Origin of the sequence: Pedobacter panaciterrae, assembly GCF_013204795.1 — a bacterium.
Classification (GTDB): Bacteria; Bacteroidota; Bacteroidia; order Sphingobacteriales; family Sphingobacteriaceae; genus Pedobacter; species Pedobacter panaciterrae.
This window is the reverse complement of sequence record NZ_JABMKW010000008.1, coordinates 57672-288357: the sequence shown is the minus strand read 5'-3', so window position 1 is coordinate 288357 and position 230686 is coordinate 57672. Positions and strand designations below refer to the sequence as shown.

General features: G+C 38.3%; 166 protein-coding genes, 2 tRNA genes and 1 riboswitch (1 of these 169 running past the window's edge). Of the genes, 72 read left to right on the top strand and 96 right to left on the bottom strand.

The features are described 5' to 3' along the window. Positions 1-248: 248 nt before the first annotated feature. Both HQN86_RS03340 and HQN86_RS03335 read left to right on the top strand, forming a co-directional pair. On the top strand, positions 249-3059 hold the full coding sequence (locus tag HQN86_RS03340) for a TolB-like translocation protein (protein WP_172659612.1): 2811 nt from the start codon (positions 249-251) through the stop codon (positions 3057-3059). A gap of 3 nt (positions 3060-3062) precedes the next feature. Then, on the top strand, positions 3063-3341 hold the full coding sequence (locus HQN86_RS03335; RefSeq protein ID WP_048906914.1) for a LapA family protein: 279 nt from the start codon (positions 3063-3065) through the stop codon (positions 3339-3341). A 120-nt stretch (positions 3342-3461) separates the two neighbouring features. Here the strand turns inward: HQN86_RS03335 and HQN86_RS03330 are convergent, their stop codons facing one another. Both HQN86_RS03330 and ispE read right to left on the bottom strand, forming a co-directional pair. After that, positions 3462-3878 (bottom strand): OsmC family protein, encoded by a 417-nt coding sequence (locus tag HQN86_RS03330; protein WP_172659611.1) that lies wholly within the window; start codon positions 3876-3878, stop codon positions 3462-3464. A 38-nt stretch (positions 3879-3916) separates the two neighbouring features. Beyond that, a complete protein-coding gene (gene ispE / locus HQN86_RS03325; protein ID WP_172659610.1) occupies positions 3917-4720 on the bottom strand; it encodes a 4-(cytidine 5'-diphospho)-2-C-methyl-D-erythritol kinase in 804 nt (267 codons plus the stop codon). Positions 4721-4845: 125 nt separating this feature from the next. On the opposite strand from ispE, the gene HQN86_RS03320 reads away from it, so the two are divergent. From HQN86_RS03320 to HQN86_RS03300, 5 genes are all read left to right on the top strand, one after another. Beyond that, positions 4846-5640 (top strand): thymidylate synthase, encoded by a 795-nt coding sequence (locus HQN86_RS03320; protein ID WP_172659609.1) that lies wholly within the window; start codon positions 4846-4848, stop codon positions 5638-5640. Beyond that, entirely contained in the window at positions 5637-6122 is a 486-nt protein-coding gene (locus HQN86_RS03315) for a dihydrofolate reductase (protein ID WP_172659608.1), read from the top strand. Before HQN86_RS03320 ends, HQN86_RS03315 begins: the two co-directional genes overlap by 4 nt. Before the next feature lie 132 nt (positions 6123-6254). Continuing rightward, the gene (gene secDF / locus HQN86_RS03310) at positions 6255-9221 is read left to right on the top strand and encodes a protein translocase subunit SecDF (RefSeq protein ID WP_172659607.1); all 2967 of its coding nucleotides are present in this window, start codon (positions 6255-6257) and stop codon (positions 9219-9221) included. A gap of 83 nt (positions 9222-9304) precedes the next feature. Beyond that, positions 9305-10639, top strand: a complete 1335-nt coding sequence (locus HQN86_RS03305; RefSeq protein WP_172659606.1) for an NAD(P)/FAD-dependent oxidoreductase — start codon at positions 9305-9307, stop codon at positions 10637-10639. Continuing rightward, entirely contained in the window at positions 10617-11486 is an 870-nt protein-coding gene (locus HQN86_RS03300) for a hydroxymethylglutaryl-CoA lyase (protein WP_246269411.1), read from the top strand. Before HQN86_RS03305 ends, HQN86_RS03300 begins: the two co-directional genes overlap by 23 nt. Before the next feature lie 70 nt (positions 11487-11556). On the opposite strand, the gene HQN86_RS03295 is transcribed toward HQN86_RS03300, so the two are convergent. Together HQN86_RS03295 and fbaA are read right to left on the bottom strand one after the other, a co-directional pair. Continuing rightward, complete coding sequence (locus HQN86_RS03295) at positions 11557-11991, bottom strand: GNAT family N-acetyltransferase (protein WP_172659605.1); 435 nt, start codon at positions 11989-11991, stop codon at positions 11557-11559. 88 nt (positions 11992-12079) lie between these two features. Beyond that, positions 12080-13159, bottom strand: a complete 1080-nt coding sequence (fbaA, locus tag HQN86_RS03290) for a class II fructose-bisphosphate aldolase (RefSeq protein WP_048906924.1) — start codon at positions 13157-13159, stop codon at positions 12080-12082. A gap of 228 nt (positions 13160-13387) precedes the next feature. Here fbaA and accD point away from each other — a divergent pair, with 228 nt between their 5' ends. Then, entirely contained in the window at positions 13388-14233 is an 846-nt protein-coding gene (accD, locus tag HQN86_RS03285) for an acetyl-CoA carboxylase, carboxyltransferase subunit beta (RefSeq protein WP_172659604.1), read from the top strand. Between the two features lie 68 nt (positions 14234-14301). Here accD and HQN86_RS03280 read toward each other — a convergent pair whose 3' ends face one another. The 4 genes from HQN86_RS03280 to glmM all read right to left on the bottom strand — a co-directional run bounded on the left by HQN86_RS03280 (position 14302) and on the right by glmM (position 20001). Further along, positions 14302-16593, bottom strand: coding sequence for a GH92 family glycosyl hydrolase (locus HQN86_RS03280; RefSeq protein WP_172659603.1), 2292 nt, complete (start codon positions 16591-16593; stop codon positions 14302-14304). Positions 16594-16615: 22 nt separating this feature from the next. Beyond that, positions 16616-17293 (bottom strand): basic secretory protein-like protein, encoded by a 678-nt coding sequence (locus HQN86_RS03275; protein ID WP_172659602.1) that lies wholly within the window; start codon positions 17291-17293, stop codon positions 16616-16618. 162 nt (positions 17294-17455) lie between these two features. Continuing rightward, positions 17456-18604: a cysteine desulfurase family protein gene (locus tag HQN86_RS03270; protein ID WP_172659601.1), complete on the bottom strand. Its 1149-nt coding sequence runs from the start codon at positions 18602-18604 to the stop codon at positions 17456-17458. Between the two features lie 8 nt (positions 18605-18612). Further along, a complete protein-coding gene (gene glmM, locus HQN86_RS03265) occupies positions 18613-20001 on the bottom strand; it encodes a phosphoglucosamine mutase (RefSeq protein ID WP_172659600.1) in 1389 nt (462 codons plus the stop codon). Positions 20002-20201: 200 nt separating this feature from the next. On the opposite strand from glmM, the gene HQN86_RS03260 reads away from it, so the two are divergent. From HQN86_RS03260 to HQN86_RS03250, 3 genes are read left to right on the top strand one after another with little or no spacing between them, the layout of a single operon-like run. After that, entirely contained in the window at positions 20202-20933 is a 732-nt protein-coding gene (locus HQN86_RS03260; protein WP_048906943.1) for a class I SAM-dependent methyltransferase, read from the top strand. Further along, positions 20930-21493 (top strand): phosphatase PAP2 family protein, encoded by a 564-nt coding sequence (locus HQN86_RS03255; RefSeq protein WP_172659599.1) that lies wholly within the window; start codon positions 20930-20932, stop codon positions 21491-21493. Before HQN86_RS03260 ends, HQN86_RS03255 begins: the two co-directional genes overlap by 4 nt. Beyond that, positions 21493-22218: a ZIP family metal transporter gene (locus tag HQN86_RS03250; protein WP_172659598.1), complete on the top strand. Its 726-nt coding sequence runs from the start codon at positions 21493-21495 to the stop codon at positions 22216-22218. The genes HQN86_RS03255 and HQN86_RS03250 overlap by 1 nt, the downstream gene beginning before the upstream one ends. A gap of 7 nt (positions 22219-22225) precedes the next feature. Here the strand turns inward: HQN86_RS03250 and HQN86_RS03245 are convergent, their stop codons facing one another. From HQN86_RS03245 to HQN86_RS03205, 9 genes are all read right to left on the bottom strand, one after another. Continuing rightward, on the bottom strand, positions 22226-22675 hold the full coding sequence (locus HQN86_RS03245) for a MarR family winged helix-turn-helix transcriptional regulator (RefSeq protein WP_172659597.1): 450 nt from the start codon (positions 22673-22675) through the stop codon (positions 22226-22228). 11 nt (positions 22676-22686) lie between these two features. Then, complete coding sequence (locus HQN86_RS03240; RefSeq protein WP_172659596.1) at positions 22687-22845, bottom strand: DUF5522 domain-containing protein; 159 nt, start codon at positions 22843-22845, stop codon at positions 22687-22689. Beyond that, positions 22845-23786: an exonuclease gene (locus HQN86_RS03235; RefSeq protein WP_172659595.1), complete on the bottom strand. Its 942-nt coding sequence runs from the start codon at positions 23784-23786 to the stop codon at positions 22845-22847. The genes HQN86_RS03240 and HQN86_RS03235 overlap by 1 nt, the downstream gene beginning before the upstream one ends. Further along, entirely contained in the window at positions 23786-24382 is a 597-nt protein-coding gene (gene coaE / locus HQN86_RS03230; RefSeq protein WP_172659594.1) for a dephospho-CoA kinase, read from the bottom strand. Before coaE ends, HQN86_RS03235 begins: the two co-directional genes overlap by 1 nt. Further along, positions 24382-25329 carry a YbbR-like domain-containing protein gene (locus tag HQN86_RS03225; protein ID WP_172659593.1) on the bottom strand — a complete coding sequence of 316 codons (948 nt, stop codon included), beginning with the start codon at positions 25327-25329 and terminating at the stop codon, positions 24382-24384. Before HQN86_RS03225 ends, coaE begins: the two co-directional genes overlap by 1 nt. A gap of 182 nt (positions 25330-25511) precedes the next feature. After that, positions 25512-25844 (bottom strand): preprotein translocase subunit YajC, encoded by a 333-nt coding sequence (gene yajC / locus HQN86_RS03220; RefSeq protein ID WP_172659592.1) that lies wholly within the window; start codon positions 25842-25844, stop codon positions 25512-25514. A gap of 20 nt (positions 25845-25864) precedes the next feature. Then, complete coding sequence (locus HQN86_RS03215; protein WP_172659591.1) at positions 25865-26335, bottom strand: DUF1573 domain-containing protein; 471 nt, start codon at positions 26333-26335, stop codon at positions 25865-25867. A 6-nt stretch (positions 26336-26341) separates the two neighbouring features. Then, positions 26342-27235 (bottom strand): transcription antitermination factor NusB, encoded by an 894-nt coding sequence (nusB, locus tag HQN86_RS03210; protein ID WP_246269409.1) that lies wholly within the window; start codon positions 27233-27235, stop codon positions 26342-26344. A gap of 90 nt (positions 27236-27325) precedes the next feature. Beyond that, positions 27326-28414 carry a Glu/Leu/Phe/Val family dehydrogenase gene (locus HQN86_RS03205; protein ID WP_048906948.1) on the bottom strand — a complete coding sequence of 363 codons (1089 nt, stop codon included), beginning with the start codon at positions 28412-28414 and terminating at the stop codon, positions 27326-27328. A 111-nt stretch (positions 28415-28525) separates the two neighbouring features. Here HQN86_RS03205 and HQN86_RS03200 point away from each other — a divergent pair, with 111 nt between their 5' ends. Both HQN86_RS03200 and HQN86_RS03195 read left to right on the top strand, forming a co-directional pair. Further along, the gene (locus HQN86_RS03200; protein ID WP_172659589.1) at positions 28526-30316 is read left to right on the top strand and encodes an ABC transporter ATP-binding protein; all 1791 of its coding nucleotides are present in this window, start codon (positions 28526-28528) and stop codon (positions 30314-30316) included. Positions 30317-30385: 69 nt separating this feature from the next. Beyond that, on the top strand, positions 30386-30715 hold the full coding sequence (locus HQN86_RS03195) for a DUF3276 family protein (RefSeq protein ID WP_048906949.1): 330 nt from the start codon (positions 30386-30388) through the stop codon (positions 30713-30715). A gap of 79 nt (positions 30716-30794) precedes the next feature. Here HQN86_RS03195 and HQN86_RS03190 read toward each other — a convergent pair whose 3' ends face one another. The 18 genes from HQN86_RS03190 to HQN86_RS03105 form a co-directional block, all read right to left on the bottom strand. Next, the gene (locus tag HQN86_RS03190) at positions 30795-32213 is read right to left on the bottom strand and encodes a DUF1501 domain-containing protein (RefSeq protein WP_172659588.1); all 1419 of its coding nucleotides are present in this window, start codon (positions 32211-32213) and stop codon (positions 30795-30797) included. Between the two features lie 37 nt (positions 32214-32250). Then, complete coding sequence (locus HQN86_RS03185; protein WP_172659587.1) at positions 32251-34617, bottom strand: DUF1549 domain-containing protein; 2367 nt, start codon at positions 34615-34617, stop codon at positions 32251-32253. A 142-nt stretch (positions 34618-34759) separates the two neighbouring features. Continuing rightward, positions 34760-37285: a family 20 glycosylhydrolase gene (locus tag HQN86_RS03180; RefSeq protein WP_172659586.1), complete on the bottom strand. Its 2526-nt coding sequence runs from the start codon at positions 37283-37285 to the stop codon at positions 34760-34762. A gap of 12 nt (positions 37286-37297) precedes the next feature. Then, positions 37298-38419 (bottom strand): acyltransferase family protein, encoded by a 1122-nt coding sequence (locus tag HQN86_RS03175; RefSeq protein WP_172659585.1) that lies wholly within the window; start codon positions 38417-38419, stop codon positions 37298-37300. A gap of 20 nt (positions 38420-38439) precedes the next feature. Further along, entirely contained in the window at positions 38440-40230 is a 1791-nt protein-coding gene (locus HQN86_RS03170) for a RagB/SusD family nutrient uptake outer membrane protein (RefSeq protein ID WP_172659584.1), read from the bottom strand. A 20-nt stretch (positions 40231-40250) separates the two neighbouring features. After that, entirely contained in the window at positions 40251-43814 is a 3564-nt protein-coding gene (locus HQN86_RS03165; RefSeq protein ID WP_172659583.1) for a SusC/RagA family TonB-linked outer membrane protein, read from the bottom strand. Positions 43815-43979: 165 nt separating this feature from the next. Further along, positions 43980-45032 carry a FecR family protein gene (locus HQN86_RS03160; protein ID WP_172659582.1) on the bottom strand — a complete coding sequence of 351 codons (1053 nt, stop codon included), beginning with the start codon at positions 45030-45032 and terminating at the stop codon, positions 43980-43982. 72 nt (positions 45033-45104) lie between these two features. Then, on the bottom strand, positions 45105-45686 hold the full coding sequence (locus tag HQN86_RS03155; protein WP_172659581.1) for a sigma-70 family RNA polymerase sigma factor: 582 nt from the start codon (positions 45684-45686) through the stop codon (positions 45105-45107). 66 nt (positions 45687-45752) lie between these two features. Next, the gene (locus HQN86_RS03150) at positions 45753-46922 is read right to left on the bottom strand and encodes a multiheme c-type cytochrome (RefSeq protein WP_172659580.1); all 1170 of its coding nucleotides are present in this window, start codon (positions 46920-46922) and stop codon (positions 45753-45755) included. A 14-nt stretch (positions 46923-46936) separates the two neighbouring features. Continuing rightward, positions 46937-48706 (bottom strand): cellulase family glycosylhydrolase, encoded by a 1770-nt coding sequence (locus tag HQN86_RS03145; RefSeq protein ID WP_172659579.1) that lies wholly within the window; start codon positions 48704-48706, stop codon positions 46937-46939. A gap of 48 nt (positions 48707-48754) precedes the next feature. Continuing rightward, positions 48755-50158 (bottom strand): glycoside hydrolase family 30 protein, encoded by a 1404-nt coding sequence (locus HQN86_RS03140; RefSeq protein WP_172659578.1) that lies wholly within the window; start codon positions 50156-50158, stop codon positions 48755-48757. 67 nt (positions 50159-50225) lie between these two features. Then, a complete protein-coding gene (locus tag HQN86_RS03135) occupies positions 50226-51761 on the bottom strand; it encodes a RagB/SusD family nutrient uptake outer membrane protein (protein WP_172659577.1) in 1536 nt (511 codons plus the stop codon). A gap of 11 nt (positions 51762-51772) precedes the next feature. Continuing rightward, positions 51773-54904 (bottom strand): SusC/RagA family TonB-linked outer membrane protein, encoded by a 3132-nt coding sequence (locus HQN86_RS03130; protein ID WP_172659576.1) that lies wholly within the window; start codon positions 54902-54904, stop codon positions 51773-51775. Between the two features lie 219 nt (positions 54905-55123). Continuing rightward, the gene (locus tag HQN86_RS03125) at positions 55124-58039 is read right to left on the bottom strand and encodes a ligand-binding sensor domain-containing protein (protein ID WP_172659575.1); all 2916 of its coding nucleotides are present in this window, start codon (positions 58037-58039) and stop codon (positions 55124-55126) included. A gap of 92 nt (positions 58040-58131) precedes the next feature. Continuing rightward, a complete protein-coding gene (locus tag HQN86_RS03120) occupies positions 58132-60900 on the bottom strand; it encodes an outer membrane beta-barrel protein (protein ID WP_172659574.1) in 2769 nt (922 codons plus the stop codon). Between the two features lie 50 nt (positions 60901-60950). Continuing rightward, complete coding sequence (locus HQN86_RS03115) at positions 60951-61811, bottom strand: hypothetical protein (RefSeq protein ID WP_172659573.1); 861 nt, start codon at positions 61809-61811, stop codon at positions 60951-60953. 141 nt (positions 61812-61952) lie between these two features. Continuing rightward, positions 61953-62969 carry a cytochrome d ubiquinol oxidase subunit II gene (locus HQN86_RS03110; protein WP_172659572.1) on the bottom strand — a complete coding sequence of 339 codons (1017 nt, stop codon included), beginning with the start codon at positions 62967-62969 and terminating at the stop codon, positions 61953-61955. Between the two features lie 4 nt (positions 62970-62973). Next, on the bottom strand, positions 62974-64302 hold the full coding sequence (locus tag HQN86_RS03105) for a cytochrome ubiquinol oxidase subunit I (protein WP_172659571.1): 1329 nt from the start codon (positions 64300-64302) through the stop codon (positions 62974-62976). Positions 64303-64596: 294 nt separating this feature from the next. Here HQN86_RS03105 and HQN86_RS03100 point away from each other — a divergent pair, with 294 nt between their 5' ends. After that, positions 64597-65364 carry a hypothetical protein gene (locus HQN86_RS03100; protein WP_172659570.1) on the top strand — a complete coding sequence of 256 codons (768 nt, stop codon included), beginning with the start codon at positions 64597-64599 and terminating at the stop codon, positions 65362-65364. Positions 65365-65369: 5 nt separating this feature from the next. On the opposite strand, the gene HQN86_RS03095 is transcribed toward HQN86_RS03100, so the two are convergent. Further along, entirely contained in the window at positions 65370-67934 is a 2565-nt protein-coding gene (locus HQN86_RS03095; RefSeq protein WP_172659569.1) for a M1 family metallopeptidase, read from the bottom strand. A gap of 117 nt (positions 67935-68051) precedes the next feature. Here HQN86_RS03095 and HQN86_RS03090 point away from each other — a divergent pair, with 117 nt between their 5' ends. Next, positions 68052-68900: a DUF2911 domain-containing protein gene (locus HQN86_RS03090; protein ID WP_246269407.1), complete on the top strand. Its 849-nt coding sequence runs from the start codon at positions 68052-68054 to the stop codon at positions 68898-68900. A 67-nt stretch (positions 68901-68967) separates the two neighbouring features. Here the strand turns inward: HQN86_RS03090 and HQN86_RS03085 are convergent, their stop codons facing one another. The 9 genes from HQN86_RS03085 to HQN86_RS03045 all read right to left on the bottom strand — a co-directional run bounded on the left by HQN86_RS03085 (position 68968) and on the right by HQN86_RS03045 (position 77438). Continuing rightward, positions 68968-69996 (bottom strand): sialidase family protein, encoded by a 1029-nt coding sequence (locus HQN86_RS03085; RefSeq protein ID WP_172659568.1) that lies wholly within the window; start codon positions 69994-69996, stop codon positions 68968-68970. Position 69997: 1 nt separating this feature from the next. Then, positions 69998-71710, bottom strand: coding sequence for a sodium:solute symporter (locus tag HQN86_RS03080; RefSeq protein ID WP_172659567.1), 1713 nt, complete (start codon positions 71708-71710; stop codon positions 69998-70000). Further along, entirely contained in the window at positions 71707-71856 is a 150-nt protein-coding gene (locus HQN86_RS03075) for a hypothetical protein (RefSeq protein WP_172659566.1), read from the bottom strand. Before HQN86_RS03075 ends, HQN86_RS03080 begins: the two co-directional genes overlap by 4 nt. Before the next feature lie 12 nt (positions 71857-71868). Continuing rightward, entirely contained in the window at positions 71869-74307 is a 2439-nt protein-coding gene (locus HQN86_RS03070; protein WP_172659565.1) for a PIG-L family deacetylase, read from the bottom strand. A 122-nt stretch (positions 74308-74429) separates the two neighbouring features. Beyond that, positions 74430-75029 (bottom strand): LEA type 2 family protein, encoded by a 600-nt coding sequence (locus HQN86_RS03065; RefSeq protein WP_172659564.1) that lies wholly within the window; start codon positions 75027-75029, stop codon positions 74430-74432. A gap of 47 nt (positions 75030-75076) precedes the next feature. After that, positions 75077-75508, bottom strand: coding sequence for a DoxX family protein (locus HQN86_RS03060; RefSeq protein ID WP_172659563.1), 432 nt, complete (start codon positions 75506-75508; stop codon positions 75077-75079). 50 nt (positions 75509-75558) lie between these two features. Next, entirely contained in the window at positions 75559-76164 is a 606-nt protein-coding gene (locus HQN86_RS03055; protein ID WP_048906972.1) for a TetR/AcrR family transcriptional regulator, read from the bottom strand. Positions 76165-76296: 132 nt separating this feature from the next. Next, positions 76297-76899, bottom strand: a complete 603-nt coding sequence (locus HQN86_RS03050; protein ID WP_172659562.1) for an alpha-ketoglutarate-dependent dioxygenase AlkB family protein — start codon at positions 76897-76899, stop codon at positions 76297-76299. A 17-nt stretch (positions 76900-76916) separates the two neighbouring features. After that, positions 76917-77438 (bottom strand): DinB family protein, encoded by a 522-nt coding sequence (locus tag HQN86_RS03045; RefSeq protein WP_172659561.1) that lies wholly within the window; start codon positions 77436-77438, stop codon positions 76917-76919. A gap of 300 nt (positions 77439-77738) precedes the next feature. Here HQN86_RS03045 and HQN86_RS03040 point away from each other — a divergent pair, with 300 nt between their 5' ends. Beyond that, positions 77739-78260 carry a hypothetical protein gene (locus tag HQN86_RS03040; protein ID WP_048906975.1) on the top strand — a complete coding sequence of 174 codons (522 nt, stop codon included), beginning with the start codon at positions 77739-77741 and terminating at the stop codon, positions 78258-78260. Between the two features lie 45 nt (positions 78261-78305). Here HQN86_RS03040 and HQN86_RS03035 read toward each other — a convergent pair whose 3' ends face one another. Then, positions 78306-78887, bottom strand: coding sequence for a DUF1684 domain-containing protein (locus HQN86_RS03035; protein ID WP_246269405.1), 582 nt, complete (start codon positions 78885-78887; stop codon positions 78306-78308). A 138-nt stretch (positions 78888-79025) separates the two neighbouring features. Between HQN86_RS03035 and trxA the strand changes: the two genes are divergently transcribed. Further along, positions 79026-79322: a thioredoxin gene (trxA, locus tag HQN86_RS03030; protein ID WP_048906977.1), complete on the top strand. Its 297-nt coding sequence runs from the start codon at positions 79026-79028 to the stop codon at positions 79320-79322. A 14-nt stretch (positions 79323-79336) separates the two neighbouring features. Here the strand turns inward: trxA and HQN86_RS03025 are convergent, their stop codons facing one another. Further along, a complete protein-coding gene (locus HQN86_RS03025; RefSeq protein WP_172659559.1) occupies positions 79337-80419 on the bottom strand; it encodes a serine hydrolase domain-containing protein in 1083 nt (360 codons plus the stop codon). After that, positions 80420-80611 (bottom strand): hypothetical protein, encoded by a 192-nt coding sequence (locus tag HQN86_RS03020; RefSeq protein WP_048906978.1) that lies wholly within the window; start codon positions 80609-80611, stop codon positions 80420-80422. Between the two features lie 282 nt (positions 80612-80893). Here HQN86_RS03020 and HQN86_RS03015 point away from each other — a divergent pair, with 282 nt between their 5' ends. Next, positions 80894-82192 (top strand): MFS transporter, encoded by a 1299-nt coding sequence (locus HQN86_RS03015; RefSeq protein WP_172659558.1) that lies wholly within the window; start codon positions 80894-80896, stop codon positions 82190-82192. 316 nt (positions 82193-82508) lie between these two features. Here HQN86_RS03015 and dnaE read toward each other — a convergent pair whose 3' ends face one another. The 4 genes from dnaE to HQN86_RS02995 form a co-directional block, all read right to left on the bottom strand. Then, on the bottom strand, positions 82509-85460 hold the full coding sequence (gene dnaE, locus HQN86_RS03010; protein WP_172659557.1) for a DNA polymerase III subunit alpha: 2952 nt from the start codon (positions 85458-85460) through the stop codon (positions 82509-82511). A gap of 3 nt (positions 85461-85463) precedes the next feature. Next, on the bottom strand, positions 85464-86621 hold the full coding sequence (gene dinB / locus HQN86_RS03005) for a DNA polymerase IV (protein WP_172659556.1): 1158 nt from the start codon (positions 86619-86621) through the stop codon (positions 85464-85466). 99 nt (positions 86622-86720) lie between these two features. Continuing rightward, a complete protein-coding gene (locus HQN86_RS03000) occupies positions 86721-87203 on the bottom strand; it encodes a hypothetical protein (protein ID WP_172659555.1) in 483 nt (160 codons plus the stop codon). 53 nt (positions 87204-87256) lie between these two features. Continuing rightward, positions 87257-87943: an arylesterase gene (locus tag HQN86_RS02995; RefSeq protein WP_172659554.1), complete on the bottom strand. Its 687-nt coding sequence runs from the start codon at positions 87941-87943 to the stop codon at positions 87257-87259. Positions 87944-88026: 83 nt separating this feature from the next. Here HQN86_RS02995 and HQN86_RS02990 point away from each other — a divergent pair, with 83 nt between their 5' ends. From HQN86_RS02990 to HQN86_RS02980, 3 genes are all read left to right on the top strand, one after another. Then, on the top strand, positions 88027-88722 hold the full coding sequence (locus HQN86_RS02990) for an ABC transporter ATP-binding protein (protein WP_172659553.1): 696 nt from the start codon (positions 88027-88029) through the stop codon (positions 88720-88722). After that, positions 88709-91249: an ABC transporter permease gene (locus HQN86_RS02985; protein ID WP_216854311.1), complete on the top strand. Its 2541-nt coding sequence runs from the start codon at positions 88709-88711 to the stop codon at positions 91247-91249. The genes HQN86_RS02990 and HQN86_RS02985 overlap by 14 nt, the downstream gene beginning before the upstream one ends. Before the next feature lie 114 nt (positions 91250-91363). After that, the gene (locus tag HQN86_RS02980) at positions 91364-92251 is read left to right on the top strand and encodes a cation diffusion facilitator family transporter (RefSeq protein ID WP_172659552.1); all 888 of its coding nucleotides are present in this window, start codon (positions 91364-91366) and stop codon (positions 92249-92251) included. On the opposite strand, the gene rpiA is transcribed toward HQN86_RS02980, so the two are convergent. Beyond that, complete coding sequence (gene rpiA / locus HQN86_RS02975) at positions 92223-92924, bottom strand: ribose 5-phosphate isomerase A (protein ID WP_172659551.1); 702 nt, start codon at positions 92922-92924, stop codon at positions 92223-92225. The genes HQN86_RS02980 and rpiA overlap by 29 nt on opposite strands. 175 nt (positions 92925-93099) lie before the next feature. Between rpiA and HQN86_RS02970 the strand changes: the two genes are divergently transcribed. After that, positions 93100-94137, top strand: coding sequence for a serine hydrolase domain-containing protein (locus HQN86_RS02970; protein ID WP_246269403.1), 1038 nt, complete (start codon positions 93100-93102; stop codon positions 94135-94137). A 17-nt stretch (positions 94138-94154) separates the two neighbouring features. On the opposite strand, the gene HQN86_RS02965 is transcribed toward HQN86_RS02970, so the two are convergent. Next, complete coding sequence (locus HQN86_RS02965) at positions 94155-95066, bottom strand: hypothetical protein (protein ID WP_216854310.1); 912 nt, start codon at positions 95064-95066, stop codon at positions 94155-94157. A 171-nt stretch (positions 95067-95237) separates the two neighbouring features. Here HQN86_RS02965 and HQN86_RS02960 point away from each other — a divergent pair, with 171 nt between their 5' ends. Further along, on the top strand, positions 95238-95954 hold the full coding sequence (locus HQN86_RS02960; RefSeq protein ID WP_048906990.1) for a 3-keto-disaccharide hydrolase: 717 nt from the start codon (positions 95238-95240) through the stop codon (positions 95952-95954). A gap of 69 nt (positions 95955-96023) precedes the next feature. On the opposite strand, the gene HQN86_RS02955 is transcribed toward HQN86_RS02960, so the two are convergent. The 4 genes from HQN86_RS02955 to HQN86_RS02940 all read right to left on the bottom strand — a co-directional run bounded on the left by HQN86_RS02955 (position 96024) and on the right by HQN86_RS02940 (position 98161). Beyond that, entirely contained in the window at positions 96024-96506 is a 483-nt protein-coding gene (locus HQN86_RS02955) for a hypothetical protein (RefSeq protein WP_172659549.1), read from the bottom strand. 49 nt (positions 96507-96555) lie between these two features. Continuing rightward, a complete protein-coding gene (locus tag HQN86_RS02950; protein WP_172659548.1) occupies positions 96556-97143 on the bottom strand; it encodes a DUF3267 domain-containing protein in 588 nt (195 codons plus the stop codon). 32 nt (positions 97144-97175) lie between these two features. Then, the gene (locus HQN86_RS02945) at positions 97176-97601 is read right to left on the bottom strand and encodes a hypothetical protein (protein WP_172659547.1); all 426 of its coding nucleotides are present in this window, start codon (positions 97599-97601) and stop codon (positions 97176-97178) included. Positions 97602-97714: 113 nt separating this feature from the next. After that, entirely contained in the window at positions 97715-98161 is a 447-nt protein-coding gene (locus HQN86_RS02940; RefSeq protein WP_172659546.1) for a KTSC domain-containing protein, read from the bottom strand. Between the two features lie 369 nt (positions 98162-98530). Between HQN86_RS02940 and HQN86_RS02935 the strand changes: the two genes are divergently transcribed. The 5 genes from HQN86_RS02935 (at position 98531) to HQN86_RS02915 (ending at position 106190) form a co-directional block, all read left to right on the top strand. After that, entirely contained in the window at positions 98531-99211 is a 681-nt protein-coding gene (locus HQN86_RS02935) for a response regulator transcription factor (protein WP_172659545.1), read from the top strand. After that, entirely contained in the window at positions 99208-100569 is a 1362-nt protein-coding gene (locus HQN86_RS02930; protein ID WP_172659544.1) for a sensor histidine kinase, read from the top strand. Before HQN86_RS02935 ends, HQN86_RS02930 begins: the two co-directional genes overlap by 4 nt. A 74-nt stretch (positions 100570-100643) precedes the next feature. Beyond that, complete coding sequence (locus tag HQN86_RS02925; protein ID WP_246269401.1) at positions 100644-101927, top strand: TolC family protein; 1284 nt, start codon at positions 100644-100646, stop codon at positions 101925-101927. A 7-nt stretch (positions 101928-101934) separates the two neighbouring features. Beyond that, positions 101935-103035, top strand: coding sequence for an efflux RND transporter periplasmic adaptor subunit (locus tag HQN86_RS02920; RefSeq protein WP_172659542.1), 1101 nt, complete (start codon positions 101935-101937; stop codon positions 103033-103035). Positions 103036-103052: 17 nt separating this feature from the next. Beyond that, a complete protein-coding gene (locus HQN86_RS02915) occupies positions 103053-106190 on the top strand; it encodes an efflux RND transporter permease subunit (RefSeq protein WP_172659541.1) in 3138 nt (1045 codons plus the stop codon). Positions 106191-106193: 3 nt separating this feature from the next. On the opposite strand, the gene HQN86_RS02910 is transcribed toward HQN86_RS02915, so the two are convergent. Beyond that, positions 106194-107633: an alpha-L-fucosidase gene (locus HQN86_RS02910; protein WP_172659540.1), complete on the bottom strand. Its 1440-nt coding sequence runs from the start codon at positions 107631-107633 to the stop codon at positions 106194-106196. A 157-nt stretch (positions 107634-107790) separates the two neighbouring features. On the opposite strand from HQN86_RS02910, the gene HQN86_RS02905 reads away from it, so the two are divergent. Continuing rightward, positions 107791-108501: an SRPBCC family protein gene (locus HQN86_RS02905; RefSeq protein ID WP_172659539.1), complete on the top strand. Its 711-nt coding sequence runs from the start codon at positions 107791-107793 to the stop codon at positions 108499-108501. 15 nt (positions 108502-108516) lie between these two features. Here HQN86_RS02905 and HQN86_RS02900 read toward each other — a convergent pair whose 3' ends face one another. Beyond that, the gene (locus tag HQN86_RS02900; protein WP_172659538.1) at positions 108517-109029 is read right to left on the bottom strand and encodes a DUF5362 family protein; all 513 of its coding nucleotides are present in this window, start codon (positions 109027-109029) and stop codon (positions 108517-108519) included. Positions 109030-109130: 101 nt separating this feature from the next. Here HQN86_RS02900 and ychF point away from each other — a divergent pair, with 101 nt between their 5' ends. Continuing rightward, the gene (gene ychF, locus HQN86_RS02895) at positions 109131-110225 is read left to right on the top strand and encodes a redox-regulated ATPase YchF (protein WP_172659537.1); all 1095 of its coding nucleotides are present in this window, start codon (positions 109131-109133) and stop codon (positions 110223-110225) included. 182 nt (positions 110226-110407) lie between these two features. Here the strand turns inward: ychF and mgtE are convergent, their stop codons facing one another. Further along, on the bottom strand, positions 110408-111781 hold the full coding sequence (gene mgtE, locus HQN86_RS02890) for a magnesium transporter (protein WP_172659536.1): 1374 nt from the start codon (positions 111779-111781) through the stop codon (positions 110408-110410). A 566-nt stretch (positions 111782-112347) separates the two neighbouring features. On the opposite strand from mgtE, the gene HQN86_RS02885 reads away from it, so the two are divergent. From HQN86_RS02885 to HQN86_RS02865, 5 genes are all read left to right on the top strand, one after another. After that, positions 112348-115410 (top strand): SusC/RagA family TonB-linked outer membrane protein, encoded by a 3063-nt coding sequence (locus HQN86_RS02885; protein ID WP_246269399.1) that lies wholly within the window; start codon positions 112348-112350, stop codon positions 115408-115410. A 17-nt stretch (positions 115411-115427) separates the two neighbouring features. Beyond that, a complete protein-coding gene (locus tag HQN86_RS02880; RefSeq protein ID WP_172659535.1) occupies positions 115428-116936 on the top strand; it encodes a RagB/SusD family nutrient uptake outer membrane protein in 1509 nt (502 codons plus the stop codon). A gap of 149 nt (positions 116937-117085) precedes the next feature. Further along, complete coding sequence (locus tag HQN86_RS02875) at positions 117086-118345, top strand: hypothetical protein (protein WP_216854309.1); 1260 nt, start codon at positions 117086-117088, stop codon at positions 118343-118345. A 55-nt stretch (positions 118346-118400) separates the two neighbouring features. Further along, positions 118401-119195: an endonuclease/exonuclease/phosphatase family protein gene (locus tag HQN86_RS02870; protein ID WP_172659534.1), complete on the top strand. Its 795-nt coding sequence runs from the start codon at positions 118401-118403 to the stop codon at positions 119193-119195. Between the two features lie 101 nt (positions 119196-119296). After that, complete coding sequence (locus HQN86_RS02865; RefSeq protein WP_172659533.1) at positions 119297-120091, top strand: SDR family NAD(P)-dependent oxidoreductase; 795 nt, start codon at positions 119297-119299, stop codon at positions 120089-120091. Positions 120092-120109: 18 nt separating this feature from the next. Here HQN86_RS02865 and HQN86_RS02860 read toward each other — a convergent pair whose 3' ends face one another. Next, positions 120110-121516 carry a sialate O-acetylesterase gene (locus tag HQN86_RS02860; protein ID WP_172659532.1) on the bottom strand — a complete coding sequence of 469 codons (1407 nt, stop codon included), beginning with the start codon at positions 121514-121516 and terminating at the stop codon, positions 120110-120112. A gap of 627 nt (positions 121517-122143) precedes the next feature. Continuing rightward, positions 122144-122215, bottom strand: a tRNA-Arg gene (locus HQN86_RS02855). 212 nt (positions 122216-122427) lie between these two features. On the opposite strand from HQN86_RS02855, the gene HQN86_RS02850 reads away from it, so the two are divergent. Beyond that, a complete protein-coding gene (locus HQN86_RS02850) occupies positions 122428-123354 on the top strand; it encodes a hypothetical protein (RefSeq protein ID WP_172659531.1) in 927 nt (308 codons plus the stop codon). A 96-nt stretch (positions 123355-123450) separates the two neighbouring features. Next, positions 123451-124398 carry an EamA family transporter gene (locus HQN86_RS02845; protein WP_172659530.1) on the top strand — a complete coding sequence of 316 codons (948 nt, stop codon included), beginning with the start codon at positions 123451-123453 and terminating at the stop codon, positions 124396-124398. Positions 124399-124452: 54 nt separating this feature from the next. Here HQN86_RS02845 and HQN86_RS02840 read toward each other — a convergent pair whose 3' ends face one another. The 6 genes from HQN86_RS02840 to HQN86_RS02815 form a co-directional block, all read right to left on the bottom strand. Further along, complete coding sequence (locus HQN86_RS02840) at positions 124453-125811, bottom strand: FGGY-family carbohydrate kinase (RefSeq protein ID WP_172659529.1); 1359 nt, start codon at positions 125809-125811, stop codon at positions 124453-124455. Between the two features lie 15 nt (positions 125812-125826). Further along, positions 125827-127101 (bottom strand): TIM barrel protein, encoded by a 1275-nt coding sequence (locus tag HQN86_RS02835; RefSeq protein ID WP_172659528.1) that lies wholly within the window; start codon positions 127099-127101, stop codon positions 125827-125829. Positions 127102-127119: 18 nt separating this feature from the next. Continuing rightward, the gene (locus HQN86_RS02830) at positions 127120-129240 is read right to left on the bottom strand and encodes a bifunctional aldolase/short-chain dehydrogenase (RefSeq protein ID WP_172659527.1); all 2121 of its coding nucleotides are present in this window, start codon (positions 129238-129240) and stop codon (positions 127120-127122) included. 28 nt (positions 129241-129268) lie between these two features. After that, positions 129269-130348 carry an L-rhamnose/proton symporter RhaT gene (gene rhaT / locus HQN86_RS02825; RefSeq protein WP_172659526.1) on the bottom strand — a complete coding sequence of 360 codons (1080 nt, stop codon included), beginning with the start codon at positions 130346-130348 and terminating at the stop codon, positions 129269-129271. 118 nt (positions 130349-130466) lie between these two features. Then, positions 130467-131495, bottom strand: coding sequence for a GntR family transcriptional regulator (locus HQN86_RS02820; protein WP_048907015.1), 1029 nt, complete (start codon positions 131493-131495; stop codon positions 130467-130469). A gap of 53 nt (positions 131496-131548) precedes the next feature. Continuing rightward, complete coding sequence (locus tag HQN86_RS02815; RefSeq protein ID WP_172659525.1) at positions 131549-134215, bottom strand: alpha-L-rhamnosidase; 2667 nt, start codon at positions 134213-134215, stop codon at positions 131549-131551. 169 nt (positions 134216-134384) lie between these two features. Then, a riboswitch (SAM riboswitch) is annotated at positions 134385-134493 on the top strand. Between the two features lie 250 nt (positions 134494-134743). Between HQN86_RS02815 and HQN86_RS02810 the strand changes: the two genes are divergently transcribed. Further along, positions 134744-137872, top strand: a complete 3129-nt coding sequence (locus HQN86_RS02810) for a SusC/RagA family TonB-linked outer membrane protein (protein ID WP_172659524.1) — start codon at positions 134744-134746, stop codon at positions 137870-137872. Between the two features lie 5 nt (positions 137873-137877). After that, positions 137878-139314: a SusD/RagB family nutrient-binding outer membrane lipoprotein gene (locus HQN86_RS02805; RefSeq protein ID WP_172659523.1), complete on the top strand. Its 1437-nt coding sequence runs from the start codon at positions 137878-137880 to the stop codon at positions 139312-139314. A 77-nt stretch (positions 139315-139391) separates the two neighbouring features. On the opposite strand, the gene HQN86_RS02800 is transcribed toward HQN86_RS02805, so the two are convergent. The 9 genes from HQN86_RS02800 to HQN86_RS02760 all read right to left on the bottom strand — a co-directional run bounded on the left by HQN86_RS02800 (position 139392) and on the right by HQN86_RS02760 (position 154393). Then, positions 139392-142049 carry a glycoside hydrolase family 78 protein gene (locus HQN86_RS02800; RefSeq protein WP_172659522.1) on the bottom strand — a complete coding sequence of 886 codons (2658 nt, stop codon included), beginning with the start codon at positions 142047-142049 and terminating at the stop codon, positions 139392-139394. Positions 142050-142147: 98 nt separating this feature from the next. Next, positions 142148-144427: a glycoside hydrolase family 95 protein gene (locus HQN86_RS02795; RefSeq protein WP_172659521.1), complete on the bottom strand. Its 2280-nt coding sequence runs from the start codon at positions 144425-144427 to the stop codon at positions 142148-142150. 137 nt (positions 144428-144564) lie between these two features. Beyond that, a complete protein-coding gene (locus tag HQN86_RS02790; RefSeq protein ID WP_172659520.1) occupies positions 144565-145530 on the bottom strand; it encodes a carboxylesterase family protein in 966 nt (321 codons plus the stop codon). A gap of 67 nt (positions 145531-145597) precedes the next feature. Beyond that, entirely contained in the window at positions 145598-146050 is a 453-nt protein-coding gene (locus HQN86_RS02785) for a hypothetical protein (RefSeq protein ID WP_246269397.1), read from the bottom strand. Continuing rightward, on the bottom strand, positions 146047-146205 hold the full coding sequence (locus HQN86_RS02780) for a hypothetical protein (protein ID WP_246269395.1): 159 nt from the start codon (positions 146203-146205) through the stop codon (positions 146047-146049). Before HQN86_RS02780 ends, HQN86_RS02785 begins: the two co-directional genes overlap by 4 nt. Positions 146206-146353: 148 nt before the next feature. Further along, a complete protein-coding gene (locus tag HQN86_RS02775; protein WP_172659519.1) occupies positions 146354-146926 on the bottom strand; it encodes a 2'-5' RNA ligase family protein in 573 nt (190 codons plus the stop codon). Between the two features lie 21 nt (positions 146927-146947). Beyond that, positions 146948-150235 carry a cytochrome c biogenesis protein gene (gene ccsA, locus HQN86_RS02770; protein WP_246269393.1) on the bottom strand — a complete coding sequence of 1096 codons (3288 nt, stop codon included), beginning with the start codon at positions 150233-150235 and terminating at the stop codon, positions 146948-146950. Positions 150236-150389: 154 nt separating this feature from the next. Then, positions 150390-151871 carry a L,D-transpeptidase scaffold domain-containing protein gene (locus HQN86_RS02765; RefSeq protein WP_172659518.1) on the bottom strand — a complete coding sequence of 494 codons (1482 nt, stop codon included), beginning with the start codon at positions 151869-151871 and terminating at the stop codon, positions 150390-150392. A 347-nt stretch (positions 151872-152218) separates the two neighbouring features. Beyond that, entirely contained in the window at positions 152219-154393 is a 2175-nt protein-coding gene (locus HQN86_RS02760; protein ID WP_172659517.1) for a DUF5916 domain-containing protein, read from the bottom strand. 209 nt (positions 154394-154602) lie between these two features. Between HQN86_RS02760 and HQN86_RS02755 the strand changes: the two genes are divergently transcribed. Both HQN86_RS02755 and HQN86_RS02750 read left to right on the top strand, forming a co-directional pair. Continuing rightward, entirely contained in the window at positions 154603-155460 is an 858-nt protein-coding gene (locus HQN86_RS02755; RefSeq protein WP_172659516.1) for a 3-keto-disaccharide hydrolase, read from the top strand. A gap of 34 nt (positions 155461-155494) precedes the next feature. Continuing rightward, complete coding sequence (locus HQN86_RS02750) at positions 155495-158101, top strand: DUF7133 domain-containing protein (RefSeq protein WP_172659515.1); 2607 nt, start codon at positions 155495-155497, stop codon at positions 158099-158101. 134 nt (positions 158102-158235) lie between these two features. On the opposite strand, the gene HQN86_RS02745 is transcribed toward HQN86_RS02750, so the two are convergent. Continuing rightward, positions 158236-160590 (bottom strand): TonB-dependent receptor, encoded by a 2355-nt coding sequence (locus HQN86_RS02745; RefSeq protein ID WP_172659514.1) that lies wholly within the window; start codon positions 160588-160590, stop codon positions 158236-158238. A gap of 21 nt (positions 160591-160611) precedes the next feature. Then, positions 160612-161859, bottom strand: coding sequence for a cystathionine gamma-synthase family protein (locus HQN86_RS02740; protein WP_172659513.1), 1248 nt, complete (start codon positions 161857-161859; stop codon positions 160612-160614). 133 nt (positions 161860-161992) lie between these two features. Between HQN86_RS02740 and HQN86_RS02735 the strand changes: the two genes are divergently transcribed. The 4 genes from HQN86_RS02735 to HQN86_RS02720 are packed head-to-tail and all read left to right on the top strand — an operon-like array spanning position 161993 to position 168386. Then, entirely contained in the window at positions 161993-164977 is a 2985-nt protein-coding gene (locus HQN86_RS02735; protein ID WP_172659512.1) for a glycoside hydrolase domain-containing protein, read from the top strand. A gap of 31 nt (positions 164978-165008) precedes the next feature. Further along, positions 165009-165482: a TspO/MBR family protein gene (locus HQN86_RS02730; protein ID WP_172659511.1), complete on the top strand. Its 474-nt coding sequence runs from the start codon at positions 165009-165011 to the stop codon at positions 165480-165482. A gap of 46 nt (positions 165483-165528) precedes the next feature. Next, positions 165529-167859: a patatin-like phospholipase family protein gene (locus tag HQN86_RS02725; protein ID WP_172659510.1), complete on the top strand. Its 2331-nt coding sequence runs from the start codon at positions 165529-165531 to the stop codon at positions 167857-167859. Further along, positions 167856-168386, top strand: coding sequence for a hypothetical protein (locus HQN86_RS02720; RefSeq protein ID WP_172659509.1), 531 nt, complete (start codon positions 167856-167858; stop codon positions 168384-168386). The genes HQN86_RS02725 and HQN86_RS02720 overlap by 4 nt, the downstream gene beginning before the upstream one ends. A gap of 9 nt (positions 168387-168395) precedes the next feature. Here HQN86_RS02720 and tamL read toward each other — a convergent pair whose 3' ends face one another. Next, positions 168396-170789, bottom strand: a complete 2394-nt coding sequence (gene tamL, locus HQN86_RS02715; RefSeq protein WP_172659508.1) for a translocation and assembly module lipoprotein TamL — start codon at positions 170787-170789, stop codon at positions 168396-168398. Here tamL and HQN86_RS02710 point away from each other — a divergent pair. The 3 genes from HQN86_RS02710 (at position 170780) to HQN86_RS02700 (ending at position 171857) form a co-directional block, all read left to right on the top strand. Further along, on the top strand, positions 170780-171529 hold the full coding sequence (locus HQN86_RS02710; RefSeq protein ID WP_172659507.1) for a TrmH family RNA methyltransferase: 750 nt from the start codon (positions 170780-170782) through the stop codon (positions 171527-171529). The genes tamL and HQN86_RS02710 overlap by 10 nt on opposite strands. Before the next feature lie 49 nt (positions 171530-171578). Next, positions 171579-171649, top strand: a tRNA-Cys gene (locus HQN86_RS02705). Positions 171650-171680: 31 nt separating this feature from the next. After that, positions 171681-171857 carry a hypothetical protein gene (locus HQN86_RS02700; RefSeq protein ID WP_048907043.1) on the top strand — a complete coding sequence of 59 codons (177 nt, stop codon included), beginning with the start codon at positions 171681-171683 and terminating at the stop codon, positions 171855-171857. Positions 171858-172038: 181 nt separating this feature from the next. Here the strand turns inward: HQN86_RS02700 and HQN86_RS02695 are convergent, their stop codons facing one another. Continuing rightward, complete coding sequence (locus HQN86_RS02695; protein ID WP_172659506.1) at positions 172039-173070, bottom strand: quinone-dependent dihydroorotate dehydrogenase; 1032 nt, start codon at positions 173068-173070, stop codon at positions 172039-172041. Positions 173071-173109: 39 nt separating this feature from the next. Between HQN86_RS02695 and HQN86_RS02690 the strand changes: the two genes are divergently transcribed. Together HQN86_RS02690 and HQN86_RS02685 are read left to right on the top strand one after the other, a co-directional pair. Then, positions 173110-175038: an ABC-F family ATP-binding cassette domain-containing protein gene (locus tag HQN86_RS02690; RefSeq protein WP_172659505.1), complete on the top strand. Its 1929-nt coding sequence runs from the start codon at positions 173110-173112 to the stop codon at positions 175036-175038. Continuing rightward, positions 175035-176303, top strand: coding sequence for a type IX secretion system plug protein (locus HQN86_RS02685; RefSeq protein WP_172659504.1), 1269 nt, complete (start codon positions 175035-175037; stop codon positions 176301-176303). The genes HQN86_RS02690 and HQN86_RS02685 overlap by 4 nt, the downstream gene beginning before the upstream one ends. Here HQN86_RS02685 and HQN86_RS02680 read toward each other — a convergent pair. Then, entirely contained in the window at positions 176300-177790 is a 1491-nt protein-coding gene (locus HQN86_RS02680) for an alpha-amylase (protein WP_172659503.1), read from the bottom strand. The two genes, HQN86_RS02685 and HQN86_RS02680, sit on opposite strands and share 4 nt — an antisense overlap. A gap of 102 nt (positions 177791-177892) precedes the next feature. Here HQN86_RS02680 and HQN86_RS02675 point away from each other — a divergent pair, with 102 nt between their 5' ends. Next, positions 177893-178414, top strand: a complete 522-nt coding sequence (locus HQN86_RS02675; protein ID WP_172659502.1) for an acyl-CoA thioesterase — start codon at positions 177893-177895, stop codon at positions 178412-178414. A gap of 41 nt (positions 178415-178455) precedes the next feature. Further along, complete coding sequence (locus tag HQN86_RS02670; RefSeq protein WP_048907047.1) at positions 178456-179655, top strand: cation:proton antiporter; 1200 nt, start codon at positions 178456-178458, stop codon at positions 179653-179655. On the opposite strand, the gene HQN86_RS02665 is transcribed toward HQN86_RS02670, so the two are convergent. The 5 genes from HQN86_RS02665 to holA form a co-directional block, all read right to left on the bottom strand. Next, on the bottom strand, positions 179652-180065 hold the full coding sequence (locus HQN86_RS02665; RefSeq protein ID WP_172659501.1) for an EVE domain-containing protein: 414 nt from the start codon (positions 180063-180065) through the stop codon (positions 179652-179654). The two genes, HQN86_RS02670 and HQN86_RS02665, sit on opposite strands and share 4 nt — an antisense overlap. An 82-nt stretch (positions 180066-180147) precedes the next feature. Continuing rightward, on the bottom strand, positions 180148-181176 hold the full coding sequence (locus HQN86_RS02660; RefSeq protein ID WP_172659500.1) for a PorP/SprF family type IX secretion system membrane protein: 1029 nt from the start codon (positions 181174-181176) through the stop codon (positions 180148-180150). A 1-nt stretch (position 181177) separates the two neighbouring features. Next, a complete protein-coding gene (locus HQN86_RS02655) occupies positions 181178-186592 on the bottom strand; it encodes a PKD domain-containing protein (RefSeq protein WP_172659499.1) in 5415 nt (1804 codons plus the stop codon). Between the two features lie 272 nt (positions 186593-186864). After that, positions 186865-187905: an NAD(P)-dependent alcohol dehydrogenase gene (locus HQN86_RS02650; protein WP_172659498.1), complete on the bottom strand. Its 1041-nt coding sequence runs from the start codon at positions 187903-187905 to the stop codon at positions 186865-186867. Positions 187906-188032: 127 nt separating this feature from the next. Continuing rightward, on the bottom strand, positions 188033-189058 hold the full coding sequence (gene holA, locus HQN86_RS02645) for a DNA polymerase III subunit delta (RefSeq protein ID WP_172659497.1): 1026 nt from the start codon (positions 189056-189058) through the stop codon (positions 188033-188035). Positions 189059-189104: 46 nt separating this feature from the next. On the opposite strand from holA, the gene HQN86_RS02640 reads away from it, so the two are divergent. Continuing rightward, positions 189105-189566: a type I restriction enzyme HsdR N-terminal domain-containing protein gene (locus HQN86_RS02640; protein ID WP_048907053.1), complete on the top strand. Its 462-nt coding sequence runs from the start codon at positions 189105-189107 to the stop codon at positions 189564-189566. A gap of 24 nt (positions 189567-189590) precedes the next feature. On the opposite strand, the gene HQN86_RS02635 is transcribed toward HQN86_RS02640, so the two are convergent. Genes HQN86_RS02635 through HQN86_RS02625 form a run of 3 tightly spaced genes read right to left on the bottom strand, consistent with a single transcriptional unit; the run spans position 189591 to position 195243 of the window. After that, on the bottom strand, positions 189591-190970 hold the full coding sequence (locus tag HQN86_RS02635; protein WP_172659496.1) for an efflux transporter outer membrane subunit: 1380 nt from the start codon (positions 190968-190970) through the stop codon (positions 189591-189593). A 19-nt stretch (positions 190971-190989) separates the two neighbouring features. Continuing rightward, a complete protein-coding gene (locus HQN86_RS02630; protein WP_172659495.1) occupies positions 190990-194124 on the bottom strand; it encodes an efflux RND transporter permease subunit in 3135 nt (1044 codons plus the stop codon). 6 nt (positions 194125-194130) lie between these two features. Then, positions 194131-195243 (bottom strand): efflux RND transporter periplasmic adaptor subunit, encoded by a 1113-nt coding sequence (locus HQN86_RS02625; RefSeq protein WP_172659494.1) that lies wholly within the window; start codon positions 195241-195243, stop codon positions 194131-194133. Between the two features lie 246 nt (positions 195244-195489). On the opposite strand from HQN86_RS02625, the gene HQN86_RS02620 reads away from it, so the two are divergent. Then, the gene (locus HQN86_RS02620) at positions 195490-196092 is read left to right on the top strand and encodes a helix-turn-helix transcriptional regulator (RefSeq protein WP_246269391.1); all 603 of its coding nucleotides are present in this window, start codon (positions 195490-195492) and stop codon (positions 196090-196092) included. Between the two features lie 45 nt (positions 196093-196137). On the opposite strand, the gene HQN86_RS02615 is transcribed toward HQN86_RS02620, so the two are convergent. Both HQN86_RS02615 and HQN86_RS02610 read right to left on the bottom strand, forming a co-directional pair. Next, positions 196138-198804: a valine--tRNA ligase gene (locus tag HQN86_RS02615; protein WP_172659491.1), complete on the bottom strand. Its 2667-nt coding sequence runs from the start codon at positions 198802-198804 to the stop codon at positions 196138-196140. 187 nt (positions 198805-198991) lie between these two features. Then, entirely contained in the window at positions 198992-201145 is a 2154-nt protein-coding gene (locus HQN86_RS02610; RefSeq protein WP_172659490.1) for a S9 family peptidase, read from the bottom strand. Positions 201146-201308: 163 nt separating this feature from the next. Here HQN86_RS02610 and HQN86_RS27050 point away from each other — a divergent pair, with 163 nt between their 5' ends. Beyond that, positions 201309-202184, top strand: a complete 876-nt coding sequence (locus HQN86_RS27050) for a DMT family transporter (RefSeq protein WP_172659489.1) — start codon at positions 201309-201311, stop codon at positions 202182-202184. A gap of 319 nt (positions 202185-202503) precedes the next feature. After that, complete coding sequence (locus HQN86_RS02600; protein ID WP_172659488.1) at positions 202504-204540, top strand: M13 family metallopeptidase; 2037 nt, start codon at positions 202504-202506, stop codon at positions 204538-204540. Positions 204541-204578: 38 nt separating this feature from the next. Here the strand turns inward: HQN86_RS02600 and HQN86_RS02595 are convergent, their stop codons facing one another. After that, a complete protein-coding gene (locus tag HQN86_RS02595) occupies positions 204579-205229 on the bottom strand; it encodes a TetR/AcrR family transcriptional regulator (RefSeq protein WP_172659486.1) in 651 nt (216 codons plus the stop codon). A gap of 106 nt (positions 205230-205335) precedes the next feature. Between HQN86_RS02595 and HQN86_RS02590 the strand changes: the two genes are divergently transcribed. Next, positions 205336-205539 carry a hypothetical protein gene (locus HQN86_RS02590; protein WP_172659485.1) on the top strand — a complete coding sequence of 68 codons (204 nt, stop codon included), beginning with the start codon at positions 205336-205338 and terminating at the stop codon, positions 205537-205539. Positions 205540-205787: 248 nt separating this feature from the next. Continuing rightward, positions 205788-208247 (top strand): outer membrane beta-barrel family protein, encoded by a 2460-nt coding sequence (locus tag HQN86_RS02585; RefSeq protein ID WP_172659484.1) that lies wholly within the window; start codon positions 205788-205790, stop codon positions 208245-208247. Between the two features lie 3 nt (positions 208248-208250). On the opposite strand, the gene HQN86_RS02580 is transcribed toward HQN86_RS02585, so the two are convergent. After that, positions 208251-208586, bottom strand: a complete 336-nt coding sequence (locus HQN86_RS02580; RefSeq protein ID WP_172659482.1) for an MmcQ/YjbR family DNA-binding protein — start codon at positions 208584-208586, stop codon at positions 208251-208253. A gap of 49 nt (positions 208587-208635) precedes the next feature. Between HQN86_RS02580 and mnmD the strand changes: the two genes are divergently transcribed. The 8 genes from mnmD to HQN86_RS02540 all read left to right on the top strand — a co-directional run bounded on the left by mnmD (position 208636) and on the right by HQN86_RS02540 (position 219392). Further along, on the top strand, positions 208636-209319 hold the full coding sequence (gene mnmD / locus HQN86_RS02575) for a tRNA (5-methylaminomethyl-2-thiouridine)(34)-methyltransferase MnmD (RefSeq protein ID WP_317171636.1): 684 nt from the start codon (positions 208636-208638) through the stop codon (positions 209317-209319). Between the two features lie 110 nt (positions 209320-209429). Then, on the top strand, positions 209430-210383 hold the full coding sequence (locus HQN86_RS02570) for an aldo/keto reductase (protein ID WP_172659481.1): 954 nt from the start codon (positions 209430-209432) through the stop codon (positions 210381-210383). Positions 210384-210493: 110 nt separating this feature from the next. Beyond that, entirely contained in the window at positions 210494-211606 is a 1113-nt protein-coding gene (locus HQN86_RS02565; protein ID WP_172659479.1) for an AI-2E family transporter, read from the top strand. 24 nt (positions 211607-211630) lie between these two features. Further along, positions 211631-211927 (top strand): hypothetical protein, encoded by a 297-nt coding sequence (locus tag HQN86_RS02560; protein WP_048907066.1) that lies wholly within the window; start codon positions 211631-211633, stop codon positions 211925-211927. 7 nt (positions 211928-211934) lie between these two features. Beyond that, positions 211935-212744 (top strand): nucleoside triphosphate pyrophosphohydrolase, encoded by an 810-nt coding sequence (gene mazG, locus HQN86_RS02555; RefSeq protein ID WP_172659477.1) that lies wholly within the window; start codon positions 211935-211937, stop codon positions 212742-212744. Positions 212745-213319: 575 nt separating this feature from the next. Continuing rightward, entirely contained in the window at positions 213320-216346 is a 3027-nt protein-coding gene (locus HQN86_RS02550; RefSeq protein ID WP_172659476.1) for a SusC/RagA family TonB-linked outer membrane protein, read from the top strand. Between the two features lie 19 nt (positions 216347-216365). Continuing rightward, entirely contained in the window at positions 216366-217883 is a 1518-nt protein-coding gene (locus HQN86_RS02545; protein WP_172659475.1) for a RagB/SusD family nutrient uptake outer membrane protein, read from the top strand. Between the two features lie 108 nt (positions 217884-217991). Then, on the top strand, positions 217992-219392 hold the full coding sequence (locus HQN86_RS02540) for an aryl-sulfate sulfotransferase (protein ID WP_172659473.1): 1401 nt from the start codon (positions 217992-217994) through the stop codon (positions 219390-219392). A gap of 10 nt (positions 219393-219402) precedes the next feature. Here the strand turns inward: HQN86_RS02540 and HQN86_RS02535 are convergent, their stop codons facing one another. After that, positions 219403-220695: a DEAD/DEAH box helicase gene (locus tag HQN86_RS02535; RefSeq protein ID WP_172659472.1), complete on the bottom strand. Its 1293-nt coding sequence runs from the start codon at positions 220693-220695 to the stop codon at positions 219403-219405. Between the two features lie 227 nt (positions 220696-220922). On the opposite strand from HQN86_RS02535, the gene HQN86_RS02530 reads away from it, so the two are divergent. From HQN86_RS02530 to HQN86_RS02505, 6 genes are all read left to right on the top strand, one after another. Beyond that, positions 220923-224066, top strand: coding sequence for a SusC/RagA family TonB-linked outer membrane protein (locus HQN86_RS02530; protein ID WP_172659471.1), 3144 nt, complete (start codon positions 220923-220925; stop codon positions 224064-224066). 28 nt (positions 224067-224094) lie between these two features. After that, positions 224095-225585: a SusD/RagB family nutrient-binding outer membrane lipoprotein gene (locus HQN86_RS02525; RefSeq protein ID WP_172659470.1), complete on the top strand. Its 1491-nt coding sequence runs from the start codon at positions 224095-224097 to the stop codon at positions 225583-225585. Between the two features lie 75 nt (positions 225586-225660). Continuing rightward, a complete protein-coding gene (locus tag HQN86_RS02520; RefSeq protein WP_172659469.1) occupies positions 225661-228090 on the top strand; it encodes a phosphocholine-specific phospholipase C in 2430 nt (809 codons plus the stop codon). 484 nt (positions 228091-228574) lie between these two features. Continuing rightward, positions 228575-228940 (top strand): hypothetical protein, encoded by a 366-nt coding sequence (locus tag HQN86_RS02515; RefSeq protein WP_216854307.1) that lies wholly within the window; start codon positions 228575-228577, stop codon positions 228938-228940. A 3-nt stretch (positions 228941-228943) separates the two neighbouring features. Continuing rightward, the gene (locus HQN86_RS02510) at positions 228944-229495 is read left to right on the top strand and encodes an RNA polymerase sigma factor (protein ID WP_172659466.1); all 552 of its coding nucleotides are present in this window, start codon (positions 228944-228946) and stop codon (positions 229493-229495) included. Then, positions 229492-230686 carry the 5' portion of a hypothetical protein gene (locus tag HQN86_RS02505; protein ID WP_172659465.1) on the top strand. 35 nt of this gene lie beyond the right edge of the window, so the window shows 1195 of its 1230 coding nt (coding positions 1-1195); the start codon lies at positions 229492-229494; its stop codon lies beyond the right edge, outside the window. Before HQN86_RS02510 ends, HQN86_RS02505 begins: the two co-directional genes overlap by 4 nt.

Sequence of the window (230686 nt, the reverse complement as noted above, 5' to 3'; positions counted from 1 at the left end):
TTGGATTTTAAGCTTAATTAGTGTACCTTAACAGCAGATTCCGACAACCTGAAATTAATTAGCTCCAGAAACACCAAAACCTCCATTTCTACGCTAAAAATTCACAAAAATCAGAATTATCAGTTCTTTACTTTATTAGTATATTTATTTGAAAGTCAGAAAATTAAATACATATACATAAATTAAAAAATCATCAAAATTAACCAACAAAAATTTACAAATACTAATTATTTTAGTAAATCAGAAAAATGACATCAAATAAAGAGCTCAAACAACTGATAATCAAATTTATAATAACACTAACATTAAGTATAATTTCACATACTGCTTTTGCCCAGCTTTTTGGCGGAGAACAAAACCCACTTAGTGTAAAATGGCGACAAATAAATGCATCTGGCTTCAGGATCATATTTCCGGACGGGCTCGAAAAAGAAGCCCAAAGAATGGCCAATACCCTGGGCTATATTTACCCCCATGTAGGCGGTAGTCTTAGGAGGCAAAAAACCACCCTCCCACTAGTCCTTCAAAACCGTGGAGTGATCGCAAACGGCTTCGTTCAACTCGCTCCAAAAAAGTCGGAATTTTACACCACCCCTCCTCAGCAATTCGACAGTCAGGATTGGCTAAATAACCTTGCCGTTCATGAGCTCAGACACGTGGCTCAATACGACAAATTAACCGGCGGAAAAGCCTACCCTTTTCCCGAGTATGTTTACTTCGCCTGGTTCGGAGTTAGCATACCACTTTGGTTTTTTGAAGGCGATGCCGTAACCATCGAAACCGCTCTCACAAATGCCGGTCGCGGAAGACAGCCTTCGTGGATCATGCCTTACCGAACCAGCTTGCTCGAAGGCAAAAAATTCTCATACAGCAAAGTCAGCTTCGGATCTGAAAAAGACATCACCCCCGGCTACTACCAACTCGGCTACCTGATGGCATCGAACATTAGAAAAGAATTTGGAAAAAATATTTTCGACAGCCTGCTTACCGACATCCGCAAAAGACCAGTAAGACCGTACCCCTTTTCGAACAGCCTGAAAAAGTTCACCAAGAGCGGAACTAAAAAATGGTTTAACCAAACCACCGAAACTTTAAAAAAAGAATGGACCGCGCAATCTGAAAAAACCAAAACGGAAAACTACCCGATACTAAACCAGGATTCAAAATTTGCAACCAACTACTTCCTCCCTGTAAAAATTAAGGATGGCAGAATTCTGACCCTGAAACAAAGCAAGGCAGAGACAGCACATTTCACAATAATCGACAGCGCAAAAAAAGAAACAAAACTGCTAAGCATCGGCTACCAGGAGCAACCATGGTTTAGTTACGCGAACAACATTGTGGTTTGGGATGAGATCCGTTATGACCCAAGATATCGCCAGCGCAGCTACAGCGTAATTTGCAGCTACAACCTAAAGACAGGTCGGCAAAAAAAATTAACCACCAGAAGCCGCATCTTCTCGCCAACACTCTCTGCCGACGGAAAAAAAATAATCGCAGTAAAATTTGACCTGAGCAACAAATGCAACCTGGTAGAACTTGACGCAGAAACCGGTGCGATCCTAAACACTATTCCTAATCCCGAAAACCTGATACTGCAAACTCCGGCCTACAACGCCAGTGGAAACCTGATCACCTACATTAGCGTTAGCGAAAAAGGAAAAGCCTTGTGGGTAACAGACAAGGGAGAAAAAACAGAACAGTTGATAAAGGAAACGCAACAGCAGATAAGCAGACCGATATACATTAACCGAGGAATAGCTTTTAACGCGCATTACGATGGAATCGACAACATTTACAGCATAGATACCATTTCAAAAAAGATAAGCGCTCTGAGCGCCTCTAAATACGGCGCCTTTAATCCAACGCAAGCCGATAGCACTGCTTCCATTATTTTCAACAACTACACACTAAGCGGCTATGGAATTTCAGAAATGCCGCTACAACTAAAACAACCGGGCGATAACAATTTCGTTTATTTTGGCAGCGCCGTCCAAAAACAAGAGAACACAACGAATGTTTTCGACAATATCCCAGATAGCAGTTACTCCTCAAAACCATACCGTGCACTAACAAACCTGTTCAATGTACACAGCATAATTCCGGTTATCGAAAACGAGTACCGCGGCGGACTACAACTAAATTCCGACAACCTGCTTAACACTTTCGGTTTTTTTGCAAGAGTGGATTATTACCGTGACCTGAAAAAATTCGAGTACAATGCAGGCTTCACTTTAAAAAGTTTTTATCCGATCATAAGAGCCACCTACAGGAACCGGCCGCGAAGAACTTTCTATAACACAAAATCAGGCGTTCTGCAGGGCGATTGGAGAGAAAACAATATCCAACTTCAGGCATCCGTTCCAATAAGCTTAAACGCGCTAAATGAGACTTACAATTTCTCTTTTAATGCACTAACCAGTTACACCCAAAGATACCAGCCCGAAAACCTGCCCAAAAATTTCATCAGCAAATTAATTTTCCCGATGGAATACAACTTCACCTTTAACCATAGCACGGCACAGGCCGCAAGAGACATTGCACCAAAATGGGCACAGATATTAAGGATTTCTTACATGCACCAACCATTTGATGATAATCTTGCCGGCCGATTGTTCGCTGTTGAAGGATTCCTGTATTTCCCTGGTCTGCTAAAAAACCACTCTTTCCTGGCCAATTTCAATTATCAGAATACATCAGGCATAAGATTGTACGACCAGGAAATAAACACTGTTTATGGCTATAGTAACATCAGGGCAAAAAGCGTTCTCAGAAACACCCTGCTTTTCAATTACCGCTTCCCTATCGTTTTCCCCGATGCAGAAATCGGTCCGCTGGCCTATATCAGAAATCTGAGAGCAGGCATGTTCTGCCATTATGAAAACATCGGTACAGAAACAAATTTAGCAGAACCTAAAACTTTTGGTTTCGAATTACGTAGTAGTATGAACCTACTGCGTTATCAGCCGATTGTGGATGTGGGCGCCAGGTGTGTTTTTGTAAACAAAGTGTATAACCAAAATCCTATATTAGAATTAATTTTAAACTATAGCTTTTAAGTCATGAAGACCAAAACCATTTTCATCATCGCATTTACAGCAATCATTACTATTTTTTTAATGATAAATACAGACGCCGTAGAGTTTAACTTCATTTTTGTAAAGAAAGAAATTTCTAAACTGCTGGTAGTGGGTGTATGTACTTTTGTTGGATTTATACTGGGCTATTGGGCCGGCAGACCCAGAACTACTTTAAGCACCTATGACAGGGTTGATACGCCGATAAAACCCGAAGATCGTAAGAAAGCGTTGAGCGATGAGGATCGCGATTATATTAGCTAGGAGATATTGCCGTCATCTCGACTTTAGGAGAGATCTCTTGGTTATGCTTATTCAAGAGATCTCTCGTAAAGTCGAGATGACGGGGGTTATCGACATAACGGGGTTCAGATCAGAGTGACCTTACTGATGAATTTCGTATGTAAAATTCAGCGTAGCTGAACGCTCCAAAATATTAGATACTGAGCAATATTTTTCGAAAGTTAAAGCAAGTGCTCTTTCTACTTTTTGAACATTTAATGCGCCATAAAGATCGAAATGTATGTTTATCACATCAAATATTGGCGGCATCTCTTCATCCTTACGAGTGGCCTTAATATTGATTTTAACATCATTTAATGGCTCTTTTTGCTTGGTTAGCACATTCACCACATCAATTCCACTGCAACCTCCAAGGCCCACCAACAGCATTTCCATTGGTCTGAAACCTTTACCTTCTCCACCAATTTCAGGCTTAGCATCCAGTTCTACAGTTTGACCGCTTGGGTTCTGAGCTTCAAAATTAAATTTATTGTTTTTACGTATCAGGTTAATTTCCATTTGTAAATATCTTTATGCTTGTAATATGTTCTTTGGTACTAAATGTTATAAAACACTTTATTATCCTTTTCCAGTTCGGGTAATTTCACCTGGTCTTCAAATATTGCAAAAACTGATGAACCGCTCCCACTCATGGCTGCAAATATTGCTCCCTCATGATAAAGCGCTTGTTTTACCGTTGCTATTTCTGGATATTTCAAAAACACAGTGTCTTCAAAATAATTCTTCAGGTTCGATTTCCAATCTTTTAACGGCAATTGAATTAAGTCCTTTAGTGATTTGGAGGATCTATGAGGCACAATTCCACTATAAGCATCGGCAGTAGACACATGCACCGGGGGTTTAACCAATATAATCTTGTAGCCAGAAAGATCAACATCGACCTCGCTAAACTCATCGCCCTTTCCCTCTGCAAAAACTGGTCTATTGTTAATGAAAAATGCACAATCGGCACCCAACTGCCTTGCATAATCTTCCATCTGATGGGTATTTAAGCCCAATTGAAATTTATCGTTCAATAACTTGATCAGAAATGCAGCATCAGATGAGCCACCACCTAAACCAGCCCCAACAGGAATATTTTTAAGCAGCGTAATTTGTTGCGCTGGCAAATCGAAATCATTTTTAAGTAAATCAAATGCTTTTAGGCAGATGTTATCAGTAGTACTTCCGGGAATATCAATACCTTTTATCTGACAAGTTGTTTCTCCGGCATCTGTAATTTCTATAACATCATTTATTTTTACCGGATAAAATACAGTTTCAAGATTATGGTATCCATCAGGTCTTTTCTCAGTTACATACAGACCAAGGTTTATCTTGGCATTAGCAAATGCAAGCATCAATTTTTGCGTTTATTGTTAAGCCTGCAAACTTACAAAAATCAAAAACATAGTATAGAAGTATAGCTTTAAAGATTCCATATAATATGTACTTTTGTAATAAATAGCCTTTTTAAATTAATCAGATGAAACAGTATTTAGATTTGATGCAGCACGTGCTTGATCATGGCACACAAAAACATGACCGCACCGGAACCGGCACCATCAGTGTATTTGGATATCAGATGCGATTTAACTTGCAGGAAGGCTTCCCTATGGTTACCACAAAAAAACTGCATTTAAAATCAATCATCCATGAATTGATCTGGTTTTTAACCGGCGATACCAATATTAAGTATTTAAAAGATAATGGTGTAAGGATATGGGATGAATGGGCTGATGCCGACGGCAATTTGGGCCCTGTATACGGATCGCAATGGCGCTCGTGGCCTAAACCCGATGGCGGACATATCGATCAGATAGCGCAGATCATAAATACCATTAAAAACAACCCGGATTCCAGACGTATCATTGTATCGGCATGGAACGTTGCCGAGGTAGAACATATGGCGCTTCCTCCCTGCCATGCATTTTTTCAGTTCTATGTTGCAGATGGAAAATTAAGCTGCCAGCTGTATCAGCGCAGTGCCGATATATTTTTAGGAGTTCCTTTTAATATTGCTTCTTATGCCCTGCTAACCATGATGGTTGCCCAGGTATGCGGTTTGAAGTATGGCGACTTTATTCATACCCTTGGCGATGCTCATTTATACAACAATCATATTGAGCAGGCAAAATTGCAATTGAGCAGAGATCCTAAAAAACTGCCTGTAATGGAAATAAACCGTGACGTTAAAAACATCTTTGATTTTAAATTTGAAGACTTTACGTTGAAAGATTACGAAGCTCATCCGCATATTAAAGGAGTAGTTGCAGTATGATCGTATCAATTGTAGTAGCTATAGACCAAAATAATGCCATCGGTAAAAACAATCAGTTATTGTGGCATTTGCCAGCAGATCTAAAGCATTTTAAACAAATAACCAGCGGACATACCATTATTATGGGCCGAAAAACCTATGATTCTATTGGCAGACCACTACCCAACAGACGTAACATCGTGATTACAAGAAATACTGACCTGGCCATTGAAGGCGTTGAGGTTGTAACAACTCTTGATGATGCTTTAGCCCTTTGTACCAAGGACGAAGAAGTGTTTATTGTTGGCGGTGCGCAGATATATGAACATGCGCTTGGCAAAACGGATCGTATCTATCTTACCACCGTACACCAGACTTATGATGCCGATACCTTCTTTCCGAAAATCGATAAGCAGACCTGGAAAGTAATAAATTCTGAAGATCATGAGCCTGATGAAAAAAATGTGGTAGCTTACACATTTTCGACACTTGAGCGGTATTAAACAATCTTAAAAGCAAATAGTTGGAGGCCTATAATAAAAACTTTCATAACGTGGCCTATTAATTAAAAAAATAATTAGATTTGCCGACTTGTTAAAAAAATATATAGCATATAGACTAATAATTACAAACAAATGCAGGGTAAAGGTTTTATAAAATTTATGGCGATACTTTTAGGTATCGTCTGTGTGTATTCTCTCTCATTCAACTTTGTTACTTCTAAAGTTGAAAAAGACGCAAAAGCTTATGCTAAAGGAGACCTGGATAAGGAAAAAGCTTATTTAGATTCGATGGCAACAGTACCGGTATATCCTCTTTTTGGATTTAATTACCAGTTCTGTAAAGAAAAAGAAATCAACCTTGGTTTAGACTTAAAAGGTGGTATGAACGTAACGATGGAAATATCGTTATCAGAACTGGTTAAATCTTTAGCCGGAAATACTGATGATGCTAATTTCAACAAAGCGTTGGTTACTGCTCAAACTCAATTGAACGCTGGCGGAAAAGATTTCATTAACTTATTTGTTAACGAATTTGAAAAACTTTCTCCTAACGTAAAATTAGCTGACTTCTTTTCTAATCAAGACAACTCTAAACTTCTTAAACCTGATGCCAGCAATTCGGAAGTAAAAAACTTCTTATCTAAAGAAGCTACTAGTGCTATTGACCGTTCATTCGTGATCATCAGAAGTCGTATCGATGGTTTCGGAGTAGTAAGTCCAAACATGCAGAAACAAGAAGGTACTAACCGTATCCTAATTGAGATGCCAGGTGTTCAGGACAAAGAAAGGGTTCACAAATTATTACAAGGTTCTGCAGAATTACAATTCTGGCAAGTATATAACAACGAAGAGGTGTATCCGGTTATGGAGAACATCAACAAAACACTTGCATCGACTTTAAAAGTTGCAGATACAAGTGCTGCTGCAAAAACTTCAACAGATACTACTGCTGCTAAATCGGAAAGTAAATTAGCCGGCTTAGCAAAAAATAAAGACACTAAAGATTCGGCCGGAGTTAAAAACTCTGAACTGGCAAAATCTAATCCTTTGTTTTCTGTATTAAACGTACCTACTTACCAAGGTCAGAACGGACAGCCTTCATTACGTCCGGGACCAGTTGTTGGTTGGGTTGCTCAAAAAGATACTGCTAAAGTAAACGCTTACTTTAAAAGACCTGAAATTGCTTCTATCATTCCTCAGAGTTACAAATTCATGTGGAGTGTTAAACCGATGGACATTGCTCAATCTGGTGGTGCTAAGATTTTCGAATTGTACGCAATCAAATCTTTGTCTTCTGATGGCAAGCCTGATTTAGGTGGTGAAGCTATTAGTGATGCCCGTCATGACTACGATCAAAAAGGTCGTCCTGAAGTAACCATGTATATGACTGGTGAGGGTGCTGCAAAATGGAAAAAAATTACTGCTGAAGCTTCTGCTGATCCAAACAATAAAAAATCTATTGCTATCGTATTGGATAATACAGTTTACTCTGCTCCTACGGTACAAAATGAGATCCCTAACGGTATTTCTTCTATCACTGGTAGTTTCACTGTAAACGATACTCAGGATTTAGCAAACATCTTAAAAGCGGGTAAACTTCCTGCTCCTGCAAGAATTGTTGGTGAATTCGTTGTTGGTCCTTCACTTGGTGAGGTTGCCATCCACAATGGTTTATTGTCATTCGTACTTGCGTTTGTTGTAATCCTTGTGTTTATGGCTTTATATTACAATAAAGCCGGATGGGTTGCTAACCTTGCATTGGTGATCAACTTGTTCTTTATCATGGGTATTTTGGTATCACTAGGTGCGGTATTAACATTGCCTGGTATTGCAGGTATCGTGTTGGTAATCGGTCTATCGGTAGATGCGAACATCCTTATATTTGAGCGTGTAAGGGAAGAGCTTACTTTGGGCAAACCAACTCCGGTAGCTATCAAAGAAGGTTTCAAACACGCAATGTCATCTATCATTGACTCGAACGTTACTGTATTTGTATTAGGCGCTATCCTTTACATCTTTGGTAGTGGTCCGGTTCAAGGTTTTGCTACTACGTTATGTATCGGTATCTTATCATCACTATTCTGTGCAGTATTGATCTCACGTTTAGTTTTCGAATACCTTTTAGATAAAAAATCTAACATTACTTTTGGCAACAAACACACTATTCACGCATTTAAAAATATTGCTTTCAACTTTGTTGGCCATAGAAAACTTTACTATACTATTTCTTCGGCAATCATTGTTTTAGGTTTTATTTTCTACTTCAAAAATGGTGGTTTAAATCTGGGTATCGACTTTAAAGGTGGTAGAACTTATATCGTTCACTTCGATAAGGGAATGCAAACTGAAGATGTTAAAGCTAGTTTGAATGCATCTTTCCCTGAGTCAGAAACTATCGTTAAAACTGCAGGTGCTGATAATGAATTAAAAATTACAACTACTTACCACATTACTGATCAGGATCAGGGTGCTGATAAATTAGTTGAAAAAGCATTACACGAAGGTTTAGCAAAAACCGGTGTTAAATATACTATTGAAAGTAATGAAAAGGTAGGTCCTATTATTGCGAGCGATATTGTTTACGGAGCGTATGGAGCAATTCTATTCTCTTGTTTAGTGATGTTCTTCTATATCGTAGTAAGGTTTAAGAAACTAAACTATGGTTTAGGTGCTGTTATCGCATTGTTCCATGATGTGCTTCTTGTACTTTCGTTCTACACAATTTTAGATGGTGTATTACCATTCTCTCTAGAGATTGGTCAGGATTTCATTGCAGCGATCTTAACAGTAATGGGTTACACCATGACTGAGACAGTTGTTGTGTTTGACCGTATCCGTGAGAAGCTTGCAGAAAGCGGGAAAGAAGATCTTCATGGCGAGGAACGTAATAAATTAATCAACTTTGCATTGAACAGTACTTTGAGTCGTACTATTTTGACTTCACTAACTGTATTCTTCGTATTACTTGTAATCTTCATCTTTGGTGGAGCTAGTATCCGCGGATTTATCTTTGCCTTATTGATTGGTCGTATCATTGGTACATATTCATCATTATGTATCTCTACTCCTATCGTTATCGATCTTGGTAAAAACAAATAAGTAATTACTTACAAATGATAATTAAAGGCACCCTTTTTGGGTGCCTTTTTGTTTGTTATGTATATTTACCAAAATTGATTTTTATGGAACAACGTTTTCCTAAAGGCAACAAACCCAGAATTGTAATTGTAGGCGGTGGCTTTGGTGGCATTGAGCTGGCAAAGAAACTGCGAAATAAGGACATAGAAGTAATTATGCTCGACAAACATAATTACCATACATTTCAGCCGCTATTATATCAGGTTGCTACGGGAGGTTTAGAGGCCGACTCTATTGCTTTCCCACTAAGAAAAATCTTTAAAGGCCAAAAAAACCTAACCTTTAGGGTTACTGAAGTGAAAAAGGTTTTGCCTCTTGAAAATGCAATAGAAACTACCATCGGTATCTTTGAGTACGATCATCTTGTAATTGCTACAGGATCAACCAGTAACTTTTTTGGGCAAGATGAGATTGAGCACAATGCCATGCCCATGAAATCCATTCCAGAGGCATTAAACCTTAGGAGTTTATTACTTCAAAATCTGGAATCAGCACAAATCGCTACAGATAAGCTTACCGAAGCTGAATTGTTGAATTTTGTGGTTGTTGGCGGTGGCCCCACCGGTGTTGAAACCTCAGGTGCAATTGCAGAACTTAAAAAGCACGTTTTAAAAAATGACTATCCTGAATTAGACCTTAAAAAAGTAAATATATTTTTGATAGAAGGTTCTCCTGAATTATTAGGAGCAATGTCTGTTCAGGCACAAAAGAAATCTGAAGAATTTCTTAGCGAGCTTGGTGTAACGGTTATGACCAATTCACGTGTTCAATCTTACGACGGGAAGCAGCTAATTCTTGTTGATGGCAGGATTATTCCTACTTCAACTGTAATTTGGTCGGCCGGAGTAAAAGGAGTAGTAATTGACGGATTAAATCCGCAATGTGTAGTCAGGGGAAATCGAGTAAAAGTTAATGAAATCAGCAGAGTTGATGGTCATGATAATATTTATGCTATTGGAGATGTAGCCGCAATGATTACAGAAGAGTTCCCTAATGGCTATCCAGGTGTTGCACCGGCAGCGATACAACAGGGAAAGCAACTTGCCGAAAATCTGATCAATATTATTGGCAACAAACCCACAGAACCTTTTAAGTACTTCGACAAAGGGGCAATGGCAACGGTAGGCAGAAACAGAGCGGTTGTAGATATCCATAAGGTTAGGTTTCAGGGCATATTTGCCTGGTTTACCTGGATGTTTGTTCACTTAATGACACTTGTTGGCTTTAGGAATAAACTGGTGGTATTTGTGAACTGGGTATGGAGCTATTTTAGTTACGACCGCGGAACAAGGTTAATTATCCGTCCGTTTCTAAGAGGAAACCCGGAACCTGAAGTAGTAGAGCCCAAACCTGTTAATGATGAAGCAAAAGTCAATTAAGCTTATTGAGTGCCCACGTGATGCCATGCAGGGTATTCATGATTTTATAGATACTGACGTTAAAGCAGCATATATTAACCTGCTCTTACAAGTCGGGTTCGACACCATAGATTTCGGTAGTTTCGTATCTCCCAAAGCGATTCCTCAGTTGCGGGATACGCGTGAAGTTTTAGCTAAGCTGGATTTGAGCGCTACAAGTTCCAAACTCCTGGCTATTGTAGCTAATTTGCGTGGTGTTGAAGAAGCTGTTGTGCACAACGAGATAACCTATCTGGGCTTTCCATTTTCCATCTCAGAAACGTTTCAACAAAGAAATACCAATTCAAGTATCGCACAATCAATGGATACGGTAAAACAGATGCTTGAACTGTGCGATAAATACGGTAAAACAGCCGTTGTTTATTTATCTATGGGTTTTGGAAACCCATATGGGGATGAATGGAATGTAGAAATAGTTGAAAGGTGGGCAGATGAACTGATTGCCAATGGTGTGAAGATACTTTCATTGTCGGACACTACAGGTGTTTCTTCTCCTGAAAAAATCAGAGAGATCTTACCGTCTCTGGTGAAGAGATTTGAAAACACAGAGATCGGCTTGCATTTACACAGCACACCCGATACGCGCTTTGAGAAGATTGACGCTGCTTATGAAAGTGGTTGCCGCCGGTTTGATAGTGCGCTGAAAGGATTTGGAGGCTGCCCCATGGCTACGGACGACCTGACAGGTAATCTGGCCACAGAAGAACTCATTACCTACTTAGAAAGCAGGAATGAGGCCTTAAACCTGAATATGGACAAGTGGCAGGAAGCCGTTCTGTTTTCACAAAAGGTTTTCCCTTTGTATTAAATTTATTTTTGATTCCATCGTTATCCTGAATTTATTTCAGGATGACGATAGTGTTACCCAAGCAACCCCGCTAAGCGTGATGGTGCTTTTTAACCATTTTGTAATGCTGTATACCTGCTTCTTCAAATTGTTCACCCTCTGCTATAAAGCCAAATCTTGAATATAATCTCATTGCGTCCAGCTGCGCATTTAAATAAATGTAATCTGCATCAGAAGGCAAGTCAGACAAGGCTGCAGCTACCAGGGCCTGTCCTATTCTTTTTCCTCTGAACTTTTTTAGTACAGCAAATCGTTCTAATTTATATCCATTTTCTGTTTTGCGCCAACGACATGCGCCACAAGGTTCGTTGTTTAACAATGCCAGAAAATGTTTAGAAACATCTTCATTTTCCCATTCCAGCTCTGGAGGGCAGTTCTGCTCTTCAACAAAAACGGTTTTTCTAATTGCAAATACCTTATCCAAATCTTGCGGATTGTTTACCTTAATTACCTGAAGTGCGTCCATGATTTCTATTTATTTTTAGCTTTTAAATGCAACAAAAAAAGCGCCACAAGTATAATTCCTGTGGCGCTTCGTAACTTTTACCCAAGGATTATAATTTGTCGCTTGCGTCTTTACAATTTAAATCTTCAAATGCTTGTGTTAAACGTTTAACAAAGGCTTCTTCACCCTTACGTAACCAAACACGAGGATCGTAGTATTTTTTATTAGGTTTATCTTCGCCATCAGGATTTCCGATTTGAGCTTGAAGATAAGCTTCGTTTGCTTTATAGTAATCCAAAATACCTTCCCACATTGCCCATTGCATATCTGTATCGATATTCATTTTAATAGCTCCGTAAGAAATAGCTTCTCTGATCTCTTCCTGAGAAGAACCAGAACCACCGTGGAATACAAAGTTAATAGGTTTATCAGCAGAAATATTGAATTTTTCTTTGATGAAATCCTGAGAATTTTTAAGAATTACTGGTTGTAATTTAACGTTACCAGGTTTATAAACACCGTGAACGTTACCAAACGCAGCTGCAACAGTGAATTTATCACTTACTTTGCTTAATTCTTCGTAGGCATAAGCTACTTCAGAAGGCTGAGTATATAATTTAGAACTATCTACATCGCTGTTGTCAACGCCATCTTCTTCACCACCTGTAACACCAAGCTCGATTTCAATGGTCATGCCTAATTTAGCCATACGTGCTAAATATTTAGCAGAGATTTCCATATTCTCTTCGATAGACTCTTCAGATAAGTCAAGCATGTGTGAAGAAAACAATGGTTTTCCAGTTTCTGCAAAGAATTTTTCGCCATGATCTAACAATCCGTCGATCCATGGTAATAATTTTTTAGCAGCATGGTCAGTGTGTAATATTACAGCAACACCATAATGTTCAGCCAATAAATGAACGTGTTTAGCTGCAGATACTGCACCTAATACGCAAGCATTCAGATTATCATTATTTAATGTTTTACCTGCGTAGAATTGTGCTCCACCGTTAGAAAGTTGAATGATAACAGGTGAATTAACTGCTTTGGCAGTTTCCATTACTGCATTAATGGTATTTGTACCGGTAACATTTACTGCTGGCAAAGCAAATTGATGTTTTTTAGCCTGTTCAAACAATTCCTGAACGGCATCTCCGTAAATTACGCCCTTGTAGCCTTTTAAACTCATTTTTTATAATTTTATATCTGCCGAAGTTAGGAAAAATATCACTTTGGGCAAACCAATAAGGGGATTATTTTCAATTAAAACGTATTGTTTAGGCTTGGTAATGAACCGATCATGAATTATTTTATATTTTTTATATGATTTGGGCATTCATAATCGTTTAACTAAAGTATCCTTAAACTGTTCTAATTTTTTTTTGTTTCTTTGTAATCGCATTTTTCAAGAAATAACATGGCTTGGTTTAAAAGAGAGAAAAAAGGTATTAGTACGCTTACTGAAGAAAAAAAAGAAGCGCCAGACGGTTTATGGAACAAGTGTCCGAATTGTAAAAAAGCATTACATACTGCCGATCAAATAGAGAATAAATATGTTTGCCAATATTGTGACTATCATTTAAGAATAGGGTCTAAGGAATACTTTCAGGTATTATTTGACGATAATAAGTTCACCGAGCTTTTCTCAAATTTAACATCAGGAGATCCCTTGAATTTTACAGATAGCAAGCCCTACACTGAAAGGTTGGTAGAGAGCATGACTAAAACAGGCTTAAAAGACGCCATTAGAGCTGCTCACGGTAAAATAGAAGGTGAAGACATCATTATAGCTTGTATGGATTTCAGTTTTATTGGCGGATCTATGGGTTCGGTAGTAGGTGAAAAAATTGCCCGTTCTATTGATTATGCAATAAAACATAAAGTTCCATTTTTAATGATCTCCAAATCTGGAGGTGCCCGGATGATGGAAGCTGCATTCTCGTTAATGCAAATGGCCAAAACTTCGGCTAAACTTGCACTGTTAAGTCAGGCCAAAGTTCCTTATATATCTTTGCTTACAGACCCAACTACTGGTGGTGTAACTGCTTCTTATGCGATGCTTGGTGATATTAACATTGCTGAGCCTGGTGCTTTGATCGGTTTTGCCGGTCCAAGGGTTATTAAAGAAACAATAAAGAAAGATCTGCCTAAGGGTTTCCAAACCGCAGAATTCGTTTTGGAACATGGTTTCCTTGATTTCATTGTAGATCGCAGAATGATGAAAGCTAAGCTTGCTGCTTTCCTTAAAATGATGAAGAACTAAAAAAATATATTATAATTAAAAAAGCCCGGTAAAATATTTTACCGGGCTTTTTTTGTATTTAACAAGTACTATTTGCTAGTATCTGTTGAAAGCGAATAAGGGAAATCTGACTCATTAGCGCCTCTTTCTTTATTCGGTGTCTCAGACATATCAAAATCTAAAGTAGCACCTTGTAATAAAGTAGAGTGGCTTAACCAGTTTTTAGAATATGGTTTACCGTTATACTTTAAGGTCTGTACGTACTTGTTATCAGCACTGTTTTTTGGTGCATTGATGGTAATCGTTTTACCGTTCTCTAAATTAAGCGTAACCTTTTTAAACAAAGGAGCACCGATAACATACTGATCTACAGCCGGAGTTACAGGATAAAACCCAAGAGCAGAGAACACATACCAAGCAGATGTTTGTCCGTTATCCTCATCTCCGCAATATCCATCAGGTGTAGCTTTATACATTCTATCCATCGTTTCGCGTACCCAATATTGAGTTTTCCATGGCGCGCCTGCATAATTATATAAATAAATCATATGCTGGATTGGCTGATTACCATGAGCGTATTGGCCCATGTTTGCAATTTGCATTTCACGAATCTCGTGGATCACACCACCATAATAACTATCGTCAAACACTGGAGGAAGTGTAAATACGGAATCCAGTTTCTGAACAAATTTATCTTTACCGCCCATTAACTTAGATAATCCATCAATATCCTGGAATACCGACCATGAATAATGCCAGCTATTTCCTTCTGTAAATGCATCGCCCCATTTGAATGGATTAAAAGGAGATTGGAATTTACCATCCTGATTTTTACCACGCATTAAACCTGTTGATGGATCAAACAGATTTTTATAGTTCATACTGCGTTTTTTATAAATATCTATTTCAGACGCAGGTTTGCCTAATGCTTTACCTAGTTGATAGATCGCAAAATCATCATAAGAATACTCCAATGTTCTGGCCGCATTTTCATTGATTTTTACATCGTAAGGCACATAACCTAATTCATTGTAGTATTTAACGCCGCGACGACCTGTAGCTTCAGGGCCTTCATTATTAGCGCCATGTTTTACAGCATCCCATAATGTATTGATGTCGTAGCCACGCATACCTTTAATGTAGGCATCAGCAACAACAGAAGCAGAGTTATTTCCGATCATACAATCAGAATAGCTAGGGCTCGACCACTCAGGCAGCCAGCCACCCTCTTTATAATCGTTCACCAAACCTTCCTGCATTTCTTTATTAACAGATGGATAAACAAGGTTAAGGAATGGATATAATGCTCTGAATGTATCCCAGAAACCTGTACCAGCAAATCTGTAACCTGGCGCTGTTTTACCAGTGTAGGGGCTATAGTGTACTATCTTATTGCTCTTATCAACCTCATACATTTTGTGAGGGAAAAACAAAGTGCGGTATAAACTCGAGTAAAAAGTACGAACCTGATCTATAGTTCCGCCTTCAACAGAGATTTTGCTAAGTGTTTTGTTCCACACTGCTTTTCCTTTTTGTTTGGTTGTTTCAAAACTATCGTTTGATAATTCTCTTGTCAGATTGATATCTGCCTGCTCAAAGCTGATAAATGAAGAAGCAACTTTCATATTAACCTGCTCCCCTTTTTCGGTTTTAAACCCTATGATAGCACCTGAATGATCACTTTGCAACTCCAATGTATCTTTTGCAAGGTTTTTACCTCTCCATGCATTTGCAGATGTAAAAGGTTTATCAAAGTAAATAACAAAGTAGTTTTTAAAGTTTTCAAGCTTACCGCGGCTGTATCTGGTACTGTAACCAATTACTTTGCGTTCGCCAGGTATTATTTTGATGTATGACCCTTTATCAAAGGCGTCGATAACTACATAAGAATCATTTGTTTTTGGGAAGGTAAAACGGAACTGGGCAGCTCGTTCTGTAGGAGTGATTTCTGTTGTCACATCGGCATCAGCCAAATAAACGCTATAGTAATAAGGCTTAACGGTTTCAGATTTATGAGAATACCAGCTTGCTCTGTCATCCTGATTAAATCTCATTTTACCCGTTACAGGCATTACTGAGAACTGACCGTAATCATTCATCCATGGAGACGGCTGATGAGTTTGTTTAAATCCTCTTATTTTATCAGCGTCGTAGGTATAAGCCCATCCGTCGCCCATTTTACCAGTTTGTGGTGTCCAAAAGTTCATTCCCCATGGCAAAGCTATCGTTGGATAGGTATTTCCATTAGACAAATCTGGCTTACTTGCAGTACCCATTAGCGGATTAATCCATTCAACTGGATCCGTTACTTTGCCCACTGTCTGTGCAAACAGCGCAGAGGATGCCAGAACTAATGAGGCGGTTAAAAATTGTTTAATCATGGTTAAAAAATATCAAATGTGGTTATAATGCTGGTTTTTCTGAATATGCTTTCCACAGGTCATCTAAAGATTTACCTGTTTCTTTTTGCCATATTTCGTTTGTATAGGTATGATCGCGTAAGCTTGAATCTAGTTTTTTAACAATCCCTTTGTTGTCGTGATTTTCTAACCATGCCAGGAATCTTGCAGTAATTCTGTAACTGTTTTTATAACTGTGCGTGCTTCTAAGTTCAGGGAGTGTCCAACCTGCCCCAGGATTATCAACTCCAAACTTATAACGTACATAGTCGGCAATGCCCTCAGTCAGCCATCCCGGTCCGTTACTACGTCCGTAATTTTGAACGATATGCATTACCTCATGGGTTACCACATCTACATCTCCCGGGAATTTCTTGAAATAAACTGCGCTATAAGTTACTTTTCCTGCTCCGGTAGCCGCAACTCCATCGTAAGCCGTATCAATCACAAAATAGACTTCTTTATTAGTGTTTGGATTATACTCCTGACTAAGCAATGGATAAACTTTAAAGAAAGTTTCAATCATTCTCTTTTTTAGGGCGGGATCAAATGTTGGGTCCTGGCTGGTAAAATTAAGGGTAAGACCATCTTTTTTAATTGTTTCGGTCTCCTGGGCTTTTAGATGATGACTGAAGATCATCGTTAAAGCCATGGAAAGTAATACTGTTGTGGTTCGTTTCATATTAAATTCTAAAAAAATTAAACGATTTAGCACACAAATAAACATAATAAAATGAAGATTCCCTAGTTGATAATGGTAACAAAGTAATAATAAAAGATCAGAGTTACGAAAAAAAGCCATCTTTTGAAGATGGCTTTTAATAATTTATACTAAAAATGTTAACTATACGGCCACATTTTGACTCACAATCTGTTTCACTTTCTCAACTACAAAATCTAGTTCTTCCTTTGTATTGTATTTGCTAAACGAGAACCTTACCGATGGGCGGTTAGGATCAGCAGCTATACCGGTAAGCACGTGAGACCCGATATTGGACCCTGATGAACACGCACTTCCACCTGATGCAGAAATACCGTTAATATCAAGGTTAAACAAAAGCATATCAGCCATGTCCATTGCCGGGAAAGAAACATTTAAAACGGTATACAAGCTTTTTTCAGGTTCAGTCTCTCCGTTAAAAAAGAGATCAGGTACTTCATTACTTAACCTATCCTTCAAATATGTCTTCAATTCTTGTATATGCTGTTGATGTTCCGCCATTTCTCCATATGCTATTTGCAAGGCCTTTGCCAGGCCTACAATACCATAAACATTTTCTGTTCCACCACGCATATTGCGTTCCTGTGCACCTCCAAAAATCATCGGACTGATTTTTATAGAATGGTTAACGTATAGAAAGCCAACACCTTTTGGACCATGTAATTTATGGGCAGCACAAACAATAAAATGAGCTTTAAGCTTTCTTACATCGTGCACATAATGCCCCATGGTTTGTACTGTATCACAATGATAAATGGCATTATATTGTTCGCAGATATCACCTACCCTTTCCAGATCTGTTAAAGTTCCCAATTCATTATTTGCATGCATTAGGGATACAAAAGAACGCTCATTGTTTTTAAGCAGCTCTTCAAGATGGTCATAGTCGATATTGCCTTTTGCATCCACATTAACAAAACTCAGCTTATCAATTACACCTTGCTCTAAAAGCATATTAAGCGTGTGTTCTACTGCATGGTGCTCAATTTTAGAGGTAATGGCATGTTTTATATTAAAGGCAGCAATACCGCAACGAATGGCTGTATTATCAGCCTCTGTACCTCCTGATGTAAAGAAAATTTCTGCAGGTGTTGCATTTAAAAGTCCGGAAACAGTTTTTCTGGCCTTTTCAATTAATGTACGTACCTCACGTCCCTGGGCGTGTATGGATGATGGATTACCATAATAAGAATTCATCACCTTAACCATTTCCTCTATCACTACTGCATCCAGGGGTGTAGTTGCAGCATTATCTAAATAAATTCTTTCCATTTTTTTTACTAACTCAATTTTAATATTTCTTTGATGTCGGAGATTATTTTTGTAGCTAAACCTTCGGCTACAGTTTCAGATCCGGCTTCACTATAGATACGAATAATTGGTTCTGTGTTTGATCTGCGAAGGTGTACCCATTCCTTATCAAACTCAATTTTTAATCCGTCTATTGTACTGTTTGGCTGATTTTTATATTTCTCCTGAACCTTTACCAACAAGGCATCAATATCCATTTCAGGAGTTAATGTGATTTTATTTTTAGAGATGTAATACTCAGGGTAGCTTTTGCGTAAAAGAGAGATAGACTTACCAAATTTAGCCAGATGAGTTAAGAACAAAGCTATTCCAACTAAAGCATCGCGACCATAGTGAAGTTCAGGGTAGATAATTCCTCCGTTCCCTTCTCCGCCAATCACAGCATTTGTAGCTTTCATTTTGTTAACCACGTTAACTTCACCTACTGCCGATGCATTATATGTTCCGCCAGAATTTTCAGTTACATCTCTAAGCGCTCTTGTAGAAGATAAGTTAGATACTGAATTACCTGGTGTGTTTTTAAGGATGTAATCTGCTACAGCTACTAATGTGTATTCTTCGCCAAACATAGATCCATCTTCGCAAACAAAGCATAAACGATCTACGTCAGGGTCAACAACAATACCAAGATCAGCATTTTTGCTCTGTACAACTTTAGCAATCTCCGTTAAGTTTTCAGGAAGCGGTTCCGGATTATGGGGAAAATGGCCGTCAGGTTCACAATACAACTCATAAACAGTTTCAACTCCTAAAGCTTTTAGCAAAGCTGGTACAAATATACCTCCTGTTGAGTTAACACAATCAATTGCAATTTTAAAATTAGCAGCTTTTATTGCTTCAACATCCACTAATGGCAACGCAAGAATAACATCAATATGCTTTTGCAAATATGTATCATTACTTATCACTTTACCTAAATCATCAACATCAGCAAATGCAAACTCAGATTTCTCCGCAATTTCCAGAACATCCTTTCCATCTGCATCACTAATAAATTCACCTTTCTCGTTAAGGAGTTTCAATGCATTCCACTGTTTTGGATTATGGCTCGCTGTTAAAATTATACCACCACCGGCATTTTCCATCGGAACAGCAATTTCAACAGTTGGAGTGGTAGATAAACCAAGGTCGATTACTTCAATACCCAAACCTTGCAGGGTACCGATAACCAGGTTATTTACCATTTCGCCGGATATCCTGGCATCGCGGCCCAGAACAATTCTTTTGTTATTTGTTTTGCTGATTACCCATGAACCATAGGCTGCAGTGAATTTTACAATATCGATTGGGGTTAAACCATTACCGGCAATACCACCGATTGTCCCCCTTATTCCAGAAATAGATTTTATTAGTGTCAATTTGTTGATTATTTTTTTTCCAAAAATAACAAAAAATAGGCAAAGCAGGTTAACTCAGCACCATGCATTCGTAAAATTATGCTTTATTTCCTTTGCTGTCTATTTAAAATTTTTCGTAGAGGAGGTAGCGATAAAATTGTTTTATGATAACAATTTTATCTAAGTTTGTTTTTTTTCTAAAACATCAAAATACAGGCTCTATGCAGCGAAAATGGTTCCAATATTGGTTTAACTCTCCTTTCTATCACATACTATATAGTCAGCGTAATGATGCCGAAGCAGAGTTTTTAATTGATAACCTTTCTGCTTACCTGAAACCAGCCGCAAATTCCAGAATTTTAGACATCGCCTGCGGAAGAGGTCGACATTCAATTTACCTTAATAAAAAAGGTTATGATGTAACCGGAATTGACTTATCAGAGCAAAGTATTAAATATGCCCAGCAATTTGAACAAAAGAACCTTCATTTCTTTGTTCATGATATGCGCAAGCTTTCTTTTATCAACTATTTTGACATTGCAATGAACCTATTTACCAGTTTCGGTTATTTTGAAACGGAAAAGGAGCATGTGAATGCAATGAAGGCGTTCAGAAAAAGCTTAAAAGAAGACGGGACGTTGGTGATAGATTATTTTAACACGCAAAAGATCCTTAAAAATCTCACCCAGCAAGAGATAAAAACCGTAGAAGGTATTGAATTTCACCTGCATAAATTTGTAGCCGAGGGGAAAATTATTAAACATATAAATTTCGAGCATAGAGATAAACCTTATGCCTTCGAAGAACGTGTGCAGGCTTTTACTCTTCAAGATTTTGAACGTATGTTTGAGAAAAGCGGACTAAAGATAGCAGCTACTTTTGGAAGTTATGGATTAGATCCTTTTGATGAAAGCAAATCGGACAGATTGATACTAATTTGCAAAAAAGCATGATAGAAAGTTTACAACAATTTGATGTAGAACTTTTTCTTAAGATCCATAGAGGCCTTGCTAATCCATTTTTTGATTGGCTGCTCCCTTTAATGCGCAATCGTTATTTTTGGGCGCCATTATATTTGTTCATCATTATTTTCTCATTTATTGAGTACAAAAAGAAAGGCTGGTACATCATTGGGATGTTACTTGTTACATTTGCTATTGGTGATATGGTTGCATCAAGGCTTATTAAACCTGCAGTAGCAAGAATAAGACCTTGTAATGAAATAACACTGGCTAATGATATCATTCACCGTGTGCCTTGCGGAAGTGGCTATAGCTTCCCTTCTGCGCATGCTACAAATCATTTTGCAATAGCTGTATTTCTTATCTTTGTATTTTACGACAGATGGAAACCAGTGCTACCAATTGGACTTTTCTGGGCATTTATTATTTCGTTCTCTCAGATTTATGTAGGTGTTCACTACCCTATTGACACCATGGTGGGCGCAATACTTGGTACGCTTATAGGCTTATTGACATCGAAAATTTATAAAAAATTACAACCACAGTTATAATGGAAATCTGGAAGGTATTAATTCTATTTCTTAGTGCATTTTTGGGAGGTTCTGCTATTTTTTTAGTTAAAAGCGACAAGTCCCAGCTTTTAAAACTGATTCTCTCTTTTAGTGGTGCCTATTTATTTGCGATAACTGTTTTACATTTAATTCCAGATGCATACAGTGGTTCTGACCCGCAGGAAATTGGAATATTTATTCTTATAGGTTTCTTATTACAGATATTTTTAGAGCAATTTTCTGAAGGCGTAGAGCATGGTCACATCCACAAACACCATGAGACACAAGTATTTCCATACGGAATTATGATTAGTCTTTGTCTTCATGCTTTTCTTGAGGGAATGCCTTTGGCAAAAGATCAGCATAATGCTTTGATATTTGGAATTTCACTTCATCACATCCCAGCTGCCTTTGCATTAGCCAGTATTTTAATGCAAAATCAATTTAAAAAGAGTAACATACTCATTTACATTGGGATTTTTGCCATAATGGCCCCCTTTGGGTTTTACGTAAGCTATGGGCTTAGCAATGGAACTATTGGTGGTATTGAGAATTATTTCAACAGAATTATGGGAATTGTAATCGGTATATTCTTGCATATTTCTACTACCATATTATTCGAGTCGAGCGTAGATCACAAGGTATCAAAACGTAAAATGATTGCCGTACTGTGCGGCATAGCGATTGCACTAATTGGGTATTTCAGCTCTAGCCATTCGCATTAAGCATATATTAGCCTCTCATTTTATCAAGTAAATCATTTAGTGTAGTGGCTTCCTGTTCGGTTAAATTTGATGAGATCAGTACTGAAAGACTAACCTCCTGATCCATCAGTTCAAGCAATTCCAGGCCTTTGTCGCTTATTCTAATATCAACAGCTCGTTTATCTACAGCATTTGACTCTTTTATAACAAGTCCTTTTTGCACCAGTCTATCCACTATTCTTGAAGTATCACTCATTTTATCGAGCATTCTTGATTTCAGAAGATTTATGGTAGCCGGACTAGGATTTTGTCCGCGCAAAATTCTTAAAATATTAAATTGCTGAGTAGTAACCTCAAAAGGCAGGATCGTTTGCTTTAGTTTCTCGGTACACCAATTACTGGTATGCCACACATTTACAATGGCCTGGTGATGGATGCTCTCAAATTTTGTGGTAAGCGTTTCTTTCTGCAACTGCATCTTTTCGTTCTTTATTTGTTTGGTGGTGTAGCTTTTATTTTTTGCTTTCCAAATCCCCATGGACAATGTTTACACTTATTTTTACAGCAATAACCACGTTTTAAGTGATAAGCTTCTGTAAAAACCATAAAGCCATTTTCATTGAAGTAATAATCTACACCTTCTTTCATCAGTTAAGCAATTTCACTACCAAACTTTTTTCGTAATGTTTCTTTAAATGGTATCCATTACCATGATTAGTCCAAACTTGTTTAGGTTTTACCTTTTCTATCGTTAAAATTATATCATTCCAATCGGCATGATCTGATATGTACAATTGAATTTCATGGCTACTTTGAAGGTGTTTCCAGCCTGTTGCAAATATCCTGATCACATTAATTGCCTTAAAATAGCTCTTAAAAACCATTGGCGGAACCATATAAACCATGTTTGTATGATTGTTCTTCATTACTTTACGGTCATAGATCTCATACTTCCCTAAATTTACTCCCATTTGCTCATATATTTTCACAAAAGGTAACATACTATAGTGAACAAGTATCCTTTTTTCTGTACAGTAATCATTCATCAAGCTGATCAAACGCTGGCATTTACCTAAGGCATATGCACCAAGCATAATATTACTGGTAGTTGAGCTCAGCTTAATTATTTCTTCCTCGGCAATCGGGTGTTGTGTTTCCGGATCAGCAAATGTGGTTTCAGTTATCAAGACATCTGCTTCTACAAATTCTACCGGTTCGCAGGTTTTATCTGGTTGGAGCTTATAATCGCCAGTATAAAGATACTTTACTCCTTCATACTCCATTAGCACCATAGCAGAGCCTAAAATATGTCCTGCCGGAATAAAACTTACTTTAACCCCATTCACATCAAAAGTTTGATGATACTCCATGATGTAGAATTCTCCACCTGCAAATTTCTTGTATCTATGATGCATAAATAAAGAGGTTGCCATTGTACAGTACACATTGTGGTTACCTCCAACTGCATGATCGCCATGGGCATGCGAAATGACTGCATTTTTAACTGCTTCTTTTGGATCCAGATAAAAATTACCATACCTGCAAAACAGACCGGTCTTATCGATCTCTATAAAATCTTCTAATATCATTAAGGTTTGGTATTGAGAAACAGCTGATGGAGACCCATTACCTGATTAATAAGGGAATCTGTTTCGTTGTTGTTTATCAGGTAATCAGCCATCTGTATTTTCTTTTCGTCGGTAAACTGCTTGTCCATTCTGGCTTTTACCTGATCGGCAGTTACTCTATCGCGTTTCATTACGCGATCTAATTTGAGTTCCAATGGTGCAGTAACGAGAATGTTCTTATCACACATTCTGTAAGAACCACTTTCAAACAATAAAGCAGCTTCTTTAAGTATATAAGGAACCTTTTCGGGCAATTGATTAACCCAGTTATCGAATGCTCTAAAAACTGCAGGGTGAACTAATGCGTTTAACTTGGCCAGCTCCCCGGCGTCGTTAAATACGATACCAGCGATATGCTTATTATTTAATATATCTCCAGGCAGATAGCTTTCTTTGCCAAAGGTATCTTTAACACCCTGGATTAGAATGGCATCATTTACCATAATTTCTTTAGCTACGGTATCGGCATAGAATACGGAGACACCCAACGTTTCAAAAATTTTGCAAATAGTAGTCTTCCCGCTACCAATTCCTCCTGTAATCCCTACTTTTAACATTATTTCTCAATTATAAAATCAATCTTCTCGGGAACAATATTCACCAATTTACAATAATCCGGAAAGCGGGTTATTTTAACTCTTAGCTGATTGTGTTTTAAATCTCTCCATTCATCCAAATCTACAACAGCATCTATAAAGTTCTCATTGATCTGCTGGTATTTTGACAAAGCGACCAAAAAAGTGATTTTAACCTTCTTCGGGTATAGTTTAATGTTGTAATAATCTTTATTATTTATGATTCTCAGCGACAGATCAATTGTTTTTTCTGTGAACTCATCAATAGGTACCTTTACCTCTGCACTTGTGGGAAAAATACTTACATTCTTCATCTTATTCTGCGTCATAGCAATTCTTGAAACAGTTGTATTTTGAGCATCTGTAAACTTTAAAGAATCGGTTGGCCAATCTTTAATTTTTTTAAGCTCTTCTTCCGGTCCGGATAAGGTCACATATTTAGGGATGATCTCAATATCTTCTGAAATACCGTATTGCTTTGCAAAACTAAAATTAGACACCAATTTTACTGGCACTCTTTTAACGGTTCTTTCAGAAAAGTCAAAATAAAGTGTATCCGGTTTTACGGAAATTATCTTTTGCGAAGTTTCCAGCTGCCTGTTGACATTAAACAATTGCTCAGAAAAAAGAATGAAATTGCGATTATTTAATTTTTCCAGATTGATGGCTATTGACTGGGGTTTAACCCTTAAGCGTGCAAATAATAATTGCCAGCCTGTCCCCTCAACCTGCAAATCAACAGTATCTGACTGAAGTGCATGAAAGGCACGTTTTTGAGGGAAATTCTTATAAACCAATACGGTTTTAGCAGTATAAACGTACTTATTGTTTAACGCCATTAACAACCACGCTGCTACTGCAAGAAGCAAACAGGTGACTAAAACGAGGAATCGCTTCCGCTCTATTTTTGTGAGTTTTATAAAGGGCATCGCTGTAAAAATACGAATAATCTATTAGTAAGACCACATGCATAATAAAAGGTCTGCACCTTGTTGGTACAGACCTTTTATTTTATACTCCTCGTAACTCTGAATTTATTTCAGGACCACTCAAGAGTAAAGCCATTATACAGGTGCGAGATCCTGAATAAATCAGGATGATGACCATCAAATTATGCCTTTGGAGCTTCTGCAGCTTTAGGAGCCGCTGCTTTTGTTGCGTCTAAAGAGATTGCAGTTTTATCAAAACGGATTTTTGTACCACCTTCAACTTCGATAAGGAAGGTAGTATCGTTCATGTCTACAATTCTACCATGTATGCCAGCAGTAGTAACTATTTTATCTCCTTTTTTCAAATCTTCAACCAATTTTTTATGGTCTTTGGCTTTTTTAACTTGTGGTCTGATCATGAAAAAATAAAATACTACCATGATTAATACCATTGGTACTAAAGTACTTAACATGCTACTACCACCAGCTGCCTGCAATATTATTGTTGATATCATACTATTGTTATATAAATTAATTATTCTTTAATTTCTCCTGTTAAGTGTAGTTCAATTGCACTATTTAGTGCGTTAGATTTAACTGAAACTATTTTATCTTGTCTGCCTGTTTTACCTGCACTGTTAAATACAACGTTAAGCTCTCCGGCTTGTCCCGGTTTAATTGGCGCCTTTGGTATTTCAGGAACGGTACAGCCACAAGTTGCAATAGCATCTGTAATTATTAACGGCATTTTGCCCGTATTCCGGAATTTGAAACTATAAGAGACTTTTTCACCTTTCTCTATTTTACCGAAGTAATAATTATTAGTTTCAAAAGTTAATACTGGTCCGTCGGTATGACGGATTGCCTCCGCTTTAGCAGAGTCGGCGCTTGCTGTAATTGCAGCAGTGTCTGTAACAGTTGAAGCTGCATCAACATTTTTGTCAGTTTTTGATTGGCACGATGCTAACGTTAACGCAACTGCTGCCAGTAACAAAATTTTCTTCATAAATTTTTATTCTTCTATAAGTCCGCGACCAATTTTCTTAATACTGTTGGTTCTTTTAAGATCGCCCATAATTTTATCCAAGATACCGTTAATAAATGAATTACTTTTCGGTGTACTGTAATCTTTTGATAAATCCAGATATTCATTTATAGTTACCTTAACAGGTATTGAGGGGAAATTTAGCAGTTCACAAATTGCCATCTTCATCAATATTGTATCCATTAAGGCAATACGCTCAGACTCCCAGTTTTTTGTACGTTCTGCAATAAGCGCCTGATAATCTTTATCATTCCTGAGGGTATAGATAAATAAATCTTCAACAAATTTGCTATCCTCGTCCCAATCCTGACTGATCGGCGTAAGTTTGTTTGCAAATGCGTCTTCTGATGTAAAATTTTTGATGGTTTTAGCAACCATTCCCTGCATTACCTCTTTGTCAACAGACCAATTGATAAATTTATCTTCAAATGCCTGTATAATATTGTGGCTTTTAAGAATAATTTTTCTAAAAATGTATTTGATAATGGTTTTAGATTCTTCCAGATCATTTACTTCATCTGCTAAATAAGCAGTGTATTCCGGAGTAACTTTCAAAGAGTTAAAAATTGCTTTTACAAATTCAGGATCCGCCATCCAGTTGATTTTGTATTTATTTACAGCAGCAACGAAGTCCGGATTGTTCTTTAAAGTAACTGCAAATTTATTGTTTTGCAATTTTAAGTTCGGATTAAGATCTTCTGCAGTAGGCAGGTGCTTGTTAGCACGTTCTGTTGCATCAACACCGGTATATTCCGTAACCTCTACTAAAAGTGAAAGCATCCATATGTACATTTCATATACATTATCAATACTGTGCATAAGAGCCTTTTTTGCTGAAGCTAAATCTCTTTTGTCTGTCATGTGCCAAGCAAATATATTTTGCAAAGCTTTAATTCTTAAGTGCCTTCTGTTTAACATGAATGTAAGAACGAGTGGTAAATTACCTGTTTATTAAAATGATGATTTTATTTTCTTTATATCTATTATTCTTTGTTCTGCAATGCGGTTAGCTGCCCATATTGTTGGAATATTATCCTTTTTAGACATTTTAATTACATCGCGTGTAGCATTGTAAATGTTCTCTGTAAGCTGCATTGTACGTTTTTTACCATATCCTGTAAGCTCAGAGTAACAACTGATTAAACCACCGGCATTGATCAGATAATCAGGAGCAAATAAAATTCCTTTATCTAACAGAAGCTTACCATGCAATTGTTCATCAGCTAATTGGTTGTTAGCAGAACCCGCAATAATAGCAAACTTCATTTTTTCAATGGTTTTAGAATTTACCGTAGCCCCAAGCGCACATGGAGCATAAATATCGGCATTTAATCCAAAAATTTTATCTGCAGAAATTGGTTTGGCCTTATAGGTACGTGCTACATGTTGCAAACGATCTTCATTAATATCACTAATGTAAACCTCTACATTTTCTGCTCTTAGTAACTCAACCAAGTGCTCTCCAACGTTACCTATACCTTGTACCACAACTGAACGACCAGCAAGCATATCAGTACCAAAAACCTCTTTAACACAGGCTTTAATACCCAGGAAAACCCCTTTTGCTGTAGTTGGTGCCGGATTACCTGCTCCTCCTAATGACTCAGGAACTCCTGTAACATGTTTGGTTTCCATTTGGATATATTCCATATCTCTTGTATTGGTACCAACATCTTCAGCAGTAATAAATTCTCCGTTTAGATTTTTGATGAACCGGCCATAGCTGCGCATCATGGCTTCTGATTTTCCTTTATAAGAATCACCAATGATTACAGCATTACCGCCCCCTAAATTAAGGCCGGTGATAGCCGCTTTATATGTCATTGCCCTTGATAATCTGAGCACATCTTCAAGTGCTTCAGCTTCGGTAGCATAATTCCACATTCTTGTACCTCCTATTGCAGGGCCCAATGTAGTATCATGAATAGCAATAATCGCTTTTAAACCGGTATCGGGATCATTACAATAAACAACCTTTTTATGCCCAGAGGCACCAATTTGATCTAAAACTGAATTTACGATAGAACTATTACCAGACATATAATTTTGTTTATCAGATAAGCCGCAAAACTAGTCAAAAAAACATTATTTACATTGTTTTAACTAAAGTCTTTAAAAAATTTATCTTCATTTGGCTAACTTTACCTCCTCATGAAACACCTCCGGTTTTTAAACAAGTACTTTTATAAATATAAATGGTGGATTATTCCAGGAGTTTTCTTCGTGATTATATCAAATATTTTTGGTGTAATCCCGGCTCAGGTTATTGGCCATGCGTTCAATTTAATTACGGAGAACATCCAGATTTATGGTTTGTTTTACGGATTTGAGCGCCGAGAGGTTATTTACGATATTTTCTCTTATAGTTTGCTGTACTTTGGCGCACTTGTTTTGGTGCTTTACCTGCTAAGGGGACTGTTTCTATTTTTTATGCGCCAAACGATCATACTCATGTCCAGGCACATTGAATATGATATGAAAAACGAGATTTATGCACACTATCAGGAACTAAGTCTGGGTTTTTATCGCAGAAACAATACAGGCGACCTGATGAACCGGGCTACTGAAGATGTAAACAGAGTAAGGATGTATGTTGGGCCGGCAATTATGTACGCCATAAATACGGGTGTTCTCTTTTTGCTGGTCATTTATGCCATGTTCTCTGTTAACGCCACACTGGCTATCTTTTGTTTGTTGCCACTGCCGGCATTGGTTATCATAATTTATTTTGTGAATACAATGATCAATCGGAAAAGTGAACTCATTCAGGAGCAGCTTTCCAATCTATCTAGTTTTGTACAGGAAAGATTTTCGGGTATAAGGGTCATAAAATCATATGTTCGTGAAACACATACAAAAAAAGTGTTTGCGGCCGAAAGTGAAGGTTATAAGAACAGCGCGATGAGCCTTGTTAAAGTGCAGGCGCTATTTTATCCTACCATGCTTCTGCTTGTGGGTTTAAGTACTATCCTTACTATTTATGTTGGCGGAAAGCAAGTGATCAATGGTTCCATAACTGCAGGAAACATTGCAGAGTTTATTGTATATGTTAACCAGTTAACCTTCCCTGTTTCCATGCTTGGCTGGGTAACTACTCTTATCCAGAGGGCTTCCGCATCGCAAAAAAGAATTAATGAATTTTTACAGCTTAAGCCCGATATTAATTCTAATACGCAGGAAAAAAGAGTAATAAATGGAAATATCAGATTTGAGAATGTAAGTTTCACTTATCCAGATACCGGCATAGAAGCCTTAAAAAATGTAAGCTTTGAAATTGAACAAGGACAGTTCGTAGCAATTATTGGCCGAACAGGCTCTGGAAAATCAACGCTGGCTAATTTATTGATGCGGATGTATGATGTGGACGGCGGTAAGATAATAATTGACGACAAGGGCTTAAAAGACCTTAATTTGCAAGATTATCGCAACCAGATAGGTTTTGTACCTCAGGAAGTGTTTTTATTTTCTGATACAATTAAAAATAACATCGCTTTTGGTCTTGATACGGTTAATGACCAAGAAGTTGAAACAGCTGCAAAGAATGCTGCCGTTTATCACAACATTATCGATTTTGAGCTTAAATTTGAGACTATGCTTGGTGAAAGAGGAATCACCTTGTCTGGCGGACAGAAACAACGCGTTTCCATAGCCCGTGCACTGATCAAAGAACCGAAGATCCTCATATTTGACGACTGCCTTTCGGCTGTCGATACAAGAACCGAAGAAGAGATCCTGAATAATTTAGGTAGAATAATGAATGACAAGACAAGTATTCTTATTGCTCACCGGATTTCTACTATAAAAAATGCTGATAAAATTCTGGTTCTTGATGATGGTCAAATCATTGAGCAGGGTACTCATAACGAGTTATTGCAAAAAGGTGGCGCATATGCAGAAATGTATCAGAACCAATTACTTGAAGAAGAAAGTCAATCTGTGTAATTTCTATTTTGAACTTTAGTAATTATTCCTTTATATTTACCCGAACCAAAACCAAGAGCTATAGCAACCATGGGAGAATTTGACAACAAAGAGAGAGAAGAGGTTTTTTCAAAGAAAGTAAGAGCTGGTAAAAGAACTTATTTTTTCGACGTAAAAGCAACAAGATCAGGAGATTACTACTTAACCTTAACCGAAAGTAAAAAAAGACTGGAAGATGGTGTTTTTGTAAAACACAAAATCTTTTTATACAAAGAGGATTTCGAGAAATTTGCTGAAGGATTAAATGAAACTGTTGATTATATTAAAAGTCATCAGGAAGTGGTAGAAAAACGTTATGAATACTCTGAGAACCACGAAGGTGCAGGAACAAGGGTTCAAAACGACGACTTTTCATTTTAACAAAATAATAGAAAAACGCCCTGTTTGCAATAAACAAACAGGGCGTTTTTTATTCGGTTAACTTCTGAACCGATGAATTTCAGGAAAACAGATCCATTACGGGCTTACCTAACCCGTCGGGCGTAGTATAAAACGGCCTTTTTTCGACTAAATAATTAGTATCTGGAGCAATGCCAAGCGCATGATAAATGCTTTGATGGATTTGATCTATAACTATAGGATTTTCTATCGTTTTACATGGTCTTTCGTCTGCTGTTTTGCCATATACGCTTCCCTTTTTTATACCTCCACCAAACATTAGCATTGAACAGCCATCTGTAAAATGACGGTGCATACCGTAGTTTTTTATATCCTGTATAATATCAGGCTGCTCTACCTGCTCCTGTACTTTTGCATCAGGACGCCCTTCAACCATCATGTCTCTGCTAAATTCGCTTGCTAAAATAACCAGGGTTCTATCTAATCGTCCGCTCTTCTCTAAATCTTTAATTAACTGCGCTACGGGGCCGTCTATTTGCTTCTTCATATCTATCAGGCGAGTATAACCATTGTCGTGGGTATCCCAGCCTTTAAATGGCTCATATTCGGTAGTTACACTAATAAAACGGGCACCTTGCTCTGTAAGTCGACGAGCCATAAGGCAGCCTAGTCCAAACTTTCCTGTATTGTAGATATCATATATTTCTTTGGGCTCCTGGCTCAGGTCAAAAGCTTTGGCCTCGGGAGATTTTAAGAGGATATACGCTTGCTCCATGGATCTTTTTAAGGATTCCTTTTGATAATCACTGCCATATTCACCCATTGGACTTTTACTGATGAGATCATAATACAGTTTGTTTCGTTTTTCAAATCTGCTTGAGGACATGCCAACTGGTGGCTGCACACTTTCTAATCCGGCAGAAGGGTCGGGTATTAGAAACGGACCAAATTCATTACCTAAAAACCCCGCAGTATGAAAAGCTTTCAGTTCTTCTGCCTCACCAAGGGTAAACCGTTGTCCTATATCTATAAAAGCAGGAATTACCGGATTTAATGGGCCTAACTCTTTTGCGATCCAAGACCCAAGATGAGGGGCCGAAACGGATTGCGGGGGTTTATAGCAGGTATGCCAATGATATTGATGGCGCGAATGTAATATATGTCCCATATCTGCAGCTACATACGATCGGATCAATGTTCCTTTATCCATTACATTTCCGATAGATTGCAATCCTTCAGAAAAATTAATCCCATCTAAAATGGTAGGTACAGATTTAAAGGTGCTCAATACACTATTAGCCTGCATGCCTTTGGAAAAGGGCGTATATTTCTTTGGATCAAAAGTATCGGTGTGAGCCATCCCTCCTGCCATCCATAATAAAATAACAGTATCTGCAGTTGCATGGTTACTTTTTGAATTGCACGAGGACAGCAAATTGGTAAGAGGAATGCCAGCAGCCATAGCAGCTAAAGTTGCTGCGCTTGTATTCTTCAAAAAATCTCGTCTATTCCAATTCATCTTTTTAAGATTATAATTAATTTAAGCATAATTCGGGTTAATAGATTATTTGAAATTCGGGCAGCAGTACCATCGCCCAGAATAAATCCTGAATAGCATCAACACCAGGAGATTTGCCAAGAGCCTGTTTGGCTATTTTAATTTCCTTCTCAACCGGCTCCCTACCTAAAGTTTTTAAGTAAATATCTTTAATAAGCAAATCGGTATTTTTGTAATTTGCTTTCCAATGCTCGGCACCAATTTTAAGCACAGAATTAAACCTCCAGCCATTGGTAAGTTCAAGGGCTTGCAGCAAATTGGCTTGTGAATCTCGGCTGGTAGCTACTGTTTCTCTGTTTGGTCTGCCTAAGGCCGTAAGGAAACTATTGTTGGCCACCAAAGAAGCCCGAATAAAGGATGGCCTAATTTGAGGGTTATATTTGATGTTTGAATCAACAAAAACAGGAGTTATAACACTGCTTACAGCATCAGTAAACTGCTCGGCCGACATTCTTTTACGTACCATTCCTTTAAACTTATAATTCGGGTTACTAACCTGAGCTACCTCTTTAAAGCCTACTGACGGCAGTTGATAAGTATTGGATGTGGTAATCTGATAAATCAGCTCTTTTAAATCAGCCTTGCTGGCAACAAAATTAAATGCCATCCAATCTAGTAAATCCTGACTCCATGGCTCATTGTCCATAACATCAACTGGTTCAACCAAACCACGTCCCATAAGTTGCGACCAAATCCGGTTTACGATAGTACGATAAAGTCGTCCGTCTTCAGGTTTAATTAAATTTTCGGCTAGCTGTTTCCTTTTCTCCTTAACGGGGGCTTTGTTGTCTATAGTACCAAGTTCTTTCCAAAGCATCCTTGCATCTACATATTTTCCGGTTGGTTTATCACAACGATTAATTTCCAGCGTTGTATCTGCAAAAATATTTGCGAAAGCATAGGCATCATCCAGCTTTAAATCGCTGATAAAACTATTGTGACAAGAAGCGCATTTCAGATTAAGACCTAAAAATACCTGCGAAACATTTTGAGCCGCCTGCATTTCTGTTCTTTGACTGGCATTGACAACTCCACGCCATTTTATACCTTCTATAAACCCTTTTGACTCTTCGGAAGGGCTAATTAATTCTTTTACAAACTGATCATAAGGTTTATTCGTTTTTAATGATTTGAACAACCAATCAGTAATGTTGAAACGACCTCCTGTAATATATCCGGTTCCTGAATAATCGTTTCTTAAAGCATCATTCCAGAAACTTAGCCAATGCAAAGCATAATCGTTATCAAGACTCAGTAATTTTTTAACCCACAAGGCTCTTTTATCTGGTCTTGCATCTTTTGAAAATGATTCCAAATCGGCCGGGCCAGGTAATAGACCAATGATATCAAGATAAATCCTCCTTAAATAAGTACGGTCATCAACTAATGAGGGCCATTTAATCTTATTTTTAGCAAAATACTGGTTAGTCCATAAATCAACAGGATTAGATAAATTATTTGAGGGAGCAGGAAGAACAGGATTACGCGGTTCAAGTTTTGCTACTCTAAAAACGTTTTGCTTTGTGCCATCATCTGGCCATGGGGCTCCTTTTTCTATCCAAAAACGGACTATTTCAATATCCTTTTCAGCCAGCTTTTTCCCTTTAGAAGGCATTACATCTTTATGATCTGCAGGTAAAGAAATACGCTTAAATATTTCACTTTCCTGAGGATTACCAGGCACAATAACAGGCCCATTCTCGCCACCTTTAAAAGCTACGTGTTTCCCATCAAGCCTCAAATCTCCTTTTACTTTCTCTGAGCCATGGCACTTATAACAATTATGTGCAAGTATAGCTCTTACCTCAGTGTTTAATTCTACTTCCTGCTTTTTTGTAAGCTTAGCTGTATCACCCTTTAATGCAACAAGCCTAAAATTATCTGAGCCCTTTGTTTCATAATCCTTGCTCCATGGCAATGTGCTGGACAGGAAATCGCTTCCATGCGTTAAATTAGCTCCAAAGTGGCCGGCTACAGAAACACCAATTGCTGTCGAAAATAATAAACCCCGATAAACTTTAACTTGCTTAAACTTATCTTTTTTGCGGATTTGATAAAGAAAAAAAAGCGTTAAAACACCAAGCGCTGCAGTTGCAAATCCTATCCATTGGTGCAACGTTAAAACATCGCCGCTATAATCACCATCCTGATACAGTAACCACCCCAAAGCTGCAGATATTATAGCGCCAAGTGATCCTGCAATAAGGAGGGCATCAATACCTGAACGTAGTTTTGAATTAAAGTTTTTTAAAGTGAATAGCTCCAGTATAGCAGCAAATAAAAGCAGCGCCACAGGAAAATGGACTGCCAAAGGATGCAGATGGCCTAAAAAATCCCAAAGCCAGAATGCTATGTGCTGTAACATAATTAGATTTTATATTTGGTTTCAAAAAAATGAATTTTTCAAAAGGCAGAATAGTTATTCTGCCTTTTGAAAAATCTCATAACTTGAATAAATATCTAATTATAATCATTAACAAGCAACCTGTACTGTCTTGTCTTTCCTATTAATTTTGCACTTTAACCGAACGGCCAGATTTGCCTTCGCTATTAAACACTTTTAATTGTATTATTCCTTTTGTATCAATAGCTGATTTGTAGATAGTACTATTTATTGTTGGCTCTGTTCCATCTGTAGTATACCGAATTACAAACCCTGGCAATTGTAAATTTGCACTCACCCGCCCGCTTTCTATTGATACCCCAGGGGTTGGAATACGGTAATTATAACCACCTGAATAATGATTTAACCTTGGTATTTCTCTTTTGCCAATAATATTCACAAATTCAGACCAGTCCTTATTATACAATACTTTACTTTTTAAGGTATCTGTTTCAATTGCCCATTCGGGATTTTTTGCCCAAGCTCTTTCAGCTACACCAAATAACTTTGGCAAAAGCATATACTCAAATCTTTCAGGGGTTTTAATGATTTCACTCCACAAAGGCGATTGTATGCCCACAATGTTTGATTTTCCAAATTCAGTAAGCGTAGTTTTCCCCTCTAATTTCTTTTTATCAATAGGGTTACCACTTTCATCTTCCTTCAAATTTTTAAACAGTTCATAAGGAACAAAATAATAAGGTTTCTCTACATCAACATAACCACCCCAATACTGGCCGGTTTCGTTAAAACTTTTGTTGGTTGCCAGATCCAGATAAAGGTTTGTAACACACGTTAGTACAACTTTATATCCTGCATTGGCTAATTTATAGGCAAGATCCTCATTACCACTTAAGTTATTCCATACATCGGCGTGGAAATTCTCATTAGCAAAACGATCATCAAGCACCATCTTCTTTTCTCCATTTACCAGTGCTTTTCGTAGTCCTATTTCTTCCCAGCCCGACAAATACAACTGCTTTGCCTTAAGCATATTATTGACTTTGCTGAAATAGTAATGCCACATTTCATCTACCCCTTTAATTGAAGTATCGGTTTTTAACAAGTTTGCAACAGCAGGAGATTTTTCCCATACTCCAGCCGGGACTTCATCACCACCAAAATGTATTGTTGCCAGTGGAGCATTGGCTTCTGTGTACATAATGCGTATTTCATCGACCACTTTTTCAAGAAAGTTGTACGCTGATGGTAGCGCCACATTGATTACATTATCATTCCATCCCTGAACCGATTCATATATTGATTTATCATTCAAATCTCGCAACAGATACTGTCCGGCTTCTTCCTTTTTACCTGCTTTCATTAATCTTTCGTACCTGGCATCCATAGACTTAATGGCGGCTCTTGCATGGCCGGGGGTTTCAATCTCAGGTATCACGCGGATATGCCTTGCAGTAGCATATTTAAGGATTTCAATAAAATCGGAGCGTGTATAAAATCCGCTTCCGGAATTCACACCTATTTCAGATCCAGATCCGTACGATGGGAGAATATTCTTACTGTCATCAATCGTATGACCACGTTGCGAGCCAATTGTTGTAAGTTCAGGCAAGCCTTGAATCTCCAATCGCCATCCTTCATCATCATTTAAATGGAAGTGAAGCACGTTCATTTTATAAAGTGCCATCACGTCCAAAACTTTCAGCACCTCCTTTTTAGCTTGAAAATTTCGTCCTACGTCCATCATGAATCCCCTGAATCCAAACCGGGGAGCGTCCTCAATTTCGACTGCAGGTACTGCAATTTCCTTTTGGATAGCTCCCCAAGATGTGGAAGGGAATAAAGTCTTTAAAGATTGTATACCATAAAATGCGCCTGCCGGTTCGGCAGCTGTAACAACTATACTTTCTGGTGTAACGCTTAGTCTATAGGACTCATTACCGCTTATGTTTCCTTTTTTAATTACAATAATGTTTTTAACAGGCGACTGAACAAAAGAAGGTCTTTTACCGAGTATAGCCGATAATTCATCGGCAAATAGATTGGCCTCATTATCAAACTCAATTTCAGTTATTATCGAAACTTCTGGGGTCAATTTAAATGCCCCCTCTTGTTCTTTATAAGATACAGGAGTTGGAAAAACTTTGGGCAGTTTATCTAGAGGAATATCCTGTATAGATTTGTTCCGGCTAAATACTTGAGCCGCCACCTCAGCCTCTACTTTTTCAACCTGCTGAGTCGGATTTATATCTGTATGCTTGATATTATATCCTTTAGAAGGGGTTTTGTCCCACACCAGATAAAAACCTGATGAGAGGTCAGTAATATTTTTTACCTCCGTTGAAAGCACTTTGATCTTTTTTGATGCACCAGATTTTAAAGCCGCAAAACCTTTTAAGGGATACAAACGAAATAAGTCTCCATTTATATGTTTTATTCCGGCACTAAGACTGTCGATACCGGTAACTTGCATAGGTCTGGAGTTAAAATAAATGCTCCAGCCTCCGGCAGGAAATGTTTGTTTGCCATTATTAGTAATTGTTAGTACTGATAAGGTTTTATCATCAATATTGTTCAAGACCTCCCTTGTAATGTGGAGGTCACTAATCTTAAACGGCGATGCCGATTGTGCATAAGCATTTATTAAACCACTAAAAAGTAGTGCAATTAGAATACAGAATTTCTTCATTTTGTTTGATAACTAAACGCGTATGTATATTTTCCTTTTATCGAGTATATAGCCTACCAGCCAGCAGGTAAGCATAAAACAAATTGCAAAAAGCAATGAACCAACAGGACCAGGTGCGATAACCTGAAAAAACCTTGTGCTAACCCATCCCCTGAAATCTAAACCAGGAATGATCACCCCTATGATGGTTAACAACACCTCTGAAACTATGTAAATGAATAACGGGTTTTTCCCAAAAACCGTAAAGAAACCTGTCCATTTCGTATAGGATTTTACTTCTATAACATAAATCAGCGCGCCGATAATTACCAGATCCAAGCCACAGGTAACCAATACAAAAGAACTTGTCCATAGCTTTTTGTTTATAGGAAATACCGGATTCAGGCATATTGCTATTAATATCAACAGACCACCGGCAAGTAATAGTTTCGAAATTGTTTCAAATCCTTTTCCTTTTTCCTGTATGAATTTACCAGCAAAATATCCGATAATCACGTTCACACAGGAAGGTATGGTGCTCAATATCCCTTCAGGATCAAAAGCTATACCTTCGCCATGGTACATATGCTTATCTCCCAGCACATATAGATCAAGATATTGGCCAGCATTTCCCGTCATACTAAACGGATCCGCCGCATCGCCAAATAACAATAAGGCCACCCAATAGCCAATCAAAAACAATAAGCTGATAATGATTACGCTTCTGGTGCTCAGGTAATGGATTAGCAACGAGGCAATACCATAACAAAGCGCTATTCGCTGCAAAACACCTAAAATTCGCGTATTTGCTATGGGCGAGAAACTAATGCCTCCACCTTCGTTGTAACTAAAAAAAGGAAACCAATACATTAGATATCCTATAAGAAATATAAGCAGTGTACGCTTAAATATTTTTGCAAGCACTGCTGAGTTCTCCATCTGGGCAAATTTTTTCATAGAGAAACTCATGGCATTTCCTACAGCAAATAAGAACGATGGGAATACCAGATCGGTTGGTGTAAAACCGTGCCAAGCGGCGTGGTTCAGCATGGCAAAAGGTTCTGCTCCGCTACCGGGTGTGTTCACGATAATCATGAAACAGACTGTCATACCCCGAAATACATCGAGTGATAAAAAACGTTGTGGTTGGTTCATTGTTTTAGGTTATGTTCAGATTAATTATATCCTGGGTTCTGTTTTAAAACCGGCGCACCATTAGATTGGCTTAAGTCTATCTGGCGCTGTGGTATTGGGTAATAATCATTCTTGCCCTTAACAAACTTACCGTTCCTCACGTCAGACGTAATTTTTCCCTGATAGCTAAAATAGGCATTTAATTCCTGATCGGCTATACCCCATCGCACCAAATCAAAGAATCGGTGACCTTCCATTGCCAGCTCTATTTTCCTTTCATAATAGATCGCTCTTAAGGCATAGTCTTTACCTTGACTTGTGAAGTTTCCTGCCGGATATTCATTGATTTTGTAATTGGCTGCCGGTTCATCAGAGAATCCGGCAGAAGGGTCTTCATCATCTTTATATTTAAAAAGCCAGCTTTCATGATCCGCGGCTCTTGCCCTAACCCTGTTTACGTATTCCTGAGCTTTACCTAAACTTCCAATTTGTGCCTCACATTCGGCAGCCATTAAAAGTACATCCGCAAAACGGATAATTGAATAGTTAACAGCCGTTCCCGGTGCCCAGGTGCCCTGGTCTCCATCGCTATCTGCATTTTCACTCCAATAAACGTTCTTTTTTGGTCCATATGGACCGCCATAACTTTGATCTCTTGCCCATGGTTTACCAGGGTAAATTCCCCAGTCGTGATAAGGTATGCCGCGACGACCGGCAGTCCAATCCAAACGTGGATCAAGTGTTCCTTCATCTGGCGTGAAATTTTGGCCAGCCTCTACTCCCATATCTGTTTTTACAGGGAAACTATTAAAGTTTGTTAAATATGGTAATCCTGTAGCGGGGTTTGTTCTAAAATGGTTTACCAAATCTATTGAAGGCTGGAAAAATCCGCAGCAGCTAAAAGGGCTTCCATCCCCATAAGGGAAATTAAGCATGTCGCCATTGTTGGCATTTGAAGGTCCTGTTGGATCTGCGTTTGCAGCCATTTGGATCACAAAAACTGCTTCCGGATTATTTTCTCTGCTTGGCAACCAGTTGTCTTCAAAATTTTTATTCAGATCATATTTTAGGCCTGAGCTGGTTTGACCTTGTGTAATAACCGCATCAAATACTGGTTTGGCCAGGTCATATTTATGCTGGTACAAGTAAGCCTTGGCAAGATATGCACCCGCTGCCCATTTATTTGCCCTCCCTATTTCAGATTGAGCTGGAAGTAAATTTTCATAAGCATACTTCAGATCATCAGTAATTTGCGGCCATATATCCACATTGTTAGGTTGATTAAAGTTAGTTGTGGTTTCATCAATCCAGGGAACCATATTCCACATCTTTTTTAATTCGAAATAATAGTGACCACGTAAAAAACGTGCCTGGGCGCCAATACTTTTACGCTCTGCTTCGCTCAGATCTGTAGCTTTTGCCATCAGCTTTAAAACATTATTTGTACGTGTAACACCTTCATATAGTGCTTTCCATTTGCCATCATAAAAAGCATTGGTTGCTCCTGAGTAAAAATTGGCAATTGGATCAATAGCCGGCTGATCTGCACCGTCGCTTCCTTTAGAAGCGTCACCACCTACCACAGAGCCAAAAACCCAGTTCGTAGGAGAGGCTTGCCAGGCATCGCCCCCACCCAATGCAACATCGCCACCTTGCATACCATCTAAAGCGGCATAAGCGCCAATTAGCAGTCCATTTACACCATTTTTGTTAGCAACAAGCTCTTCTGATAATGAGCCAAGAGGTGGCTGTATTAAAGCCTTTTTACAAGAATAAAATAGTTGTCCTGTAAATAACAGCACAGCTAGTAATATATATGTTGATCTTTTCATTTCCTTAAACCGTTAGGTAATTAAAACTGTAAATTTAAACCCAGTAAAAAAGTCCGTTGACTTGGATAAGAACCGTCATCAACCCCGTAGGCTGTTTGCTGTCCTGTTTCACTTGAGGTTCCAACTTCCGGATCTACTCCTGAATATTTTGTTACTGTGAACAAATTGGCCGCAGAGATATAAACCCTTAGCCTGTTAACACCCAGCTTTTGAAGCTTATTTGCAGCGAGTGTATAACCAATTTGCACGTTTTTAAGTCTCAGGTAAGATCCTTTTTCTACGAAATAAGAATTAGGGACACTGTTTGTGCTAAAAGATTGGGTTGTTTCCTGTATTGGTGCCTTTGCATTCTGATGCGAGGGTGTCCATGAGTCATAAAGAGCTGTGTGGCTTTTTGCTCCGCCAAAAGAAGGCACAAAATCTGTCCACCATTTTACCTGATTCCAAATTGAATTGCCTTGAACACCATAAAAGAAAGCACTAAAGTCGAAGTTTTTAAAACTAGCACCCAGGTTAAGCCCGTAACTGAAATCCGGATTTGCATTACCTAAAAAGGTTCTGTCATCGGCCGTAATCATTCCGTCGCCATTTACATCTGCGTATTTAAACCTGCCGACTTTAACATCATCCTGATAAACAGTATTTGGATCACCGGTAACAGCTTGAGCTTTTGTATTTGCAGCTTCAATTTCATTGTCTGAATTCCAGAATCCGGCTATTTTATAACCAAAGAATTCACTAACCGAGTGTCCTACAGCATTACGAATAATACGACTACCATCAAATCTTCTTGAATCTACATCGTAATAATCTACATCTCCAGATACTTTTTTTATCTCGTTACGGTAGGTGGTAATTGTTGCAGTGGCATTAAGTTTAAGATCGCTTCCTACATCTTTATGTCCTGTTAACGAAATATCGAACCCATCATTTTTCATTTGAGCTATGTTAACAAATGGCACAGTAGCAGCACCAACAGTTCCAATCATTTCTGGATTGTACAAAAGATCACGAACATTTTTCTGGTAATAATCAGCAGAGATCTCTATACCGCCACCAAATAATGTTGCATCAAAACCAAAGTTTGAGTTTACATTTTTCTCCCATTTTGCATCCGGATTTCCGGTTTGATTTTGAAAGAATCCTGCAACTACAGCATTTCCGCCACCTATTGCATAATAAGACTGGCCAATTGAACTACCAAATGTTGTAAAGGAGTTGGCACCGGAAACATTTACCTGGTTACCCATAATACCCCAGCCACCTCTTATTTTTAGATCCGTAATCCATTTCACATCAGATAAAAAGCTTTCTTTTGAGATCCTCCAGGCACCACTTACTGCGGGAAAAACTCCATATGTGTTTTTCAGGAATTTAGATGAACCATCTCTACGGATAGTAGCTCCGATAAGATATTTGTCATTAAATGCATAATCAACACGCCCTATTAGTGAGAACAAAGCATCAGCAGTTCTTTCACTAACAGTTTCCATTGGGCCGCTACCATTCGAAAGGTTTGTATAATCGGGATCAAATGAGAAATAGCCTTTGTTACTTCCGCTCATGGTGCTATACCGGTTCTTGTTGTACTCAGTTCCTACCAATACCTTTAAACTATGCAGGTTAAAAGTTTTGTTAAATGATAAGGTATTTGTCCAGGTGTATTCTAATCCAGTATTTGAAGATTCGGCATAACTGTTACTAGTTGTATTCTCTGCATTTTCATATTGAGGAAAAACAAATGATCTGGATGCGCCTGAAAATGAATCGGCACCAAATGCAGTTCTAAGTGTTAAAAAAGGCAAAATATCTGCCTCTGCAAAGATATTTCCAAATAACCTGTTGTCTGTTGCCTTATTATCTTTAGTACGATACAGCATGGCTACCGGATTATAGGCATCGCCTAATTTCCCACCATAACCACCTGCGAAATTCCCCATAATATCATATACAGGGATAATAGGTTGCTCTCTAAAAGCATGCCCTATAGCATTGTCACCACTAAGCCCGTCTATTTTAGGATTATTTGTAATGGTATAAGCTAAGTTCTCTCCAACCCTGACATATTTTCCAATGTTATATTGAGTATTAGAACGCACTGTATATCTTTTTAGATAAGTTCTATCCAATGTTCCTTTCTGATTGAAATAATTTGCAGAGAAAAGATAACTCCCCTGATCTGAACCGCCACTTACAGAGATGTTCTGACTGGTTATTGGTGCCGGGTTAAATATTTCATCATACCAGTTCGTTCCTGCTTTGTTTGCTCTATTAATTCTGTAAAAGTTATTATACTCTTCATCAGAAGTAAATAACGGTTTTACATTATATAAGGATGGGTTTACAGATGGATCTCCCTCTTTAGCCCCTAGTGGATAGATATAATCGGGCAATACATAGGTTGGACCATTTCCATATAGTGGATCATCAAATTCAGTTTCTCCAGTATTTGCTTCAGCAAGTCTTTTCAGATTTGCCATCTCCTGTGGCGACAAAATATTCCAAACGTTTCCTGTTTTAGGTCGCTGTGTACCATAATAAGCATCATATTGTACCTTTACTTTATCCTTACCTTTTTTAGTACTGATTACAATAACTCCATTTGCCGCACGTGATCCGTAAATTGAAGCTGATCCTGCATCTTTTAACACCTGCATCGATTCTATATCATTCGGATTAATATCGGCTACATTGAGCGTTGGAACACCATCAACCACGTAAAGTGGGTTGTTATTGCCAAAAGTATTTACTCCCCTGATACGCACCTGAGGCTCTTCTCCAGGTTGTCCCGAACCCAAAATGGTAACCCCAGAGGCCTGTCCTTGCAACAGATTATTTATGGATGGGCTGGGTTGTTTAATCATGTCGGCAACATTCACCACAGAAACGGCCCCGGTAAGGTCCTTTTTCTTTTGTGTCGAGTATCCCAGAACAACAACTTCACCTAATGAAGTTTCTTCTTCGACAAGCTGAACATTTAAAGTGCTCTGGCCATTAACCGGAACTTCTTTTGACGTAAAACCGATATAAGAAAAAACCAAAACAGCATTAGCATCAGGCACACTAATGGCAAAATTTCCATTTATATCTGTAATAGTAGCTGTTGTAGTACCTTTTACTTTTACACTTACCCCGGGTAATGTTTCTCCTTTTGTTGAAGTTACCTTACCTTTGAGTGGAACAGGGGGCTTATTGGTATTTGGCTCATTAGTCTTCTTAGACATATCTTTTTCGTACAGAATAATTCTGTTATCAATTACCTTATAGAAGATACTTAGTGGATTTAATGTCTCGTCAAGGATGTCTCCAAGCCGTTTTTTGGTATAGTTTGCTGATGTTTTTCGCTCAGACTTAATTACCGATGGACTATAAATAAATTTAACTTTTGTTTGGTTTTGAATTTCATTTAATATCTCGGTTACCTTAGCATCATTAATGCTGATGGAAATTTCTTTATTCAATATTCCCTGAGCGCCAGCATTTTTTGCCGCTGCGCCACATGTGAATAGAACTACAAGAAATATTTGGGCTATAGATATCCTCATTGCTGTTTTTATTAAAGCAACAAATCGCTTTTTTTTCATAACTTTAGGAGTTTTGTTCGTTAATATGAAACTTTTCGTACAGAATTTTTAACTGGCAATGTCCCGCAACATTGTCAGTTTTTTTTTTATCATTTGGTTAGTAAAATTCTCTTTTCTTCATAAGCTGGTTTGGTTAGGTTTTTAGTTCTGGTTGATTTTTAGGTTTTAATTTTTTTCTTTGATAATTATTTTAGTCTCTTTTACCTGATAGGTTGCCTGAATTGATTCACATAGAAAATCTAACTGACTGTATAAATCTTGTTCAGAGAGGTCGCCCGTAAATGTATAGTTGTACAATTCTTTGTCTTCCACAACAAATTCAATCCCATATGATTTTTGAAGCTGATTTAGGACATCGGCAACACGGCTGTCATTGAAAGAATAGCTCTCTTTTATAGGTTGCTTATTATTTTTTGCTATCGGTAAAGGTTTATCAACAAGTGTGGTTGCAAATGTATTTTCGGAGGCACTATAAACAGTTTTCTGATTTGGGGTAAGTATCACCCCTTTGCCTGATTTTAAGAGGTCACCAATTTTAAAGGAAAGGGTCCCGGAGTTTGGAGAAACAATTACTTTTCCTGTTTTAACTGTTACTTCAGTTTCGCTTGCTGTACTATTTGTTTTTACGATAAAGCTGGTTCCTACAACTCTTGTAATTACATTGCTGTTGTATACAAGGAATGGTTTGGATGGGTTTTTACTGATCTCAAAAAAGCCTTCTCCCTCAAGTGTGACTTCACGAACAGTTTTGGAAAAATGTTTAGGGTACTTCAATAAAGATTTTGGTTGCAGGGTAACAGAACTTCCGTCTTCCAAATTTACTACCATGGGCATAGCAGTATTATTTGAAACAGAATTAATATTGTTTGCAATTGAGGCAACCATGAATTCAGGTTTTTTACTGTCAACTCTAAAGAATACATAGGCGGTAATAATTACAAAGCCTGCAATTACGGCAGCAACAGCAGTTATTAAAGTTCTGGATGTTTGGCGCTGAGGTTTAAGTTTACGAACAGGAGTTTCATCTTCTGTGATGGCACTTTCATGTATTCTGTCCCACAGTTTCTGCTCCAATGCATTTATTTGGGTTGGGGCAATATCTTCCATATCATGCTTATCAAGCATTCCATACCATTTTTCGATAATTTCCTTTTCTTCATCTGTACACCTGTTCTGCAGGTATCTTTCCAGTAATAGATGAAATGCTTCTCTGCTCATTTTTATAGCTTTTAAACTATATGTAAGCTAAGTAGCCCTTATCCCTAAAATAATTTTAAAAAAAAATGAAACTTATAGAAACATAATAAAAGCAACCAATAGAAACAGGTACTCTTTAAGGTAAAACCGAATTGATTTAAGCGATTGGGTAATGTGATATTCAACTGCTTTTTCGGATATATGAAGCTGCTCAGATATATCTTTAACCGAGCGGTGTTCAATTCGGCTCATTCTGAATACCTCGGCAGTTTTTTTGGGAAGCAGTGCAATCCCTCTGGCAAGTGCGTCAGAGAGTTCATTAAGCATCAATAGATAATCGGTATTGTTTACTACCCCATAATTCGCAGAAGCCTTTACATAATTGTGATAGTTTTCCTGAACCAATAATGATTTGTAATGATTGATGATACAATATTTTAAACTCCCGAAAAGATAAGCCCCTAATGAATTTATTGTTACTGTTTCTCTTCGTCTCCATAGTTCCACAAAGAGATTTTGGGTTAACTCTTCGGCAAGCTCTTTATGGTGTACTTTCTTATAAGCAACCTGATATACCTTTTGCCAGTACCGCAAATACATCTCCTTAAACGCATGCTGGCAACTTCCTTTGAAAAGAACAATTAATTCGTCATCAGATAAGAGCCTGTAATCCATGAATTTAATGTCTGCTTAAAACAAATTTAACAATATAATTCAAACAGTGACACAAAATTTTTACGCTTAATATATTGCTATACGGTGTGACCTGAGCATATACGGACTTACGTCTGACATGCCGGCCTGTTGAAAGCTAATTGCCTTGGAAGGTTTTAAAGGCATATGGCAATCAATACAATTGGTTTTTACCATAGCGTTTTCCAATGTTTTCTGTGTATGCTTTATGGTAGCATGACAACTTATACATTTTTTTGAATACAATGTTAAGCTTCCTTTGTTCTGATCATGCGGGCTATGGCACGTTGAACATTCGAGCGAATTACTTTTAGTAAAACATTTACTCGCCTCAAGCATCTGGTTTTGCTGGCCGTGAACATCGAGTTGGGATTCCTGAGCCGATGAAACATGCGCGTAATATTGTTTAATATCTTCTCCTGGCTTAAAAGAAAATGTAGATTTCAGTAACTCTGCATCATTACCGGAATGACAAATGCCACATGCATCAACTCTTTGTTTCCTTGTAAGTGTTTTATAAAGCACCATAAATTTAGCTTCCTTCTCATCAGGATTTTTTAAATGGAATTCAACATGTTTACCTGCTGGCCCATGGCAGCGCTCACAATCAATTCCATAAACAAGAGAAGATTTCAACATTTCGTGAGAAACAATTAAACTGCCATTATTTGCCTTGTTACTTTCTATAAAGGAGCTATGACATTCTAAGCATCGTGAGTCTATTATCCTTCCAAAATCCGGGCTGCTTGTTCGCAGACCCGGACTGTTAGCCCATCCATTTATTTGATTAAAAAAAGAGAGTGGAAGTTGTCTTAATATATTCCCTCTCCATGAGGCATAGGTATAAGCATTTTTACCTGCCCCAATAGCAATATCAAATCTTTTAGCCAGATCTTCTTTTCCATTAAAATAAACAACCTGATAGGTACCACTATCTCTTTTTTCTATGGCAACTTTTAAGTTTTTATCATACTCATAAACGTAATCAGTACCAAGTTTGATCTGATTATTATTCTCTACCGGGCTTGAAGCAGCATAATGAACATCATTTAAATAAGAATTGGAAATATCTTTATGACATTGGACACATGTTTTTGCACCTGCAATGGATGTTTCTGTTGCTTTCATATTTTTGGAGGTATCCATACATTGGGAGAATAGAATCACCAAAATAGCTATAGTACTGAACACAAGGAGTAAACGTCCTTTACGCTTCATAATTTAATTTGCAATTACATTTGTCTAATAAATTGAAGGTAATTAAAATTAAAATAACCTGTATCTGCCAAAACCTTTATACTTTGTTTCCCTGCTTTGAGTGGAATATTCTTTATTTCTATTGTTTTAAAAGTTGTTAATCCGCCTGTGTTGGATACCGTGATTTCTTTTGCGATTAAGGCTCCGTCAGAAGCTAAAGAAATCCTTCCCTTCGTATTATCTGAAGCAACATTTAATTTAATAGTATATATTCCTTTTTTTTCTACATCAACAGTATACTGAAGCCACTCTCCTGATTCAATATTATTAACGTAATAAGATTCATATTTGGTACTGTCTTTTGCAATATCCACCCCATCATTTCTATAAATTCTTCCTTTGTTTCCTGCAGTATATTTTCCGGTAGAGACGTGATAGTCTGCCGTGTCTTTATCAAAATAGGCAGCGCCGTTTCTGCCCAAATCGTAATCAACTCCATTCACAGTAGTAGTTTTTCCAATAATATGCTTTTTAAATGGCTTGGTTTCTGCAGAAAAAGGCTGACGGATCATTGCGTCAATTACATCATAATGGATAATTGTATTTTCAAGTCTTGCGTAAGTAGCAAGCTCCATTAAACCACTATAAACATTACTTTCTTTAGGTTTATTTCCATTTCCATTTATATAACTTACAACATCATTATAGTTCAGGTTAGATTTTATTTCCATTGGATTGTTGGCCCCAACTTTCTTTAGTGGCCACCATGCCCAACCAATATTATTAGTTTCAAATAAGCGAATGGCCTCGGTAAACCAAACATTTGAATTCTCTCCTGTCTCACCTAACCAAATAGGAATATTATACTGATCTCTTGTCTTGATCATATTTTCCGCCGATGCCTGATCATTATAGCTCCAGTATTTATGAAAGCTTAGAACCATATTATTGTCCCAAGGAGGAAGAATGCCATTATAATTATTTCCCCAGCCATTACCTTCAATTATAATAATGTGTTTTTTATCAACCTCTCTTATTGCTTTTGTGATATCAACCATTAATTTCTTTAATAGCTCATTCTTTTTTTCATTTATTCCATTCTTGTCTTTTGCAAGGTCCTCAAATCCCCAGTTAGGTTCGTTTATGATATCATATGCTCCAATCCAGGGTTCATTGACATATCGCTCTGCTAACTTCCTCCATAAAGCTATCGTTTTTTCCTGATTAGCAGGACTATCCCATAGTGACGGTTTTGAAGGGTCTCGATCTGAAATATTTAAATCATTTCCCTGTCCGCCAGGTGCTGCATGAAGATCCAAAATTAAATACATCTGATTTGCCTTGCACCATGAAAGTAAAGAGTCTGTCATCGCAAATCCCTTGTCTAGCCAGGTATTTTGTCCCTTCACAGATTCTTTTTCAATAGGTAATGTATAAAGGTTATAATGCATTGGTAACCTGATTGAGTTAAAGCCCCATGCTTTCATTGAATCTACATCAATCTTTCTGGTATGATTGGCAAGCCACAGATCATAAAATTCCTGGGTTTGTTTCGCCCCCATTAACTCTTCAATTCTTTCCCGAATACGATATTGCTGACCTTCTTTATTTATTTTTAACATGTAACCCTCCTGGAGCATCCATCCCCCAAGACCAACTCCTCTTAATAATACATTCTCGCCCTTTTCATTTACAATCTTCTTTCCATCTGCCCTTAAAAAGCCCTGTGCCAACCCAGACGTGGAATACAAAACAGATACCGCTATTATAAAAAATAGCCTGACTAATGTTAATTTTTGAAACATAAAAAGAGTATAAGTTAAATTGTGTGTTAAAGTTATTTTGAGGATATATTACCAGATATAGGTTGCAACATCACCATTGTCAATCGTATCGCTTAGTAATTTACCATTAAAGCTAATATTAAATGTTTGTGCATTCTTTCCACTATTGGCAACTATTAGTACTTTTTTTCCGTCAGGAGTTTTAAATGCAACATTAGAAAGCTCTTTGGGCTCGCTGGAAGCAATTCGCAGAGAACCAGGGCGAACAAATTTAGATGCATGCGCTATCGAATAATAGGCTAGGTTCCTTGTTACTTTATCTTCATCTATCGTAACTGCGCCTTGGCACATCGGGCATCCTCCTCTATCCGTAAAAGGTTTATTTTCAGGATCTGCTGCTAAATTCCATTCTAAAACATTTCTGCTCCAGTTTCTGGTAGCTCCTATAATGAGTCTTTTAATTGGTGATAAAATGTTGATCCTATTTTCGTTTGGATCTTCAATAACCATTTGTTCTGTAAAATAAATATTCTTGTCAGGATAGGCATTGTGCACATCTGTTAATGCCTCAATTTCTCCACCGTAAAGATGAAAAGCAGACCCATCAATATATTTCCTGGCATCAGGATCATTTAGAATCGTAATTGGATAATCAGGACGATCCGCATTATGGTCATATATAATAATCTTTGTCTTTAAACCGGCTTTCTGGAAAGCGGGTCCAAGGTTATTCTTAATAAAGATTGCCTGGTCAGGTGCCACCATCAGCAGGCTTGGGTTATTGCCAGGATGAAGTGGTTCATTTTGAATAGTAACAGCATCTATATGAATTCCTTCTTTGCCCATATCCTGAATATACCTGACAAAGTATTTTGCATAAGCTTCATAAAATTCAGGTTTTAACATCCCCCCTCTTGCATCATAAGATGTTTTCATCCATAGCGGTGGCGACCAGGGCGACCCCATTATTTTGATATTTGGATTGATAGAAAGTATTTCTTTCATTACGGGAATTACATCTATTCGATCGGGACCCAATTCAAATTTGGTTTGCTCCAAATCTGTTTCTCCCTCAGCTAAATCATTATATGAAAATACTTTCTCATTTAGATCTGAGGCACCGATGGTCAGTCGTATATAGCTAACCCCAATATTATTACCATCAGTAGCAAATAATTCCTTTAACAAAGCTGCCCTTGCTTTAGGGCTCATTTTAATGAGATGTTGGGCGCTTCCTCCAGTTAACGCATAGCCAAAACCATCAATTGATTGGAAAGGCTCTTTCTCATCAACTACAATGGTTGGATTGTTATTTTTTATGCCCGCAAATTTCAATATTCTTTTCTGTTTGGTAAATAGAACTGATTTATCTGCTTTTGTAAGCCATAGGCTCACATCATTTTGAGCATTTGCGACAAATGAAACAAATGTAATAACCAGCCCTAGAATTGAACTGAGCTTTTTTGATCTCATAATTATTAAGTGATGTATATTAGAAAACAGAAATAAGAGGTGGATGTCTTATCCACCTCTTAGCGCATTATTTAGTACCACCCCACTCTTTACTCTGAACTATCTTTGTATTATTTAGTTCACCATTTGGAATAGGTAATGTTTCATTTTTTCCGGCCACAAAACCTTTAAAGGCTAGTTTAGCAGGTGCAAGTCCCCAACGCACAAGATCAAACCAGCGCTGTCCTTCAGCTGCTAGTTCAATACGTCTTTCTTTTATTATATTATCCATGGTAACGTCCACTGGTTTCAATCCAACTCTGGCTCTTACTGCATTTAAAGCAGCATAAGCTCTGCTTCCTGCTCCAACAGCTCCTCCACTTTTCAATACAGCTTCAGCTTCCATTAAGTAAGTGTCGGCCAAACGTATTTCATAAAGATTATAAGGGAAGTTAAGTTCAAGCTGTCCGCTATTGGCTTTGGTGGATACTCTGCCAGCATACTTTTCAACAAAATAACCAGTATTATCGTTGGCGTGTTTATAAGTTACAATACCGGCCTTTTCAAGACTATCTAAATTTGCAACTGTTGGTTTATTACGAGGATCGAAGTGAATGAGTGCAAAGAACTCTTTAGTAAATGGCATAACACTCCATCCGGAAACATAATCCGGAGCTTTGTCAGGAATTAGAATATTGTAGTTCCGAGGGCCCGACATAATCCCAGCTACATTACCTTCGCCACTACCAACATTACCCCAGCCCATATTTGAAGTGCTGTTATAGGAAATCTCAAGAATGGATTCGGAATTGAATTTATTAGCGAGTTTATACAAGTCCTCAAACTTGCTCATTAGCACATAACCATATTTACTAGGCGTAGTACCGGGCGAAGGACCGTTTACATCTGCAAATTCAGTAGCGGCATCAGCAAATTTTTCCTGCCAAAGGTATACCTTACCGAGTACTGCATGAGCCGCTCCCTGGGTTAACCTTCCACCTTCAGTGTTTCTTGGAACCGTTAACGGAAGATTGGGGATAGCTTCTTTTAAATCCAATTCAATTTGTTTGTATACATCGGCAGGAGGAACCTGTAGGACATTATACCAATCACTCGTTTCAACGGGTTTTAAAATAAGGGGTATGTTCTTAAATATCCGAACCAGGTCGAAATAAAAGATAGCTCTTAAAGCTTTTGCTTCTGCAATATATCTGTTTTTGGTACTGGCATCCATTTGAATCTCCTCTACCTTTTGTAAAAATATATTGGCCCTATAAACCCCGGTAAAGCCTTTACCCCACAGATAACTTGGTGCTCCGGATAATGAACTTACTGTATAGTTATTCATTGCCTGCAGATCACCAAGATCAGATGGGGAATCACCTCCAGCGTAGTGATCATCAGACCCGGAAGAAAAAATATTTAGCTTGGTTAAATAGCCACCAGACTGGTTTCCAAATTGATCATACACCGAGATCAAACTACTAAAAGCCTGTTCAGGAGTTTTATAATAATTAGATTCAAGTATTCTTTCTCTGGGATTTACATCCAGATCCTTTTTACATGATCCCATGAATTGCGCTCCAATAAAAAGAGCAGCTATATATGTTAATTTATTTTTCATTTTGATGTTTATTAAAATCCAACATTTAATCCAACCATAAACGAACGTGCCTGCGGATAGATTCCTTTATCAACTCCAAATACAGTTCCTCCAATTTCAGGATCATACCCTGTGTACTTAGTTATGGTAAAAAGGTTTTCACTCATTACATAAACACGTACTTTTTGCGCACCAATTTTTTGAATTACATTTTTAGGAATGTTATATCCAAGCTGTAATGTTTTTAATCTGAAATAATCTCCTTTTTCAAGATATCTTCTTGTGAAATTAGTGTTGTTTTTGTTGTCGTCCTTTTCAACAACTCTTGGTATGGTAGTCGAAGGATTTGTAGGCGTCCAACGATTTAGGATGTCAGTTTGCCAGTTAGCAAATGTTACATCTAAACGACGTAAGCCTTGAAATATCATATTGCCACCTGCTCCACTTCCAAACACTACAAAATCAAAGTTCTTATAGGCCATATTTATTGTTAGGCCATAAGTATATTTTGGAATCGGGCTTCCCAGATATGTCCTATCTGCTGCCTCAATCTGATTATCGCCATTTAAATTCGCGAACTTAACATCTCCGGGTTTTGCATTAGGCTGCAGCTTAGTTCCCCCTGGTCCGACATAACTATCAATTTCCGCTTGATTTTGAAAAATGCCAAGTGTTTCGTAACCATAGAATTCATTGAAAGAGTGCCCTATTCCTGTTCGGGTAATATTGCCCATACCCTGAAAGCTTTGGGCTTCATCTTCAATAAATAATTTACCTGTGGCAAGTTTAGTTACTTTGTTTTTTAAGAAGGAAACATTTCCATTTACGCCAAGGTTAAATTCTCCGAATGTTTTACGATATCCAAGTTCAAGTTCCAAACCCTTATTTTCCATATCTCCAATGTTTTGGGCTGGGGCTCCAGCTACACCTAGATAGCTTGGGGGTGTTGGATACTGAAGTACTCCAACTGTTTTCTTTTTATAAACGTCAAAGGCCAAAGTAAAGTTGGTGAATATAGTGGCATCAAAACCTAATGTTGTCTGGCGGGTTTCTTCCCATTTCAAATCCGGATTAGAAGGGGCTGCCGGGCTCCATCCTATTGAGCTGACATCTGTAGTTCCAAAAGTATAGTTCCGTCCACTTGAAACCAGGGCATTGTAAGCAAAATTGGAAATTTGATCATTACCTGTTACACCGTAACCCCCACGGATTTTAAAGAAATTTATAACGTTATTTTCCTTCCAGAAATTCTCTTTGGTAGGCACCCATCCTAATGAAAATGAAGGGAAGTATCCGAACTTATTGTTATCACCAAAACGCGATGAACCATCTCTTCTGATAATACCGGTAAAGAGGTATTTTTCGTCATAATTATAAGATATACGAGAAAATAAAGAGTTAACTTTATGAACTGTCCCATCGTTTCCATCTGCAGTTCTGTCTGCACTAACTGGTTTATAATTTAAATTTGCTTCTTCAAAGTTATTTGCAATAATATTGTTGAATGTTACATTTAAAGTTTTGACATTTTCATCAAGATAAATTCCCTGACCAACTATAATATTCGCATTATGCTTTCCAAACGTTTTTGAATAACTCAACGTGTTTTCAAAATTGTAATTCAAAACATTGTTCCAATTACGTACAAATGAGTTTTTAGTTCTGATATTGGATGAGTTTAAATAGGCAACCGGATTAAATGCATCATCGCCATAAAATGCAATCTTGGTTCCTAACGTTGATCTAAAAACTAAATCTTTAATAGGCTGTAGTTCTGCAAACGCATTTCCAATTATGTTATGATCCCAGCCATAATTCCCAAGTTTTGTTTGAATATAAGCAAGGGGATTAATTAATTCCTGGCCAACCCAAGGTGATAATCCAAATGGGTTTCCACTTTTATCTCTTAAAACATTTGGTGTTGTATATGGTGGTTTTGAAATAAGATCCGGGTTGGTTTCAATCGCCGGAGTGGTTGGATCTAAACCAATAGCAGAACTCAAAGGCCCTCCAAATTCATTATTTGTATTACCTAAGCTGCTATTTACAGAATGGCTATATCCTAAATTCTCTCCAACAGTTAACCATTTTGCAAGCTTATGAGTAGAATTTAAACGAATATTCGCTCTGTTCCATTTTGAAATCGGACTTGCAACTATACCTTCCTGCTTTATGTATCCGAAAGATGAATAAAATGTAGATTTCTCTCCGCCGCCTGCGATACTAAATTCATGGGTTTGTCTCCTCGCATCATTGTTAAATATGATATCCTGCCAATCGGTTCCCTTGCCTAATGCTGCGGGATTCGCAAATGGTAAAGTTGCATTAGGGTCTGTATTTTTTGCCGCTTCATTTCTAAGTGTAGCATACTCCGATGCATTTAACAGATCCAAAGTTTTTGCAGCTGCAGAAGTACCGTAAAATCCATTATAGTTAATTTGAAGAAGTCCGGATTTACCTCGCTTAGTAGTTACTATGATAACACCATTTGCAGCACGGGCTCCATAAATAGCTTGCGATGCTGCATCTTTTAAAACTTCTATAGATTCAATATCAGATTGATTTAGGTATCCAATACCTCCATTATCTACAATCACTCCGTCAACCACCCATAGAGGATTGTTGTTACCATCTTTTGCAAAGGTAGTATACCCCCTAATCCTTACCGTGGCTGCACTTCCCGGTTGCCCGTTATTTGTTGCTATGGTTACTCCGGAAGTTCTGCCCTGTAAAGCCTGTTCGACCCTATTTATCGGCATGCTTTCCAGGTCCTTAGCTTTTACACTTGAAATTGACCCAGTAACGTTACTCTTTTTCTGAGTTCCATAACCTACTACTACTACCTCTCCCAATGCAGTAACGTCTGTCTCTAATGCAATGTTAACAGAGGAGCTATTAGTTACGGTTATTGTTTGTGAAACCATCCCCAATTGGCTGATGATTAGTTTTGACCCTGCAGAGGGAACCGCGATCCTAAAATTTCCGCTGGCGTCTGTGAGCGTTGCTTTTGTGGTGCCTTGTAATGTTATGGTAACTCCTGGCAATGGTTTTCCATCGCTCTTGTCTGTTACCTTACCCGTTGCTGTTACTTCCTGTGCCATTGAGGCAAATGGGGACATAAGAAGACAGCAAACGAAGAAAATAAGTGTAAGACTTCTTTTCATACAATAAGATTTAGTTTAGTTTATAATTGGTTAATTTGACTTCCACCTGGCGGTTTCAGCTAACTCAAATCTATACCTGGAAACGGTTTTTATAATATTTCCATACCACTACACTACCCCTACAAAAAGAAATTCAAAGGCATTATCGCCATACAAGCGCCACTACATCACCACTACAGCGAGCAACTAAACTCCTGATTTACAATACAGTTATTTTAATCAGGAGCCCTCAGCAGTTCTTGATATCTGGATAAGGAAATCATATAGATTAGTTTCAGGCTGAATATGTAGTTTCTTCCTTAACCGATACCTTCCTACCTCCACTGCTTTTATTGTAATGTTCATGAGCTGAGCAATTTCCTTGGTAGAAAGGTTCATTTTAAGATAAGCACATAATTTAAGCTCATTAGGTGTGAGCTCCGGAAACTGATCTTTTAGCTTATTAAAGAAATTAGTATTAACAGTATTAAAATGGATTGAGAAGTTTTCCCAGTCCTGATCACTCTTTTCAACATCTCTTATGAGTCGGATCAAGTGTCGGAAGCTGGGGGAACTGTCGTTGATATCGTGATTTTTAATTACAGCAGAAATCACCTCTTTTATTTTAGCCAGCACCTTGCCTCTCTGGACCAGATGCATAGTCATATTAGATAGCTCTCTATTTTTATAATTTACATCGGCTTCCAGTTTTTCGTATTCTAAACGGACGATTTCTTTTTCGCTACGATCCATTTCAAGCTGATGAAGATAGCTTAATCTGGTCTGGGCTTTGATATGTTTCTTCTTTTGCCACTTAAAGAACATATAGATAATTACGCCCAGGAGCAATACATAGAACATATACATCCATATCGTTTGATACCAGGCAGGCAAAATTTCAAAAGTATACCCCACAACTTCAGACTCGTTGCCAAAACTATTTCTGGCTCTAACATTAAATGTATACTTCCCGGCAGGGAGGTTAGTATAATCTTTTTCACTTTTTTGCGTCCAGGACGACCATTCTTTATCAAAGCCAACAAGTTGATAACCGAATTCAATATTTGCCTGATGCTCAAATAGTGTAGATGAATATTCAAAATGAAGAGAACTGTACACATTCGCAAGTTTTAAAACAGAGGATAAATCCTGAGTTTTTACCATTTTATCTTTATTCAGGAAATAACCACCAAAGATTGTACTATCCTTTTTACCAAAAAGCTTTACTGTACCTAGTAAAACATTTGGTTTTGGGATATTCTCCAAATACTTGGCATAATTTAAATGATAAGCACCCTTATTGGCACCTATAAAAACATTCTCATCATTCAGATAATAAATAGACTCAAATCCACCAACTATTTTACCATCTAGCTGAGGAAAATAATGTATTGTAAATGATTTTGTAGTTGTTGGATGTCCAAAATCTAATATTCCAACTTTTTTATCTGAGACAAACCATAAGTTTCCTTTAGAATCTTCTTTAAGATATTGGATTCGCATTCGCTTTAATGCTTCGCTAAGTAAGACAAAAGGCTTAAAATTATCTTTTGCCGCATCATATTCATATACACCATTTTTAGTTGCGACCACAACCCGATTCTTTATTTTAAAAATGTAATTATACAAATGTGAAGGCAGCCCTTGCTTATCTGTATAGATGGTATATTTTTTTATTCTTTTAAAATCTTCAGACAATTCAATTTTATATACCCCGTGATATGGATGCGATGCCCATAAATTATTGTTGACATCAAATGCGATAAACCTTAAGGATTCTGTACGCCCTTCAATTTTGCCCTGATTGGTAAAACTTCCATTTCTATAACTTATTTTCTGAAGACCCAGATAGGTGCCAGCTATAATATCCTGTGAAGGATAAACCTCTGAAGTTGGTTCAAACAACCATGTTCCCGGCCGATTATATATTTGATGGGCAACATCATTTTCAATTTCAAAAAAGCCATCCTCATGCCCCATTAAAAGTTTGTTGTTGATTTCGCTAAGATTCCAGACCTGCCCTTTAGAGTTTTTAACTTCCGTAAATGCTTTGGTCGACAAACTTAAATCAGCAATACCATCTTCAATTTCTGTTACATATAAGCCATTAGATGTTCCGATATATAATTTCCCATTGAAATTACGTATAGCATAGCTTGTTATCTGTTTATTCTTATCAGGAAATATGCTTTTTACTGCGCTGTTAATGGCAACATAATCAATCCCATCATTCAGTGCTAACCAAAGGTTTTTGCTCCTATCAGTAATAAAGCCTCTTACATTGTTATTCTGTAAACCATCCTTATAGGTATATTTTTGTAAAACCTTCCCCTGTTTGTTAATAATTAGAACCCCTGCAGAGGTAGTTCCAATTACGTACTTATTACTGTCTATCCTATCAGCACCATAAATCCTGTCGTTATAAAATATCTGATCCAGGGCTGTTGGTTTAGGTGTAAGTTTTCCGTTGTGCATTAAAAAAAGTCCATTTTTTAACGTGGCGACCAGCATGGTGTCTTTATTGTATTCTATTATGGAAGTCACCGCAGATTTTAGCAACACTGGATCTGAACAATATGGTTTCCAGATCTCACCGTCATAAATCATTAATCCATGCCCTTTAGAATGAGCAAAAAACTGATGATTACTCTTACCTGCAAATTGCCATTCTATATCTGGTTTATAGGTTTTTACAACCCCATCTTTATAATAAAGAATAACGCTGGTTGTTCTGAAAACTACTGCATCATCTATAATAGCAACATTCCATATATCGGCAAAACTTCGGTATTTTTCGGGGATGAGAGGGATAATTGAATGATATTTCAATATTCCATTTTTCTCTGGATAAAAATATCCGGCTTCATCCTGTCCCCCAATAAAGATCCTATCTTTCGAATCTATTTCAACAGATCTTACAGAAGTAAAATTTGGCAATTTAATAAGATTCCAGAACCTGCCATCAAACCTCAGTAAACCTTCATTATTGCCAAAATATAAAATACCGTTCTTGTCTTGAGCAATATCCCAATTCTGCATTCCGGCTTTATACTGGTCATTATTATAGTTAAGTATTTGAGGTGTGCCAATTTGGCCCAGACCTTCAAAATGGGTAAAACAATATAGAATTAGGATGATTAGTAGAGTTTTCCTCATAAATTACAACAGACAAAAAAATCCGTATTTGGTTAGCTACCCAAAATACGGATTTTTGATCAACATAGGTGTCTCACCTAAAAAATCAAGTCCTACATGAAGCTTCCGTCTCCGCGACGCATAATGCCTCTACCACCACGTCCTTGAGAACCAGACCATTTTTGCAGTCTCATACTCAGTTTAAGCATAAAGTATCTACTGATGGGATTTACTCTTGTATTTATATAACCGCCATCATCTGGTTGCTGTGTTCTTAGAAAATTATTCTGATTTAAAATGTCAAATGCCTGAAAAGTGATCTGGCCTCTCCGGTTAAACAGTTGACGTTCCAAACTCGCATTTATCACTAAAGGGCTATTATTTGTATTTCCGACTATACCATTTATGAACTGCTTACTGCCATTGTAACCCAACATCCATACATCCCATAAGTATACTCTTCCATCTAAATTAAGAGAAAGCGTGTTAATTTCATTATTACCGGAACGAAGCGTTGAATTAGATTTTTCATTTTTGTATCCGATGTTCGGATTGATTTCGAACCACTCCGTAGGATTAATTTTTGGGCCAAAGCGCTGATCGAAAGAAGTAATATCAGTAGTATTCAAGATACCGTCCCGCATACTCAGGCTATGATTATAACTCACCGTACCATTAAGTTGCAAATTATACTTTCTGTTGTTGAGTTGCTTACTGATGTTGTAATTACCGGTTAGTCTATACACTCCACTAACATTCAAAAAGCGTGTTTCATTAATTTTACTGCCAGGGAGGTTTGGATCTGGATTGTCAACAGTTGCCACATTTCTGATTACAGCGTTTTCCGTATATGCCCCATTTACGTTTAGTGAAAGATTGAGCTTGGAGTTTGCAATATAATTATTGTAATCACCTCTTAAAGTATGCACAAAAGTGGCTATCAGGTCTGGATTACCAATAACCGGATTATTTGGATTTGTAACATCCCTTACCGGTTGTATCTGATCAAATGTTGGTTCTACTGCATTCCCTGAATAGTTCAAGGATATTCTTTGCTGTCTGCTCCAACGATATTCAAATCTTGCAATAGGGATCAGGTTAAAACTGGTCCGGTTTGTTGTCGTACCCAGACTTACTTTAGTTCCGGATAATAAAGCTGGCACACCTGTTAAACCAACAGAAAAACGAACTTTGGAAGCATTAGTCATTCCATATCTAAAATTCAACGCCACCCGGCCCTGTGTAAAGGAATAATTATAAATGTTGCTTAATGAATCTATAATATCTGAAACGCCGCCATTTAAAATATCCCTTGTCGTCGCGGTATTGTCATAACCATTGTAATTTATCTGGGCATTCACCTCGAATTGAGTATTGACTCCAAGAGGCTCCACATAAGTCATACTCCCGCGATAATTATCACGTCGATTCTTACGTGCTATGATCTGATTAATTATAGAATCTTTCCCGTCTTGCGCCGCTTCAGTATAAAAAGTTGTGAAATTGTATCTTTCCTGCTCATTATCCTGATTATTTTTATTCAAATCTATCTGGGTTGAAAAATTCCTTCTGTATTTTTTAAACAGATGCTGATAAAAAGCGGAAATACCAAATTGAGGCGCTGTGCTGGAATTTGAATTTGTTATGCGGCGGTCCTGATCCAGCCCCATTGAAAGACTACTCCCTCTTTGGCTTAAGGTGGAGGAGCCATTATTATCGGTAGAATTAGACTGGAAAGTCGGGACAACTTTAAGGTAATTACTTGAGTCCAGGTTTACTTCAAATTCAAGCTTAAAATTATGATTATTTGATTTTTGCAAGCCTGTATTTGAACTGTTGGAGTGCAATTGCCCATTATTTAAAATACTTAGGGATTCGGTCTCATTCAAATTGTCTCCATTGGAATTTTGAAATTGATAGCCCAAATTATAGTCTATTTTTTTTCCGATTTTATCACGCAAACTAAATCTGGCATTTGCATTCTTTGTCGTGCCACTTAATGCATTAAGATTAATTGCATCTTTATAATTACCGTTTATACCAATCTGTTGATTTCCGTTAATCCGCGTAGCAAATAATCCGGCTTCCTTTCTTTCCTTACTGCCTCCAGCGGTGTTCAGATTCACCATATTTCCAACAGACTTATCTGTTCTTGTAGTAATATTCAGTATTTTTTCAGGATCACCATCCTTTACGCCTGTACGGGCCGCCTGATCACCATAGTCATCAACAATCTGAATTTTATCAACGATTTCAGCAGGAAGATTTTTAATTGCATTTGCGATGTCACCTCCAAGATATTCCTTTCCATTCAATTTGGCCTTAGTAACTGCTTCTCCCTGATGGACTAAACTTCCATCAGTACCTACCTCCATACCTTCCATCTTTTTGAGCAGTTCGTCTACAGTAGCATTCTTTCGGACAATGTAATCGCTGGCCTTGTATTCAACTGTATCTGTTTTATAGGTAATTGAAGGAGTTCCATTAATAACTACTTCATTCAAAGTATTATGCTCTTCCTTAAGAACTATTGGATCCATCACAATCCTTGGGCTTGTGTCGTTTTGTTTAAAACGCATTGCTGGGGTATTAACATACCCAATACTCTGAACTACAATAATGTAAGTTGCTGACTTTACATTTCTAAAAACAAATACACCATCATTATTAGTACTGGTTTTTAGGGTATCCTTGTCGGAAGTTAAACTAACAGTTGCGCCAATTACTCCGAGGTCTGTAGAATCCTTTACAATTCCACTTATCTCACGCGTAGGCAAGGGTGGAGGAGGGTTTTGTTGCCCCTGTGCATAAAGTACTACAGAACTGAATACCAGTAGAAATAATACAATAGCAGGTTTCAATGCATTATATAAATAATTCATTTTTTGTTTGTGTGGTTTATTTGTGTGTGAGTAGTATCTATGTATACAGCTTATTTAAGGATATATTTTCCCCAAAAATCTGTTGGGCTGGTTAATGCTTGAAAATCAATTCCAGAACGTCTAGGGCCGAAGTTACCACCGCCGCCTCTATTACCACCAAAACCGCCTCTTCCTCCTCCGTCGCCGTCACCGCCGCCGCCATCTGGTCTCTGAAATTGTAAACCATTCAATTTTATATTATATGCAAATTCCTTTGGTGCATCTTTCGAAATGCCCAACTCTTCAAATGGGATTGCCAATTCGTAGAAGAATGCTTTGTCATTCCCTATACTAGCAAATGCCTTTATACCTAAATCGTTATAAACGGAAATAAGGGTATCGGTTGTTTTTTTAAACCCGCTGATCTTAATTTCCTTGACCTGACTTAATTGCCTTTTTTGCATTACAGCCATCATAGAATCTCTTTGTTCAGGAGTTTGCGTTCCCCCAGCGCCTCCACCCATTATGGCACCCATTTGGCGCCGTCCGCCTCCCTGTCCACCACCTTGTGCGGGTCTGTTAATCAATGGATATGTAAGTGTAATGCTTTCCTTTTCTTTCTTTTTTCCTTCAGTATTTATAGCAAGCGTAATTCCACCGGCAAGAATCTTTGAATTATTTGCTATATCAGTTGATTTAATTACAAGGTATAAGTTCTTATCATCGTTACTTATTGTATATAAAATACTGGTCCGTTTATTTTCGGCCTGAAAAGTATCGTTCCATTCTGTATTTCTTCCATCAACTTTTATGTTAGTCGGAGCAGTTATACTGCCTTCCTGCACATCTTTAAGTTTTTGTGCTTGCGCTGTCATGCAAAAACCAGCGAGCAATAAAGTATTTACTGTGATTTTTAAGAATATTGATTTCATATTTGGTGAAAGTTTGTCATTAACTATAGCTTTGGAATTATGACTCACTAAACTCGCTTAGGTTTAATCCTAATGAGCAAGTTTAGCGGTTAATATTCTTGTTACAATCAATTTTACAATAGCATTCCACCTCAATACAAATTAATGGGCTTCCTGTACTTCCTTTTTTTGTTGAAATATGTAGATCAGATAACCCAGGGCGGGCAGAATAAATATACTGCCAATCAATAAGGCGTAGCCTAATGTATCTATCGCCTTTGCTTGTCCCTGATGGGTAAGTAACGATAAATTAGCCCCATTTTTAAGGAGTACGATGTCTGGAAAATGGCTGTATGTGGCAGCAAATAAGATCATAGCAACCTGAAATCCTGCAAGTAAACGAAGCAATATAGGCTTCTTCCGCTGAAGTAAGAAAAACATAATAATCAATGAAATACTTGCAGCAATAATGGCGGTCAAACCCAAAGTGTCTCCAAAAATCCAACTTGCTAATGGGATGTTTTCATGATAAGCAGCAACAAAAACTAGTGCTCCACAAAACATAACCGTATAGATTGTTCGCCTTGCTTTTCCGATAAAGAAGCTTCTGTCATCGTCAGCCGCCTGCCCTATGATAAAAATAGTGGCCAAAAAACCACATATACTAACTGTAAATACCCCAACCGAAACAGAGAACCAGTTTAGCCAGCTAAAAACATAGGCTGAAAGAAAATCTTGTGCCTGAACATCTATTTGACCTGATACGGAACTGGCAGCAATTATTCCAAGGAAAAATGGGGTGATTAAGCTTGAATAAATAAAAATTGGGGTATATACTTTTTGCATATCATCCTTAACGGCATCATAGTTTCTAAATACGAAGGCAGTTCCACGGGCAATAATGCCAAGTAACATACATACTAATGGAATATGCAGATAGATTGAAACTGTAGTATAAATTTTAGGGAACCCAACAAAAAGGATAACAATAGCAATAATTAACCACATATGATTTGCTTCCCATATAGGGCCAATAGCTTCATACATAGTTTTACGCGTTTTGGATCGATTACCTTTGGAGGTAAACAATTCTATAATTCCCGCTCCAAAATCTGCACCACCTAATAGGATATATAATAGAATTGATGTCCACAGGAAAACAATAACAACATAGATCATAATATTAATTTTTAGGTAGTTTGGAAGTAGAATCATATAATTTACCAACCATCGTAATCTGACGGTACAGCAATAAACTCACTATAATTGCCAACGAAATGTATACACCAGTAAAGAGATAGAAGGAATAAGCAATTCCAGGCATTGGCGTTGCAGCATCTACAGTCCGCATAACACCGTAGATAATCCAGGGTTGTCGTCCAACCTCTGTTACCGTCCACCCTGCCTCCAAAGCTATAAATCCCATAGGAGTTGCAATTATAAAAAGCTTTAATAGCCAGTTACTATTAAGCCATTGTCTCTTTTTCCAAAGGGCTATAAAGTACAATAAAGCAATGAACACCATTGCCATTCCAAGTCCAACCATAATCTGAAAGGCATAATGTGTTACCGCTACCGGAGGTTGGTCTTCTTTTGGGATCACGTCGAGACCTTTAACTTCCCCATTAAAGTTCCCTGTAGTCATAAAACTAAGCAGACCAGGAATTTTAATTGCGTAATCAACTCTTTTATTCGCTGTGTCTGGTATTCCTCCAATAATTAATGGCGCATTTCTTTCTGTATGAAAATGAGCCTCCATAGCTGCGAGTTTTGCCGGCTGGCGATGAGCAACATCCTTAGCAGAAATATCACCACTGATAGGTTGCAAGCAAGCTGCAACTGTTCCAAATACTGCTGCTATTTTAAAAGCTTTACTGTGAAAGAGCACATTTCTCCCTCTAAGAATCATCAGGGCGTGTACACCTGCTACGGCAAATCCGGTAGATACAAATGCAGCAACCGACATATGGAGCGCCTGAGAAAACCAGGCATCATTAAACATTGCCTTTATAGGATCTATGTCTAAATACTTACCATCCACAAAGTCAAAACCGGCGGGGCTGTTCATCCAGGCATTTGCAGCAACCACAAGAATTCCTGACAATAACCCACTTATTCCTACAACAACACCAGTCACCCAGTGAAACCACGGATTTAACTTGTCCCATCCATATAAATAAAACCCAAGGGCTATCGCTTCAATAAAAAATGCCGTCCCCTCTAAAGAAAACGGCATTCCAAATATAGGACCTGCGTGCTCCATAAATGTTGGCCACAGGAGTCCTAGTTCAAAAGATAATACCGTTCCCGAAACTGCTCCCGTTGCAAAAAATATTGCAACACCCTTGCTCCAGGCTTTTGTAACGTCCTTATAGACAACCTTTTTTGTTTTTAGCCAGTAAAAATGAGCTACTGACATAAAAAAGGGCATCACCATACCAATACATGCAAAAACAATGTGAAAGCCAAGAGAGAAGGCCATCTGGAGTCGGGCAGCTAAAAAATCGTCCATAGTTAGGGTTTAATAAACGTTAGTCGCTAAAAGAAATAGTCAAGCAAAAGTACGTGTTTTAAGCACAGGAACCCAATTTCAGACCGTATTTCAAGCAATACTTTTATCAATATTTCAATACGCTTACAATTCTTTAAAAGGAATTATATTTCTTTTAAAGAACTAAAAAACAAACTAAAAAGAAAATAAATTTTTTAAAAGAGATATTTATAAATATGTTTGATACCTGTTGATCGCTAACATTTCAAAAGATAATGATGAATACATTAAAGTTTAGATACGTCCTTACAATTGTTGGAATTATATTTAATTGCCTCTTGTAAAAAGGCTAAACCTAGAAAAGAAGAAAAACCTGTAGAAACAGATAAACCGATTATTACAGATCCTGTTAAAAAACAATTTATCCCCATAAAACTGGAATCGGAAAATCTGATTATTAACCTTAAATACGTCGAAAACTCAGCTCTTATTTCAGAAGTTAATAGTTCCGATGGCTACAGTGTTAAAATAACTTACCGAGATCAATTACCCTTTGAATGTCTTAAATACAAAAGCAAAATACCTTTTAAATCTATTTATTTTAGAAAAACAGCCAATACAGATTTAAAGGTTACATTTTTCGATATAGATGGTAAAGTAGATACACCTACCGGTTCCCTGATGTTGACGAGAAATACTAAAGAACAACTGATTTCTATTCAAGCATCAGGCGACGGCCCCTCTTATCCATATAAAGAAAGTACATGGTCATATAGCTCAGCTGGAAATGTATCAGGTATTATCGTAAAAGGTTCTCCTAATGATGCATCTCCCATTAAATATACCCATGACGAAAAAAATGGAATCTTCAAGAATGTACAGCATGCTCAATTGCTATTTCTGGAAATGGGCTACAGCTTTTTTTGTGCCGATACAAACAACAGGCTAAGCTATTCAAATACAGATAAACCGCTGGAAAATACCGATTTCAGTTATCAATACGATAGTGTTGATTACCCTAAACAGTTTACAATACTTCAAAGTAAGCAAACTTTTAAGATCACCTATACCGAACTTAAATAATGACCTTATTCTTTTAATAATTTTTGTGCTCTAAATAAATTATCAGAACACTGAAGAATTTTGGCCTTCAACTTTGGATTATAGCGGGGGTTCTTTTCCAAAAAGTCTTGAACAATTTTTAGGGCCTCCGCGCTCTGATAATACCCAAATGTAGATTGAAGCCAGTTTTGAGGAAAAAAGATATCTCCTGTTTTTTGTATTTCAGCCAACATATCCAGACTCTTCGCTAAATATTTAAACGAACTAGTTTGTCTTAGTGGGTGATGAAGATAATATAAGGCAGCCCCCACATTTGATTCCTTTTCTCTATTCGATTTTAGTTCAAGACTCTTAAAAAAGGCATCCCGTTTTGTTTCTGCAGAAGATACAGCTGGCATAATAAATTCAAATCTTTTTCGTCTGTCCCCATTACTTATTCGCTTAAGCTGCTTACCCAGAATCGAACTATCACCATCTCTCAATACAAGTGAAAAGGCCAATGAGGTATAATCATCTTCTGTCAGCTTTAATCCTGCAGGAATTTTCTGACTTTCCCAAATTCGGTGCAACTTTTCACCGGCGTTAGCCGATAGATATATGTCTTGGTAGGTTTTAAAAAGCACCTTCTTGTTATTAGGCAAACTTTGCTTCTGCATACTGTTCCACAAATTGCTCTCCAATGATGTGGATACGCCAGTACGTTCAGAGGCTGAAATGAGTCCCCAATAAATACTACTGATATAATTGGTCATCAGTTTCAGGTTTAGCTCTTCTTTTTCCTGATCCAGCCCTTTTACAAACAGATTTAACAGGTCCGATGGTTTAATATACCTCCCACTTAACATATTCTCATACAATGAAATATAGGCAGCAGCCCTGCTCAAAGGCTTATCAACCAAATATATCTCATTAAACATTTTTTTATCCAATGGCCAAAGACCATACCCCTGTCCTGATGAGTTAAACAGAACAAAAGATGGCACATCCATTCCTTCAGCAGCTTTTAATCTAACTTCTTTATTATTGAGGCTCACTGTTAATTCTTTACTATAACCAGGATAATAAAGAGTTACTTCTATTAATTGTGGCCAAATCCTATTTGCCCCATACTCTGGCTTCTGCTTAATTATGAACTTACTAATTTTATTACCTACAGCTTTAACCGTATAGTCAACCAAAGGTCTTCCCGCCTCATTTACCCAGACCTTATTCCATTTATTTAAATCATGCTCCGAATGTTTATCAAGGATTGTAATTAGCTCTGGCCAGGAAGCATTTTTATTCGCAAATTTCTTCAGGTATTCCTGCACACCTAATTGAAATTTCTCCTTTCCCATTAAACGCTCCAACTGTCTCATCATTATTGGAGCTTTATGGTAAATGATATTTCCATAAAGTGTTCCTGCATCTTTTAAATTATCTAAATCTTGTCTTATTGGATTTGAACCCGTAGTACGATCTACCCCATAAGCTGCAGGGAAATGATCTATCAAAAACTTAAGATCAAATGCTTCTTTCCCAGTAATATTTTCCGCACTCTTATCAGCCATAAAATTTGCAAAAACTTCTTTCATCCAAACATCTGTAAACCAGTTCATGGTAACCAAATCTCCGAACCACATATGAGCAGTTTCATGAGCAATTAAGTTATTGCGACCATTTAGTTGATCCTTAGTAGCACCTTCATCGAGAAATAAGGCCGACGACTTATACTGAATTGCACCTACATGTTCCATACCTCCAAACTGAAAATCCGGAATAGCCACAAAACCAAATTTTTGAAAAGGATAAGGAATTCCAGTCCACTGTTCCAGATAACTCAATGACTTCGAATGAATGTTAAACACTTCATTCAAGCTGTTTTTTATAATTAACGAGTCAGTTTCTCGGTATAGAAAATCGGTCAGCATGTTTCCGACTTTACCATTTGCAAGTGTAAACTTTCCTACCGCAAAAGCAAATAAATAAGTACTTAAGGTATCTGATGTATTAAATCGGTAGGTTTTACAGTCGTTTGTAACAACAGAATCTTTTAACCCAGCATTAGCCAAAGCATTCCAATCCGCCGGAATTTTTAAAGTGAGGTTATATGTTGCTTTTAAATCAGGCTGATCAAAGCAAGGAAAAACTGTCCGCGCTCTATCCGGAACAAACAAAGTATATAAATAATCACTGTTCCTGTTAAGTGCAGCCTCACCAGCCTCAAAACTCAAACCTATTATATTCTCTCCTTGCTTTAGGTATTTAGAATCTATAATCAAGTGTTCTTCCCTATGATCCACCGCTACAGAAACACCGTTTACTTCCAGACTTTTTATCTTTTTAGCATCCTCTCTAAAATCCAGCTGCAATGGATATTTAGTCAATCTAAGTTGAAATGCTATTTCTTCTGTAGCATTTATAATCTCACTCCTATTCTTAGGAATATCCAGTCCGATTTTGTAGTTGATATTACTTAAAGTCAATTTGCGATAAATAGCCAGCTTTTTGGAGACTCCCGTCTCCAATATTGGCTCTGAGAAATATTTCGCACCAGAACAAGAAATAAGAAAGAGCGCTAAAATTGCTATTGTATTACGCAAATTGACCATAGCAACGAATTTAAGATTTTGTTGAATTAAAGCATCAAATAAGTGGTAATTTAGCGTCAACAAAACTTAGATCAGCTCTGTTCAAACTGACTGATCACCTAAAACAAATTTATGATCATGAAAAAGACATTAACAACAGTACTGCTTATTGCGCTAACGGTATCATTACAATCTGAGCTTAAGGCACAAGGTGTAAAAATGCCTCAACCAAGCTCAGGGCAAACCATTTCTCAGGATTTTGGTCTGGGTAAAGTAACTATCAGTTATTCTCGTCCAAACACTAAGGGACGTAAAATCTTTGGCGGATTAGAACCATATGGTTCTGTATGGAGAACCGGTGCTAATTCTGCTACTACCATCGCTTTTACAGAGGCCGTTAAAATTGGAGGAAAAGATCTTGCTGCCGGAGAATATGAATTATTTACCATTCCAGGAGAGAGTGAATGGACCGTAATCATAAACAAAGGATCAAAACAATGGGGTGCCTATGAGTATAAAGAAAGTGATGATATATTGCGCATAAAGGTTAAGCCAACTAAACTTAAGGAGAAAGTAGAAACATTTACTATTCAATTTGCCGATGTTTATCCAAATACTGCCAAATTGCAGTTAATGTGGGAAAATACTGCTTTAACGGTTGATTTATCTACTGATTTTGACGCCAAAGTGATGGCAGGTATTGATGAGGCAATGAAAGGAGAGAAAAAACCTTACTTTCAGGCTGCATACTATTACCTTGAAACTGGAAAAGACTTAAGCAAAGCACTTGAATGGGCTACCGCTGCTGAAACTGCAGATCCTAAAGCGCCATGGGTTAAATTACTAAAAGGACGTGTTCAATTAAAATCAGGAGATAAGAAAGCTGCAGCAGCCACTGCAGAGGAAGGCATAAAATTAGCCACTGAGATTAAAAATCCTGAATATATTAGATTACATACTGGCTTATTAGCTGAGACTAAAAAATAATATTATCCAAAAACATAAATATAAGACAGGATACCATAAATCAGCATCCTGTCTTATATTTATCAAATTATTCAAGCACTATGTGCTTAATATTCCTTCTATCAAATGTATAGCTGATATGAACCTTGCCATCTTTAGTCTGAATTATTGACGGATAACTGAACTCCTTTTTAGTATCGCCATCTTCGAGCTTTAGAATATCATTCCATTTTTCCCCATCTTCCGACAAAGCGACGTTTAATTTATATCGCCCATTAAACCATTCCTTACCTGGAACAGTTGGATTATAAACAATCATATGCTTACCGTCTTTCAATGTTTGAGCATCAGTTCCTGAATTAGGATTCATCAAAGTGGTAGCGCTTAATTTACCCCATGTTTTCCCACTATCTTCCGACCACGATTCAACAACGACCCCCTGTTTACTTCGACATAATATCTGAAGTTTATTTCCCCCATGAATCAATATACTTGGCTGGATTACATCAAATCTACTATCTGCATCAACAGGTATAATCGCCCATGTTTTACCTCCATCTACAGACCGTTCTATATGCACACTCCACTTATCATCAGTTTCAGTACTTGATGGAGACAAAATTGTCCCGTCAGCTAACTCAATAGGTTTATTTTTTATTGGTCCCAACACCCCTTCCGGCAAACGGGTTTTAGCAGACCATGTTTTGCCATTATCATCAGAAGTTCGCACCATTCCCCACCATTCTCTTGGCGAGGGCCCTTCTTTATAGAACAAAAAAAGTTTTCCCTTCTTTGTTTTAAATAATACCGGATTCCATAAAGGAGAAGACCATTCACCATTCACTTTACCATCGGCAACGGCAACAGGGCTAGTCCATTTTCCCTGTTCATTTATAGATAGCCAGATCCTTACATCTTTACTTCCTTCATGACTACCACCAAACCATGCAGCCATTAATTTTCCTCCATCAATTTCAACCAATGTAGATGCATGGCATTGATCAAATGGGGGATTGTTAAATATCAGTTCATCAGTTACCTTTTTCCATGCATGCTGTCCAAATACCGTAACAGTAGAAACAGTTAAAACAAAAGCAGTTAAAAAACTTCGTATCATATTAAATATTATTTTTCTCCCCGGCAATTCCTGTTTTCTTCATCATACTCTGAATAATTACCGACAAAAGAACTACCAATAAACACCCAATCACATTTAGCCATAGGTAAGCAACAAGATCAAGTTTACCAATAATTATAATCACCAGTTCCGTTGCTAAAGCTGCAAAAAACACAGCCCTACCATTTACATGCCGTACATAAAAAGCAACTAGAAAAACACCAAGTATGGTACCATAAATATAAGAACCAAGTATGTTCACAGCCTCCAGCAAATTACCTATCTTACTTGCGTAAAGTGCCATAACAATGCAAATCACACCCCAAAATACTGTTGCAAGTCTGGAAGCCTGCAAGTATTCATGATCTGAAGCATCTTTCTTAATCAGACGCTTATAAATATCAATCACTGTTGTGGATGCCAATGAATTTAGGGCACTGGCAGTAGATCCCATTGAAGCGAGAAATATGATCGCAATCAATAATCCTATAAGTCCCTGTGGCAAATATTGAGTTACAAAACTTAGAAATATATAGTTATTATCTTTTGTATTTGCATGCTCATCATTCTTAACCATTAAGTCAGTAGCTTGTTTTCTTATCGACTTCTCCTTCTCGTCTGCCTGTTGCAATGCCTTTCTCTGCCGGTCAATCAACGATTTATCATCTTTGTCCAAAGCAACATTCATTTTATTAACCTCAACTTGCTTTTCTTTAAAAGCCACATCATAGTCGGCCTTTATTTTATTCAGTTCAGGATTATATTTACTATTCTCCAGCTTGTTCAGCTCAAAACTGTTAAAGAATATGGGTGGTTTATTATATTGATAAAAAGTAAAAACCAATACGCCTATCAGCAATATCAGGAACTGCATAGGTATTTTAACAAGGCCATTCATCAATAAGCCCAGTCTGCTCTGACTAACAGATGCGCCAGATAAATAACGGCCAACCTGACTCTGATCAGTTCCAAAATACGATAATTGTAGAAAGAAACCTCCCAGTAAACCTGTCCATACAGTGTATTGATTATTCGGATCAAAGGTGAAGTCTATCGCATTTGCCCTACCCATTTTACCAGCTATATTTATCGCTTTCACAAAGCCAATATCTGCAGGTAGTAAATGAACTACCATAATACCCGCAGCAAACAAACCACAAAATATAATGCTCATTTGAAGCATCTGCGTATAGGAAACTGCTTTTGTACCCCCATAAACAGTATAGAACACCACTAAGCTTCCAATAAACAAAGTAGTGTAAGTAGTATTGATATTTAAAATAGTAGAAAGGATAATTGAAGGGGCATAAATGGTAATACCAGTAGAAAGTCCTCTTTGCACAAGAAAAAGAAATGCGGTTAAAGCCCTTGTTTTAAGGTCGAACCGCTGTTCAAGATACTCGTAAGCGGTATATACCTTTAAACGATGAAAAATAGGCACAAACGTGATACACAAAACGATCATTGCCAATGGTACACCAAAATAAAACTGTACAAAGCTCATCCCCGAAGAATACGCCAAACCAGGTGCAGATAAAAAAGTAATTGCACTGGCTTGGGTAGCCATAACTGACAGACAAACATGGTACCAAGGCAAAGATTGGTTACCCAGTAAATAGCCCTGAATGTTTTGAGCCCCACGGCTTTTATAAATGCCGTAAACTACAATTACAACGAGTGTAAGAATTAATACTGCCCAATCTATAACACTCATTCGAAGTATTTTGTAAATGCGTAAAAAATCAGGATCAGAAATACAAGCCAGCCTATCAGTAACCGGTAAAACTGTTTCCAGGTTTTAACAAAAGGCGGCAACTCTTGCTCTGGTTTCTCTGGTACCGGGTTGTCATGTTCTGCCATGCTGTTATTATATTACTTCTTAACTGATATTAAATTCACAAAGAGTCTATAAGCACCCGGCACGCCTGCGGGCAGTTGTCTGAAAAATGATAAACCAGTATAAACAAATCTACCCTTGCCATAATCTGCAATAATTAAAGACCCTGTCTTCTCACCTTCACCATCATCATGCATGCTCAAAACGGTCCTGTACTTTTGATCAACATCGGTAACAAAATACAATCCTCGCTCCTGTACCCAGCCTTCAAAATCTTTATCTGTAATTTTATTCGGATAGTTCAAAGCAGGATCATCAGATTTTAGTATTGTAACTTTGGCATCTTCCTCTGTTACCCTATCTCGAGACAGGCCAAAAGGGTATGGACCTAAGTTATCTAGTCGCAAAGGGCCATTTACATTATACTGAATCAGTAAAGTCCCACCATCATTTACATACTTCATCAGTTTGGGCTGCATGCTTTTAATCTGTTCACTTACATTATATAACCTAACACCAGCAATTATTGCATCGAATCCTGAAAGATCTCCATTCACAACCTGTCCTGCGGTTAGGTTAATTACCTCGTAACCAATCTGTTTTAATGACTCCTGAACTAAATCTCCCGCTCCTGCAATATAACCTATGCGTTTTCCTGCCAACTTTAAGTCTACCTTATCCACCTTTGCCTCAGCAAATGGAAAAAGTGTTTGAGTAGGAATATGCTCATAGTCTATTACATGCAAAGCACGATTGTATGTTTTGCCATCAACAACAACATTTAAAACTAAATTACCGTTAATGGTACTCCCTGCTGGGGTAATTGTAAATTCAACGGTCTGTTCTTCACCTTTTTTAGCCAGGTTAAAGCTAATATTTTCAGGAGCAACCTTCCATCCCATTGGAATTGCGGGCTTCAATACTCCTACTGCATTATCCTTAAAACTTCTGAGCTGAATAGCTATTCTTTTAGGCTCATTATTAATAAAAACAAATGCCTTTTCACCCATAGTAGCAGTTACAGGGGGCGCAATTACTAAAGGTTTATAAATTTCACCACGTACCTGGTCCGTATATTTATAAACTACAGGTCGTTTCTTTTCAATCACCTGATCACCTATTTTGATCCGGAATAAACCGCTTAAGCCTATTGGATTTTCTGCAAGCCCAATCTTTGACAATGAATCAACTACATACGAACCTAAAGTATGTCTCTTTTCCAGCCAGTAAGGCTGAGTAATTTTTATACCTGAAGTTGATATAGTTTTATCCTGAGAAACAAATTGATTAGGCGGCAAATCAAAAGAAGCTTTGCTATTAATTTCCTCAATACTCATCTTTAAGGGGAAACCTTGTTTAGCCCTTGCAATAGCCTGTATTCTAACGTCAACAGGAGCATCTAAAGCATAAGATGAACTTACCGCAGCACTTTCAAACCAGATTCCCGCACAAGCCAGGATCAAGTCGTCCAGCAAATCTTGTTTAAAGGGCTTTCCTTTTACCAGTTGCTTAAGCTTTAAAAGTTTTATTACCGATTTAGATGGATCGGCAACATCGTATTCAGCATTAATTTCAGAAACAAGTTTTTGTATCTCTCCATTTCCAGGATTCCGATTAAGGGTAAAATCTACGCCCTCAAATATATCTTTAGACGCCTTCTCACCAGCTACATAACTAAAAAACTCTATAGCTGATCCACGTTGTCTGGAAGAACCAAAGCCCTGGCTTCTATGATTAGATCTACTTTCGGCAGCAATCTCTCCATAGCTTTTACCCAACAGAGCGTTATAACCGCCCACATCAATTTTCAGCTGATCATCTGAAGTGGTATTATTACCTCCAAAATTAAAGGTATTCCAAAGAATGCGTTTTGCCTGCCATGGCTTTACAAAAGCAAGCTGTTCAGGAAATTGCTTAGGATCAGCAGCCGCTACAAAAGCTTCATGAGCCAATATTGCAGAACCAGAATGGTGTCCGTGACCTGCGCGTGAATCTTCAGGAAAGCGGGTAATGATCACGTCAGGCTGAAACTTACGAATCACCCAAACTACATCGGCAAGTATTTTTGATTTATCCCAGATCTTAAAACTCTCATCAGAATTCTTCGAAAATCCGAAGTCGTTTGCTCTTGTAAAGAATTGTTCAGCACCATCTGTACGTCTGGCGGCCAGCAATTCCTGAGTACGGATCAACCCAAGTAATTCAGCCTGTTCATTACCTATAAGATTTTGTCCGCCGTCGCCCCTGGTTAATGATAAATAACCGGCTCTAACTTTTTTCTCTTTAGCCAGATAGCCTAGTAAGCGGGTATTTTCATCATCAGGATGTGCAGCAATATATAAAACACTGCCAACAACATTTAATCCTTCAAGGCCTTGTTTAATCTCAGCAGCATTAAGTTGCTGCATATTTTGGGCTTTAATTAACGAAGGAACCAGCGCAGTAAGCAGGAGTAAGCATAAACGTAACTTCATATACATATCTTAGATTACATTTTATGTAACCTCAAGATAGCCCGAAAATAATTAAAAAACATTAATCCGAAGTGTTATTAAAAACTAAACTCCGTAACAATCATGCAAAAATACTACGGTTCTTATAGGAGAATTTTGCTGCTTACTTCTTTATCAATAGTAATAAAGCCCGGATATTTCACTAATCCACCGGCAACTTTAATACTTGGTCTGATTTTAAGTGTAAGTATCCCTTTCTTTTCGGGTCCATTCTTTCCAGATTGAATAAACTCAGTGATTTCCCTCATTACCTTGCTATCGGAGATAAACGGATAGATATTTACTTCCATATCAACCGGGACTACCGTAGCCTGTCCCGCAGCAACATTTACTTCCTGATTTACAAAACCGGCAGCAAGTTCTTGTCTGTTAATCAATATTTTGTACTCAAACTGATTAATAGAAGCATCATCACCGGAAGGATTTTTTACTTCCAGGTTCAACCGAGCTCTTAATGGAACATCTTTTCTCAATAATCCCAGAGCAAGTCCCGGAAGGCTACCCAAATTAATATCCTGATTGCTGATCATCTTTTTCACATCAGCTCCTGCCAGAGTAATCTCATCAGCCGAAGTGATCCTATATTTACATCTTTCAAGTGCTTTTATTTGTCGTGCCTGTTTGTTTATACCACAACCAGCTACCCCTATCGCCATCAGGCAAACTAATAATATCTTTTTCATAACAGCTATAACGGATTATTCAGTAAAATTATACAAATCTTTTTTTACTACCGTCTGCGGCCATTCATATTGCGGCTTATTAAATGATCAATGCTATACTTACCTGAGCCAGCAACAAGTAAAAACAAGTAAGTAAGCAGGTAATGAAATGCAAGTTCTTTCTTCTCAAATGCATCTGGTGCATGAATAATAAGACTAGCCACAAGCATAAGTATAATCAGAGGTATTACTGCAAATCTGGTTCCCAGACCTAACAAAACTAAAACGGAACATACAACTTCAGCAAACACGGTTAATACCAGAGAAGCTGTTTGACCAAGACCTATAGGATCTGCAAACTGAATCTCACCTCCTGCCAAAAGCCATGGTAATTTTTGAAGACCATGCGTAAGCATAAATGCAGCAATAGCAATACGTGTAATAAGCAGCATAAAATGTACGCCCTCATTGTTGAAATTAGTGTTAAATAGTTTTCTCATGTTTAAACTTTCAGTTTTTCAGTTGATGCTAAATATATAAATTTTGGTGATTATTTAATTGTAAGTGATTTAATAAATCCCGAAATTGCATCCTGAAGGATTAATTTCTTCTCCGGATCGGGCTTTCCTACTTTCTGGATCATCTCTATTGAAACCAAACCATGCAGTATTGAGAGATAAGTATGGTACTTTAGAAAATAGTTGGTTTCGGTATTATTGCTCGAAGCAATTGCTTCCTGAATAGTTGTGATCATAATACCAGTCATGTATTTCATTTCGGCAATTTGATTTACCATTTCACATGCAGGTATCCCAAGGCCAAACATCAACTGATAGTATTCCTTGTGTTCAAAAGCAAAATCCCAGTAAGCATGAGCAATGGCCTCCAGTTGTTCTGATGGCTCAGTATATTTATTCTTTACTTCAAGCAGCGCATCTGCGAGTTTTTGAAATCCCTCTTTAGTAAATTCCAAAAGAATAGCCTCCTTATTCTCGAAATGATTGTAGATAACCGGAATACTGTATTCGATGGCGTCGGCAATTTTACGAATAGATAAAGATTGCCAGCCATCAGTTAGCACTTGTAGCCAGGCAGCTTCAAGTATGCTAGCCCTGAACTCTTCCTTTTGTCTGATCTTACGTTCTGCGATTCCCATACTAGTTTAATTTTAGTTAACAGTGTTAACAAAAGTAATGGGTTTAAGATACAATTAAAACTTGAAATGTTTTTCTGACTTAATTACAACAATATTTTTTTCCAATGCGTATAAAGCGAATAACTAAAGCCACTAAGTTTTAATCGTTCTAAAAGTCAAATTAATTCTAGGTTGGGTTTCAATTACCGTCTTCGGAAGCCTGTGCTCCCAATAATGCTGGGTCTCTCCTTTCATAATCAGCAAGCTGCCGTGGGTTAATTCAATAGAAACGATTGGCAGTTTATCTTTGTAATTTCTGAATTGAAAAATTCTTGATGCCCCAAAGCTAACAGAAGCAATCACAGGAAATTTACCCAGATTCCTTTCATTATCTCTATGCCAGCCCATATAGTCCTTACCATCGCGATAGTGGTTCAACAGGCAGGCATTAAATTTAGTATCAAAAGCTGTTTCAATATTTTCTTTTATTCTCTGTAAGGTCGATGTCCACGGCAAAGCATTCATGGTAATACCAGAATAAGTATAGCTAACATCCTCATCCCCATAAAAGGCGGTAAAACGAGGCTGAAGAACGGTTTTTCCGAAAATCTTTATGGGCTCCTGTTTCCATTCGGTTTCCTCAGTTAACTTATCCAGATACATATAACTATCATCCTCCATAAAAAAACCCGGATGAAAAAATGCTTCCCCGGGTATTGTTAATAGATTTACATGATCACCATAGATTTTTTCCATGGATGCAATTTAGGCAATTAATCTCTGTTCCAAAATGCAGGCGGCTCTATACCTAGACTACGCAAATACACAGTGGCCTGCGCACGATGATGAATTTCGTTATCGATAAAATAAAGGATAATACCATACGCCTCTCCTTCATATTGACCAAATGCCAATACTACCTCCTGAAATTTCTCTTCTGGAATCTGTGCCCAGTAAGTATTGATCTCATCTGTTATCCTATCCCATTCCTTTAACAGCGCTTCCTTGGAATTCACTTCAGTTTTTCCTGTGTGATGATCCATTTCATTAATGGTTGTCCACTCGTCGGTAGCAATGCCTTTCACCCCCGGACCAGACATGCTGGTAATTTCACTTATTAAACCGGCAAACGGACGCATCCCTCCAACAGAATAATTAAATAATTTATCTTCCGGAAAAGCCTCAATCACACGTCTTGTAAGTCTGCGGTGGCCTTGCCAATGGTCTAACAAAGCATTAGAGTTAATAAATAAAGGCGTCAAAACTGTTTCTGCGGTTGTGTTAATCGTAGTCATAATGTAGGGTTTTTAGTGGTTAATCTCATTTCTTATACAAAGAAAACCACCTCCACTGACAACCCTATGGCAGTCTGTTTTTAAATAAAAAAAATTAACTACATTTGTAAAAAAATAAAATCATGCTACGTCTTAAATATATCCAAAAGAATAACATTAGCCGGTCTCCTTGGCTCATGGACTTGGGTATGGATTTTAGTTTTAACTAGAATACGCTAAGACCTAAACAAAAATCATTTATTTTATTATAATCAATTTGCTATGGCTATTTAATCCTTAGCAAATCATACATATATCCTTATGGACATTTTATACACTGTAGAAGAAAAGTATCTGCAGGCAATAGAAGAACTTCATTATGGCGAGCTGCCAAAAGCGCTTCACTTTTTTCATGAAATCGTTAATTCAGATCCGGAGTATGCCAGAGCATATTATCAATTGGGTAGTTTTTATTATTATCAGTTCAAAAATTACCAAACTGCCGGCTACTATTATAAAAAGTGCATAGAACTGGAGGCTGATTTCCCTGATGTTTATGAACATTATCTAAAGCTGTTGATCACATTAAAAATGCATAAATTAGCTCAAAACATAGCTAAAAAGGCATTAACTGTTCCAGGAGTTTGTAAAGCTCACATTCATGAGAGCCTTGGCTTAAATGCTGAGGAATTACAAGACTTCGCTACAGCAAAAGAGCACTACAAACAAGCGGCGCTAGCAACTGCCTCACAAACTGAGCACGAACTATTCCAAGATCATTTAAAGCGTATTAAAGATAAGCAGACAGCAAATCTAAATATGGTTTATGCTTATCAGAGTTAGTTGATTAAATCAACTAACTCTGATTTTTAATTCTATCAAAAGAAATTATTTATGTTTTTTATCTCCGGTATATATCATTTCACCAGCTTTAACCTTAAGTTTCAGGTCATTTTCTGCCGGAGGTTTAGGACATTGATAGCCATCGCTATAAGCACAATAAGGGTTGTAGGCCTTATTGAAATCGACCTCAATAAAATTTCCTGAAATATCCTGGCTGCTTAGGTCAATATACCTTCCACCACCGTATGATTCCTCCGAGTTGGTTTCATCAGTAAATGGCAGAAATAAATGATCCTTATATTCGGCAATTTTCGATAAAGAAATGCTTTTATATATAGTAAGCTTCTGGGGTTCGCCATTTAATTTAAAACTAAGAATTGCATAACGTATATATTCCCTGCTAGTACCTGTGTAGGTTGGCATTTGGAATGATGTTTCGTTTATTAAAAGCTCTACATTCGCTTTTATCCTATAGTTACTATCGGCTTCAAAAAAATGTAAATTCTTTAGATCACCTTCCTTTAGCGGTGAACGGGTATCCTTCAAAAAATCTGCCTTGTAATTTTCGCGGTGCGTTGCAATCTGTGTTTTATAATCTTGTGCAAAACTGTTCAGTTGAATCATCATAAACAGTATAAAGCAGTATCTAATCATATCATTAAAATCTAGTTTACAAAGCTATCAATTTATATATTAGAAATCCCACTCAGGTATGTGGCATTCTGTTTGTTGCTTAGAATAACATAACATTAAACTAGTAATACTATGGCTACATTCTCAGAAATCATTAAAGGTGATAAACCGGTACTTGTCGATTTTTATGCTACATGGTGTGGCCCATGCAAAGTTATGGCGCCCATTCTGGACACATTAAAAAAACAAGTTGGAGAGACTGCAACCATTCTAAAAATAGATGTGGACAAGAATCAAGCCGCTGCTGCCGCATACGGTGTGCAAGGTGTACCTACTTTTATACTCTTTAAACAAGGTAAAATTCTTTGGAGGCAATCTGGAGTTGTTCAGGCAACGCAATTACAGCAGCTCATCAACCAATACGCTTAGGCACCAAACACCATCTATTTCTGGCCCAAATAAGCAGCAATTACTTTTAGGCGCATCTTATTAAGATCAGTCGTGTTCGTATTGGATAAGAAAATAAAAGTAAGATCTTTATCAACAAGGTGTACCCAGTTCGCATTATGTCCGTACCCTGCTCCCTGCCTTTCAGCAAATATGGTATTTACATTTCCGAATTTCTTAGGGTATACCCAAAATCCAAAAGCAACATCTCCAAGCTTTTCATCCCCCTTAAGCATTACATCCACCGTCTCAGGTTTTAATATTTTATGATTAAAAATTGCCTGATCAAACAACAGCAAATCCTGCGGCGTTGAGTACATAGCTCCCGCAGAATAGAAATTATCCATATAATAATTTGTTGGCATATAAAGATCTGTTACACTTGAATCTCTATTTGAATAACCATGATCTATGCCTTTTATGATGTCCTCATGATGAAGGTAATCTGTATGAAACATTTTTAAAGGCAATAATATTTTTTCTTTTAGCACCTGCTGGTAACTTTTTCCATAAATATTCTCTATTATTTTACCCAGGATAATGAAGTCGCCATTATTATAATTGAATTTAGTACCTGGCGTATCTATTAATTTTTCTGAAAGGAATTTATTTATAAAAGTATCCAGAGGCCAGATTGTTTTATCATAAGCCTCATGTATCATTTCCGGAGAACTAATATCCCTATGAAACCTTCCACTACTATAGGTAAGTAAATTCCTGATAGTAACTTTTCTTGCAGCTTCGCCCTTATATTCAGGATAATATACAGAGATTGTTGAATCTAAATTTATTCTTTTTTGTTCATAGAGCTGCATGATCAGTACAGCCGTGAATGTTTTGGTTAACGACCAAATGTGAAATCTTGTATTTTCGGAATACCTGATATCATTAACCCTATCTGCTATTCCCGTATATTTTAAATACTCAATTTTCCCACCCCTTGCAATTAGCACTGCGCCGTTAAAGTTTCGCTGTTTTACACAGGAATCAACTACCTCCTGAACTTTTTTAATTTGTCCGGAAGCACAGTTTGCAAGGAACAGAAGTATTACCAGGTTTATAGCTCTTGTCAAAGGCATTTACCCATTAATAGCATCTTCCAGTTTAGAGCCGTCTTTTGTTAAAACTTCAAAATGATGGCTTTTAGATAGTTTTAAAAGGTGACCAATAAAATCGGTCGCTGTAGGATAAACATGTTTATCGAATTTAAGAATGGTTTCGATCTTGTTAACTGCGTTAACATACTCGTCTTTGATTTCTTTTTGATTCATAACGTACTGCTTTACAGATAAAAAATAAACAATACAAGATACAAATTAATTCGTTCATCAAATAACCATAGAATATAGTTACAATTATATTACAACTAGATAGGCTATAAAAAGAAAACAGGAATGGTCCTACCGACCATTCCTGTATATCTAAATTAACGCTCTCCATATAAAGACGCATTTAGAAACAAAATATTGTATACGCCTTTAAAAATTTTTAGTTGATCCATTTTTGCCTATATAAAGATCAAACTCTATAAATTGCATTTAACTATAAAACCTATGGAAGGAAATGATGATAAAATCTCGGCAAGAAGACTAAAAGCCATTTTTGGTGGCTCCATAGGTAATCTTGTAGAATGGTACGACTGGTATGCCTACTCTGCTTTTGCAATTTATTTTTCCGCCTCCTTTTTTCCTGAAGGAAACCCCACTGTACAGTTAATAAATACCGTAGGGATATTTGCTTTAGGTTTTTTAATGCGCCCACTTGGAGGCTATATTTTTGGTCGCGTTGCCGATCGCGTTGGTCGTAAACAATCCATGACACTTTCTGTATTATTGATGTCGCTGGGTTCTTTTCTAATCGCCCTAACGCCGACCTATAAAACCATTGGCATTATAGCACCCATCCTTTTGTTAACCGCAAGATTGCTTCAAGGCTTAAGTGTTGGTGGCGAGTATGGCGTATCTGCGACCTATTTAAGTGAAATGGCCACCAAAAACAGACGCGGATTTTACTCAAGTTTTCAATATGTAACTTTAATAGGGGGCCAATTACTAGCCCTCGCTATTCAATTAATCCTGCAAAGAGTACTACTATCTGAAACTCAACTTCAGGAATGGGGTTGGCGTATTCCATTTGTATTCGGTGCCATCCTTTCCATTGTTGCACTTTATCTTAGGAAAAACCTCGATGAGACAAAAGCATTCGAGAACCAAAAGCAACGCGGAAATGAAAAGAAAGGAACTATAAAAGAATTATTAAAACATCCCAAAGCGGTAATTACCGTAATAGGATTAACACTAGGCGGTACCCTCGCCTTCTATACCTACACAACTTATATGCAAAAGTTCCTTGTCAATACTGTACACATGACAAAAGAACAATCTACATTGATGTCGTTTTTAACACTACTCATCTTTGCATGTTTGCAGCCTTTATTCGGAGCATTGTCCGACAAAATAGGAAGGCGACCACTCCTCATTGCTTTTGGTGTATTAGGCACCATATGCACAGTTCCATTGCTTACAACGCTAAGTCACACCACCTCACAGTGGCAGGCGTTTTTTCTTTTAATGATTGCATTAATTATTGTTAGTGGCTATACCAGTATCAACGCAGTAGTAAAAGCCGAACTATTTCCAGCCCAGGTTAGAGCCCTTGGTGTTGGATTACCCTATGCGCTAACTGTTGCCATCTTCGGGGGATCAGCCGAATATATCGCTTTGCAATTAAAAGATTGGAACCATGAAGAATATTACTACTGGTACATCACCATCTGTATTTTCATATCCCTGATGGTGTATATTTTTATGAAGGATACAAAGAAGACTTCGAAACTAAATCAGGACAGTTGATAAATAAATTTTCGGGTTACTGTTTTAAGGAAGGCATTGCTGTTCGATGCAGGAACAACAATGCCTAAAAACCAAATATAAGCATGTCTACAAATCTTAATAGACATAATTAAAACGAAAAGTGCGAAACAAAAATTTATTTATGAGACTACAATTTAGGCACACAATTCTATTAACAAAAGTCCTATTCTCTTGATTCAAAAACAAAGAATACTATACATTCCGCACTTTTTCCGGCTATTAAGTTTTCGACAATTTTTTGTTTGGCATTTTGACTCATAAAAAATAAAATTCCAAATTTTGTATTTAATCAAGCTCAATCCATCACAGGATTATGAACAATAGGTAGCTTTGCAAACCTGATTACCTCAACACTTGGAAAACCGAAATCCTCCACTACTTTACCCAATATCAGGTAGCAACCTTTTCCTCTAAAAGGATAAGTAGGCGTGCTGTTGGGAAAATGTGTAGTATCAAAGAAATTTCCATCTGCGTCCAGAAAAGTACCAAACCACATTTTCTTGTTGTTTTTCGTATGCACAGTCTTTTCACAAACATACAATCCCACCATTTTTACCGTTTGTCCAACATATTGAATCAGGTTGTCTGTGCACACATCTCCTCTGTATGGGGTTTTCAATAGATCAAACATAGAAAGCGACAAAGGAAACCCAAGCAGTTCCAGCTCATGATAGGCATCTTCAAGCTTGGTATTAATCAGCTCTGGCAGCATATAATGTTTACTTTCCAAATGAAAAAGTTCTGCATGATTAACAGGCTTAACTTTACCACCCAACATCATATGCACCTCCCACAACAAAGTTTTCTTACTCTTACCTGTAAACCTTAAAGCTGCCACCCTAATTAAAATGATTACCTGTTCCAGTCCCATCCCAGTACGTTTTACAAAATCCTCCAGATCAATAAATGCACCATTTCGCTTAACCTCATCGGGAATTAATTCTATAAATCTATTCTCAAGTCCCTGTATACCAATAAGCCCCAGGTAGGCATCATTCCCTTTAATGGACACTCCAGAAGTACTTACATTTACACATGGCAAATGCACCTTTGCACCCGCTTTTTGCAATTCATGAACATACAACCAACGCGTATAAAACCCGCCGTAATTATTCAGCACCGCAACCATAAACTCCCGGGGATAGTAGGTTTTTAAATGTAAACTCTGATAACTTTCTACTGCAAAACTCGCTGAATGTGCTTTAGAGAAACTATAACCCGCAAAAGAGAATACCTGTCTCCATACCTCGGCCGTAATGGCCTGTGGCCTGCCCAATGCCTTTGCTCCTTCATGAAACTTTTCTACCAGCTTATTGAATTCTATTTTCGAGCGATATTTCCCACTCATCCCCCGTCTCAAAATGTCTGCATCCGTACCATCCATCCCCGCATAATGAATACAGATCTTAATCACATCTTCCTGATAAACCATTACCCCAAAAGTATCTTCCAGTTGTTCCTTCATTACCGGATGCAGGTATTCTACAGCATCTGGTTTATGAAAATTCTGAATGTAAGCCTTCATCATACCTGATTGTGCAACCCCAGGTCTAATAATACTGCTGGCCGCAACCAATGTCAGGTAATTCTCGCAGCCCAGCTTGGTAAGCAATTGCCGCATTGCCGGCGATTCGATGTAAAAACAACCAATGCTATTGCCAGATTTTAACTTGTTATTCAGGTTAGCATCGTTCATAAACGTCTTTACCTGATGGATATCTATTTTATATTGCTGATTTTCCTCCACCAGCCTCACTGCTTCTTTGATATGCCCTATCCCTCTTTGGCTTAGTATATCGTATTTATCGTAACCAATCACCTCCGCCTCGTACATATCCCATTGTACAGTGGGCATTCCTTTGGGTGGTAAATCCAATGCAGTGTAATAAGTAATCGGTTCTTCCGAAATCAGTACGCCACCAGCATGAATACTTCTTTGATTGGGCATCTCCTTCATCATTTCGTATATGGCGTTAATCTTTTCAAAAGTAGGATTGTTTCTGTTTTCCGTTGCTTTAGCCGGATCTGTAAAGCCCTCAATCTCAGCTTTTGGCAGGCCCATTACTTTACCAATCTCACGAATAATGGAGCGGTCTTTAAAGGTACTCATCGTGCCTAGCAGCGCAGTATGGTCTTTTCCGTAACGCTTAAAAATATAATCCTGCACATCTTCACGCTCATCCCAGGAATAATCAATGTCAAAATCCGGAGGCGAGGTACGTTGTGCATTCAGAAACCGCTCAAAATACAAATCGAGTTCCAGCGGATCTACGTCAGTGATACGCAAACAAAAAGCCACGGCACTATTAGCTCCTGAGCCCCTGCCTACATGATAATAACCCTTAGACATGGAATAACGAATAATATCCCAGGTGATTAAGAAATAGGCACAATACCCCAGGTCATTAATTACCTTCAGTTCGTTCTCTACTTTTTTCAGTGCCTCCTTATTGTTCTTTCCATAACGATAAATCAGACCTCCCATTGCCAGCTTTTCAAGCAGTGCTTTATCATCATTCTTACTCCCGGTAAAGGTTTTACGGTTCAGGTGCACTTTCCCCTCCGCATAATTCATCCTGCAGCTATCCATCAGTTTCCGTGTATTGTCTAGAATGAAAGTATATTTACTAAATCTAGCTTCCAGCTCCCCTGCGGGCAGAAATATATCGGTACTACTGCATTTATCTTCAGGCCCAATCATCGTAAGCAGCGTATTCAAATCTACCCCTCTCAAGTACTCATGTAAGCGGTATTCGAGCCTGTCGGCCACAAAAACAGGTTGTAATGCAAGTAATTTATCTTTTATATGATTGATCTCCTTGCCGTGCAAGCTATGCAGCTCATCATAGCGAATCCCCAGATATTCATTTTCGCCTAATGGTTCCGTTACATTATCACCTGCATAGGGGTAAATTACAACTGCATTTTTAAAGGGTTTTACCTTATCGGGCAGCTCTTTCTGTTCCAGATTATGCTCAGTCAGGAAATCATTTAACTCCTTCATCCCTTCCTTATCCTTGGCAACCCCAATATAAAGTAATTGCTTATTTCGTCTAAATTCAACACCTCCAATGGGCTTAATACCGCTCTTATTACATGCTCTCATAAACTCCATGATCCCCGTTGAGTTATTGATATCTGTAAGCACCATCTGCGTAACCCCTCGAGAAGTGGCTTCCTTTATGAGCTTTTCGATAGACATAGTGCCATAACGCAAGCTATATTGAGAATGAACGTTCAGGTACATGGCTTATAATTCAATATTCAACACAGATGCCCTTGTTACTGCCTTTTCTCCAAATCGCTTGCGAATCCTGTCCATTGCCTGCACCAGGCTATATTGTTCCTGCGATTCACTATACATATCAATTTGTTCAAATCCGTTTACCAGACTAGACAAACGCACACCAACAAGTCGTAATAACATCCTCTTGGTATATACCTGTTTAAAAAGTTCCTTTGCTTTTTGAATAAGTGTATTATCTAGTGCAGTGTAAGGGATAGATGCCTGCCTGGTAACATCTTCGAAATTAGAATACCTGATCGTTACAGTAATGCAGGCCGCAAGTTTCTTTTTTTCTCTCAGCTGAAATGCAATATCCATTACCATCGAAGTAAGCAGGTTATTGATCATATTTATATCTATAGTATCTGCTTTAAATGTGCACTGTGTGCCAATGCTCTTCTGCTCGGCATATGGAACTACCGGACTATTGTCTATCCCTTTGGCTCTTTGAAGCAGCGATAACCCATTTTTCCCCATCAGCATATTCATCTGATCCGGATGGATCTGGGCCAGTGTATGAATCTTCTTGATGCCCATATCACTGAGTTTTACAAAGGTCTTTTCTCCCAGTCCCGGAATTTTCCTGATTGAAAGAGGATTTAAAAAAGGTTGTACACCCGATGCTTCAACATTCTTCTCCCCGCTTGGCTTACATTCGTTAGTTGCCATTTTGGAAACCGTTTTATTTACCGACAACCCAAAAGAAATTGGTAAGCCCGATTCTTTCATAATAACTTGTCGAAGTTCATGGGCATAAGTCATACAACCATGGAACCTATCCATGCCCGTCATATCTATATAATGTTCATCAATACTGGCTTTTTCAAACAGCGGCGCCCTTTCCCTTATAATATCAGTAATTTCATGAGATGCTTTAGAATAAGCATCCATGCTGCCTTTAATAAAAACCCCATGCGGACACAGCATCTTTGCCATTCTGGCTGGCATCGCCGCATGTACCCCAAATTTTCGGGCCTCATAGCTACATGAAGTTACTACTCCACGATCCGACATGCCGCCAATAATTACGGGTTTTCCAATAAGACTACTATCCTTTTTTAACTCTACAGACACAAAAAATGCGTCCTGATCCATATGAATTATTTGCTTCCCTTCCCTCATGACAAATAAATTTAGGTCACGACAAAACTAAGCTAATAAAATTAGTAAAACAATTATAAAACTAAATATATTAGCGCAAATACAGATTATACTATTCGTTTAAGCAAGCATAAGGCCCGGGACTTCCTTTAGAATTTGATCCTTGTGAGCGGCAGATAGCCAGATATTGGACTCTAAATTTAAAATATCTATATTTTCTTTAAGAAAGTAGTTCCAGCATAATTTCCCATTTTCTTTCTGCGTAGTAACGATATCATGAATAATATCATTTGATATGACAACAGGGGTACTATCTTCTCCATGATTAAATTCAGTTACGTGAACATCTTCTAATAAAACCGTACCCAAAACAGCCGAATTCTCATGGCCCTCACCTTCGGCAGAGATGTTCAGCTCATAAGTATTGGTATCTTTTTTAGAATAACCAGTCACTTCTTCAGAGAATTTAAAGGCTGCGCAATGAGAGTGTTTTGGAATTTTAGCAGCATTCAATTGTTCCCATTCCTTTCGGTCATCCAGATTTTTATGCTCATCACAGTACCATTCAGGGTTGCGTACCCAAATTTTAACGACTATGTTCATACACTATTGCTATTTGATTAGATAATGAAGATAGTAAAAAAAATCTTTACTAATTACAGCACACCTTTCAATTTCGTCCAAACGTTTTCAGCCAGTATCTTCTGTCCCTCGGCGGTAGGATGAATACCATCATTCTGATTTAACTTAGGAATACCCGCTACTCCCTCTAGCAAAAACGGCAGAAAAACCATTTCATTTTTAGCTGCAAGTGTTTTAAACATATTCCTGAAATCAGAAGCATACTTAGCCCCCATGTTAGGCGGCACTTCCATTCCGGTTAAAATCATTTTAGCCTGAGGATATTTCTTTTTAACCTTATCTATTATAGTCTGCAAATTGGCAGTAGTTTCATTAACCGCTATTCCGCGCAAGCCATCATTAGCGCCTAATTCAAGCACAAAAACGGCTATTGGTTGTTTTAGTAACCAATCTATCCGGTTTTTCCCGGCGGCAGACGTTTCTCCACTTAGTCCACCGTTTATTGCTTTATAAGGAAGCTTAAGTGAATCCAGTTTTTTCTGTAAAAGTTCCGGATAAGCCTCTCCTTGTTCCAATCCGTATCCGGCTGTTAAACTTGTACCGAAGAATAGAATATTTTTTTGTTTAACTGGAACTTCGGTAGCAACAGGTGCCGCCTCTGCAGGTTTCGCCTGTAATGGTTCTTTATTTTGGTTATTTCCACATGATGCCAATACAATTGACAATAGTATGATCAGGGCTGAAGCTTTAAAACGTAACATATCTATGTAATATAAATCTAAAATTAGCCATTACTTCTCAGGCCTCGTATATTTAACTATAAAAATACCTATTTATTAATAATATGCCATCAGAAAACATACTCCACATTGAAAATGTAAGTAAAATATATAAAAGTGCCGGAAAAGAACTTACTGTCCTTAACAACGTCAATTTCTCTGTAGAAGGAGGTTCTACACTTGCAATTACAGGTCCATCCGGCAGTGGTAAAACTACACTTCTGGGACTTTGTGCGGGGCTCGACAGATCTACTACCGGCTCCGTTAAGCTAAATGGCATAAAACTAGATGAGCTCACAGAAGATCAGCGGGCAGCGGTACGCAATCGCTACATAGGCTTTATATTCCAAAACTTTCAGCTAATGCCAACCCTTACCGCGCTTGAAAACGTAATGGTACCAATGGAATTGCGCGGAGAGAAAGACATTCGTGCACATGCCATGGATCTGTTAGATAAAGTAGGCCTTGCAGAGCGCTCACATCATTATCCGGTACAACTTTCTGGTGGCGAGCAGCAACGTGTTTCGCTGGCAAGGGCATTTTCCAACAAACCTGCTATACTCTTTGCCGATGAACCTACAGGTAATCTGGATGCCGAAACCAGCGAAAAAATAGAAAAGCTAATGTTTGAACTGAACAGGGATGCCGGAACTACGCTAATCATAGTTACACACGACCTGGAACTGGCTATGCGTACAAACAGGATAATAAAAATAAAAGGTGGCGTAATCATTTCAGACGATCCAAATGCAACAAGATAATTCCGCACTTAAAAGATCTGTAAACATCGGCTGGCTTTTTAAAATGGCCTGGCGTGATGCCCGTCGCAATAAATCCCGACTGTTTCTTTTCGTATCGTCAATTATCCTGGGAATTGCGGCTTTAGTAGCCGTGTATTCATTCAGGGATAATATGCAACGTGATATTGACAATCAAGCCAAAATGCTTACCGGAGCAGACCTGGTGATACAGGCACGCAAACCCGTAAGCGCAAAAGCACAAGCAGCACTAGATACGCTGGGAAATGAAAAGGCTTCGGAAAGAAGCTTCGCTTCAATGATCTATTTCCTTAAAAATGAAGGCAGCAGATTGGTACAGGTACGCGCGCTTGAAGGCAATTACCCATTTTATGGAACCATCGAAACTACCCCTGTAAATGCAGCAAGAACCTTTCAGCAAGAGCGCAGGGCATTGGTTGATAAAACAGTGATGCTGCAGTTCAATGCCAAACCAGGCGATTCCATTAAAATTGGTTCACTTAACTTCTTAATAGCTGGAATATTGGATAAAGCACCCGGGCAAACCGGAATATCTGCTACCGTAGCGCCTGTTGTTTATATCCCGCTAAAGTATCTTGAACAAACCGGATTAACCAAAATAGGCAGCAGAATCCAATACAAGTATTACTACCGGTACAATAAACCATCTGCCGTAGCTGGTCAGGTTAAAAAAATCCAGCGCTTGCTTGATAAAGAAAATCTCGACACAGAAACTGTAGAATCTAAAAAGGAAAGCACCGGAAAATCATTCAGAGACGTGAGCAGATTTCTTGAGCTTTCAGGATTTATTGCCCTCTTATTGGGATGTATAGGTGTTGGAAGCGCTATTCATGTATATATTGGCGAAAAACTAAACTCTATAGCTACCCTCCGCTGTCTTGGTTTAAAAGCCTGGGAGGCATTTTTAATTTACCTCATCCAAATTGTTTTTATAGGATTTATTGGTGCTGTTTTAGGTGCTGCATTGGGCACAATTATACAGTTCGCATTACCGATAGTATTAAAAGATTTCATCCCGGTAGAACTTACCCTACAAATTTCATGGCTTGCCATCTTACAAGGAGTACTGCTGGGCTTGGTCATTTCAGTTTTATTTACTCTGCCGTCGCTCCTTTCAGTACGCATTATCTCTCCATTAAATGCCATCAGGCATTCGTTTGAGAAATCAAACGACCCCAGAGACCCGTTAAAATGGATTGTGTATCTACTCATCCTGCTTTTTGTACTGGCATTTACCAGATTTCAAATGAGCAGTTGGATGCAGGCAGTTGTGTTTACCGGAAGTATCTTAATCTCGTTCCTATTACTTTTTGCTTTATCCAGACTCTTAATGTGGGCAGTAAAAAGGCTCATACCAGCTTCTTCAAGTTATTTATGGAGACAGGGGTTTGCGAATCTCTACCGGCCAAATAACCAAACCCTTATGCTTACCGTATCCATAGGTTTATCGGCAGCATTCATCTGTACACTGTTTTTTGTACAGGGCATTTTAATAAAAAGGGTAACCATATCCTCTGCCGCCAATCAGGCAAATATGATACTGTTCGACATTCAAAATGAACAAAAGGAAGCAATTGCCACATTAACCAGAGATTATAAATTACCGGTAATGAACCAGGTACCGGTTGTAACCGTTAGAATTGAGAAAATCAATGGAAAAACGGCACTTCAGGATACTGCAGGTGATTCCAAACGTGCTTTTCAAGGAGAGCTTAGGGTAACTTTCCAGGACACCCTCACCTCGGCAGAAAAAGTAACCGAAGGTATATGGCAAGGCAAAGCAAAACCGGAAGAAAAGGTCTATGTTTCGTTAGAAGAAGGTTATGCCAGGAACATCCATGTAGGAGTTGGCGATAGTATCGTTTTTAACGTTCAGGGATTACTGATACCTACCGTTGTTGGAAGTTTAAGAGAAGTGAACTGGGCAAGAATGCAAACTAACTTCAGGGTTGTTTTCCCTACAGGTGTATTAGAGGATGCCCCCCAGTTTCATGTACTGATGACACGAATTACTTCAAATGACGTTTCGGCTAACTTCCAAAGCGCTGTGGTACGAAAATTCCCTAATGTATCTGTGATAGATCTGGGTCTTATATTAAAAACTTTAGATGAGTTGTTATCAAAAATAAGTTTTGTAATACAGTTTATGGCTGCTTTTAGCATGGCAACCGGCTGGATAGTACTCATTTCTGCAGTGCTAACAAGCAGGGGCCAGCGATTAAGAGAAAGCGTACTGCTCAGAACCTTGGGAGCCAGTCGAAAACAGATCCTTGTAATTACAGCCATAGAGTACTTATTTCTGGGCGCATTTTCTGCCGGTGCAGGAATAATTCTTGCTCTTGGAGGCAGTTGGCTCCTAGCTGTATTTAGCTTCGACACCAGCTTTACTCCTTCTCTATTACCGATACTATTGTTGTTTATCCTAATCTGCTTTTTGGTTGTACTCACGGGTGTTTTAAGTAGCAGAAAAGTATTAAATACTCCGCCTTTAGCTGTATTAAACGCTTAAACTAAAATTGATGATAGTTTATTCAAAAATATGCAACGCACATCCATTCAAAAAGCTATTTTTGCGCCCCTGTTAAAACATCAGCATTAGTTTTAGCGTTACATTATTATTGCAATGGAATTATCATCAAAAAACTCATCTAAAGAAGCCATACGAACTACTCAGTTAGGTATTATTATCAGTATCGCTTTAATATTTATAAAGGGTCTTTCAGGATATCTTGGCCATTCCTATGCACTTATTGCAGACGCTACCGAATCTGGTGCCGATGTGGTTAGTTCAGGGTTATTATGGCTGGCACTTATATATGCTCAGCGCCCTGCCGATCAGGGACACCCATACGGACATGGTAAAGCCGAACCCATCGCTGCCTTATTAATAGGCCTTTTTTTGATTGCAGCCGCAGGTTGGATTGGATATCATTCTATATATTATATCAGAACACCTCACGGATTACCTAAAAGCTATACCTTAATTGTATTGCTGGTAGTAATCCTCTCTAAAGAACTTTTATTCCGCTATGTACTTAAAATCGGAAAACGATTGAACAGTCAGGCCGTAAAAGCAGATGCTTATCATCACCGGAGTGATGCAATCACCTCTATTGCAGCATTTATCGGAATTGTAATTGCTCTTGTATTAGGTAAAGGCTATGAAGGGGCAGACGACTGGGCAGCATTAATGGCTTGCGTATTCATCATTTATAATGCAATAAAGATTATCCGTCCGGCATTTTCAGAAATTATGGATGCCGCCCCATCACCAGAATTTATAGCAGAAATTACCGAGATAGCTGCTCAGCACATCGAAGTAAAAGAAGTAGAGAAATGCTATGTAAGAAAAATGGGCCTACAGTACTATGTAGATATGCACATAGAAGTAGATGGAACCATTGATGTATTTACTGCCCACCAGGTAGCCCATCAGGTTAAAGATGAGCTTCTGGCCTCAGATTTAAGTATTAAAGATGTAATTATACACGTTGAGCCACACTCGGCGTAATGACCTTAATCCCATTTTTCCCTGCTATTATTGCTTTTGTAGCTATTCCGTAAAACAAAGAATGCTCCACAACACCAGGAATCATTTTAACCTGAACGTTAAGTTTTTCTAATTCCGGCAATTCTGCAAAGTGAACATCAGCCAGCAAATTTCCATTATCTGAAATAACAGCGCCGTCCTTTTGAGTACTCATACGTAGCTTTATGGCTGCTCCTGGAAACTCAAACGACAATCTTCCCAGTACCATTTGCAAAGCCTGAGGTAATATCTCCAGCACCAAAGGATAAGTAGCATCCAGCTTCGCTACAAATTTCCCCTCATCTCCTATCAATATGAAATCCACAGCCATAGATGCCAATATTTTTTCAGTAGTATGGATACCACCTCCACTTTTTAAAGCATTCAATCCTTCATCAAACTGATCACAGCTATCAAAATAAACATCTATTTTTTTAAGTAACGCTGGTGATTGCACCTTTAATCCGCATTGCTGCAAATAAGCAGTGGTTTTAAAAGACGACGAAGTAAAAGTAACACCCGCAACCAAATCCTCATCCTGTTTCACCATATCCACCAGGTGAGATACCGTTGTTCCTGCACCCAAACCTACAATCTGGCCTATTTTAATAAAAGGCAGGGCCGCCTTTGCTGCTTCTATCTTATAATCGATCATGCCGGCAATTTAGAAATTAATCAGAATTATCTTTACCTTGTTTTCAAAAATTGACTCCCAGACTATGAGAAAACCAACCTATCTAAAACATTTTCTTACAGCAATTTTAATCATTTGTGCGTGTCTCCACAGCTTTGGCCAAGCTGCCAAAGCAGAGGCTGAACTAAAAGACATCATGAAAAAACAAGAAGCCATAGGGCTCTCTGTTGCTGTGGTAAAAAACGGCGATATCATTTATACCCACTCATTTGGCCTTAAAAACACTGAAACCAGCACACCACTTACCGATAAAGATATCTTCAGAATAGCATCAATTTCAAAATCCTTCTCGGCCACCTCTATTATGCAGCTTGCAGAAGCCGGAAAGCTATCTTTAAATGATGATTTCAGCAAACTGGTGGGTTTTAAGGTAAGGAACCCGAAATATCCTGAAACCGTTATTACCCTAAAAATGGTGCTCTCCCATACCTCTAGTATAAACGATAGCCAGGGCTATTTTAATCTTGATGTTATTAACCCAGAAAAAGGTCCTAACTGGGCAAAATGCTACAATGATTACGAACCCGGAAAAGGATATAAATACTGCAACCTAAATTTCAATATGGTAGGTGCGGTAATAGAAAAGCTTTCTGGAGAACGATTTGACCAATATGTAAAACATCATATACTAGATCCTTTAAAACTTTATGGGGGCTATTGTGTAGACTCACTAGACAACAGTTTGTTTACAACCCTATATGAATATGATTCCATTTCAAAAACTTTTGCCTCAGACTCTTCGGCTTATGCCCCGCGCAGAGAGGAGATAAAAAACTATGTTATGGGATACAGCACTCCCGCATTCTCTCCTACCGGAGGAATGAAAATATCGGCCACAGACCTTGCAAAATACATGACCATGCACATGAATCAGGGCAATTACAAGGGCGTAAAAATCATTTCTAAAAAGAGCGCTAAAGTAATGCAAACAAAAATTTCTGAGGAAGAAGGCTATGGGCTGGCAATGACTAATGTAGACAACCTGATTTCCGGAAAACACATGACCGGACATACCGGTTCTGCTTATGGCCTTTATAGCGCAATGTTTTTCCAACCAAAAGAAAAATTTGGGATCGTGGTCATCACAAATGGCTCCAATACTTCTTATACCAATGGTTTCAATAGCATATTAATAGAAAGCATCAATTGCCTTTACAATAACTTCATAAAATAAGACAAACAGCGCGGCACTTACAACCCAGAAGATACGCCTAAACGGAAATAACTATACTTATTTCGGTAATAGATGTTATACGGATCCTCACCATAATACCCCATAGCAGCCATTAAAAACACATTATTCATAAAAGGAAAGCTGTAATTAAATGAAGTTTCAACGTTAAGCCGTTTCTTTATTGAAAAAGCATTATAATTCTGCATTGCATTTACCGCATAATTCAATCCAACCTCAGCACGCCAGTTCTCTTTCTGTCTAACATATCTGCGAAGCGAAAAATCATAGATAACTCTGGTAAAACCATAATCATTTTTAAGGGCCTTTTCATAATGAAACCATTTATGCCACTCAAAACCGCCATAATGATTTAATGAATAGGAAACAGCATTAAACGCGCTGGTTTTTCTTCCTGAATTATATCCAACAGTAAGATAATTGGTACTAAAATTACCATCATGGGTATTTATTGTACCGTTGCTATTTAAAGCCTCTCCATCTTGTCCATTTGAATGATGAGTGAATTTTAACGTTGCATATTTATAATTGCTGATAGATTTACTAAGCCTGAAATATAAAGTTCCTCCCAGTTTTAAACTCGGAGTTCTTACACCCGAAGATTTTTCGTCAATTACCTTAACCGTAAAATCGGGCACCATAGCAAAAGCCACAGGCGATTCAGGTATTGCAAGTATCATATACGTTTTGGTAACCCTGCCATTAATAATATACTTTACCGGTCCGGCAAGTTCGCCTCTTGGCGAGATGTATGACAAATCACCATTTTCCTTATAAATATCGCTATATTCCCTATTACGCAAATATCTGCGTGTAATCAACGAATCCCTTGCCGCTGAATTTATGGTTTGCGGAGTTACAGTTTCAATACCTGTTAAATAAAAAACTACGATCAGACAGACTAGTTTCATGTGGTAATTATTGAAACATATACGTTACAACAACTATAACAGATTAGCTCGTCCAGTGTTTTTAATTATGCAACGGCATTCATAACAAAATGTAAAGACTTTGATAAATTTAAAGTACAGACTCGATTATTTAAGCTAATTCTTATATTAGCGTACTCAAAAGAAAAACTCATGAAAAGAAAATTAATCGTTTTAGCAGCCTCTGCACTCTTCTTTACCAGTGCAATGGCTCAAACACCTAATACGCTCTCAAAAGAAGAAAAAAAAGCAGGCTGGAAATTATTATTTGACGGTACAACTACAAAAGGCTGGCATACTTATCTTAAAAAAGAAGTGGGCGCAAAATGGCAGGTAAAAGATGGGGCAATCGTTTTTGATCCTACCCAACCTACCGGTGGAGGCGATCTTGTTACTGATGGGATATACGAAAACTATGAGTTGAACCTTGAATGGAAAATCTCTAAAGGCGGAAACAGCGGAATTATATTTGATATCCAGGAGGACCCTAAATACGGAGCTACTTATCTTACCGGCCCTGAAATGCAGGTATTAGATAACATCGATGCAAGCGATAACAAAAAACAAAATCACCTTGCAGGTTGTCTGTATGACATGTCTGGCGATTCAACTGTTTCTAAACCAGTACCAGTTGGCGAATGGAATAAAGTTAGACTGATTCAGGACAAAGGACACCTTACTTTCTGGTTAAATGGTATTAAAACATTTGAAGGTCAGATAGGAAGCGAAGAGTGGAAAGCTATGATTGCTAACAGCAAGTTTAAGAACAAAGACTTCGCAGACTTTGCTAAAGTTGCAAAAGGTAAAATCGCTTTACAAGAACACCCAGGCTCTAGCCAGTGGAGAAACATCAAAATCCGTACTTTATAATTCAATATAAGAGCAATTTAACGAAAGCGCCCGAATCATGATCATGATTCGGGCGCTTTCATTTATATCCTACTTACATGCTGTAGGCGCAAAAGTAAACCTGCCTCTTTCAAAGTTAATCGGTTTCCCTTTTACAAAATATGATCTTCCTAAAGATGTTTCAATCTGACCAACACCCAGCACCAGCTTGCCATCTTTTTTCAAAAGTGCAAGTGGGTTTTTATAAATGGTTTTATTTTCGCCTATTTTAAAGGTATAATCAACAAATAAGGTATCCCCTCTAAACTTTCCGTCAATTAAACCGTCATTAGTTGCTTTTTCATGATATTTTATAATCAAACCACCGGTAACTTTTCCCAACTTAGAAGTTATTACATTTAAATGTGCAGTATCTACACCATCAACAGCAATAAAACACTCATTACTGACTGGAGCATCTGCGGTATCAATCATTGTACTATCTTTCAGTTCCGAGCTTTTATCTCCTCCCTGATTGCAGCTAAATGCCAAAGGCAAAGCTATAAGTGCTAAATAAAGTGCTGATTTTTTCATGACCATAATTTAAATTGAGGGTTTACTAAATACTATACAAAATTTGATGCTATATGGTTTTATAAACAATACATCCGATTTTAGAAGGATGATCTTGTACTAATGTTTCCATATCCAACTTTCTAATCATATTTATCATCATAAAATCGCCTCCGGCAGCCATGGTAAAGAACATACCAAATGCAAAAAGCTGAATATTTCCGGTAATTAAAGCTAAAATTACAGGGAGTATTCCTAACAGTATAGCAGGCATAATAGCACCCAATATATAGTGTTTTATTTTTAAAGGCTCTTTACAGTGGCAATATGGCGTAACCGCTTTCCAGATTACACCGAACTTAATCGACTTAAATCTTTCCTTTGCAAACAGGCACCATGTTATTCCATGAATTAATTCATGGAGCACAATTCCTATAAGTATTACCAAAATCATGATTGCGCTTGTCAGCAAACCATTCATCTCCTTTGGAAATAAATTTTTGAATAGGTCAAGTGTTCCGTCACCCCACAAAAAATAGTAAAGTGGGCAAAATAAAATAACAAAAGGGATAAAATAGACAATTGAAGTAATCTGCGCTTTTGCGGCATCAATAGTCATTTCTTCCATTTTATAGCCGGGTATATTGAATTGTTCCATAGTATGGAACTAAGATATAAAAGTAAATTGAATTATTTTACCCTTAGATAAAGCATACTATAACCATCATAATAATTATCGCTGATCAGTAAAGAATCATTTCTTAAGCCCAATATATATTTCCTTTGCTCTTTAGAAATGGTGTCAACTTCGTTAAATGATATTGCTGTTTCAAGTTGTCCGGAATAAATGCTTTTTGCTTTTGAAAGCATGTATTTTCCTTCTTTAACCAGCTTTCCATTGTCAATCCGCTGATAAGTATCTTTAGATTTAAATACTAAAACTGAGCTTTTACCGTCTTCAACGGGTTTAGTTTGACCGGCAAAACCGCCACTTGAAAGTTTAAGATTCCATTTCCCAATTAGCTTTTGCTCAATATTTGGATCAGACTTTTGCTTTTCGCAGGCATAAAAGCCTACCGTAATAAAAGTAATTATAGCCAGAAAATGCACTTTCATATCCATGCTTTAAGTTTTATATATAAAACGTTTAAAAAGCAAAAATCGCTACACCATTAGCACTTATATGCTCAGGTTAGCGATCTCTCTTTAAATTCGATATAAGTTTTAGCCTAAGCTGTTTCCAGTTTCACGATGTTTCTGTAAGGGAAAGATCCAAAGATATGTCTGCGGGCAAATCTACCTGGAGAATCAGCGTTCACTAATTTTACATAAACGGCTTTAGGTACGCCAAAATATTCATAAGCACTACCATCAAGGAAATGAACAGTTAGTATTAAACCTGCCCAGCTATAATCAGCAATACCACAAGTAGCAGTAGTCTGAGTATACTCATCCAATGAAAGGGCCAATGTTTCCGGAGCAATACTAACCAGAAAATGATAAGCTTCAATAATTTCTTTGCTTTTGGTTTCTGCTTCTATTTTAGCTTCTTCGCTATCCTGAAACTTGTCAGGGTGCCAATCTTTCATTAAACCCCTATAAATGGTTTTTAATTCTTTTAATTCGGCATCCTTCTGTACACCCAATAACTTCCTGTAATCAACGATCTTCTTCATAAAATTTGCGCGAAGGTACGCAGATTTTTCGGGTAATCATATTATGATTCAATTAATTAGTTCTTTTTCGATGGTATCACAAAATGTGATACCATCTCATCGGGAATTCCCACAAGTTTATCCGTCGTAATTCATTATTTGATATTGTTACTATCAAACACAACAAGGAAACTTAAAATAACAAAAATATCTAATTAATTAATAAAAAATATCAAAAGTAAAACATTAAAGGTAATTTCAATATTTTGAGGGTTGATAGTAAACCAGTCGTCACCTCCTAAAAAACTATTGTCAACACTTACCCTATTGCTTACCAATTAGACGCTGCCCCCTATAAAACTTTTCCCACAGATACTATATATTTGCGATATGTTCAAAATTGGATTAGCAGAAGATGATGAAAAAATAGCTGCCTTGATAAAAAGCGGGCTAGAGGAACATCAATATCATGTTACCCCCATACATGACGGCAGTTTGGCCTTGGCAGAATTTAAAGATAATGAGTATGATCTCGTAATACTCGACATCATGATGCCCGGCTTAAACGGCATTGAGGTATGTCGACAATTGAGAGCAAAAAACAAAGATCTTCCTATCCTTATGCTAACCGCACTTGGCTCTATTGAAGATAAAGTAACCGGCCTAAGTTCCGGTGCCGACGACTACTTACTTAAACCATTTCATTTCAGAGAATTACTTGCTCGCCTGGAAGCACTTTTAAGAAGAAACAACAAAAATTTTGCCCCACATAACATTCTTAATTTTGCAGACATCACTATGGATACCTATAGTAAGTCTGTTGAAAGAGCCGGCATAGCAATTGAACTTACTGCCAAAGAATACATACTGCTCGAGCTGTTTTTAAAAAACCCGAACAGATTACTATCCAGACAATACATTGCAGAAAATGCCTGGGATATTAATTTTGATACCGGCACCAACGTAATTGATGTTTACATCAATTTCCTCAGAAAAAAAATTGAAAAGGGCTTTGATAAACGGTTGATACATACAAAAATTGGGATGGGCTATATCCTCAAAGAGGCATGAAAATAAAAGATCGGCTCGCATTATACTTTACACTGATCAGTACATTAGTATTGCTTTGCGTGCTCTTTACCATATACTTTACCTTCATAAAGTTTATGCAGAGTGATTTTTTTGACCGACTTACAGACCGCACCATGGTTACAGCCAAGCTTTACCTGGAAGCCGATGAAATATCAAGCGATTCACTAACCCGCGTACGGGAACAATACCTCGAAAAGCTAAATGGAGAGGTGATCCGTATTTATAACAGCAAAAACGACGCAACTTTTATTGGTGATGATCAGCAATACTGGAACATTCAAACCATCGAAAGGGTAAGGCGATATAAAAAAGCCCGGTTTAAGGATGGCAATAGACAAGTAGTAGGCATTTATTACAAAGACAATCAGGGTGATTTTGTAATCCTGGCCTCTGCCATCGACCAAAGCACCATTGTCAGAGCAGAAAAACTGTTGAAAATAATGGCAGCTATTTTCCTTGTTATCTTTGTAGGGCTACTGCTTTCTGCCCGATGGATTGCAAAAAAAATACTCCTGCCTCTGGATCTTTTTATAGATCAGGTTAAACTGATTAAGTCAAACAACCTTCATTTCAGGGTAAAAGAAGGACCCAATAAAGACGAGATTCATCTACTTGCTCAAAATTTCAACAACCTGATGGAGCATCTGGAGCAATCCTTCATTTTGCAAAAAACATTTGTAGCCAATGCTTCGCACGAGCTCAGGACTCCAATAACAAGAATGATCATAGGTACTGAAATTGCTCTTTCCCAGGATCGGAGTAAAGAAGAATACCAAAAAGCCTTAGCATCAGTACTGGAGGATTCAGAAAAACTGGAAAACATCATCAGCAGTTTACTTAAGCTTGCCCAGGCCGATCTGGAATATGGCTCAAACAATCTCGAAAAAGTACGTATCGATGAAATGATATGGAGTTTGCAACAGGAATGGAATCAAAAAACAGGTATGAATAGCCTTTTGGTTGAGGTAAAAGATCTCCCTATGGACGAAGATCAGCTAAGCATTACCTGCAACCCCACCCTATTGCAAATTGCAATTGACAACCTCATTTCTAATGCATTTAAATTTTCAGACCATCAACCTGTTAAATGCGTGCTTGATGTTAAAGACGATGGTATCCATATTTTCATTATCGATACTGGTGTTGGAATAGCGCCTGCTGATCTGGATAACATATTCAAACCTTTTTACAGCTCATCATCTAAAGCTGAACATTCAGGCAGTGGTATGGGCCTATATATGGCACATAAAATCATTATGCTCTATCAGGGGAACATCAGTGTAAAGTCACAAAAGCACCAGGGCACCACCTTCCATGTGCACTTCCCGCTATTTTAATCTCATTTTAATTTCGCTTTAATTTCGCTTTAATTCTCTCAGGGTAGGTTTGACCAAACATTACACAAATGGTTATGATACCTTTAAGATTCCATACCTTTTTTGGCTGCATACTGCTCGTTTTCTTTGCAACAACAGCTTCAGCACAGGTAACAGATTCGATTAAGCTAAGCCTACGGGATACCGAAAGTCTTTTTGTAAAGAACAACTACCAGCTAATCGCTCAGCAATACCAAACAGATCAGGCAAAGGCCGATGTGATAACCGCCCGCTTATTTGACAATCCTGAAATCAGCTACGAAAATCTTTTGTACAATAAAGAAACAAAGAGATTTCTTGAAACCAGCAAAGCTACCGGACAATATCAGGGCTCTTTATCACAAATGATTAAGCTTGCCGGTAAACGCAACAAGAATATTAAACTAGCTACTACCGGGGTTAAACTGGCCGAGTACGAATATTTTGATCTGATGCGCACTTTGCGATATACACTCAGCTCCACTTTTTATAAGATGTATTACGATCAGCAATCTGCCAAAGTCTACCAGGAGCAGATCAATTCCCTTGAACTTTTATTGAATGCCAATGAGCAACAGTTAAAGATGGGAAATGTAGCCATGAAGGATATCATCAGGATCAAATCATTGTTATACAGTCTGCAAGGAGAATATAGCAGTTTACTTAATGATATTGAGGATTTGCAAACTCAGCTTAAACTGATGACAAACATCAGGCCTGATGCAAATCTTGTTCTTGTGGTTCCTTCAGAGGAAGAACAGAACTACCAACCTGATAAAAACACCTATACTAATTTACTGGATACCGCAAGGAGCAATCGCGCTGATCTTCAGCTGGCAAAAACTGAAATCACCTATGCCGAAAACAACCTGAGGTTACAAAAAGCCAATGCCGTTCCTGATGTTGAACTCTCACTTATTTACGACCTCAAGGGCTCTTATCCTGATAATTATACCGGACTAGGGATAAAACTTCCAATACCATTGTTTAACAGGAATCAGGGCGAAATAAAAAAGGCCAAAATTGCAATTGATGCAGGCAACTCGAAGCTCAGTCAGCAGGAAGCAATTCTCGAAAATGAGGTATACAATAGTTATACATCTGCTTTAAGAACCGAAAAACTGTATCGTGGGCTCGACAGTAATTTCAATGCTGATTTTGACAAACTGATTGTTGAAGTGATAAAAAATTTCAAAAACAGGAACATCAGTCTGATTGAATTTTTGGATTTCTACGACTCCTACAAAGCCAGCACATTACAAATGAACACATTAAAATACGAGCGCATGAACGCTAAGGAAGAAATCAATTTCGTTACCGGCTCAACTATTTTTAAATAACGCACACATGCAAAAAATCATTAAAACCATCAGCACACTTACTGCCCTCTCTGCTGTAATATTTCTACAAGGCTGTTCAGAACAGCCGAAAGAAGCTCCAAAGGAGGAAAAATTTGTAATTACAGACTCTTTGCTGAAAAGGCTGGAAATAGACACCGTACAGGGCGCAAATAATCAGACAGACCTTAATTTTTCAGCAAAGATCACGGCCAACGAGGAGAACATGTCAAAGGTTTACCCAATGGTAAGCGGGCTTGTTAAAAACGTACCGGCAAAACGAGGAGACCGGGTAACCAAAGGCCAGCTACTGGCCACTATGACCAGTGCAGAAATGGCTGGTTTTGATAAAGAAGCCATCAGCTCTTCTGCAGAATTAAGAAATGCGCAACGCAGTGTAAAACTTACAGAGGATATGTTTAAAAGCGGATTAGCTTCTGAACGCGATCTTGAACAGGCAAAAAACGACCTTATGGTTAAGGAAGCAGAAGATAAAAGAAGCAGGTCTATTCTGTCTTTAAATGGGGGTAATAAGAATGGTACCTATGTTATAAAAGCACCAATATCTGGTTTCATAATCGATAAAAATATAACCAGCAATATGCAGGTAAGACCAGATAACAATGAGAACTTATTTACAATAGCTGATCTTTCTAATGTATGGGCATTGATCAATATTTACGAATCAGACATTTCCAAAATTAAAGAGGGCGACGAGGTTAATCTTTCAATTCTATCCTATCCAGATAAACCATTTAAAGGCAAAATCAGTAAAATCTACAACATGCTCGACAATGACAGTAAAGTAATGAATGCCAGGGTGGTGATAGATAATCCGGGTTATTTATTAAAGCCGGGAATGATGGCAACTGTACAAATTGCCACCCGGAATGGTGCAACCTTGCCAGTGGTAAGTACAGATTGCCTCATTTTTGACAATAATAAATATTACGTGCTGGTGCTTGATCCGGTAAAAAAAGTACGTATACAGGAAGTAGAAATAGGCAGAAAATTCGAAAACAAGGCCTATATCAGCAAGGGTCTTAATGCAGGCGATAGAGTTGTTGCTTCTAAACAACTTTTCCTGTACGACAGTTTGAGACCTCAATAACCCCTTAACTTATAGTAATGAATCAATTCATTAAGTCGATCATAAATTTTTCCCTTAAAAATAAATACTTTGTATTTTTTGCCACCTTTATTTTAGTGCTGGCAGGGTATCTTAGTTTCAAGCATACCACTATTGAAGCTTTTCCGGATGTAACCAATACTAATATAACCATCATTACACAGTGGCCTGGCCGCAGTGCCGAAGAGGTTGAAAAGTTTGTTACCCGGCCACTAGAAATTGCCATGAACCCAACCGAGAAAAGAACAAGTATCCGTTCTTCGTCTTTATTTGGGCTATCGGTAGTTAAAATCACATTTGAGGACGATGTAGATTATCAATTTGCAAGGGTTCAGGTAAACAACCACCTTGATGAGGCCGACCTGCCTTCGGGTGCGAAGCCGGAAGTCCAACCACCATATGGCCCTACCGGCGAGATTTTCCGGTATACGCTTAAAAGCGATAAGAAATCCGTCAGAGAGCTAAAAACTTTGCAGGATTGGGTGGTTGAACGGGAGCTGCTATCAGTACCAGGCATCGCCGATGTGGTAAGCTTTGGCGGAGAAGTTAAAACATACCAAATCACAGTTGATCCTCAAAAATCATTACAATACGGAGTAACTGCTACAGAACTTTTTGAAGCTGTTTCTAAAAGCAACATTAATGTGGGTGGCGATGTGATTGAGCAAAGTGGACAAGCTTATGTGGTACGCGGAATTGGTGTGCTAAATAATATTGATGAGATCAAGAACATCATTATTGACAACTTTAACGGCACACCGGTGTATGTTAAAACCATAGCCGAGGTAACGGAATCTGCTCTACCACGCTTAGGGCAGGTTGGCAGAGACCATGATCCTGATGTAGTTGAAGGTATTGTAGTGATGCGTAAGGGCGAAAACCCAAGCGAAGTGATCCACAACCTTAAAGAAAAGATTAAGGATGTAAATGAAAACATTTTGCCGGGCGACGTAAAGATCAGTCCTTTCTATGACCGTGAGAATCTGGTAAATTTTGCCACGCATACAGTAATGCACAACATGCTGGAAGGGATCATTTTTGTTACCCTGATTGTGTTCCTGTTTATGGCTGATTGGAGAACCACACTGATCGTTTCTCTTATTATACCCCTGGCACTCCTTTTTGCTTTTATTTGTTTAAAACTAAAGGGTATGTCGGCCAACCTGCTCTCTATGGGCGCCATAGATTTCGGGATCATTATAGACGGTGCAGTAGTAATGGTAGAGGGGATTTTTGTCGCCCTCGATTACAACTCTCATAAAAACGGCGCCGAGAAATTTAACCGGATGAGTAAACTAGGCATCATTAAAAGGGCCTGTCTGGAAAATGGCAAGGGCATTTTCTTTGCCAAACTGATTATCATTACCGGCTTAATGCCAATCTTTACTTTTGAAAAAGTAGAAGGTAAAATGTTCTCGCCATTGGCATGGACCCTAAGTTTTGCATTGTTAGGTGCCCTGTTGCTAACCTTTACATTGGTACCAGCAATGGCAAGTGTATTGCTTAGAAAGAATGTTAAAGAAAAGCACAACATCTTTTTAGAGTTCCTTACAAAAGTTGTGATGCGGGTTTACACGGCATGCTTTAAAGCTAGAAAACTCGTCTTCGGTACAGCCATGGTTATACTGGTTGTTGGCTTATTTAGCTTTAAATTTCTGGGAACGGAGTTTTTACCTACACTGGATGAAGGATCCATATATGTAAGGGCCAGTGCTCCGCTAAGTGTTTCACTCAATGAAACTAAAAAGCTTTCGAACGAGATGCGTAAGATCTTTTTAAGCTTTGAGGAGGTGAAACAGGTAATATCGCAAACCGGCCGACCAAACGACGGCACAGATGCAACAGGATTTTACAATATGGAATTCCTGGTTGATATTTATCCCAAAGCAGAATGGAAACGTAAGCAAACCAAAGAGGAACTGGTAGAGCGTATGCAGGAAAAGCTTAAAGGTTATCCCGGTATTAGTTTAAACTTCTCTCAGCCAATTTCGGATAACGTGGAGGAAGCGGTATCAGGTGTAAAAGGATCTATTGTGGTTAAAATGTTTGGCAACGATTATTCCTTTATCGAAAAGCATGAGCAAGACATATATAACATTCTAAAAACAGTTAATGGGATTGAGGATTTAGGGATTCTTAGAAATCTTGGACAGCCTGAATTGCAGATCAACCTCGATCAAAGTAAAATGGCGCTATACGGAGTGAGAACAGAGGATGCAAACTCCATAATAGAGATGGCTATTGGTGGTAAAGCCGCTACACAGATTTATGAAGGAGAGCGTAAATTTGATCTCCGAATCAGATATCCTGAAGACTTTAGAAAAGATGAAGCTTCAATTGGTGCGCTACGTATCCCTACTATTTCTGGTGCCAAAGTTCCATTAAGTGAAATTTCTACTATTCGTAAAATTACCGGCCCAAGCATTATTTACCGCGATAAGCATGAACGCTATGGGGCCATTAAATTCTCAATAAGAGGGCGTGATATGGGAAGTGTAATTGCCGAAGCACAGGCTAAAGTAAAAGCTCAAATTAAACTTCCTAAAGAATACAAACTGGAATGGGCAGGTGATTTTGAGAACCAACAAAGGGCAACCAGTCGTTTATCTGAAGCTGTGCCGATCAGCTTATTGCTCATATTTTTTATCCTGTTTGTATTGTTCGGAAACATTAAAGATTCATTACTGGTGTTAAACAATGTACCATTTGCAATGATTGGGGGCATACTTGCGTTGCTCGCAACGGGAGTTAACTTCAATATTTCGGCCGGCATTGGATTTATTGCACTGTTTGGTATATGCGTGCAAAATGGGGTAATTCTGATTACACGATTTAAAAGCAATATGGTAGAATTAAAACATCGTCCGGAATGGACTTTTGCTGACGCACTGAAAAATGGCGTTGCCACCAGAATGCGTCCGGTAATTATGACTGCGTTGATGGCTGCAATTGGTTTGATGCCGGCTGCACTATCAACCGGAATAGGTTCAGAAGCATCAAAACCTTTAGCTATTGTAGTTATAGGTGGATTGATAACCAATACATTATTTAACCTTTTTGTATACCCAATAGTTGTCTACTGGGCATACCAGAAAAAGGTTAAACATTTACATATATCATCTGTTCCGCAGAACTAATGCCTATAAGTCCGGTGCTTTGTAAAGTTGTACGCTTGAAAGTACCGGGCAGGCATTTGCATCCAGAATATTTACCCTAATCTTACTCGTTTTTACAGTGGGGAACACCAGGATTCTTTTGCGACCTATGGTAGTCTGTGTATCTAAAGTCTTAAATTCAGATCCTTCCAGATATTCTACCGAGAACGATTTCACTCTTTGTCCTAGTTTAATAAATTCCTGAAGTACAATACGGTTAAGCTCGGTTTCTTTACCCAGATCTATGGTAATCACTGCGCTTTTTACCTGATCATCTGTTGTCCAGTAAGTCTCGTTGTTTCCGTCGGTTAAATTTTGTCCATTGAATTTCTTATCCTTTCCTCTGATGTTGCTTACTGTTACTTTTCTGCCTTTTGCCAGATCAGTTTTATAAGCAGCATCCAGGTATTTTTTGAATTCCATTAATCTGGTAGAATCTGTTGGATGAATTAAACCATCACGATTTACCGGAACATTTAACAACAGGTTACTATTGCGGCCGACGGAAGTATTGTAGATAGATTCCAGCTGATCAAGTGTTTTAACCTGATTATCGGTATTGGCGCTATAAAACCATCCTGGTCTGATAGAAACATCAACCTCTGCAGGAATCCAGTATTTACCATTCTCATCACCTGTGTTAAGTACTTTACTTTCAGGAGCCTCTGCTCCTACTCCAAATCCATCGGTATTTAAGGTCGACCAGTTGGTTTCGCCCGCAACACCTCTTTCATTTCCCATCCAACGAATATCAGGACCGATATCACTAAATATTACTGCCTGAGGTTGGTTTTTGCGAACTACATTATAAAACTTAGGCCAGTCGTATGCCTGCTTTTTATCACCGCCATTTGCACCGTCAAACCATTGTTCAAAAACACTTCCGTAATTGCTTAATACCTCATTAAGGGTGTTGGCAAATACGTCATTATACTTAGGGGTGCCATATTCAGGATGATTACGATCCCAAGGGGACAAATAAACCCCGAATTTTAAGCCATATTCCTTACAAGCTGCAGATAATTCCTTTAGCACATCTCCTTTACCGTCTTTCCAGGCGCTTTCTCTAACAGTGTGTGTACTGAATTTACTTGGCCACAGGCAAAAACCATCATGGTGTTTGGCAGTAATAATAATTGCCTTCATACCAGCATTTTTTGCAGTGCGAGCCCATTGTCGGGCATCAAGTTTCTTAGGATTAAACACCTTTGGATCTTCGTCGCCATGCCCCCACTCTTTGTCTGTAAATGTGTTTGGTCCAAAATGGATAAACATATAATACTCCATTTGTTGCCAGGCATATTGATTTTTGTTTGGAACGGCACCATAAGGTTTAGGTGCTGCTACAGATGATTGCGCATAACTGTTTGCAGTAAACAATAATGAGCACAATGCTGCTGCTGAATAGGTCTTTATTAGTTTCATTGTGTATGGTTAGTTACGAACTTTAAAATTGCAATTTATGCATTGCTAAAAATTCTACGCTATTGTCATTAAAATAAATGATTTTGGCAAATCTTAAAACTTATCTATTAACCAAAGTGTTATTGGTTTATCGTTGCCAATAAAAATAAGCCATCAAATGAAAACACATGAAAGTAATTTAAAGCTCCGGTCGGGAAAATTCTCTATCGAGAAGCATCATTATGAGAACATAGGTCTTACAGAACGTATGGTTTCTGTATTGCTAAGTGGTATTTTAATGACCAGAGGGATTAGGAGACCGCTTAAAGCGCAATTTTTATATGGTGCTTACCTGGCATACAGGGGCTTTACCGGCAAATGTTTTGTATATGAGAAACTTGGAATAGATGGCAATAAACCGAGAGCGATAAATATTAGGGGTGAATTTGAAATTGACAGACCTGCCAGCGAGGTATATGCCTACTGGCGCGATTTAAATAACCTTCCGGGTAGCATTAAACATTTACTAAACGTAGAGGTAATTGATGAAAACCTTTCTCATTGGAAAAGCAATGTAATGGGAAATTTATTTTCGATAGACTGGGATGCAGAAATTATAAAGGATGAACCAAATCATTTAATTGGATGGAGATCTTCTCCAAGTTCTTTAATAAGTCATGTAGGGCGGGTTAAGTTTACCGAAACAGCTGATAAAACCGGAACGATATTGAAAGTGGTTCTATCCTATCATCCTCCAATTGGAGGCGTTGGCATTGGTTTAGCCAGGCTGTTAAACCCGTATTTTGAAAGTCTTTTAAAAAAAGAGATCAGAAGCTTTAAACATACCATTGAAAACAAGATTCCGATATATGCTAACGGAACCTTGTAAAAGTATCTTTAGTTATTAAGGAGCAACACTACCAGCACCAAGGTAAGCAACAATTCCAAGAAGAAAAGAGATAATGTAAAGGCCCAATATGGTGATGGTAATGATACCCCAAAATTTAAAGAACGATTTCATTTTACTCATTGCCTCGCTTAGCGCGGGCTGATCGCCATATAATACAGCCTGTTTTGCCGAATTGGCATATTTAAACATTAATAAGCTTGGGTAAAAATAAAGTAAAGCCGACAATAGGAATACTACTGTAAGGAAACCTCCTCCAAGTGCCGCCCAGGGATTGTTTGCTGCACCCACCTTACCATTCATTGCGCTTATCAATGCTTCAGCACTAAATGAAAACAAGACCATGAATCCCGTTACTACAAATCCTATTATTGACAAGAATTTGGTCCACCTGGCGGTTTCATATATGTAACTACGTATGTCTTCTGTAACGGTTAACAAGACTTCCTCTCCCTCTTGAGGGTCATTGTGTGTTGTTTCCTCAGGATTTTCTTCTTCAAAATGTTCCATGTTGATCGTATTGTTTTTTTATAAGGCTTTTAGCTTGCCTAAACATAAAGAATATTTTTAAAAAATTGATACCTTTGCGCCAAATCAAGAAAAAAACATACATGGCATTACAATGTGGTATAGTTGGTTTACCAAATGTTGGAAAATCCACTTTATTTAACTGTTTATCTAACGCAAAAGCTCAAGCCGCTAACTTTCCTTTCTGTACTATAGAACCAAATATTGGTGTTATTACAGTTCCTGATGATAGGTTAACTAAGCTTGCAGAACTCGTAAATCCCAACCGGATTGTACCAAATACAATTGAGATTGTAGATATCGCTGGTTTGGTAAAGGGGGCTTCAAAAGGTGAAGGTCTTGGTAACCAATTCCTGGGTAATATTAGAGCAACAAACGCTATTATCCACGTTTTACGTTGCTTTGACGACGGAAATGTGATTCACGTTGACGGATCGGTAGACCCAATTCGCGATAAAGAAATTATTGATACTGAATTACAGCTTAAGGATTTGGATACTGTTGACAAACGTATCCAGAAGGTCGAAAAAATGGCTAAAACCGATAAAGATGCAAAAAGAACCTTCGATATCCTAAGCATAATAAAGTCTCATATCGAGAGCGGAAAATCAGTTCGTTCTGCTGCAGTTTCTGCTGAAGATTTTGAATTTATTCAGGATCTAGGCTTACTTACTCAAAAGCCGGTAATGTACGTTTGTAATGTTGATGAGAATTCCGTTATAACCGGCAATGCTTATGTTGAGCGCGTTAAAGAAGCAGTAAAAGATGAAAATGCTGAGGTTCTGGTGATTTCTGCTAAAATTGAATCTGAAATTGCTGAGCTTGAAAGTTACGAAGAACGCCAGGAATTCCTGGCCGATCTTGGCTTAACTGAATCGGGTGTAAATAAACTGATCCGCGCTGCCTACAGGTTACTAGACCTATATACTTACTTTACGGCAGGTGTACAGGAAGTAAGAGCCTGGACAATCACAAAAGGTTTCACCGCGCCTCAGGCTGCCGGTGTAATTCATACAGATTTTGAAAAAGGATTTATCCGTGCTGAGGTAATTAAATATAACGACTTCGTAACACTGGGTTCTGAGAATGCATGTAAAGATGCCGGAAAACTAGGTGTTGAAGGAAAAACCTATGTTGTTGAAGACGGAGATATTATGCACTTCCGTTTTAACGTTTAGATTTTTGACTTTTAAAAATCAAAAGAGGATGATCACAAATGATCATCCTCTTTTTTTATTTCCAAATTATGCATCATGCCTCCAAAAAATCGGTCTTCTAAGAAAAGACCTAGGCGCTGTTGACCATTCAGCGCAGTGGGCAACAGATGCCCGTCTTTGAATAGAACGGCCTATTTTGTCCTTTATAACAGCACTCCCGTAAGAAACAACACTGCTACAGAGAAATAGATGATCAGGCCCGTTACATCCACCAGGGTGGCTACAAACGGAGCAGATGACGTAGCAGGGTCAGCCCCAAGTTTCTTAAGTAACAAAGGAAGCATTGATCCTGAAAGCGAGCCCCATAATACTACCCCTACCAAGGCTACTCCAACTGTTAAACCTATAAGCATCCAATGTGGGCCATACATATCGGTAAAGAAAGTCCAGGCAAAGATTCTTAAGAACCCTATTGTACCCAATACAATCCCCAGCATCAAACCAGAGATAATCTCCCGGCGCATTACCCTCCACCAATCACCAATAGTAATCTCGCCAAGTGCCATGGCCTGAATAATCAAAGTAGATGCCTGCGAGCCACTGTTTCCTCCACTTGAAATAATTAGCGGAACAAACATGGCCAATATAACCGCCTTGGCAATATCAGCTTCAAAATGTGCCATCGCAGTTGCAGTAAGCATTTCTCCAAGAAAAAGTACAACAAGCCAGCCTATTCTTCTTTTAAACAAACCAAGTATGGGCATATCCAAATAAGGTTCATCTAAAGCCTGGGTACCCCCAATTTTATGTATATCTTCGGTATATTCTTCGTTTGCAATCCATAGAATATCATCTACGGTAACTATCCCCAGCAATACATTATTCTCATCCACAACCGGTAATGCTACCCTGTTGTTCATTCTAAATATATTAATGGCTTCTTCCTGATGGTCGCTTGCTTTTAAAGCAATTAAGCGCTGATCTGTAAGATCACCGATTTTGGCTTCCGGATCAGCAAGTAAAATCTCCCTTATTCTAATGTCGTCTAACAGCACACCGTCTTTATCGATCACATAGATCACATCAATGGTCTCAGAGTTTTTGCCATAACGCCTGATGTGCGAAAGCACTCGTGTTACCGTCCAATCCTTTTTAACTGCAACATAGTCTGGCGTCATCAACCTACCCACACTATCCTCTTCGTAGCCTAGCAGCGAAAGTGCTTCTACTCTATCTTTGGCAGGTAAAAGAATAATCAACTTTTTAACAGCATCACCTTTCAGTTCACTAAAAAGTGAAGTACGGTCATCGGGTGGAAGTAAATTGATTAACTCAGCTAACTTATTGCCTGGAAGCTTTTTAATGATCTTTTCCTGAGTAGGAAAATCAAGAATACGGAATACATTTACGGCCCTTTTAACAGATAAAGTTTCAATAAATTTTACTGCATGCTGGGGGAGTTCGTCTATCAGATGTTCTACATCTGAAATATTCAGATCATCTAAATAAGCCTTTAATTGCGCATCGTCTTGAAGCTCTAAAAGCTTTACGATTTCTTCAACAACTACCTCTTCCATATGCACTAAATTCTTTACATGATTTTCACTATTTTACGGGTGCAAAAATGCCTTTTTATTTTTAAAAAAGGCACTTATAATCAGAAAATTATTAGAATAAAAATGAGGACTACCAAAGCTTATCCTTTTCGTTAATAAACCTGCAGTTTATTAGTTAGCAGAGTTCCCAAAAATTTTTCTAAATTTAATACACCAAATATTGTCTCAATTCCTAACACTAACGAACAGATATGACTAAAAAGCGTCTATAGTTAACCCCAACACCCCCTAACCCTATTTAATCATCCTAATCCTAACCTTTATGAACCTACGTTTTATCCACCTAAGCTTATTTAAGCTTAATTCTTACGTCCAGCTAATTCATCTTTACAAGCCCAATAAAGAATAGCCGGCTAATCTTAAGTTCTGTATTGATATTACCTTAAGGTAGTATATCCTGCAAAATCAGGCCCTTGTTTTCTTGGCGTATTCGCGTCGGGGAATTTATATGCGCTTTGCTTTTGTCGGGCAGACTTTGATCATCACTGTAATCAACTCTTATTCTAATAATCTAACTAAAATTTACGATGAATTACTATTTATTAAAAAGTACCGGCATTGTTTTAAAAAACAGGCCCGGAGTACGTATGCTGCAAAAAGCAGTAGTTCTACTTGTGCTATTAGTGATCAGTTCAGCAGCTTTAGCTCAGTCAGTAGTTACAGGTACAGTATCAGATAAAGACAACAACACCTTAATTGGTGTTACAGTCAGTGTTGAAGGCACAAACGTTAAAGCACTTACTGATGGCAATGGAAAATACTCCATCCAAGTCCCGCAGACTGCAAAACGGTTGATCTTCAGTTATGTCGGCATGGAAAGTTTAACTGTCGAAATTGCAGGTAAAAATGTAATAAACCCTGTATTACAATCTGCAAATAATTTAAGTGAGGTTCAGGTAATAGGCTACGGATCGGTGAAAAAGAAAGACCTTACCGGAGCAGTAGCTACTTTAGCCGAAAAAGATTTCAATAAAGGCCCGCTCATTGCACCTGACCAACTCATTCAGGGTAAGGTTGCCGGGGTACAAATGATCAATAACAGTGGCCAACCCGGAGGTTCTACAACAGTAAGGATAAGAGGTAACACAGCCATGACTGGTTCCGGACAACCCTTATATGTAGTTGATGGAATTGCTCTTGATGGTCGTTCAGCCAGACCATCGGCCAGTCCAAGCACCGTTGGAGGGGTTAAAAGCTCTCCGGGAGGAGGTATTGGTGCTGCACCAGGTGGAAACCCTTTAAACTTTATTAACCCGAATGACATCGCCTCTATGGAAATTCTTAAAGATGCATCCGCAACAGCCATTTACGGATCAAGGGCTGCCTATGGTGTAGTTTTAATTACAACAAAGCGAGGCGCCAGCGGTGGTGTAAAGTTAGATGTTAATGCTTCCACTGGTGTTTCCAATATCATGCGCCAGATTGATGTATTAGACGGCGATGGCTATCGTTCGGCATTGAATAAATATGGACTTACAAGTGGTGATTTTGGAAGCAATGTAGATGCTATGGATGCCATTACGCGCACTGCATACAACCAAAACTATTCTATTGGTTTTAGTGGAGGCGGCGATGGGAACACCTATCGGGCATCACTAGGCTATCAGGATCAGCAGGGTATTATCAGAAAAACAGGTTTAAAAAAATACACCGGGTCATTTAATGGAAACTTCAAGTTTCTGGAAAGCAAAAACCTTGGGCTTGATGTAAACCTCTTGAGTAGCCAGTTCAATGAAACCATTGCGCCTATCACAACAGACGCAGGTTTTACAGGTAGTTTGATCAGTCAGGCCCTTTCATGGAATCCAACGCAACCATTAAGAAATGCCGACGGATCATTGTTTATTGAGAATGGTAGAATTGTTAACCCTTTAGCCATGTCTGAAGCGTATAACGATAAATCAAAAGTATCAACCATCCTGGGTAGTATTTCACCATATTACAAAATTGCTCCATGGCTTGAATTCCGAATGTTGGCCAGCATAAACTATAGCACGGGGGTAAGAAGATCATCTACCCGTAGCTTTATTAACCTGGAGGGCGTACAAGAAAAACCAGATCAGAACTTTTTGGGAGGTTACGCAAGTTATTCGAGCACTGAATTAATAACACAGCAATTTACCAATACCTTAACTTTTAATAAAGAGATTGCCTCGCGTTTAAACCTGAATGCCCTTGTTGGTTATGAATATACCAACTACATCAATAAGGGTTCAAACATGAATGCAACAGGTTTTGGAAACATTCCTGTGGATTATACAGATGCACTACAGGCAACTGCACCGGCCAATCGTAAGATGAGCTCATACTACGACCCTAAAACACAACTTCAGTCTTACTTTGCAAGAGCCATCTTTAACTATGCAGATAAATATTTGTTAACGGCAACTTTCAGAGCAGATGGTTCTACCAAGTTCGGTGCCGATAATAAGTATGGTTATTTCCCATCTTTCTCTGCTGCATGGAATATTAAAAACGAGGCATTCCTTTCAGAAACAGAATGGCTGGATCAGCTTAAAATCAGGGCTGGCTATGGCAAAACCGGGAATCAGGAATTCCCATCCGGATCGGCACAACAGCGTTATGCTTTTGGTTACGACCAGGGAGGCCAAACTTTAACGGGGATAAACAATAAAAATGATAAATTAAAATGGCAGGCAGATGAGCAGACCAATATTGGAATAGACTTTGGTCTTTTTAAAAGCAGATTAACAGGGTCGGTAGATTATTTTAGAAAAACCACTACTGATCTGTTGTTTCCACAAATACCATTCTATCCTTCTGCTGCAGGAGCATCAGTTACCTGGGTAAATCTTCCCGGTAAAATCAAAAACAATGGTATTGAGTTAACATTAAATGGAAGTATCATTGATAAAGAAAACATCAGCTGGTCGTTAGGTGGTAATGCTACGTTTATAAAAAACAAAGTACAGGATGTTACAGGAATTATTAATACCGGTTCTTTAAACGGACAGGGATTAAGCGATGTAACATTAGAAGTGATCCAGAATGGCCTGCCGCTTTTTGCTATGGTTACCCGCCGCTATGAGGGCCTTGATGAGAATGGATTTTCGAAATACACCGATGATGGTTTTACATATTATTACGTTGGTAACCCAAATCCAAGTGTAATCCTGGGTATCAGTACAGATTTCAGGTATAAAAAATTATCATTAGGTCTTAACTTTAATGGTTCTTTAGGGCAAGATGTGTATAACAACACCGCCAACTCTGTATTGCCAATTACCAATTTAGGCACCCGAAATGTTGCATCGGCACTGTTAAATTCCGGCATACAGGAATCACTGGCTAATCCAATTTCTGCTTCTTCACGCTATATAGAAAAAGGCGATTACCTAAAACTGGCGAATGCCACAATAAGCTATAACATTGGAAATATAGGAAAAGCAATTAAAGGATTAAACATATATGTTAACGGACAAAATTTATTTGTGCTTACAAATTATTCAGGCTTTGATCCGGAGGTAAATGTTGACAAGAGCATCAATGGCGTTCCATCGGCAGGTATAGAATATGTGCCTTACCCATCCGCAAGAACGTTCAATTTCGGGGTTAATTTTTCTCTTTAATTTAAATATTCTCAGACATGAAAAATAGATATATAACAGCCTTAATAATTACTGCTTTATCAATTGCGGGCTGTACAAAACTTGATGAAACACTTAATGGCGAGATCAATGACAGTGGTGTAAGCTCCGGCAATGTTGCAGCTGTACTAAATGCAAGCTATAATGCAATGAGGGCTCCTTTCCAGGGACCATATGGATGGTGGGCATTACAGGAATTCCCTACTGATGAGGCCATTGTTCCAACCCGCGGTGGAGACTGGGACGACAATGGTGCATGGAGAGCGCTCCATCTGCACAAATGGGCACCAGATCATACCCGTATTCATAGTGTATTCAGGGACCTGGGTAGTGCAAGTTATGTTGCCACCAGCGTACTTCAATTCAATCCTAGTCCACAACAGGCCGCAGAAGCCAGATTCATTCGTGCATTTTCAGAATTTGCTGTTCTGGATGGCTGGGGTCAGGTACCTTATAGAGAACCGGGCGAGGATGTTACACAACCTTCGAGAGTAAGAAATGCTGCCGATGAGATCAATTACCTGATTACGGAGATTACGGCAATTATTCCTAATTTACCAGATGGTCCTACAACAAGTGCCAACAAAAATGCCGCTCGTATGCTGCTCATGAAATGTTATTTGAACAAAGGAGCATTCTTAAACCGTGCAGCGCCAACCTTTGATGCAGCAGATATGACCAAAGTTATCAGTCTTGCTGATGAAATTATTGGCACCAACAAATATGTATTGGCTGCAAATTACTTCGACAATTTTGCACCTTCAAATGATGGCTCAAAGGAGAATGTTTTTGCCGGACGCAATGTTGGTGGATCAGATGCTGGTGGACTGAATGCAATGTGGGTTGCTCCTTTACACTACAACCAAAATCCAAGTGGTAATAATGGCTTTTGTACCTTATCCGACTTCTACAACAAGTTTGAAAGTGTGGATTCCAGAAGAGGTGCAGCCTACCCGGGTGTTACAAACGTATCCGGAGTAAGAGTTGGCTTCCTTGTTGGGCAGCAAGTTAACCAGAACGGAGTTGCCATAAAGGATAGAAGAGGCAATAATTTGATATTCACACCTGAGGTTAATATCATTGAAAGGGATAAAGACAGATTAGAAGTTGCGGGCATACGCGTAATCAAGTATCCTATCGACTATACCAATTCAGCTACAGGAATACCTGAAAATGATTGGGTGTATTATCGCTATTCAGATGTTTTACTGATGAAGGCCGAAGCGTTATTAAGAACTCAACAGCCTGCGCTTGCTTTAGCATTAGTTAATCAGGTAAGATTAGTGAGGAAGGCAACCGTATGGACTGCCGTAACACTCGACCAGTTGTTAGATGAAAGAGGGCGCGAGTTTTTCTGGGAAGGGGTAAGAAGACAAGACCTTATCCGTTTTGGAAAATACCTTACCCCATGGCAGGAAAAACCAACTGACGATCCTAAGTATCTGGTTTTCCCAATACCATCAAATCAATTGGCAAATCCAAATTACACTCAGAATCCCGGATACTAAGCCTTGTTAAAATTAGTCCTGGTGTTAAAAGTCAGGGCTAATTTTACAAAACCAACTGCGTATCAATTACTTTACATTCAATAATGAGTATTTGATACGCATACTGGTTAAGTTTGATAAACAACCACTACCACCCTAATATTGATTATATGAACCCTAAGTTTTTAAAGTCAACTTTATTAATGCTGACTTTTATTTGCCTCATTAATTCTGCCATAGCAGGCATACATACAGCAGCAACTACTTCTCCTCAAAAAACTGACTATAAGTTTAAAGGCAAGATCTCAAGAAAAGTATTGGAAAATTATTTAGATCGTTCAATAACTATGCAAAGGATGCTTACCGGAGAAGGCAATTTTGACGATAACTTAAGGATGATTAAAAACATAGGTGCTAAGTTCATTGGTCGCGCAGTTTGCCAGTGGGGAGGCGAAGCTGATCTTTTAAAGAACTTTGAACAGGAAAAACAGCTGGCTGCCAGAGTACATCAGGTAGATCCGGATATCATTTTACAAGCTTGTATCTTTGAAATCGTTACCCCTGAAATTGAAAAAGTTCCTGTACCGGAATGGGCTTTTAAAGCGCTTGATCTTCCGGTTGAAAAACGAAACTTCCGCTATTCAGATATACTTTATGCAGACGGAAGAATGAATAAACATTGGGGAAATTCGGGCGTGCCCGACATCAGCAGATCTGAAACAAAACTACTCTTCTATTTTCTTGCCGCTTCATATATTGATGCAGGCATAGAGGGTATACACTTTGGCCAGGTTGAGTTAATGAATAAAAATGATAAGAACCTTGATCATTATGCGCAGGTATTAGATCTTATTAGAGGTTATGCAGCTAAACATGCCAGAAGAAAGATGCTGATATGCGACTCACATGTTCCAAGTGGTGGTTTTGTGCGCGAAGGCAAATTGCTTATGGACTTTCATTCTTTCCCTTTAAGGATTCTGGAAACACCTGAAAAACCGGAAGAAGCAATTCTTAAAGTTGGGCATTCTGACGCTCTTTTTAACCGCAGCAAAGGCGGAATAACTCCAAGTGGCTGGACATGCGAACACCTACCCTACTTGGCAGAGCTGGATAACTTTGGTGCAAGTAAGTCGCCGGGCAAACCTGTTGGAGATATTTACGTTTGGGGGTACGATGAGATCAGCTGGTTTGCAAAGCAAAGTGATCAATACCGTCGAGATTGGCTACACCATGCCTATAATTGGCTTGCAAAGGCTGATCCTAATGGGTTTCTTGAAATGCCAGGGAGCAGACAAACTACAAAACTTACCAATAAGAAATGGTATGATGCCAATAACCGCAGTGCCGCCGTGCCTAATGGACATGGCGATGAAGATACAATCAGAGATATTTGGGCCAAAGGCAGAACCAGCGCAATATCCAAGCTTTAACATGAGAAACTGTACCATACATCGATCTGATTTGATTAACTTGCGAAACACATATATGAAAACATATCTTAAACATCTGGTGGTAATTTTGGCCCTAAGTAACTGTAGTATGCTTGCTATGGCAAATAGCACAAATACAGACTCTTTAAAAGTAATGACCTATAACATTCATCACGCAAATCCACCTGCTCAGGAAGGCGTAATTGATCTTCAGGCAATAGCTGATGTCATTAAAAGTCAGTCGCCAGATCTTGTAGCTTTGCAGGAACTGGATGTATTAACTCCGCGAAGCGGTAATGTTGATCAGGTAAAAAAGCTGGCAGAATTAACAGGCATGTATAGTTTCTTTTCAAAAGGAATAGATTACGACGGAGGAGAATATGGTGTTGCTATACTCTCTAAATTTAAAATCAACAAATCTGAGCGTTTCCCCCTTCCGTTTAAAGAAGGACTAAAAGCAGAGCAACGCTCATTGGCAATAGTAAATGTTACACTGCCAAATGGCAGCAAATTGGACTTTGCCTGTACCCATCTTGACCTGAATAATGAGCATCGTTTATTACAAGTTGCCGAGATCAACAAGATATTGGGAAATAGGAAAACAGAGGTTATTTTAGCCGGTGACCTTAACCTTACCGCTACTACCCCTGCAATGGCTATATTGGAGAAACATTTTACCCGCAGCTGCGAACAGAACTGTGCACCTACTATCCCAGATGTAAATCCTGATAAAGAGATTGATTTTATTCTCTTAAAAAAAGGAAGTAAACTTAAGGTTGCCTCTCATCAGGTTATAAATGATATTCATGCCTCAGATCACCTTCCTTTGGTAGTTACTTACTCCAAATAAGAACTTTAATTAAGCGCGTAACTGCATGCGCAGATACGCGCTTAATTATCTCCTACTTCCGATCTTCATAATGTATATTTGTTTTAACTTAAATTTAGATTATGGATTTAAAACTTCAGGGTAAAGTCGCTTTTATTAGTGGTTCTACAGCAGGAATAGGATTTGCAATTGCACACAGCTTATTAAAAGAAGGCGTAAAAGTGATTATCAACGGTCGCGCCGAACGTGGTGTTGCCGATGCCGTTGAAAAATTAAAAAGCCTTGTAAAGGGTGCAGATGTTTCAGGCCTGGCTGCCGATTTCGGAAATACTGAAGAAGTGAATACATTAATCAAAAGCCTTCCCGATATTGATATACTCGTTAACAATGCAGGTATTTTTGAACCAAAACCCTTTGAAGAAATACCGGATGAGGATTGGTTCAGGTTTTTTGAAGTAAACGTAATGAGTGGCATCAGACTATCCCGTAACCTATTTCCAAAAATGCTAAAGAAAAACTGGGGTCGGATCATATTTATTTCAAGCGAATCCGCAGTTTTTATTCCGGATGAAATGATCCACTACGGGATGACAAAAACAGCACAGTTAGCCATTAGCAGAGGCCTGGCCGAGCTTAGTAAGAACACTGGAGTAACAGTAAACAGTATTCTTCCTGGCCCAACTAAATCTCAGGGTGTAGGCACTTTTATTGAAGATTTAGCAAAAGCAGGAAACATTTCGGTTGCCGAAGTAGAAGTCGATTTCTTTAAGAACATGCGTCCAACCTCTTTGCTGCAGAGATTTCTTTCGGTTGATGAAATTGCCAATACCGTTACCTACTATGCAAGTCCATTAGCATCTGGTACAAATGGAGCTGCAATTCGGGTTGAAGGTGGATTGGTAAGATCGATTTTATAAAGAAAAAGCTGTCAAATATTACTTTATCTTACTGATATCAAGTTCCCAATCGTCTGTTCTAAAAGGTGCTACGGGCAAGCCAGCTTTACTAAAAAGGTTACCTAGGCCTGCATTGCTAAATTGGTAGCGAACAGCAACCGGTACTTTTACCAGCTTATTTGAAACAATGATTTTATTTCCTTTTATTTTAACCGTTGCAGGGTGAAACACCTTATCGGCGCCAGCTATAAAAATCTCCTTTGGTTTGTCGCCCTTCAGCATTAATCCTGTTTCGGCGTAATCTAAATCAATCTCTGCATTACTTCCATTTACATTTAAAGAGTTAAAAATCGGGCTTTTATATGCGCTTTTTTTTAAACCGTAAGTCTCGACTAAAGCCAAATTGGCCAACCGCAGACCTACATCCTTCTTATTGGTCGGATGGATGTTTAGTGTATCGCTAACCAAATCTGAAACTACTACCATTCCTGTTTTTTCTGTAGCCAGATTCTTTGTCTGTGCTTCCCTCAATAATGCACCGATATTATAACTATCATACTTATAAGGAGCTATTTGTACATAATAAAATGGGAAATTGTTATTCCAGGCCTTGCGCCAGGCACTTATCATGGTATTCATTAATTCAGCATAACTTGATGCAGTTGTGGTGTTACTTTCGCCTTGGTACCAGATTGAACCTGCTATGTTATAATTAACGAGCGGGGCAATCATTGCATTGTAAGCATAACCTGGGGCAGTAGGCCACCATGGAGCAGGCGTTTTTTTTGCTGCTGCATCCTTTAAAACCATGTTACCTTCTACTAAATTTTCAGGGGTCCAAACTTCGGCCGGTGTACCGCCCCAATTGCTGCTGATCAGTCCTATCGGTACATTCAAATCCTTATTCAGCTCTTTCCCAAAATAATAGCCTACAGCACTAAATGCCTTTAAGGTATTGCTATCGCAAGCCACCCAGGTACCCTCGGTATTATCCTGAGGTGTTTTTGAAGTTGTTTTAGGTATTCTGAATAGTTTGATATTTAGTTTGCTAAGTTGCGAAAATTCGTCTTTAATGCTTGTAAGTCCATTATTATGACTCCATTCCATGTTAGATTGTCCGCTGCACACCCATACTTCTCCTATAAATATATTTTCGAGTGTAATTTTATTTTCACCTTCAAGCAAAACAGTATAGGGTCCACCTGCTTGTGGTGTTTGAATACTAATTTGCCAGCTTGCATTTCCATCTGTTAATGCTTCTATGGTTTTATTATCCCATGAAGTAGTAATTTTTATCTTTTCACCAGGCAAACCCCAGCCCCAAAACTTAGTGGTTGATTTCTGCTGTAATACCATATTGCTGCCTAATATATTTGGCAAACGGATATTTGCATATAGGGAAAAGGTCAAAAAAGTAAGGATCAGGAATAGTAAGGGTTTTTTCATTTGGTTATATTTACAATGCCTTTAATATATAAAATTATTTATAAAGTAAACTCTCGGTATCATTCAATTTGAATATCTACAAAATATTGATTTTTCTTTCAAATTTTTAATTATTCTTGCACAAATTAACTATATAGAAATTACTGTTCTTTAAATAGTGCTTTAGTATATTTGATAAAACTAAAAAGATATGTAACAAGCTAATATTATAAATTTGCGAAATCTTCAAAATATTTGAGGCATTTAGCACTTAAGAATCTTGAGCCAGAAACCTAGGAAATTTCAAATAGCAGCAAGAGGATAAGTGAAGAGTGCTCACGCGATAAGCGTGGGCTCTGCTTTTCCTTGCGCGGTCTCCTAGGACCTCTGGCTCGGTAAGTGGGGTTCCACGCTTTCTACGTTTATATCCCTCCTATCAGATTCCATATAATATCAGCCATGATCATTAAATATGGAAGTACTCATAACAATACTTTACGCGCTTATACACCTATATAACACCTGTGAAACACCTGTTATTACTAAGCCTGGACCGAACCATTTATATACTCTAATACAAGAAGCAATGAGTAAGTATATTAATAAAAAAACCGTCTTGATTAAATAAAGACGGTTTTCTAAATTGTGTGTCCTCGAAGGGATTCGAACCCCCATCATCAGAACCGGAATCTGACATTCTATCCATTGAACTACGAAGACAAAGTCCGCAAATATATAAAATTGATTGAATACATTAATGCTTGTTTCAGACATTAACGCATTATCTAACACTAAAAGCAATAATAACTATCATCACCAGAAAAATATAACAATTAGGCTTTAACTATTTAATACAAAACAATATATTTACCTTATCAAGTTCTGTACGGATCAGAAAAATCAATACAACAACAAAGAACCAAACTAACCTAATGAAACTACATTTAACTCTATTGGTAATGATATGCCTTGCAATTGCAAGTTGCAGTAAGAAACCTGCTGAAAACCAACCTGGCGATGATGTTAGTTTAGGCAATGACTCTTTGGTTAAAAGATTAAATCTAAAAATCTCGGATAAACAAAACCTGATCGTTAAAGTATTGGTTTTTAAAGATAGTAAAGGCAGTTATGTAATTGCCGGAGCTAAGGACAAAAAATACTGGATCGGCTATTTTGATGGGTCTGGCAATCAATTAAAGGTTAAAACTTACACCGGAGACCCTACTGAAATTCCAACAGCCAGTGGAACCAAAGTTCAGGTAGGTTATAATTTTTTTATCAGAATAAAGGAAGTAAATAAAGTTATTTATATCACCCGGCAAATGAGAGAAAGCCAGATAAATAATGCGGCCGATCCGTTTATTGAAGACTTCACTAAAATTGACATCAACAGCAGTGCAATTACGAATACTTACACCTCCGTAATACCTGGCAAAGATGAGCCTTTCACTTCTGAAATGTTGCCATGGACTAACAGCCTTACCGAGATCACAAAAAGCAAATTAGACGTTGCTGGTAAGATTGTAAGCTCTGTAAATTACATATACAATCAGCAAGGAACCCTGGCAGGAAGTTTTCCTTCTCCAAGAGACCTTAAATACGCTGAAAAGGCCCTTTCTGATTCAGAATATATTCTGGTAACCAGCGATTTTCATTTTGTTTGTAAAAGACTGGCTGATAATTCAGTAAAATACGACATAGATCTTCTTGAAAAAATCGGAGAAATTAGAAGCGGTGTTATTAATGAAATAAAGATTAACAGCAGTTCAATTGAAATCGATTATTCGGTGGTTAATAAAGACGGTGTTAGCATTAATGTAAGAAACGAAATAAGGTCAACAACCGGAGAAGAGCTGTAAAGCCAATACAAGGCACCTTTGGTAATAGAATTGTTATATAATTTATTAAAGAATGATTTTCTCTTTGATAAATGTTCTATTTGTTAAAAAATAATTATGCCCTCCGTTCAAAAAAAATCTGCCCCACTTTTACTTGTTCTGTTGGCCTTTCTTATCGTTTACGCGGTATGGGGATCAACCTATTTTTTCATTTCTAAAGCTGTAGCCGGCTTTCCACCATTCTTTTTAGGTGCATTTAGATTTATCATTGCGGGCACACTCCTGCTTAGCTGGTGTATTTTAAATGGTTTACCGGTATTTAATAAAAAGAATATATTTCATGCAGGTATAAGTGGTATACTGATGCTCGGCGTGGGTAATGGAATAGTGATCTGGGTAGAACAATTTTTACCAAGTGGACTGGTTGCCATTATGGTTTCGTCAGCCGCAATCTGGTTTGTGATATTAGATAAGGGCAAGTGGAAAGAAAACTTTAGCAACAAATTTACTGTTGCCGGTTTAATCATCGGATTTTTAGGTGTAATCCTTTTATTTTGGGAACAGCTAACTGCTAGTTTTTCTGTGCAGCAAGATTCTCGAAATGTTCTGGGAATGATCCTGTTGATTATTGGTCCGATTGGCTGGGCTGGTGGATCGTTGTATTCAAAATATCATCCTGCGCCTGATACTCCTGCATCGGTTTCTACTGCATGGCAGATGTTAATTGCAGGAGTTTTATTTATACCGGGAAGTATGATTGCCGGAGAAATGAATGGTTTTCAGTTTCAAAATGTTCCCGAATCAGCATGGTGGTCAATTGCCTATCTGATCATATTCGGATCAATAGTGGCATTTAGCGCCTATGTATGGCTACTACAGGTTCGCCCTGCAACACAAGTAAGTACTTACGCTTATGTAAACCCTGTGGTTGCGGTATTACTTGCTGTATTTTTTGCAAATGAGATCATAAGCATTATTCAGATAACGGGTTTAATTGTTATTCTGGCCAGTGTTTTACTCATCAACTTGTCTAAATATAAAAAGTCGCCCGTTAAGGCGACTTAATTCATAAACTAAAATTAACCAATATTAATTACCGCTAAATTTGCCTCACGATAATTAATTCTGGTGCTGAACTACAGAATAATACTTTAGTTCAATAATATCATTTGGTAAGGGTTTAGTGTTCCATGATTTGTGAATGGCCAAAGCCGCTCCTACTGCAGTTGCCTGCGCCATAAAGGCTGCAAATACTTCAAGCTCAGGAAATGCAATGGCTAGCAAATTCATAAATATGGCGTTTTTACTAAATCCTCCGTCTACAAATATTCGTTTTACCTTGGTGCCTTTAAGCACCCTGTTTGTAGCTATATATTGCAGATTTACCAGATCTAAAACGAGTTGATGATAAGCTATAATATCTGATGAATAGTCTGCCAGGTTACGCTCTGCAAAAGAAGTAATATCCGATTGGGGCTTATGCTCCAGCTCTTCAATGATCTTTGGATCGTACGGAACAGAGCGATAAGTGATGATGTCTGTACCGAAATGAGCTGCAATTCGTTTCACCTGCTGTTCATGCTCATATCCTGAAAAAAGACGTGATGCTTTAACCGGCTTACCCTCGTATTGCAAATAACAAAGGCAATCATTTTCTAACTCTTCTGCAGTAAGCGGACTAGCGTTAAAAGGGTTAAGGCTAATGCACCATGTACCGGTAGATAATAAAATAAATGGCTCATGGAAATTTACCAGATAAGGCACCAAAGCTGCTGAGCTATCATGAAATCCTGCCCCTACAGCATAATTGTTGCCAGGAAATGCAGCTGGCATTACACTGTTTGAAGGAACAATAGGTGCAAGCTTTTCCAATATACCTTCCTTTTTAACCCATTCATGGTAAGTGCTTTTAGTGAAATCCCATAAATTGGTATGACAGCCAATACTCGTAAGATCAGAATATGCTTCGCCCGAAATCAGATAACTAAGGTATTGCGGCAAATGAAGCGCATACTTTATTCTTTTAAACAGGTCAGGGTTCTCGTACTTAATCCGATACAACTGCATTCCCGAATTCAGGCTCCCCAATACCGGAGATGCGGTGAGATTAGAGAATGCTTCTTTTCCCCCGTAGGCATTATAGAATTGTTCTGTAAGTTCCTCTGGATAGGCTTTCAGATAATTATATAGTGGTGCCAAAGGATTCCCGGCCTCATCTATATAAACAAAGCTGGCACCGTAAGTTGCAAAATTAATAGACTTTATTTCGAAAGCCGGATTTCTAAAAACCTCCCTTAAGGAATCAAAAACAGATAGCCTTAGGCTTTCCAAATTCTCACACGGGTCCCCATCCTCATCTACAGTTTCAGTAAACCGTGCCGATCTCTCAAAAACTATTTTATAGTTCTCATCAAAAAGAAACAGCTTCTTATTGGTCTTACCAACATCGAAAATCGCTATTACAGGGATTGCCTTCATTTTAACTCCCATCAATTACAACCCTGTTGCTACCGTTTTTGCTCCACGGTTTTTAATTAACTCTTGTCGCACATTGAATTTTCTGAAAGCCTGAAGTGGTGATAATGCTGCTCCTGAACGTAAGCGTGCTTCTGCTACCAACGGACGTACGTCTGTTCTGAAAGCCTGCTGTAAGATCTCCTGACTGCGTGCTACATCATTAATAGCTTGTGCTTCCTGTAAAGCAACACGATCAACAGATAGCGCCTGAGCGTAAGCAATCATTATAGCTTCAACAGATTGTAAAAGGTCTTCGAGCGGATCTTTTACATTATGTGATGCATCAATCATCCAACCCAGATCTTCTCTATGATCCATTCCACGGGCATCCATGCCTTCAACAAGTTCATTAAATATAAGGAACAGTTGATACGGTTTAATGCTACCGGCGGTTAAATCATCATCGCCATATTTTGAATCGTTAAAATGGAAACCACCTAGCTTTTCTTCCATCAGCAAAAGCGAAACAATTTGCTCAATATTTGCATTTGGCAGGTGGTGACCAAGATCTACCAAAGTATATGCTTTTGGCCCTAGTTTATTGGCAAATAATAAAGATTGTCCCCAGTCTCCAACAGTAGTTGAATAAAAATTAGGCTCAAAAGCTTTATACTCTACAAATATCTTCCAGTCATTTGGTAAAGCCGCATAAATTTCGCGTAAACTTTCTAAAGTGTTATGGAAGGCTTTTCTGAAATTAAGCTGCCCCGGGAAACAAGATCCATCTGCCAGCCACACAGTAAGTGCTTTAGATCCCAATTCAACACCCTGACGAATAACTTCTATGTTATGGTCAATGGCATGTTTCCTCACTGCTTTATCTACATGCTGTAACGACCCGAATTTATAACTTTGTGCCTGATCTGGCTGATCCTGAAACGTATTTGAGTTCATAGCATCAAAACGTAAACCATGTTGTGCAGCTAAAGCTTTAATTGCATTGGTATTATCAGCAACATCCCATGGGATGTGCAAAGAAATAGCACCGCTTGAGCCATTAAGCTTGTGAAGCAAACCTATATCTTCAATTTTTTCTTCCAGATTTCTAGGCTCACCCCCTGAAGAGAAACGCCCAAATCTTGTTCCACCTGTACCTAAAGCCCAACTTGGAATAGCAATCTGGAAATCTACCAGTTTCTGAATAATACTTTGAGCATTAGAAATTTCTGATGTAATGAAATCAAGCTGACGCTGATGTTTGGCCAAAAGGTCGCTATTATGTGATTCTAATTGATAATTTTCTAGTTTCATCTGTGTAGGTTTTAAGTTTTAACGAACAAAGGCATTTGCAACGCCCCCATCCACATTCAATACATTACCTGTTGATTTATTCATTAGTCCGCCAACAAAAGCAAAACATGCATTAGAAATATCCTCAGGCAATATCACTTCATTAAGCAAGGTACGCTTTGCATAGAAAGCTGGCAACTCTTGTACCGTAATTCCATATGCTTTAGCTCTGCCTGCAGCCCATTCGCCTTCCCAAATCTTACTGTCTGATATTACAGCATCAGGGTTAACTGTGTTTACGCGGATATGATCTGTCCCAAGTTCAGCTGCATTTAATCTGCTTAAGTGTAACTGAGCAGCTTTTGCAGATCCATAGCCCGCGTTGTTTGGTCCTGAAACCAACGCATTTTTGCTAACTATATTCAATACATCGCCACCAATAGCCTGTTTACGCATTACCTCTACTCCAGCCTGAGTAACTAGAAATTGGCCCTTTACCAGAATATCATATAAAAGGTCCCAATCTTTTTCAGTATGCTCTTCAATAGGTTTTGAAATAGAGATACCGGCACAATTTACCACTATATCTACGCCTCCAAATTCCAGACTTGCTTCTTCAAAAGCATTTTTAATGCTTGCTGAATCAGTCACATCTAATATTACTGCAGTATAAGCATCCTTACCGAACTCATTGTTAAAGCTGTCGTTCGCTTTTTGCAGCCTGCCTGCATCATTATCATTGATTACAGCACATGCACCTTCTTCTATAAATTTGCGGGCAATGGCTTTACCAATACCGCCGGCGCTGCCAGTAATGAGGGCTACTTTACCCGAAAGTGGTTTTGGTTTAGGCATTCTTTGCAATTTTGCCTCTTCCAAAAGCCAGTATTCAATATTGAATGCTTCCTGTCTCGGTAAAGAAGTGTATTCAGATATGGCTTCAGCGCCTTTCATTACATTGATGGCATTAGTATAAAACTCGGCAGCAACTCTGGCAGTTTGTTTATCCTTAGAGAAAGAAAACATTCCTATTCCAGGATATAATATAATTACCGGATTAGCATCACGCATCGCCGGACTGTTATCATGTTTACAAGAATTATAATATTCGGCATACATTTTACGATATGCTTCAAATTCAGGGGCCAATCTTTCTTTCAACGCTTTAACATCACTGATGTCTTCATTAGGAGCAAGTTTAAGTACAAGCGGACTTATCTTAGTGCGCAGAAAATGATCAGGACAACTTGTTCCAAGTGGTGCTAAACGATCTAAATCATTAGAGTTAATAAACTCCAGCACTCTTGCATCATCAGTAAAATGACCAGCCATATGCTTTTCACTTGAGCAGAATCCTCTTAAGACAGGAGCAATAGCAGCGGCTTGCTTACGCCGTAGATTTTGTGCGGCGCTTTCAATTTTCTGACCTCCAAATACAGGTTTTTTCTTACCGTAGTTGGCTTCAAGATATTCGGCACATTTTTCTATTACTTCAAGTGTATTGATATAACTTTCGAAGGCTGTATCTCCCCAGGTAAACAGCCCATGCGAGCCTAACATAATGCCTCTTATGCCTGGATTGTCATCTAAACATTTACGCAATTGCAATCCAAGTTCAAAACCTGGTTTTTGCCATGGCACCCAGCCAATTGTTCCGTTAAATAATTCTTTAGTGATACGTTCACCATCTTTAGCTGCCGCTATTGCAATGGCAGCATCGGGATGCAGGTGATCTATGTGTTTAAAAGGTAAAAAACCATGTAATGGCGTGTCAATAGATGGAGCTTTAGATTTCAGGTCATATATGCAATGGTTAAATAATTCAACCATTTCATCTTCATGTGCAAGTCCTCTGTAAATATTTTTAAGATTTCGCAAGCTATCCACATACAATGCAGCTAAACCGCTTTGTTTCAATGTACCTAGATCTCCTCCGGATCCTTTAACCCACATTACCTCGGTATCCTGCCCGGTTAAAGGGTGCTTTGTAATTGCCTTACAAGAGGTATTGCCACCTCCGTAATTTGTAAGTCTTAGATCAGCACCTAGTAAATTTGAACGGTAGATTAACAATGCAACCTCATCACCAGCCAGTTCTGCAGCCTTTGCATCATCCCACAAATAACTTACATGTTTAAAATCAGTTGTTCTAACAGTCATAAAAATATTTCATTAATTAAATTTGTATTTACTTGATTGAGTTTCCGTAGCCAACAATTAGCACAGAAATAATAATAATAGCTATACCTGCTATCACGGTCCCGAAAGTTTTCTTCTTAACTCCCGACCATTCCTTTAATGCAAGACCCCAGGCGTTAGCAATCAGAATGATAAATGCCATGTGCAGTATCCATGAACTGGCTCCGTTACCTAGTTTACTTTCGCCCATTCCATAAAAGAAGAATTGCAAAAACCAAGTGGTACCTGCCAGCGCAGAAAATATGTAGTTCTTTAAAAGAGGTGTCTCTTTGTTGGTATAATCACCAAAAGTCTTGTTACGGAAATTCAAGATCATACACCAGATCAGGTTGGTAGTTAACCCTCCCCATAATATGAGGATATAGGTTACATTGTTCTGGAAAAGGAATTCGCCCTGCCCCGGATGTGTGCTTTTCCAAATATCATTTGCGGCATTGGCCATGTCTTTTCCGGCATCAATACCAAAGGCAAAACAAGCACTAAGGATACCTGAAATGATAGATACAGTAAGGCCCAGACCAATTTTGTATTCGTTATTAGATGGATCGGCTTTACCTGCCGCTACCAGGTCTTTTTCTTTCATGCCACCGGCCTTGCCACAAACTATAATTCCGATAACACAGATTGCTAAACCCAGTAAAACCATTTGCCCCCATTGGCTGTTCAACATATCTGTTAAACTATCCTTGCCCGGTTTTGGATTAAAATTATAATATACAGAAGGGATTATTGCTCCGAAAACAGAACATAATCCAAGAATAATAGAGCTTCCTAATGATACCCCAAGATACCTTACACCCAAACCATAAGTTAAGCCACCTATTCCCCATAAGGCGCCGAAAAAGTAAGTAAGTAATAAGATTTTACCGTTTGTTGCAGCAATGATATCTGTAAAACCGGGAATAGTAAGCCATGCTGCAAAAGGCGGCACAAGCAACCATGAAAAGATACCACCTACAATCCAGTAACTCTCCCAGGCCCATCCCTTAACCTTCTTATAAGGAATATAAAAACTACCAGAGGCAAAGCCTCCTATAAAATGGAAAATGACCCCGAAAATTACTTGCATACTTATTGAACTTTATATTTGGTTAAAATAATAAGCCTAATTTATACAAGTAGATTTTTAAAACTGTCATGTACTATCATGAAGAAGTACAAATAAATTCGTTACAGTCTAAAAAAAATTAGATTGATGCTCTGCGGGTATAGTAAAAAGGTACTTCGATATGGCGCCTGGAGTTATCCAGGATAAGATTTGCAGCCACTGTACCCATAAATTTAAAGTCAGTTGAAATAGTAGTAATACCGTTTAATAATATTTTCTTTAAAGGGGTCTCATTGTAAGATATTACGCCTACATTCTTTCCTATTTTATATTTCATACTAATAAGCCGTTCTAATAAAATAACCAGATCGGCTTCCATTAAATTAATAAAAGCTTCTCCTTCGTTTATTGGCTCAATAGATATATCACTTACTACATGATGAGAAAAGGCATACTGCTGACAAAAGCGATGGAACCCATCTAAAATCTCTTTAGGGAAATAGCTTTTTTTAGGGAAAATGATTTTTAGTGTGTGGTATTTGCTGAGCTCATTACGGGCCTGTTCCAAAGCGTCGTAAATATTCTTTTCAAAATTCTCATAAGCCGCAGCATAGTCGCCATCAACCCCTTTTATTTTTTTATCCAGTAAAACCAGTTTTTCTTTTGGAATGGTATTGATGATATCTCTGGCATATTCCTCGCCTTCAATAAAATGAGGAATGATCACATAGTGAGAATATTCTTCTTTTTTATCGGTCAGAAATCGTTTAAAAAGCCTGAAATCATTGTTATAGATATAAAAATCTACAGATACATCCTCACCCAATGCAGCAATAAATGCATCGTAAACAATCTTTTTGTGTGCGCTAAGTTTATTGAAAAGCAGAAACACCTTTAGTTTCTGCTTAAAATCTATATTGGCAATATAATAGCCTTTACCCGGAACGGAATTAATTACACCTATGTTTTTAAGGTACTTGTATCCTTTTTCAGCGGTGTCACGCGAGATCTCCAACTTATAGCTCAACTCATTAATAGAAGGCAATAAATTGTCTTTCTTTAATTTACCCAGCTCAACGGCTTTTATAATTGCACTGGACAGTTGCAGATATTTAGGCGTTGCAGAATACTCATCAATATGAATAAAATCAAAAAACTTAGTCTTCATCTTTCTAAAAGTAAGTAATTTAATGCAATTGGTCCATACCAGACAAATAACTGCTATTTGATTTCAAACTGATATTTACCTGCTCCAATGTTTGTTTTGGCAGCAACAGCTTTTCCATCTTTAAAGGCCTTTTTCCCCTCTGTTAATGGGAAAGTAATTGTAGCACTTGAATTTGCCGGAATAGTTACGGTATAGATTACAGCATTTCCTGATCTTTTCCATGAAGATATGATCTTACCATAAGGACCGTCGTGCTCTGCCTCGAAATGTTCTAACCCTGAAACGAAATTAGGACGAAGCTGAATATTCTTAAATCCCGGTTGTTGTTCATCAGGGTGAATTCCACCCAAACCTTTAAAGAACCAGCCACCTATTTCGCCAAACATCATATGGTTTAAAGAAATGTCTCTTTCGGCTTTTATATCCCAGTTTTCGTATAAGGTAGTTGCTCCATTCACAATCCACCATCCCCATGAAGGGTAGGTATCCTGAGCTGCAAGTTTATATGCTGTTTCGGCCTGACCATTGTCACTCAATGCATTTAATATTGCTTTTGCACCCAAAACACCCACGTCAAGGTGCATTCCATCGGCAGCAACTCTTTTAGCAAGGTTCTCTGCAACTTTTGTAATAAGCTCTCCAGGTACCAATCCCCATTGCAGGGCAACACTTAATTCAGTTTGTACACCTGATGCATAAATGCCCGTTGTGCGGTTTAAATACTTATCGTTTATTGCCTTTTTAATTTTCTCTGCAAGATTGCTGTAATAGCTATAATCGGCCTGCTTACCAAACATTTTTGCAGCCTTTGCAAGGATAACTGCATCTACATAGTAATAAGTAGAAGAGGTATATTCCAATGACGATTGTGATTTAACAGGCACCCAATCGCCTCTGCCAAAGGTTGTTAATCCTGCAGGGCTAATTTGCTCTATGTAATTCACATACCGTTTAATGCTGTTGTAAGAATCTGAAAGCAACTTACTATCGCCATAAAACATGTATATATTCCATGGAATTATAGCAATTGTACTTGTCCAGTCAGTTCCATTTGCCGATCCATAACCCCATCCACCTGTAGGTATAATATCAGGAAGTACGCCATTTGGTTGTTGTTCGTCCCTGTGGTCGGCAAGCCATTTTTCATAAACTGTAATACCGTCAAAATTAAACAGGCCTGTTTCAACAGCAAAGTGTCCATCGCCAGTCCATCCATTCTTTTCTCTTTGCGGACAATCGGTAGGATATCCCATTAGATTAGACAAGTAAGAATTGTTAGTTGCCCACCATAGTCGATCAATTAGCTTATTTGAAGAGCTTATTTTACCTGTCGGGGTAACATCACTGTGCATAAAGTAACCGGTGATGCTTTCTTTGGTTAATTGTACGGGCTTACTGCTGATCACCTCAACATACTGGAATCCTTTGTAATTGAACTTAGGCATAAACTCAAGTTCTCCTTTACCTGATAAGGTAACGATATCTGTTTGAAAAGGATCGGTATTATCTTTAGGGCGATAGTAAACATCAATATTAGATAGGTCTAGCCTTCCGTTAGCATGCAAGCGTTCGCCATGCTTAATACGAATAACAGTGCCTTCCTCTCCGCTTACTTTAATTTTTGTAACTCCAGAGATATTGCGGCCCAGATCAAAAACATATACAGTGTCGTTAACCTTTTGCATTGTTTTAGAAGGAATTTCTTCGACATTACGAATTGGCTGCATAACCTGACTTACAACATTATTGGACGGGGCAGCTCTAAGCGAGATGCCATTCCACTTTTTATCATCAAAATCTGCAGTATTCCAACCCGGTTGTTCCTTGCGTGCATCATAATGCTCGGCAGTGTAAATATTGTTGAGTACTATCGGACTTGAACTTGTTTTCCAGTCGCCCCCGGAAGTAACCACATCAACAGTTCCATCTTCATAGGTGATTCTTAAATCCAGACAAAAAGTAGGTCTTGCTCTCCAGGGTGCCTTGTCAAAATTCCATACCGCAATAGATTGATGGTTATACCATCCATTACCAAGTAAAACACCAACAGCATTTTTACCTTTTTGAAGTTGGGCAGTAACATCGTAAGAAACATATAAGTTACGTCTGTCGAAACGGGTGTACATAGGGTCAAGTCTATGGTTCCCTACTTTTTTCCCATTTAAATATAATTCGTACAAACCAGCAGCAGCAATATATGCCCTTGCAGATTTTATTTTTTTAGAAGGTTCAAATACTTTTCTGAAATATGGAGCCTCGCGTTTATCGATATCGTTACCATCACTGATCCAGGTACCTTTCCAGTTGTCGACTTTCATCATTCCTGTTTCGAAAGTTGCTACCCCGCCAGATGAAGCTGGTTTACCATCTTTATCCCAAAGCTCAACAGACCAGTAGTATTTAGTGAACGGCTCTAAGGTTTTGCCTTTATAATTAACAAGATTTGCAGACGAGGCTACTTTGCCCGACTCCCACGAAAGGCCCCTTTTTTTTGCTACTTCTGATGAATCTTTACCTACAATAATTCTATAAGCAGTTTGTTTAGCACCCTGACGGGTATCTGTCATCATCCACGACAAGCGCGGATTTAACAAATCTACCCCAATTGGGTTTATTAAATGTTCGCATTGCAAACCTGAGGGTTTAACTTCATTAGAGTATGCTTTTTCTGCCATAGAAATGGTGAAGAGCATCAGCAAGAAAGAATAAAGAAATTTCATTAGAATATAATTCAGGTAAAGTTTAGTGTGTTTACAATGTTAATTTTCTTAGTCATTTTCAGCAACCTGTACTGTCCTGCTCAAAATACAGAATATTTATTTTATTAATTTCTATAGGAATACTAGATTATTCTTATATTTGTCGCAGCAAATGGTTCTTAAAACTTCCTGCTTATCAAGAAAGACTGAGGGATTGGCCCTATGATGTCTTAGCAACCTCTACAATTTATTGTAAAAGGTGCTAATTCCAATTCGCTGCAAAGCGGAAAAGATAAGATTAAACAGCGCAATGCTCCTTATCAATCATCATAACCAAATCTAATTCTGTTCGCGACAAAGTATGTAAGGGATGACCTAAACTATAAATGTATAAAAACATGACACAGAAAGTACACCAAAAAGAAATGCGCTGCTCATCTCCATCTCATTACCCTTCATCTGGTCTTATGATCACTCAAAAACGAATGCACTGTTGCTCTATTTAATGCAACCCAAAGAATTTATTATACACCCATTTATTTAATTCACATGTTAAAAATATACAAAATTTTTGCAGGGATTCTTATATCCTTTTTTTTCCTGCAAACCGTACAGGCACAATCTGTTAAAATAACAGGTACTGTTACCGGAAACCCCGACGGGGAGACTATTCCAGGAGCATCAATTACCATAAAAGGTAAAAAAAGCGGAACAACTACAGATGGCAGCGGTAAGTTTTCTCTAGCTGCAGATGTTAATGATGTACTTAGTATATCTTATCTTGGATATACTACAAAAGAAGTAACCATTACCGCAGCTACAACTACATTAAATATTGCGCTTGATGTTTCGGCAAATGCTTTAAGTGAAGTTGTTGTTACAGCCCTTGGGATTTCTAAAGAAAAGAAATCGTTGGGATATGCTGTTCAGGAATTAAAATCTAAAGATATTGCTACCGCAAAAGAAACCAATATAATCAACTCTCTGGCCGGAAAAATTGCCGGTGTGCAAACTACAAATAGCCAGGGCGATATGGGTTCATCAAGAATTATTATTCGTGGTGAAACCTCTATATCAGGTAACAACCAACCCCTCTTTGTAGTGGACGGAGTACCCGTTGATAATTCGCAGAATCTAGGTATAGCTGGATCAAGGGATTTTGCCAATACCATTTCGGATATTAATTCAGAAGACATTGAATCAATCAGTGTACTTAAAGGTCCAAATGCAGCAGCACTATATGGATCACGTGCAGCAGCAGGTGTTATCCTTATTAAAACCAAAACTGGCAGAGGCCAAAAGGGTTTAGGTATCAGTGTTAACTCCAACGCTACATTTTCAAACCTATTGACCTTACCGGATTATCAAAACTCATTCGGACAAGGTACAAGCGGCAAGTTTAGCTTTGTAGATGGAAAAGGTGGAGGTGTAAACGACGGTGTAGATGAAAGCTGGGGACCAGCATTGGATGGCCGTTTAATTCCTCAGTTTAACTCTAAAGGTGTTGCTGTTCCATTTATTGCTCATCCAGATAATGTTAAGGATTTCTTTGAAACAGGTTTTGCGCTTAATAATGGTATTGCCATTGCAGGCTCTGGAGAAAAACAAGATGTCCGTTTCTCTTACAACAACCTTACGCAAGGTGGTATACTGCCAAATTCTTCTCAGGACAAGAATTCATTATTATTGAATACCACGTACAGAATCACTCCTAAATTAACTTTAAACGCTTCTGCAAATTATATAAAAAGCAATGCCGATAACCTTCCTGCCTCAGGCGGAAAACGTGCAACTGGTCCGATGCTTCAATTTACATGGTTTGGAAGACAGGTAGATGTTAGTCAGCTTAAAAACTATAAAGACGAAAACGGAAACGACTTTAACTGGAACAATAGTTACTATAGTAACCCTTATTTCATAGCCTATGAAAATACAGTTGGTCAGAAACGTGATCGCATTATTGGTAATGCAGAATTAAATTATAAAATTACAAGCGCACTTTCAGCCAACTTCAGGACAGGAAATGATTACTATACAGACCGTAGAAAGATCAAAATCGCTTATGGAACAAATGGTACCCCATTCGGTTCATATGAGGAAGATGCATATACGGTTAATGAAAATAATACCGAAGGTCGTTTAGAGTTCAATAAGAAACTGAATTCAGATTTCTCAATAGATATTTTGGGTGGCGGAAACATTAGAACTTCAACTTTCGAACAAAACGATCAGAAAGCGACCAAGTTGGCAGTAAACGGCTTATATACCTTGAGCAACTCCAGAGATCCATTGGTATCTTCAAACGTTTACACCAAACTTAGAACCTATAGTTTATTTGGATCCGCTCAGTTGGGCTTTAGAGATTATGCATATCTGAATTTAACAGCACGTAACGACTGGGATTCCAGTTTACCAAAACCGAACTTATCTTATTTCTACCCTTCTGTTAATGGAAGTTTAATTCTTACAGAAGCTTTTGATATTAAAAGCGAGGTGCTTAGTTTCGCTAAACTAAGAGGAGGCTGGTCTAAAGTAGGAAAGGCAACAGACCCTTATCAACTGATCAATACCTATAGCTTCACTGCTCCATTTGATGGAAATCCACAACAATCAGTTAATACGATCGACCTTAATCCAAACCTTCTGCCAGAAATCACCAAATCGACTGAGGCGGGTGCCGAAATTGGGTTGTTTGATAACCGCATCAAGCTGGATCTAAGTGTGTACAATACAAACAGTATTAATCAGATTTTAAAAGTTGATGTAAGTTCAGGAACAGGATATACACAAAAACTTATTAATGGCGGAAGTATCAATAACAAAGGAATAGAAGTTCAACTAGGTTTAACCCCTGTTAAACTTAAAGACTTTAGCTGGGACATCAATTTAAACTATTCACGTAATCGCAGTAAGGTTACAGAATTGGATAAAGAAGGACGCATTAGCAGCTATACAATTGGTACCAGTGGAACGCTTGATGTATTGGCAGCTGTAGGCCAGCCTTACGGTACTTTCTTCGGAACTGCCTACCAGCGTGATGCTGCCGGACAAATTCTGGTAAGCTCTGATGGTACTCCGGTTATCAATCCTGAAAAACAAATTCTTGGTAAGTTTACACCAAACTGGATAGGCGGAATTACGAATAACTTTACTTACAAGAATTTCAATTTGAATTTCCTCGTAGACGCCAGAATTGGTGGTAAGGTATTCTCTGGTAGTAACGCTACAGGAACTTATACGGGTGTACTGGCAAGTACAATGAGAGGAAGAAATGCTGAAAATGGCGGACTTACCTATACCTCAGGAGGAACAACATTTAATGACGGGATGATCTTTGACGGCGTTCTGGCTGATGGCACTAAGAACAATAAAATCATTCCTGCAGAAGAGTATTACAAAGCTACAACCAATGCAGATGAGCAATTTGTTTACAGCGCTTCTTATATCAAATTAAGAGAAGCTAGATTGAGCTACAACATTCCTTCGCAATGGGTTAAAAAGATCGGGTTACAGGACGCTACTTTCTCAATAGTGGGACGTAATCTTTGGATCATCCATAAAGATGTACCAAACATTGACCCTGAAACTGCATTCAACACAGGAAACGCTCAGGGTCTGGAGGACCTAACTCTTCCAACAACAAGATCATTTGGTTTTAACCTTAATTTTAAATTCTAGACATCATGAAATTCAAATATATTCCAATCCTTTTTTCTGCAATTATAGCAACGGCTTTCACTTCGTGCAAAGACGAGCTGGCAGATATCAACAAAAATCCCAACGCTGCAGAAAACCCCCTTCCTGATTATTTGCTAACAGGTGCTATAAAGAACACTGCTGATGCATACTGGGGAACTAACAATATTAACTCAAGTCTGCTATTTGTTCAGCACTGGTCAAAAATACAGTATACTGATGCCGATCGTTATATTTTTTCTAATACCGATCTTCAGGATTTATGGAACACCGGATATACAAAAGGTATTACCAATCTTAACAAACTGATTGAGCTAGCCGATGCACAACAAAACACCAATTACAGAGGCGTAGCTAAAGTATTAAGATCATGGACATTTCTATTGTTAACAGATGCTTACGGAGATATACCCTATTCTCAATCTATCCAGATCAAAAAATTCGTAACTCCAGTATATGATACCCAAAAAGATGTTTATTTCGGATTACTTAATGATTTGAAATCTGCACAAGCTGATCTCGATCTGAATGGTAAGGCAATTGCAGGTGACATCATTTATGCTGGTAAGATAGATCGCTGGAAAAAATTCGCAAATGCATTAAGGCTGCGCATAGCACTCCGAATAGCCGACCGTGAACCAGAGAAAACCAAATCCGTGTTGGCAGAAATTGCAGCAGAAGGTGGCGCCTACATTAGTAGCAATGCTGAAATAGCACAATTGGTATATGTTGCTTCTCCTAATCAAAACCCGATAAGTAATACATTTGACACACGTAACGACCATAGGATAAGCAAAACAATTGTAGATAAATTGAGGAGCTTAGGTGATCCGCGTTTGCCAATATTTGCCAGCCCTACTAAAGATGCGACGCCTGAAACTTATGTGGGCGTTCCAAATGGTTTGCTAACCAGTGATGCCAACAGCCTTGGTTTAAATAAAACTTCTAAACCCGGCACTTACTTCCTTGCTCCTTCTGCACCTGCGGTTATCATCAGCTATGCTGAGGTATTATTTGATCGTGCAGAGATAGCAGCGCGTGGTTTTAGCAGTGAGGATCCGGCAGCTTTGTATAAACAAGCCGTTGAAGAATCATTAAGGCAATATGGGGTTACAGAAGGTGAAATCACTACATATACAAACCTTCCTGCCGTAAAGTATAACGCTGGTAATTACAAAAAATCTATTGGTGACCAAAAATGGATTGCTTTATTTGGACAGGGACTAGAAGCCTTTGCTGAGTGGAGAAGATTGGATTATCCGGAACTTACTCCTGCCGTTGCAGGTACATTAGGCGGAAAACTACCTGTAAGATTTATTTATCCAGGACGTGAACAATCGCTTAACGGGACAAATTATAAAGCCGCAGTAGCAAGACAAGGTGCGGATATATTAACTACAAGACTGTGGTTTGACATAAAATAATATCAAATACCTTTAGCAAGGTAATAAAAGAAAAAAGGCCGGTATCATGATTAATGATACCGGCCTTTTTTCTTTTATTAAATTTTACTTTCAAAGTGATAACTACCAGATCCAATTTCTTTAGTTGTATCTGGCAATACGATCTTAGCTTTGGTATTTGCTGGTACCGTAACATCAAGCTTTAACAATCCATTTTCCAATGTCCATGCTGATTTTACCGTGCCATATACAGTTTCTAATTCTGCCGATGCGTTAGTTATTTTTCCACCTGGTTTCGGCGCAATAACAATAGACTTATACCCTGGCTGATCAGCTACCGAATTTATTCCTGCAATTGTTCTATACATCCAGTCACCTATAGCACCATAAGCATAGTGATTATAAGAGTTCATATCAGGAGTTTGAAAAGATCCATCAGGTTTAATACCGTCCCATCTTTCCCATATCGTAGTAGCGCCCATTTTTACAGGATAAAGCCACGAAGGATAGCTTTCCTGCATTAAAAGATCGTAAGCAACATTGTTGTGTCCAAATCTGGTCAGTACATGGCATAAATAAGGTGTACCCAAAAAGCCGGTTGTCAGGTGATTTCCATAGTCGCGGACATTAGCAACCAGGCGTTCAGCGCATGGCGCTCTCAGTTCTTCGGGCAGCATGTCAAAATGAAGAGCTAAAACATAAGCGGTCTGCGTTCCAGATACCAATCGGCCAGTTGGCGTCATGTACTCCTTCACAAATGCTGCTTTGATCTCAGCAAGAAGTGCGGTGTATTTAGCTACATCATCCTGTTTACCTAATACTTTTGCCGCATTGATCAGCAACTGTGTAGAATGCGCATAAAAGGTCTGCGCAATCAAATATTTATCGGTTACTGCAGCCCTGCCATCATTATCATCATTCGGACGATAGAACAGCCAGTCGCCAAAGTGGAAACCTGAATTCCAAAGATTGTTCTTTGCAACGGATGAAATATAACCCACCCATTTCTGCATACTTTCATATTGTGTTTCCAATATCCTGCGATCACCGTAAGCAACATACATATCCCATGGAATAATTGTAGATACATCCGCCCATCCTGCAGATGCACCATCATTTGGTCCTAATACATTTGGGATCACATGCGGGATCAGGCCATTAGGTTGTTGATCTGTTTTTACATCTTTTAACCATTTGGTAAAAAATCCGGCAACATCCATATTATAAGCTGCTGTATTGGCAAAAGCCTGTGCGTCTCCTGTCCAGCCCAAACGCTCATCGCGCTGCGGGCAATCAGTCGGTACATCTACAAAGTTTCCTTTTTGCCCCCATTGGATGTTGTGCTGTAATTGATTCAGCATGGCATTAGACGTCGAAAACTTGCCTGTTGTTTCCATATCCGAATACACAGCAACTGCGGTTAGGTCCTCAGTTTTCAATTCTCCTGGATAGCCTTCTACCTTCACATATCTGAATCCCTGAAAAGTAAAATGAGGTTCAAAAACCTGCTCTGTATTTTCCTTTAATATATAAGTGTCCTGTGCCTTTGCAGATCTCAGATTTACCGTATAAAAGTTACCCTCTTTTGTAAGTACCTCTGCATGGCTCAAAGTGATCTTCGTTCCTGCAGTACCTTTAGCTTTAAGCATAACCCAACCCACCAGATTTTGCCCGAAATCCACTACTGTCTCTCCTGCTGGCGTTTTGAAAACTTTAAGTGCTTTAAATTGCTCATGTTTCCTTACCGGCGGACCACTCATAGCCACCAGCTTTTCAGTACCTTTTTCCATTGTACCAACTGCAGTCCATGCAGCATCTTCTTTAAAGCCTGTATTGTTCCAGCCGGCTATTTCCATCCTGGCATCATAGATCTCACCATCATAAATGTCCGAAGCCATAATTGGTCCATAGGTATATTTCCAGCTCTCATCTGTATTTATCGATTCCTTGGTACCATCAGTGTATTCCACCTCTACCTGCATCAGCAATCCGCGTGTATCACCATAAAAGTTGTGCTGATTTCCAAAACCGATTCGCCCTTTGTACCATCCATTTCCTAGACTTACACCCAATACATTAGCTCCACTTTTCAAAGCAGCAGTTATGTCGTATACCTGGTATTGCAGGTGATCTTTATAACTGGTCCATCCCGGTGCAAAATAGGTATCGCTTACGCGCTGACCATTGATGTTGGCTTCGTACAATCCTTTTGCAGTAATGTAGGCTATAGCCGATTTGACTTTCTTTTGTAAGGAGAATTCCTTTCTAAAAAGCGGGCTTCTTGCAGAACTATCTTTTCCCGCTACGGTGATCCATTTTGCGGTCCAGTCTGTCGGAGCAATTCCCATTTGAAAGAGACCAGGTTCAGACCAGGCAGATGTATTGCCGTGATTGTCTTTTACCCTAACCTGCCAATAATATCTCTTTTTTGATTGTAATTCTGATCCTGCATATTCGATCAATACAGATTGATCTCCTGTGGTAGATCCTTTCCAGACAAGATCCTTACCTGCATTCACTGAGGCCTTACTAGTGCCTACTCTAATTTCATAAGAAGATTGTAAGGTATTTTTTACTGTTGAAATGATTTTCCAGCTAAACCTGGGTTTTGGCGTTTCAATAGCCAGTGGATTTTTAAGGTGCTCAACCTTAAGGTCATTTACACTTAATTTCTGGGCAAGGGCCGTAAGGTTAACGGCAAACAAAAGCCCAAATACTGCACATTTCTGCAGCAACGTCTTAATACATGGTCTCATATTTGATTAATAATGAGTTGCCCGGAAATCCTAAGCAACTCACTATTATCCGTAATTAATTTGACATAAGTGTCATGCACCATCCTGTCCTTAATTAATTACTGGCCTACAAAACCATAAACCTTACCGGCTACAGTTTTAAAACCATATTTATAGCCATTTTCGTCTTTGCTGTTTTTCACAGCAAAAACTGCCTTTAAAGCATTTGGAACACGAAGATTGCAATCTCCGCCAGATAACGATTTCACAGAGAGCTTAACGATCTTTCCATCTTTCCATTGCAGATCAGTAATTTCAAAATTACCTCTTGCACGCAGACCTTTTACACTTCCACTAGTCCATTCTTTGGGTAAAGCAGGAAGCAATTCAATTTCTGAAGTTTGACTTTGAAGCAACATCTCCGCAACACCAGCAGTATAACCAAAGTTACCGTCTATCTGGAAAGGAGGATGTGCGCAAAACAAATTCGCATAAATTCCACCACCTTCATTATAATCAACACCAGAACCACCTACAAGTGTAATAAAGTTCTTAAGAATCAGATAAGCATGATCACCATCATGTAACCTTGCCCAAAAGTTCATTTTCCAGGCCATAGACCAACCAGTTGAGGCATCGCCACGTGCAAGTAAACTTACTTTTGCAGCTTTTGTTAGCTCTGGTGTTTCAGTCGTACTGAACTGTCTGCCCGGATGTAGACCAAAAAGATGAGATGCATGTCGGTGGTTATCCTTTGGATCATCACGATCTGTTTCCCACTCCTGTAACTGTCCCCATTTACCAATTTTGGGTTTTAACAGGTGCTCACGCATATCCATTACTTTATCTCTATAAGCTTTGTCAACGCCTAATGCATCAGCAGCTTCAATATAATTGGTAAACAGATCATACACGATTTGCTGATCGTACGAAACACCGTCTTCAGTAGGTCCATGTTCTGGCGACCAGCCCTTTGGTGCTACCAAAGTGCCATCATCTCTACGTTTCAAATAATCATCCCAAAACTCCGTGATCTCTTTTAGTATCGGGTAACCAAAGTTTTTAAGGTAAGCTTTGTCTCTTGTAAATGCGTAATGTTCCCAGATAGACTGTACATACCATGCACTACCTGGTGTGTTCCATAAAAAGCTTTCGCCACCAAAAATGTTGTTTTCCGTTTTCACAGTCCACCCACGTACCCCAGGATACTCCTTTTTGGTATTTTCCTTTTTCACTTCGCGCATACTGTTTATGTAATCCAGATATGGAAAATGAGATTCAGAAAGATTGGTAGGCTCTGCAAGCCAATAATTCATTTGTATATTAATGTTCGAGTGGTAATCAGACCGCCATGGCGGGTTGTTACTTTCGTTCCATAAGCCTTGCAAATTGGCAGGCAAGCCCCCTTTTCTCGATGAGTTGATTAACAAATATCTTCCATACTGAAAAATAAGTGCCTCCAATTGAGGATCTGTTGCTTTCTTATAATTAATTATCCTTTTATAAGTTGGAAGCGACAGCGTTGCTGCCGGGGTAGCACCCAGGTTTAACGACACTCTTCCGAATAAATTCTGATAATCTTTAATGTGATTGTTTAGCAACAGCTGATAGTTTTTAGTTGATGCCGCCGCCAAAATCTGTTTAACTTTAGCATCAGGATCCTCACCTTTCCATTGTTGATCACGCTTATTGCTATAATCAGTTGCTGCTGAAAGTAAAATAGTAAATGCATCTGCCTTATTAATATTTAATTGAGATCCACCTTTACCATCCGATTCTATAACTGCAGATCCACCTTCTGTTTTTACCAATAAAGTAGCGCTGTATGCCATTCCATTTTCAAGTTTCCCAGCAATGGTTAACCTTGTTCCATCAGCGGTAACTTTTGCATCATGAGCATCCCTAAGTTGTATAGTAGCCGAGGATCCTGCCTTTTTATTGGCAGTAAAACGCAACACCATTACCTTATCAGGGAAACTGCAAAAGTACTCACGTTTATAGGCAACGCCATTGTCTGTGAAAGAAATTTTCTGAACAGCTTTGCTAATATCAGTTTCTCTGCGATAATCAGCAGGAACAGCGGCCTTAGCATCTTTGTCTTTAAAATTGATGTACACATCACCAAATGCTTGATAAGCACCTGTATTTGTTTCGTCCCCGGTCCACAAACTAATTTCATTAAATTGAATGTGTTCTTGTGAGATTCCGCCAAATACCATCCCGCCAATTCTTCCATTTCCCATAGGGAAAGCTTCTGTCATCCATTCTTTGGCAGGCTTATTATCCCATAGTTTTAAGTCCTGTGTGGGTTGCGCTACTTTCTTTACCTGAGCAGTCAGACTAAGCTGAAACAGCAGGAAAATAAAAAGTGCATAAATTTGTTTTTTGTGTGGTTTCATTTTGTGATATACAGGTTTGGTTAAAAAGTGTTTTCAATGATACTTAAATAAAGCACATAAAAATTCAGCAATTCTTACATCATCTTAAGGGATTTTAACATAAAACAGGTAATGATCCCTGAGATTAGCTGTACTTTTTAATCACCAATCCTTTTGTAAACATACTGTCTGTCGGCATTTATAAGGAGTTGCATTTTTCGTTTTTTGCCTGAGAATACAGCATCAACCGGATCGTTCTCATTTACAAAGAACTTGTCATTTGCATAGGGTTTTAGTTCAGTAACTCCCTTTTTCCGAATCATTGTAACTATGCCCGTTGTTACGGTTATCTTCAAGGTATCGTTGGCAAGATCATTATAATAGGAGCCCTGATAAGTATCCAGCAGTTCCTGATCTACCGGAACTTTAGCGTACTTAAACTTTTTGATGCCCAGCAACCAGGTATATAAACTATCGGTATTGTATGCTGAAGTCCAGCTGTCGTGGCCGTCTTCCGGAAAAATAGTGAATTTAACATCCGGATTTATAGGTTTTAGTGCATTAACCATATCCTGACTTGCTTTAAGCGGAACAACATTATCCTTTCCTCCATGAAAAACCCAAACAGGTGTATGCCTTATTGCCCAGACTTTGGAAACATCCCCCCCTCCACAGATCGGCACAACTGCGGCAAACATCTGAGGATATTTCATTGCCATATCCCAACTGCCATAACCACCCATACTTAAACCCGTTAAGTACAATCGATCTTCATCAATTCTATACTTTTTCTTAATATCCTTCATTAAACGCATTAAATCTGTGCTTTCCCAGCGTTCTCCTTCTGGCACCTGGGGCGACACTACAATGAATGGAAACTTTTTCCCATCGGCGATCAATTTTGGTAAACCATTTACTGCAACCTTGCTTACATCATCTCCACGTTCACCACTGCCATGTAAAAATAATACAACAGGGAATTTTTGTTGATCATCTTTATTATAATTTTCCGGTAAATAAAGGAGATACTTTAATTCGTTGGTATATTTTTCCTGGCTTTGCTGGGCTAATAAAGCACCACAAAACAGATTGAAAACGACTAAGAAGACGAATAAGAATTTCATATTGAACAAATTAATAATCAGACTCTTAATATACGAGAATGTTACTAAATTAACCAGTTAGTTAAAGCTAAGATTTTATCTTTTTTATAGAAGCGATATCTCCAAGATCTTTTTTTCTTCCCGAGGCTTCTTTATTTTTTATGAACTCGGTTACGTTAATAAAGTTAACTTTAAGATTATCAACCTCGCCATCCACTCTATTTATATAAGCTTCATCAAATTCAACACCGGATATTGCATTTAGGATATCAATCCGTAAGGGTGGATATCCCAATTGAGTAACATAATTTTCCTTTAAAAAATCTTGTTCAGTTAAACCTAATGATCCAAAACCAAAATCATTCAATACCTTAATCATTCTTGATGCATTTTTGGCGCTTGGTTTAATCCAAATATCTAAATCTCCGGTATGTCTGGGGCGACCATGGTACGCAAGTGCATGGGCACCCACTATCATATAATCAACCTTATGAAGATTGAGCAATTCTATAAAATCAATAAAATCTTGTTCGAAGATCATAATTTCCTTTGTTGAACTACTTTTTCAATTTTTTCGGGAAATTTACCATCTGCCCAAGTAAAATAGTTTTTTCTCAAGCGACTAACTTCAGATAATCTCTCGGAAACTGTTCTGCTAAGCCAAAATAAAACATCGAGACTGTCTTCGTCTTCCATTTTGACCTGATTAACTACCATGGCTATTTTTCTACTGTGCTCCATATCTTAAGACTACGATGAAATCACTAAAAATTGATATCCTCATTACAAAAATAAGAAAAAAACAAGACTGTTTTATATCTATATATGCCCTATCTCAGTCTACCTAAAACATTGATAGTTGCTCATCTCTCGATTGAGAGTTGCTTTGAAAAACAAACTCTCCAATTACTACAAATTGGCCTTCGTTCACACGAACACGAAGAACTATTCTATCGCAAATAAAGTTTAGATTTACTTTTGTATCCATAAACAGATCTCTTGCCAAGGATAATTGTTCGTGGTTTAATCTCCTACCTATTGATATATGAGGGTTATAACTTCTATGAGTCAACTTAACTTTCATACCTTGTTGAATCCTCTTCATACATTGTTTAAGTATAATCTCTGACTCCTTATCTGGCAATATGCATATTACTCCATTTTCATATACATCAATACGATCAAATGTTAAATCCAAAGGCGGTTCAGAAGTACAAAGCTTAAGCAATTGACTTTTAATAGCTAACAATTCTCTTTCACCAATTACATTAAACTCACATATTGTTATGTGAGCCTTTGAATTTCTACTGCCATACCAACCAGCTACGGATGCCAGCTCATCTTTCATAGCCTTCACCTTTTCCATTACTGAGAGAACAGGATATATCGCTACTGAATAAACAGAAATTTCACTCATATCTATAATAAAGATAAGAGATTACTTCTTACTCCTTGCCTTATATCTTCTGTAAGAAACAAAAGCCAAAGCAAAAACTACCGCCAGCGTAATATACACCCACGACGGAATTGGCACAGGATCACCTTGCGCATACGAATGCAAACCAGTCAGGTAGTAATTAACCCCGAAATAAGTCATGATTATACTGGAGAAACTTAACAGCGACAGCAAATTAAACAAGTACTTACTTCTTAAGCCCGGAATTAAACGAACGTGCAGTACAAACGCATAAACAATAACCGAAATAAACGCCCAGGTTTCTTTCGGGTCCCAGCTCCAATAACGGCCCCAACTCTCATTAGCCCATACACCACCTAAAAACGTACCAACAGTAAGTAAAAATAAACCTACCGTTAACGACATTTCATTCACAATCGTTAGCTCAGTTATCGAAGCTTTAACCTTTGCACTGATTTTATTGTTATCAATTACATAAAGTATCAATACAACTGTACCCATCAATGCACTTAAGCCAAAGAAACCATAACTAGAAGTAATAATTGCTACGTGAATCATCAACCAATATGATTTCAATACAGGAACCAGCGGAGTAATCTGAGGATTCATCTGAGAACCACCGTGTGCAAAGCCCATCAAAATCACAGCAATTAAACAACCCGCAGCAGGTATAAACGCATTACTGTTTCTATACATTAGTAAACCGGATAAAACACCTATCCAGCTAATAAACAATACCGCTTCATAACCATTACTCCAAGGCTCATGCCCCGAAATATACCAACGAGCTCCTAAACCAACCGCCTGTAAAGTTGCTGCAATGCCGATAAGTATCAAAACTACCTTAACCAGTGTATCAAGTGATTTAGAATTCTTAAATAGCTTCATGAAGGCAAGTGAAAGTATCACTACCCCTAGAATGGCATAAGTAATCATCAGATTCAGGAATATATTCCATGAGTTATAACTGATCTCCCATTCTACTTTCGACTGTGAAGGCACTACATTCTTACCATATTTCTGTTGCGCTTCGCCAATATCTTTCAGTGCTGCATCGGCCGAAGACCAGTTACCTGATACCTGAGCGTCGTTAACAGCTTTAACATAACGGCTAATAGCACTTGGTTTAACGGAAATACTATCTAAATCACTTATAGTCATAGCAATCCAGGTATTATTCGCATCACCAATAATTGGAGAAACACGTAAATACTGCCCATAAACCAATTGCTCCATAGCCTGTAACTTATCATTCAGATCAATTACATCTTTATCGTAGCTATTTTGTTCAGCAGGTTTCTTAGCAAATGCCTTTGCATAATCGTCTTTTAATCTGAATTCAGCAGTCCCGTCCGAATTAATCTTTATCAAATTTACCATCGAAGTATAACCTTCGGGAGTAGCGCTCACAGTTTTAAGCAATTCAGGCCCACCCTTAGTATTTACTTTAATCAACGGAACGTTGATCCAGTTGAAAGGCATTGTCGAAATAGATAAGAAAAACTGGTTTGCATTTAATGTATAAAAACGATCCTTGCGATGTAATTTCCTAAGGATTTCCAGTGCCATCGTATTAACAGGTTCAATCCGGCCATCAATATTTTGCACCAATAAATGGCCAAACTTATCGGCATGAGTCTCATCTATTTTAATAGATGAAGCAAATTGTACCGGGTCTAAGGTTTTAGTAGGCAAAAACAGTTGCGTATCATTATGCTCATGTTTATGTTCTGGGGCAGTACCATTCCCAGGCACAACGTTGTGCTCATTATCGTGAACCTCACCATTTTCATGAACATGAGTAGTTGCGCCATCAGTACCATGCATATCTATCTTCTGACTAAAAGCCGCACCGACAGGCAAAAAGAAAAGCAGCAACAGCAATGTTTTCGATTTAGAGATTGTTTTCAATTGCTCATTCAATTTCGAAAAATGAGTCCCTTTCCAGAATAGCGTAACAAACATGCCTAAGAAAAGTAAAATATAACCAATATAAGTAACGTTGGTACCCAACTGATCATGATTTACAGATAGAATCGTCCCCTTTTCGTCCTCATCAAAACTTGCCTGAAAAAAGCGATAACCAGAATGATCCAATACATGGTTCATAAATATTTTATATGGTGTTTCTCCAGCCTCATCCAAAATCATGACATCAGAAGAATAAGAAGCCGGACTATTACTACCCGGATATTTTTCCATCTTAAAATCTACCAATTTAAGCGAAAACGGCGTTTGATAGATCTTAGATCCATAAGCCAAGGAAATCCTCAAACCGCCAACTTCACTTTGATGTTGAAAATTTGTCATCCCTTTTCCACCGTAAAACGACACCGTATCCACAGCGGTTGGTGTAGTAATTTGTACTTTCACTAAATCCAGATCATGCTCATGAGTCCTTTTATCACCCTCAAAATAAATGATGTGGCCTGGTATTGCAGGCTCAGGAACAACAAAGGCAAATCCACCATAAGTGTATAAGCTTCTTAAATTGAAGGGCTGAGGAACATTATTTCCAACAACAGGTTTTCTTTCCTGGGTAGCCATAATCATATAATTACCCTCGTAAGGAGAAGAAATCTGAAGTGCACCGCTTGCATCACTTATATTGATGGCACCCGGTGTTTCTTTGTTAAAAGAAACCAGCATGTTCTGCATCAGCTGCACACCACCCGTAGGAATATATTTATTTACACGTTTACCATTTTCAAGTACAACAAGATGTAAGGTTAGTTTACCAGTATCACCGCGCACCAATGAATCCTGTGCCCTTGCATAAAAATCAACAACCTTTAGCTTAACACGCTCTCCATTGTAATCGTACTCAGAAGTAAATGTCTTTTTAAAAGGCTTTAAATACATAGGAATGCGGCTAGAAGTTAAATTAGCAGGCACATCATCATATGCCAATGCCGCATCACCCTTACCTATCTGTACCTTAATAAAGGTCTTATCCGAAATAATGTCTTTACTTGTTTCGCCTTCGCGGATATGCATTGATCCTTCAAAACTTATATATCTTGTGATATAACCACCAATAAAAATAAGCACAAATGCGAGGTGGAATACCAATAGAGGCCATTTCTTACGTTGCAAAAGTTGGTATCTGCCAATATTCCCAATAAAGTTCAATACCAGGATTAGCATAATCAATTCAAACCACCAGCAGTCATAAATTAGCGCCTTGGCAACAGATGTTCCATAGTCATTTTCCACAAAAGTGGCCATGGCCATAGAAAAAGCATAAAGCAACAACATCACACCCGTGGTACGGGTTGAAAAGAGAATTTTACCTAACCTGTTAATCATTATTAATGTTTCTTTTTTATTTCTACCAATAAGATTTTCTGAATCTTACCTAAAAAAATGATTTGCGTATTATAATTGGTGGCAAAGATGCCCCTAGCAAATCAAAAAAAATAAGGGTAATTGAATTTATGGCAAAAATAAGACTAAACGCCACCTAATAGAGTTGAGAAAAAGGAAAAGATACCTGTTTATATAAAACATCATCCAAACCATAGATGTCCTTATAGAAATGAACAACACCCTTTTTATCCGCCCAGGCAGTATAATAGGTAATACAAACAGGTACCTGAAGAGGTAGTCCGATATATTTTGCTCTTGGATAACCATTAGCCATCGCTTTTTTTATCTGATCAAACTTTGGTCCTTTACCAAACAGTGCATAAGCAAGGTTTAAAGGTTGTTCGACCCGCACACAACCATGGCTCACTGCCCTTATACTTTGCTTAAATGGCGATTGTGTAGGTGTATCATGGAGGTAAACGCTACTCTCATTATTAAAAAGAAATTTGATCCTGCCAAGGGGATTTTGCTCGCCCGGCTGTTGTTTAAATGAATAAGAACCTGTTTCTTCAGATTGCCAGTCGATAGCTTTCGGATCGCCCACAAGCTTACCATTCCGGTATACGTTGATATCGTTGTTAGCAAAATAATACCTGTTTCTTTTTGCGTACGTGATGATCTCATTACTTGCAATGCTTTGCGGGATATTCCAAACCGGATTTACCTGTACACTATAGATCATGCTGCTCAGTTGAGGAGTTTCCTTATTCACTTCCTTTTCACCAACACAAACCTTCATGCGAAGCACCACTTTTCCGCTATCTATCACACTCAACATAAACTCTGGAATATTTACCAGCACATATTTATCAGCGGTAGGCTTGTTTTTCCACCTCAATCGTTCCAGGTTTACCATTAGAGTGCGATAAATACTGTCACTTTCCTTTTCCGATTTTAGTGCTTTTTGCAAAGCCAGGTATTGTTTGTCTTTTGGTTGTATGCTATCAAGGTAAGTTTTGATATTTCTTACTTCAAAAACCTGTATAATACTCATGCTATCGGGTCGCAATGTTGGACTGCTATAATTAATATAAACCCTTGCCGGATCGGTAATCCCAAATTGCAAAGCATTACTATATTTGATCATTGCATCGGCAATGACCAATTCAAGCTCCATAGCATCCTGATAAACTTCCCATTCTTTTCTCCGGGAATCTTTATCATTATAATTATCCAATAACTTTTTTATACGGCTTACCGAAAAAACTTCCGGATCTATCCCATGAACATTCGCGTTCCCTAAATAATCCTCTAAAGTTCGTAGCTGATTATCCGGCATAAAGCGGGACACGAGTACAGGTTGAAATTCATTTCTCTTATAAAAAGAGTCAATTTGCTCTGGATAAGTAAAAGTAAGGTGGCTGGCTTCAAAAACTTTTTTGAATTCGGCTGCGACATCCATTTTTTCAGCATGTTTCTTTAAAATTGGAGGCTCTATTTTATTTAGCCGCACCAGTGGTGTTGGTGTAGCAGTACGCTTAACGGTACAGGATAGGCAAAACAATATACAAGTCATCATGACAATGGCCACCTCCCTCAGAAAAGGGAGTTTAAGGGGATGATCTATATTAAACATCTCGATGAGACTTATTATTCACTAACAAATAAAGTAACAACTTGTTTTGTCAGCATCCCCCTCTTCTTTGTGAAATATTGCCAGGTGGTTGCCTTGAGCTTTTTAAGCGGTTTATTCGGCTCCCATCCGAAACAACCCCAAAAAACGCCTTAGCAACCTCCTAAGCAACATCCTGGCACTAGCCAGAAATATCAATACGTCTAAATTTATGAAAATGCTACGAAGCATTTGTAGTTTTTTTGAAAAAAAGCATAAAATAACCCGCGACAAATGAATGTCGCAGGCTATTTAAATTAACGCTCTCGATACAAACATAGGGAGCAATTATGAAGATTTGATGAATTTTTTTAAATATTTAACCAATACACCAATTTTATTACCAAAGCCCTGTTTTTAACAGCAAAAGGTTCGGGCAAATAGTTATCAGTATATACAATAAACAGATCTGAAGCAGGGCGATATCTCCATTGGAACCTCGTATTTACATTCATATTTTTCATTTGCTCGTTGTATTGCACAAAGCCGGTAAGAAACAATGTATTTGTCATGGTAACATCCAGCCTTGGGCCTACAAGCCAGAAATCGTTGTATCCCCATGGTTTGGGCAGGTTCAGCTTATTGTAGTTTGCACTTAGTGCAATACTTACATATGGTTGAAAACGATAACCAAATTCCCCACCTAATGTTAATCGTTTACCATCGGCATAATAGCCTCCATAGCGAGCATTCAATGCATATGTAAACAAGCTCTGAGGTTTAGACACATAATCGGCCCCAACGGTTGTCCAATTGTGCTCACTTCCAGCTACAAGCGTATCTATTTTAGTACTTACCGGATCAAAGGGTTGCAGAAGCTTAATGTAAGTACCAGACCCCCATACGGTAAGTGTGTTCCTGCTTCTAAACACCATTCCATAAGATGCCAACAGCTCGTTATCCGTACGGTGCATATTTTCATCAAAGAAATTGGTAGATGTAATTTGTGGCCCATGACTCAGTAATGGTCCTTTCTTTGGAAAGAAAAGACGGGTAATCTGTGGCATCATTTTAACATATCCCTGGCGGGGCACGTAACCTACCTCAGCAGTATAATTGCGGCCTACATATTCATGTTGCCAGCTAATGTTCCATTTACCACTTGTGTATTGCAGGTTAGCGGCATGCGTCCAGTCGTGTCCACTTTTCCCCGGACTAAAAGATTTAAGTACCATTGCCTTCCCAGTCCAGAAGTTATTGGCCGAAGCCAGATTATATTCCATCCCAAAGTTCCTGTTGTAACGGGAATAAGTAGCTGTGCCCGGTGCCAGATCACTTGGATTATAATTTAAAGATTCTTTATTGATCAATAAAAAGCCAACATTAGAGCGGGCAAATACACGACGCTGCAGGGCTGCAACCGTGAAATTCTGAGCGGGCAAAGCAGTAGAGTTCTGTTTCTCTGTTTGCATATTCATAATGCCCAGCCTCCAATCCTTGTTTAATTTACCGCTTAAGCGTGCACCAAATTTAATGGGTACCCCCAGGCCTATCCTGCGGGAAAAGAAAGGTCGAATACCTGCATACCCGAAATTGGTAAACTGGTCTCCATTTTCCAGAAAGAACTGCCTTCTTTCAGGGTAAAATAACTCAAACCTATCTAAATTAGTGACTTGTTTATCTACATCTACCTGCGAAAAATCAGGATTTACGGTAAGATCAAGGTTTAAGGAAGAGGTAATAGCCACCTTAGCATCTAGTCCTATATCCTTACGATATGTTGATGGCTTATCCGTTTCATAATCTTTAATAACGCCACCAAGTGCATACGGGATTAGAGAAACAGTAGTACCTGGGTCTGGCGGTGGCATATCCCATACCAGCGTACCGGTATAAGCTAAGGAAGCTGATGGAAACTGTCTTGGTACAGGTGCCCAACTACTTTTTTCCGTAGTTTTCAGATCATTTCTGCCGAAGTTTATCCCCCATTTTGTAATACCTTTCTTATATCTGATACTTTTAAATGGGATTACAGCTTCAAAAACCCACTTATCGGGATAGTTCTTTACTACAGATTGCCATTTATTGTCCCAGCTCAGATCTACCTTACCGCCATCATACATTAGGCCATCCCATTGTGCACCCGCAGCATTGGCACCAAATGCGAAACCATTGGTTTGATCATCAAATGGATCCATGAACATAATAAAGTTGTCGTTTTTTAAAAAGGAAAAATCACGGCGCAGAGATTCTACCATATAAGGGCCGGGTGCCCCGTTATAGTTTACTACTGAAAGGTAAAGATTCTGCTGATCGTAGGTCATCCGCACATCAGTACGCACTTTGGCATAACTGGTATCCATTGGCAGGATCATGTAGAAATCTGATGCTACGTCGGCATCTTGCCAGGCTTGCTCATCTAATTCCCCATCTATCTTAATGGTCGACGAAGCTTTATTGATATGTAACTGATAAGCATCATTTTTTTTTTGAGCTGAAACAGATAAACAGAAAAAGAAAGCAAGTAAAAAGAGGCTAATTCGCACAATAGGTTAGGTTCGGTTAAGAGGCCCAAAGTATAAAAAAAAGATAGGCGCTGCAATATTGTAATTGTAACATGATGAACATAATAGCCCCAAAACCCTAGGAGACTGAAAAAATTTAATAAAAAAACAGGTCGAAACAACAAAGTGGCTTTATCTAAAAAAGATTATTCCTAAGTTTACAATGAAAAACCTACACATAAACCACAATAATGAAACAAAACTTCATTTCTACAATGTTCAGGGTAGCAATTGCCCTGAGTTTACCCCTGATTTTCTTTGGCTGCTCAGTTAAGCAATCCTCACCAAGCCCAAAATGGGAACAAATGTTCGATGGAAAGGACTTAAATGGCTGGGATGTAAAAATAAGAAAGCATGATCTGAATGACAATTACGGAAATACTTTTAGTGTTAAAGACGGAAACATTCAGGTTAGATATGACAAATATTCAGAATTTGATGAGCAATATGGTCACCTGTTTTACAAAAAACCTTACTCATATTATCTTATAGGAGTAGAGTATCGTTTTGTTGGAGATCAAGTAAAAGGCGGTCCGGGATGGGCATACCGCAACAGCGGCATCATGATCCATGGTCAGGATCCTGCTACGATGAAAAAAGATCAGGATTTCCCTAACTCTATAGAAGTTCAGCTATTGGGCGGCGCTGGCAATGGCGAACGCTCAACTGCAAACCTATGTACCCCTGGTACTCAATTTGTAAAAGACGGCAAAGTGATCAAAACCCATTGTATTGAATCTAACTCAAAAACTTTCAATGGCGATCAATGGGTACGCGTTGAAGTTCTTGTACTTGCAGACTCTTTAGTGGTTCACTATGTGAATGGCGAAGAGGTATTACGCTACACCAGACCACAGTTAGACCCTGTTGGCGGTGCTGCAGAGGGCCAGCTTTTAAAAGGCGGTTCTATTTCATTACAAAGCGAAAGCCATCCGGTAGATTTCAGAAAAGTTGAAATCATCAATTTAGAAAAGTATGCCAAGAGCCCTGCTAAATTACAGGAAGTGGTTCAAAAACTAATGGCAGAAAAAAGAGTAGCAAAACAATAACACACTTACGTTAAACACTTAATAGAATACACAAATGATTAAATTTTCTTTAAGCCTTATTTATTCCCTGATACTATTCCTGGGAATAAAAAGCTTCGTGGGCGAACCAAAAACCACCTCTTTTGACCCTCCTGAATTAACAATTACGCCGTTTGCCGGCCCTGATGTTACACCAAGTCCCGCTTGTCTGGCTGTTGCTGCAACAGGCGAAGTTTTTGTAGGTGTTGATATGATCGGATCATTAGGAAAAGATCCGGGCAAAGGCCGTATCCTTAAACTTGTTGATAAAGACAACGATGGTAAAATGGACCAGCATGTAGAATTTGCAATGGTTGATAACCCTCGTGGTATTATCGTGCAAGGCGATAAGGTCTTTGTATTACACACAACCTTCTCTAAAGAAACTGGTAAAGCTACAGGAATGGCGCTGGTAGTTTTTGAAGATAAAGATGGTGACGGAAAGGCTGATGGTCCTGCAAAACCTCTAATTGAAAACCTTAGTAATACTAAATACATTCAGGAACGTGGAACAGACCACGCTACAAATGGAATCAGAATGGGTATAGATGGTTGGATTTACATTTCTGTTGGTGATTTTGGATTTCATAATGCAGTAGATCGTTCTGGCAAAAAACTAACCATGCTTGGTGGTGGTATTGTCCGCGTGCGCCCTGATGGCACCGAAATGGAAATATTTATTCATGGAACGCGTAACGTTTATGATGTGGCTATTGATCCGTACATGAATGTTTTCACAAGAGAAAACACCAATGATGGTGGTGGATGGAATGTTCGCTTTTCGCATTTTATCCAATCTGGAGAATATGGATATCCTGTTTTGTTTCAACACTTTACTGATGAAATATTACCGGCATTAGTAGATGTTGGTGGAGGTTCAGGTACCGGCGCTTTATTTATGAGCGAACCAACCTGGCCTGAAAAATACAACAACGTTCCAATGATGGCTGATTGGGGAAGAAGCATGCTCTATATCCATAGAGTTACACCTGATGGGCCTACTTTCACCCAAAAAGAAGAAGAGTTTATTAAACTTCCTCAAATCACAGATTTAGATGTTGACGGATCGGGCAGACTTTACCTTTCTGCATGGGATGGCGCAGGTTATTCTGGTAGCCCAAGTAAAGGTTATGTAGTTCGTGCAGTACCAAACAACTGGACATATAAAGCATTCCCAAATGTTGAAAAAGCCTCTGTTAAACAATTAGCAGAATTGCTTAAATCAGCCAGTGCAGTAGCCCGTTTAGCTGCTTCGCAGGAGCTGATTAACCGTTCGAACAAACAAGCTACTGCAGCTGCTTTAAAAATTGCTTCCGACAAAAAATTTCCTTTATATGCACGTGTTGCTGGTATTTACACTTATGCACAAGCTGCTGGTGTTGATGGAATCCCTGCTTTATTAGCATTTACAAAAGAAGATGCGATGAGAGAGTTCGCATTGAAAACACTTGCAGATCGCAAAAACAACTTACAAAATGTTCCAACTGAGCCGTTTTTAGAGGGACTTAAAGATCCTTCTCCACGTGTTCAAGCTGTTGCTGCAATAGGACTAGGTCGTTTAGGACATGTAGAAACTGCCACTGCCCTATTACAAACCAAAGTTCCTGCATCATTTGTAGAACCTGCTAAAGATGTAGAGGGTCCTCATGCTACTCCTAATCCCGCTATTGTTCAACCTCACTTAGCTGTACAGGCATTAATAAACCTTAAAGCTGTGGATGCTACTATAGCAGCAATTAATGGTGAAAATTCAACGCTTGCATTGTGGGCTTTACGTTATATGCATGATCAAAAAGCGGTTAATGCATTAATTGATGCGTATCAGAAATCGAATGACGAAAAGTTTAAAACACAAATCCTGACAACATTGGCTCGACTTTATAAGAAAGAAGATGCTTATGATGCGTCATGGTGGTGGGGTACAAGACCAGATTCTCACGGTCCATACTATAAAGCAGTATTATGGGAAGGTTCTCCGGCCATAGAGAAATTCCTTGTAGGAGAATCAGAGAAAAAAGGTGCCAGCGGCAAGCAATTTTTCGCAGACTTAGATTCCCGCAATCGTATGGATATCGCTGCATTTGCTACCGAAGAAAAAGTTGCTGCTACCGAAGAGCCTAAAGTAGATCTTGAAAAGATTAAGAATCAAAAAGGCCAGGTTGGTAAATCATCTATTGAGGATGTTTTATTGGCCATCAATAAATTAGAAGGTGACGCGGTTAAAGGTAAAGCATTATTTACCCGTCAGGGATGTATTGCCTGCCATAGCATCAGCAAAGGCGAAAAAATGAAAGGACCATTTATGGGCCAAATCGGTTCTATTATGAATCGTGAGCAAATTGCTGAGTCTATCCTTAAACCAAGTGCTTCAATTTCGCAAGGATTTGCTACAGTGATGATCTCTGCTAAGGGAGATAAAACTTATATGGGCTTTATTACTGAAGAAACAGCTGCTAAGGTTGTGATGCGTAATATTGCCGGTGAAGTTTTCACTATTAAAGCAAGCGATATCTTATCGCGCAAAGAAATGGATTCATCTATGATGCCAGCGGGTTTAGCCAATTCATTGTCGTACGATGAACTTGCTTCACTTGTTACTTTCCTTTCTCAGCAAAAGAAATAATTTAGGCGATCGTCTGAAACGCTGTCGTCATCTCGAACGCATGTGAGAGATCTCTTGTTTAAACATGATTCAAGAGATCTCTCACATGCGTTCGAGATGACGACAGCGCCTGGACGGTCACTTAAGAATCACCTTTAAAACCTTCCTGCCAGTGAAATTCCATATGTTTTCGGATTACCCAAATGGGCAGCACCGAAATCATAAACATAATCTACATAGGTTTTATCACTCAAATTTCTTCCCCAGAAAAACACGTCAAATCTCTTATTAGAAACACCAATTTTTGCATTGAACAGATGATAGCCTTTTTGCTCAAACCGGTTTTGAAGATCAAAAAATTGATCTCCTGTATACGCCCACTCACCTCGTGCAATCAAATTCAGCTTATTAAGGTTTTCAATTTGATAGCCGTACTGCAATGCAAGCATAGAAGTCATTTCCGGTGTGTAGATCTGTTTGTTGCCATCAAAATTCACAACCGCCTTATCTACCGGCAAACTCAATGATTTATATTTTGCATCAGTATAGCCAAAGTTATAATCAACGCTTAGTCCTTTAACAGGTCTGGCCGAAAGTTCAACCTCAACACCTTTACTACTTAATTTTCCTGCATTTCTGGTTATTGTTATTGCATCTGGCAAGATCAGTACAGGTATTTGTGCATCTGTAAGTCTAACATAAAAAGCGGCAACATTAACGCTTAAGCGTTGATCGAAAAAGGTATTTTTAGATCCAAACTCCAGATTATTACCATATTCTGGTTTGTAGGCCACTAAAGGTCTTGCAGTTCTGTCGGAACCGATTTGTGTAAGACCGCCAGCACGAAAACCTCTGCTGTAAGTTGCATAAAGGCTATGGTCAGCCACAAACAAATAAGCAAGACTAACTTTAGGAGATAATGCGTTGAAAGTAGCAGTTGCGCTGGTATCTTTTTGTTCAACTATAGGCTGCGTCTCGCCAGGCATTAACATCTCTCCATATACCCCTTGCTTTTTATGCTCATAATCATAACGTAAACCGGCAGTGGCCGACAACTCATCTGTTATTGCATAGCTAACCTGCCCAAAAGCAGCTAAGCCAAAGCCCTTCCCTTTGTTAATACTTATGATATTAAGACCAGGCATAGACCCTACCATTTCCGCATCTTCACCAAAAGACAAGCCTTGTTTTACCGGGTTTTTCTGATAGAAGCCATACACGCCTCCTACCCATTTAAGCTTTGAAGTAGACGATGAAGGAGAACTGAACTTGAACTCCTGAGTTAAAACCTGTATTTTATTCCAGTCCTTACCATAGTTATTAATAAGAGAAATTCCATCGATCGGTGAAAAATCACTGTCTATGGGTTTATCATAATACCTGTAGTTAGACTGATAAGCACTTTGAGAAGTAAAATTAAAACCATCACCAGCATAATTTGCAGACAATGAAGCGTTAAACAAGTTATCAAACATCTTTGTTAACGTATTCTGGTTTACTTTAAAAGGGCTACTTAATGCATCCTCAACAGAAGCCACTAATGGAAATGTTCCGTCATTACGGTTCTCATTATGTTTTACATTTAAAGTTAAATCAAACTTTGAACTGCCCTGAAATTTCAGATAATAATTTCCCAGGTAGCCATGTAAACGATCATATTTTTTATTGTTAAACTCATTGGTATAAAATCCACTTTGCCTGTTAACCAGACCTGCTGCACCAAAAAACAACTTATCCTTAATTAGAGCAGTTCTGATACCTGCGCTATAACGCTGCTGACCATAATTCCCGAAATCAACACCTGCAAAACCAGTTGTATAATTTGCGGGCTTTTTGGTGATAATGTTAATTACCCCACCCATTGCATTTCTGCCATACAAAGTGCCCTGAGGGCCACGCAATACTTCTATCCGTTCTAAATCAAACAGAGAAGAAATGTATGTATCCAATCCAAATTGATTTACACCATCAATATATGTAGCTACCGCCGGATCGTAAGAAGTTGTAGTAATACCTCTTATTGAGGTTACATTCCTTCCATCACCAGGGTTACTGCTATAAAGATTTGGAACAATAGCCGACAAATCTCTGGTGTTCTGTATCCTGTAATCATTCACTTTTGCTGATGAAAAAACAGATATACTGGAAGGTATATTCTGAACATTTTCTTCAGTTTTCTGTGCAGAAACAATTACTTCATCCAACTTCAACCCGGCATCTTCTAAAGTAATATTCAGGCTCCTGTTATCATCGGTTACCAGTTTATTTATTGCTGCATAACCCACCGCGCTGAACCTTAAACTTACTTTGCCCGAGGGAACATTAACAAGTTCAAAAGCACCTGTCAAATCTGTAACTGTACTTAAATTTTTATTTAATACCTGTACCGTTACTGCATCAACAGGAACTCCCTTAGCGTCTTTAACCGTTCCTGAAATCTTATTCTGTTGTGCACTCGCTGCAAAACAGATGAAAATGCTTAAACACAAGCACGCTATTATTCTATTCATTCTATTTCTTTTGTACAATTATTAATTGGAAACAGCCTCAAAAGCAGCGCTGAAATCCCCAATAAGATCCTCTATATCTTCAATACCTACAGACAATCTAACCATAGAATCAGGGATTCCCATTTCATCACGTCTTTCTTTACCTAATTCGAAGAATATGGTATGAGCAACGGGAATTGCAAGTGTACGGGTATCACCAAGGTTGCTTGATTTGATAACCAGTTTAAGCTCATTCAGGAACTTAAAGCAATCGATGCCATCAACTAGTGCAAAACTCAGTAATCCGCCATAGCGATGGAACAAGCTTGAAGCAAGTTCATGCTGAGGGTGACTTTTCAATCCAGGATAATAAACTTTACTGATTAAAGGATGCTTATCAAGAAATTCTGCAAGTGTAGCCGCGTTACTGCAAGCACGTTCAAGCCTTAAAGCAATAGTTTCAGAACCCACAGAAATACTATGCGCTGCTTCAGGAGCAAGCGTGCCACCACCATCACGTAAACCTCTTTTTCTTATTTGCGTCATTCCCTGCATTTCCGGACGGATCTGCTCGCGGATTATTGGTGCAATGTTAGGAAAGCTAAGCCAATCGAATAAGCCCGTATCAGTTACACTTCCACCTAATGCATTACCATGACCGCCAATATATTTTGTTAAAGAGTTAATGATAAGACTAGCCTTTACTGCAACCGGACGGAACAAGTAAGGTGATGTCATTGTATTATCTACTACATAGATCAATTTTTTGTCTTCACAAAAATCACCTATAGCACCTAGATCTGATATTTGGGTAGCAGGGTTTGCAATGGTTTCTACAAATACCATTCTGGTATTTTCCTGATAGGCATTTTTAATATTCTGAACATCAGTTGCATCAACAAAAGAGATGCTCAGGCCCATCTCCATATATGTCTGCATAATACTTCTGGTATTACCAAAAAGGTATGAACTTGCAATAATATGGTCGCCTGCTTTTATTAAAGCCAGTATGGTAGAAGAAATGGCAGCCATTCCGGTAGCAAAAGAAACAGTAGCAAGACCCTGTTCCATTTGTGTTACTTTATGCTCAAGTGCAGTTGTTGTTGGATTGCCCTGACGGGAATAAGCATAACCCTTTGTTTTGTTTTGAAAAACATTTACCAAGCCCTGGACATCATCGTATCCCCAGGTTACTGCGTTATGAACAGGTTGATGTAATGCACCGAATTCTGGTTTCAAAAGACGGTCTGAATGAAGTATGGTGGTTGTAAATCCTTTTTTATCGCTCATTTAAACTTAATTTATTCAAGAAAACAAACTTCCATCTTTTATTTTAAAAAAAAGACGTTTTGCATAGGAAATCTGAAATATTACCAGTCTATTAACAGAATGGTTACTTTTACCATTAAATCTAAAACACACAATGAAACCATCTTTAGTACTCATTTTCATCTTATTCCTGATTACAGGAGTTAGCGCTCAACAAATTAAATACGGTACCGGAAACGACAGTTGGAATCCCGACTCTCTGGGGAACCATAGAGCTGTACTAACGGTAAGCGCAGCTGGAAATGTAGCAAAAGCAACTATCGAATGGCGAAGAAGAGACACCCATCCCGAGCTTAAGGATATTTGGGTGGTTGATGCAAAAACCAACAGCAGAATCACAGATGTAAAGGCGGCAAACATCAGCAGAGAACAAGGGACCATCTATTTTGAGCCAACCTCAGGAGCCGGCACTTATTATGTTTACTACATGCCGTACCAGGTAGAAGGACGTTCAAATTACCCAAATGCTCAGTATAGAAAGGCTCCGACGGCTGAGAGTCAGTGGCCAAAATCAACCGCAAACGCTGTACCTGCCAAACTTGTACGCATAGAGGCAATTAATGCAATGAGCAGTTTCTACCCTATGGAAGTAATTGCTACCGCAGCAGAAACTAAAAACCTGATTAAACAACATCCACAAAAAGACTATCTTGTTTTTACTGAAGACAGGGTTAATCCTATAAAAATGCAGGACGATCTGCCTCAGTTATGGATCACAAAAGGATTAAAGAACGCTTTCTCCGGAACAGCATCTAAAGGAGAAAACTACACCTATCAGCTCGGTATTTATCCGGTAAAAAAAGATATTAATGATGTTAAAGTTACCTTCAGCGATCTAAAAAATAAAGCAGGCAAATCCATTTCTGCAAAAGCTTTTTCATGTTTAAATACCGATGGCGTTAACTGGGACGGCAGCCCGTTACATAAAACTGTAAACGTAGCCAAAAACAAAGTTCAGGCCTTATGGATACTTGCTGATATCCCTAAAGACATTAGCGCAGGTATTTATACAGGTACAGCAACTGTTAGCGCCAAAGGCTCGGCCAGTACAATTATCCGGATTGTGCTAACAGTAAACAACACTGTCCTGGCAGATGGAGGTATAAATGAACCGCAAAAACAAACCCGACTTAAATGGTTAAATTCAACCATGGCAGAGAAAAATGAGGTTATTGCTCCTTACATTCCTCTTGTTATAAACGACAAAACCATTTCTCTGCTGGGCAGAAAGTTCACCATAAATCAGGACGGCTTACCTGCTCAGATACAAACATTCTTTACACCGGAGATGACAGAATTATCGGCCACTCCAAAAAACATCCTTACCGAGCCTGTTCATTTTCATGTAACTAGACCAAACCATAAAGATATTAAATTTAAAACTTCCGAAATTACCTTTACAGATAAGCAGCCGGGCATTGCAAAGTGGACTTCAAAAAGCACATCCGACAGTTTAAACATGGAGGTAAATGCCTCACTTGAATTTGATGGTTTTGTATCGTATACAGTTAAATTCATCGCTGTAAATGATATTAAACTGAGCAACATCAGCTTGCATCTTCCCTTCACCCCAACCGCTGCTAAATACATGATGGGCCTTGGTCAGAAAGGTGGTTATCGCCCGGATTCCTTAAACTGGAAATGGGATGTAGCCAACAAAAACCAGGATGGCGCCTGGATAGGCGATGTAAATGCAGGTTTACAATATTCACTAAGAGACAATCATTATGTACGTCCTTTAAATACAAACTTCTATTTACAGAAACCTTTGCTATTGCCAACATCATGGGGCAACGAAGGTAAAGGCGGTATTAAAATCGCTAAAAAAGGACAGGCCATTCTGGCCGACAATTACAGCGGAGAACGCCTGATGAAAAAGGGCGATACGTTATATTACAACTTCACTTTACTAATCACTCCTTTCCACCCAATCAATACCGACTTTCAGTGGAGCAACCGCTTTTATCATAAATACAACAATCTGGACACCATTAAAGCAACAGGTGCAACACTAATAAACATACACCATGCTACGCCTATTAATCCATTCATCAATTACCCTTTTATTGCCCACAAGGAAATGAAAACCTATATTGATGAAGCACATTCAAAGGGGCTTAAGGTTAAAATTTACAATACGGTCCGCGAGTTATCGAACAGTGCTTACGAGACATTCCCATTGCGCAGCTTGGGTCACGAAATTTACTCGCCAGGTAAAGGCGGTGGCTATTCCTGGTTACAGGAACACCTTGGCGAAGATTACATAGCGGCATGGTATGTACCCGAAATAAAAGATGCAGCTGTTGTGAACAGTGGAATGAGCCGCTGGCACAACTATTATGTTGAAGGCATGAACTGGCTGGTTAATAATGTTGGCATAGACGGGCTCTATCTGGATGATGTAGCTTTCGACAGAACTACAATGAAACGCGTAAAAAGTGTACTTACCCAAAACGGACATCCTGGCATTATAGACCTGCACTCGGCAAACCAATACAATAAAAGCGATGGCTTTAACAACAGTGCAAACCTATATATGGAGCATTTCCCTTATCTAAACCGTTTATGGTTTGGTGAGTATTTCGACTACGAGAAAAGCACTCCTGATTTCTTTTTAACAGAATCTTCGGGCATACCATTCGGGCTAATGGGCGAAATGCTGCAAGACGGTGGTAACGCATGGCGCGGAATGGTTTACGGAATGACTAACCGCATGCCATGGAGCGATGGCGCAGACCCTCGTGCAATATGGAAAGCCTGGGATGATTTTGGTATGCAGGGCACTAAAATGATCGGCTATTGGGTAGAAAACAATCCGGTTAAAACCAACAACCCTGATGTATTGGCAACCATTTATAAGAAAGACAAAAGTGTGCTGATAGCACTTGCAAGCTGGGCTAAAGAGGATACAAAAATAAAACTGAGCATAGACTGGAAAGCATTGGGAATTGACCCGGCAAAGGCAACAATAACTGCCCCTGAGATTAAGAACTTTCAACCCTCAAAAACTTTTGCTGCAATAGATGAGATCCCGGTAACAAAAAACAAAGGCTGGATGATTGTTGTTAAAGAAAATTAACTTGTAACATTGCACAACAATTTAACAGAACATGAGATTTAAACCATTTGCCTTTATTATTAATATTGCTATTCCTTTAGCTATGGGTGCTATCGGCGCATGGTTTACTTCTCAATATGTTAAAACATGGTACGTAACCCTAAATAAACCCTCTTTTAACCCACCGAATTGGGTATTTCCACCGGTATGGACTACCCTTTTTATTTTAATGGGAATTGCCGCCTATCTGGTTTGGTTAAAAAGAAAAGAAGTTCAACATTTCAATCGTACAGTTGCAATATATCTTATACAGCTTGTTTTAAATGTAATGTGGTCGTTCCTTTTCTTTTACGCCCACGAAATTGGGCTGGCACTTTTTGAAATCATTGCCCTGCTGCTCGTCATCATTATAAACGCAATGGTATTCTATAAAATTGACAAAACTGCAGGTTTACTCTTCATTCCGTATATATTATGGGTCGGCTTTGCTACCATTTTAACCTACAGCATATTTTCGTTAAACTGATTAATCAGATCGCCTTTATGAAATAAAACTCCTATTTTTATGAGCCATGCTTATAAAAAGATTACTCTTCCTTTTTCTATTTATAACCGCATTAAATGTAAATGCGCAAAAGGTAGGCTTGGTACTGAGTGGCGGTGGGGCCAAGGGGCTTGCCCACATAGGCATATTAAAAGCACTCGAAGAAAACAATATCCCAATTGATTACATTACCGGAACTTCTATGGGTGGCATTGTTGGTGCAATGTATGCAGCGGGGTATTCGCCAACCGAAATAGAGAAAATAGCTTTAAGCAGCAATTTTCAGGATTGGGTAAGCGGAAGATTCAAGAGCGATTACAGCTTCTTCTTTCAGAAGAAAAACATTAACCCCTCAATAATTACAGCAAAGCTCTCTGTCGACTCTAATTTAAGATTCAATTTCAGGTCAAATCTGGTAAATGATATCCCTTTAAACTTCGCCCTGCTAGAGCTCTTCGCCCAGGCATCAGCTATTTCAAAAGATAATTTCGACAATCTGTTTGTCCCTTACCGCTGCATGGTATCTGATGTGTTGTCGCAAAATAGCATAACCGTAAAAAAAGGCAGTTTAGCCGATGCCGTTAGAGCAACCATGACTGTCCCTTTGATTTACCGACCTATAAAATTAGACGACAAGTACGTTTTTGATGGCGGTCTGTATAATAATTTTCCGGCCGATGTAATGAGAGATACTTTTAATCCTGATGTAATTATTGGCTCAAATGTATCTTCAAAAAACTTCAATGAATACCCTAAAAACAATGATGAGCGGTTAATGAACCGCCTAATGGTTTTTATGTTTCTTTCTAAATCAGACTCTACCCTTATTGGCCCAAATGGTATTTATATCCAGCCAAACCTAAGGGGGTATACTTCAACCAATTTCAACCCGGTAGAGGAACTGATAAAACAAGGCTATGATGCAACCATTGCCGATATGGACCAGATCAAGAAAAAGATAAGCAGACGCATAACCACAGGAGATCTGATGATTAAAAGAACTCAGTTCAACAATAAAAAACCCAACCTGCTTTTTAGCGGCGTAACCGTATCCGGAGTAAATGCTCAGCAAAAAAAATACATCGAGCGTCTTTTCAAAAGAGATCAAAACACCTTTGACCTTGATGATATTAAGCAAGGCTATTACAAACTTGTAGCAGATGAAACCTTTGAAACCATTTACCCCAAGATAACGTACAACCCGGTGTCGGACAGTTATAATTTCGAAATTGTAGCCAAACCACAAAAAAGCTTTAAAATTGACTTTGGGGGGAACATATCCACCCGACCAATCAGTAATGTATTTCTTGGAATGCAGTACAACTACCTAAACCAGAAATCGTATACTTTTGGCACTAACTTATATTCGGGGCGGTTTTACGAATCTATACAAGTAAATGGAAGGATAGATTATCCTTCTCGTTTACCATTATTCCTTGCTATGGAAATGACCTATAATCACTTTGACTACTATAAAACCAGTTCTATTTTTATTGAAAACCCTCATCCTACATATATTGAGCAGACAGATAGAAAAATAGATTTAAAGATCGGTTTTCCGCTAAACCGGAATACCAAGGTAACACTGAATACTGCCTTTATTAACAATTACGATGGCTATAGTCCGAATAACACCTTTGAGATTGGGAATAAATTAGACAAAACTGTGTTCAATGCTTCCAGATCTACCTTTGCTTTTGAACAGTACACCTTTAATCGCAAGCAATACGCCAATAAGGGCCGTAATTTCCTGTTAAGTCTGAATTATTTTGCAGGGAGAGAGAGCTACACACCCGGCAACATTACCGACGGTTTAACAGAATCTGCGGAACTTGTGGCAAGCAAAACTGAAGTAAACAGAAAATACCGGCAATGGTTCAATTTAAAGGTTAGCGATGAAAATTACTTCCTCGCAAAACATAAATATTCTTTAGGATACCTACTCGAAGCTGTAATTTCAAACCAGCCTTTATTTTCTAACTACTACTCTACTATACTTGCTTCGCCTGCATTTTATCCATTGCAAGACAGCAGATCTGTATTTTTAGAAAACTTTAGGGCCACCAGTTACTTTGCAGGAGGAATTAAAAACGTATACAGCATTAAAAGAAATCTTGACTTAAGAGTTGAAGGTTATGTGTTTTTGCCATATCAGAAGTTTGAGAAGGTAGGCTTCCAGGGAATAGACCGTATGAAACCGCTTACCAAATGGCAGTATGCGGCAACTGCAGGGCTGGTGTACCATACCCCGGTTGGGCCTATAAGTTTTAGTTACAATTTATATGACGACCCGATAAAAAGAAACGGGGTTTTACTACATTTGGGGTATCTGATTTACAATAAACGATCTATAGAATGAGAAGAATATATTTGTTGATATTGCTGTTGGTAATGTGTGTTTCCGGCTTTGCTCAAAATGCAGACATCAATAATTTTATAGTTAAAGAGAGCCTGCTCAAAAACAGCAAGCTTGCCATTATAGCAGCTGATTCTTTAGATATACCTATAGAAAAGATTAATGGCACTTACACTTTTAGTGTAAGCGGTTTTACCCAGCCTATTAAATTTAATGGAGGTGTTGGTGTGCTGCCATTACAATTGGAACGGTCGGCCTTTGTATATATAAAACATCAGAACGATACTGGCACCCACAGCAAACTTTTATATGTTCATAAAAAGGACGGCACCTTAACTCCGTATGTGATCAACAGTATGTGGTTAATATTATTCCCTGCACTGATCATCTTTTTGGCTTTTGCATTTAGGAAGTTCATTATAGCTGCAGTGATTATCCTTTTAATATTCATCTACTTTAATCACAGCAACGGTTTAAACCTGTCTACTTTCTTCGAGACTATATTTGATGGCTTAAAGCGAATGTTTTAAGCAGAGCGCTTAAAAAGGCATTCCTATACCAAAATTGTATTGCACAAAGCGATACCTTTCCGGACTATGGGTAAGGTAATAATCGTCTTTAAACTTCTTATTTCCAGTAAAGAATCGTTTGAACATCCATTGATCGGAACCTTCAAACTGTGGGTCTTTAAGTTTTAAACCCACATCAAACCTAAATACAAAGTACTGCACATCGTACCTGAAACCCATACCAGTGCCCAGGGCAATTTGACTGCCCAGTTTTTTGAAATCAAAATAGGTAGATGGCGTACCGGTTCTGGTCACATTCCATACGTTACCGGCATCTAAAAACACAGCACCTTTCAATTTGGCTCCAAAAAACTTATTCAAGAGTTTATATCTGTATTCTAAATTCGCCTCAATATGCAGCTCGCCAAGCTGATCAAGGCCATATAATGCTCTTCTTAAGGTATCAGTATCAAGCGCCTTTCCCCTATCATAATTTCCAGGCCCCAGGGTTCTGGCCTGCCAGGCCCTAATGCCGCTTGAACCTCCTGCGAAGAACAATTTCTCGAACGGGACCGAATTAGAGTTACCATAAGCATAGCCAATTCCGCTGTTTAAACGGGCAACAAACTGTTTCTCTCCCCCAAGGTTTTTATACCAGCGCAAATCTATCTCCGGCCGCATATATTGGTTAAACGGCAATCCAAATATTGTAGCATATACACTATCTTTCAGATTAGCTTTATTACCAGTAAGACTTGTTGCCAGTTGTAACATGTTACCAGCTAAATCCATGCTTCCCCTAAAATAAATAAAGCTTTCATTTGTCAGCAGTTTATCGGCATTTAGGGAATATGTGTATTTGATACCAAGGGTGATATCTCTTCTGTCTAACAATAAAAGATTATAAAAATTCTTAAGTAACTCTCCTTTATTATTTGGATCTTCAGCATCAAAAAGAAGTCCTCCAAATCTATACTCAAAGTTTAAAGGGGTCACAGAATGGTATTTAGATTTCGATTCTACAAATTCGTAAGTTAGCGAACTAAGAAATACATGGCGTTCAAAAAAACTTTTTTGCTGTGCATATACGTAACTGGTAGAGAATATGGTATGTGGCATACCACCTCTTCTGCCCGGTCTGGCAGTAATAAACGGCAACATTAATCTGGGAACGGTCAGATTAGCACTAATTGAAAAATCGCGCTGATAAATATCCTTGAATATTGAATTCCCCTGCCCAATTCTGGATTGCAGTCCTCCTTTAACCTGAAATTCAAATCGTTCAGCCCCGCGGAACATGTTGTTGTTTGTATACGTATTTGATAAAGTAAAACCAACAGTACCGGCATTAAAAGGCACCTCCCCCTCTACCCGGTTGCTCATTATTTTTTGAGGAATTAACTGGATAACCGGGAACACTTTATTGACACTGTCTTTTGGCCTGTTATAATCTATCTTAACATTTTTAAAAACGTTAAGCTCATACATACGATCATAGGTAAGGTTCTCATTGTAGATATTATAAATCTCGCCCTGATGAAGAAAGTTATACCGTACTATAGGATTCCTCCGAAACTTTTTAGAGAGGTCGGTATACCTTAAACCCCTAAAAACCTTATCGTTCATGTTAAGCGTATCAGGAAAACCATCTGCATTTGGGGCAATAATTACGTTGGTCTCACCAATATAAAACTGCTCATGCTTGGGTTTATCCTGAGGGTTATCTATAATCAGAGTAACATTAGCCTTGCTGGAATTTAAGTTCGAATCGACCTCGTATTTTACGTATGGCCTCGCGAAATCGAAATAGCCCTTCTCCTTCATCACAGTATAGATTCGATCACGTTCGTGGGCTAAAGAATCATCATCATACCTCATCCCCTCTTTCAGAAAAGTTTCAGCGGCCCTACTTTCCATGTAGAATTTATTAACAAGTTCATCAGCGATTTCATACTTTATTTTATTGACATGAAAAACAGGCCCCGGACTTGCCTTAAAAAAAACATCAGCACGTTTCTTTTTAACCTTTATCTCTGATTTTACTTTCGCCATAAAATACCCTTTGCTCATCAGAAATCTTTCAATTTGACCGCGGGAGATCTCTACCAATGCACTATCAAGAATTGGAGGAGGCGTACCAAGCGGTTTTATATTGGAAGTTTTATAACGGCCATCTTTAGTATTGAACATGTTATAAATAATAACATTGATACCAATTGTAGATGTGGGCCTGATATCTTTTTGAATATAATTGAGTGCTTCTTCCTCAAAAGCTTTATCTATGCTGTCAATTTCTACATTTTTAACAATAGATTGGTAGTCCGCAATATATTTTGTTGAGGAGCATCCCGTAACAAAAACCAGAATAAATAGTAATATTGCATGAAAATGGACATTCCTTTTATTATTATAGTATGCTTTCAAAATCTCAGATAGGGTTTATAAAATCGTTACATCAAAAAAAGTACCGTAAAGAAAATGGGATATTTATTATTGAAGGTATAAAATCTATTGTAGAGTTTATTCAATCTTCATACCAAATACATAGCATTTATTATCTGGCTCAATATCAGTCTTTACTGCCCAATTTGCCTGCAAATATAAAGTTATTTGAAATAAACAACGCCGAACTGGATAAGATTAGTACTTTACAAACTCCGCAAGGTGTACTGGCTCTTGTACACATCCCTAAAAGCCGCAGTTTTGATATAAGTAGTCTAAAAGGATCATTTTCTTTGGTGCTTGATGGAGTTCAGGATCCGGGTAATCTGGGTACTATTATTCGCACAGCCGATTGGTTTGGGTTTAAACAGATTATATGTTCTAACAACACCGTTGAAATTTATAACCCAAAAACAGTACAGGCTACAATGGGATCTTTGAGCAGGGTAAATGTTTATTACGAAGAACTTTCTGGATTTTTAAAAGATATTAAAGTACCTATTTTTGGTGCAGTTCTTAATGGAACGAGTATTTATGAAACAAAATGGGGAAATGAAGGCATCGTGATTTTGGGTAATGAAGGACAAGGGATAACACCCGAAATCATAAATTTAATTACCAATCCGGTAACAATACCAAGGGTTGGAGAGGCTGAGTCATTGAACGTTGCAATATCGGCAGCAATTCTTTGTGCAGATATTAATAGAAATTTGCAGAAATAAATTGCATAATAAGTATTATTTACTATTTTTGCAGCCTGAATTTCAGTAGGGTCGAGTGGCCGAGTGGCTAGGCAGAGGTCTGCAAAACCTCCTACAGCGGTTCGAATCCGCTCTCGACCTCAAGATTTATAATAAATAAAAAAAGATTAACATGGCAGTTACCAGATTAAAAAGAAAAGACAGAAGAAATAAAACTTTCGCAAAATTAGATGTGAAAAACTTAAAACTTGCTACTAACATCGAATTGGGTAGCCGTTCACGTCAATCTACAACAGATCAGTTAGCTAAAAACAACGCGGTCTTATTAAAACTTACTGCTAAAGCATAAGTTTCTTTTCTAAAAAGAAATTAGAGCATCTCTGAAAAACAGGGATGCTTTTTTTATGCTCATTTTTTAAACGACTTTCAGACGACTCTTAAACGACTTTGAAAAGACTCTGAACGACCTTTATCATTAACAAGGCATGCCTATGTCGTTTTAGGATCGCGCACAAAAACCGGAGAAGGGATTATCTTAACAGCTCTTTACAAATCCTTTTGATTAGCCCTGGGCCTTCGTAAATGAAACCGGTATACAGTTGAACTAATGAAGCACCTGCATCAAGCATATCCCGTGCATCTTTAGGAGAATGAATCCCACCTACGCCAATTATTGGAAATGCTTTGTTTGACTTGGTAGATAAATACCTAACCACCTCAACAGAACGATGTGTTAGTGGCTTACCACTTAAACCACCCATTTCGCTCTTAAGCGGCTCCGGACTTTGCAGGCTACTTCTATCTATAGTTGTGTTGGTAGCAATTACTCCCGCGATACCTGTAGTCATTACAATTTCAACAATATCGTCCAATTGTTCATTGGTAAGATCGGGTGCTATTTTAAGCAGAATTGGCCTGCTGATGTTATTCTTATTATTGCGTTGCTGTAAAGTATTTAACAGCTCCATCAATGGTTCTTTTTCTTGTAAAGCCCTTAATCCCGGAGTATTTGGAGAGCTTACGTTTACTACAAAATAATCGACTACCTCAAATAAGCGGTCAAAGCATTTTATGTAATCACTTAATGCATCCTCATTTGGGGTATTTTTATTTTTACCAATGTTACCACCTACAACAATATCGCTATTTTTACTTTTTAACAGCCTTAGCCTTTCAGCAAGTGTATCTACACCTTTGTTGTTAAAACCCATTCGGTTGATAATTGCGCTATCATCTTCCAGGCGGAACATCCTTGGCTTATCGTTACCAGGTTGCGGCAATGGAGTTACAGTACCTACCTCAATAAATCCAAACCCAAGATCACTTAGTGCCTCTATGTACTCACCGTTTTTATCGAAGCCGGCGGCTAAGCCTACAGGATTCTTAAATTTGATACCAAAAACTTCGCGTTCAAGACCTTTAATGTTCACATCAAAGCTTCCTCTGAGGATAGTTTCGCCAAGCGGAAAGTGTTCATGAAACCATTTCAGTCGCTTAACGACGAAATAATGCACTTTTTCGGGGTCAAATTGAAAAAATATAGGCTTAATTAAACGGTACATGGGACGAAGATAGGAATTTGTTTGTATTTTTGCAGCCACATGATTTCGATAAACGACTTAACATTCCTGATAGGCTCCAGAGCCTTATATGACGAGGCAAACTGGCACATTAAACCGGGCGACCGCGTTGGGCTAATTGGTGCCAATGGAACAGGAAAATCTACACTTTTAAAAATAATAGTAGGTGAGTATGCTCCTTCTTCGGGTACTATTTCTATGTCTAAAGACTTAAAAATAGGTTACTTAAACCAGGATTTACTTTCTTACGATTCTCACCATAGTATATTACACGTTGCAATGGAGGCTTTTGAACGCCAGAACCAATTGCACGATGAGATTGAGGTATTACTTAAAAAAATAGAAACAGATTATTCTGAAGAGGTTTTAAATAAACTGAGCGATAAGCAACAGGAATTTGAAGCTTTAGATGGATACAATATAGAATATAGAGCTAATGAGATTTTAGCTGGTTTGGGTTTTAGTACCCAGGATCAGTTAAGACCGCTAAATACCTTTTCGGGAGGTTGGCGCATGCGCGTTATGCTTGCCAAAATTCTATTGCAAACACCTGATATTTTATTACTTGATGAGCCTACCAACCACATGGATTTACCGTCTATTAAATGGTTAGAAACTTATCTTGGAACCTTTGAAGGTGCTATTGTAATTGTTTCTCACGATAGGTATTTTCTGGATAAGGTAGTAAACAAAACTGTTGAATCGCGCAAAGGAAAACTAACTTCTTATGCCGGTAATTACAGTTTCTACCTTGAAGAAAAAGCACTGCGCGGTGAAATTCAAAAAGGAGAATTTAAAAATCAACAAGCTAAAATTAAGCAGGAAGAGCGCTTAATTGAACGTTTTAAAGCAAAAGCTTCTAAAGCTAAAATGGCTCAGTCGAGGATGAAAGCATTGGATAGAATGGAGCGTGTGGAAGACGTGGATGATGACAATCCTACTGTAAACTTCCAGTTTAAATTCTCCAAACCATCTGGCCGTCATGTAATCAGAATTGAAGGCGCCACAAAAAGCTACCCTAATGTAGAGATTCTTGAAAATGCAGAAGGCGTGATTGAAAAAGGCGATAAAATTGCTTTGATTGGTGCTAACGGTAAGGGTAAATCGACCTTGCTTAGAATTATAGCAGGTGCCGAAGGCTTTACAGGTAAATGTGAAACAGGTCATAATGTTACTACTACATTTTTTGCTCAGCATCAATTGGAGTCGTTACACCTTGAGAACACTATTCTTGAAGAATTACAGGCCTTTGCACCTAAACATACCGACACGGAATTGCGTGGTATATTAGGATGTTTTCTTTTCACCGGTGATGATGTTTTCAAAAAGATCCGTGTATTGTCGGGAGGTGAAAAATCAAGGGTTGCTTTAGCTAAATCGCTAACAACTGACTCTAACTTCCTGATCCTGGATGAGCCGACCAACCATCTTGACATACAATCTGTAAACATCCTGATTCAGGCATTACAGCAATATGAAGGTACTTTTATTGCGGTATCTCACGATAGGTATTTCTTAGATAATGTTGCTAATAAAATTTGGTTCATAGAAGACAAAGACATTAAAGAATATCCGGGAACATATGCTGAATACGAAGAATGGAATAGCAAAAGACCTCCTGCAAAACCTTCCAGTGTTCCTGTAAGACCTGATAAAGAGGTAAAAGAAGTTAAAAAGGCCTTAGAAGAAAAACAACCTGCTACTCCAAACAGTTTGCAACAGCTTAAAAAGCTAAATGATCAACTGAAAAAAATTGAGGTTGAGATTGCAACTTTTGAATCGGATGTTAAGTCTATAGAAGCCGAGATTGCTGATGAAGCAATTTATTCGGATGCAGGTAAACTTGCTGAAACAAATAAAAAATATTTAGCTGCCAAGCATAAGTTGGATACTGCCCAAAATACCTGGGAAGACCTAGCTTCTGAAATAATGGAACTAGAAAGTAAATGATAAAACCTGCAGGATTATTTTTTTTGCTGTTGTTAAGTATACAAATTGCTGTTGCACAAAATCAGCAATTTGTATATGAAAACAAGGTGTACCAACCTACAATAAAGACGGTACAGTGTTACAACTCGCAACAAGAACAATCTCTGCCTGTAATTGCCCTAAAATCAAATGAACGATTGGTATTTTCATTTGACGACCTTAATGCCGGAAGCAAAAATTACTGGTATACGGTTGAACATTGCACTTCAGATTGGAAATCATCCCGCTTATCGACCATAGATTATCTGGAAAGCTTAAGTGAGGATAGGATAACCGAGTATAAATACTCATTTGGAACTATCCAAAAGTACACACATTACCAACTGACTTTACCGAATACTCAGATCAGGCCTAAAATTTCGGGCAACTATATTTTAAAGGTGTATGAAGAAGGTAACCAGCAAAAACCGGTTATTTCTCAGCAGTTTTATGTGGTAGATAATGTGGTAAATATTGGCGTAGATGTAGTGGCCAGTTCACAGGTATCGCTGCGTTTTAGCAACCAGAAGGTCAACTTTACTATTTTACATCAAATGCCTATTCAGAATCCCTATACGGATTTGAAAGCGATAGTGATGCAGAATGGAAATCCGCAGACGGCAATTATAAATACAAAACCGAACTTTATTAAGCCCGGCTCATTGGCTTATAACGAGGTAAATAGCAACGATTTCCTGGCAGGTAATGAGTTCCGAAAGTTTGATATCCGTAGCTTACGGTATAAAGGCGATAATGTGCAGGAAATTATAAAGGATACGACAACAAGAGTGGTGCTTTTTCCGGACATCAATACCAGCAAGGTGAAATACAGCAACCTAGTTGATGAGAATGGTAGTTTCTTTATCAGAAACAAAGAAGGCAGCGATGATCCAACAGAAGGTGATTACGCGAATGTGATGTTTACCTTAAATGCGGTACCCCCTACTCCTAATGGAGAAGCTTATGTTGTTGGCAGGTTTAACAATTATGTTTTAAACGAGGCCAGTAAGCTTAACTTTGAATCTTCGCGTAAACGTTTTTACGGAAACATATTGCTTAAACAAGGGCTTTATGATTATAAATATGTTTGGTTAAACAAGGATACTGGAAAAATTGACCAGGCAATTTTTGAAGGTTCATTCTTTGAAACTTTAAATACGTACCAGGTATTTGCCTATTATAAAAAACCGGGTATGCGTTGGGAAGAATTAATTGGATATTCCAATGTTGGCAACGTAAAGCGTTAATCAGTTTTTAACACCCAAACTGAAACACTTTTCTGGGCACATAGAAATGCTGCCCATCCCTCTTCATTTACTACCACTTCTTCAGTTATGTTACCAAGTGCATCTGTAAAGGTTTTATTGGCGTGTTTAACACCCATTTCCATGTTTTTAATTCCTGCACCACTGTTACTCATAAGCACCGCAATACCAGAACCCGGATTTTCATCTTCGCCTGCCCTTGTCCACCCTATGCAATTTTGATGATCCAGATAATCGCGCTGAACACCATAAGAAAGATCTTTACGAACCGTACACAGCTTTGGTAATTCGAACACCGCAGAAAGCTCTATTTCTACTTCGTTTCCATTGTGGTCTTTATCTTTATATGCGCTGCCGTAAAGATCGGGATAGAATAAGCAAGGCATGCCCTGCTCACGTAAAAGAATAAGTGCATATGCCAAAGGACGGAACCACGGGGCAACAAATGATTCCAATGCCTGCAAAGGCTGCGAATCGTGGTTATCAACAAATGTGATTGATAAGTATGGATTTATCAACGTAAGTGTTCCTTCAAAAATATTACTGAGGTCGTATGCTTCCCGCTGCTGACTGGCAACATATAAATTTTGATGCAATACCGAATCGAAGAGCTTCATGCGGCCTTCGGTAAGTTCAATGTAAGATTTAAGTTCTTCTACATTATCAACCACCCAGTTCTCACCTACTATAAAGAATTCCCTTTTAAAAGTACTCTTCATATGGTCAATCCATTCATTTAAAAATTTATGGGAGATGTGTTTGACGGCGTCCATTCTAAAACCATCCATTCCACAGGTGTTATAGTACCACTCGCCCCATTCCTTCAGTTCTTGCCTCACGGCGGGATTTCTTGATTCTATATCGTTAAACATCAGGTAGTCGTAATTGCCGTGTTCTTTGGAAGGAACATCTTCCCAACCCTCTCCAAATTCGTTCTGAATTGAAAAAATCCCTCCTTCTTGCAGGTTAGCGGCAAAATCGAGCCCGCTGAAACAATGGTAATCCCAGATAAAACTTGAATATTTACCTTTTCGGCCTGGAAATGTAAATTTAGTCCATGCTTCAATTTCTATAACAGGCGAAATAAACTCTTTACGATTCAGGTCGTTTACTTTCCGCACTTTTATCTTTTCCAGCTCATCTCCACCGGCCTTATGATTAAGCACCACATCGGCAATAGTTGCTATGCCGCTTGCTTTTAGTGCATTAATTGCACTTAAGTATTCTTCTTTAGTTCCGTATTTGGTAGCTACACAATCTTTTTGATCAAACTCGCCAAGATCGAAAAGATCGTAGGAATCGTAACCTACAGAAATATCTCCTGAGGTTGCTTTATAAGCTGGCGGTAGCCAAAGGCCTGTAATTCCGAGTTCAACAAATGTTGGCACCTCTTCGGCAACCCTAATCCATAGCTTAACGTCTTCTTGATAATACCAGTGAAAATATTGTATCAGCGTTTGATTTTTCATGCCGTACAACTAAGATACAAAATCATCAAGAAACCCAAAGCTAGTTGACTCCTTTTATCTCGTAAAAGTGATTATGTTGAATTTTGTTTACTTTTGCCTGAGATGAGTACAAAAGTAAAAAGTCCGAAGGATTCCTTCACCATAATGAATGAGTTGGTATTGCCCAACGATACCAACACGCTTAATAACTTAATGGGGGGCAGATTATTGCATTGGATGGATATTGCTGCTGCAATATCGGCTCAAAAACATTGCAATAGAATTGTGGTTACAGCTTCTGTAGATAATGTATCATTTAAACAGCCTATAAAACTTGGGGATGTAATTACGATTGAGGCTAAGGTTACACGCTCATTTAATACTTCTGTTGAGGTAAGACTGGATGTTTGGGCAGAAAATATTCCTTCGGGAAGCAGGGTAAAATCAAATGAGGCTTACTATACTTTTGTAGCGGTTGACCAAAGTGGAAGAACTATTCCTGTTCCGGAATTGAAACCTGAGACTGAGGAAGAAATCGAATTATTTGCCGGGGCTTTAAGAAGAAGACAATTGCGGTTGATATTGAGTGGAAAGATGTTGCCAAATGACGCTATTGAGTTGAAAGCCCTTTTTTTTAAGGAGTAAACAATAACAGCAGGAATGCTGTTATTAAATAAATAGGAAAAATGACGACGTACACTACACTGATTATTTTAAGCGGCCTGGTCATCTTCTCTTATTTATTTGACCTTGTTGCCAGTAAAACTAAATTACCTTCTGTACTGCTGCTATTGCTTTTAGGAATAGGCCTGCGCGTACTTGTAGATAACCTTAAGATAGAAACCTTCGATTTTCTAAAGATCTTACCTGCTCTTGGTACTGTGGGTTTGATCATGATCGTTTTTGAAGGATCACTTGAACTGAAATACGATCGGGATAAAAATAAAATCATTAAGGGTGCTTTTCTATCGGCACTTGTAATACTGATCGCCTCGGTTTCTGTGATCACTTTTATTATATACGAGATTACCGGCCGCGACCTTTACACGTGCTTTAGCAATGCAATTCCTTTTAGTGTGGTTAGCTCTGCAATAGCTATTCCATCTGCCGCAGCACTATCTAAAAAAGGAAAAGAGTTTATCATTTATGAATCTTCTTTTTCTGATATTCTGGGGATCATACTCTTTAATTTTGCCATATCTAATCCTCACATCTCTACTTCTTCGTTTACTGGCTTAGGACTAAATACGATACTGATAGTTATATTATCGGCTATTTCCTGCATCGTTTTGCTTTATGTAATGGGAAAAATATCACATCACATAAAGTTTTTCCTGATCATCTCTATATTGATAATGGTGTATGCTATTGGGCAGTCGTACCACTTGTCGGCCCTTGTTTTAATACTCTCTTTCGGTCTGTTTTTAAACAATGCAGACACCATCAAGTACGCCTGGTTTAGAAGTATTTTTATTTACAAGAATCTATCTAATGATTTAACACAACTACATCAGTTATCTGCTGAAAGTGCATTTATTTTAAGAACGTTTTTCTTTGTAATATTCGGATTTACAATGAACATTTATCAGCTTAATGATCAAATTGTTCTTGTAAACGGTTTGATTATGCTTGCATCTATCTTTGTGATCAGGTTTGTTTATCTTAAAATCTTTAGAAGGGAAAATAGTGGAGCGGAGGCTTTTATTGCGCCAAGAGGACTGATTAGCATCCTGCTGTATTTTAATTTACCTCATGCGCTTAAAATACCAGAAGTAGGAACTTCTTTCTTATTTGTTGTGGTATTAGGATCGAGTTTGATAATGAGTATAGGTCTGCTCTTAACAAAGAAATATGTAAGAGCAGAACCTTATTCGGGGATGCATTAGCTACCCATCTCTAATATTTTATCAAATTCCTCGGCTTTAAGTGGCATTACAGATAACCTGCCTTGTCTAACCAATGAAACGTCTTTAAGACTTTCTTCTGCTTTGATCTGTTCCAGACTAACAGGATTTTTAAGTGCCTCGACCGGAGCCAGATCTACTACAACCCAGTTAGGGTCACTGGTAGTTGGATCCTGATAAAACTCTTTTACCACTTTTGCTATACCAACTACATTTTTACCTTCATTACTATGGTAGAATAAAACCAGATCCCCTTCTTTCATCTCTTTCAGGTTATTACGTGCCTGATAATTGCGTACACCATCCCAAAAGGTTCTGCCGTCTTTGTTAAATTTCTCCCAGCTATATTTAAAAGGTTCTGACTTCACTAACCAATACTGTGTGTTCTTCATAGTTTAAAAAGGGTTTTTGATACATTCGTTGACAAAACCGCTGACAAAAATATACTTTTTATTCCTTTATTTATATCATTATCTAAAAGAAGTCGTAGCACCTTAGCCCATTAAAACGATTGTAACCAGAACTATTCGGGAAGTACTTTTCGTATCCAATACTAGCCTCAGTAGTACCGCTTGTATTTGTATAATTAATTTTTGAAATGGTAGCATCATGGCTTATACCTAGCCTCACCTTTTCTCCATTACGCCTTCCTTTAAAAAGATCAAAAATAAGAGAAAGAACAACTGCATCAGGGCCGTTCTGGGGGCCCGTTCGATACCAAAGACCTGTATTTAGGCTTTTGTATTTAAATTGAGCTCCCAGACTAACGTTGCTATTACTTGCCTGTCTGTAGTAAACTACAGAAGGTATAAGAGAAGCACCTTCATCTTGGTTATAATCAAAATATGGAGTGAGGGGAATTTTGAAACTTGCGTTTACGGTAATTCTCATTGGAAGCTTGGCTTGCGTTCCGCTAAAGGATTCGTCGGGCCTGTTAATGTGGTGTAATGCCGTCCCAAGCATAAAGTTACGGTAAACAAGGTTTACACCTGTTGCTGCGTCAAAGAAAAACTTATTGGAGATATCAGGTGGTTCAGCAGCAGAGATACTGCCAGGAACATATCCTAGGCGAGGATCAATCTGATCGGAAAAGACCAACTTGTTCCAGTCTATCGTTCTATTGGTAAAACCTGCCTGTATACCAAATGACAGTACAAAATCATCGCCACCGACACTGTAAGAATATGTAGCAGCCGCATTGTTTTTAGTTAAATAGGCAGTTCCCTCACTGGAACGATTAAAAATCAATCCCACTCCTCCCGGAAATTTGGCAATATTCAAATCGGCCGAAGCGGAGATATAGGACAGATCACCACTTAAGCCTGACCATTGATTTCTATAAACAAGGTTCATTCTAATATCTCCTTCAAATTGACCGGTTAATGAAGGATTTAAATATATAGGCTGGTTAAAAAACTGTGAATAAATATGATCTTGTGCAGATGCAAATTCAATGCCTATAAAAATTAGCAAAATCAACAGAATCTTTAATGTCTTTGCCATGTTATCTGATTAAATGAATTGGCCCCGTTCGTTTTGGTGCGCTATTATTATATGTCATGCCTTTCCATTGTGATCCATTAATGAATTCGACATCAATTTTCCAGTAATAGACAGACTGGGGTAATTCCACATTGCGGTATGTTCCATCCCAGCCTTCCTGGGGATGTCCTTCGTCAAGCTTTGTTGTTTCCCATATGAGTTGTCCCCATTTGTTAAAAACTGACATCCTCCATGATTTAATTCCTGAACCCTTAGCTCTGAATTGTCGAAGTTCGCTACTTTCACTACCGGGTATAAACGAATTTGGCACAAACAGATATCCGGGCACTCCACTAATTCTCACATTCTTAAAGGAGCTAGTAAAGCATCCGCTTTGATTGATCACTTTTAAAGTTACTTTGTAAAGCCCCGTGTCTGCATAGGTATGTTTTGGGTTTCTGTCTATCGAAGTTATACCATCACCAAAATCCCATAGCCATTGATCTGGACTATTGGTGCTTTGGTCTATAAAACTAAATGTATAAGAAGGTATGCTAATTTCAATGCCAGGATCTACTGAAAACTGTGCGATAGGTGGTGCTGTAATTTTTATATAATCACTTTGTATAAGTGTATTTGGACAATTTAAACTATTTGTTGCTGTTAGTGTAACAGTATAAGATGAAAGAGAACCGCTATACACATGCGTTGGTTCGAATTCTGTAGAAGTTGTTCCATCTCCAAAATCCCATAGGTAGGACAATCCACCAGTGGTTGTGTTGGTGAATTTTACCTGAAGGCCAGGACAACCAACCGTTTTGTCTGCTGTGAAGTTGGTTGTTGGTTGTTCAAGTACCGTGATTGTCTCGGTCGTGGTCGTGTCTGAACAGCCATTTGAAGCAGTAAGTACAACTTTATATACTCCTGGATTTTTAAATGTGTATTGTACAATTTCTGGTGCTGATCTTGTTACCCTACTCCCACCGTCTCCAAAATCATATCTAAATAGATTCGCCCCTTTAGAATTGTTGTGAAAATTCACAAGAAATGGTGCACAGCCACTTTTTTCTGAGCTGTTTACCACTAGCTCAGGCAAAACAGTGTTAGGGGAAACCTGGATAACGTAACTGCTTTCCTGACTGCCGCATTCATTTTCCGCACGCATTCTCACGGTATACTCTTTTATTGTTCCAGTTACATAAACATGTTCTACAGGTAGTTTATCTGTTCTAGTAAGAAAGGCGCCATCTCCAAAATCATAATAGTAAGTATTTGTACCACCGGGAGAGGTATTGCTAAAGGTAACTTTCATTGGAGAGCAGCCAACGGTTTTATTTGGTGAGAATACAGCGATTGGCTGGGCTTTAACAAAGACTGATGAAGTAAACACATTAGTTCCGCATGGCGAAGTTACGCTTAAGGTAGTTACGTAAGTGGTATCTTTTCCTTGGGGATGTGGCTGAAAAGTGATTGGAGGGGGCATCACTAAAGAAGAAGTTATACCATTGCCAAAGTCCCATTTAAAATCAGCATCAACAAGAGAAGTGGAAGTATTTACAAAACTAACTTGTAGCGGACCGCATCCTTCGGATTTATCTTGTGTAAATGACGCAGCAATGCTTTGCCGGGTCGAAAATGCATGAGACATTTCATCAGCTTTACACCCCTGTTTACTGGTAACTACTAGCTTAATAATAACGGATTCATTGTCGTTTGCGATTTGATAACCAGGAAATTGAGCGCCCCTGCCGATTTCTGTTTCATTTACATACCAGATGTAAATATCATTTCGATTTACATCAACAATTGCTTTTACATTTTGGTTGTCGATATTAAATGGCGTACATCCTTTATCAGATGCAAATGTAAAACTGGCAAGTGCATCCAGTTTAACGGTAATGCTTATGCTATTACTAGTGCTAGCCTGACCACCAGAACAAAGGCCACTACTTGCTATCCTTCTATACTTTGTTGATACAGTTAGAGCAGACGGTGCATATGTTGGTTTTGTTTCGCCATTTATAACTACCCAATTAACCCCATTGTCTATACTTTTTTCCCAACTATAGGTGTAATCTGAACCATTGCCACCGGTAGGTCGTGGGCCAGTTAAAGGAGCAGGAATACTGCCGGAACAAATGACCTGATCTACGCCAATTGTATTTCCCGCTATTGGTGGTAGCGCTATCAGGTTTACCTCATTACTTATGGTTTCACAAGCACCACCTGATACTATACGCCTAATCGAAGCGCTCACAGGAATTGTAACGGTCAGATCCCGGCTAGTTGCATCAGGAATTATTGTCCAACTCGTACTTGGATTAGTACTTATTTCCCATCTATAGGTATATGGAGGCTTACCTCCAATGGGTACATCGCCATTAATGGTAACCTGTTGCCCGGAACATACAGTTGTTCCTGATGTGTTGGTGATGGTATTTTGAAGTGCTTCTAAGTTATCAATAACCACATCATCTGTAGTTGAACACAAACTTGGCGAAGTAATTGTCCACGTAAAAACATAACGTTGTCCGGGATTAAGTGAGGTTACTGCACTATTGTAAGCTGTAGGGTCAGTAATTAGAGGCCCTGCAGGCAATACAGTCCACTTACCTATTTCGCTAGCTTTGGGTGCATTACCTTTTAAAGTATAAGTAGACTGGTTACAGATGGATTGATCGGCACCTGCATCAGCCACTGTAATTGTGGGATGTACTTTGATTACAATAGTTTTCGGATTTCCCGGACAACCATTAACAATTGGGGTAATCGTATAAGTAACACTTCCCTCATTTAATCCGCTATTGGTTAAGATATCATTTATTGCAATAACAGATACGGGAGTAACCTGATTCGTGTTGCCTGTAACCAGACTTGCAGTACTTGTCCAAACATACAAGGTATTGTTATTGCCTAAATTTGAGCTCAATGAAATACCAGATGGATTACCAGTACATATGACTGCCTTTGCTACTGTAGCAGTTAAAATGGGTTTCGGGGTAACTGTTACTGTTAAAATAAATGGCTCTCCGTCGCAGCCATCTTTTTGAGGTATAATGGTATAGCTAACAACCGTATTACTTGTTGCACTGGTATTTGTGATTATATCGGTAATATTTCCCGTTCCTGTTGGACTATATCCGGTAGCTAAGCCATCATTATTTGTTGCTGTCCATTTAAATGTGCTTCCATCAACAGTAGATTTTGGAATAAAATCTACTGGATTGCCCGTACAAACTACTTTAGTGTTATTTGTATTGGTTAATTTATTTTCAGGAAGTATAATAATGTCTATTTGTTTTAAAACTGTAGCACAAGCGCCTGGCACTCCCGTATTAACCCTCAAAAATATGGTTACCTTTCCTGCATTACGCTCTGCGACACTTGGCGTATATACAGTAGTAAGATCAGAAGGATTTGAAAAATTAATATTATTAATTCCATTATCCCAGGTAAAGGAGGTATAGCTTCCTGAAATTGCCCCTGTTAAAGTAACCGATGCTTTGTTGCAAATGGGGTTTGAATTTGCAACGATAGTTGGAACCGGTGCCTCTATAAATGTTATTTTCTGACTAACGGTAATGGTTCCACAATTATTTTTATGGGTTAGGCTAACTGTATAAGTACCAAAATCAGCGAAATTTATGGTTGGATATTTGCTGTTTGCCGTACTTGGAGCTACAAAAGAGTAAGCACCCGTTCCGATAACTTCCCATGTGTAGGTATCTGAAAGATCTTCAGCCGTTCCATTGACAGTCGTTTTTGTATCCGTCGCATTAGGACCAAATACGAAATCACCCTTCTGGCAAAGTCTTTGTTCCGGAGATAAAGTTGCCTGTGGCTCAGTATTTACTACAATCTTTTGTGGCAATGTAATTTCTTGACAGGTTCCGGTTTTAACAGAGAGTGTAATATTATATACACCCGATTGAGAAAATTTAAATTGTGGGGTTACGCTTGAATTACTAGTTCCTCCCTGATAAGATACTCCTTGCGCCGGAACTACATTCCAGGTATAAACCGGAGTTGAGGGGCACGACGTGTTATCTAAAACCGAAGTGTTTGCCGGAGTAAGCACTCCCGGGGTTAAGCAAATCAAATTATCTGGTAAGGTAAAACTTGGTTTTGGTCGTTCCTGTACACAAATCTCTAACTCCAGATCATCGGCCTGACAATTTCCATCACTGATTGACGAAAGCCGTATTTTATGTTTTCCAGTAGTGACAAATTTATGGACTAAATTATAGGTAAGTGGTTTAGCTGAAGCAGCAAGAGCGCCATCCACGTACCAATTGTATTTTACATCATTTGGTGCACAACCTGGAAAATTGGTATTGGCCTGTTCACCGGGTAGAGATTGATTGTTAAAAATAATATCGTCGTTAACACATGCTATAGGAGGAAAAGAGAACAGATTCTTTGGTCTGGTAACTACCTTTGCAGGTGTAGATAGAGGTGAGCCGATTGCACCGCAAAACGGACTTATTAAGCCAACATTTACACCAAAAGCATTATAGAAGGTTTGGTTGCCAGATCGATATGACAACCCACAGGAAGACTTTGTATAAGTATGGCTTATACGATCATTGTTTTGCTTGATGTCACAATATGTATACTCGTTAGACGTGCCATCTCCCCAGTCTACCTTATAAATGTTACCGGGAAAATTTACTCCAATACCTTTATTGGATACATCAACACGATATTCGAATGTACCAACGGGAAAACATACTGTATTTCCGCTTGTAGTGGTAAATGCAGTTACAGCAAGATTGTTAATCAGAAAGTATGCCTTTGTACCCACCGACCCATCGGGCATTGTGGCTTTCACAAACATAGTGTAATGAGCAAGTGATGCAGTATAAGATATTGGAGTTCCGACAGCACCAAAAGCTATTGTTTGTGGCACTCCAGGGTTCAACTCATTTTTAAAAGTTACAGTTACGTTTCCTGTGTTCGATTCGTTGTTAAAGAAAAATTCTTTTGTTGGTGTGTTCTCATCGGTATTACAAGTTCCAAATGTTAGGGGATTTGTGCTCGCTTTAGAATTAGAATTTATAGCAACTGTTGCCTTTCCTCCTGCTTTTATATCAAATGGGTTTGAATCTGAAGAAGTAAACACTGGCAATGTTGATTTAATCCTAAGCCTATATCCTGTTCCAGCGGTAGTACCCGGAGGGATTACTCCATTTACAAATGTTGAGTAGAAGCCGGTATAGGATCCGATAGATTTTTCAACTCCCTGGGGCGATACAAGATAAAGATTAAACGAATTACCTGGTTGTAAACAGGTAGCACCCAAACTAAAAGTTGCGGCTATAGTTGACTCAGGCGTGTAAGGTCCAGATGCAACCTGATCTATAACAATTTGCGAGAATGCTATAGAAATATGATAAAAGAATAAAACTAGCGTCAGTAAAGATAAACGTCTTATCATATTATAAATATTATGATAAAAGTAAAGATTTTTTCACTTATTGTTCATTTTATTCATTAATAATCATTCTAATTATTAATATTATCAAATTTGCCTTGTATTTATTTTTAGAAAGTAAATTTCATTAAGTCTTCTGATTAATTACCGGGAATTATTAAGATTATTTATGCTAAAAACCATATATATTGAATGGCCGAGTTTACGGTCAAATCAAAAAAAAACCGTATTTAAATATATTTAAATACGATTTTTAAAAGAAAGAGATTAGAATATTAAAGCGTAGCCATATCAATTACAAATCTGTAGCGAACATCACCTTTAAGCATTCTTGCATACGAAGCAGTTATATCTTTGATGTCAATCATTTCAATATCTGAAACGATATTGTGCTCAGCACAGAAGTCAAGCATTTCCTGAGTTTCAGGTATACCACCTATGCCTGAGCCTGCAATGCTTTTACGGCCGCCTAAAAGTGAAAAGGGCTGAATGGCATAAGGCTGAGATGGAACACCAACGCAAATCTGTGTCCCATTTGTTCTTAGCAATGACAGGTACATATCCATATCGTGTTCTGCAGAAACAGTATCAAGAATAAAATCAAATGAACCTCTTACAGCTTCAACCTGAGCAGGATCAGATGTAACTACAAAATGATGGGCACCTAAAGCTTTCGCTGCTTCTTCTTTTGAAGCTGATGTACTTAAAACGGTTACTTCAGCACCAAAAGCTACACCAAATTTCACTCCCATATGTCCTAAACCACCAAGACCTAAAACGGCTAATTTATGACCCTTACCAACTTTCCAATGACGCAGAGGCGAATAAGTGGTGATACCTGCACAAAGCAGTGGTGCTGTGGCCGCAAGGGGTAATTTATCCGAAATGTGGAGTACAAATTCTTCGCGAACTACAATGGTATTGGAATAACCTCCGTAAGTAGGTACACCATCTCTACCTTTATTGTTATAGGTTTGGGTACTTCCTTCAAGGCAATATTGCTCTAATCCTTCCTTGCAGTTTTCACAAGTCTGGCAAGAGTCAACCATACATCCTACACCAGCAAGATCATCTTTTTTAAACCTTTTTACATGGTCGCCCACTTTAATTACCTTACCAACAATCTCATGACCCGGCACCATTGGGAATACTCCTGGAAACCAATCATTCTTTATTTGATGAAGATCCGAGTGACAGACACCACAATATAATATTTCAAGTTGAACGTCGTGCGGACCTACTTCCCGGTGTTCAAAGTCCCAGGGTGCTAAATCTGTTTCAGCATTTTGTGCTGCATATCCTTTGGCTTGTATCATAGCTAATTTATATTTTATAATAAAACAAATCTACACTAGTGAGCATAAATATTAACTACACATTTCAAAGCATTTATTATACAATTCAAACATCCTGAAATAAAGTCAGGTAATTAGGTTCAAACTATTAATGGGTCATTTTAAACAACAGCTCTTTTAACAACTCGCCATCGGTGGTGTTACCGGTACTGTCTACACCTTTACTCTTTAAGTCGTATTCCCTTAATAAGCTAATGATATCAAAGGTTTTATTTAGACTATAGCTACGTGCAGCAGCTTCATAATCTTTAACAAAATATGGATTCACACCCAATTCTTTAGCAGCATCGCCCTTATTCTGCAAGTAGTGATATTTTAAAATCTTTGAGAAATAAGAATTCAGGTTGGCCATAACCATAACCATTGGATTGGCTTTTGGATTATCGGCAAAGTAATTGATGATCTGGTTACATTTCAAAATATTCTTGACTGCCAGTGCTTTTTGCAATTCAAAAACATTGTACTCTTTACTTATTCCTATATTTCTTTGAACAAGATCAGTGTCAATTGTTGTTTCTTTAGTAATATTTAAAAGCAGCTTTTCTATTTCATTAGCAATCTTGGAAAGGTCTGTACCCAGGTATTCAGCCATCAGGGCGGATGCCTGTGGAGCAATTTTATAACCTTTCTCTTTTACAAGATCATCTATCCATCCGGCTAATTTGTAATCTCTAACCAGTTCTGACTGGAATATAACACCACTCTTATCAATGGCTTTATAAATCTTTTTACGCTTGTCGAAATTAGCATACTTATAACCTAATACCAGAATGGTGGTAGGCATGGGTTTCTCAAAGTAATTGAGCACAAACTCAGCCTCTTTACTACTCCCTTCTGTCTCTTTGGCCCACTTCAAATCCTGAGCCTCCTTTACAATGATCAACTGATAATCAGACATCATAGGATAACGCTTGGAAGCATTCATAATAGTAGCCATGTCTGTATCTTTCCCATACAAAACAGTTTGATTAAACCCTCTTTCCATATCATTCAGTACATTATTTTCCATGTAATGAATGATCTGATCGATGTAATAAGGTTCCTCGCCGTGTAGTAAATAAACAGGCTTAAACTTTCTGGCTTTAATGTCTTTGATTATATCTGCAGCACTCATATGATAGGTCAAACTTAGATAAAATTTTTTGCCTATTTTTACAAAAATGTCATTCACACCAACAGCACTTAACCTACCACAATATCCTTTCAAGATCACACTAAAGGAGTCGCGTTATTTTATCTTTGACGAAGTAAGAAAAAAACATCTGGTACTAACACCCGAAGAATGGGTTAGACAACATTTCATCCAGTTTCTGATACTGGAAAAGAAATTTCCAAAGTCGCTTATTCAAATAGAAGGCGGACTTAACTTAAATAAACTTCAAAAGAGAACAGATATTGTAATATTCAGTACCCATGGAGAGCGAATAATGGTTATTGAATGTAAAGCACCTTCTGTTAAGATAAGTCAGGCTACTTTTGACCAGGCGGCCAGGTACAACTCTGTTCATAAAACCAAATGGCTGGTAGTAACCAACGGACTAATGCATTGTTATGCAACAATAGACCACAAAGAGGAACAGTTTGTCTTTATAAAAGATCTTCCAGAGTATCAATCCTTATAAGAACAAACTGTCTCCTCTGTACTTTTATTGCCAACCACCCCCAAGAGCGCGATAAAGACTAATTACTGCCTGCCATTGCTGTAATTTATCACCAATATTATCGAGTTGTGCCGATAGCAAGTTCTGTTCAGAAGTTAATACATCTGTATAATTTGTTGCAGAACTATAACGCAACAGTTTTTTGGTAAAATCTACCGATTTCTGCAGCGATTGCAATTGTTTAGTTCTTATGTTTTGCTGTTCAATTGCGGTTTGGTAAGAGAAAAGCGCATTAGAAACCTCCTCTCCCGCTTTCAATAAGGATTTCTGAAATAGATACGCCGATTCCTGTTGAGCAGCCCTGGCAGTTGTTAGTCTAGCCTTATTTGCTCCCTTATTAAAGATAGGCTGGGTTATTCCTGCCGCAACATTTGCAAACAACCCAGAGGGTGTAATCCAGTCTTTAAAACTAAAACTGGTAAAGCCACTTGAAGCTGTGATGTTGAGTGATGGGTAAAAAAGCTGTCGGGCAACATTAGTTGTTTCAAAAGCCTTCATAAAAGCATACTCTGCTTGTTTAACATCAGGTCGGTTCTGGAGTAATTGGGCAGGAATACCGATATTCAGATCAAAGGGTAATTGTTGAGATTCTAGTGCTTTCCTATTTACTGAACCTGCTTTACGAACCAGTAAAACATTCATAGCATTTTCCGTTTCTCTTATTTGCCTTTTTAAACGGGGTATAGCAACTTCTGCCGCATATTGATTGGCTTCGCTCTGCACTTCAGCGGCGCCGGTTACTATATTAGCTGCTTTTAAAGATTTCATTGTGCTTACATCCGTTTTCCTGTTAGCAACCGTTTTCTCTAAAACAATTAGCTGTTCATCCAAGGCCAAAAGTGTAAAATAGTTATTTGCAATTTCAGAGATCAGTTGTGTTTGCACAGCCTTTCGCGCTTCTTCCGTTTGCAGTAAACCAGCTAGTGCACTACGCTTACTACTTTTAAGCTTACCCCAAATATCTGCTTCCCAGCTGGCCGTTAACCCCACATCATACTGGGTTGATGAGCTGATAATACCAAATCCTTGAGGGTAGGCCAATTTTGATTGGGTTATGGCCGCATTACCAGTTAAGTCTGGTAAAAAAGCAGCTTTACTTTGCTTAAAATTAGCTCTGGCTGCATTTATATGTTCTACAGCTATTTTCAGATCAAGGTTTTGCTGTAATCCTTCTGTTATCAATTCAATTAACAGCGAATCATTAAACAACTTTTGCCATGGCATAGTGGCAATGGTAACTGTATCTGTATCGTGCTGATCCCTGTAAAGATTCTTTGTATCTATTGCTGGCCTTTCGTATTTCTTTGATACCTGGCACGACACCAACATGGTCAGCAAAATTATTAGCCCTATAAATTTTTTCATTATATTCATTTCTTACGAATTATAAAACTTCATTGTTTTTGCGTACTCCAGATATTTTCTCTTGCAGAGATTGAAAAACTACAAACAATGCAGGGATTACAAACACCCCGAATACTGTACCTACAAGCATCCCACCAACCGCTGCGGTACCTATTGAGCGGTTACTTAAAGCCCCTGCTCCGGTAGCGATCATCAAGGGAAGCAAGCCGAAGATAAAGGCAAAAGAGGTCATCAAAATTGGCCTTAGTCGGGCTGTAGCGCCTGAAATTGCCGACTGGATTAAACTCATACCACTAAGGCGGTGCATCAATGCGAACTCCACAATAAGGATCGCATTTTTTGCAAGTAAGCCGATGAGCATAATTAAACTTATTTGCAGAAATATGTTATTATCAAGCCCAAATAATCGTGCAAACAAGAATGCTCCAGCCAGTCCTATAGGCAAAGAAAGCAGCACTGAGAATGGCAGAATATAACTCTTATACTGGGCACTCAATAAGAAATAAATGAACAGCAAGCTGAGCATAAAGATCAATAGGGTTTGACTACCACTAGACAACTCTTCTAGTGTTAAACCGGAGAATTCATAAGTATAACCTTGTGGTAGGGTTTGGGCAGCTACTTCCTGAATTGCTTTTATCGCATCACCAGAACTATAACCAGGCTTGGGTGCGCCATTTACGGCACCAGCCGTAAACAAGTTAAAGCGGTTTATAAATTCCGGGCCATAGATTTTTTTAAGTGTAATAAACTCTGATATCGGAGCCATAGCCCCTTTATCATTCCTAACAAATATTCTATTGATGGCCTCTTTATTGGTTCTCTGTTCCGCTTCAGCCTGAATCATTACACGGTATTGTTTACCAAAACGATTAAAGTCTGACGCATAAATACCCCCCAAATAGCCTTGCAGCGTTCCAAGTACGCGGTTAACAGGAACACCTGCTTCTTTGCATTTCGCAACGTTTACATTAACCTCGTACTGCGGAAAACTTGTGTTGTATGATGTAGCAGCATACATAATTTCAGGACGCTGATTTAGTGCTCCCATAAACTTCCCAATTACTGCATCAAAAGCCTTATAACTACCTCCTGTTTTATCCTGCAACTGAAATTCGAAACCATCATTATTTCCAAACCCCTGTAATGTTGGTGCGGCAAAGAAAATGATATTGGCTCCTTTAATTTCTGCAGTTTTTGCGAACAACTGACCAACAATACTTTTAATATCCTGCCCTTTTTTTGTTCTTTCTTTCCATGGCTTTAACCTGATAAATATAGCCGCATACGAACTCCCGGTGCCGCTCATTAAATCCATACCGGCAACTCTAGATGACAATTCAATCTCAGGAATAGATCTGGCGATGCTATCTATTTTATTTGCAATGAATTCAGTACGTTCCAAAGAAGTTGCCGGAGGTAAAATAACGTTACCATATATGGAACCACTATCCTCATTAGGCACAAATCCAGTTGGAGTGGTTTTAACCAAAAACCAGAATAAAAGACTAAACACAATGATTATCGCAAATGCAATCCATTTTTTCGCAATCAGAAAAACAACCGACTTCTTATAACGGTTAGTCATGGTGCTGAATGAAGCATTAAACCCTGCATAAAAGCGCTGTAAAAAGCCGGTTTTCTGTTCATGATGCTCGCCATGTGGTTTTAACAACAATGCGCAAAGTGCCGGACTTAAAGTAAGTGCATTTACTGCAGATATGATAATGGCCACAGCAAGTGTTAACCCAAACTGCTTGTAAAATACCCCAACCGACCCCGTAACAAAAGTTACCGGAACAAATACCGCAGCCATAATGAGGGTTATAGAGATAATAGCCCCGCTAATTTCACTCATGGCATGCATAGTTGCTTTTTTTGCTGATTTAGCACCCTGATCTAATTTAGCATGAACCGCCTCTACTACTACAATGGCATCATCTACCACAATACCAATGGCCAGAACCAGGGCAAAAAGTGTAAGCAGGTTAATCGTAAATCCAAAAAGTTTAAGGAAAAAGAATGTTCCTATAATAGCTACCGGAACTGCAATGGCCGGAATTAAGGTAGAACGGAAATCCTGCAAAAAGATAAATACTACAATGAATACCAATATAAATGCTTCAATAATTGTAACTATAAGCTTAGAAATTGAAGCATCCAAAAACTCATTTGCATTGGCGAATACGCTATACTTGACTCCTTTTGGAAAGGTTAATGAAGCATCGTCCAATATTTTTATACACTTCTTTATGATCTCATTGGCATTGGAACCTGAAGTTTGATTGATTGCAACATATGGTGATTCATGACCTTGCGCCATGATGGTACTCGAATAAGTAAAAGAGCCCATGTCTACCTCAGCAATGTCTTTTAACTTAAGTACCTGACCATTACCTACAGATTTGAGTATGATGTTTTCAAATTGTGCAGGTTTTTCAAGGCGACCAGTATATTTTAAGGTATACTGGAATGCCTGACCACTGTTCTCTCCTACTTTACCTGGTGCAGCTTCTATGTTTTGCTCTGCAAGCGCTTCTGTAATATCAGAAGGGATTAACCCATAAGCAGCCATGGCATCTGGTTTAAGCCAGATTCTCATACTGTAATCCATACCTCCATATACAGCGGCATTCCCTACTCCCTCAACTCTTTTGATTTGAGGCATCACATTAATTTTTAAATAGTTGTCGAGGAATTTCTGATCATACTTTCCATCCTCGCTGTACAACAGAAAACTAAATACTTCACTATTCAACCGCTTACTGGTGGTAATGCCAACTTTGATTACTTCCGCTGGCAGCAAACTTGTAGCTTTGGTGATTCTGTTCTGCACATTAATTGCAGCCATATCCGGATCTGTACCTTGCTTAAAGTTTATTGTAATGCTGGCACTACCGTCATTACTTGCTTTAGAAGTCATGTAAGTCATGTGTTCTACTCCGTTAATCTCTTCTTCGAGCGGTACAATTACGCTTTTCATGACCACATCCGCACTTGCTCCCTGATATGAGGTACTTACTTCAACGGCGGGTGGAGCAATGTCTGGATACTGGGAAATAGGCAATGAATATAGGCCTAGTAACCCCATTATAACTATGATAACCGATATAACGGTAGACAAGACCGGGTTATCTATAAATTTCTTTAACATAATATTTTAGTGTTTTGCTTTGATTTTCATTCCATCTTTCAAGCTTCCCATTCCTTCCGTCACAATCTGTTCGCCAGGGTTCAGTCCTTTTGTTACCACATAAAATTCACCAGAAGGGACATCCATTATCTCTATTTCAGTACTTTTTACCGCACCGTTTTTAACGGTGTAGACCATCGTTTTTTCCTGCATTTCGAAGGTTGCTTTAGTAGGGACCAAAAGTGCATTGCTTACTTTTAATGGGATGCGAATAAGTGCACTGGCGCCACTCCTAATTAATCCATCGGGGTTGGGGAAACTTGCCCTAAGATTAACTGAACCCGTCTCTGTATTGATTAATCCACTTAAGGTTTCCAGCTTGCCTTTTTTTGAATATTCTGTTCCATTGGCCAACAAAAGTGTTACCGGAGGAATATTCATTAGCTTATCTTTTATGGTTTTCCCTTTGTTGTTTTCTGTGAAATCCAGAAACTGCTTTTCATTGAAGGAGAAGTAGGCAAAAACACTTGCAATATTTGAAACTGTTGTTAGCGGTTGTGGAGATGAACTGCTAACCAGACTGCCTGTTTTATAGGGTAAGTTTCCCACCACCCCATCGGCAGGACTATTTATATGAGTATAGCCAAGATTAGTGCGGGCATTAACTAAACTAGCTTTTGCCTGTGCAAGTGCAGCTTCTTTAGCATGCAGATTAAAATTTGCCTGCTTAAGTTCATAATTACTAATGATCTCTTCTTTTACCAGAGGCAAGGTTTTCTCGACTTGCATTTTTGCAGTACTTACTTCAGCTTCAGCATTTTTTATGGCGGCCGTAGCTGTTCTAACCTCCTGTTCGTACTGGGGGGCATTTATTTTAAAAAGTAACTGACCTTTTTTAACAACTGCACCCTCATCAACAAGTATCTGTTCTACAAACCCATCTACTTTTGGTCTGATCTCTACGTTCTGCTGACCCTGTATAGTTGCTGAGTAATCTGTATTGAGAACAGCATCTTTCGGTTGTACTGTTGAAACCGGATATTCCTGAATAGTTTCTTCCTGCGTTTGGCTTTGTGTGGGGCTGCATGCTTCAAATAGCAACATTCCGCCTAATAATGAGAGTAATTGTATTGTTTTCATAAATGTAATTTTTCTTTTTTGGCATAAGTAGTCCTCATCTCCTAAAAAATCTCTTTTTGGCAGTTAAGGTTAACAGCGATTATTTATCGCCCGAACTAAGTGTTGGGTTAATAATTAAATATGGAGTATCACGATAATTTCATTATAATTCTTTATTTCGTTAAAAAGTTAAGCAAAGTTAGTACTTTTGTGAATAAAACAACCAAATACTTGTTTTATTAGATTATGAAGACAAATCGATTCTTAATGCTTTTAAAAACCCGTGGTGCATTAACTGCAGGAGAAATTTCAAAAGAACTTGGGATTACAAGTGAAGGCGCGCGCTTACAACTCATCAAATTAAGTGAGGAGGGATTGATCAAATCGACCAACGAATCAAAAGGTGTTGGCAGGCCCACCGTTTACTTTAGTTTAACAGAAGAAGGAAATGCTGGTTTTCCAGATACGCATGCCGAACTTACTGTTAAACTGATACAACTTATGAAGACCACGCTGGGCGACGAGGCTCTTGATAAAGTGATAGCAGCAGGCGAACAAGTTGGCAAGGAAAAATATTCTAACGAATTACAATCTATTACAGATCTTGAAGGTCGTATCTCCCAACTCGCAGATATCCGCACACGAGAAGGATACATGGCTGAATATAGTAAAGATGAACAAGGCTATTTGTTGATAGAGAACCACTGCCCAATTTGTGCAGCAGCGCAGGTTTGCCAGGGTTTTTGCGCCTCAGAGCTTAATACTTTTAAGTTTGTATTAGGTGAGGATATAGATATAACAAGGGTAAATCATATTATTTCAGGCGACAGAAGGTGCGCCTACAGAATAACATTAAAGAAGGCTGGTTAAAATAATGCATTCTCCAGCTGCCTGCCGAAGAATGCTCAATTAGATTTATCCTTTTAAAGCAGCAAGACTTTCTTCGATAGTATTGATCTTCGATTCAGCATCTGCTTTTTTATTGCGTTCGTTTTGAATGATCTCAGGTTTTGCGTTTTGTACAAACCTTTCGTTACTCAGCTTAGCATCTACAGATTTCAAAAAGCCTTGTAAATAAACCAATTCTCCATTTAAGCGTTCTATTTCAACGTCAATATCAATAGCCTCATTCAGATGAATAAAGAACTCATCGTTGCCCACCATAAAGTTTACAGCTCCTGGAATCTTATCGTTTACAAACTCAACCTGATTAATATTAGCGAGCTTGAACACAATATTTAACCATTTTTCGAAATCTAAAGACGAATTTACTTTTATAGCCAGAGGAAGTGCTTCTTTAGGCGAGATCTGTTTCGTATTTCTAACGTTTCTGATCTCAGCTACCAGGCCTTTAATAATCTCCACTTCTTTTAGTAATTGCGCATCCGCTTTACCAACAACAGGGTAGTTTGCTACAATGCAGCAATCAAGCTCACCTTTCTCTCCGAAGAGTTCATCATGCCACAATTCTTCCGTTAGGAAAGGCATAAATGGATGTAATAATGTCAGGATTTTTTCAAAGAAACCGATAGTTATTTTTAAAGTTTCAGCGTCTATTGGATGTTGATAAGTTGGCTTTACCATTTCAAGATACCAGGCACAGAAATCATCCCATACCAGTTTATAACAGGCCATTAAAGCTTCCGATAAACGGTATTGTTTAAAGTTCTCTTCAATCTCTGCCAGCGCTTCGTTAAAGCGATTTTCGAACCACAATATAGCTTGTTGGTTGGGATTTTCAAGATTTTCATCAACTTCCCAACCTTTAACTAATCTGAAAGCATTCCAGATTTTGTTGGCAAAATTACGGCCTTGCTCGCAATAGCTTTCGTCGAACATCAAATCGTTTCCAGCCGGAGAGCACAACAACATCCCTACCCTTACTCCATCAGCACCATATTTTTCAATTAACCCAATAGGATCAGGGGAGTTACCCAATGATTTAGACATTTTACGGCCCAATTTATCTCTTACAATACCTGTTAAATAAACATTTGTAAAAGGTTTTTGACCTCTGAACTCATGGCCTGCCATGATCATACGTGCTACCCAGAAAAATAAAATCTCAGGGGCAGTAACCAGATCATTGGTAGGGTAATAGTAGTTAATATCTTTATTGTCTGGATCTTTAAAACCATTAAACACAGAGATTGGCCACAACCATGATGAAAACCAGGTATCCATTACATCAGGATCCTGAGTTACAAAAGGTGCCAGCTGATGTTTAAAACCATGGATTTCAGTTTCCGTAAATACCCCGTCAATATCTTTAAGTTTTAAAAACTCGTCAAGTGCTTCTTCTTTAGTTTTTGCTACAACCCAATTGCCTTTATCATCGTACCATGCAGGAATTTGTTGTCCCCACCACAGTTGCCTGCTGATATTCCAGTCCCTAACATTCTCCATCCAATGACGATAGGTGTTTACGAACTTTTCAGGAATTAACTTAACATCGCCATCCAATACATCTTTCAATGCCGGCTTGGCCATTTCATCCATTTTGCAGAACCATTGCATAGATAGCTTAGGCTCAATAGCTGCATTGGTACGCTCAGAAAAACCTACCTGCGATTTATAGTCCTCAACTTTATCTAAATGACCAGCTTCTTCTAATAAGACAGCAATCTTTTTTCTTGCCACAAAGCGGTCTTCACCAACAAGCACAACAGCAAGTTCGTTTAATGTACCATCTTCATTTAAGATATCTATTACAGGCAACTTATGTTTAACACCCAATTCGTAATCGTTCAAATCATGAGCAGGAGTAACCTTTAAGCATCCTGTTCCAAAATCCATTGTTACATACTCATCCTGAATAACAGGTATCTCACGATTGATTAGTGGTACAAAAACTTTTTTTCCTTTCAGGTGCTGGTAACGCTCGTCGTTAGGGTTAACGCAAATGGCAGCATCGGCCATAATTGTTTCCGGACGGGTAGTTGCAATGGTTAAGAAATCGTTGGTTCCCGATACCGAATATTTTATATAATATAACTTTTGATTTACCTCTTTACGGATCACTTCTTCATCAGAAACCGCAGTTTTACCTGCCGGATCCCAATTCACCATACGCACGCCGCGATATATTCTTCCTTTTTTATACAAATGGATAAAACTATCGATTACTGCTTCTGAAAGATCATCTTCCATAGTAAAGCGTGTCCGCTCCCAGTCGCAACTTGCGCCTAACTTTTTCAGCTGATCAAGAATAATACCCCCGTATTTCTCTTTCCATTCCCAAGCATATTTAAGAAATTCTTCTCTGCTAAGGTCTTTTTTGCTGATCCCTCTTTCTTTAAGCATGGCAACAACTTTTGCCTCAGTAGCAATTGATGCATGATCCGTTCCAGGCACCCAGCAAGCATTTTTACCTTGCATACGCGCTCTACGAATCAGTACATCCTGAATTGTATTGTTTAGCATATGCCCCATATGCAAAACCCCAGTCACATTTGGAGGAGGGATTACAATGGTATAAGGCTCACGTTCGTCAGGCTCAGAATGAAAAAAGTTCTTTTCTATCCAGTAGCTGTACCATTTGTCTTCGGTTGCCGCCGGGTCGTATTTTGTAGAAATGCTCATTATTTTGAAAAAGTATCAGATTTGGCTGTAAAAATAAGAATAAAAAAGACAGATGCTATTCGCTTCCCCAAAATCTTGAAGGGAAGATTTTGCATATCAGCTCATAACACTGACTTTTTTGGGAAAAGGAAATAGAAAAATAGGGAAAAAGATCAATGTACATTGATCTTTTTTAACCTTACTTTCTTTACTTCAGGTTTTGCATAAAGTAATCAGTAACCTTTTGATACAAATGTGCTCTGTCTTTACCAATTACATTATGCTCATGGCCAGGGTAGATCATATAATCTACTTGAATACCCTTATCAACAGCTTTTTTAACGAAATCAACAGAATGTTGCTGTACTACAACAGGATCCTGCAGGCCATGGATTAACATCAGTTTTCCCTTTAGCTGGTCAACTTTACTACTCAAGTCAGTAGCAGCATAACCCTCAGGATTTTCCTGCGGAGTATCCATATAGCGTTCAGTGTACATCACCTCATAAAACTTCCAGTTTATTACCGGACCACCTGCAACAGCAGCTTTAAAAATACCAGGATGTGTAACCATAAAATCAACCGTTCCAAAACCTCCAAAGCTCCAGCCAAATAGCCCCATATTAGCAGAATCAACATAAGGAAGCCCCTTCAAGTAATCTACTGCCTTCATCATATCTTCCATTTGAACATCCCCTGCTCTGCGGAACATAGACTGTTCAAAAGCTCTACCCCTATTATCACTTCCTCTTGTGTCGATTGTTAATACCACATAACCATGCTCAGCCATATACCTGAACCAATAATCTCCAGCACCTGCATTCCATGAGTTTAGGATAAGCTGCGCATGTGAGCCGCCGTACCAGTAAACAATAACCGGATACTTTTTTGTGCTGTCGTAACCAACTGGTTTATATAAGCTACAATACAAATCGTCTCCACTGTTACTTTTTATAGTAAAGATTGAGGAGTTTTCTGTAGCAAATGCAGCTAAAGGATTGGGTGCTTTTAATAATGTTTTTGTTTTAGCAGTTGCAGTTTCTATTAACTGGATTACTCGGGGTTGTTCCGGACTACTATAATTATCAATTACAGTGTTTCCAGAAGTGCTCACCTGTGCACCATGTACAGCAAATCCTTGTGTAATCCTATTAGATTTACCTGATTTTAAGTTAAGCACATATAAATTACGGGTTATGGGAGATTCTTCAGTAGAAACATAAAACAGCTGATCACCTTTTGAATTAAATCCTTTTACATCAAGTACCTCCCAGTTTCCTTTTGTCAATTGTTTCAATACTTTTCCATTTAAATCATATAGATATAAATGATTCCATCCATCACGGTTACTTTGCCAGATAAACTTAGCAGGATCATTTTTGAGGAATAACATAGGCACCAATGGCTCAACGTATTTCTCATCCTTTTCTTCAAATAATGTTTTCACAAAATCACCGGTTGCTGCATCATATTGATTTAGCTTCATGTGATTCTGTCCGCGGTTTAAAACCGCAATGTATATGTATTTATCATCCGGGCTCCATGCAATATTAGTAAGATACTGCTCAACAGGCTCACCTGTTTTAAGGTACACCACAGCTTTCGTATCTGCATTATAAACCCCTACAGTTACCTCATGGCTTTTATCGCCTGCCATAGGATATTTGATATTTACATTTTTAGCAGGTCTCGTGGTCCAATCAATGATCGGATAATCAGAAACCATGCTTTGATCCATTCTATAAAAAGCGAGTAGCTTACCGCTATTGCTCCAGAACGTACCTTTAGTTATTCCAAATTCATCACGATGAACCGACGAAGCATACACAATATCTTTGCTGCCATCTTTAGTTACCTGATTTTGATCAGTACCATTTGTCACAAACAAATTGAAGTTATCCAAATAAGCGATGTAACCAGCGGTACTTTGTTCAACACTAGTTTTACTACCAATAGATTGATCTATGAGCACCTTATAGGTATTCTTTACAGGATTAAACGCAACTTTACTTCCGTTAACCGTTAATATCCAGTCGGGTCCCTGATTAAATTGAATAACAGGCATCGACTTTAAAGTATTCTTTTGAAATGACTTTAATTTCTGATTTAACTGGACCAATGATAAAAATTGCTGTTCATGCTGACTCTTAAAATTGCCACTCATCCATACGGGTTCATTCCCTATTTTTTTGGCATACACATAATCTTCTGTGCCATAAATAAATTGAATTTGAGAAAGATTTTCCGGAGCCAAAGTAGTGCGTGCATTACTCATTGCATCCTGAATGGTCAATTGTTTATCCTGGGCTATGCCATAAAAAGCAATTGACAACAATTGAATACATAAAATCAGTTTTTTCATCAGTTGTTCTAAAAGATGATGAAGCTATCATGCGCCGCTCGCTATTATTCATTTCGGTTTATATAATGCAGCACATGATGGTTTCATCGTATGAATAATAAGTTGGGGCCAAACTTATACAAAATATCGCAAATTACATCGTTGGCTTGATTACCTTTGATGTGTGAAAAACATCTTTATAGGTTTACTGTTCGCTATGTTGTGGGCTTCAGCATCTGTAGCTACAAAATTTGGCATTTTATCTGCGCCTCCATTGGTCCTGGCAAATATTCGTTTTTTCCTGGCAGGGCTTGTATTACTCTCATTTGGATATATATTTAATAAATCCTATAAATTACCTAATGCCGAAGAATGGAAGCACCTTTCAATATTTGGCCTTTTAAATACCACCGTTTATCTTGGCCTGTACGTATGTGCGATGAAATATACCGCAGCAGGTATAGGCAGTTTGGCTACATCTACAAACCCACTATTAATTGTACTATTGTCTTCCTGGCTAATTGGCCGTAAACCATCAAAAGAAGAAATATTTAGCATTATAATAGGTATGGCAGGTATTGGAATTGCCACCTATCCACTGTTAAAAGATAGCAGTACAACTATATTGGGAATCAGCTTATTGATGTTAAGTATGGTCTGTGTATCTTTTGCAAGTGTATACTACGCAAGAGTGAAATGGAAGCTCCCCAACATTTTGATCAATGGGTGGCAGGTGGCGCTAGGGGGAATATTTCTGCTCCCGTTTACCTTTTTCTTTAGTGATTTCTCATTGATACGAATGGACAACAGGCTTATATTCTCTGCTTTATGGCTTAGCCTTGCAGTGTCTGTAATAGGGCTTATATGTTGGTTCTACTTATTAAAAATAGATACGGTTAAAGCTTCACTATGGCTGTTTCTATGTCCACTTTTCGGTTTCTTTTATGCCTGGTGGTTAATGGACGAGCCTATTACCATGTACACAGTTGCAGGCACTTTGCTTGTTGTTTTCGGATTATATCTTGGCCAGAGAAAAAAATTAAGCAGAAGTATTAATTAGCAGTAAACAGATCATACCTTACCAAACAATAGAACATATTTTACACCCCTTACACAATAAAATATGTTAAAATATGTTAAATAGGTATAACTGACTTAGTCATGAAAGCAATAAAACTATTTTTCTTTTCAGGTTCCTTGCTTAGGCGGTTCAGCCTAACTAAAATCTACTACTGGTTTAACAAGTAATATTTTGAATAGACAAAATGCTTGTTAAGCAGTATTTATTACTTTTACCTCATTGATGTTATTATAAACACCACATGTCGCAGGGATTCTCCTGCATAGGTAAAGTGTTATAAAATCTGTTGACTAACTTTATGAATATTTTAAAACTAACCAGGCACATTGCTGCCTTAGGAATTCTTGCGACCGGCTATACGGCTAGTGCTCAATCTCCCGCAAAATTTATTGACCCGACCAACATGGATCTCAGCGTAAAACCTGGAGATGATTTTTACACATATGCCAGCGGCACATGGATTAAAAACAATCCTGTTCCTGCAAAAGAAACACGTTGGGGCAGTTTCAATGTATTAAGAGATTTTAATATAAATGCAGTAAAAGGACTTGTAGAAGATGCTGCTGCTGATAAAACAGCTCCGGTAGGATCAGTAAAAAAACGTGTAGGTGATTTCTTTGCCGCCGCAATGGACAGCATAGCAATTGAAAAACTGGGTTATAGTCCAATTAAAGCTGACCTGGAAAAAGTTAAACAACTTAAAACTGTTCAGGATATTTTAGACCATACGGTATATATGCGCGTAAGCGGGCTTGCTTCTCCCATGTTTGGATTTAGTGTCGGTCAGGATAGAAAAAACGTAACAAAATACCTTCCTCAACTTGGACAGGGAGGCACTACACTTCCTGATCGCGATTACTATTTGAAGGATGATAGCAGGAGTGTAAAGATTCGTGAGGCGTATACAACCTACATGACTACCCTTTTTGGTTTAATTGGCTACAATAATACAGAAGGTCAGAAAAAAGCAGCAACGGTAATGTCGATAGAAAAGAAATTTGCAGATGCTCAAATGTCTCGTGTAGAAATGCGCGATCCATATAAAACCTATAATAAGTTTACTGTTGCAAACTTTAGCAAAACCACTCCATCTGTAGACTGGGCAAAAATGCTGCTTAAACTAAAAGTAAGCGGTCAGGATACGATACTTGTTTCTGCGCCAAAATTCTTTGTGACTTTTGACGAAATGCTAAAGAGTGTTTCATTAAAAGATTGGAAAACATACCTGGAATGGAATGTATTAAAAAATGCTGCTCCTAACCTAAGTTCACCTTTTGTGGCCGCAAACTTTGCTTTTAATCAGGTACAAAGCGGACAAAAAGTTCAAACTCCAAGATGGCAAAGAATGTCGCAATTAACAGATGGCACAATTGGAGAATTATTAGGACAACTATACGTAGCCAAATATTTTAAGCCAGATGCAAAACTGCGTATGACCGAGCTCATCAGTAACCTTAGAAAAGCATTTGAGATCAGGATTAAAAATCTGGACTGGATGAGTGCTGCAACAAAAGAAAAAGCACTTGCCAAACTAAATGCATTTGTGCCAAAAATAGGATATCCTGAAAAGTGGAAGAATTATGATGGTTTGGTTATAAGCCGTGCTGCCTATTTCCAGAACTTAAGAAATGCAGGTGCGTGGGGGTATAAAGAATCAATAGATCAGTTAGGCAAACCTGTTGACCGTACACGTTTTGGAATGACCCCGCCAACCGTTAATGCCTACTATAGCCCAACAATGAACGAGATTGTGTTTCCCGCCGGGATTCTTCAGTTCCCGTTCTTTGATCCAAATGCTGATGATGCGGTTAATTATGGTGGTATTGGTGCTGTAATTGGACATGAAATGTCTCACGGATTTGATGATTCAGGAAGCCAGTATGATAAAGATGGTAATCTTCGTAACTGGTGGACTGACGAAGATAAGACTAAATTTGAAGCAAAAACCAAAGCTTTAGGAGAGCAATTTGATGCATATACTGTATTAGATACCATCCACGTAATAGGAAAACTAACGATGGGAGAAAATATAGGTGACCTTGGCGGCCTTAATGCTGCATATACAGCATTTAAATTAACTAAACAGGGTCAGTCAAATGAAAAGATTGATGGTTTTACACCAGATCAGCGTTTCTTCCTATCATGGGCACAGGTTTGGCGAGGTAACATTTTACCTGAAAGTGCAGCGCAGCTGATTAAAACAGATCCGCACTCGCCAGGACCTTACAGAACCATTGGCGCACCTGTAAATATGGATGCGTGGTATGAGGCATTTGACGTTAAACCAGGTGATAAATTATATAAGAAACCTGAAAACAGAATTAGAATGTGGTAAATACATAATATAATGGCGCTTGCAAAAGCGCCATTATATTAGTTTTTTGCTTTATCGTATACTAAATCAGTGAGTTGATCGAGTGATTTTAATATTCGATCCATATCATTCGGATTATTAATATCAATACCACAAAATGGATTTCCGCTAGCCTTAGACTGTAATACCATAAAAATTATACCTGCTACCTGCAATGCCATTATCGCACGAAAGTCAACACCTGATTTTTCGAAATTCGGAAGAAGTAGTTTAAAAACTTCCTCACCAAAAGCTTCCCGCTTTAAACCAACCTCCTTCATCAGTTTACTTTTTTCACTGGTTTCCCAGATAACGATCTTCTGCATTTCCTCTTCAGTGTAAAAAAAACTAAGGTGAGTTTTTAATATTGTCTTAACCATAGGCCGGCCACCATCAATTTGAGATTCGGCCATAAGTCTTTCCATGTCTCCAGATAAACCAATCCAATAATCTTTTGTCTTTACATAGGTTTCTATCAAATTATTTACATTGTTATCAAAATACCTATAAATCAACTTCTTATTGACCTCTGCTTTTTTAGCAATATTGTTAACACCTAATGCCGTATACCCCTCATTCTTAATAATTTCACCTACCGCAGCAATCAATTTAAGCATAGTTCTTTCCTTATCTCTAATTGCTCCGGCTATACGTTTTCTAGGTTTCTCCATGGGCTAAAAATAAGAAAAAAATGTGTATGTCACCACTTTGCAAAATTCTAACAACTATTTTTGAGAAAGTTTATGTACCTAAATAACCAAATTAACATCTCTCACTATGAATTACATACCGGAACCTTTACCAGACCTAAAAGCCATTAGAATTTCGAACCTGGCTGCAGGAGACATTATAGTCAATCTGGGCACCCTCCTCGAAATCATTGAAAATGAAGACTCTTTCTCGTTAGTTATAGATAGAATGGAACAAAGACAAGTCTGGAATTTTAATAAAACTGAAGAATTAATCATTAAATCCGACTAATAAAGAAGAAATCAAATTATTAACTCAACGCTCAACAATTCAAATGACCAGGAAGGAATTTCGGGTCATTTTTATTTTATAGAAATTCATAATTAATATCGTAAAGGCATATTTTCACTTTTTTTTAATATTCGCTGTAACCTTTCGCACCATTCCTGCATCTTATAAATAACTAAATAAGAATCACAAAAACCATTCACATATTCGATTAATATGCTTAAAAGCGTATGTGGAAAAAGTATGCCATTATGAAACCTGATAAATACATTCTACTTCTCGCCATATTTGCCTTTACGCTGACTTTTACAGTCGCGAATGCGCAATCAGACAATACAACCGGAGAAATATCCGGTAAGGTGTTAGACGAACAGCAAAAGGCATTTCCGTATGCCACCATTAGCTTGTTAAATGCCAAAGATTCAACCACTGTAAAAGGGACACTTACTTCCGACAATGGAACCTATCAGTTAAAAGAAATTAAACAAGGGAATTATCTTATTGCCATTTATGTAGTTGGTTACAAAAAGGTATTTAAGGGGCCTTATTCTATAAGTTCAAGCAAAAAAACTCACGATCTAGGCAATGTTCAATTGGCTACCGATGCAAAAGAGCTTAAAGGTGTTGAAATTGTTAAACAAAAACCCCTGATAGAAAGACAGATTGATAAAACAGTCATAAATGTAGAAAATAGCGCATTGGCAGCTGGTAATACGGCTCTGGATATTTTACAGAAGTCGCCTGGAGTTACTGTCGACAAAGATGGCAAAATTAGCTTAAAGGGTAAACAGGGTGTTACCGTAATGCTTGATGGCAAACCTACCTACCTATCTTCAGAACAATTAGCCAATCTTCTTAGATCTACTGAGGGAAATGCAATCCAATCTATCGAATTAATTACCAACCCCTCTGCAAAATATGACGCCGCCGGTAACTCTGGGATCATCAATATTAAACTAAAAAAGAACAGAAATTATGGTACTAATGGCTCTATACTTGGAGGTGTTGGTTACGGAAGATATTACAAGGCAAATGGTGGTTTAAACCTAAATCATCGTGAAAAAAAAATCAATATTTTTGGAAATTACGATTACGGACGCAATAAAGGGTTTGGCAGCACAGATATTGCCAGGGTAAACAATACCGCAACCGATCAAACCTATTTTGATCAAACAAATATGAACATACGACGCAGAAACAACAGCAATTATAAAGGCGGGATAGACTATTTCATCAATGACAAGAACACAATTGGTTTTGCTTTTAATGGATATAATGCAAACGGAAAAAATGCATCAGATGTGCTTACATTGATCGGTGATCAGCCTTCCAAAACAGATTCATCAGTAGTTGCTCAAAACCCTAACAGGTATAAATACACCGGCATGTCGTACAACCTGAATTATAAAGGGACAATAGACACCCTGGGACAGGAAATAAGCATAGATGCTGATTACTCCGAACATATAGGAAGACAGGATAACAATTTCAACAATAGATATTTAAACAACCAAGGTCTGCCTGCCAAACCTGATTATATTTTTAGAAATGCTACACCATCCACGACCAAAATATGGGCAGGAAAAACAGATTACACCTACCCTATTAACAAAGAGATGAAACTTGAAGTTGGCTTAAAATCGAGTTTTGTAGAAACAGACAACAACTTCATCTTTGAGAACTACGAAAACAACCAGTGGCAAAACGATGTTAAGCGCAGTAATCAATTCCTTTACGATGAAAATATCAATGCTGCCTATGCTAACCTCAACAAAAAATTTAAAACTACTTCTGTACAATTAGGATTAAGAGCTGAACAAACCAACTCAAAAGGAAATTCTGTTACAGAACAAAAGATTGTAAACAGACATTACCTTAATCTGTTCCCAAGCATTTTTATAAACCAGGAACTATCTAAAGATCATGAAATGGGCCTCTCTTACAGCAGAAGAATTGACCGTCCAGATTATGGTTCATTAAATCCATTTATCTATTACCTTGATTTGTATTCTTACAGGTTTGGGAATCCATTCTTAAAACCTCAATACACTAATGCTTTCGAGCTATCCTATTCTTACAAAAAAACATTAAACGTAACATTTGGGTATAGCCATACCACTGATGTAATGTCTGATGTTCTATTAACAGATACGGCTAAAAAAACAATTTTCATTTCTAATCAGAACCTTGCTACGCAAGATGCATACAACCTGAACATTAGTTATCCAATACAAATAACCAAGTGGTGGAGCAGTAATAACAACTTTACCGGATTCTACAACAATTTCAAAACTCCAGATCTTTTAGGCCAACCGTTTCAAAGTGGAAGAGTTGCATTTAACTTTAATACAACACAGACCATTACTGTAAATCCGTCATTAAATATAGAATGGTCTGGCTTTTATCAATCTAAACAAGTTTACGGAACAATATTAATAGACCCTCAGTACGGTATTGACCTTGGTATAAATAAATCTTTCATTGATAAAAAATTGAGTATCAAACTTGCTGCGAATGACTTGTTTAAAATGCAAAAAAGTGTAATTACAAGTGCACTGTCTTCACAAAACTATGTAGTTAATGAAAGATGGGAAAGTCAGGTATTCCGCTTAACATGTACATACCGATTTGGAAGTAACGATATTAAAGCAGCCCGTCAGCGCTCAGGTAGTTCCGAGTCAGAAGGCCGCAGGGTTAAATCCGGCAAATAGTAACTAATTATATTTCTCCTGAACCTTTTTACTAAGCTTTCTTAGTACAAAGGTTCGGGATTCTGCAACACGGCTTTTCAATTCAGGATCAGGCAATACGTCCAAACTATCTAAAGATATCCACTGGCGTTTTGCCATGTGATAAGCTTGCTGAATACCCGGTCTTGCCACCAGCATATCAAACTCATCCGGATCACATTTAATAGAAAACCTTCCTTCTTCAAGAGACATAATCACATAAATTTTTTCTTCAATCATAAAACACAGGTGATCCCACTTCATACCTTCAGTAGTTCCCTTTAGGCTCAGGCAATAATCTCTAAATGTTTCAACATCCATAGCAAGCAATTAAGGTCTAAAGTTAAAAACTATTTTATCTAAGTTTGCAATGATGAATAAACTTATCCAAACCGCTGATGGTTCAAACACACTATACAACGAAAGTATTGGCGAAAATTATCATTCCAAACACGGTGCTTTACAGGAAAGCAAACATGTATTTATTGATGCCGGTTTAAAGCATGCAATAGCCAGCTTTCCGGATAAAGAAATATCTGTTTTGGAGGTTGGCTTTGGCACAGGACTTAACTTTTTAATGAGCATTTCTCATTGTGCCGAACATCAGATAAAGCTTCAATATATTGGCCTGGAGGCCTTTCCATTAAGAATTGAAGAATTAGAATCAACAGGCTATGCCGCATACGTACCCGATACTGTTTGGAACAGTTTGATTGACAATTATGGAAAAGCATTACTGCAGGCAGTAACCATGCTTCCAGACCAACAGCTTAAAATTGTACAAACATATCTTCACAGGTTCCAGACTGAACAAAGATTTGACCTCATTTACTTTGATGCTTTTTCTGTTCAGCATCAGCCCGAAATGTGGACAGACGAGATTATTGCACATACTTGCCAATTTTTAAAACCGGGAGGCATATTCGTTACATATGCAATTACCGGAAAACTTAAACGTGCACTCAAATCAGTAGGTTTTATCATAGAAAAGCTTCCCGGAGCACCGGGAAAGCGAGAAATGCTAAGAGCAACTAAAGCAATTGAACCCAAATAATTATTATAAATTACAAACCACCGACTATATTAGAAACACCATGCTGTTAAATTTGTTAAGTAAGTAATAATGCGCTCGCACAACCTACCTTAACAACAGAAATCACAGCGATGAAAAAAAGAAAATTAGGAAACTCCGATTTATTTGTTTACCCAATAGCCTTTGGGGGAAATGTATTTGGCTGGACCGCGGATGAAAAGAAATCATTCGAAATACTTGATGGCTTTACCGATGCAGGCTTTAACTTTATAGACACCGCAGATGTATATTCTGCCTGGGTACCCGGAAACACCGGTGGCGAATCTGAGACAATAGTCGGAAACTGGATGTCGCAGAGAAATAACAGAGACAAAATTATACTTGCCACAAAAGTTGGCGCCCCAATGGGACCTGATAAAAAGGGCTTGTCTAAAAAGTATATCTTTCAAGCTGTAGAAGACTCCTTAAAAAGATTAAAAACAGACTACATAGATCTTTATCAATCTCATTACGATGATCCTGAAACACCAATACAAGAAACACTTGAGGCATATCATCAATTAATAAAAGAAGGCAAGGTTCGATGGATTGGCGCTTCCAACTTAACACCGGAGCGCTTAACTGAATCGTTGGAAATAGCAAAAAAATTCAATCTCCCTAAATATCAAACCTTACAGCCAGAATACAACTTATACCAACGCGAGGGTTACGAAAAAAACTTCGAACAAATTGTACAGGATAATGATTTAGGTACAATTAACTATTATGCTCTGGCAAGTGGCTTTTTAACCGGAAAATACCGTTCAGTAGAAGACCTTAATAAAAGTCAGCGGGGTGGTGCAGTTAAAAATTACTTGAATGAAAGAGGATTTAAAATTTTAAAAGCCCTTGATGATGTATCAGAACAATACAGTGCAGATCAGGCAAGTATAGCACTGGCCTGGCTTATTGCACGTCCATCCATAACTGCACCAATTGCAAGCGTTACCAGTTTAGACCAGCTCGAAGATCTTAAGAAAGCCGCAACATTAAAACTAAATGTTGAGGATATTGCAATCCTTGACGAAGCCAGTGCCTGGGAATAACCTTTAATTCTTTTAATAAAAACAAACGCCCCGCTAAATATTTGGCAGGGCGTTTGTTTTTAGTTAATTTTCCTATGTTAAACTTTTCTAACTGGCTTAATAAATCATCTATGAGAAACATCACGCTCCCTTTTTACGCTAAACTTGCTTTGGTGCTATTTGCAATCATCTGTTTAGGGTACCTCGCCATTTTAGGACAAACATTACTTGCGCCACTGCTAACGTCATTCTTGCTGGCTTTACTGTTATTACCTCTTTCTAATTTTCTGGAACAAAAATGGCGCTTTAAAAGGAGTCTGGCTGCAATCGTATCTGTGATACTCATGATCGCTTTTATATCTAGCATACTATATTTTTTGGCAAACCAGCTTACCGATCTCTGGCAAGACTGGCCTGCGCTTAAAAAGCAAGGAGAAACTTCATTTCACGACATCCAGAATTGGATTTCAAATACCTTTAACATCAATACAAAAAAGCAGATAGACTATTTAAGAGATAGTACCAGTGCGGCACTTTCCACCAGCGCCACTGTTTTAGGCGCTACATTACTTACCCTGTCTTCAACGCTGCTTTTTCTGTCTTTTCTATTACTTTTTACCTTTTTCATCTTAAACTATCGTAAAGTACTTTTCACCTTTTTAACCGCTGTATTTGAAGAACAACATGCAGATAAGGTAGGAGAAATTGTAAGGCGCATACAATATATCATCAAAAAATATATCACCGGATTATTCCTGCAAATGCTCATCGTTACCTTATTAATGATCTTAGTACTTTGGGTATTAAATGTAAAGTATGCGGTGTTACTTGGTCTGATTGCCGGCATTTTCAACATCATCCCCTATATAGGCATCTTTACCGCGTTGCTGATCAGTGCGCTGATTACTTTTGCTACTGCAGGCGCAGCCAAGATGTTACTTGTGGTGGTTGCCTTTGCAGGTGTTCATGCCCTGGATGGCAATGTATTAATGCCATTGGTTGTAGGTTCAAAGGTAAAGATAAATGCACTATTTGCCTTTATAGGCATAGTAGTTGGCGAAATGATATGGGGCATATCAGGTATGTTCTTATGTATTCCCTACATGGCAATGCTAAAAATTATATTTGATCGTGTAGATTCTTTAAAACCATGGGGAGTTTTACTTGGCGGAGAAGAAAAGCCGCATAAAAAACGTAAGATATATCGAATCACCAAGAATATTAAGCTCGAAGAACAGGAATAAAAACAAATTTTAATAGCTTGATAAATGCCCGAAAACAGAACGCCGCATATACTTAATACCTCTGCAACCTTACTGGGTTTGTGCTTTATTGTATTGACCTCTCTTAAGGTCGCAAAAATGAGCGACAGTACAATCATTGACGAAACAACAGCTCTTGCAATTATATTATTTATGACGGCCTGTATTTTATCATTTCTTTCCATGAAAAGAAGAGGTCCCTCGAACTATCCTTTAGAGAGAGCTGCCGATATTATATTTTTATTAGGCCTTGTTGTTCTTTTTTTAACCACAATGATGGTTACCTTTAACGTCATAAAATAAACACCCAATGCCTAATAATATACCTCCTGTTACTGCAAACGATCCTGCCTCGGCATTTCAAAGACTACTTACAGTGTTAGATACATTACGCACACAATGCCCATGGGATAAAAAACAAACCATGGAAACGCTGCGACATTTAACTATTGAGGAAACCTATGAGCTATCTGATGCTATCCTTGAAGGAGACCTTGACGAGGTAAAAAAAGAGCTGGGAGATGTAATGATGCACCTTGTTTTTTACGCCCGCATAGCGTCAGAAACTAATGACTTTACCATAATTGATGTACTGAACAGTGTATGTGATAAATTAATTAGCAGACACCCGCACATCTATGGAGATGTTGAGGTACAAGATGAGCACGATGTAAAACGAAACTGGGAGCAACTAAAACTTAAAGAAGGAAACAAATCTGTTTTATCGGGGGTACCCGCTGGTCTGCCGTCTCTGGTAAAAGCAAGTCGCATTCAGGAAAAAGCAAGAGGTGTTGGCTTTGATTGGGACAATAAGGAACAGGTTTGGGAAAAGGTTGAAGAAGAGTTGCAGGAATTTAAAGATGAGTATAATGTAGTAGATGGTGCCGCTATAGATATAGAAAAAGCAGAAAGTGAATTTGGCGACCTACTGTTCTCTTTAATTAATTACGCTCGTTTCATTAACATCAATCCTGAGAACGCATTAGAAAAAACCAACAAAAAATTCATTAAGCGCTTTCAATATCTTGAAAGCAAAGCCAAAGAAAATGGCAAAGCACTGAATGATATGACACTGGCAGAAATGGATATTTACTGGAATGAGGCCAAGAGCTTGAAGTAACAATTTCATTTTACTAAAAAAAGCATATCAATCGTTTGCACTCAAACTAACAAGCTCATATACTGCCACTTACAATAATCCAAAAAATTAAATAGACATAACCTTAGTTTGGGCACCCATTCCTCTTTTAAAAAGGAGTTAAAACCTCCTATTTTGCGTTAAAACCTAAAAAATGCCCTGATAATCAGGGAACGTAACTGGTTACAATAAGTGATTAATTTAACGTTAAATTAATCACTTATTAAATTCCGATAGTAATTCAGTAAAAAACTGCCAGAACAAACGTTTGCGCAATTTTTACATTACAATTGAACGGCCCCTCACTGTTTTTAGCTCTACCTTCACTCTTAATACTTTATATCAGTTTATGCACTCAAAAGCATAAATCTGATTGGGAAAAACTAAACAAAACTAAACTAAAATGATAATGAAATTTCATAGGGCTCTCCTTATTGACTTTTTTCATTTCTACCCCGACAGTTATTTCGCTGGGCCATGTTTTTTAACAAAAACACACCTAAAATCTGCCAGCTTCCTTTTTAAAACTAAAACAACAAACATATAAACCAATAAATATGAAATCTAAATTTCTACTATTTTCACTATTAATAACATTTCTCCTCTCTATAGAGGGTTATGCCCAAACAGGGATTAAAGTAAGCGGAAAAGTTTCGGATGCTAAAGGAGAAGGCATCCCGGGAGTTAGTGTTAAAGTAAAAGGTGGTAAAGTAGGTGCCCTTACCGATGGTTCCGGTAATTATGCGCTTACTGCACCAGATGCACAAAGCATTCTGCAATTCTCGTTTATCGGTTTCGATTCTCAGGAATTTACTGTTGGATCTAAAACACAAATAAATGTAACCTTAAAAGAAACTCAAAATGAACTTGAGCAGGTAGTTGTGGTAGGTTACGGTACATCAAAGAAGAAAGACCTTACCGGTGCGATTAGCTCTATTTCAAAAGAAAGCTTAAACTTAGGGGGTGTTACTTCAAACGTTGCACAAGCCATTCAGGGTCGTGCTTCGGGTGTACAGGTTACTCAAGCTAGTTCAGCACCGGGAGGTACAAGTATTATCCGCATCAGGGGTGGTAATTCAGTAAAATCTACTAACGAACCTTTGTACGTAGTTGATGGTTTTATTACAGACAATGGTAAAGATATTTCGCCAAGTGACATTGAAGACATTCAAATCTTAAAAGATGCATCTGCTACGGCTATTTATGGTTCCAGGGGTGCAAATGGAGTTGTTCTAATTTCAACAAAAAGAGGTAAATCAGGAAAAGCATCAGTAGAACTAGAAAGCTATTATGGAACTCAACGGATCAAGAACAGACCTGATTTAATGAACGCGACTGACTACAAAGCTATTGCTAACGCAAAAGCAATTGAGCAAGGAAACCCGCCAGAATATACTGCCGAAGATTTAGAGAGTTCTACTAATACTGATTGGTTTAGTCTTGCTACAAGAAATGCCACAGTACAAAGCCATAACTTAAACATCAGCGGTGGTAATGAAGATACACGTATCTCTATCTCAGGAAATTATTTCGGACAAGTAGGTGCATTAAAGAAAACAGATTTCGATCGTTACTCTGGTCGTTTCAACATAGATCAAAAAGTTGGTAAAAGATTTAAAGCTGGCGCGAATATATATGCTGCCAGATCATTTTCGCAATTTAAAACTTACGACGGAAACATAGTACCATCTAACGTATTATATGGTATTATGTTCACTTCTCCGGCTATTGCTCCATACAATGCAGACGGAACATATGCTCGTAGAAATGGGAAAGATAATCCTTTAGCTTGGTTACTTGAACCCACTAACGATCGTTACAACAATAGAATGACTGCTAACATTTTTGGTGACCTGCAAATTCTTGACGAGCTTACCTTACATATTAGTGGAGGAACAGAATTTTCAGCAACTAAAGAAGGAACTTACCTACCTACTACTCTTGTCTCAGGAGAAAAGGTTCAGGGACAGGCTTCGGTGAATGAACTAAATTCTACCCGTAATTTAATGGAAACTTATCTTACCTATAAAAAGGTATTTAATGAGATACATTCATTTACCGCATTAGCAGGATTTTCTTATCAGTTCGATCAAAATGAAAGACATTATACTCAGGTACAAAAATTCACTACTGATAAGTACCTTTATAACAATCTTGATGGTGCTGCTGAAAGAATTAAAGCTATTACTGATAAGCAAGAAGCAATAATGTATTCTTATTTCGGTCGTTTAAATTATGCTTTAAAAGACAAATATCTGGCTACATTCACTATTCGTCAGGATGTTTCATCAAAATTCTCTTCAAAAAACAGAATAGGATATTATCCATCAGGATCATTAGCCTGGAGAGTTAGCGATGAAGATTTCATGAAGGATAATAAGATCTTTTCTAACTTAAAAGTTAGAATGGGATACGGTGGAACAGGTAACGACCGGGTAAACAACTACGTATACATGAGTACATTTGGGCCAACCGGAGTTTCATTAAGCGAAGAAAGTGACCTATACGGCGGTGTTGTTGGCACCCGTTTACCTAATCCCAACTTAAAATGGGAAAGTAATTATCAATTTGATGCAGGTGTAGACATGGGCTTTTTAAATGACCGCTTAAGTGTTACAGCTGATTATTATCGCAAAACAACAAAAAACCTTCTGCTAGATATTCCAATTGAACAAATCTATGGATTCAACTCTCAGTTAATCAATGGTGGATCACTTCAAAATCAAGGAATCGAGCTTTCTATCAACAGCAGAAACGTTGAGAATGATAACATGACATGGAATACCACTTTAAACATTGCTTATAACAAACAAAAAGCAATAAATCTAAACGACAGACCATACATTATTTCTCAAACAGCTAATCCCGATGGAGCTGTGCCAGCAGCTGATTTCACCAAGCTAGCTGTAGGTAGAGAATTAAGTGAACTATATGGCTATGTTTATGATGGAGTAATTAAGACAGGCGAGGTTTATGCTGCTCAACCCCTATCTAAACCTGGAGATCCAAAATATAAAGATTTAAATGGTGATGGAGCAATTACCGCTGATGATCGCAAGGTACTAGGAAACGCTTACCCTCATTATGTTTTAGGGTTTAATAACAGCTTCACATATAAAGGTCTTGAACTTGGCATATTCTTCCAGGGTGCTTTTGGATCTGATCTTTATAATATGAATCGCTTGTTATTGGAAACTTACACAGGTACAGATGCATTACAGCGCTGGACCCCTCAAAACAACAATACTGATGTACCTAGAAATGGATATTTTACCTCAAAATATGGTGGCTATATCAACTCTAGATTCGTAGAGAACGCGTCATATGTGAAACTGAAAAACTTAAGTATTGGCTATAACATTCCAACTTCAAAAATTGGATTCTTAAAAGGTATTAGTACTGCTAAAATATATTTTAATGCACAAGATTTGTTTACCATCACCAAATATACTGGTTCAGATCCTGAAGTAAATTCGAATAACAGTGATACTGATCCCAATAGCACTAATTTAAGAGCTGGTCTGGATTTCAATGCGTATCCGGCTTACCGTTCTTTCACTCTTGGTCTTAAATTAAATTTCTAACCTATTACAATTGTCAATTATGAAACGTACTATAATTTTATTCTCAGCTTGCATAATAGGTCTTGCTTCATGTAAAAGAATTGCAGAGCCTACGGTCTATAGCATCTTAACAGAAGCAAATGCTTTTCAAACAAAGGCCGATGCAGTAGCCGCTGTAAACGGAATCTATGCAAGGTTAAAACAGCCTAGTGGTGTTAGCGATTCCTACCAATACTATGCTGGTTTTCAAATGGCCATAACAGATTTCACAACAGATATTGGTCATTCTTTTCAATCAGGAGATATCTCGCAACTTTCTGACGCACAATGGTCAACCAACAATAAATATATCAACTTCGCCTATCAACATCAATATAAGCTTATTTCAGACGCAAATACTGCGCTCTTCAACATCCCAAAGATCAAAACGCTTACTGAAACACAATTGAATCAATATTTCTCCGAAATCAAATTCCTTCGTGCATTGGCTTATATAGATCTAACAGATGAATTTGGCCCGGTTATCCTAACTACCGAAGAAAATCTAAAAAATCCAGATTACACCACAAAAGTGCCTCCTGCAAGTCTGGAAGTTATCAATGCGTTCTTAATAAGTGATCTGGAATCGGCCGCAGCAAACCTCCCTGTTAATTACGAAGGAAAAGCCATTTACCCTACCAATGATGTTGGTCGGGCTACTAAAGGCGCTGCCCTTTCGTTGCTTACCAAACTGTATATGCGCGAGCATCAATGGCAAAAAGCTTTAGAGACCATCCAAAAGATAGAAGACTTACATCAATATGAATTATATCCTACCTATGCAGGCCTTTTTGCGGAAAGCAACAAATGGTGTAAAGAATCAATTTTTAGTTCACTTGCCGATGCATTAAATGACGCCACCGAATTAATGAACCACTTTGGTCCATTAAATAATCCGGTTGTAACAGATCGCTGGCAATATTATGCTGTAAGCTGGAGTTTCTGGAACTCATATGCACCAAATGATGAGCGTCGTGAAATGTTTTTTTATGACTATAAGGGTACCGATGGTTTACAATACATGCAAGCCCCTGCCGGACAAACTACACCTCCAAAAGGCAAATACTACTTACCAGATGTTGCTACCAAAAAATATGCAGATCCGGCAGGTTCTAAAACCTATTATGATGGCCATGGTATTCCAATTCTACGATACGCAGATATCGTACTTTGCAAAGCAGAAGCATTAAACGAAGTAAACGGACCTACACAGGCAAGTATTGACTTGATTAACTCGGTAAAAGCACGTTCAAAAGCAACCCTGCTTGGCGCTCCGGGCACTTATACTAAAGATAGCCTTCGCGACAAGATCTTACAGGAGCGCGGTTGGGAATTCTTCTTTGAGTGTAAACGCAGAGTAGATTTAATCCGTATGGGCAAATACCAGGAAGTAGTTAACACTTATCTGAAATCGGTTGGCAAACCAGCTTCTATAGATATTGCCAAACACAAGTATTTCCCTTATCCTCAAACTCAGGTCGATTTAAATCCGAACCTGAGCAATGCAGGAAGACTTTAATAATTAATAAATTTAATCGGGATACAGCAACCTACACGGTATTGTATCCCGTTTTTTGTTTCTATACATTTTCATATTACCTTGTACTACAGCTAAAAAACTATTCATATGCAATTCATAAAGAGACTGATTCCCCTATTCTTTTTATTTCTGTTAAGTGCCTGCGCTAACCAGTGCGAGCAACAAATTATAGAGATAAAACTCAGCGCTCCAGATAGGAATAGCTTAAAGGTACATGCCGATGTAGAACTCAAAACCTCTTTAGATGTTTCAATTGAATATTGGCCAAAGGGAAAAGAAAAGCAAATAACAAGAACTCCCGTTTCGGTCAACAAAAAGCATCACCGCATCGTGATGACCAACTTAAATCCCAAACAAGAATATCAGTATCGTGTAATTACACAGACCAGTAAATGCGAAGCCAAAAGCAAAACCTACGATTTTAGAACCACAGACTTCCCAATGTGGATACAGGACTTCTTTAAAGTTTACGCCCCTGATCCTAAAGTAATCCCTACCTCTTTCAAAGAAGGCTATATGCTTATCTACAGAAGAGAAATACCCGGCATCATTTTCATTATAGATGCTAAAGGCGCAATAAAATGGTACCATCAGGTAGATGGAACAGGTTTTAAAACCACTCACTTTACCCAAAACAAAACCCTGCTTTCCATTCTTGGTAATGATGAGTACCCAACCAGTTATGGCAATGAAATACTGGAGGTATCTTTAAATGGCGATACCTTGCTTCATCTCAAAAAAGGTGAAAAGGATTTTAAGCAAACCATACATCACGAAATTATATTAAACAAGCAAAATCAGGTAGTTACCTTGTGTGTAGAACAAAAGATAATGGACCTTAGTAAATATGGAGGCAGCAAACAAGACACCGTTAAGAGCGATGGTATTTTAGTACTAGACAGGAAAGGCAAGAAAGTATGGAGCTGGAAAGTATTTGACGAGCTTGATCCGTTAAAGGACAAAAATTTAATGAGGGATAAGAAAGACTGGATGCATGCAAACAGCTTAAATTTCGATAAGGATGGCAATTACATTATCTCCTTTTATAACAACGGACAAATCTGGAAAATAGACGCCAAAACAGGTAAAGTGATCTGGAAGTTCGGTAAAGATGGCGACTTTAAAATGCCCGAAGGAAGCACCTTTGATCAGGGTCATTCCGTTCACATGAACAATCAGGGTAACCTGATGCTGTTCGACAATGGCACCAGTAAAAAGCTATCCAGAACACTGATATTTAAGCTAGATGAAAGCGATAAAACATCACAACTGGTTACCGAAACAAAGCTTCCGCAGGAAATCTATAACGACCGCATGGGAAGCTCTTACCTGATAGCTGATACTACAATTTTACAATGTACCTCAAAAAGACATACTGTAGTACTTACCAACTTTAAAGGAACTTTCCTTTGGATGCTCAAAAGTAGTATTATGCCTTATCGCGTAGAGTTTATACCTAAAGAAAAATTAGCACCCTATATAGAATAACACAGTATAATTAACCGTGTTTCTTTTTCATTGTCATTTTAGCTTTCTGCCCAATTCCGTAGTTATAATCTTTCGTGTTGCTTTCTTTTTTATCATGAAAAGCGCCACCACCTTTTGGAGCGTCAACAGTTTCTTTTACTGTTTTAATTTTAGTAGAGGCTTTAGCAACTTTATCAATCACCAAATCTTCAGGCAAATCCATAACCGGAATTTTTGCACCTAACGACTGCTCAATCTTCCTTAAGTCTACCAGTTCCATATCAGTAGCAAAAGTAATGGCCACAATCTCTTCCGAGTCTGATTTTACAACCCTGCTTAAAAACAATTCCTTATGTTCAGGAACCTCAAAGTGGAATAAAAATGGAATACCCGATAAGTCTACATTTGCAGATCCCTCATTGGCTATAACTAAAACCCTTGCTTCAGGGGTATCTTTAAAATCCTCTATATGATCAAAACCCTCTTCATCAAAAAACAAAGGATTCAATACAGAAACCTCACCTGGTTTGGCCGAGTGTAAAGTTTTACCAAGTTTCTGCGCTGTTAATCTCGAATTCACAAAAACCACAACCTTATCAAACACCTCATCATCACGCAACAACAGGTTCAGTAAGTTCACCTTGGTTTTAAAATTAGGCACCTGATATAGCAAAAGCTCGTGCGTTATTGCCTTACTATCTCCAAGATCTTCAACCTCTAAAGTAGTAGGGAAATTCATAAACTGATCAATCATCAGGTTCAGTTTATCATGAACAACAGTAGTAAAAATTAAATGCTGAACTTTACCGGCACTTCTTGCCAATTCACAAACCGGTAACGGCATACCTTGCTTTACAATCACTTCAGCATCATCAACTATCAGCATTTGTAACCTGTTTAAGTTAAGGCCAAGTTTTAAATATACCGCGCGTGCTCTGGTAGGTGTAGCAACCACAATATCAATACCGTCAAGCAGTTCCTGAATCACCTCATCCATGCCCCCTGTACCGTACAAGCCGATAATACGCAGATTGCGGTTTTTGCTTAAAAGTTTGAACTCTTCAATTACTGCAAGCACACGTTCCTGATCCGGAACCAGAATTAATACTTTAGGAGCCTCATCAGTACTGTATTTTAAACGCATTAAAACGCCAAGCACGTAGGTTGTGGTTTTACCACAGCCTTCAGGTCCAACAGCAATAATATCTTGCCCGCCAATTATCCTGGACATAGTTTTTGCCTGAATTTCTTTAGCAGATATATATCCGGCATCATTCATTGCTGTTACCAGCGACTTGCTTAGTTTTAATTTATCTAACGACACAGTTTCCTAATATTAAATTATAATGGCGCAAATTTACGGAAATAAAACAACATCGTTATTCATAGAAAACAGAAACCTAATACATAGTTAACAATTAGTTTAATCTATAACCTTTAAGTTATAGGCACGGTCTTTCCACCACCTCAAAATCACAAAACCATAATCCCATTTTCATATTGATTTTACAGCACTCATCTAGCTTTGCGCTGTAAAAATCAAACTCAAACATGAAAAGAAAACTACTTTTATTTAGTGTTATATGCCTCTTCTTCGCTCAGGCAGCCATAGCACAAAATCTCATTAAAGGAGTCGTAAAAGACACCAAGGGCGTGGGCATACCAGGCGTTAGTGTAAGTGTAGCAAATTCAAAAAAAGCAACAGTTACAGATTTCGAGGGTAAATACAGCATTCCGGCAGCTGCCGATGCCACACTTACGTTTACTTACCTTGGCTATATTTCTCAAAACGCAGATGTAGCAGGTAAAACTCAGCTCGACATTACCCTCCAGGAAGATTCTAAAACACTTGGCGAGGTAGTAGTAACTGCAATTGGTATTAAGCAACAAAAGAAAAAAATTGGTTATGCAACGCAGGAAGTAAAATTAGATGTGTTGTCAGAATCAAAAACAATGAACATCGGTAATGCCCTATCCGGACAAGTTGCCGGTTTAACGGTAAACAACCCTACTGGGATGTTCCAGGCACCAGGCTTCTCTTTAAGAGGTAAAAATCCACTTATTGTTATAAATGGCGTTCCTGTTGAAACGGACTTTTTCGATGTTTCCGGTGATAATATTGCCAATATAAACGTACTAAAAGGTACTACTGCATCTGCTTTATATGGTTCCAGAGGTAAAAATGGCGCAATCTTAATCACTACAAAAAATGCTGAAAAAGACGGATTGGAGATCAACATCAACACCAACAATATGGTTACTGCAGGCTTCACTGTATTTCCTGAAACGCAAACCGAATACGGAAACGGATCTAACGGCAAGTACGAATTCTGGGATGGTGAAGATGGAGGTATCTCTGATGGTGATATGATCTGGGGGCCTAAATTTCAGCCAGGGGTTAAAATAGCACAATGGAACAGCCCTATCAGAAACAAGCAAACCGGAGAAACCATACAATGGTACGGAAATGTTAAAGGAACTATTTATGATGATAAATCTAAATACGAAAGAGTACCTACCGATTGGGTTAGACACGACAACCTAAACGATTTTCTTAGACCCGGTATAGTAACCAATAACGATTTCTCGGTAGCCTATAAAGGTGCCAAAGCACAATTTTATGCCTCAGGTAAATATTCATTTCAAAGAGGTCAGGTGCCAAATACCTCACTTACAACAGGTGGTATGAACTTTAACTCTTCATTTAACCTTACCAGTAATCTTCAATTAGACGCTACCCTATCTTACAACAAAGTTAGCTCTCCAAACTACCCACGTTACGGATACGGACCTAAAAACCATATGTACACCATTTTAATATGGATGGGCGACGACGTAAACGGCAAAGACCTTAGAGACCACATGTATGTTCCAGGCATGGAAGGATACAGACAGGCAAACTATAACTACGCCTGGTACAACAACCCATATTTTGCTTCAGAAGAACTTACACAAGCAACAGATAGAAATGTATTAAATGCACAAGCAAAACTTAGATGGCAGGTAACGCCTGAGTTAAGCTTGCAGGCAAGAGCTTCGGGACGTGAAAACAAATCGTTCGACAACATGAAAAGCCCTAAATCGTACATGAACTATGGCGATTCAAGAAATGGGGATTACAAAATGTGGAACAATTCACAAATGAATGTCGATCTGGATTTCCTTGCCTCATACAATAAAGAGATCTCTAAAGATCTAAACTTCACTTTAAACGCGGGTGCATCCACTTTCAATAGAGACATACAGCAAGAATATGCATCTAGTGACGGTCTAATTGTGCCTTTTGTTTATAGCTTAAACAACACCCAGGGCCCGGTACAGGCAACAAATTACCTGGAACAGAAATCTATCCGAAGTGTATACGGATCGGCAAATTTCGATTTGTTTAATGCGGTGTACTTAAACGTAACCGGCAGAAACGACTGGTCATCAACCCTTGCAAAAGAAAACAGATCATACTTCTATCCATCTGCATCTTTAAGTACTATGGTTTCAGATTATATTAAAATGCCTAAAGCCTTAGACTACCTTAAACTTTACACCTCATGGGCCAAAGTATCAAACGATCTTGCTCCATATAGCATCAGCTCCACCTATACAAAAGATGTAACCTACGGATCAACACCATCTGTTACCTACCCTAACGGGATCATCAACCCTAACATCAATCCAGAAAAATCTACATCGTACGAAGTTGGTTTATCAACCTCACTGGTAAAAAAAGTGGGCTTAGAATTTACCTATTACAATGTAATTGATGAAAACCAGATCATAGATTTAAGCACATCAGAGGCATCTGGCTTTAAAACACGTAAGGTAAACGGCAACAAATACAAAACTCAGGGTCTGGAAATAATGGCCAATTATAGTGCTGTAAAAAGCCAGAACTTTAGCTGGGATATTGCCGCAAACTGGAGCACTTCTGTAAAGAAATTAACAGAAATCTATAACAACCAGGCTAAGTTTGGCGATCTGAAATTAAACGAAAGAGCAGATAGCTTCTACGGTACAGTATGGCAAAAAAGCGCCACAGGCGAGGTAATTCTTGATCCAAATACTGGTTTGCCTACCAGAGACAACTTCAACGTAAACCTTGGTCATAGCGATCCAAGCTGGCGATTAGGCTTGCAAAACAAGTTCATGATAAAAGGTTTTGATGTAAACATCGATATCGATGGTGCATGGGGCGGCGTTATGCGCTCTGTAACTATCGAAAAAATGTGGTGGGGTGGTAAACATCCTAGCTCTGTTGAATTCAGAGACGCAGAATACGCAGCCGGAAAAGCAATTTACATTCCAGAAGGTGTAGTAATTACCGGTGGCGAGCTTAAAAGAGATGTAAACGGAAACGTACTTTCTGATACACGCACCTATAAGAAAAACACAACTGCTGTAAACTGGCAAACATGGAGTCAGATCTATCCATACCAGGCAAGAGTTACTGAAGAAGAGAACAAGAAATTTGCTAACGTTTTTGATCGCTCATTCTTCAAATTAAGAAGAATATCGGTAGGCTACGACCTTGCAAAGGTTATAAAAATGGGCAGCTTAAAATCAGTTCACGTATCTGCTTACAGCTACAACCCTTTGATGTGGAAGAAAATGCCATTACTAGATCCTGATTACGGTAATGACGATAACCTGCAAGATCCATCTGCAAGATTTATCGGCTTCTCATTAAGCGTAAAACTTTAACAGCTATCACATTTAAAACAAAAGAATAATGAAAAAATTAATATATAGTTTACTAGCCGGGGTACTCCTTATGTCGTCATGCAAGGACCAGGATTTAATGAACATAGACCCTAACAAACCTACCCAAACCCACCCGCAGCTTTTGCTTACCAAAATTGAGTGGGATACCTTCCGCGCATACAGCGGTACTTCGCCTTTGTATGCAACCCGTATGCTTGTACAAACAGATGGCGAAAGTGAAGGCCAGTATTTTAAATGGGGAAGAGGCGACTTTGCGCCCTACTCCTCTCTTAGAAATGTGACTAAAATGATAGAAGAAGCCGGCCGTATTAACGACAACTCTTACATCGCCTTAGCCAAATTTTTTAGAGCCTATTACTTTTACAACCTGACCCTTACTTTTGGCGATATCCCTTACAATCAAGCCCTGAAAGGAGAAGATCAGGCAGGTTATATGCCGCCTGTTTACGACAGTCAGAAAACCGTGTTTCAAGGTATTCTTAAAGAGCTTGATGAGGCAAACAACATGCTTAAAGGCTTAAACGTAATCATTGCTGGCGACATCATTTACAAAGGCGATGCAGCTAAATGGCGCAGGCTGGTTAACTCTTTCAGATTAAAAGTATTGATGACTTTATCAAAAAAAGAAAGCGACAACGACCTGAAAGTTAAAGAAACCTTTGCTCAGATTGTACAAAGCGAGCCTATTTTAGGCAATACTGAAGCCGATGGTGATGGGCAGCTGATCTTTCTAGATCAGGAAGGGAACCGCTATCCGGAGTTCAACTCAAGCGGATTCGGATCTGGTATGTTCATGGCATCTACTTTTATAGAGCATCTTCAAAACAGAAAAGACCCGCGTTTATTCTTGTATTGTACGCAAACAAAAATTGGCAAAGAGGCGGGTAAACCAATTAATGATTTTACCTCATACGAAGGTGGCGACCCTGCTGCTCCCTATGCAGAAACCAGCATTAAAGCCGCAGCAGGCAAGGTATCTAAAGTGAATGACCGCTTTCCAAGCAACCCTACAAATGAGCCATTAGTACTAATGGGCTACTCAGAACAGGAATTTATTATTGCTGAAGGAATTGTAAGAAACTGGATTTCGGGCGATGCCAACCAACATTATAAAAACGGTGTAAAGGCATCCTTTAAATTCTATCAAACCTATGTTAAAGGCTATGAGGCTTATTTAACAGAAGAAAAAGCAAACGATTACCTGGCATTGCCGGTAAACAACTTTGCATTGAGCACTACAACTGCCCAGAAAATGGAGCAGATAATTACTCAAAAGTATTTAAGAACGTTTTTCCAATCGGGATGGAGCGCATTTTACGACAACCTTAGAACAGGATATCCCGAATTCCGTCGCCCTGCTGGTGTTACCGTTCCTAACCGTTGGATTTATCCTCAATCGGAATACGACAACAACAGAGACAATGTTTCAAAAGCAATTGAAACTCAGTTTGGTGCAGGAAACGATAAAATTAACCAACAAGTTTGGTGGGTAAAATAAGCTCATATTCTTTATAATTTATTCGAAGGATTGATTAGTTTAGGCTAACCAATCCTTTTATTATAACACACTTAAATGGAAACCAGAAGAGACTTTATCAAAAAAGCATCCCTATTAACCGGTGCGCTAGGCATAGCTGGCATCTTACCGCCATCAATACAAAGAGCTATGGCAATAGACCCTAAAGTGGGCAGTACCTTTTTAGATGCAGAACATGTGGTATTTTTGATGCAGGAGAACAGGTCTTTTGACCACGCATTTGGCACGCTTAAAGGCGTAAGGGGCTTTAACGATCCTAGAGCTATTGCCCTACCTAATCAATACCCTGTATGGTTGCAAAGCAATAAAAAAGGTCAAACCTATGCCCCATTCCGGTTAAACATTAAAGATACAAAAGCAACCTGGATGAGCGCGCTTCCACACTCATGGGAAAATCAGGTAGATGCCCGCAATAACGGAAAATACGATGGATGGCTGGAAGCCAAAAGATCAGGCAATAAGGAATATGCTGATATTCCATTAACCATGGGATATTACAATCGCGAGGACATCCCCTTCTACTATTCCCTGGCCGATGCATTTACAGTTTGCGACCATAATTTCTGTTCTATATTAACAGGAACCAGTCCTAACCGCTGTTTCTTCTGGACCGGCAAAATCCGTGAAGAACAAAATGCAACCTCAACAGCACACCACTCTAACGGGTATATAGACGGTTCTGAAAACGTTTCATGGAGTACATTCCCGGAGCGTTTGTCTAAGCACAATGTAGACTGGAAAATATACCAAAACGAGCTAAGTGTAGGCGTTGGTCTGGAAAATGAAGAAGACGACTGGCTGGCTAATTTTACAGATAATGATATGGAGTTTTTTAAACAATATCATGTAAAAAGACATCCTGAGCATCTGGTTTACCTGCGCAAAGCAAAAACCGAACTAGAAGCCAAGCTAAAAGAGAAACCAGACGATAAACTAAAAAAGAAGCTTGATTTTGTAACAAAGGAAATTGAGTTTTTAGAAGTAAACACTCTTGATAAATTAACTCCGGAGCAACAAGACTTACATAAAAGAGCATTTGTAACTAATAGAAATGATCCAGACTTCCATAGTCTTGAAACCATCACTTACGATGATAAAGGGACGCAAAGAACCGCACAAATCCCTAAAGGAGATGTACTGCATCAATTCAGAAAAGATGTTGACGGTGGCAAATTACCCACTGTTTCCTGGCTAGTTGCGCCAAGTAACTTCTCGGATCATCCCGGAGCACCTTGGTATGGCGCCTGGTATCTTTCAGAAGCCATAGACATTTTAACCAAGAACCCGGAAGTATGGAAAAAGACCATCTTTATCCTTACTTACGATGAAAATGATGGATACTTTGATCACCTGCCTCCTTTTGTATCTCCGGATCCAAAAAATCCAGAAACAGGAGCAGTTTCAAAATCATTAGACAACAGCTCTGAATACCTTTACATAGGAGAAAACAGTAAGAGAGAAAGTTCTTTAGGTTTAGGCTTTAGAGTACCAATGGTAGTGGTTTCGCCATGGTCAAGAGGTGGTTATGTAAACTCACAGGTTTTTGACCACACTTCTTCTATCCAATTTTTGGAGCAGTTTTTAAGTCATAAAACTGGTCAGAAGATTTACGAAGACAACATCAGCTCGTGGAGAAGAAGTCTATGCGGCGATTTAACTTCCGTATTTAGACCATACAACGGCGAAAATATTCCATTGCCAAAAGCAGTTGAAAGGTTACCTTTTCTCGAAAGCATTCACAAAGCGAAATTCGCCAAACTACCTAATAACTTCAAAAACCTGGATCAACTGGCCATTGCAGGCATTATTAAAAACCCTAAAGGCAACCCTAACTTACCTAAACAGGAACCCGGTATTAAACCTGCAAACGCAATTCCATATGAGCTTTATGCCCATGGTGCGTTAGATACAGCAAACAACCAGTTTAAAATTGGCTTTACTGCAGGGAATAAATTCTTTGGCGACAAGGCAAAAGGCACCGGTTTTATAGTATATGCTACCGATAACAACTGGAACTTTACTGTTGATGCAGGTGATACTATAGACTATAACTGGCCATTACACAATGGCGTTTACGATTTAAAAGTATACAGTGTAAACGGTTTTTACCGCAGGTATAAAGGCAGTGCAAACGACCCTAAAATTGCTGTTTCTTTAATGTACCAAAGTGAAAAAGATGGCAGCAGGGTTAATGGAAATGTATTGTTACACGTTAAACGTATAACCAGTGGTGAGCAAGTTAGCTTAACTGTAAAAGACAACAGCTACAAAAAAGCACCTGTTAAGGCCGTTTTAAAGAAAAACCAAGAGGAAATTTTTATCCCTCTTGATCTGAAATCAAGCCATAGCTGGTATGATTTTACTGTAACTTCGGAAAAACATGTGGGTTATAGTCAGCAATTTGCCGGGCATGCAGAACATTCGAAAGAAAGCTTTACCGATCCGCTAATGGGCCATTTGGTTTAAGAACGCGCCATCACCCGTTTCCCGCTCGATTTACTCCCCTGCGTCATCTCGACGACAGGAGAGATCTCTTGAACTGACATAACCAAGAGATCTCTCCTGTCGTCGAGATGACAATAGCTCTAGGATGACGCAAGAGTAATGATGCAGGGATGATAATACACGGGAAGTACGACTATTTTACTTGAAATACTTGAGAAACACTTGGGTTGGAAGATGGTTGAAAGATCGTTGGAAGATGGTTGCAATATGTATGAGGATATTTCAACCATCCCTTAAGCATTGTTTAAACATCTCTATAACATATTTAAGTTCAAGTGTTTCTCAAGTCTTTCTTCGGTATTTCTCAATTGTTTCTGATAGAAATCTAAAAAAATATCTGTAGCCCTGTAGCGTTTCTCATCGCCTCTGCGTAATAGTAAGATATAAACCAACTATTATGGCCATCAAACAAATACTACCATTTGCATTAAGCTTATGCTTATTTATGAGTTGTAAAAAAAATAATGACAAAGTAGTTTTTAACGACACATATACAGGAAAGTTTATTGAAGGGCCGGTCAATCAGCTTGTATCTGTTAACACAGAAGTTAAGTTTAGCGGCGATAGGTATGCAGCTACAAATGGTACTGGTATATTTACAGTTGAGAATTCTTCAAAGGTTAAATTTTCCATGGATTATGTATCATCAATGGATTATGTTGGCAACAAAGTTTTGCACGGCGATTATAGCTATATGATTAAAGGCGACAGTTTGATCTTAGATAAGATATTTCCTTCTACAGAACACCACAACACCTTGACAAGCACCATTAGTTACAAAAATCAATATAGATTAAAGCGAATGAAATAATAAATGTCCATCAAACATAACGCCTCAGATGCTGAGTTAATTAAGGAGTGTAAAAAGGGCGACCTAAAACACCAGGAAATGTTGTATAAGCGCTTTTACGCCTATGCAATGGGCGTTGCCATGCGCTACCTTATTAATAAAGATGATGCTTTGGTGGTGGTAAATGACGCTTTTATTAAAGCATTTAACGCGCTCCATACTTTTAAAGATGATTTAGAATTTAAGCCTTGGTTTAGAAAAATATTGGTTAATACTGCTCTCGATAGTAAAAGAAAGAACTTAAAATACATTCATGATAGTGAAATCCCGGAGGTATTTCAGCAAACCATGTATCCATCTGCCATTGAAAAACTCTCGGCAGCTGATATTTTGAACTTAATGAAACAACTTCCGGAAATACATCATGTAGTTTTTAACCTGTATGAAATTGATGGTTATTCGCATAAAGAGATTGGCCTGATGCTAAATATACCCGAAAGCTCATCTAGAACTTACCTTACCCGGGCTAAACAGGCATTGCAAAAATTAATACAAAGTGACCTTATAAAGATATGAACACGTTAGACGATAAATTCAGCAATCATATTAAGGCAGTTTTCGAAGAATTTGATACTGAAGGGGCAGATTATGGCTGGGCAGAACTTAGAAAAGATTTCCCTTCAAAAAGCAGTCATAAGCCGCTGTACCTTTGGTTATCTGGCATCGCAGCGTCTTTACTGCTAGCTGGGGTTTTCTTATTTAACACTAATAATAATGATTCTTTCAAGAATGTTAGTCAGCAAAATAATACCGCAAAAGCAACGCCTATAGCGCCTCAAAAAACCGACAGTAATTTAGATAAAGCCACTAATAAAGAGATCAATACTTTTGACAAAAAAATTGTATCTGCAAAAATCGTTAAAGGAATTGCGCCAGCCAACTTAGAGGAAAAACAATTAATACCTGTTAGTATTACTGATACAATCATAAACAGCAATGAGCCCGGCACAGATAGCGCCAATCTGCTTGCAAATGTTGTTGCCGTTAAACCCGATAGTGTAAAGACCACTAAACCTACAATACTTGAGTTCTTACAAAAAGAGAATGAAAAAGAAAATAAACCTGTATTGGCGTCGGCTGGTAAAAAAGCCAGAGAAGATAAAAAAAATGCATTGTTTGATGTTTATACAGCTACGTTTTTAAATTATTACGCAGATAATCCGGTAAAAGTAAATGCAGGTGCGGGTTTTAATGCCAACATTCGGATCAATAAGAACGTTTACCTTTCTATGGGTGCCGGCATTAGCGAAACCAATATTACTTACCAGAGCTCCGTGCCCTCATCATTATCTAACTTGTCCAGCAGTGCAGCAGATGCTGCCCTTATAAACGGTTATGTAGTTGGGGCAAATGGCACTAAATTAGACGCACGATTTCTTAATATAGACATTCCTGTGGCTGTTAAATTTTATCCCGGAAAAAGCGGCAAGTACTATCTTTCTACAGGCGTAAATTCAAGCACCTACCTCAATCAAAAATATTCCAGTTCCATAAGTGGCTTTAACCCTTATTCAAATAGTTATTCAGACTTTAAAGGAAAAACTGAAGAAAGCAATTTTAAGGGATTTGACTTTGCCAATAGTGCCATTTTTGCAATAGGGATTAATCAGTCGCTTGGAAAAAGCAGCACGTTAACTTTTGAGCCTTTCTTTAAACCCTCGCTGCGCGGTTATGGCGACAAAAACATCAAAATAAACACCGCTGGTC

Excerpts from the sequence above, each read along its gene's own strand:
- HQN86_RS02600 (WP_172659488.1), top strand. The coding sequence starts at position 202,504 with ATGAATATTTTAAAACTAACCAGGCACATTGCTGCCTTAGGAATTCTT.
- HQN86_RS02655 (WP_172659499.1), bottom strand. The coding sequence starts at position 186,592 with ATGATAAGACGTTTATCTTTACTGACGCTAGTTTTATTCTTTTATCAT.
- rhaT (WP_172659526.1), bottom strand. The coding sequence starts at position 130,348 with ATGCAAGTAATTTTCGGGGTCATTTTCCATTTTATAGGAGGCTTTGCC.
- HQN86_RS02595 (WP_172659486.1), bottom strand. The coding sequence starts at position 205,229 with ATGGAGAAACCTAGAAAACGTATAGCCGGAGCAATTAGAGATAAGGAA.
- HQN86_RS03240 (WP_172659596.1), bottom strand. The coding sequence starts at position 22,845 with ATGAAAGAAGGTGTAGATTATTACTTCAATGAAAATGGCTTTATGGTT.
- HQN86_RS03040 (WP_048906975.1), top strand. The coding sequence starts at position 77,739 with ATGGACATTTTATACACTGTAGAAGAAAAGTATCTGCAGGCAATAGAA.
- HQN86_RS02815 (WP_172659525.1), bottom strand. The coding sequence starts at position 134,215 with ATGAAATTTCTTTATTCTTTCTTGCTGATGCTCTTCACCATTTCTATG.
- HQN86_RS03065 (WP_172659564.1), bottom strand. The coding sequence starts at position 75,029 with ATGAAAAAGATATTATTAGTTTGCCTGATGGCGATAGGGGTAGCTGGT.
- HQN86_RS02525 (WP_172659470.1), top strand. The coding sequence starts at position 224,095 with ATGAAAAAATTAATATATAGTTTACTAGCCGGGGTACTCCTTATGTCG.
- HQN86_RS03155 (WP_172659581.1), bottom strand. The coding sequence starts at position 45,686 with ATGGATTACAGGCTCTTATCTGATGACGAATTAATTGTTCTTTTCAAA.
- HQN86_RS03330 (WP_172659611.1), bottom strand. The coding sequence starts at position 3,878 with ATGGAAATTAACCTGATACGTAAAAACAATAAATTTAATTTTGAAGCT.
- HQN86_RS03205 (WP_048906948.1), bottom strand. The coding sequence starts at position 28,414 with ATGTCTGGTAATAGTTCTATCGTAAATTCAGTTTTAGATCAAATTGGT.
- HQN86_RS03070 (WP_172659565.1), bottom strand. The coding sequence starts at position 74,307 with ATGAAGTTACGTTTATGCTTACTCCTGCTTACTGCGCTGGTTCCTTCG.
- HQN86_RS02540 (WP_172659473.1), top strand. The coding sequence starts at position 217,992 with ATGCAATTCATAAAGAGACTGATTCCCCTATTCTTTTTATTTCTGTTA.
- HQN86_RS03110 (WP_172659572.1), bottom strand. The coding sequence starts at position 62,969 with ATGATCTATGTTGTTATTGTTTTCCTGTGGACATCAATTCTATTATAT.
- HQN86_RS02515 (WP_216854307.1), top strand. The coding sequence starts at position 228,575 with ATGAGTTGTAAAAAAAATAATGACAAAGTAGTTTTTAACGACACATAT.
- nusB (WP_246269409.1), bottom strand. The coding sequence starts at position 27,235 with ATGACAGACAAAAGAGATTTAGCTTCAGCAAAAAAGGCTCTTATGCAC.
- HQN86_RS02875 (WP_216854309.1), top strand. The coding sequence starts at position 117,086 with ATGAACCCTAAGTTTTTAAAGTCAACTTTATTAATGCTGACTTTTATT.
- rpiA (WP_172659551.1), bottom strand. The coding sequence starts at position 92,924 with ATGATCGATTATAAGATAGAAGCAGCAAAGGCGGCCCTGCCTTTTATT.
- HQN86_RS03320 (WP_172659609.1), top strand. The coding sequence starts at position 4,846 with ATGAAACAGTATTTAGATTTGATGCAGCACGTGCTTGATCATGGCACA.
- HQN86_RS03130 (WP_172659576.1), bottom strand. The coding sequence starts at position 54,904 with ATGAAAAGAAGTCTTACACTTATTTTCTTCGTTTGCTGTCTTCTTATG.
- HQN86_RS02750 (WP_172659515.1), top strand. The coding sequence starts at position 155,495 with ATGATTAAATTTTCTTTAAGCCTTATTTATTCCCTGATACTATTCCTG.
- HQN86_RS02925 (WP_246269401.1), top strand. The coding sequence starts at position 100,644 with ATGATACCTTTAAGATTCCATACCTTTTTTGGCTGCATACTGCTCGTT.
- HQN86_RS02845 (WP_172659530.1), top strand. The coding sequence starts at position 123,451 with ATGCCCTCCGTTCAAAAAAAATCTGCCCCACTTTTACTTGTTCTGTTG.
- HQN86_RS02580 (WP_172659482.1), bottom strand. The coding sequence starts at position 208,586 with ATGGATGTTGAAACATTTAGAGATTATTGCCTGAGCCTAAAGGGAACT.
- HQN86_RS03165 (WP_172659583.1), bottom strand. The coding sequence starts at position 43,814 with ATGAAAAAAAAGCGATTTGTTGCTTTAATAAAAACAGCAATGAGGATA.
- HQN86_RS02565 (WP_172659479.1), top strand. The coding sequence starts at position 210,494 with ATGAGAAACATCACGCTCCCTTTTTACGCTAAACTTGCTTTGGTGCTA.
- HQN86_RS03185 (WP_172659587.1), bottom strand. The coding sequence starts at position 34,617 with ATGTTACAGCACATAGCATTCTGGCTTTGGGATTTTTTAGGCCATCTG.
- HQN86_RS02630 (WP_172659495.1), bottom strand. The coding sequence starts at position 194,124 with ATGTTAAAGAAATTTATAGATAACCCGGTCTTGTCTACCGTTATATCG.
- HQN86_RS02995 (WP_172659554.1), bottom strand. The coding sequence starts at position 87,943 with ATGTTACGTTTTAAAGCTTCAGCCCTGATCATACTATTGTCAATTGTA.
- HQN86_RS03055 (WP_048906972.1), bottom strand. The coding sequence starts at position 76,164 with ATGGGAATCGCAGAACGTAAGATCAGACAAAAGGAAGAGTTCAGGGCT.
- HQN86_RS03105 (WP_172659571.1), bottom strand. The coding sequence starts at position 64,302 with ATGGACGATTTTTTAGCTGCCCGACTCCAGATGGCCTTCTCTCTTGGC.
- HQN86_RS02710 (WP_172659507.1), top strand. The coding sequence starts at position 170,780 with ATGCTTTCAAAATCTCAGATAGGGTTTATAAAATCGTTACATCAAAAA.
- HQN86_RS03295 (WP_172659605.1), bottom strand. The coding sequence starts at position 11,991 with ATGGACGCACTTCAGGTAATTAAGGTAAACAATCCGCAAGATTTGGAT.
- dinB (WP_172659556.1), bottom strand. The coding sequence starts at position 86,621 with ATGAGGGAAGGGAAGCAAATAATTCATATGGATCAGGACGCATTTTTT.
- HQN86_RS02665 (WP_172659501.1), bottom strand. The coding sequence starts at position 180,065 with ATGAAGAACACACAGTATTGGTTAGTGAAGTCAGAACCTTTTAAATAT.
- mgtE (WP_172659536.1), bottom strand. The coding sequence starts at position 111,781 with ATGGAAGAGGTAGTTGTTGAAGAAATCGTAAAGCTTTTAGAGCTTCAA.
- HQN86_RS02745 (WP_172659514.1), bottom strand. The coding sequence starts at position 160,590 with ATGAATAGAATAATAGCGTGCTTGTGTTTAAGCATTTTCATCTGTTTT.
- HQN86_RS02910 (WP_172659540.1), bottom strand. The coding sequence starts at position 107,633 with ATGAAACTAATAAAGACCTATTCAGCAGCAGCATTGTGCTCATTATTG.
- HQN86_RS03095 (WP_172659569.1), bottom strand. The coding sequence starts at position 67,934 with ATGGTCAATTTGCGTAATACAATAGCAATTTTAGCGCTCTTTCTTATT.
- coaE (WP_172659594.1), bottom strand. The coding sequence starts at position 24,382 with ATGTTAAAAGTAGGGATTACAGGAGGAATTGGTAGCGGGAAGACTACT.
- HQN86_RS03170 (WP_172659584.1), bottom strand. The coding sequence starts at position 40,230 with ATGAAAAGATCAACATATATATTACTAGCTGTGCTGTTATTTACAGGA.
- HQN86_RS03260 (WP_048906943.1), top strand. The coding sequence starts at position 20,202 with ATGCAGCGAAAATGGTTCCAATATTGGTTTAACTCTCCTTTCTATCAC.
- HQN86_RS02610 (WP_172659490.1), bottom strand. The coding sequence starts at position 201,145 with ATGAAAAAACTGATTTTATGTATTCAATTGTTGTCAATTGCTTTTTAT.
- HQN86_RS02990 (WP_172659553.1), top strand. The coding sequence starts at position 88,027 with ATGCCATCAGAAAACATACTCCACATTGAAAATGTAAGTAAAATATAT.
- dnaE (WP_172659557.1), bottom strand. The coding sequence starts at position 85,460 with ATGTACCTGAACGTTCATTCTCAATATAGCTTGCGTTATGGCACTATG.
- HQN86_RS03250 (WP_172659598.1), top strand. The coding sequence starts at position 21,493 with ATGGAAATCTGGAAGGTATTAATTCTATTTCTTAGTGCATTTTTGGGA.
- HQN86_RS03245 (WP_172659597.1), bottom strand. The coding sequence starts at position 22,675 with ATGCAGTTGCAGAAAGAAACGCTTACCACAAAATTTGAGAGCATCCAT.
- HQN86_RS03270 (WP_172659601.1), bottom strand. The coding sequence starts at position 18,604 with ATGGAAAGAATTTATTTAGATAATGCTGCAACTACACCCCTGGATGCA.
- HQN86_RS02790 (WP_172659520.1), bottom strand. The coding sequence starts at position 145,530 with ATGAAATTCTTATTCGTCTTCTTAGTCGTTTTCAATCTGTTTTGTGGT.
- HQN86_RS02935 (WP_172659545.1), top strand. The coding sequence starts at position 98,531 with ATGTTCAAAATTGGATTAGCAGAAGATGATGAAAAAATAGCTGCCTTG.
- HQN86_RS03235 (WP_172659595.1), bottom strand. The coding sequence starts at position 23,786 with ATGATATTAGAAGATTTTATAGAGATCGATAAGACCGGTCTGTTTTGC.
- yajC (WP_172659592.1), bottom strand. The coding sequence starts at position 25,844 with ATGATATCAACAATAATATTGCAGGCAGCTGGTGGTAGTAGCATGTTA.
- HQN86_RS03115 (WP_172659573.1), bottom strand. The coding sequence starts at position 61,811 with ATGAAATCAATATTCTTAAAAATCACAGTAAATACTTTATTGCTCGCT.
- HQN86_RS03255 (WP_172659599.1), top strand. The coding sequence starts at position 20,930 with ATGATAGAAAGTTTACAACAATTTGATGTAGAACTTTTTCTTAAGATC.
- HQN86_RS03160 (WP_172659582.1), bottom strand. The coding sequence starts at position 45,032 with ATGAGCAGAGAAGCATTTCATCTATTACTGGAAAGATACCTGCAGAAC.
- HQN86_RS02810 (WP_172659524.1), top strand. The coding sequence starts at position 134,744 with ATGTTAAAAATATACAAAATTTTTGCAGGGATTCTTATATCCTTTTTT.
- HQN86_RS03125 (WP_172659575.1), bottom strand. The coding sequence starts at position 58,039 with ATGAGGAAAACTCTACTAATCATCCTAATTCTATATTGTTTTACCCAT.
- HQN86_RS02915 (WP_172659541.1), top strand. The coding sequence starts at position 103,053 with ATGAATCAATTCATTAAGTCGATCATAAATTTTTCCCTTAAAAATAAA.
- HQN86_RS02530 (WP_172659471.1), top strand. The coding sequence starts at position 220,923 with ATGAAAAGAAAACTACTTTTATTTAGTGTTATATGCCTCTTCTTCGCT.
- HQN86_RS02585 (WP_172659484.1), top strand. The coding sequence starts at position 205,788 with ATGAAACCTGATAAATACATTCTACTTCTCGCCATATTTGCCTTTACG.
- HQN86_RS03080 (WP_172659567.1), bottom strand. The coding sequence starts at position 71,710 with ATGAGTGTTATAGATTGGGCAGTATTAATTCTTACACTCGTTGTAATT.
- HQN86_RS02795 (WP_172659521.1), bottom strand. The coding sequence starts at position 144,427 with ATGAAACCACACAAAAAACAAATTTATGCACTTTTTATTTTCCTGCTG.
- HQN86_RS02615 (WP_172659491.1), bottom strand. The coding sequence starts at position 198,804 with ATGAGCATTTCTACAAAATACGACCCGGCGGCAACCGAAGACAAATGG.
- HQN86_RS02660 (WP_172659500.1), bottom strand. The coding sequence starts at position 181,176 with ATGGCAAAGACATTAAAGATTCTGTTGATTTTGCTAATTTTTATAGGC.
- HQN86_RS02940 (WP_172659546.1), bottom strand. The coding sequence starts at position 98,161 with ATGAAGAAGATCGTTGATTACAGGAAGTTATTGGGTGTACAGAAGGAT.
- HQN86_RS03215 (WP_172659591.1), bottom strand. The coding sequence starts at position 26,335 with ATGAAGAAAATTTTGTTACTGGCAGCAGTTGCGTTAACGTTAGCATCG.
- HQN86_RS02920 (WP_172659542.1), top strand. The coding sequence starts at position 101,935 with ATGCAAAAAATCATTAAAACCATCAGCACACTTACTGCCCTCTCTGCT.
- HQN86_RS02520 (WP_172659469.1), top strand. The coding sequence starts at position 225,661 with ATGGAAACCAGAAGAGACTTTATCAAAAAAGCATCCCTATTAACCGGT.
- HQN86_RS02735 (WP_172659512.1), top strand. The coding sequence starts at position 161,993 with ATGAAACCATCTTTAGTACTCATTTTCATCTTATTCCTGATTACAGGA.
- HQN86_RS02860 (WP_172659532.1), bottom strand. The coding sequence starts at position 121,516 with ATGAAAAAACCCTTACTATTCCTGATCCTTACTTTTTTGACCTTTTCC.
- HQN86_RS02640 (WP_048907053.1), top strand. The coding sequence starts at position 189,105 with ATGTCATTCACACCAACAGCACTTAACCTACCACAATATCCTTTCAAG.
- HQN86_RS02550 (WP_172659476.1), top strand. The coding sequence starts at position 213,320 with ATGAAATCTAAATTTCTACTATTTTCACTATTAATAACATTTCTCCTC.
- HQN86_RS02820 (WP_048907015.1), bottom strand. The coding sequence starts at position 131,495 with ATGAAGACTAAGTTTTTTGATTTTATTCATATTGATGAGTATTCTGCA.
- HQN86_RS02570 (WP_172659481.1), top strand. The coding sequence starts at position 209,430 with ATGAAAAAAAGAAAATTAGGAAACTCCGATTTATTTGTTTACCCAATA.
- HQN86_RS02625 (WP_172659494.1), bottom strand. The coding sequence starts at position 195,243 with ATGAAAACAATACAATTACTCTCATTATTAGGCGGAATGTTGCTATTT.
- HQN86_RS02695 (WP_172659506.1), bottom strand. The coding sequence starts at position 173,070 with ATGTACCGTTTAATTAAGCCTATATTTTTTCAATTTGACCCCGAAAAA.
- HQN86_RS02870 (WP_172659534.1), top strand. The coding sequence starts at position 118,401 with ATGAAAACATATCTTAAACATCTGGTGGTAATTTTGGCCCTAAGTAAC.
- ychF (WP_172659537.1), top strand. The coding sequence starts at position 109,131 with ATGGCATTACAATGTGGTATAGTTGGTTTACCAAATGTTGGAAAATCC.
- HQN86_RS02740 (WP_172659513.1), bottom strand. The coding sequence starts at position 161,859 with ATGAGCGATAAAAAAGGATTTACAACCACCATACTTCATTCAGACCGT.
- HQN86_RS03300 (WP_246269411.1), top strand. The coding sequence starts at position 10,617 with ATGATGAAGCAAAAGTCAATTAAGCTTATTGAGTGCCCACGTGATGCC.
- HQN86_RS03195 (WP_048906949.1), top strand. The coding sequence starts at position 30,386 with ATGGGAGAATTTGACAACAAAGAGAGAGAAGAGGTTTTTTCAAAGAAA.
- HQN86_RS02865 (WP_172659533.1), top strand. The coding sequence starts at position 119,297 with ATGGATTTAAAACTTCAGGGTAAAGTCGCTTTTATTAGTGGTTCTACA.
- HQN86_RS02670 (WP_048907047.1), top strand. The coding sequence starts at position 178,456 with ATGACGACGTACACTACACTGATTATTTTAAGCGGCCTGGTCATCTTC.
- HQN86_RS03025 (WP_172659559.1), bottom strand. The coding sequence starts at position 80,419 with ATGCCTTTGACAAGAGCTATAAACCTGGTAATACTTCTGTTCCTTGCA.
- HQN86_RS03035 (WP_246269405.1), bottom strand. The coding sequence starts at position 78,887 with ATGATGATTCAACTGAACAGTTTTGCACAAGATTATAAAACACAGATT.
- HQN86_RS03315 (WP_172659608.1), top strand. The coding sequence starts at position 5,637 with ATGATCGTATCAATTGTAGTAGCTATAGACCAAAATAATGCCATCGGT.
- HQN86_RS02830 (WP_172659527.1), bottom strand. The coding sequence starts at position 129,240 with ATGACTGTTAGAACAACTGATTTTAAACATGTAAGTTATTTGTGGGAT.
- HQN86_RS03090 (WP_246269407.1), top strand. The coding sequence starts at position 68,052 with ATGAAAAAGACATTAACAACAGTACTGCTTATTGCGCTAACGGTATCA.
- HQN86_RS03335 (WP_048906914.1), top strand. The coding sequence starts at position 3,063 with ATGAAGACCAAAACCATTTTCATCATCGCATTTACAGCAATCATTACT.
- HQN86_RS02835 (WP_172659528.1), bottom strand. The coding sequence starts at position 127,101 with ATGAAACTAGAAAATTATCAATTAGAATCACATAATAGCGACCTTTTG.
- HQN86_RS02900 (WP_172659538.1), bottom strand. The coding sequence starts at position 109,029 with ATGGAACATTTTGAAGAAGAAAATCCTGAGGAAACAACACACAATGAC.
- HQN86_RS03340 (WP_172659612.1), top strand. The coding sequence starts at position 249 with ATGACATCAAATAAAGAGCTCAAACAACTGATAATCAAATTTATAATA.
- HQN86_RS02650 (WP_172659498.1), bottom strand. The coding sequence starts at position 187,905 with ATGATACAAGCCAAAGGATATGCAGCACAAAATGCTGAAACAGATTTA.
- HQN86_RS03280 (WP_172659603.1), bottom strand. The coding sequence starts at position 16,593 with ATGATTAAACAATTTTTAACCGCCTCATTAGTTCTGGCATCCTCTGCG.
- HQN86_RS02685 (WP_172659504.1), top strand. The coding sequence starts at position 175,035 with ATGATAAAACCTGCAGGATTATTTTTTTTGCTGTTGTTAAGTATACAA.
- HQN86_RS03305 (WP_172659606.1), top strand. The coding sequence starts at position 9,305 with ATGGAACAACGTTTTCCTAAAGGCAACAAACCCAGAATTGTAATTGTA.
- HQN86_RS03135 (WP_172659577.1), bottom strand. The coding sequence starts at position 51,761 with ATGAAAAATAAATTAACATATATAGCTGCTCTTTTTATTGGAGCGCAA.
- HQN86_RS02780 (WP_246269395.1), bottom strand. The coding sequence starts at position 146,205 with ATGGAAGACGAAGACAGTCTCGATGTTTTATTTTGGCTTAGCAGAACA.
- HQN86_RS02850 (WP_172659531.1), top strand. The coding sequence starts at position 122,428 with ATGAAACTACATTTAACTCTATTGGTAATGATATGCCTTGCAATTGCA.
- HQN86_RS03075 (WP_172659566.1), bottom strand. The coding sequence starts at position 71,856 with ATGGCAGAACATGACAACCCGGTACCAGAGAAACCAGAGCAAGAGTTG.
- HQN86_RS02965 (WP_216854310.1), bottom strand. The coding sequence starts at position 95,066 with ATGAAACTAGTCTGTCTGATCGTAGTTTTTTATTTAACAGGTATTGAA.
- HQN86_RS02930 (WP_172659544.1), top strand. The coding sequence starts at position 99,208 with ATGAAAATAAAAGATCGGCTCGCATTATACTTTACACTGATCAGTACA.
- HQN86_RS02980 (WP_172659552.1), top strand. The coding sequence starts at position 91,364 with ATGGAATTATCATCAAAAAACTCATCTAAAGAAGCCATACGAACTACT.
- HQN86_RS02510 (WP_172659466.1), top strand. The coding sequence starts at position 228,944 with ATGTCCATCAAACATAACGCCTCAGATGCTGAGTTAATTAAGGAGTGT.
- HQN86_RS03225 (WP_172659593.1), bottom strand. The coding sequence starts at position 25,329 with ATGCCCTTTATAAAACTCACAAAAATAGAGCGGAAGCGATTCCTCGTT.
- HQN86_RS02765 (WP_172659518.1), bottom strand. The coding sequence starts at position 151,871 with ATGTTTAATATAGATCATCCCCTTAAACTCCCTTTTCTGAGGGAGGTG.
- HQN86_RS03045 (WP_172659561.1), bottom strand. The coding sequence starts at position 77,438 with ATGACTACGATTAACACAACCGCAGAAACAGTTTTGACGCCTTTATTT.
- HQN86_RS03150 (WP_172659580.1), bottom strand. The coding sequence starts at position 46,922 with ATGAAGCGTAAAGGACGTTTACTCCTTGTGTTCAGTACTATAGCTATT.
- HQN86_RS02720 (WP_172659509.1), top strand. The coding sequence starts at position 167,856 with ATGAGAAGAATATATTTGTTGATATTGCTGTTGGTAATGTGTGTTTCC.
- HQN86_RS02970 (WP_246269403.1), top strand. The coding sequence starts at position 93,100 with ATGAAAAAACAAGAAGCCATAGGGCTCTCTGTTGCTGTGGTAAAAAAC.
- mazG (WP_172659477.1), top strand. The coding sequence starts at position 211,935 with ATGCCTAATAATATACCTCCTGTTACTGCAAACGATCCTGCCTCGGCA.
- HQN86_RS02960 (WP_048906990.1), top strand. The coding sequence starts at position 95,238 with ATGAAAAGAAAATTAATCGTTTTAGCAGCCTCTGCACTCTTCTTTACC.
- HQN86_RS03050 (WP_172659562.1), bottom strand. The coding sequence starts at position 76,899 with ATGGAAAAAATCTATGGTGATCATGTAAATCTATTAACAATACCCGGG.
- HQN86_RS02840 (WP_172659529.1), bottom strand. The coding sequence starts at position 125,811 with ATGAAGGCAATCCCTGTAATAGCGATTTTCGATGTTGGTAAGACCAAT.
- HQN86_RS02985 (WP_216854311.1), top strand. The coding sequence starts at position 88,709 with ATGCAACAAGATAATTCCGCACTTAAAAGATCTGTAAACATCGGCTGG.
- HQN86_RS03275 (WP_172659602.1), bottom strand. The coding sequence starts at position 17,293 with ATGAAACGAACCACAACAGTATTACTTTCCATGGCTTTAACGATGATC.
- fbaA (WP_048906924.1), bottom strand. The coding sequence starts at position 13,159 with ATGAGTTTAAAAGGCTACAAGGGCGTAATTTACGGAGATGCCGTTCAG.
- mnmD (WP_317171636.1), top strand. The coding sequence starts at position 208,636 with ATGATGAATAAACTTATCCAAACCGCTGATGGTTCAAACACACTATAC.
- HQN86_RS02775 (WP_172659519.1), bottom strand. The coding sequence starts at position 146,926 with ATGAGTGAAATTTCTGTTTATTCAGTAGCGATATATCCTGTTCTCTCA.
- HQN86_RS02620 (WP_246269391.1), top strand. The coding sequence starts at position 195,490 with ATGCTTTTAAAAACCCGTGGTGCATTAACTGCAGGAGAAATTTCAAAA.
- HQN86_RS03145 (WP_172659579.1), bottom strand. The coding sequence starts at position 48,706 with ATGTTTCAAAAATTAACATTAGTCAGGCTATTTTTTATAATAGCGGTA.
- HQN86_RS02785 (WP_246269397.1), bottom strand. The coding sequence starts at position 146,050 with ATGATCTTCGAACAAGATTTTATTGATTTTATAGAATTGCTCAATCTT.
- HQN86_RS03015 (WP_172659558.1), top strand. The coding sequence starts at position 80,894 with ATGGAAGGAAATGATGATAAAATCTCGGCAAGAAGACTAAAAGCCATT.
- secDF (WP_172659607.1), top strand. The coding sequence starts at position 6,255 with ATGCAGGGTAAAGGTTTTATAAAATTTATGGCGATACTTTTAGGTATC.
- HQN86_RS03020 (WP_048906978.1), bottom strand. The coding sequence starts at position 80,611 with ATGAATCAAAAAGAAATCAAAGACGAGTATGTTAACGCAGTTAACAAG.
- HQN86_RS02885 (WP_246269399.1), top strand. The coding sequence starts at position 112,348 with ATGAATTACTATTTATTAAAAAGTACCGGCATTGTTTTAAAAAACAGG.
- HQN86_RS02590 (WP_172659485.1), top strand. The coding sequence starts at position 205,336 with ATGAATTACATACCGGAACCTTTACCAGACCTAAAAGCCATTAGAATT.
- HQN86_RS02560 (WP_048907066.1), top strand. The coding sequence starts at position 211,631 with ATGCCCGAAAACAGAACGCCGCATATACTTAATACCTCTGCAACCTTA.
- HQN86_RS02675 (WP_172659502.1), top strand. The coding sequence starts at position 177,893 with ATGAGTACAAAAGTAAAAAGTCCGAAGGATTCCTTCACCATAATGAAT.
- HQN86_RS02955 (WP_172659549.1), bottom strand. The coding sequence starts at position 96,506 with ATGAAAAAATCAGCACTTTATTTAGCACTTATAGCTTTGCCTTTGGCA.
- accD (WP_172659604.1), top strand. The coding sequence starts at position 13,388 with ATGGCTTGGTTTAAAAGAGAGAAAAAAGGTATTAGTACGCTTACTGAA.
- HQN86_RS02680 (WP_172659503.1), bottom strand. The coding sequence starts at position 177,790 with ATGAAAAATCAAACGCTGATACAATATTTTCACTGGTATTATCAAGAA.
- HQN86_RS03060 (WP_172659563.1), bottom strand. The coding sequence starts at position 75,508 with ATGAGAAAACTATTTAACACTAATTTCAACAATGAGGGCGTACATTTT.
- HQN86_RS02880 (WP_172659535.1), top strand. The coding sequence starts at position 115,428 with ATGAAAAATAGATATATAACAGCCTTAATAATTACTGCTTTATCAATT.
- ccsA (WP_246269393.1), bottom strand. The coding sequence starts at position 150,235 with ATGATTAACAGGTTAGGTAAAATTCTCTTTTCAACCCGTACCACGGGT.
- HQN86_RS02730 (WP_172659511.1), top strand. The coding sequence starts at position 165,009 with ATGAGATTTAAACCATTTGCCTTTATTATTAATATTGCTATTCCTTTA.
- HQN86_RS02755 (WP_172659516.1), top strand. The coding sequence starts at position 154,603 with ATGAAACAAAACTTCATTTCTACAATGTTCAGGGTAGCAATTGCCCTG.
- HQN86_RS02805 (WP_172659523.1), top strand. The coding sequence starts at position 137,878 with ATGAAATTCAAATATATTCCAATCCTTTTTTCTGCAATTATAGCAACG.
- HQN86_RS02950 (WP_172659548.1), bottom strand. The coding sequence starts at position 97,143 with ATGGAACAATTCAATATACCCGGCTATAAAATGGAAGAAATGACTATT.
- HQN86_RS02800 (WP_172659522.1), bottom strand. The coding sequence starts at position 142,049 with ATGAGACCATGTATTAAGACGTTGCTGCAGAAATGTGCAGTATTTGGG.
- HQN86_RS02700 (WP_048907043.1), top strand. The coding sequence starts at position 171,681 with ATGGCAGTTACCAGATTAAAAAGAAAAGACAGAAGAAATAAAACTTTC.
- HQN86_RS03085 (WP_172659568.1), bottom strand. The coding sequence starts at position 69,996 with ATGATACGAAGTTTTTTAACTGCTTTTGTTTTAACTGTTTCTACTGTT.
- HQN86_RS02725 (WP_172659510.1), top strand. The coding sequence starts at position 165,529 with ATGCTTATAAAAAGATTACTCTTCCTTTTTCTATTTATAACCGCATTA.
- holA (WP_172659497.1), bottom strand. The coding sequence starts at position 189,058 with ATGAGTGCTGCAGATATAATCAAAGACATTAAAGCCAGAAAGTTTAAG.
- HQN86_RS03000 (WP_172659555.1), bottom strand. The coding sequence starts at position 87,203 with ATGAACATAGTCGTTAAAATTTGGGTACGCAACCCTGAATGGTACTGT.
- HQN86_RS03120 (WP_172659574.1), bottom strand. The coding sequence starts at position 60,900 with ATGAATTATTTATATAATGCATTGAAACCTGCTATTGTATTATTTCTA.
- HQN86_RS03180 (WP_172659586.1), bottom strand. The coding sequence starts at position 37,285 with ATGAAGAAATTCTGTATTCTAATTGCACTACTTTTTAGTGGTTTAATA.
- HQN86_RS02690 (WP_172659505.1), top strand. The coding sequence starts at position 173,110 with ATGATTTCGATAAACGACTTAACATTCCTGATAGGCTCCAGAGCCTTA.
- trxA (WP_048906977.1), top strand. The coding sequence starts at position 79,026 with ATGGCTACATTCTCAGAAATCATTAAAGGTGATAAACCGGTACTTGTC.
- HQN86_RS02545 (WP_172659475.1), top strand. The coding sequence starts at position 216,366 with ATGAAACGTACTATAATTTTATTCTCAGCTTGCATAATAGGTCTTGCT.
- HQN86_RS03140 (WP_172659578.1), bottom strand. The coding sequence starts at position 50,158 with ATGAGATCAAAAAAGCTCAGTTCAATTCTAGGGCTGGTTATTACATTT.
- HQN86_RS02635 (WP_172659496.1), bottom strand. The coding sequence starts at position 190,970 with ATGAAAAAATTTATAGGGCTAATAATTTTGCTGACCATGTTGGTGTCG.
- HQN86_RS02905 (WP_172659539.1), top strand. The coding sequence starts at position 107,791 with ATGAAAACACATGAAAGTAATTTAAAGCTCCGGTCGGGAAAATTCTCT.
- HQN86_RS03200 (WP_172659589.1), top strand. The coding sequence starts at position 28,526 with ATGAAACACCTCCGGTTTTTAAACAAGTACTTTTATAAATATAAATGG.
- HQN86_RS03190 (WP_172659588.1), bottom strand. The coding sequence starts at position 32,213 with ATGAATTGGAATAGACGAGATTTTTTGAAGAATACAAGCGCAGCAACT.
- HQN86_RS03175 (WP_172659585.1), bottom strand. The coding sequence starts at position 38,419 with ATGAACCAACCACAACGTTTTTTATCACTCGATGTATTTCGGGGTATG.
- HQN86_RS02945 (WP_172659547.1), bottom strand. The coding sequence starts at position 97,601 with ATGAAAGTGCATTTTCTGGCTATAATTACTTTTATTACGGTAGGCTTT.
- ispE (WP_172659610.1), bottom strand. The coding sequence starts at position 4,720 with ATGCTTGCATTTGCTAATGCCAAGATAAACCTTGGTCTGTATGTAACT.